The sequence below is a fragment of the Bordetella saccharivorans genome, assembly GCF_045862855.1.
GTDB classification, from domain to species: domain Bacteria; phylum Pseudomonadota; class Gammaproteobacteria; order Burkholderiales; family Burkholderiaceae_B; genus Bordetella_A; species Bordetella_A petrii_F.
Window position 1 is genome coordinate 4112152 of the sequence record NZ_BAAFZO010000001.1, and the last position, 230686, is coordinate 4342837.

General features: G+C 67.9%; 189 protein-coding genes (2 of these 189 running past the window's edge). 91 read left to right on the plus strand and 98 right to left on the minus strand.

Features of this window, described 5'->3' with window-relative positions; genetic code table 11:
* Window positions 1-608 carry the 5' portion of a YicC/YloC family endoribonuclease gene (locus ACKTT0_RS19805; RefSeq protein ID WP_407851482.1) on the minus strand. It extends 331 nt beyond the left edge of the window, so 608 of the gene's 939 nt are visible here — the first part of the coding sequence; the start codon lies at window positions 606-608; its stop codon lies beyond the left edge, outside the window.
* A 141-nt stretch (window positions 609-749) separates the two neighbouring features.
* On the opposite strand from ACKTT0_RS19805, the gene rph reads away from it, so the two are divergent.
* Window positions 750-1490: a ribonuclease PH gene (gene rph / locus ACKTT0_RS19810; RefSeq protein ID WP_407851483.1), complete on the plus strand. Its 741-nt coding sequence runs from the start codon at window positions 750-752 to the stop codon at window positions 1488-1490.
* A 146-nt stretch (window positions 1491-1636) separates the two neighbouring features.
* Here rph and ACKTT0_RS19815 read toward each other — a convergent pair whose 3' ends face one another.
* Together ACKTT0_RS19815 and ACKTT0_RS19820 are read right to left on the minus strand one after the other, a co-directional pair.
* Complete coding sequence (locus tag ACKTT0_RS19815; RefSeq protein WP_407851484.1) at window positions 1637-3010, minus strand: MmgE/PrpD family protein; 1374 nt, start codon at window positions 3008-3010, stop codon at window positions 1637-1639.
* 9 nt (window positions 3011-3019) lie between these two features.
* Window positions 3020-4180 carry an acyl-CoA dehydrogenase family protein gene (locus tag ACKTT0_RS19820; protein WP_028356236.1) on the minus strand — a complete coding sequence of 387 codons (1161 nt, stop codon included), beginning with the start codon at window positions 4178-4180 and terminating at the stop codon, window positions 3020-3022.
* Between the two features lie 126 nt (window positions 4181-4306).
* Here ACKTT0_RS19820 and ACKTT0_RS19825 point away from each other — a divergent pair, with 126 nt between their 5' ends.
* The 8 genes from ACKTT0_RS19825 to ACKTT0_RS19860 all read left to right on the plus strand — a co-directional run bounded on the left by ACKTT0_RS19825 (window position 4307) and on the right by ACKTT0_RS19860 (window position 13821).
* Window positions 4307-5239 carry a LysR family transcriptional regulator gene (locus tag ACKTT0_RS19825; protein WP_407851485.1) on the plus strand — a complete coding sequence of 311 codons (933 nt, stop codon included), beginning with the start codon at window positions 4307-4309 and terminating at the stop codon, window positions 5237-5239.
* Window positions 5240-5317: 78 nt separating this feature from the next.
* Entirely contained in the window at window positions 5318-6949 is a 1632-nt protein-coding gene (locus ACKTT0_RS19830; protein ID WP_407851486.1) for a methyl-accepting chemotaxis protein, read from the plus strand.
* 26 nt (window positions 6950-6975) lie between these two features.
* Entirely contained in the window at window positions 6976-7605 is a 630-nt protein-coding gene (gene rdgB / locus ACKTT0_RS19835) for an RdgB/HAM1 family non-canonical purine NTP pyrophosphatase (protein ID WP_407851487.1), read from the plus strand.
* 22 nt (window positions 7606-7627) lie between these two features.
* Window positions 7628-8845, plus strand: coding sequence for a radical SAM family heme chaperone HemW (gene hemW / locus ACKTT0_RS19840; RefSeq protein WP_407851488.1), 1218 nt, complete (start codon window positions 7628-7630; stop codon window positions 8843-8845).
* Between the two features lie 188 nt (window positions 8846-9033).
* Window positions 9034-10446 (plus strand): type I glutamate--ammonia ligase, encoded by a 1413-nt coding sequence (gene glnA / locus ACKTT0_RS19845; protein WP_407851489.1) that lies wholly within the window; start codon window positions 9034-9036, stop codon window positions 10444-10446.
* Window positions 10447-10545: 99 nt separating this feature from the next.
* Window positions 10546-11610 carry a nitrogen regulation protein NR(II) gene (glnL, locus tag ACKTT0_RS19850; RefSeq protein ID WP_407852466.1) on the plus strand — a complete coding sequence of 355 codons (1065 nt, stop codon included), beginning with the start codon at window positions 10546-10548 and terminating at the stop codon, window positions 11608-11610.
* Window positions 11607-13103, plus strand: a complete 1497-nt coding sequence (ntrC, locus tag ACKTT0_RS19855; RefSeq protein ID WP_407851490.1) for a nitrogen regulation protein NR(I) — start codon at window positions 11607-11609, stop codon at window positions 13101-13103. Before glnL ends, ntrC begins: the two co-directional genes overlap by 4 nt.
* 61 nt (window positions 13104-13164) lie before the next feature.
* Window positions 13165-13821, plus strand: a complete 657-nt coding sequence (locus ACKTT0_RS19860; RefSeq protein WP_407851491.1) for a class I SAM-dependent methyltransferase — start codon at window positions 13165-13167, stop codon at window positions 13819-13821.
* A 592-nt stretch (window positions 13822-14413) separates the two neighbouring features.
* On the opposite strand, the gene ACKTT0_RS19865 is transcribed toward ACKTT0_RS19860, so the two are convergent.
* The gene (locus tag ACKTT0_RS19865; protein ID WP_407852467.1) at window positions 14414-15325 is read right to left on the minus strand and encodes a LysR family transcriptional regulator; all 912 of its coding nucleotides are present in this window, start codon (window positions 15323-15325) and stop codon (window positions 14414-14416) included.
* A 150-nt stretch (window positions 15326-15475) separates the two neighbouring features.
* Between ACKTT0_RS19865 and ACKTT0_RS19870 the strand changes: the two genes are divergently transcribed.
* On the plus strand, window positions 15476-16174 hold the full coding sequence (locus tag ACKTT0_RS19870; RefSeq protein WP_407851492.1) for a pirin family protein: 699 nt from the start codon (window positions 15476-15478) through the stop codon (window positions 16172-16174).
* A 110-nt stretch (window positions 16175-16284) separates the two neighbouring features.
* A complete protein-coding gene (locus tag ACKTT0_RS19875; protein WP_407851493.1) occupies window positions 16285-17169 on the plus strand; it encodes a pirin family protein in 885 nt (294 codons plus the stop codon).
* A 3-nt stretch (window positions 17170-17172) separates the two neighbouring features.
* Here ACKTT0_RS19875 and ACKTT0_RS19880 read toward each other — a convergent pair whose 3' ends face one another.
* The 3 genes from ACKTT0_RS19880 to ACKTT0_RS19890 all read right to left on the minus strand — a co-directional run bounded on the left by ACKTT0_RS19880 (window position 17173) and on the right by ACKTT0_RS19890 (window position 20793).
* Complete coding sequence (locus ACKTT0_RS19880; protein ID WP_407851494.1) at window positions 17173-17949, minus strand: ABC transporter ATP-binding protein; 777 nt, start codon at window positions 17947-17949, stop codon at window positions 17173-17175.
* 4 nt (window positions 17950-17953) lie between these two features.
* Window positions 17954-19624 carry an ABC transporter permease gene (locus ACKTT0_RS19885; RefSeq protein ID WP_407851495.1) on the minus strand — a complete coding sequence of 557 codons (1671 nt, stop codon included), beginning with the start codon at window positions 19622-19624 and terminating at the stop codon, window positions 17954-17956.
* Between the two features lie 128 nt (window positions 19625-19752).
* On the minus strand, window positions 19753-20793 hold the full coding sequence (locus ACKTT0_RS19890; protein WP_407851496.1) for a Fe(3+) ABC transporter substrate-binding protein: 1041 nt from the start codon (window positions 20791-20793) through the stop codon (window positions 19753-19755).
* 312 nt (window positions 20794-21105) lie between these two features.
* Between ACKTT0_RS19890 and ACKTT0_RS19895 the strand changes: the two genes are divergently transcribed.
* Window positions 21106-21882 carry a ferredoxin--NADP reductase gene (locus ACKTT0_RS19895; RefSeq protein WP_407851497.1) on the plus strand — a complete coding sequence of 259 codons (777 nt, stop codon included), beginning with the start codon at window positions 21106-21108 and terminating at the stop codon, window positions 21880-21882.
* 44 nt (window positions 21883-21926) lie between these two features.
* On the opposite strand, the gene ACKTT0_RS19900 is transcribed toward ACKTT0_RS19895, so the two are convergent.
* From ACKTT0_RS19900 to ACKTT0_RS19915, 4 genes are all read right to left on the minus strand, one after another.
* Window positions 21927-23360 (minus strand): amino acid permease, encoded by a 1434-nt coding sequence (locus ACKTT0_RS19900; protein ID WP_407851498.1) that lies wholly within the window; start codon window positions 23358-23360, stop codon window positions 21927-21929.
* A gap of 208 nt (window positions 23361-23568) precedes the next feature.
* Window positions 23569-24534, minus strand: a complete 966-nt coding sequence (locus tag ACKTT0_RS19905) for a Bug family tripartite tricarboxylate transporter substrate binding protein (RefSeq protein WP_407851499.1) — start codon at window positions 24532-24534, stop codon at window positions 23569-23571.
* A 59-nt stretch (window positions 24535-24593) separates the two neighbouring features.
* Window positions 24594-24983, minus strand: a complete 390-nt coding sequence (locus ACKTT0_RS19910; protein ID WP_407851500.1) for an AtuA-related protein — start codon at window positions 24981-24983, stop codon at window positions 24594-24596.
* Window positions 24980-26338, minus strand: a complete 1359-nt coding sequence (locus ACKTT0_RS19915) for an acyclic terpene utilization AtuA family protein (protein WP_407851501.1) — start codon at window positions 26336-26338, stop codon at window positions 24980-24982. Before ACKTT0_RS19915 ends, ACKTT0_RS19910 begins: the two co-directional genes overlap by 4 nt.
* Window positions 26339-26446: 108 nt before the next feature.
* On the opposite strand from ACKTT0_RS19915, the gene ACKTT0_RS19920 reads away from it, so the two are divergent.
* The 7 genes from ACKTT0_RS19920 to ACKTT0_RS19950 all read left to right on the plus strand — a co-directional run bounded on the left by ACKTT0_RS19920 (window position 26447) and on the right by ACKTT0_RS19950 (window position 34017).
* A complete protein-coding gene (locus tag ACKTT0_RS19920; RefSeq protein WP_407851502.1) occupies window positions 26447-27343 on the plus strand; it encodes a LysR family transcriptional regulator in 897 nt (298 codons plus the stop codon).
* 163 nt (window positions 27344-27506) lie between these two features.
* Window positions 27507-27893, plus strand: coding sequence for a Rid family detoxifying hydrolase (locus tag ACKTT0_RS19925; RefSeq protein WP_407851503.1), 387 nt, complete (start codon window positions 27507-27509; stop codon window positions 27891-27893).
* 35 nt (window positions 27894-27928) lie between these two features.
* Window positions 27929-30016 carry an ATP-dependent DNA helicase RecG gene (recG, locus tag ACKTT0_RS19930; RefSeq protein WP_407851504.1) on the plus strand — a complete coding sequence of 696 codons (2088 nt, stop codon included), beginning with the start codon at window positions 27929-27931 and terminating at the stop codon, window positions 30014-30016.
* 52 nt (window positions 30017-30068) lie between these two features.
* On the plus strand, window positions 30069-31013 hold the full coding sequence (locus ACKTT0_RS19935; protein WP_407851505.1) for a LysR substrate-binding domain-containing protein: 945 nt from the start codon (window positions 30069-30071) through the stop codon (window positions 31011-31013).
* A 102-nt stretch (window positions 31014-31115) separates the two neighbouring features.
* Window positions 31116-31622 carry a Dps family protein gene (locus ACKTT0_RS19940; protein ID WP_094806688.1) on the plus strand — a complete coding sequence of 169 codons (507 nt, stop codon included), beginning with the start codon at window positions 31116-31118 and terminating at the stop codon, window positions 31620-31622.
* Between the two features lie 102 nt (window positions 31623-31724).
* Window positions 31725-32513: an SDR family NAD(P)-dependent oxidoreductase gene (locus tag ACKTT0_RS19945; protein ID WP_407851506.1), complete on the plus strand. Its 789-nt coding sequence runs from the start codon at window positions 31725-31727 to the stop codon at window positions 32511-32513.
* The gene (locus tag ACKTT0_RS19950; RefSeq protein ID WP_407851507.1) at window positions 32506-34017 is read left to right on the plus strand and encodes an LTA synthase family protein; all 1512 of its coding nucleotides are present in this window, start codon (window positions 32506-32508) and stop codon (window positions 34015-34017) included. Before ACKTT0_RS19945 ends, ACKTT0_RS19950 begins: the two co-directional genes overlap by 8 nt.
* 38 nt (window positions 34018-34055) lie before the next feature.
* Here the strand turns inward: ACKTT0_RS19950 and ACKTT0_RS19955 are convergent, their stop codons facing one another.
* The 13 genes from ACKTT0_RS19955 to ACKTT0_RS20015 all read right to left on the minus strand — a co-directional run bounded on the left by ACKTT0_RS19955 (window position 34056) and on the right by ACKTT0_RS20015 (window position 53942).
* Window positions 34056-35882 carry a sugar phosphate nucleotidyltransferase gene (locus ACKTT0_RS19955; RefSeq protein ID WP_407851508.1) on the minus strand — a complete coding sequence of 609 codons (1827 nt, stop codon included), beginning with the start codon at window positions 35880-35882 and terminating at the stop codon, window positions 34056-34058.
* Between the two features lie 116 nt (window positions 35883-35998).
* On the minus strand, window positions 35999-37612 hold the full coding sequence (locus tag ACKTT0_RS19960) for a Hint domain-containing protein (protein WP_407851509.1): 1614 nt from the start codon (window positions 37610-37612) through the stop codon (window positions 35999-36001).
* Between the two features lie 733 nt (window positions 37613-38345).
* Entirely contained in the window at window positions 38346-39821 is a 1476-nt protein-coding gene (locus ACKTT0_RS19965; RefSeq protein ID WP_407851510.1) for a pyridoxal phosphate-dependent decarboxylase family protein, read from the minus strand.
* A 22-nt stretch (window positions 39822-39843) separates the two neighbouring features.
* On the minus strand, window positions 39844-41997 hold the full coding sequence (locus tag ACKTT0_RS19970) for a hypothetical protein (protein WP_407851511.1): 2154 nt from the start codon (window positions 41995-41997) through the stop codon (window positions 39844-39846).
* 64 nt (window positions 41998-42061) lie between these two features.
* Entirely contained in the window at window positions 42062-43489 is a 1428-nt protein-coding gene (locus ACKTT0_RS19975) for a hypothetical protein (RefSeq protein ID WP_407851512.1), read from the minus strand.
* A gap of 281 nt (window positions 43490-43770) precedes the next feature.
* Complete coding sequence (locus tag ACKTT0_RS19980) at window positions 43771-44997, minus strand: capsule biosynthesis protein (RefSeq protein WP_407851513.1); 1227 nt, start codon at window positions 44995-44997, stop codon at window positions 43771-43773.
* Window positions 44994-46943, minus strand: a complete 1950-nt coding sequence (locus ACKTT0_RS19985) for a capsular polysaccharide biosynthesis protein (RefSeq protein WP_407851514.1) — start codon at window positions 46941-46943, stop codon at window positions 44994-44996. The genes ACKTT0_RS19980 and ACKTT0_RS19985 overlap by 4 nt, the downstream gene beginning before the upstream one ends.
* 66 nt (window positions 46944-47009) lie before the next feature.
* Window positions 47010-48116: a polysaccharide biosynthesis/export family protein gene (locus ACKTT0_RS19990; RefSeq protein ID WP_407851515.1), complete on the minus strand. Its 1107-nt coding sequence runs from the start codon at window positions 48114-48116 to the stop codon at window positions 47010-47012.
* A gap of 98 nt (window positions 48117-48214) precedes the next feature.
* On the minus strand, window positions 48215-50218 hold the full coding sequence (locus ACKTT0_RS19995) for a glycosyltransferase (protein WP_407851516.1): 2004 nt from the start codon (window positions 50216-50218) through the stop codon (window positions 48215-48217).
* A gap of 31 nt (window positions 50219-50249) precedes the next feature.
* Window positions 50250-51356: a KpsE/RkpR family capsule polysaccharide export protein gene (locus ACKTT0_RS20000; RefSeq protein WP_407851517.1), complete on the minus strand. Its 1107-nt coding sequence runs from the start codon at window positions 51354-51356 to the stop codon at window positions 50250-50252.
* A 24-nt stretch (window positions 51357-51380) separates the two neighbouring features.
* Window positions 51381-52034, minus strand: a complete 654-nt coding sequence (locus ACKTT0_RS20005) for an ABC transporter ATP-binding protein (RefSeq protein ID WP_407851518.1) — start codon at window positions 52032-52034, stop codon at window positions 51381-51383.
* Window positions 52035-52058: 24 nt separating this feature from the next.
* Entirely contained in the window at window positions 52059-52841 is a 783-nt protein-coding gene (locus tag ACKTT0_RS20010; protein ID WP_407851519.1) for an ABC transporter permease, read from the minus strand.
* 36 nt (window positions 52842-52877) lie between these two features.
* Window positions 52878-53942: a CgeB family protein gene (locus ACKTT0_RS20015; RefSeq protein ID WP_407851520.1), complete on the minus strand. Its 1065-nt coding sequence runs from the start codon at window positions 53940-53942 to the stop codon at window positions 52878-52880.
* A gap of 164 nt (window positions 53943-54106) precedes the next feature.
* On the opposite strand from ACKTT0_RS20015, the gene ACKTT0_RS20020 reads away from it, so the two are divergent.
* Entirely contained in the window at window positions 54107-55189 is a 1083-nt protein-coding gene (locus ACKTT0_RS20020; protein ID WP_407851521.1) for a hypothetical protein, read from the plus strand.
* A 3-nt stretch (window positions 55190-55192) separates the two neighbouring features.
* On the opposite strand, the gene ACKTT0_RS20025 is transcribed toward ACKTT0_RS20020, so the two are convergent.
* From ACKTT0_RS20025 to wecB, 4 genes are all read right to left on the minus strand, one after another.
* Window positions 55193-57049, minus strand: coding sequence for a hypothetical protein (locus tag ACKTT0_RS20025; protein ID WP_407851522.1), 1857 nt, complete (start codon window positions 57047-57049; stop codon window positions 55193-55195).
* Between the two features lie 42 nt (window positions 57050-57091).
* Window positions 57092-61099: a glycosyltransferase family 4 protein gene (locus tag ACKTT0_RS20030; protein WP_407851523.1), complete on the minus strand. Its 4008-nt coding sequence runs from the start codon at window positions 61097-61099 to the stop codon at window positions 57092-57094.
* A gap of 141 nt (window positions 61100-61240) precedes the next feature.
* Window positions 61241-62503: a UDP-N-acetyl-D-mannosamine dehydrogenase gene (gene wecC, locus ACKTT0_RS20035; RefSeq protein ID WP_407851524.1), complete on the minus strand. Its 1263-nt coding sequence runs from the start codon at window positions 62501-62503 to the stop codon at window positions 61241-61243.
* 8 nt (window positions 62504-62511) lie between these two features.
* Window positions 62512-63642 carry a non-hydrolyzing UDP-N-acetylglucosamine 2-epimerase gene (gene wecB, locus ACKTT0_RS20040; RefSeq protein WP_407851525.1) on the minus strand — a complete coding sequence of 377 codons (1131 nt, stop codon included), beginning with the start codon at window positions 63640-63642 and terminating at the stop codon, window positions 62512-62514.
* A gap of 554 nt (window positions 63643-64196) precedes the next feature.
* On the opposite strand from wecB, the gene ACKTT0_RS20045 reads away from it, so the two are divergent.
* A complete protein-coding gene (locus ACKTT0_RS20045) occupies window positions 64197-65381 on the plus strand; it encodes a glycosyltransferase (protein WP_407851526.1) in 1185 nt (394 codons plus the stop codon).
* Here ACKTT0_RS20045 and ACKTT0_RS20050 read toward each other — a convergent pair.
* The 4 genes from ACKTT0_RS20050 to ACKTT0_RS20065 form a co-directional block, all read right to left on the minus strand.
* Complete coding sequence (locus tag ACKTT0_RS20050; protein WP_407851527.1) at window positions 65363-66355, minus strand: lysophospholipid acyltransferase family protein; 993 nt, start codon at window positions 66353-66355, stop codon at window positions 65363-65365. The two genes, ACKTT0_RS20045 and ACKTT0_RS20050, sit on opposite strands and share 19 nt — an antisense overlap.
* Before the next feature lie 4 nt (window positions 66356-66359).
* Entirely contained in the window at window positions 66360-67706 is a 1347-nt protein-coding gene (locus ACKTT0_RS20055) for an aminotransferase class I/II-fold pyridoxal phosphate-dependent enzyme (protein ID WP_407851528.1), read from the minus strand.
* 28 nt (window positions 67707-67734) lie between these two features.
* Window positions 67735-75366: an SDR family NAD(P)-dependent oxidoreductase gene (locus ACKTT0_RS20060; RefSeq protein ID WP_407851529.1), complete on the minus strand. Its 7632-nt coding sequence runs from the start codon at window positions 75364-75366 to the stop codon at window positions 67735-67737.
* Between the two features lie 643 nt (window positions 75367-76009).
* On the minus strand, window positions 76010-77137 hold the full coding sequence (locus ACKTT0_RS20065) for a branched-chain amino acid ABC transporter substrate-binding protein (RefSeq protein ID WP_407851530.1): 1128 nt from the start codon (window positions 77135-77137) through the stop codon (window positions 76010-76012).
* A 213-nt stretch (window positions 77138-77350) separates the two neighbouring features.
* On the opposite strand from ACKTT0_RS20065, the gene ACKTT0_RS20070 reads away from it, so the two are divergent.
* Window positions 77351-77947 (plus strand): RBBP9/YdeN family alpha/beta hydrolase, encoded by a 597-nt coding sequence (locus tag ACKTT0_RS20070; protein ID WP_407851531.1) that lies wholly within the window; start codon window positions 77351-77353, stop codon window positions 77945-77947.
* Between the two features lie 12 nt (window positions 77948-77959).
* On the opposite strand, the gene ACKTT0_RS20075 is transcribed toward ACKTT0_RS20070, so the two are convergent.
* The 6 genes from ACKTT0_RS20075 to proC all read right to left on the minus strand — a co-directional run bounded on the left by ACKTT0_RS20075 (window position 77960) and on the right by proC (window position 84007).
* Window positions 77960-79048 carry a sn-glycerol-3-phosphate import ATP-binding protein UgpC gene (locus ACKTT0_RS20075; protein ID WP_407851532.1) on the minus strand — a complete coding sequence of 363 codons (1089 nt, stop codon included), beginning with the start codon at window positions 79046-79048 and terminating at the stop codon, window positions 77960-77962.
* Between the two features lie 39 nt (window positions 79049-79087).
* The gene (gene ugpE / locus ACKTT0_RS20080) at window positions 79088-79915 is read right to left on the minus strand and encodes a sn-glycerol-3-phosphate ABC transporter permease UgpE (protein ID WP_407851533.1); all 828 of its coding nucleotides are present in this window, start codon (window positions 79913-79915) and stop codon (window positions 79088-79090) included.
* A 24-nt stretch (window positions 79916-79939) separates the two neighbouring features.
* Window positions 79940-80821: a sn-glycerol-3-phosphate ABC transporter permease UgpA gene (ugpA, locus tag ACKTT0_RS20085; protein WP_407851534.1), complete on the minus strand. Its 882-nt coding sequence runs from the start codon at window positions 80819-80821 to the stop codon at window positions 79940-79942.
* Window positions 80822-80923: 102 nt separating this feature from the next.
* Window positions 80924-82237 (minus strand): sn-glycerol-3-phosphate ABC transporter substrate-binding protein UgpB, encoded by a 1314-nt coding sequence (gene ugpB / locus ACKTT0_RS20090; RefSeq protein WP_407851535.1) that lies wholly within the window; start codon window positions 82235-82237, stop codon window positions 80924-80926.
* 373 nt (window positions 82238-82610) lie between these two features.
* On the minus strand, window positions 82611-83177 hold the full coding sequence (locus tag ACKTT0_RS20095) for a queuosine precursor transporter (RefSeq protein WP_407851536.1): 567 nt from the start codon (window positions 83175-83177) through the stop codon (window positions 82611-82613).
* Window positions 83174-84007 (minus strand): pyrroline-5-carboxylate reductase, encoded by an 834-nt coding sequence (proC, locus tag ACKTT0_RS20100; protein ID WP_407851537.1) that lies wholly within the window; start codon window positions 84005-84007, stop codon window positions 83174-83176. The genes ACKTT0_RS20095 and proC overlap by 4 nt, the downstream gene beginning before the upstream one ends.
* A 302-nt stretch (window positions 84008-84309) precedes the next feature.
* Between proC and ACKTT0_RS20105 the strand changes: the two genes are divergently transcribed.
* From ACKTT0_RS20105 to ACKTT0_RS20125, 5 genes are all read left to right on the plus strand, one after another.
* Window positions 84310-85425 (plus strand): branched-chain amino acid ABC transporter substrate-binding protein, encoded by a 1116-nt coding sequence (locus tag ACKTT0_RS20105; RefSeq protein WP_407851538.1) that lies wholly within the window; start codon window positions 84310-84312, stop codon window positions 85423-85425.
* A 106-nt stretch (window positions 85426-85531) separates the two neighbouring features.
* A complete protein-coding gene (gene livH, locus ACKTT0_RS20110) occupies window positions 85532-86458 on the plus strand; it encodes a high-affinity branched-chain amino acid ABC transporter permease LivH (protein ID WP_407851539.1) in 927 nt (308 codons plus the stop codon).
* Entirely contained in the window at window positions 86458-87693 is a 1236-nt protein-coding gene (locus ACKTT0_RS20115; RefSeq protein WP_028356187.1) for a high-affinity branched-chain amino acid ABC transporter permease LivM, read from the plus strand. Before livH ends, ACKTT0_RS20115 begins: the two co-directional genes overlap by 1 nt.
* Window positions 87690-88457, plus strand: coding sequence for a high-affinity branched-chain amino acid ABC transporter ATP-binding protein LivG (gene livG, locus ACKTT0_RS20120; RefSeq protein ID WP_407851540.1), 768 nt, complete (start codon window positions 87690-87692; stop codon window positions 88455-88457). Before ACKTT0_RS20115 ends, livG begins: the two co-directional genes overlap by 4 nt.
* Complete coding sequence (locus ACKTT0_RS20125) at window positions 88457-89158, plus strand: ABC transporter ATP-binding protein (protein ID WP_407852468.1); 702 nt, start codon at window positions 88457-88459, stop codon at window positions 89156-89158. The genes livG and ACKTT0_RS20125 overlap by 1 nt, the downstream gene beginning before the upstream one ends.
* An 8-nt stretch (window positions 89159-89166) precedes the next feature.
* On the opposite strand, the gene cuyB is transcribed toward ACKTT0_RS20125, so the two are convergent.
* The 3 genes from cuyB to ACKTT0_RS20140 are packed head-to-tail and all read right to left on the minus strand — an operon-like array spanning window position 89167 to window position 92317.
* Window positions 89167-89904 (minus strand): cysteate racemase, encoded by a 738-nt coding sequence (gene cuyB / locus ACKTT0_RS20130; protein WP_407851541.1) that lies wholly within the window; start codon window positions 89902-89904, stop codon window positions 89167-89169.
* Complete coding sequence (locus ACKTT0_RS20135; RefSeq protein ID WP_407851542.1) at window positions 89901-91337, minus strand: N-acyl-D-amino-acid deacylase family protein; 1437 nt, start codon at window positions 91335-91337, stop codon at window positions 89901-89903. Before ACKTT0_RS20135 ends, cuyB begins: the two co-directional genes overlap by 4 nt.
* An 8-nt stretch (window positions 91338-91345) precedes the next feature.
* Entirely contained in the window at window positions 91346-92317 is a 972-nt protein-coding gene (locus ACKTT0_RS20140) for a Bug family tripartite tricarboxylate transporter substrate binding protein (protein WP_407851543.1), read from the minus strand.
* A gap of 118 nt (window positions 92318-92435) precedes the next feature.
* On the opposite strand from ACKTT0_RS20140, the gene ACKTT0_RS20145 reads away from it, so the two are divergent.
* Complete coding sequence (locus tag ACKTT0_RS20145; protein ID WP_407851544.1) at window positions 92436-93401, plus strand: LysR family transcriptional regulator; 966 nt, start codon at window positions 92436-92438, stop codon at window positions 93399-93401.
* Between the two features lie 173 nt (window positions 93402-93574).
* Window positions 93575-94519 (plus strand): N-carbamoyl-D-amino-acid hydrolase, encoded by a 945-nt coding sequence (locus tag ACKTT0_RS20150; protein ID WP_407851545.1) that lies wholly within the window; start codon window positions 93575-93577, stop codon window positions 94517-94519.
* Between the two features lie 13 nt (window positions 94520-94532).
* On the opposite strand, the gene ACKTT0_RS20155 is transcribed toward ACKTT0_RS20150, so the two are convergent.
* A complete protein-coding gene (locus ACKTT0_RS20155; RefSeq protein WP_407851546.1) occupies window positions 94533-95144 on the minus strand; it encodes a glutathione S-transferase family protein in 612 nt (203 codons plus the stop codon).
* 124 nt (window positions 95145-95268) lie between these two features.
* Between ACKTT0_RS20155 and ACKTT0_RS20160 the strand changes: the two genes are divergently transcribed.
* Window positions 95269-96462, plus strand: coding sequence for a PQQ-dependent sugar dehydrogenase (locus ACKTT0_RS20160; RefSeq protein ID WP_407851547.1), 1194 nt, complete (start codon window positions 95269-95271; stop codon window positions 96460-96462).
* Window positions 96459-97097, plus strand: a complete 639-nt coding sequence (locus ACKTT0_RS20165; RefSeq protein ID WP_407851548.1) for a glutathione S-transferase — start codon at window positions 96459-96461, stop codon at window positions 97095-97097. The genes ACKTT0_RS20160 and ACKTT0_RS20165 overlap by 4 nt, the downstream gene beginning before the upstream one ends.
* A 12-nt stretch (window positions 97098-97109) precedes the next feature.
* Here the strand turns inward: ACKTT0_RS20165 and ACKTT0_RS20170 are convergent, their stop codons facing one another.
* The 3 genes from ACKTT0_RS20170 to rocF are packed head-to-tail and all read right to left on the minus strand — an operon-like array spanning window position 97110 to window position 99557.
* Window positions 97110-97484: a DUF423 domain-containing protein gene (locus ACKTT0_RS20170; RefSeq protein WP_407851549.1), complete on the minus strand. Its 375-nt coding sequence runs from the start codon at window positions 97482-97484 to the stop codon at window positions 97110-97112.
* 47 nt (window positions 97485-97531) lie between these two features.
* Window positions 97532-98590: an alcohol dehydrogenase gene (locus ACKTT0_RS20175; protein ID WP_407851550.1), complete on the minus strand. Its 1059-nt coding sequence runs from the start codon at window positions 98588-98590 to the stop codon at window positions 97532-97534.
* Between the two features lie 19 nt (window positions 98591-98609).
* Window positions 98610-99557, minus strand: coding sequence for an arginase (rocF, locus tag ACKTT0_RS20180; RefSeq protein ID WP_407851551.1), 948 nt, complete (start codon window positions 99555-99557; stop codon window positions 98610-98612).
* 183 nt (window positions 99558-99740) lie between these two features.
* Between rocF and ACKTT0_RS20185 the strand changes: the two genes are divergently transcribed.
* Window positions 99741-100550, plus strand: a complete 810-nt coding sequence (locus tag ACKTT0_RS20185) for a MetQ/NlpA family ABC transporter substrate-binding protein (protein ID WP_407851552.1) — start codon at window positions 99741-99743, stop codon at window positions 100548-100550.
* Window positions 100551-100553: 3 nt separating this feature from the next.
* On the opposite strand, the gene asd is transcribed toward ACKTT0_RS20185, so the two are convergent.
* Both asd and ACKTT0_RS20195 read right to left on the minus strand, forming a co-directional pair.
* Window positions 100554-101417 (minus strand): archaetidylserine decarboxylase, encoded by an 864-nt coding sequence (asd, locus tag ACKTT0_RS20190; RefSeq protein ID WP_407851553.1) that lies wholly within the window; start codon window positions 101415-101417, stop codon window positions 100554-100556.
* Between the two features lie 43 nt (window positions 101418-101460).
* Window positions 101461-101997: a hypothetical protein gene (locus ACKTT0_RS20195; RefSeq protein WP_407851554.1), complete on the minus strand. Its 537-nt coding sequence runs from the start codon at window positions 101995-101997 to the stop codon at window positions 101461-101463.
* Between the two features lie 150 nt (window positions 101998-102147).
* On the opposite strand from ACKTT0_RS20195, the gene ACKTT0_RS20200 reads away from it, so the two are divergent.
* On the plus strand, window positions 102148-103020 hold the full coding sequence (locus tag ACKTT0_RS20200) for an SDR family oxidoreductase (RefSeq protein ID WP_407851555.1): 873 nt from the start codon (window positions 102148-102150) through the stop codon (window positions 103018-103020).
* An 11-nt stretch (window positions 103021-103031) separates the two neighbouring features.
* Here the strand turns inward: ACKTT0_RS20200 and ACKTT0_RS20205 are convergent, their stop codons facing one another.
* The gene (locus ACKTT0_RS20205) at window positions 103032-103355 is read right to left on the minus strand and encodes a BON domain-containing protein (RefSeq protein ID WP_407851556.1); all 324 of its coding nucleotides are present in this window, start codon (window positions 103353-103355) and stop codon (window positions 103032-103034) included.
* A gap of 204 nt (window positions 103356-103559) precedes the next feature.
* On the opposite strand from ACKTT0_RS20205, the gene ACKTT0_RS20210 reads away from it, so the two are divergent.
* Complete coding sequence (locus ACKTT0_RS20210) at window positions 103560-103925, plus strand: hypothetical protein (RefSeq protein ID WP_407851557.1); 366 nt, start codon at window positions 103560-103562, stop codon at window positions 103923-103925.
* Window positions 103926-103972: 47 nt separating this feature from the next.
* On the opposite strand, the gene ACKTT0_RS20215 is transcribed toward ACKTT0_RS20210, so the two are convergent.
* Window positions 103973-105403: an RNA polymerase factor sigma-54 gene (locus ACKTT0_RS20215; RefSeq protein WP_407851558.1), complete on the minus strand. Its 1431-nt coding sequence runs from the start codon at window positions 105401-105403 to the stop codon at window positions 103973-103975.
* Window positions 105404-105655: 252 nt separating this feature from the next.
* On the opposite strand from ACKTT0_RS20215, the gene ACKTT0_RS20220 reads away from it, so the two are divergent.
* Entirely contained in the window at window positions 105656-106936 is a 1281-nt protein-coding gene (locus tag ACKTT0_RS20220; RefSeq protein ID WP_407851559.1) for a glycosyltransferase, read from the plus strand.
* A gap of 50 nt (window positions 106937-106986) precedes the next feature.
* Here the strand turns inward: ACKTT0_RS20220 and ACKTT0_RS20225 are convergent, their stop codons facing one another.
* Both ACKTT0_RS20225 and ACKTT0_RS20230 read right to left on the minus strand, forming a co-directional pair.
* On the minus strand, window positions 106987-107481 hold the full coding sequence (locus tag ACKTT0_RS20225; RefSeq protein ID WP_407851560.1) for a DUF421 domain-containing protein: 495 nt from the start codon (window positions 107479-107481) through the stop codon (window positions 106987-106989).
* Window positions 107482-107555: 74 nt separating this feature from the next.
* Entirely contained in the window at window positions 107556-107840 is a 285-nt protein-coding gene (locus ACKTT0_RS20230; RefSeq protein ID WP_407851561.1) for a MatE family transporter, read from the minus strand.
* A gap of 118 nt (window positions 107841-107958) precedes the next feature.
* Here ACKTT0_RS20230 and ACKTT0_RS20235 point away from each other — a divergent pair, with 118 nt between their 5' ends.
* A complete protein-coding gene (locus ACKTT0_RS20235; RefSeq protein ID WP_407851562.1) occupies window positions 107959-108186 on the plus strand; it encodes a hypothetical protein in 228 nt (75 codons plus the stop codon).
* 146 nt (window positions 108187-108332) lie between these two features.
* Here ACKTT0_RS20235 and ACKTT0_RS20240 read toward each other — a convergent pair whose 3' ends face one another.
* The 11 genes from ACKTT0_RS20240 to ACKTT0_RS20290 form a co-directional block, all read right to left on the minus strand.
* Window positions 108333-108707 (minus strand): DUF488 domain-containing protein, encoded by a 375-nt coding sequence (locus tag ACKTT0_RS20240; protein WP_407851563.1) that lies wholly within the window; start codon window positions 108705-108707, stop codon window positions 108333-108335.
* Between the two features lie 25 nt (window positions 108708-108732).
* The gene (locus ACKTT0_RS20245; protein WP_407851564.1) at window positions 108733-109485 is read right to left on the minus strand and encodes a slipin family protein; all 753 of its coding nucleotides are present in this window, start codon (window positions 109483-109485) and stop codon (window positions 108733-108735) included.
* On the minus strand, window positions 109482-110933 hold the full coding sequence (locus tag ACKTT0_RS20250) for an NfeD family protein (RefSeq protein ID WP_407851565.1): 1452 nt from the start codon (window positions 110931-110933) through the stop codon (window positions 109482-109484). Before ACKTT0_RS20250 ends, ACKTT0_RS20245 begins: the two co-directional genes overlap by 4 nt.
* 91 nt (window positions 110934-111024) lie before the next feature.
* Window positions 111025-113004, minus strand: coding sequence for a BCCT family transporter (locus tag ACKTT0_RS20255; protein WP_407851566.1), 1980 nt, complete (start codon window positions 113002-113004; stop codon window positions 111025-111027).
* Window positions 113005-113140: 136 nt separating this feature from the next.
* Window positions 113141-114022, minus strand: coding sequence for an NAD(P)-dependent oxidoreductase (locus ACKTT0_RS20260; RefSeq protein WP_407851567.1), 882 nt, complete (start codon window positions 114020-114022; stop codon window positions 113141-113143).
* A gap of 114 nt (window positions 114023-114136) precedes the next feature.
* Window positions 114137-115159, minus strand: coding sequence for an SDR family oxidoreductase (locus tag ACKTT0_RS20265; protein WP_407851568.1), 1023 nt, complete (start codon window positions 115157-115159; stop codon window positions 114137-114139).
* Window positions 115156-115749 carry a DUF2244 domain-containing protein gene (locus tag ACKTT0_RS20270; RefSeq protein ID WP_407851569.1) on the minus strand — a complete coding sequence of 198 codons (594 nt, stop codon included), beginning with the start codon at window positions 115747-115749 and terminating at the stop codon, window positions 115156-115158. The genes ACKTT0_RS20265 and ACKTT0_RS20270 overlap by 4 nt, the downstream gene beginning before the upstream one ends.
* 4 nt (window positions 115750-115753) lie before the next feature.
* Window positions 115754-117334, minus strand: a complete 1581-nt coding sequence (ctaD, locus tag ACKTT0_RS20275) for a cytochrome c oxidase subunit I (RefSeq protein ID WP_407851570.1) — start codon at window positions 117332-117334, stop codon at window positions 115754-115756.
* A gap of 75 nt (window positions 117335-117409) precedes the next feature.
* Window positions 117410-118393 carry a lysylphosphatidylglycerol synthase domain-containing protein gene (locus tag ACKTT0_RS20280; protein ID WP_407851571.1) on the minus strand — a complete coding sequence of 328 codons (984 nt, stop codon included), beginning with the start codon at window positions 118391-118393 and terminating at the stop codon, window positions 117410-117412.
* Window positions 118386-119594 (minus strand): cardiolipin synthase ClsB, encoded by a 1209-nt coding sequence (clsB, locus tag ACKTT0_RS20285; protein WP_407851572.1) that lies wholly within the window; start codon window positions 119592-119594, stop codon window positions 118386-118388. The genes ACKTT0_RS20280 and clsB overlap by 8 nt, the downstream gene beginning before the upstream one ends.
* Window positions 119591-120361 carry an endonuclease/exonuclease/phosphatase family protein gene (locus tag ACKTT0_RS20290; protein ID WP_407851573.1) on the minus strand — a complete coding sequence of 257 codons (771 nt, stop codon included), beginning with the start codon at window positions 120359-120361 and terminating at the stop codon, window positions 119591-119593. Before ACKTT0_RS20290 ends, clsB begins: the two co-directional genes overlap by 4 nt.
* 294 nt (window positions 120362-120655) lie before the next feature.
* Between ACKTT0_RS20290 and ACKTT0_RS20295 the strand changes: the two genes are divergently transcribed.
* Window positions 120656-123718 (plus strand): PAS domain S-box protein, encoded by a 3063-nt coding sequence (locus ACKTT0_RS20295; protein ID WP_407851574.1) that lies wholly within the window; start codon window positions 120656-120658, stop codon window positions 123716-123718.
* Here the strand turns inward: ACKTT0_RS20295 and treY are convergent.
* Genes treY through ACKTT0_RS20345 form a run of 10 tightly spaced genes read right to left on the minus strand, consistent with a single transcriptional unit; the run spans window position 123696 to window position 144861 of the window.
* Complete coding sequence (gene treY, locus ACKTT0_RS20300; protein WP_407851575.1) at window positions 123696-126323, minus strand: malto-oligosyltrehalose synthase; 2628 nt, start codon at window positions 126321-126323, stop codon at window positions 123696-123698. The two genes, ACKTT0_RS20295 and treY, sit on opposite strands and share 23 nt — an antisense overlap.
* Window positions 126320-128425, minus strand: a complete 2106-nt coding sequence (gene malQ, locus ACKTT0_RS20305) for a 4-alpha-glucanotransferase (RefSeq protein WP_407851576.1) — start codon at window positions 128423-128425, stop codon at window positions 126320-126322. Before malQ ends, treY begins: the two co-directional genes overlap by 4 nt.
* Window positions 128422-130206, minus strand: coding sequence for a malto-oligosyltrehalose trehalohydrolase (gene treZ, locus ACKTT0_RS20310; protein ID WP_407852469.1), 1785 nt, complete (start codon window positions 130204-130206; stop codon window positions 128422-128424). Before treZ ends, malQ begins: the two co-directional genes overlap by 4 nt.
* Before the next feature lie 26 nt (window positions 130207-130232).
* Window positions 130233-132341 carry a glycogen debranching protein GlgX gene (gene glgX, locus ACKTT0_RS20315; RefSeq protein ID WP_407851577.1) on the minus strand — a complete coding sequence of 703 codons (2109 nt, stop codon included), beginning with the start codon at window positions 132339-132341 and terminating at the stop codon, window positions 130233-130235.
* 1 nt (window position 132342) lies between these two features.
* Window positions 132343-134550: a 1,4-alpha-glucan branching protein GlgB gene (gene glgB, locus ACKTT0_RS20320; RefSeq protein WP_407851578.1), complete on the minus strand. Its 2208-nt coding sequence runs from the start codon at window positions 134548-134550 to the stop codon at window positions 132343-132345.
* Entirely contained in the window at window positions 134547-137885 is a 3339-nt protein-coding gene (gene treS / locus ACKTT0_RS20325; protein ID WP_407851579.1) for a maltose alpha-D-glucosyltransferase, read from the minus strand. The genes glgB and treS overlap by 4 nt, the downstream gene beginning before the upstream one ends.
* A gap of 15 nt (window positions 137886-137900) precedes the next feature.
* Window positions 137901-141137: a maltotransferase domain-containing protein gene (locus tag ACKTT0_RS20330; RefSeq protein WP_407851580.1), complete on the minus strand. Its 3237-nt coding sequence runs from the start codon at window positions 141135-141137 to the stop codon at window positions 137901-137903.
* Between the two features lie 13 nt (window positions 141138-141150).
* Window positions 141151-142713, minus strand: coding sequence for a glycogen synthase GlgA (gene glgA / locus ACKTT0_RS20335; protein WP_407851581.1), 1563 nt, complete (start codon window positions 142711-142713; stop codon window positions 141151-141153).
* 48 nt (window positions 142714-142761) lie between these two features.
* Entirely contained in the window at window positions 142762-143877 is a 1116-nt protein-coding gene (locus tag ACKTT0_RS20340; RefSeq protein ID WP_407851582.1) for a mechanosensitive ion channel family protein, read from the minus strand.
* 60 nt (window positions 143878-143937) lie between these two features.
* Window positions 143938-144861, minus strand: coding sequence for a sigma-54 interaction domain-containing protein (locus tag ACKTT0_RS20345; RefSeq protein ID WP_407851583.1), 924 nt, complete (start codon window positions 144859-144861; stop codon window positions 143938-143940).
* Between the two features lie 306 nt (window positions 144862-145167).
* Between ACKTT0_RS20345 and ACKTT0_RS20350 the strand changes: the two genes are divergently transcribed.
* The 19 genes from ACKTT0_RS20350 (at window position 145168) to ACKTT0_RS20440 (ending at window position 164235) form a co-directional block, all read left to right on the plus strand.
* On the plus strand, window positions 145168-146541 hold the full coding sequence (locus ACKTT0_RS20350; RefSeq protein WP_407851584.1) for a sigma-54-dependent transcriptional regulator: 1374 nt from the start codon (window positions 145168-145170) through the stop codon (window positions 146539-146541).
* A gap of 123 nt (window positions 146542-146664) precedes the next feature.
* Window positions 146665-148434, plus strand: a complete 1770-nt coding sequence (locus tag ACKTT0_RS20355; RefSeq protein ID WP_407851585.1) for a thiamine pyrophosphate-requiring protein — start codon at window positions 146665-146667, stop codon at window positions 148432-148434.
* Between the two features lie 41 nt (window positions 148435-148475).
* Window positions 148476-148736: a hypothetical protein gene (locus ACKTT0_RS20360; RefSeq protein WP_407851586.1), complete on the plus strand. Its 261-nt coding sequence runs from the start codon at window positions 148476-148478 to the stop codon at window positions 148734-148736.
* Window positions 148736-149221, plus strand: a complete 486-nt coding sequence (locus ACKTT0_RS20365) for a hypothetical protein (RefSeq protein ID WP_407851587.1) — start codon at window positions 148736-148738, stop codon at window positions 149219-149221. The genes ACKTT0_RS20360 and ACKTT0_RS20365 overlap by 1 nt, the downstream gene beginning before the upstream one ends.
* 88 nt (window positions 149222-149309) lie before the next feature.
* Window positions 149310-149651, plus strand: coding sequence for an ElaB/YgaM/YqjD family protein (locus ACKTT0_RS20370; protein ID WP_407851588.1), 342 nt, complete (start codon window positions 149310-149312; stop codon window positions 149649-149651).
* Between the two features lie 64 nt (window positions 149652-149715).
* Window positions 149716-152415: an ABC transporter transmembrane domain-containing protein gene (locus ACKTT0_RS20375; RefSeq protein ID WP_407851589.1), complete on the plus strand. Its 2700-nt coding sequence runs from the start codon at window positions 149716-149718 to the stop codon at window positions 152413-152415.
* Window positions 152416-152572: 157 nt separating this feature from the next.
* Entirely contained in the window at window positions 152573-153316 is a 744-nt protein-coding gene (locus tag ACKTT0_RS20380; RefSeq protein ID WP_407851590.1) for a BON domain-containing protein, read from the plus strand.
* Between the two features lie 35 nt (window positions 153317-153351).
* On the plus strand, window positions 153352-153780 hold the full coding sequence (locus ACKTT0_RS20385; RefSeq protein WP_407851591.1) for a PRC-barrel domain-containing protein: 429 nt from the start codon (window positions 153352-153354) through the stop codon (window positions 153778-153780).
* Window positions 153781-153870: 90 nt separating this feature from the next.
* Window positions 153871-154599 (plus strand): SDR family oxidoreductase, encoded by a 729-nt coding sequence (locus ACKTT0_RS20390; protein WP_407851592.1) that lies wholly within the window; start codon window positions 153871-153873, stop codon window positions 154597-154599.
* Complete coding sequence (locus ACKTT0_RS20395) at window positions 154590-155177, plus strand: D-glycero-alpha-D-manno-heptose-1,7-bisphosphate 7-phosphatase (protein ID WP_407851593.1); 588 nt, start codon at window positions 154590-154592, stop codon at window positions 155175-155177. The genes ACKTT0_RS20390 and ACKTT0_RS20395 overlap by 10 nt, the downstream gene beginning before the upstream one ends.
* Window positions 155174-156283, plus strand: coding sequence for a glycosyltransferase family 9 protein (locus tag ACKTT0_RS20400; RefSeq protein ID WP_407851594.1), 1110 nt, complete (start codon window positions 155174-155176; stop codon window positions 156281-156283). Before ACKTT0_RS20395 ends, ACKTT0_RS20400 begins: the two co-directional genes overlap by 4 nt.
* A 28-nt stretch (window positions 156284-156311) precedes the next feature.
* Window positions 156312-158048: a carbamoyltransferase family protein gene (locus ACKTT0_RS20405; protein ID WP_407851595.1), complete on the plus strand. Its 1737-nt coding sequence runs from the start codon at window positions 156312-156314 to the stop codon at window positions 158046-158048.
* Window positions 158045-159031 carry a glycosyltransferase family 2 protein gene (locus ACKTT0_RS20410; protein WP_407851596.1) on the plus strand — a complete coding sequence of 329 codons (987 nt, stop codon included), beginning with the start codon at window positions 158045-158047 and terminating at the stop codon, window positions 159029-159031. Before ACKTT0_RS20405 ends, ACKTT0_RS20410 begins: the two co-directional genes overlap by 4 nt.
* A complete protein-coding gene (locus tag ACKTT0_RS20415) occupies window positions 159028-160098 on the plus strand; it encodes a glycosyltransferase family 9 protein (protein WP_407851597.1) in 1071 nt (356 codons plus the stop codon). Before ACKTT0_RS20410 ends, ACKTT0_RS20415 begins: the two co-directional genes overlap by 4 nt.
* On the plus strand, window positions 160085-161053 hold the full coding sequence (locus tag ACKTT0_RS20420; RefSeq protein ID WP_407851598.1) for a glycosyltransferase: 969 nt from the start codon (window positions 160085-160087) through the stop codon (window positions 161051-161053). Before ACKTT0_RS20415 ends, ACKTT0_RS20420 begins: the two co-directional genes overlap by 14 nt.
* Complete coding sequence (locus tag ACKTT0_RS20425; protein ID WP_407851599.1) at window positions 161050-162048, plus strand: UDP-glucuronic acid decarboxylase family protein; 999 nt, start codon at window positions 161050-161052, stop codon at window positions 162046-162048. Before ACKTT0_RS20420 ends, ACKTT0_RS20425 begins: the two co-directional genes overlap by 4 nt.
* 9 nt (window positions 162049-162057) lie before the next feature.
* Window positions 162058-162759: a PIG-L deacetylase family protein gene (locus ACKTT0_RS20430; RefSeq protein ID WP_407851600.1), complete on the plus strand. Its 702-nt coding sequence runs from the start codon at window positions 162058-162060 to the stop codon at window positions 162757-162759.
* On the plus strand, window positions 162756-163616 hold the full coding sequence (locus ACKTT0_RS20435) for a glycosyltransferase family 2 protein (RefSeq protein WP_407851601.1): 861 nt from the start codon (window positions 162756-162758) through the stop codon (window positions 163614-163616). Before ACKTT0_RS20430 ends, ACKTT0_RS20435 begins: the two co-directional genes overlap by 4 nt.
* Window positions 163617-163632: 16 nt before the next feature.
* Window positions 163633-164235 carry a hypothetical protein gene (locus ACKTT0_RS20440; RefSeq protein ID WP_407851602.1) on the plus strand — a complete coding sequence of 201 codons (603 nt, stop codon included), beginning with the start codon at window positions 163633-163635 and terminating at the stop codon, window positions 164233-164235.
* 9 nt (window positions 164236-164244) lie between these two features.
* Here ACKTT0_RS20440 and ligD read toward each other — a convergent pair whose 3' ends face one another.
* Window positions 164245-166788, minus strand: coding sequence for a DNA ligase D (gene ligD, locus ACKTT0_RS20445; protein WP_407851603.1), 2544 nt, complete (start codon window positions 166786-166788; stop codon window positions 164245-164247).
* A 6-nt stretch (window positions 166789-166794) separates the two neighbouring features.
* Window positions 166795-167727: a non-homologous end joining protein Ku gene (ku, locus tag ACKTT0_RS20450; protein WP_094806745.1), complete on the minus strand. Its 933-nt coding sequence runs from the start codon at window positions 167725-167727 to the stop codon at window positions 166795-166797.
* A 174-nt stretch (window positions 167728-167901) separates the two neighbouring features.
* Here ku and ACKTT0_RS20455 point away from each other — a divergent pair, with 174 nt between their 5' ends.
* A complete protein-coding gene (locus tag ACKTT0_RS20455) occupies window positions 167902-168159 on the plus strand; it encodes a hypothetical protein (protein ID WP_094806746.1) in 258 nt (85 codons plus the stop codon).
* An 18-nt stretch (window positions 168160-168177) separates the two neighbouring features.
* Here ACKTT0_RS20455 and ACKTT0_RS20460 read toward each other — a convergent pair whose 3' ends face one another.
* Window positions 168178-169140 (minus strand): DNA topoisomerase IB, encoded by a 963-nt coding sequence (locus ACKTT0_RS20460; protein WP_407851604.1) that lies wholly within the window; start codon window positions 169138-169140, stop codon window positions 168178-168180.
* Window positions 169141-169237: 97 nt separating this feature from the next.
* Here ACKTT0_RS20460 and ACKTT0_RS20465 point away from each other — a divergent pair, with 97 nt between their 5' ends.
* Window positions 169238-169789, plus strand: a complete 552-nt coding sequence (locus tag ACKTT0_RS20465; RefSeq protein ID WP_407851605.1) for a type 1 glutamine amidotransferase domain-containing protein — start codon at window positions 169238-169240, stop codon at window positions 169787-169789.
* A 22-nt stretch (window positions 169790-169811) separates the two neighbouring features.
* Here the strand turns inward: ACKTT0_RS20465 and ACKTT0_RS20470 are convergent, their stop codons facing one another.
* Genes ACKTT0_RS20470 through ACKTT0_RS20480 form a run of 3 tightly spaced genes read right to left on the minus strand, consistent with a single transcriptional unit; the run spans window position 169812 to window position 172417 of the window.
* Window positions 169812-170525: a CinA family protein gene (locus ACKTT0_RS20470; protein ID WP_407851606.1), complete on the minus strand. Its 714-nt coding sequence runs from the start codon at window positions 170523-170525 to the stop codon at window positions 169812-169814.
* 13 nt (window positions 170526-170538) lie between these two features.
* Entirely contained in the window at window positions 170539-171297 is a 759-nt protein-coding gene (locus tag ACKTT0_RS20475; RefSeq protein WP_407851607.1) for an alpha/beta hydrolase family protein, read from the minus strand.
* On the minus strand, window positions 171284-172417 hold the full coding sequence (locus ACKTT0_RS20480) for a DUF3182 family protein (RefSeq protein WP_407851608.1): 1134 nt from the start codon (window positions 172415-172417) through the stop codon (window positions 171284-171286). The genes ACKTT0_RS20475 and ACKTT0_RS20480 overlap by 14 nt, the downstream gene beginning before the upstream one ends.
* 347 nt (window positions 172418-172764) lie before the next feature.
* Between ACKTT0_RS20480 and ACKTT0_RS20485 the strand changes: the two genes are divergently transcribed.
* From ACKTT0_RS20485 to ACKTT0_RS20525, 9 genes are all read left to right on the plus strand, one after another.
* On the plus strand, window positions 172765-173493 hold the full coding sequence (locus tag ACKTT0_RS20485) for a TerC family protein (protein WP_407851609.1): 729 nt from the start codon (window positions 172765-172767) through the stop codon (window positions 173491-173493).
* A 178-nt stretch (window positions 173494-173671) separates the two neighbouring features.
* Window positions 173672-174256, plus strand: coding sequence for an NADPH-dependent FMN reductase (ssuE, locus tag ACKTT0_RS20490; protein ID WP_407851610.1), 585 nt, complete (start codon window positions 173672-173674; stop codon window positions 174254-174256).
* Between the two features lie 16 nt (window positions 174257-174272).
* Window positions 174273-175226: a sulfonate ABC transporter substrate-binding protein gene (locus ACKTT0_RS20495; RefSeq protein WP_407851611.1), complete on the plus strand. Its 954-nt coding sequence runs from the start codon at window positions 174273-174275 to the stop codon at window positions 175224-175226.
* 27 nt (window positions 175227-175253) lie between these two features.
* Complete coding sequence (gene ssuD / locus ACKTT0_RS20500; protein WP_407851612.1) at window positions 175254-176426, plus strand: FMNH2-dependent alkanesulfonate monooxygenase; 1173 nt, start codon at window positions 175254-175256, stop codon at window positions 176424-176426.
* Window positions 176426-177208: an aliphatic sulfonate ABC transporter permease SsuC gene (gene ssuC / locus ACKTT0_RS20505; RefSeq protein WP_407851613.1), complete on the plus strand. Its 783-nt coding sequence runs from the start codon at window positions 176426-176428 to the stop codon at window positions 177206-177208. The genes ssuD and ssuC overlap by 1 nt, the downstream gene beginning before the upstream one ends.
* A 24-nt stretch (window positions 177209-177232) precedes the next feature.
* Window positions 177233-178132, plus strand: coding sequence for an ATP-binding cassette domain-containing protein (locus ACKTT0_RS20510; RefSeq protein ID WP_407851614.1), 900 nt, complete (start codon window positions 177233-177235; stop codon window positions 178130-178132).
* Between the two features lie 29 nt (window positions 178133-178161).
* On the plus strand, window positions 178162-178377 hold the full coding sequence (locus ACKTT0_RS20515) for a TOBE domain-containing protein (RefSeq protein ID WP_407851615.1): 216 nt from the start codon (window positions 178162-178164) through the stop codon (window positions 178375-178377).
* A 15-nt stretch (window positions 178378-178392) separates the two neighbouring features.
* Entirely contained in the window at window positions 178393-179508 is a 1116-nt protein-coding gene (locus ACKTT0_RS20520) for an LLM class flavin-dependent oxidoreductase (RefSeq protein ID WP_407851616.1), read from the plus strand.
* 22 nt (window positions 179509-179530) lie between these two features.
* Window positions 179531-180613 carry an LLM class flavin-dependent oxidoreductase gene (locus ACKTT0_RS20525; RefSeq protein ID WP_407851617.1) on the plus strand — a complete coding sequence of 361 codons (1083 nt, stop codon included), beginning with the start codon at window positions 179531-179533 and terminating at the stop codon, window positions 180611-180613.
* A 77-nt stretch (window positions 180614-180690) separates the two neighbouring features.
* Here ACKTT0_RS20525 and ACKTT0_RS20530 read toward each other — a convergent pair whose 3' ends face one another.
* From ACKTT0_RS20530 to ACKTT0_RS20540, 3 genes are read right to left on the minus strand one after another with little or no spacing between them, the layout of a single operon-like run.
* Window positions 180691-181455: an ABC transporter ATP-binding protein gene (locus ACKTT0_RS20530; RefSeq protein WP_407851618.1), complete on the minus strand. Its 765-nt coding sequence runs from the start codon at window positions 181453-181455 to the stop codon at window positions 180691-180693.
* Window positions 181431-182273: an ABC transporter permease gene (locus tag ACKTT0_RS20535; RefSeq protein ID WP_407851619.1), complete on the minus strand. Its 843-nt coding sequence runs from the start codon at window positions 182271-182273 to the stop codon at window positions 181431-181433. The genes ACKTT0_RS20530 and ACKTT0_RS20535 overlap by 25 nt, the downstream gene beginning before the upstream one ends.
* A complete protein-coding gene (locus tag ACKTT0_RS20540; RefSeq protein WP_407851620.1) occupies window positions 182270-183304 on the minus strand; it encodes an ABC transporter substrate-binding protein in 1035 nt (344 codons plus the stop codon). The genes ACKTT0_RS20535 and ACKTT0_RS20540 overlap by 4 nt, the downstream gene beginning before the upstream one ends.
* Before the next feature lie 232 nt (window positions 183305-183536).
* Here ACKTT0_RS20540 and soxC point away from each other — a divergent pair, with 232 nt between their 5' ends.
* The 3 genes from soxC to ACKTT0_RS20555 all read left to right on the plus strand — a co-directional run bounded on the left by soxC (window position 183537) and on the right by ACKTT0_RS20555 (window position 188011).
* Window positions 183537-184841: a sulfite dehydrogenase gene (gene soxC / locus ACKTT0_RS20545; protein WP_407851621.1), complete on the plus strand. Its 1305-nt coding sequence runs from the start codon at window positions 183537-183539 to the stop codon at window positions 184839-184841.
* A complete protein-coding gene (locus ACKTT0_RS20550; protein ID WP_407851622.1) occupies window positions 184819-185430 on the plus strand; it encodes a c-type cytochrome in 612 nt (203 codons plus the stop codon). Before soxC ends, ACKTT0_RS20550 begins: the two co-directional genes overlap by 23 nt.
* 169 nt (window positions 185431-185599) lie before the next feature.
* Entirely contained in the window at window positions 185600-188011 is a 2412-nt protein-coding gene (locus tag ACKTT0_RS20555; RefSeq protein WP_407851623.1) for a mechanosensitive ion channel domain-containing protein, read from the plus strand.
* A gap of 16 nt (window positions 188012-188027) precedes the next feature.
* Here ACKTT0_RS20555 and ACKTT0_RS20560 read toward each other — a convergent pair whose 3' ends face one another.
* Together ACKTT0_RS20560 and ACKTT0_RS20565 are read right to left on the minus strand one after the other, a co-directional pair.
* A complete protein-coding gene (locus tag ACKTT0_RS20560) occupies window positions 188028-188807 on the minus strand; it encodes an IclR family transcriptional regulator (RefSeq protein WP_407851624.1) in 780 nt (259 codons plus the stop codon).
* Complete coding sequence (locus ACKTT0_RS20565) at window positions 188804-189607, minus strand: IclR family transcriptional regulator (RefSeq protein WP_407851625.1); 804 nt, start codon at window positions 189605-189607, stop codon at window positions 188804-188806. Before ACKTT0_RS20565 ends, ACKTT0_RS20560 begins: the two co-directional genes overlap by 4 nt.
* Before the next feature lie 157 nt (window positions 189608-189764).
* On the opposite strand from ACKTT0_RS20565, the gene ACKTT0_RS20570 reads away from it, so the two are divergent.
* From ACKTT0_RS20570 to ACKTT0_RS20620, 11 genes are all read left to right on the plus strand, one after another.
* Window positions 189765-190931 (plus strand): acyl-CoA dehydrogenase family protein, encoded by a 1167-nt coding sequence (locus ACKTT0_RS20570; protein ID WP_407851626.1) that lies wholly within the window; start codon window positions 189765-189767, stop codon window positions 190929-190931.
* A 57-nt stretch (window positions 190932-190988) separates the two neighbouring features.
* Window positions 190989-191963: a Bug family tripartite tricarboxylate transporter substrate binding protein gene (locus tag ACKTT0_RS20575; protein ID WP_407851627.1), complete on the plus strand. Its 975-nt coding sequence runs from the start codon at window positions 190989-190991 to the stop codon at window positions 191961-191963.
* A gap of 8 nt (window positions 191964-191971) precedes the next feature.
* Window positions 191972-192943, plus strand: coding sequence for a tripartite tricarboxylate transporter substrate binding protein (locus ACKTT0_RS20580; RefSeq protein ID WP_407851628.1), 972 nt, complete (start codon window positions 191972-191974; stop codon window positions 192941-192943).
* A 5-nt stretch (window positions 192944-192948) separates the two neighbouring features.
* Complete coding sequence (locus ACKTT0_RS20585; protein ID WP_407851629.1) at window positions 192949-194145, plus strand: acyl-CoA dehydrogenase family protein; 1197 nt, start codon at window positions 192949-192951, stop codon at window positions 194143-194145.
* On the plus strand, window positions 194142-195140 hold the full coding sequence (locus ACKTT0_RS20590) for a YhdH/YhfP family quinone oxidoreductase (protein WP_407851630.1): 999 nt from the start codon (window positions 194142-194144) through the stop codon (window positions 195138-195140). Before ACKTT0_RS20585 ends, ACKTT0_RS20590 begins: the two co-directional genes overlap by 4 nt.
* A 20-nt stretch (window positions 195141-195160) precedes the next feature.
* On the plus strand, window positions 195161-197260 hold the full coding sequence (locus tag ACKTT0_RS20595; protein ID WP_407851631.1) for an acetate--CoA ligase family protein: 2100 nt from the start codon (window positions 195161-195163) through the stop codon (window positions 197258-197260).
* 130 nt (window positions 197261-197390) lie between these two features.
* Window positions 197391-198065, plus strand: a complete 675-nt coding sequence (locus ACKTT0_RS20600; RefSeq protein WP_407851632.1) for a heavy metal response regulator transcription factor — start codon at window positions 197391-197393, stop codon at window positions 198063-198065.
* Window positions 198062-199444 (plus strand): heavy metal sensor histidine kinase, encoded by a 1383-nt coding sequence (locus ACKTT0_RS20605; RefSeq protein ID WP_407851633.1) that lies wholly within the window; start codon window positions 198062-198064, stop codon window positions 199442-199444. The genes ACKTT0_RS20600 and ACKTT0_RS20605 overlap by 4 nt, the downstream gene beginning before the upstream one ends.
* 46 nt (window positions 199445-199490) lie before the next feature.
* Complete coding sequence (locus ACKTT0_RS20610) at window positions 199491-201332, plus strand: copper resistance system multicopper oxidase (RefSeq protein ID WP_407851634.1); 1842 nt, start codon at window positions 199491-199493, stop codon at window positions 201330-201332.
* A 109-nt stretch (window positions 201333-201441) separates the two neighbouring features.
* Window positions 201442-202266 carry a copper resistance protein B gene (locus ACKTT0_RS20615; protein WP_407852470.1) on the plus strand — a complete coding sequence of 275 codons (825 nt, stop codon included), beginning with the start codon at window positions 201442-201444 and terminating at the stop codon, window positions 202264-202266.
* A 26-nt stretch (window positions 202267-202292) separates the two neighbouring features.
* The gene (locus tag ACKTT0_RS20620) at window positions 202293-202772 is read left to right on the plus strand and encodes a DUF411 domain-containing protein (protein ID WP_407851635.1); all 480 of its coding nucleotides are present in this window, start codon (window positions 202293-202295) and stop codon (window positions 202770-202772) included.
* 33 nt (window positions 202773-202805) lie between these two features.
* Here the strand turns inward: ACKTT0_RS20620 and ACKTT0_RS20625 are convergent, their stop codons facing one another.
* From ACKTT0_RS20625 to ACKTT0_RS20655, 7 genes are all read right to left on the minus strand, one after another.
* Window positions 202806-204218, minus strand: a complete 1413-nt coding sequence (locus tag ACKTT0_RS20625) for a M20 family metallopeptidase (RefSeq protein ID WP_407851636.1) — start codon at window positions 204216-204218, stop codon at window positions 202806-202808.
* On the minus strand, window positions 204215-205186 hold the full coding sequence (locus ACKTT0_RS20630; protein WP_407851637.1) for an oligopeptide/dipeptide ABC transporter ATP-binding protein: 972 nt from the start codon (window positions 205184-205186) through the stop codon (window positions 204215-204217). Before ACKTT0_RS20630 ends, ACKTT0_RS20625 begins: the two co-directional genes overlap by 4 nt.
* Window positions 205186-206166 (minus strand): ABC transporter ATP-binding protein, encoded by a 981-nt coding sequence (locus tag ACKTT0_RS20635; protein ID WP_407851638.1) that lies wholly within the window; start codon window positions 206164-206166, stop codon window positions 205186-205188. The genes ACKTT0_RS20630 and ACKTT0_RS20635 overlap by 1 nt, the downstream gene beginning before the upstream one ends.
* Window positions 206167-206168: 2 nt before the next feature.
* On the minus strand, window positions 206169-207086 hold the full coding sequence (locus tag ACKTT0_RS20640) for an ABC transporter permease (RefSeq protein WP_407851639.1): 918 nt from the start codon (window positions 207084-207086) through the stop codon (window positions 206169-206171).
* Between the two features lie 3 nt (window positions 207087-207089).
* On the minus strand, window positions 207090-208007 hold the full coding sequence (locus tag ACKTT0_RS20645; protein WP_407851640.1) for an ABC transporter permease: 918 nt from the start codon (window positions 208005-208007) through the stop codon (window positions 207090-207092).
* 21 nt (window positions 208008-208028) lie between these two features.
* Window positions 208029-209582, minus strand: coding sequence for an ABC transporter substrate-binding protein (locus ACKTT0_RS20650; protein ID WP_407851641.1), 1554 nt, complete (start codon window positions 209580-209582; stop codon window positions 208029-208031).
* 85 nt (window positions 209583-209667) lie between these two features.
* Entirely contained in the window at window positions 209668-210447 is a 780-nt protein-coding gene (locus tag ACKTT0_RS20655; protein WP_407851642.1) for a GntR family transcriptional regulator, read from the minus strand.
* Between the two features lie 219 nt (window positions 210448-210666).
* Between ACKTT0_RS20655 and ACKTT0_RS20660 the strand changes: the two genes are divergently transcribed.
* The 7 genes from ACKTT0_RS20660 (at window position 210667) to ACKTT0_RS20690 (ending at window position 218481) form a co-directional block, all read left to right on the plus strand.
* Window positions 210667-211869, plus strand: coding sequence for a pyridoxal-phosphate-dependent aminotransferase family protein (locus ACKTT0_RS20660; protein ID WP_407851643.1), 1203 nt, complete (start codon window positions 210667-210669; stop codon window positions 211867-211869).
* A gap of 3 nt (window positions 211870-211872) precedes the next feature.
* On the plus strand, window positions 211873-212922 hold the full coding sequence (locus ACKTT0_RS20665; protein ID WP_407851644.1) for a serine hydrolase domain-containing protein: 1050 nt from the start codon (window positions 211873-211875) through the stop codon (window positions 212920-212922).
* 120 nt (window positions 212923-213042) lie between these two features.
* Entirely contained in the window at window positions 213043-213480 is a 438-nt protein-coding gene (locus tag ACKTT0_RS20670) for a universal stress protein (RefSeq protein ID WP_407851645.1), read from the plus strand.
* 126 nt (window positions 213481-213606) lie between these two features.
* Complete coding sequence (locus ACKTT0_RS20675) at window positions 213607-214395, plus strand: amino acid ABC transporter substrate-binding protein (RefSeq protein ID WP_407851646.1); 789 nt, start codon at window positions 213607-213609, stop codon at window positions 214393-214395.
* 38 nt (window positions 214396-214433) lie between these two features.
* Entirely contained in the window at window positions 214434-215087 is a 654-nt protein-coding gene (locus tag ACKTT0_RS20680) for an amino acid ABC transporter permease (RefSeq protein ID WP_407851647.1), read from the plus strand.
* Between the two features lie 28 nt (window positions 215088-215115).
* On the plus strand, window positions 215116-215868 hold the full coding sequence (locus tag ACKTT0_RS20685) for an amino acid ABC transporter ATP-binding protein (RefSeq protein ID WP_407852471.1): 753 nt from the start codon (window positions 215116-215118) through the stop codon (window positions 215866-215868).
* A 147-nt stretch (window positions 215869-216015) separates the two neighbouring features.
* Window positions 216016-218481 (plus strand): penicillin acylase family protein, encoded by a 2466-nt coding sequence (locus tag ACKTT0_RS20690; RefSeq protein ID WP_407851648.1) that lies wholly within the window; start codon window positions 216016-216018, stop codon window positions 218479-218481.
* Between the two features lie 48 nt (window positions 218482-218529).
* On the opposite strand, the gene ACKTT0_RS20695 is transcribed toward ACKTT0_RS20690, so the two are convergent.
* Window positions 218530-219951, minus strand: coding sequence for an MFS transporter (locus ACKTT0_RS20695; protein WP_407851649.1), 1422 nt, complete (start codon window positions 219949-219951; stop codon window positions 218530-218532).
* A gap of 118 nt (window positions 219952-220069) precedes the next feature.
* On the opposite strand from ACKTT0_RS20695, the gene ACKTT0_RS20700 reads away from it, so the two are divergent.
* Both ACKTT0_RS20700 and ACKTT0_RS20705 read left to right on the plus strand, forming a co-directional pair.
* Entirely contained in the window at window positions 220070-221413 is a 1344-nt protein-coding gene (locus tag ACKTT0_RS20700) for an erythromycin esterase family protein (RefSeq protein ID WP_407851650.1), read from the plus strand.
* Between the two features lie 25 nt (window positions 221414-221438).
* Window positions 221439-222092, plus strand: coding sequence for a phosphoribosyltransferase (locus ACKTT0_RS20705; RefSeq protein ID WP_407851651.1), 654 nt, complete (start codon window positions 221439-221441; stop codon window positions 222090-222092).
* 21 nt (window positions 222093-222113) lie between these two features.
* On the opposite strand, the gene ACKTT0_RS20710 is transcribed toward ACKTT0_RS20705, so the two are convergent.
* The gene (locus ACKTT0_RS20710; protein ID WP_407851652.1) at window positions 222114-223139 is read right to left on the minus strand and encodes an amidohydrolase family protein; all 1026 of its coding nucleotides are present in this window, start codon (window positions 223137-223139) and stop codon (window positions 222114-222116) included.
* Window positions 223140-223156: 17 nt separating this feature from the next.
* The gene (locus ACKTT0_RS20715; protein ID WP_407851653.1) at window positions 223157-224152 is read right to left on the minus strand and encodes a Bug family tripartite tricarboxylate transporter substrate binding protein; all 996 of its coding nucleotides are present in this window, start codon (window positions 224150-224152) and stop codon (window positions 223157-223159) included.
* A gap of 128 nt (window positions 224153-224280) precedes the next feature.
* On the opposite strand from ACKTT0_RS20715, the gene ACKTT0_RS20720 reads away from it, so the two are divergent.
* Window positions 224281-225180 carry a LysR substrate-binding domain-containing protein gene (locus ACKTT0_RS20720; protein WP_407851654.1) on the plus strand — a complete coding sequence of 300 codons (900 nt, stop codon included), beginning with the start codon at window positions 224281-224283 and terminating at the stop codon, window positions 225178-225180.
* Here ACKTT0_RS20720 and nhaA read toward each other — a convergent pair.
* The 5 genes from nhaA to ACKTT0_RS20745 form a co-directional block, all read right to left on the minus strand.
* Window positions 225167-226525 (minus strand): Na+/H+ antiporter NhaA, encoded by a 1359-nt coding sequence (nhaA, locus tag ACKTT0_RS20725; protein ID WP_407851655.1) that lies wholly within the window; start codon window positions 226523-226525, stop codon window positions 225167-225169. The two genes, ACKTT0_RS20720 and nhaA, sit on opposite strands and share 14 nt — an antisense overlap.
* A 117-nt stretch (window positions 226526-226642) precedes the next feature.
* Window positions 226643-227293 (minus strand): LysE family translocator, encoded by a 651-nt coding sequence (locus tag ACKTT0_RS20730; protein WP_407851656.1) that lies wholly within the window; start codon window positions 227291-227293, stop codon window positions 226643-226645.
* A 44-nt stretch (window positions 227294-227337) separates the two neighbouring features.
* Window positions 227338-228408, minus strand: coding sequence for a LacI family DNA-binding transcriptional regulator (locus tag ACKTT0_RS20735; RefSeq protein ID WP_407851657.1), 1071 nt, complete (start codon window positions 228406-228408; stop codon window positions 227338-227340).
* Window positions 228409-228433: 25 nt separating this feature from the next.
* Complete coding sequence (locus ACKTT0_RS20740; protein WP_407851658.1) at window positions 228434-229597, minus strand: iron-containing alcohol dehydrogenase; 1164 nt, start codon at window positions 229595-229597, stop codon at window positions 228434-228436.
* Window positions 229598-229657: 60 nt separating this feature from the next.
* Window positions 229658-230686: the 3' portion of an aldehyde dehydrogenase family protein gene (locus tag ACKTT0_RS20745; RefSeq protein WP_407851659.1), read on the minus strand. 420 nt of this gene lie beyond the right edge of the window; the window shows 1029 of its 1449 coding nt (coding positions 421-1449); its start codon lies off the right edge, out of view — the gene reads right to left on this strand; the stop codon is at window positions 229658-229660.

Below are 230686 nucleotides of genomic sequence, written 5' to 3' on the forward strand. Positions count from 1 at the left end.
TGGGCGAATCCGCCCGGAAAGGCGGCCTCGACCGATTCGCGCAATTTGGTCGCGAGTTTTTCGCGGTGATCGGCCAGCAGCTGGGGTAGGTGGGCCTCGACCGACTCGACGATGCGGGCTACGCCCTCGGCGCATTCGAGCATGGTCGCGGCCAGGCGCTGGCCCTCGCGCTCGCGGCCTTCCTGCAGCTGGGCCAGCGCCTGGCGGGCCGCCTGCAGGCAGGCCGCGCCCCAGGCTTGCGGATCCAGGGTGTCGTTGCCGCGCTGGCCCGGCCAATTGAACAGTTCCGCCAGGCGCGGCGCCGCGACGTCGGGCAGCACCGCGCGGGCCGCCTGCAGTTGTTCGGCCAAGTGCTGCAGCCAGGCCGGGTCCAGGTTGGCGAGTTCGGCCCCGGCGGCGCGGGTGTACGAGGCGCGGACCTCGACCTTGCCGCGGCCCAGGCTGGTGGTGAGCAGCTCGCGCAGCGGTGTCTCGACGTGCCGCAGTTCGTCCGGCAGGCGGAAATACAGGTCGAGATAGCGGCTGTTGACGCTGCGCAGTTCCAGCGCCAGGGTGCCTTGCTCGAGGTCGGCGCGGGCATTGCCGAAGGCGGTCATGCTGCGGATCATGGGCGTGTCCTGATGAAAGATGCGCCCCCTGGCCCAGGGGGCAAAAATGGCTGTTTCCGGCAGGATACCTCAAGCCCCGGGGCGCCACGTTGACGGCACGTACAATGCGGCGGTGTATCCGAATTCACCTGGAGCCCGTCCGTGTCCTCATCTTCCGCTTCCGCCGCCGCGCATCCGTCCGGCCGCGCCGTCGATCAACTGCGCCCGTTCCGCCTGCAGCGCGGCTACACCCGCTATGCCGAGGGTTCGGTGCTGGTGCAGGCCGGCGATACGCATGTGCTGTGCACCGCCAGCGTGCTGGACAAAGTCCCGCCGTTCCTGAAGGGGCGCGGCGAAGGCTGGGTGACGGCGGAGTACGGCATGTTGCCGCGCGCCACCCACACGCGCGGCGACCGCGAGGCCGCGCGCGGCAAGCAGAGCGGCCGCACCCAGGAAATCCAGCGCCTGATCGGCCGCAGCCTGCGGGCCGTGTTCGACCTGCGCGCGCTGGGAGAGCGGACCCTGCACCTGGATTGCGACGTGCTGCAGGCCGACGGCGGAACGCGCTGCGCCAGCATTACGGGGGCCTGGGTCGCGGCCGCCGATGCCGTGGCCTTGCTGATGCGGCGCGGGGACTTGGCGGACAACCCGATCCGCGATGCGGTGGCGGCGGTGTCGGTGGGGCTGGTGGCCGGTCGTCCGGTGCTCGACCTGGACTACCAGGAGGATTCGGCCTGCGACGCCGACGTGAACGTGGTCATGACCGGCTCGGGCGCGTTCGTCGAGGTGCAGGGGACCGGCGAAGGCGCCACGTTCACGCGCGCCGAACTGGACGCCATGCTGGCCCTGGCCGAGCGCGGCATCGGGCAACTGGTGCAGGCGCAGCGCGCGGCGCTGGTCTGAGGGCCGGCTGCCTTGGCTGGTACGGAGGTGTCAGACACCCTCGGGTGTCTGACACCTGGAGACCTGAAGGAGCGTAATGGCGGTAGGTGTCAGATACCCAAGGGTATCTGACACCGGAAAGACCTGGAAGCGCGAGCGCCGCGCCGCTATCGGGCCGGCAGCAGCGCGCCCACGCGCGGCAGCTTTTCCAGGTTCCAGACCGTGTCGATCAGGCCGCGCACTTCGGCCTCGCTGGCGGCCTGCGCGTAGACGCCCAGCTGCAGCGCCTTGGCCTCGATCTCGGCCCGGCTGAGGGTGTTGCCCGGATCGCCCTTGGGCTCGTCCACGCGGGCATGCAGCACCCGGCCGTCGGTGGTGCGCACGGTCACCTTGCCGATCCAGCGCTCGGGATACGCGGCGTCGACCTCCGGATCGAGTTCCATGCGGAACTTGCCGCGCAGGCCGGCCACTTCCGGATCGCCCAGGGCGGCATCGAACTCGGCCAGTCCGGCGCGTCCGCTGCGGGCGATCAGGGCCAGCACCGTCCCCATGGAAAATTTCGATTGATGCACCGTCTTGGGGTCGACCACCGGCCCGAGCACGTCGATGGCGCCCTGGTGCACGTGCGCGGTCACCTCCGCCAGGTCGCTTTCGCGCAGCTTGTATTCGCGCATGGCCTGCTGCAGGGCATCGGCCGCCGGGTGCGTGTGGCGGCACGAGGCGTGGTACTTGAACGAGGTTTCCGACAGGGCCCAGCGCTCGCCCAGGCGGTCGACCAGGCGGGCGGGATCGGCATCGCGCGACATGCCGGCTGCCATGCCCTGGGCGCCTTCCAGGATGCGCTGCGCGCCGGTGAACCCCTCGCCTGCCAGGTAGGCCGCGGTCAGGCCGTCTGCGGCCGCCTTGGCGGTGTGCAGCTGCTTGGAATCCGCCGCGTCGCGCAGGAATTCCCACAGGCCGGCGGCCTGGGTGCCGGCCGAGCCCAGCGCATGCAGCATCTGCGCGGCGTCCAGCCGCAACAGGCGGCCTACCGTGACGGCGGCGGCGAGCGTGCCGACGGTGCCGGTGGTATGGAAAATCTTGTAGTGCGAACGGCCCAGGTATTCGCCGACGCGGATGCCTACTTCGTAGCCCGCCACGGCGGCCACCAGCAGGTCCTTGCCCGAGCGCTCCCGCGCCTGGGCCACGGCCAGGGCCGGCGGGAACACTACCGCCGCCGGGTGGAGTACCGAGCCGTTGTGCACGTCGTCCTGCTCGACCACGTGGGCCGCGGCGGCATTGACCATGGCGGCGAACAGCGGCGAGGTCTGGCGTCGCGTGATCAGCACCTGCGCGGCGCCCTGGGCCGGGCCCATGGCCGCGGCATAGCGTTCGATGGCCTGTACCGGCCGGGCATTGGCGCCGGCCAGGATCGAGCCCAGGGTGTCGAGCAGCAAGTCTTCGGCGCGCCGCAATACCGGCGCGGGGATATCCTCGAAACGCAGGCTGGCGGCGAATTCGGCCAGGGTGGCGCTGGGATGGGGGTAGGCGGGTGCGGTCATGGCGGCTGGTCAGAACGAACGCGGCAGGCCCAGGATGTGCTCGGCTACGTACGAAAGAATGAGGTTGGTGGAGATGGGGGCCACCTGGTACAGGCGGGTTTCGCGGAACTTGCGCTCGACGTCGTATTCATTGGCGAAGCCGAAGCCGCCGTGGAACTGCAGGCAGGCGTTGGCGGCTTCCCAGGACGCATCGGCGGCCAACAGCTTGGCCATGTTGGCCTGCGCGCCGCACGGCTGGTGCGCGTCGAACAGGCGGCAGGCCTCGAAGCGCATCAGGCTGGCGGCCTCGACGTTGATATAGGCGCGCGCGATGGGGAACTGCACGCCCTGGTTCTGGCCGATGGGGCGCCCGAACACGATGCGCTCCTTGGCGTAGGCGGCGACCTTGTCGACGAACCAGTAGCCGTCGCCGATGCATTCGGCCGCGATCAGCGTGCGCTCGGCATTCAGGCCGTCGAGGATGTACTTGAAGCCCTTGCCTTCCTCGCCGATCAGGTTCTCGGCCGGGATTTCGAGGTTGTCGAAGAACAGCTCGTTGGTCTCGTGGTTGACCATGTTGGGAATGGGGCGCACCTGCATGCCGTGCTTGACGGCGTGGTGCAGGTCCACCAGGAAGATCGACATGCCCTCGGACTTGCGGGTCACCTGGTCGAGCGGCGTGGTGCGCGCCAGCAGGATCATCAGGTCGGAATGCTGCACGCGCGAGATCCAGACCTTCTGCCCGTTGATCACGTAGCGGTCGCCGCGCCGCACGGCGGTGGTCTTGATCTTGGTGGTGTCCGTGCCGGTGGTGGGCTCGGTCACGCCCATCGACTGCAGGCGCAGTTCGCCGCTGGCGATGCGCGGCAGGTATTCACGCTTCTGGGCTTCCGAGCCATGGCGCAGCAGGGTGCCCATGTTGTACATCTGGCCATGGCAGGCGCCGGAGTTGCCGCCGCTGCGGTTGATTTCCTCCATGATGACCGAGGCCTCGGTCAGCCCCAGGCCGGAGCCGCCGTATTCCTGCGGGATCAGGGCGGCCAGCCAGCCGGCCTCGGTCAGGGCGCGCACGAATTCGTCCGGGTAGCCGCGCGCTTCGTCGACCTTGCGGAAGTATTCGCCGGGGAACTGGGCGCACAGGTCCCGCACGGCTTCGCGGATGTCCTGGTAGGAATGATTGGAGTCTGGCATGGCTGGGGCTCTATGATGACGCTGGCAAATAATCCGGCACTTTGCCCCAAGGCGGGGCGCCTTGCCAATTTATGATTGCTTAATACCGGCTTAGCAATTGCCGAAGAACAGGTTCCAGAGGACTCAATGGCGGGACATTTCGATCTCACCGATCTACAGCTCATTGTGCACATAGGCGACTGGCACAGCCTGACGCGCGCCGCGGAGAAAACCCATCTGTCGCTGCCGGCGGCCAGCACGCGCATCAAGAACCTGGAAGAGCATTTCGGCACTCAATTGCTGTACCGCACCAGCCAGGGAGTGACGCTGACCCCGGCGGGCGAGGCGCTGACCCGCCACGCGCGCACGGTCATGCGCCAGGTCGAGCAGCTGCGCGGCGACATGCAGGAATTCGCCCGGGGCGTGAAGGGCCACGTGCGGGTGCTGGCCAACACCACCGCCATGACCGAATTCATGCCGGCGGTGCTGGGGCGCTTCCTGGCGGCCCATCCGGACGTCAACGTCGAACTGCGCGAACGCCTCAGCTACCTGATCGTGCGGGCGGTGGCCGAAGGGTCAGCCGATCTCGGCATCGTGGCCGGCCATACCACGGACCAGAACCTGCAGTTCATTCCCTACCGCAAGGACCGGCTGGTGCTGGTGACCGCCGCCGCCCACCCGCTGGCCCGCGAATCGGCCGTGGCCTTCGCCGACACGCTCAACAACGACTACGTCGGCCTGTCGGAATGGAGCGCCATCCATCCGTTCCTGGTGCAGGCGGCCGCCGCGCTGGGGCGCACGTTCAAGTTCCGCGTCGAGGTCGGCAATTTCGAGGCCGTGTGCCGCATGATCGAGACCGGCGTGGGCATCGGCGTCATCCCCGAGTCCGTGGCGGCGCGCTATGCCCGCGCGCTGCAGGTCGCCATCGTGCCGCTGGTGGATGACTGGGCACTGCGCAAGCTGCAGATCTGCGTGCGCGACCTCGACGCGCTGCCGGCTTTCGCGCGCGAACTGGTCGACATGCTGGTGGCCGACATTCCCGCGGACCAGCGCGAAAACGGCGCGGACGGCGCTCCCTGAATGTCAAGAATCTGCCAAGTTCGCCCCGCATAATCGCGGCACCCCGCCACCCGGGCGGCGGCAACTCCATGTGGGCGTATGCGCAGAAACCTGAGTGTGAACCTGGCGCTGTCGGCGATGCTGGCGGTTTTCGTGGCATTGTTCGTGGCCGCGGCCGCCGGCGGCATCGGGCTGCTGCGCGACAATCGTGCCGACATCGAGGCGCTGGGCCGCGGCAACATCGAGCGGGCCGGCGACCTCAGCGACCTGGGCAGCCGGCTGTTCCAGGCGCGCGCCTGGCTGACCGACGCCAAGACCTATATGGAAGGCGGCCTGCAAGAGCAGCGCGACCAGGCGCTGGCCCGTTCGCAGGCACTGCTCGAGCAGGCCGCCGGCAGCCATGAGCGCCTGCGCGCCAACCCCGACACCAGCGCGCGGGGCGCCGCGCTGTTCGAGGCGGTGCAGGTGGCTTACACCGGGCTGGCCGGCGAGGCCCTGCTGCCGCTGCAGCAGGCGATACAGGGCTGGAATGGCATCGAGGCCAATCGCATCGTCGACCAGGCGCTGCCGATGCGCAGCGCCGCCTACCTGGACGCCGTCGAGGCATTCCAGGCGTATGCGCGCGCCCAGGGACAAGCGGCGGTGGCGCGCTCCAGCCGCGCGCTCGACCGGGCGGTCGCGGTGGCGGTGGTGTTATCGGGCCTGGTGGCGGCGCTGGGGCTCGGTTTCGGACTGGCATTCCGGCGGGTGCTGCTGCGGCCGCTGGTGCAGGCCGGCGCCCATTTCGACCGCATCGCCGACGGCGACTTGAGCGCCGCCATCGCGGCGCGCGGCGCCAACGAGATCGGCGTGCTGTATTCGGCGATGCGCCGCATGCAGGCGGGCCTGACCGCGGCCGTCGCGGCGGTGCGGAGCGGGGTCGAGGAAATCCACCTCGGCGCGCGCGAGATCGCCGCCGGCAACGGCCAGACGTCCGATCGCATCGCCGGCCAGGCCGGGGCCTTGCAGGAGACGGCCGCCAACATGGCGGCCCTGGCAGGCATGGTGCGCCGCACCGCCGATCAGGCCGACCAGGCGCGCGGCGAGGCCGCCGAAGCCGCCCGCCTGGCCGAGCGTGGCGGCCTGGCCATGGCAACCGTCATTGGCGCCATGGAGAACATCGCCGCCGATACGCGGCGCATCGAGGCCATCGTCGAGGTGGTCGACAGCATCGCGTTCCGTACCAACATCCTGGCGTTGAACGCCGCGGTCGAGGCGGCTCACGCCGGCGAGCAGGGCAGGGGCTTCGCGGTGGTGGCCGGCGAGGTGCGCCTGCTGGCGCAACGCAGCGCGCAGGCCGCCAACGAGATCCGCGCCCTGATCCAGGCGGCGGCGCAGGGGGTGAGCGATGGCGTGTGCCAGGCCGGGACGGCGGGCGACGCGGTGCGCGAGGCGGTTGCCTCGGCGGGCCGGGTGACCCGGCTGGTATCCGGGATCACCGAGGCCGCGGCCAGGCAGGCCGCGGGCATCGAGTCGGTGAACGACGCGGTGGCCCGGTTCGAGCGCGCCACCCAGGAGAACGCGGCCATGGTGGAGCAGACCGCCGCGGCGGCGGCCGCCCTGGAAGACCAGGCGGCGGCGCTGCAGGACGCCGTGGCGGTGTTCCGGTTGGCGAGCGGCGCGCAGCCGCCCGCCGGCGCGGCGCCGCGTCCGTCCGCCGCGCCCCTGCGGCTGGCCGCGACGCCAGGCTGAGGCGCCCGCGCGTCTACAATGGCGGCATGACATCGACGAATCTTCAAACCGCCCTGGGCCGGGTCGTGCTGGCCTCGAACAACCCCGGCAAGCTGCGCGAGTTTTCCGCCTTGTTCGCGCCGCTGGGCATCGAACTGGTGCCGCAAGGCGAACTGGGGGTGCCCGAGGCCGAGGAGCCGCACGTCACCTTTGTCGAGAACGCGCTGGCCAAGGCGCGCCATGCCAGCCGGCTGACCGGCCTGCCGGCACTGGCCGACGATTCCGGCCTGTGCGTGGCGGCGCTCGATGGCGCGCCGGGCGTATATTCCGCCCGCTATGCGCAGCTCGGCAATCCGGCCGCGGCGCGCAGCGATTCCGCCAACAACGCGCTGCTGGTCAGCAAGCTGGCGGGCGTTGCCGACCGGCGCGCCTGGTACGTGGCGCTGCTGGTGCTGGTGCGCGCCCATGATGATCCGCAGCCGCTGATCGGCGAAGGCCTGTGGCAGGGCGAGATCGTCGACGCGCCGCGCGGCGAAAACGGCTTTGGCTACGACCCGCACTTCCTGCTGCCCGACCTGGGCCGCACCGCCGCCGAACTGGAGCCGGCCGAGAAAAACCGGACCAGCCATCGTGCTCGCGCCCTGCGCCAGTTGCTCGACAAGTTCGCCCAGTCCTGATCCCCGGCACGGCGTTTTCATCGTGGCGATAACCATTCCCATCCACCAGGCGGGCGCCGGGTCCCGGGCCCGCGTGGTCACGCCGGCCGGTGCGGCGCTTACCAGCCTGCCGCCGCTGTCGGTCTATGTGCACGTGCCCTGGTGCGTGCGCAAGTGTCCCTATTGCGATTTCAATTCGCATGCAATGCCGGCCGAACTGCCGGAGCGCGCCTACCTGGACGCCTTGCGCGCCGACCTGGAGCAGGCGCTGCCGTCGGTCTGGGGCCGCCAGGTGATTTCCGTATTCATCGGCGGCGGCACGCCCAGCCTGCTGTCGGCCGCCGGGCTGGACGAATTGCTGGCCATGCTGCGAGCCTGTCTCAACTTGCTGCCCGACGCCGAAATCACCATGGAGGCCAACCCGGGCACGGCCGAGGCGGGGCGGTTTCGCGATTACGCGGCCAGCGGCGTCAACCGGCTGTCGCTGGGCATCCAGAGTTTCGACGACGCGCAGCTTGCCAAGCTGGGCCGCATCCACGACGCGGCGCAGGCGCGCGCCGCCATCGAGATGGCGCAGCGCGCCGTGGCGCGGGTCAACCTCGACCTGATGTTCGCCCTGCCGGGCCAGGACATGGACGGCTGCCTCGACGACCTGCGGCAGGCGCTGTCGCATGGCACCGAGCACCTGTCGCTGTATCACCTGACGCTGGAGCCGAACACGGTCTTCGCCAAGTACCCGCCGCAACTGCCGGACGACGACGCCAGCGCCGCCATGCAGGATGCGATCGAGGCGCGCCTCGAAGAGGCCGGGCTGCATCGCTACGAGGTCTCGGCGTATGCCCGCACGGGCGCGCGCTGCCGCCACAATCTCAATTATTGGGAATTTGGCGACTACCTCGGGCTGGGGCCGGGCGCGCACGGCAAGCTGTCGTTCCACGACCGCATCGTGCGCGAGGCGCGCCTGCGCAATCCGGAATCATGGATGGCCCGGGCCCAGGCCCGCGACGGCAGCCATATCGCCGAGACGCGCGCCGTGGGGCCAGGCGAGTTGCCATTCGAGTTCATGTTGAACGCGCTGCGCCTGAAAGAGGGCGTGCCTGCTTCTTCCTTCAGCGAACGCACCGGGCTGTCGCTGGCGGCCATTGCGCCCGCCCTGCAGGCTGCCAGCACGCGCGGCCTGCTCGATCCCGACCCCACCCGCTTGCGCGCCACCCCATTAGGCTGGCGGTTCCTCAACGACCTGCAGGAAATGTTCCTGTAATCCGTGTTGCACCATAATGGTGCTTTGATGCGCCATGTTTTGCACTATTATGGTGCCTTGATGCCCCTCCATGGCGTGCATGGGGCGGCGATGCCCCGTGTTGGAACTTGGCACGCATATTGCTTCCGTCTGTTTATGCCAGCCGGACCTGGGCGCAGCCCCCGGCGCTTTTATCACATGGAGATGACATGGCAAGCCCGAAAGACATCCTGAAACAGATCGCCGACAACGAAGTCAAGTTCGTGGACTTCCGTTTCACCGATACGGTCGGCCGCGAACACCACGTGTCCGTGCCGACGACCGCCGTCGACGAGGACAAGCTGGAAAGCGGCCAGGCGTTCGACGGTTCGTCGATTCCGGGCTGGAAGGGCATCGAGGCTTCCGACATGCTGCTCATCCCCGACCTGGATACGGCCAACCTCGATCCGTTCCGCGAAGAACCCACGCTGATCCTGAGCTGCGACGTGGTCGAGCCTTCCGACCTGAAGGGCTACGATCGCGATCCGCGCTCGCTGGCCAAGCGCGCCGAAGCCTACCTGAAGTCCTCCGGCCTGGGCGACACCGCCTACTTCGGCCCGGAACCCGAGTTTTTCGTGTTCGACGGCGTGACCTGGAACACCGACATGTCCGGCACCTTCGTGAAGATCAAGTCCGAAGAAGCCTCGTGGTCGTCGGCGATGGAGTTCGAAGGTGGCAACATGGGCCATCGTCCGGCCGTCAAGGGTGGCTATTTCCCCGTGCCGCCGGTCGATTCCTTCCAGGACATGCGTTCCGAAATGTGCCTGCTGCTGGAACAAATGGGCGTGCCGGTGGAAGTGCACCACCACGAGGTGGCGGGCCCGGGCCAGCTGGAGATCGGCACCAAGTTCAGCACGCTGGTCAAGCGCGCCGACTGGACCCAGATCCTGAAGTACGTCGTGCACAACGTGGCGCATGCCTACGGCAAGACCGCCACCTTCATGCCCAAACCCGTTGTTGGCGACAACGGCTCCGGCATGCACGTGCACCAGTCCATCTGGAAGGACGGCCAGAACCTGTTCGCCGGCAACGGCTATGCCGGCCTGTCCGAGTTCGCCATGTACTACATCGGCGGCATCATCAAGCACGCCCGCGCGCTGAACGCCATCACCAACCCCGGCACCAACTCGTACAAGCGCCTCGTCCCGCACTTCGAGGCCCCGGTCAAGCTGGCCTACTCGGCGCGCAACCGTTCGGCGTCGATCCGCATCCCGTACGTCGGCAATCCGAAGGCCCGCCGCGTCGAGACGCGCTTCCCGGACCCCCTGGCCAACCCGTACCTGGCTTTCTCGGCCCTGATGATGGCCGGCCTGGACGGCGTGCAGAACAAGATCCACCCGGGCGACCCGGCCGACAAGAACCTGTACGACCTGCCGCCGGAAGAAGACGCCAAGATCCCGACGGTGTGCGCGTCGCTGGACCAGGCGCTCGAGGCGCTGGACAAGGACCGCGAGTTCCTGACGCGCGGCGGCGTGTTCAGCAACGACATGATCGATGCCTACCTGGCCCTGAAGGAAGGCGAGGTCCAGCGTCTGCGCATGACCACGCATCCGGTCGAGTTCGACATGTACTACAGCCTGTAATGTCGTCCGCCAGGTCCGCCGACGGCCTTGGGCCGGGCGGGCTCTGGCAGGGGCGGGCGGGCCGGTCCGCCGGCCCGTCCTGCCCCGGTGCTGCAAATGATGAATGTAGACGCGTTTGATTTACTGGCCACATCCGTCTTGCTGCTGAACGAGCGGGGGCATATCGAGCAGGCCAACGCCGCGGCGGAAGACCTGTTCGGGCGGTCCCGCAAGCAATTGCGCGGCCTGTCGGCGGCCACGCTGTTCGGCCATCCCGAGGCGCTGCAGTCTTCCATCGATCGCGCCGTGGCGGGCCGGTTCGCCGATGTGCGGCAATTGTCCTCGCTGCGCCGGGCCGGTGAGTCGGTGGAGGTCACCGTGACCACGGTGTCGCTGTCCGGGCAGCCCTGGCCGGTGCTGGTCGAGGCGCGCGAAATCGAACAGCGCGTGCTGGCCGACCGCAACCACCGCCTGGTCGAGGAAATAGAGGCGCACCGCGAATTGCTGCGCAACCTCGCGCACGAAGTCAAGAACCCCCTGGGCGGCCTGCGCGGCGCGGCCCAGTTGCTGGAAGCCGAGCTGCCCGACGCCGCCCTGGCCGAATACACCCAGGTCATCATTTCCGAGGCCGATCGCCTGCAGGTGCTGGTCGACCGCCTGAGCGGCCCGCAGCGCGTGCCGCTGGCCGCGCGCCCGGTCAACATCCACGAGATCTGCGAACGCGTGTGCGCCCTGATCCAGGCGGAATTCCGCGACAAGGTGGCGCTGGTGCGCGACTACGACGCCTCGGTGCCGGACCTGCAGGGCGACGCCGCGCGGCTGATGCAGGCGGTGCTGAACGTGGCGCGCAATGCCGCGCAGGAGCTTGCCCTGCAGCAGCCGGGCGCCGATGTGCCGCCGCCGCAGATCACGCTGCGCACGCGGGTGGCGCGGCAGGTGCTGCTGGCGCATCGCCAGCACCGCCTGGCGCTGGTGCTGGCCATCATCGACAACGGCCCCGGCGTGCCCGAGTCGATCCGCGACCGCATCTTCCACCCGCTGGTCACCGCCCGGCCCGGCGGCACCGGCCTGGGCCTGAGCCTGGCCCAGGATTTCGTGCAGCAGCACGGAGGCATTATCGAATTCGAATCCCGCCCCAGGCACACTGAATTCCGTCTGGTGTTACCGATGGAGCAGCCACTGTGAGCAAGCCAGTTTGGATCGTGGACGATGACCAGGCCATCCGCTGGGTCCTGGAAAAGGCGCTGGCCCGTGCTGGCGTGCCCACGCGCAGCTTCGCGCAGGCGGCCGACGTGCTGGAGGCGCTGGCCGCCGGCGCCCCGGCCGCGCTGGTGTCCGATATCCGCATGCCGGGCGGCGATGGCCTGAGCCTGCTGCGCCAGATCAAGGAACGCCATCCGCGCCTGCCGGTCATCGTGATGACGGCGTTCGCCGACCTGGACAGCACGGTATCGGCATTCCAGGGCGGCGCCTTCGATTACCTGGCCAAGCCGTTCGACGTCAACGAGGCGGTGGCGCTGATCGAGCGCGCCGTGCAGGAAGGCTCGCCCGAGCAGGCCGGCGCCGGCGACGGGGAAACGGAGCCGGCGCAGAACAACGAGCGCTGGATGATGACGCAGTCGTCCTCTACCGCAATGCAGGAAGTGTTCCGGGCCATCGGCCGCCTGGCGCAATCCAAGGTCACCGTGCTGATCACCGGCGAGTCGGGTACCGGCAAGGAACTGGTGGCGCGGGCGTTGCACGGCCATGGCGCGCGCGCCGGCGGGCCGTTCGTGGCGTTGAACGCGGCCGCCATCCCGCGCGACCTGCTCGAGGCCGAGCTGTTCGGCCATGAGCGCGGCGCCTTCACCGGCGCCAATACGCTGCGGCGCGGGCGCTTCGAGGAGGCCCATGGCGGCACGCTGTTCCTGGACGAAATCGGCGACATGCCGATCGAGCTGCAGACGCGCCTGCTGCGGGTATTGGCCGAAGGCAGTTTCTATCGTGTGGGCGGCGCCCAGCCGGTGCGGGTCGATGTGCGCATCGTGGCCGCCACCCACCAGCCGCTGGAGCAGCGCGTGGAGCAGGGACTGTTCCGCGAAGACCTGTTCCATCGGCTGAACGTCATCCGCCTGCGCCTGCCGCCCCTGCGCGAGCGGGTCGAGGATATTCCCGCGCTGGCCAACCATTTCCTGGCGGCCAGCGCGCGCTCGCTGGGCGTGCCGGTCAAGCGCCTGACGCCGGATGCCGTGGCCGTGCTGACGCGCTTCGATTTTCCCGGCAACGTGCGCCAGCTGGAAAACTTCTGCCATTGGCTGACGGTGATGGCGCCGGGCCAGGTCGTCGAGCGGGCCGACTTGCCGCCCGAGATCCGGGCCATGGAATTGCAGGCGCCGGGGTCCGCCAGCGCGCCCGTGCAAGTCGCCGGCAATGCATCGCCGCCGGCCATGGCGGCTGCCGCGGTCTCGAGCGCAGTCGCCGGCGCGGACTGGCAAGCCGCCTTGCTGCGCGAGGCGCAGCACCGGCTCGAGCGCGGCGAACCCGCCGTGATGGCCACGTTGACGCGCCAGTTCGAGCGCATCCTGCTGCAAAGCGCTTTGGATGCCAGCCGCGGCAGGCGCGTCGAGGCGGCCGCGCGCCTGGGCATCGGGCGCAACACCATCACGCGCAAGCTGCGCGAGCTCGGCATAGAAGAGTAGGGTAGCGGCTGGCGCCGCGGGTATGGTGCAATAGGTCCTCCATTGCCCGCAGGAGGATGCCGTGCCCGACCGCCAGGCGACCAAGCAACCCGCGACGACTGCCCGCCAGGCTGCGTGGTCGCCCGACTCCATCCCGGCTGTTCCGCACATGGAGGACGCCGGGCTGGCGCTGCTGCGGGAGCGCCTGGCGCGGGTACGGACCTATCTCGAGTACGGATCGGGGGGCAGTTCGCTGATGGCGGCCCAGGCCGGGGTGCGGCGCATCTATTCTGTGGATACCGACAGGCAGTTCCTGCACGCGGTGCGGCAGCGCCTGCTGGCCGACGGTGTACCGCGCCGGCGTTTCGTGCCGGTCTATGCGAACATCGGCGCGACAGGCGCTTGGGGCCGGCCCAAGAATGACAAGCATGCCACCCTGTGGCCACGCTACTGTGCGGAACCGTGGCGCAAGCTGCGGCACGCCGGCGACGACCCGGACCTGATCCTGATCGACGGCCGCTTCCGCGTGGCGGCGTTCCTGATGTCGGTGCTGATGGCCAAGCCGGGCTGCATCGTGCTGTTCGACGACTATTTCATCCGGCCGTACTACCACGTGATTGAGAACCACCTGAAGCCGACCTGGCAGGCGGGCCGCATGGCGGAATTCACCGTCGAGCCGCTGGCCGACCGGGACCAGGCGTTGTTCGATGTGATGGCGTATTGCACTGACTCGCGGTGAGGATGCCCATGGGGGCATGGCGGTGGCCTGGGAAGGGGGGGAGGCCTCCTGGGTGGGGTCGTGTTCTTGAGGCGTCCTGGGCCGGGTTGGGGCGTGCGGGCCGGTCACGTCGGTCGGCTCGGGCGCGCCACCAGGCGCCCTCGGCCCCCTGCGGGGGCTGCCCTCGCTCCAACTGACCGGCCCGCACGCCCCAACCCCGCCCAGGACTCACAGCAGCGGCATGCCCAGGTCTGCCGGCGCGCTGTCGAAATTTTTGGGGGGCTGCGTAGTGCCGTCGCGTCGGTTTCTTGCCCAGAGACGCTATCACACCCAGGTGTCAGACACCCCTTGCGCACAGCCTGCTCTTGACGAGACGACGCGCATGGGGTGTCTGACACCAACATGAGGCGTCGATGCCTCGACCAGAGATGCTGTGAGCCCACGCCTGCCGGCGGGACCCGGGCGGCCAGTTGGAGGGAGGGCAGCCCCCGCAGGGGGCCGAGGGCGCCTGCTGGCGCGCCCGAGCCGACCGACGTGGCCGCCCGGGTCCCGCCGGCAGGCGTGGGCGCCTCAAGAACCCACTACCCGACCAGCTGCGAAGGCATCCCCACCGTTAGGCCCCCAACAGACTGGCGCACAAGCGCGGCGAGCGCAGTTTCTGCAGCCACCATTTGAGCGCCTGTCCCGGTGCCCGGTCGCGCCAGGCATAGACCAGTTGCTCGGTGATCGGCACCGCGTCGTCCGTGGCGCATTGCACCAGCTCGCCCCGCGTGATGTATGGCGCGGCCAGCGTCAGCGGCAGATAGCCGCAGCCCAGGCCGCGCACCTGCGCGTCGATCTTCGCCTGCATGTCGGGCATGACGATCAGCGGCTGCTCGCTGAGCAGGCCGCGCGTGCGCGGCGGCAGGTCGCGCGAGGTGTCGGCCACCACCACGGCGCAATAGGCCGCGATGTCGGCGGCCGCCAACGGGCGGCGCAGCGCCGCCAGCGGGTGGTGCGGAGCCACGCAGAACGCGAACTGCACCTGCCCCATGGGCTGCGAATGATAGGCCCCCGACGGCGCGCCCGAGGCGTCCGCGCCTATCACCAGGTCGGCGCGGCCCGAAGCCAGGGCGTCCCAGTTGCCGCTCAGCACTTCAGTGGACAGCCGCAGCGTGGTGACGGCGGCCATCTCCCGGAACCCCTCGACCAGGTCGTACAGCGGCGCCCGCGGCAGCACGGCGCTGGCGGCCACGCGCAGTTCCAGCTCCCAGCCGGTCGCCACCCGCTTGACCCGGCCCGCCAGGGCGTCCAGCGACTGCAGCACCTGGCGGCCGTCATGCAGCAGGGTTTCCCCGGCCGGCGTCAGGCGGGCGCGGTGCCCGCTGCGGTCGAACAGCAGCACATCGAGTGCGTCTTCCAGCTTGCGCACCGCATAGGTCACCGCCGACGGCACCTTGTCGAGCTCCCGCGCGGCCTTGGCAAAACTGCCGTGCCGCGCAATGGCGTCGACCATGTACAGCAATTCAGGCGTGATGGCTTGCATGGCGCGGGTATTCATTCAAATAAATTGAATGATCTCATCAAAACGCTTCAGCCTCAATATCGCTGCCCCGGCGCACAATGCCTTCATTGGTGGTGCGCAAAGCGGCATACGCCACCGCAACCACTTCAACTTATTTGCAAGGAGCCCATCATGCTGACCCTGCGCCGCAGCAACGAACGCGGCCATGCCAACCACGGCTGGCTCGACACCCACCACACCTTTTCCTTCGCCAACTACTACGATCCGGCGCACATGGGCTTCGGTCCGCTGCGCGTGATCAACGACGACCGCATCGCCGCCGGCCGCGGCTTCGGCACGCACGGGCACCGCGACATGGAAATCATTACCTATGTGCTGGAGGGCGCCGTGGCCCACAAGGACAGCATGGGCAGCGGCTCGACCATCGAGCCCGGCAACGTGCAGCGCATGAGCGCGGGCCGCGGGGTGCTGCATTCGGAGTTCAACCCGCTGGACGACCGGCCCACGCACCTGTTGCAGATCTGGATCGAGCCCGACGTGGCCGGCATCGCGCCCGAATACGAGGAACTCAGCGTACCCGAGGCGGAAAAGCGCGGGCGCCTGCGCCAGGTGGCCTCGCCGGACGGCGCCGACGGGTCGATGCGCATACACCAGGATGCGCGGGTGTACGCCGGGCTGTTCGACGGCGCGGAACGGGCCGAGCTGCCGCTGGCGGCCGGCCGGCGCGCCTGGGTGCACGTGGCGCGCGGCAAGGTCGTCGTCAATGGCCAGGCGCTGGCGGCCGGCGACGGGCTGGCCTTGACCGACGAGGCCGCGGTCGCGATCCGCGACGGCGAACAGGCCGAAGTGCTGGTCTTCGACCTGGCGTAAGCGCTATCTTGGCGTAAATCCCCGGCGCCAGGCATTCCGGGCCTGGCGCCGGCATCAACCCGCATCACATCGGCAGGGGCGGATCCTGCCCCGTCAACCAGGAGCTCAGCATGTCCCTTGTCGAAACTCTCGTCATTCCCCGTACCAGCGATCTGGGCGGCGGCCTGGAGGTGCGCCGCGCGCTGCCGTCGGCCCAGCGCCGCACGGTCGGCCCGTTTGTCTTCCTCGATGAAATGGGGCCGGCGCTGTTCGCGCCGGGTGCTGGCGTGGACGTGCGCCCGCACCCGCACATCGGCCTGTCGACCGTCACCTACCTGTACGAAGGGGCCATGATGCACCGCGACGGGGCCGGCCATGTGCAGGAAATCCGGCCCGGCGAAGTGAACTGGATGACGGCCGGCCGCGGCATCGTGCATTCCGAACGCACGCCGGACGCCCAGCGGCAGGCGGGCCAGCAATTGGCCGGGCTGCAATTGTGGGTGGGCCTGCCGGCCAGCCACGAAGAGACCGATCCCGGCTTCGTGCATTACGGGCTGGATGCCCAGCCGGTGGTCGAAGGCGAGGGCGTGCGCGCGCAAGTGGTGGCCGGCTCGCTGTTCGGCCGGGCCTCAGCGGTCCGGACCCTGTCGCCGCTGTTCTTCGGCGACATCGCCTTGCAGGCGGGCGCCAGGGTCGTCGTACAGCCTGAGTACGAAGAGCGCGCCGCCTATCTAAGCCGGGGCGCGGTGGAGGTGGACGGGCAGGTCTACCAGCCCGGCCAGTTGCTGGTGTTTGCCGCTGGCCGGCCGGTTACCATCCGGGCCGTCGATGCCGCGCGCCTGGCGGTGCTGGGAGGCGAGCCGTTGGACGGCCCACGCTTCGTGTGGTGGAACTTCGTTTCCAGCAGCAAGGACCGCATCGAGCAGGCCAAGCAGGACTGGCAACGCGACCGCTTCGGCCAGGTGGTGCCGGGCGACGAGACGGAGTACATCCCGCTGCCGGCGCCGCGCTCCTGAGGCCTACATGCCGCGCGCGTAGGCCTGCTGGCGCTGGGCCACCAGCGCCTCGCGCCGCACGAAGTCGCGCACGAAACCATCGGCCGGATGATGGTGCAGGTTGTACGGGGTGTCCCACTGCACGATCCGGCCTTCGCTCATGACGCCGATGCGGTCGGCGATGGCAAACGCCTCTGCCTGGTTGTGCGTCACCAGGATGGCGGTGTGGCCGGTGGATTTGAGGATGTCGCGCACCTCGAAGGCCAGCCGCTCGCGCGTATCCACGTCCAGGTTCGAGAACGGTTCGTCCAGCAGCAGCAGGTCGGGCGACGGCGCCAGCGCGCGGGCCAGTGCCACGCGCTGTTGCTGACCGCCGGAGATCTCGTGCGGGTAGCTGTCCGCCGAGGCCGACAGGCCCACCATGTCCAGCATCTCGCGCACGCGGGCGGCGCGTGCGGCGCGGTCCAGCTTGCGCAGCCCGAAGGCGACGTTCTCGGCCGCCGTCAGGTGCGGGAACAGGGCATAGTCCTGGAACATCATGCCCACGCGCCGCAGTTCGGGCGCGACCTGCACGGTGGGAGAGGAAATGATGTTGCCGTCCAGCGCGATATGCCCGGCGCGCACCGGCTCGAAGCCGGCAATGGCGCGCAGGATGGTGGTCTTGCCGCAGCCGGACTCGCCCAGCAGGCAGCCGATATGGCCGGCCGGCAAGGCCAGCGAGAGGTCGCGCACCACTGGCCGCAGCCCTTGCGGCGTGTCGTAGGCCAGATGGATATGGTCGAGTTCAAGCAGGTCGGGCACGATATCAATGTCCCATTTTCAGATTGGTGCGGGCCAGCAGGATGACCGGCAGCAGGCCGGCGAGCACGATCGCCAGCGCCGCGACGGCGCCTTCTTCGTAGGTGCCGCGCGCGGCTTCGGCATACAGCCAGGTGGCCAGCGTCTCGAAGTTCAGGGGCCGCAGCAGCAGGGTGGCGGGCAGTTCCTTCATGGTGTCGACGAACACCAGCAGAGCGCTGGCCGCGAGGGCCGGGCGCAGCAGGGGCAGGTGCACGCGGCGCAGCGTGCCGCCGGCGGTCTCGCCCAGCAGCCGCGAGGCCTGTTCGAGCGACGCGGGAATGCGCGCCAGCCCGGCCTCGACGCCGCCCACTGAAACCGCCAGGAAGCGCATCGTGTACGCGCAGACCAGCGCCCCGGACGAACCCATCAGCAGCAGGCCGCTGCTGCCGAACACTGCGCCCAGCTGCCGGTCGATCCAGGTGAAGGGCATCAGCAGGCCGATGGCCAGCACCGTGCCGGGCACGGCATAACCCAGGCTGGCGATGCGCGCGCAGGCCCGGCCCGGATTGAAGCGGGCGCTCTCGCGCAGCGTGCGCCCGGCCCAGGCCACCACCAGGCCGCAACCCAGTGTCACCACCGTGGCGACGAAGGCGATGGACAGCGTGTTGGCCAGGCCGTCGAGCAACTGGTCGGAGACGCCGCCCACCAGGTGCAGGCGCTTATAGGTCTCGACCACCAGGTACCAGGCCGGCGCCACGAAGCCCAGCAGCACCGGGATCCAGCCCAGCGCTATCGCCAGCAAGGCGGCGCCGCCGCGCAGGCGGCGTGGTTGCATGGGGCGCATGCGCTGGGTGTTGGCATAGCGCTGGCGCTTGCGGCCATGGCGTTCCAGCAGGATCAGCCCGACCACGATGGCCAGCATGGTCAGCGCGATCTGGGCGGCGCTGGCCAGGTCCGAGCGGGTGATCCAGGTCGTGTACACGGAGACGGTCAGGGTCTGCACCCCGAGGAATTCCGAGGCGCCGATGTCGTTCAGCGTCTCGAGCAGCGCCAGGCTGGCGCCGACCGCGATGGCCGGCCGCGCCAGCGGCAGCGCCACGCGCACGAATACGCCGACGCGCCCGGCGCCGAGCGTGCGCGCCGCTTCCAGCAGGCTGGCGGCCTGGGTCATGAACATGACCCGGGTGCTCAGGTAGACGTAGGGATACAGGACGAAGCCCAGCACGAAAATGGCGCCGTAGATCGAGCGCAGGTCGGGCAGGCGGAACTGGCGCGGGCTGTCATAGCCCAGCAGTTCGCGTATGGCCGTCTGGATCGGCCCGATGGGGTGCAGCAGGTCCAGGTAGGCGAAGGCGATAATGTAGGTCGGCACCGCCAGCGGCAGCAGCAGCGCCCAGGTCAGCATCCGGCGGGTGGGGAACTCGTAGGCGGTTACCAGCCAGGCCGCGCCGGTCCCCAGGCAGGTGACCAGGATGCCGACCCCGGCCAGCAGCATGGCCGTGTTGGCCAGGGCCTGCGGCAGCACGTAGCTGGCCAGGTGGGTCCAGTGCGACAGATTGGCGTGCAGGGCTTCCCAGGCCAGCGCGCCCAGGGGCAGCAGGACCGCCAGCGCGATCAGCGCGGCGCCCGCCAGCCAGCCGGCGCCGCGTTCGAGACCGCGCGGACGCCATGGGCGGGGCAATGTGTCAGTAGGCATGCTTCAACAACATAGCGTGGGCCAGCGCGGGCCCACCAGAAAAACGCGCGCCGAAAAAGCCGATGTCAGGCTCCTTGCGGAGCCTGACACCCAGGCGCGGCGGCCGCCCCGCGTGGGCGGCATCGCGATCACTGGTCGAAGCCGACCTTGTCGACCAGTTCGCTGGCCTGCTTGCGATACTTGGCGATTTCGGCCACGGGCAGCGAGTCGACCTTCAGTTCGCCGAAGCTGGCCACCACCGGATCGAGCTGGACGCCCTTGCGGATGGGGTACTCGTAGTTGGCGCGGGCGTACAGCGCCTGGGCCGGCTCGGAAACCAGGAATTCCAGCAGCTTGATGGCGTTTTCCTTGTTGGGCGCGTGTGCCGCCACCGCGGCGCCGCTGATGTTCACATGCGTGCCCGAACCGCCGTTCTTGAACGTGGGACGCACCACCTTGATGGCGTCGCCCCACTTGCGGGCGTCGGTGCCGGGCTCGGCGTTCTTCATGTGGCCCACATAGTAAGCGTTGGCAATGCCGATGTCGCAAATGCCGCCGAGGATGTCGCGCGCCACGTCGCGGTCGCCGCCGGCGGCCTTGCGGGCCAGGTTGGCCTTGACGCCGCGCAGCCACTTTTCGGTGGCTTCGGCGCCGTCGTGGGCGATCATGGCCGCCACCAGGGCAGTGTTGTAGGGGTGCTGGCCCGAGCGGATGCAGACCTTGTCCTTCCACTTGGGGTCGGCCAGGTCCTCGTAGTGGAAGCTGTCGAGCTTCACTTCGTTGGCCACGTACAGCACCCGGTCGCGCAGCGACAGGCTGTACCATTTGCCGTCGGCCCCGCGCAGGTTGGCGGGAATCACCGAATTCAGCGTCTCGGACTGGATCGGTTGGGTGATGCCGCCGTCGACCAGGTCGATCAGGTTGCCGATGTCGACGGTCATCAGGACGTCGGCCGGCGACTGCGCGCCCTCGGCCTTGACGCGCTCGAGCAGGCCGTCCTTGATGAAGACGGTGTTGACCTTGATGCCGCTTTCCTTGGTGAAGGCATCCAGCATGGGCTGGATCAGCTTCGGCTCGCGGGTGGTATAGAGGCTGACTTCATCGGCCGCCATGGCCGGGGCGGCCAGGGTGGCGGCGGCCAGCGCCAGCGCGCCCAGCAGCGGGGTCAGGGAAGAGCGTCGGGTCGACATAGGGGCGGGGCTCCAGTGCGTTGCAGCAGGGATGCGCGGGCCCAAACGGGGCTGCGGATGCATCCGTTAACGAAAATGATTATCAAGTGGATGCGACAATACCAGGAAGCCGCGGACCGTTCAACTTATCGTCAGTTGTGCCCAGGAGTCCCCTGATTTCTATCAAAAGGTTATAAGGGCATTACGGATTAATGAGAGCGGTTATCAAGCAGTCGCGGTAAAATAGGGAAAACCCTTAAGCCCGCGCCCGCCTTTTGCACGGCGTGGAATCCCACTCGGCGCACGTGGTGCGTTGATTCTTTCTCAACGGACATGGCAGCTTTCAACACCGAGCGCGTACTGAGCGTGCATCACTGGAACGATACGCTTTTTTCCTTCACCACCACGCGCGACGCCGCGTTGCGCTTCCACAATGGCCACTTCGTCATGATCGGCCTGGAAGTCGAAGGCAAGCCCCTGATGCGGGCCTACAGCATCGCCAGCGCCAACTACGAAGAAAACCTGGAATTCCTCAGCATCAAGGTGCAGAACGGCCCGCTCACCTCGCGCCTTCAGCACCTGAAGGAAGGCGACACCATCCTGGTCAGCCGCAAGCCGGTCGGCACCCTGGTGGTCGACGACCTCAAGCCCGGCAAGCACTTGTTCCTGTTCGGCACCGGCACCGGCCTGGCGCCCTTCATGAGCATCATCAAGGATCCGGACGTCTACGAACGCTTCGAAAAGGTCGTGCTGGTGCACGGCGTGCGCTGGGTCAGCGAACTGGCCTACGCTGACTTCATCGAAAAGGAACTCCCCAACAACGAGTTCTTCGGCGACGTGGTGCGGGAAAAGCTCGTCTACTACCCCACGGTCACGCGCGAGCCGTTCCGTAACCAAGGCCGCATCACGCAGCTCATCGAAAACGGCAAGCTGTGCCAGGACATCGGCCTGCCGCAGATCAACCCCGAAACCGACCGCGCCATGCTTTGCGGCAGCCCGCATATGCTGGCCGACATCAGCGCCATGCTCGACGCGCGGGGCTTCCAGGTTTCGCCCGGCGTGGGCGAACCCGGCGACTACGTGGTCGAACGGGCCTTCGTCGAAAAATGATCGCCCGCCGCCCCCCCGGGGCGGCGGTCATGGCGGCGGGCCGTTCAGGCCCGCGATTGCCCGATGGCGGCGCCCGTTTGTGGCGCCGTCGTGTTTTCCAGCTGCGCGCGCTTGCCGATGCCAAGGCGCTGCGCCACGATACCCATGATCACGATCACGCCGGCCAGGGCCGAGGTGTAGACTACTTCGGTGCGATAGGTGCCTTCGACGATCATGGTCGCCAGCGCGGCGACGATGCACACGATCACGGCGTACGTCAGCCATGGGAACAGCCACATCTTGAACCGGAGCTCGACGCCTTCGGCCTGCAGGCGGTAGCGCATGCGCAGTTGCGAGCAGGCGATCACCAGGTAGACGAACAGCGCGATCGTGCCGGTGGCCTGCATCAGCACGTCGTAGAGGTCCATCTGGGAAGTCGCCATGAGCCAGACGGCGGCGAATGCGAACACGCTGGAAACCAGCACCCCGATGTACGGCGCGCCGGTGCGGCGGCCGGTGGTCTGCATGACGCGGTGCGCGTCGCCGCGCCGCGCCAGCGAATAGAGCATGCGCGACGCGGTGTAGAGCGCCGAGTTGAAGCAGCTGCACACCGATGTCAGCACGACGAAATTGACGATGGCCTGGGCGTGGGGAATGCCCAGCACGTTCAGGGCGACGTTATAGCTGCCATGCGTCGGCTGGGCCAGCGCGGGCTCGTTGTAGGGCACCAGGCAGACGACAATGAAGATCGAGCCGACGTAGAAAAGGCAGATGCGCCAGACGACTGACTTGATGGTCCTGACGATTTCCTTGCTGGGATTGGCCGATTCGGCCGCCGCCACCGTGACGATTTCCGCGCCGATGAAGGCAAACATGACACCCAGCAGCGCGACCACCACCGATTTGGCGCCGTTGGGCATGAAGCCCTGCGCGGTGAGCTGCGAGACGCCGCGCGCCGCGCCCCATGGCCACAGGTGCATGATCGCCAGGCTGCCGACGACCAGAAAGAGCACGATGGCGCCGACCTTGATCAGGGCGAACCAGAATTCGAACTCGCCGTAGTTGCGCACATTCATGAAATTGACGGCGACCAGCGATACCGTGACCAGCAGCGCGTAGCCCCAGTCCGGGACGAAAGGGAACCAGTCGTGCAGGATCTGGCCGGCCACATAGGCTTCCCAGCCCATGAGCAGCGCCCAGAAGTACCAGTACAGCCAGCCGATGGTGAAGCCGGCCCAGCGGCCGATGGCGCGGTCCGCATAGGTGGAGAACGAGCCGGTGTCGGGCTGGGCCACGGCCATTTCCCCCAGCATGCGCATGACCAGGATGACCAGCAGGCCGCCGCCCGCGTAGGCCAGGATCACCGCCGGCCCGGCCAGGGCGATCTGCTTGCCGGAGCCGACGAACAGGGCGGCCCCGATGACCCCGGCGATCGACATCATCGTCAGGTGGCGGGATTTCAGGCCGCCTTTCAGGTTGGTATGCTGCGTGTTGGCCAACTGTCTCCTCCTTTTCGCCGGTATGCGGCAATGAACGAAAAGGCGCCCCTCATCGGGGGCGCGTTGTGTAATGAGGCCCGCCGCCATTGGCGCGGCGGGCCGCATGGCGATGGGCGCCGAGTTACAGACTATGCCACGGCCTGCCGGCGACGCTTGACTCAGCTCAACGGCGGCACGTCACGCTCAATGCGGGCGTCCCGGCATGAAGTCATTCAGGCTGGATGCCCGCCTTCTTAATGATATCGCCCCATTTCTGCGATTCGCTACGCTGGAAGTCGGCCAGCTCCTGTGGCGAGGAAGTCGCGGGCGCCGTGCCGGTGGACTGGTAGAACTGCTTCGCGGCAGCCCCCTCGGTGGCCTTGACGAGCAGCGCGTGCAGGCGCGCCACCACCTTGTCGGGCGTGCCGGCCGGCACGTAGGCGCCGAACCAATAGCCCATCTCGTAGCCCGGCACGCCGCCTTCGTCGATGGTCGGCACCTCCGGCGCCAGGGGCGAGCGCTCCTTGCCGGTAAAGCCCAGGGCGCGCAGCTTGCCCGCCTTGACCTGCGGCAGGCCGGTAGCCGTGTCGGTGATCATCATGTCGATCTGGCCGCCCAGCAGGTCGGTGACCGCCAGCGGGTTGCTCTTGTAGGGCACGTGCAGCAGCTTCACGTCCGCCATCTGCTGCAGCAACTCGCCGGCGATGCGGCTGCTGGAACTGCCGCTGCCGAAGCTGAGCTTGCCGGGGGACTGCTTGGCAAGTGCCAGGAAGTCCTGCACGCTCTTGGCCGAAGACGACGGGTTGATCACCATAATCTGTCCGCCCTTGCCCAGCAGCGTGACCGGCGCGAAATCGCGCACGGGGTCGTAGGGCAGGGATTTGTACAGATGTTCGTTGGCCGCCTGCGTGGTGTTGGTGGTGATCAGCACCGTATAACCGTCCGGCTCGGCACGGGCGGCGCTCTGCGCGCCGATCATGGCGCTGGCGCCGGGCTTGTTCTCGATCACCACCGATTGGCCGGTCTGCTCCGTGACTCCCTGGCCGATGGCCCGGCCCAGCTGGTCGGTGGCGCTGCCTGCTGCGAAGGGTACGATGAAGGTGATCGGTTTGGCGGGAAATTCCTGGGCAGCCGCGGCCAGGGGCAGGGCGGCGCACAGGCTGGCAAGCAGGCGTAGCGGGCTGGGAAAGCGCATCGGGGTCTCCGTGTGTTGTCTGGCTTGTATTGGGATGTTGGTATCGGGCAAGCCCGTCCTCAGGATGGGCCGGCGATCTCGTCCGGCACGTCGGGCAGGCGCTCGGCCAGGGCGGACGGGACGTCCACCCGCAGGTCGAGCAAATGGAACGACAGGCTTTTCCCGTGGGTATCCAGGTTCAGCGCGTCGTTCACGCCGCCATCCAGCACGCCCTCCAGCACGAAATTCATGGCATGCAGGCTGGGGATCAAATAGCGCGTGACGCGGCTGGGCCGGCGATAGCCGAACCATTCCGCCACGCGCGCCTCGGTCACCTGGGCGGCCAGCACTTCGTAGCATGCGGGGTCCCAGGCAATCAGGCTGAGGTTGGAGATGTCGCCCTTGTCGCCGGAACGGCTGTGCGCCAGGCGGTACAAGGGAACGCTCACGCGAATCGGTCCGGCGCTCATGGCGTCTGGTCCTCCATCATGGTCCAGCCACTGTCCACCGCGTCGCGCGGGATGGTGCACGACACCATGTTCAGGCGCGGGCGCAGCGACGTGCGCACACCGCCGCCGCCGGCCGGCCCGCAGGTATAAAGGGCCGTGACCTCGCGCAGCAGCCGCTCGGCGATGCGACGGTCGTCGTGTTCGGCTGCCATGCGCAGACGCACGTCGCGCCCATGGCCTGCTTGCCGGCCGGCCAGCATGGCGCCGCCATCGTCGCCCAGGATGCTCAGCACGCCGATCAGGTCGACGCGCGGCGCCAGCGCCGGCGCGAGGCGGCGGCGCACCATGTCGGCGGCCAGGCGTGCGCGCGCCTCGGCCTGCACGCCCGCATACGAGATTTCCGCTTCGGCCAGCCAGCCGCCGCGGTAGCAGACGTTCACCTTGAGCTCATCCGGGCGCGCGTGGCCGGTGATGCCGCGTACCGCCACGCGATCCCGGCCCAGCACCTGCACCGAGGCGGCGCTCAGGTCGGCGATCACGTCGGGGGTCAGGTAGCGCGCCGGGTCGTGCACCTCATAGAGCAACTGTTCTTTCACCGTGCGCGCGTCCACCGCGCCGCCCGTGCCGTCGGCCTTGCCGATCACGAATTCGCCATCCGCGTCGATCTCGGCGATGGGATAGCCCGCGTCGTGCACGTCGGGCACCTCCTTCAGGCCGGGCACGCAGAAGTAGCCGCCCGTCACTTGAGTGCCGCATTCCAGCATGTGGCCAGCCATGGTCGCGCGCCCGAGCCGCTCCCAGTCGTCCATGTCCCAGCCGTAGTGCGCCAGCACCGGCCCGACGGTCAGCGAAGGGTCCGATACCCGGCCGGCCACCACCACCTGGGCGCCAGCGCGCAGCGCGCCGGCGATCTCGCCGGCGCCCAGGTAGACGTTGGCGCTGACGACGTCCATGTCGTCCAGGCGCGGCCCCAGCCGCTCGCGCAGCAGGGTCCGCTGCGCCGGGCTGGCCAGGGCGTCGCCGTGGACCACCGCGATGCGCGGCACCGGCAGGCTCTGGGCGCGCGCCAGTTCGCCGATGCGGCGCGCCGCGGCGGGCGGATTGGCCGCGCCGAAATTGCCGACGATGCGGATGCCGCGGCGCAGGCAATCGCCCAGGACGGGTCCGACGAGATCGTCCAGCAGCGGCTCGTAACCGGCGCCGGGGTCGGCGTTGCGCGCCAGCTGCGCCAGCGCCAGGGTGCGCTCGGCCAGGGTCTCGAAGATCAAGGTGCCGCCGCCGCGCGCGACCAGCGTATCGACCACGGCCCGGGCGCCGTCGGTGCGGTCGCCCGAAAAGCCGCTGGCGCAGCCGACGAGCAAGGGAGAAATCGTCATGGAAATCCGTAAAGCAGGGCGCCGGAGTGCGCCGCGATCCCGGCCACTATAGGCAGGCTTGCTTGATAATTGAAATAGAAATATAAGATCGATTCATCCAAAATCTCTATGAATATATCGGCCCGCCAACTGCGCGCTTTCGTGGCACTCGCCGACGAAAAGCACTTCACCCGCGCCGCCCAACGCTGCCACCTGACGCAGCCGGCCTTCAGCGCGCTGATCCGCGCGCTGGAAGACACCGCCGGCGTGCGGCTGTTCGACCGCAGCACGCGGCATGTCGAACTCACGGCCGAGGGCCGCGTGCTCGACGCTTCCGCGCGCCGGCTGCTGGGCGACCTGGAATTAGCCATGGAAGACCTGCGCGACCATGCCGCCAGGCGGCGCGGCCGGGTCACCGTGGCGGCGCTCCCGTCGCTGGCCGCCGGCTGGCTGCCCGGCCTGCTGGCGCGCTATCACCAGGATCATCCCGGCATCACCCTGCAGCTGCGCGACGCCTTGCTCGATCCGTGCCTGGACATGGTGCAGAGCGGCGCGGCCGATTTCGCGGTGGCGGCGCGGCGCGCCGATATGGCCGACCTGGACAGTGAATTCCTGCACGCCGACCGTTTCTTCCTGGTGTGCCGCAAAGACCACCCGCTGGCCGGCCGGGCGCAAGTGCGCCTGCGCGACCTGGCGCGCTGGCCCCTCATCCAGCTGGCGCGCGGCAGCAGCGTGCGCCGCCACCTCGACGAGGCCCTGGGAGCGGGCGGCGCGGCGCCGCTGCTGGAGGTCGAGCACCTGGCCACCGTCACCGGGCTGGTATGCGCGGGGCTGGGCATCAGCGTGGTCCCGGCGATGACGCTCTTTCATTTCCAGCGCGAGGAACTGATCATCAAGCCGTTGGCCGGCCGGCCCCTGACCCGGCCGCTGTACCTGGTCCGGCGCCAGGGGCGCACCCTGTCGAGCGCCGCGCAGGCGCTGTACGACCTGTTGCTGGAGCATCGGGAGCGGATAGGCTCCGCCTAGGGCATGCTCCCTCTGCAGTCATGCGTTTACCTGCTCGTGCGGCGTTCCTTTTAGAGGGACCAGGCGCCGGGGCCGGGAACTCCTCGCTTTCGCGGATGCCTATTGCTGTTTAAACTTCAATAGTCCAGTCTATTACGACTGATCTCCCCCAAGGATACGGCCCATGAGCAAGCAAATCATCCATACCGACGCCGCCCCGGCCGCCGTCGGCCCTTACTCGCAAGCGGTAGCTGTCGCCGGCGGCAAGACGGTCTACCTGTCCGGACAGATCGGCCTCGAGCCCGGCACCGGCGACCTGGTCTCGGAGAACTTCGACGCCCAGGTGCGCCAGGCTTTCGCCAACATGAAGGCGGTCGTCGAAGAGGCGGGCGGCACCCTCGACAACATCGTCAAGCTGACGCTGTTCCTGACCGACCTGAACAAGTTCACGGCGGCCAACGCCATCATGGCCGAGATCATCCCGCAGCCGTTCCCGGCCCGCTCCACCGTGGGCGTGGCCAGCCTGCCCAAGGGCGCCCAGTTCGAGGTCGAGGCGATCCTGGTCCTGTAGGCGAGCGGGTATCGGATATACGGGCCTGTCGCGCCATGCCGGCCACCGCCGCGGCACGCAAGGGGCAGGGCGTCGCGCCAGACGCCAGCCGCCCGCTGACGGATGTGCAGCGCAAGCTGCACAGCCTGGGGCTGGCAACGCCCGGCGACTGCATCCTGCACCTGCCGCTGCGCTACGAAGACGAAACCCGTGTCGTGCCGATCGCTTCGCTGCGGCCCGGCTTGCCGGCCCAGGTCGAAGGCGAGATCCTGCGCAGCGAAGTCCTGTACCGGCCGCGCCGCCAATTGACCGCGGTCATGGCCGACGGCACCGGCGAGCTGCAGTTGCGCTGGCTGAATTTCTATCCCAGCCAGCAAAAGCAGCTGGCTGTCGGACGGCGCCTGCGCGCGCGCGGCGAAGTGCGCGGCGGGCTGTTCGGGCGCGAAATGGTCCATCCGCGCATGAGCAGCGCCGATGCGCCGCTGCCCGAGGCGCTGACCCCGGTCTACCCCAGTACCGATGGCCTGTCGCAGCCATCCTTGCGCAAGGCCATCGCCCAGGCCCTGCAGCAGGCCGACCTGAGCGACACGCTGCCGCCGCAGGCATTGCAACGCTATGGGCTGATGCCGTTCGAGCCCGCCATCCGCCTGCTGCACGCGCCGCCGCCCGGCGTGTCGGAACAGGACCTGGTCGAGCGCGGGCATCCTGCCTGGCGCCGCATCAAGTTCGACGAGCTGCTGGCCCAGCAGCTGTCGCTGGCGGCGGCCCGGGCAGCCCGCCGCACCATTCGGGCCGAGCCGTTGCCCCGGCAGGGCGGCCCCGGCGGGTTGGTGGCGCGCCTGTATCAGGCGCTGCCGTTCAAGCTGACAGGCGCGCAGCAGCGCGTCGTCGAGGAGATCGCCGCCGACCTGGCCAAGCCGTATCCCATGCACCGCTTGCTGCAGGGCGATGTCGGCAGCGGCAAGACCGTGGTCGCCGCCATTGCCGCGGCGCAGGCGATCGCCTGCGGCGCCCAGGTAGCGCTGATGGCGCCCACCGAGATCCTGGCCGAGCAGCATTTCCACAAACTGGTGGCCTGGCTGCAGCCGTTGGGTGTCAATGTCGCCTGGCTGAGCGGCAGCCAGACGGCCAAGGCGCGCCGCCAGGCGGCAGCCAGCGCCGCCGACGGCAGCGTCCAGCTGGTGGTCGGGACACAGGCGCTGATCCAGGACCACGTCGAATTCCACCGGCTGGGCCTGTCCATCGTCGACGAGCAGCATCGCTTCGGCGTCGGCCAGCGCCTGGCGCTGACCCGCAAGGGCGAGATCCCCCACGGCCAGACCGTGCCGCACCAGCTCAACATGAGCGCCACGCCCATCCCGCGCACGCTCGCCATGACCTTCTTCGCCGACCTGGACGTGTCCGTCATCGACGAGCTGCCGCCCGGCCGCACGCCGGTGGTCACCAAGCTGGTGTCGGACAGCCGCCGCGACGAGGTCATCGCCCATATCGCCAGCGCCGTGCGCGACGGCAGGCAGGCCTATTGGGTATGCCCGCTGGTCGAAGAAAGCGAGGCGCTGCAATTGCAGACCGCGGTGGACACCTACGAGGCCATGCTGGCCGACCTGCCCGACCTGCGCCTGGGCCTGGTCCACGGCCGCCTGCCCCAGGCCGACAAGGCCGCCGTGATGCAGGCCTTCCGCGACGGCGAGATCGACCTGCTGGTCGCGACCACGGTCATCGAGGTGGGCGTGGACGTGCCCAATGCCTCGCTGATGGTCATCGAGCACGCCGAGCGTTTCGGGCTGGCCCAGTTGCACCAGCTGCGGGGCCGGGTAGGGCGGGGCAGCGCCGAGTCGGTCTGCGTACTGCTGTACCAGGCCCCGCTGTCGCAAGTGGCGCGGCAGCGGCTGCGCGCCATGTTCGAGACCTCCGACGGCTTCGAGATCGCCCGCCGCGACCTGGAGCAGCGCGGCCCGGGCGAGTTCCTGGGCACGCGCCAATCCGGGCTGGCGCTGCTGCGGTTTGCCGACCTGGAAGCCGATGTCGGCATTGCCGAGCAGGCCCGCGATGCCGCCGCCTGGCTGCGCGCCGAACATCCCGGCGCCATCGAGGCCCACCTGGCGCGCTGGATGCGCGGCCGCGAGGATTTCCTGCGCACATGAGCCCGCCCATGACTTTCAACCTTCACCGGCCGTTCCCGAGGTACGTATCGCCATGACACTGACCGAACTCAAATACATCGTCGCGGTCGCGCGCGAACGGCATTTCGGCCGCGCCGCCGAGGCATGCTTCGTCAGCCAGCCGACCCTGTCGGTGGCCATCCGCAAGCTCGAGGACGAGCTCGGCGTCACGCTGTTCGAGCGTGGCGGCGCCGAAGTCGGCGTCACCGCCATCGGCCAGCGCATCGTCACCCAGGCGCAGAAGGTGCTGGAAGAAAGCGCCAGCATCAAGGAAATCGCCCGCCAGGGCCACGATCCCCTGGCCGGCCCGCTGCGCGTGGGCGTCATCCATACCATCGGCCCGTACCTGCTGCCGCGCCTGGTGCCCATGCAGATCGCGCGCACGCCGCAGATGCCGCTGCTGCTGCAAGAAAACTTCACCCTGCGGCTGGTGGAACTGCTGCGCCAGGGCGAGATCGACTGTGCCATCATGGCCCTGCCGCTGCCCGAGGCAGGGCTGGTCACCCAGCCGCTTTACGACGAGCCGTTCGTGGTCGCCGTGCCGCGCGACCACGAATGGGCCGAGCGCGAATCCGTCAGCTCCGAAGACCTCAAGCAGCAGACCATGCTGTTGCTGGGCACCGGCCATTGCTTTCGCGACCAGGTGCTGGAAGTCTGCCCCGAGCTGTCGCGCTTCTCGGCCGCCAGCGACGGCATCCAGCGCACCTTCGAAGGGTCCTCGCTGGAAACCATACGCCATATGGTGGCCGCCGGCATTGGCGTCACCGTATTGCCGGTCACTGCCATCCCGGAAGCGCCCCAGCCCAAGGCGCTGCTGCGCTACCTGCCGTTCGAAGGCACCCCGCCCGAGCGGCGGGTGGTGCTGGCCTGGCGGCGCAGCTTCCCGCGCCTGGCGGCCATCGACGCGCTGGCCCAGGCCGTGTACGAATGCGGCTTGCCCGGGGTGAAGATGCTCGACAAGGAAGCCGCGACGACCTAGCGCCGGTTTGCGCCAATTCGCCCCGCCCGGCGGACGCGCCGCTATTTGTTTCTTGACGGTGGTATTCTTGTTCCGTTCTCGTCCTCAATGAAGGAGCTCTACATGGCCAAGTCGTCCAAAGCCAGCAGCGGCAGCGCCGCCGTTCGCATCAACATCGGCATCTCTGACAAGGATCGCACCGCGATCGCGGCCGAACTCTCCAAGGTGCTGGCGGACTCGTACACGCTCTACCTGATGACGCACAATTTCCACTGGAACGTCACGGGCCCGCTGTTCAACACGCTGCACCAGATGTTCATGACGCAGTATTCCGAAGAATGGGCGGCGCTCGACGACATCGCCGAACGCATCCGCGCCCTGGGCGTGCATGCGCCGGGCACCTACCGCGAATTCGCCAAGCTGTCGTCCATTTCCGAGCCCGGCGACGTGCCCGACGCCATGGAAATGGTGCGCCTGCTGGTCAAGGGCAACGAAGCGGTCTCCAAGACCGCCCGGGCCGCGTTCGACAAGGCCGACGCCGCCAACGACCAGCCCACCGCCGACCTGCTGACCCAGCGCATGGACATCCACGAGAAGAACGCCTGGATGCTGCGCAGCCTGCTCGAATAAGGGCGGCTGGTTCCATCGCCTGACGACCGGCTTCCCTCCGCGGGAAGCCGGCGTCGTTTCTGGCGGACGTCCTTGTCCGTCCATCCGCCTGTCAGACTGCGCATGACGTCTTCCCCTTCCTCCGGCGTACCCGCCTGCGTGCTGATCACCGGCGCCACCGGCGGCATCGGCGGCGCGCTGGCGCTGGAATACGCGCGCGCCGGCGCCGCCACCTTGATCCTGCAAGGCCGCAACCGCGCGCGCCTGGAAGCGCTGGGCCAGGCCTGCGGCGCGCAGGGCGCGCGCGTCATCCTGCACGAACTGGACGTGCGCGACCACGACGCCCTGCGGCAATGGCTGGCGGACCTCGGCGCCACCGAAGCGCCCGACCTGGTCATCGCCAACGCCGGCGTCAATATCAACACCGGGCCGCAGCACCAAGGCGAGGCCTGGGACGACATGCACCGGCTGTTCGACGTCAACCTCAAGGCCGTCATGGCGACCGTGCACGCCAGCCTGCCGGCGATGCGCGCGCGCGGCAGCGGCCAGATCGCGCTGGTCAGCTCCCTGGCCGGCTGGCGCGGCCTGCCCGAAACGCCCAGCTACAGCGCCAGCAAGGCCGCCGTCAAGGTCTACGGCGAAGCCATGCGCGACCTGCTGGCGGGCGAGGGCGTCAAGATCAACGTCATCATGCCCGGCTACGTCGAATCGCAGATGTGCTTCGACATGCCCGGTCCGAAGCCCTTTCTGTGGAAGGCCGACCGGGCGGCGCGCGTCATCCGCGCCGGCCTGGCCGCCGACAAGGCCCGCATCAGCTTTCCCTTCCCCTTGAACCTGGGCTGCTTCCTGCTGTCGGTCATCCATCCGGCGCTGTCGGGCTGGATATTGCAGCGGTTGGGCTACCGTGGCTGAGGCCTGGCTGTGGCCGCTGTTGGCCGCCTACCTTGGCGGGCTGGCCGTGTCGTGGGGAATCGAGCTGCTGCTGCAGCCGCGGCCGGCGGCACCCTGGCGGCGGCCGGCCGGTTCCCTGGCCGTGCACCTGGGCACCTGGTCGCTGGCCTTCGGGCTGACGCTGCTGCTGTACCGCCGCCCGGTCTTCGCCGCCATCAATGTCCTGGCGCTCGAACTGGTGATCGTGCTGGTCAGCAACGCCAAGTTCAAGGCGCTGCGAGAGCCCTTCGTCTACGCCGACTTCGAATACTTCACCGACGCAATCCGGCATCCCCGCCTGTACCTGCCGTTCTTGAACTTCTGGGCGGCAGTGTTGCCGCCCATCGGGTTTGCATTGGCTTGCGCGGCGGCCTTCCGCTACGAATCGAGTTTGCCCGCGCTGATGGGGATGCAAGCGTACGCCGTCCTGCTGGGGTTCCTGATACTCGGCGGGTCAGCGCTGTGCCTGCTGGCGCGGCCTGCGCGCATCAGCCTCGATGCCAGCATCGACTTGCGCAGCCACGGGTTATTGGCCTGCCTGTGGGCCTATGGCCGCGCCGAACGGCAGGTGCCGTCCATCGTTCCGGCCGCCTGGCCGCGCTTCGACGCGGACAGTGCCAAGCCGGACCTGATTTCCGTCCAGAGCGAGTCCTTCTTTGATGCCCGGCAGGCCTATGCTGCCCTGCGGCCGGACGTGCTGGCCGGCTACGACCGCCTGTGCGCCGAGGCCAGGCTGCATGGCCAGGTGCAAGTGCCGGCCTGGGGCGCCAATACCGTGCGCAGCGAGTTCGAATTCCTGACCGGCCTGGCGGCCGACGGGCTGGGGGTGCACCGCTACCAGCCGTACCGGCGCCTGGTGGCCGGCGGGGTGCCTGCGCTGGCGCGCCACCTGCGCGAGCAGGGCTACCGCACGGTGTGCATCCATCCCTACCATCCCGGGTTCTATCGGCGCGACACCATCCTGCCGCGGCTGGGGTTCGACGAGTTCCTCAGCCTGGCGGCCTTCGGAGACAGCCCGAAGACCGGCCCCTATATCGGCGATGCCGAGGTGGCCCGGCGCGCCCTGGCCGAACTGCGCGCTGGCGATCCGCGGCCGGTGTACCTGCACCTGATCACCATGGAAAACCACGGCCCCCTGCATTGGGAGCAGGCCGGGCCGGCCGACCACGCCGCCGTCACGCGCGCGGCGCTGCCGGCGGGCTGCGACGACCTGGTGGTCTATGCCCGCCACCTGCGCAACGCCGACGCCATGTTCGTCGAACTGGCCGAGGCGCTGCGGCGCCATGGCCGGCCGGCCAGCCTGTGCATATTCGGCGACCACGTGCCGATCATGGCCGACGTCTACCGGATCCTGGGCGAACCCGCGGGGACCACGCCGTACCTGCTGTGGGACAACTGGCATGTCGCGGCGGGGACGCAGCGCGACATACGCCTGCACGAACTGGCGGGGCTCTGGCTGGAGGGCTGCCGCGGGGTGGCGGGCTGACCATGTGGCAGATAGCCGGCATTGGCGCCGCCGGGGGATCAGCCCGGGGGCGGATCGAAGCGGACGATGTCGTCTTCTTCCAGGTAATTGCCGCTTTGCACTTCAATCATGATCAGGTCGCGCTGGCCGGGGTTGCTCAACTGGTGCAGTGCGCCGGCGGGGATGTAGGTCGACTGGTTGCGCTCGATCAAGGTCTCTTGCTGGCCGTTGACCACTTTGGCAATGCCATCCAGCACCACCCAGTGCTCGCTGCGATGGTGATGCATCTGCAGCGATAGCGATGCTCCCGGCTTGATCCGCAGGCGCTTGATCTTGAAATTGGAGCCCGCTTCCAGCACGGTGTAGGTGCCCCAGGGGCGATACACCGTCCGGTGCGGCGGCTGGCCATCATATCCGCGGGCCCGCAACGCGGCCAGGACGGGTCCGATCAATTCAGGACGGCGCGCGTCCATCACCAGCAGCGCGTCAGGCGTGTCCACAATGGCCAAATGGCTGACTCCGGCAGCCGCCACCAGCCGGTCGCCGGCATGGATCGTGCAATCGCGCACTTCGTTCAGGATCACTTCCCCCTGGACCCGGTTGCCGTCGGCATCCGCCGGTTGTTGCCCGGCCAGGGCGGTCCATACTGCGACATCCGACCAGTCGAGGTCCCGGGCCAATTCGGCGCCCGTGATGGGTTTTTGGCGCAGGATGTAGCTACTGCCGGACGTCGTGTCGCCCGGCTCGGGGGGCTGCTGGGTGGCGTCGATCTCCAGCGTGGTTTCGGCTTCGGTGGGCCGATAGATGACACCATGTTGGAAACAACTGCGGTGGCCGCGCTCAAGCAGGGTAGTCACAATATGCTCGACAAGCCCGGGGCGGTCGGTATTCATCACCAACGCTGCGTCGGGCGTGTCCACGATGGTCAGTCCGCTGACGCCGGCCGCCACCACCAGGCGGTCTTCGGCGCGTACGTAGCAGTTGCCGACTTCATGCAACAGTGGGTCGCCGCGAGTGCGGTTACCCGCAGCGTCGGGCGCCTGCCGTTGGGCAAGGGTGTTCCAATTGCCCACGTCGCTCCAGTCAATCTGGCAGGGCACCACGGCGATGTGAGCGGACTTTTCCAGCAGCGCGTAGTCTACGGAAATAGGCGCGATCAGCTCATATTGCTTCGGATCGAGCGTCAGTTGATAGTCGCCTGGTCGCGCGGGCGGCATGTCCGGCGGCAGGCTGCCGCGCACCTGGTCCAGCAGGTGGGGCGCATGCTGCGCCAATTCGCGCTCCAGAGTGGACGCGGTGGCGCACAGCATGCCGGAATTCCACAGGAAATCGCCGCTGTCGAGGTAACGTTGAGCGGTGGCGCGGTCCGGCTTCTCGACGAAGCGATGCACACTTGCGCCGATGGCCTGTATATAGCCGTAAGACACCTCCGGCCGGTCGGGGGGGATGCCGAAGGTGACGATATGGGGCCTGGCGGCCAGCTTGCGGGCTTGTTCCACGGCCGCGACAAAGGCGCCCATGTCGCTGATGACATGATCCGCCGTCAGGAACAACAGCATGGCGTCGCCATGCCGGCGCCGGCTGGCCAAAACCGCCGCCGCCACCGCCGGGCCGGTGTTGCGCCCGAAGGGTTCCAGCAGGTAGCCCAGCGTGATGCCGGGGCGCTGGATGGCGCGATAGGCCTCGACGGTCTGCGCATGGAGGTCGTGGCGGGTTACGGTCAGCACCTCATCGACGCCTGGCAGGGCCTGCGCCCGTTGCAGCGCCTTTTGCAGCAGATTCTCGCCGCTGTCCAGCTCGATGAAAGGCTTTGGAAAGCGGGCGCGCGACAGCGGCCAGAGCCGCTTGCCCGCGCCGCCGGACAGAATGATGGGGATGAGGCTCACGTGGTTCGGCAACGAAAATGCGATCGTTCAATGGTAGCCGAAGACAGGCATAAAAAAAGGCGGCCGGGGCCGCCTTTGGAGAGGGATGAGAATTTATTCTTTCTTGGCGTGCCCGATCAGGCGGCGCGCCGCTGGGCGTCGTCCCAATACGAGTATGTGCGCAGCACATGCAGTTCCAGCACGGCCCTGCCACGGATGCGATGCAGGGACGCCGGAATCACCGCATTGCCATTGGTCCAGCGCATGGCAACGCCATGCACGTCCTGAGGCTTGTGCAGGCCGACCAATTGCTCATCATGCAGGTCGATGTCGCGCCGGCCGGCTTTTTCTTCGATCGTTATGCGGACCAGGCCCACTCCCACTTGGCGCAGGTCGCGGCGGGCATGCGCGGTGGTCTCGCGCACGACAGCCGAGCGCGACAGGATCCGCACATCATGGGATTTCGTCCCGGCAGGCAGCACAAAGCGCATCACGCCTTCCCTCTGGTCGGCCACCTCGGCCCGGACTTCCTTGCCGTTCACTTCGATTCGCAGGTCCGGGTCGGAAATGCGCACCGAACGGGTCAACACTTCGGCGCGCTTGAACAGGCGCTTGCGCACCAGTTCCACCTGGGGGCCCGAGCGCAGCACTTCGATGCCGCCAATGGCCGGACGACCTTCGGCCGGGCCGAAGTCATTCGACAGCGAGACCGTATCCGCGTTCTGGAACATCGAACGGTTGCCCGTGTCCACGTACGATTCCGCCGGAACGCCCTCGGCGAGCAGGATGTCGAAGCGATCCAGCTCGACGTGGAAGTACTCGAATACCGGGCGAGAAAAATCCTGCGTGACCGTCTTGCCGTTCACGAGCATCATCGCCGGGATCAGCTTGCCGTCGAAGTAGATGTGGTGTCCGGGCGACAGCGTCAGGTCCCGATGGGGGACATTATTGGCGATCGAATCCTTCTTGAAAGTGATCGGGAAGGCGCGGATCGCATCCTTGGCGGGAATGCGGGCCTTGCGCAGGGTGCGGTAGCCCAGCCACTTGACGGTGGCGACGCCACCGCTGGCGGTTACCACTTTGTCGCCGGCCTTGAGATCTTCGACCTTGACTTCGCCGTCCGGGGTGGCAATGTGCGTGCCCTTGAGATAGCAGGCATAAATCATGGTGCCGCCCTGGAAGGTGACCAGGGCTGGGTCCAGGCCGTCGGCGTTGAAGCGGCCGACGACAATTCCCAGGTCGTTGCGGAAGATCAGGTCGCCACCGCTGTATTCGCCGCTGGTGGCGCCGACGACCTGCACCTGGTCGCCCGCGGTGATCCCCGAGATGTTCGGGAAGCTCGAGATGTCGAGGTTCAGGCCAGTCTGGTCGTAGATGAAAGTAGACGTGCCGTCGCCGTCGAGATTGATGTTGATGGTGTTCAGCAGGCCAGCGCTCAGGAAGGCCGGAGACATCGTCAAGGAGCCGCCGTCGCCCACATTGTAGTTAAAGGTGGTCAGGGCGCTGACGCCCGCCAGGCCGCTCAGCACGACGTCCGCATTGTCCATCACGTTCACGGTGTGCGTGGCGCCAAGGCCCAGCGAGACCGTCTGGCTCAACTCCAGGGGATCGGTCGATCCTCCCGTGTTCGTGATGTTCAGCGTCGTGTTCCCGACGGCGTTGATATTCGCGGTCAGCGAATCGCCCTCATAAGAACCTTGGTCCACGGTCTGGGTTGTACCGTTGAGCACGTTGAGATTGATTGTGGCCATGAAGCACCTTTACAAAGTAATAAAAATGAACTGGACGCAGGCGCCCTCCGCTATCGGTCTGGATAGCGACAAGCAGTCAGGAGGGAAGGGGCAGGGAGCGCCGCGGTACGAAAAAAACGGCCGTGCGCGATCAATGAGGTGGCGACATCATCTTTCTCCCATATGGAAAGCTTGCTGTCTTGCAGAGGGACTATGTCCCGGTGGTAAGTACCTGCGCGTCAGTTCAGACGGACATCAGCTACTGGAACGAAGCGTATCGACACATGTTGATTGATAGGTTTCAAGTACCTTTTAATTGTTATAAAAAAGCTCGTTACCTTTCTTTTTGTTTGCACCGCAATATTTTGTCTTATAGAGTGAATAAACGAGTGGTTTTGTAGCGTTAAGCAGCTTTTTGCTGTATTTTAAGTTGCGAAAAAAGTCAATTAGAAACAATTAGATATAACAGATTTTAGACTTGGCCTATTTATTGCTTTAATTCTCTAATTGTTTTGTGACATCGAGGGCGGAACCCTGTACGTGTATAAAGTTACATTCGAGGGGCGCCGCGACGTATGACTGGCTAGCGAGCCAGGGCCATGCGTCAACAAAAAGGGAGCCGGCAGAAAGGCGGGAGGTGCCCGGGATGGTGCATTGGCAAGGCGCCAACGCCGCGCCGGCTGTCGCGAAAGGAAGGGTGGGAATCAGCCCGCGGGAGGCTGGTATGCTGTGGCGACGCGGCCGGGGGAGGAAGCTAGGCTACATCGATATTGGCGCTGTCGCCCAGGAGCGATTCCCGGGCATCTTCGACCGCGGCAATTGAATAATGAATGTCTGAATCAGTTGCCCGGTGGTTGACGATAGCCGCCCGTAGCACGATGCGCCCTGCGTGCCGGGTGGTCGAGAATACAGCCTTCCCGTGCATCTGCAGGGTTTGCGCGATGTTTTCGTGCAGCTCGTCCAGTGCCTGTTCCGTCAGGGATGGGGCAGTCACGGAGAAGCAGCACACGTTGGAGCGGACGGGCAGGGCCAGGCGCAGCGTGGGCGATGCCTCGACCAGCTTGCCCATCAGCGCAGCCTGCCGGCAATTGCGGGTAATCGCCGCAGCAAAGGCATCGCGACCATGCATCTTCAATGCGCTCCAGATCTTCAGGGCGCGAAAACCCCGTGAGAGATCGGTACCGTAGTCGCAATACCAGGGGTCGCCGCCCGCCAGGCCCGTGTGCTGTCCTGCCAGATAGGCCGGGCGGGCGGCAAAGGCGGCGCGATGGGCTTGTTCGTCGCGGATCAGCACGGCTCCGCAATCGTATTGCACGTACATCCATTTGTGAAAATCGAACGCCAGTGAGTCCGCTCTTTCAAGGCCCGATGCCAGGCCAGACCATGGCGCATCGGCAAGGCGGGACCAGGCGCCGAAGGCGCCGTCGACGTGGAACCACATCTGCTGTGCCTGGCAAAAATCGGCGATGGCGTCCAGGCGATCATACAAGCCGAGGTCGACTGAGCCGGCGGTCCCGATGACGCAGAACGGTTTGGCTCCTGCTTTGCGATCTTGCGCAACGGCGGCCTCTAATGCCTGCATGTCCATGCTGCCGGCCGCATCGCGGGGGATTGTCCGCAGGCTGGATGAGCCCAGGCCCAGCAATTCCAATGCCTTGACGGCGGCATTGTGGGTGCCCGCCACGGCGTAGGCCGTCAATGGTGGAGCGTTGCGTATGCCAGCGCGCCGGCTGTCCGCGCCCAGGGCCCATTGCCGGGCTGCCGCCAGCGCGATAACTGTCGCCTGCGACGTGCCTGTCACCAGGATCCCGCTGGCGGTCGCCGGAAAGCCGAATACTTGCCGGCACCATTCGATGACGGCGCGTTCCACGTAGATTGCCGCGTGGTCTCGTCCGCCGCAGTTGCTGTTCATGGTGGCGACAACCATTTCGGCCATCAAGCCGGCGGCCAGGCCAGTGCCGTGCACCCACCCAAAAAATCGTGGGTGCGTATTGCCGGTATTGAAGGGAAGGATGTCCCGGCGCAGAATTTCCTGCAAGCCATCGAATCCCCGGTCGATTGGCGTTTCATCAATCCGATAAGACGACAGAACGCTCGCTGGCGCGGGCTGCCATGGGTGATTATGGGCCGCCGCCATGCGGTCGATGCAGGCATCCAGGAGCGCGTGCGCGCCATCGCGGAATTGATCCCAATCTTGCGGATCCAGTGCGGAGGGGGACCGGTCGGTCATGGGCGAGTCGTCTTGCACGGTCCTAAACCTCTCTGATGCTTGCCAGGCGCCACCAACGTGACGCCAGCAGTTCTATTTTTGAGACGGCGCGTCCGGCGTCCGCTATCTCGGCGTCCAGAGCGGCCATGGTGGCGCCGTCATCGGCATAGCCGACGATCGTGAAGAACCTGGCGCCGATGACCAGGCGCAATACCGTCCTGCTGTCCGAGGAGGTGCGCAGGGTGACAGGCTGGCCAATGTGGAACTTTTGCCTGGCCAAGGCGCTTTCGGCTGCGCTCAAATCGGAAAAAAGCGCACTGACGTCCCGGTTCAGCTGTTCGAACAGATGACGGCATTCCGCTTCATCGAGCGGCTTGAGCTCTCCATTCCAATTGCAGCCCAGCACCTCGAATGACACGATGGACAGGCGGGCGAATTCTTCGTCCTTGTCGTACGGGCCACCGATCGAAATGGGCGCCAGGTATGGGCTGTCGCCGATGCGTCGAACCAGCGTGTCGCGGAATCGTTCGAATGCCTCGCGGCGAAAACCTTCCGGCAGCGCCTCCAGCAGCCGCGCCTCCATCACTGCCGGCAACCAGCGGAACAACGGGCCGAAACTGGGCGTCGTGGTGCTTTCCGGCAACTGGCCTGACCACCATTTGCTCCAGAGCTCGCCATGGCAGACGCCCGGCGCGTGGCGCAGGTTTGCCTGAATAGCCGGCAGACGCGACCGGATTTCTCGCGGCAACACCAGGGCGCCGGAAAATGGCGGCCCCGTCAAGAACTTGGAGCCAGAGACCTGCAATATCCAGCCGCGTTCGATGCACGCGCCCAGATCCTTGAAGCTCATGCGCATCTGGCAGGCGTCGACGACGACGTCGACCCGGTCCGGCGCGATCTGCGTTAATTCCTTGACCGCGGCTACCGTCGGAGCGACCAGGCCCGTCTTCGAGGCGAGCAGCACGTGGGCTAATACCCGATCGCCGCGCTCCAGTGCCTGCCGGCCGACGTCGATGAAGTCGCGATCGATTTCCGCCGGCGTGCGCGGGGCGCCGTCCGGGCCGCGGATGGCGACTTTTGCCGTCGAAATCGCGCCCTCAGGCCAGATCGATGCTCCTTTTTCGATTTTCATCCCGGTTGCCGCCAGATGATCGAAATAGCAGCCGGCGCCGGCCAGGGCCACGCCGCTGCCTGTTTCGTCCGGGGCAATCAGGATGTTCGTCAACCTGCCTGGCGAGCCTGCCTTGCTGATCAGCACGGTGGCCAGCTCTGCATCGGTGCCGGATGCCGTGATCATGACATCTGCCTGCTGCTCGTCCAGGCCCAGCATCAAGCAGATTTCCTGGCCCATGGCATCTGCCGCAGCGTGGATCAGTTCTGCCCGGGATGCCGGGTGCGCGCGCTGTACCCGCAGCAGCCTGGAGCGCAGCAGTTCGCAGAACATGAAGCCATAGTCGCTGATGGCCGAGGCCGTCGACGACGAGAAATGGACCGCATCGGGCCGCGGTCGCGGCGGAACGCCATATCGGTTGTGGCCGGATGTTTGATCCAGGCGCAGGCGGCTGTCGCCGCCCGCGGTCAGGATGTATTCGAGCGGAGCGGAGAGCTCCGGGGACGGCTCGACCGTGTCGATAGACGGGGCAGGGGTGTCAATCGCGGATAGCGTGTGCTGCCATTGCACCAGTTCCTGCGTGATATGCACCGTGCCGCCACCCCAGGCGGCCGCCGCGATCTGCTCCTGCAGCAGCGACAGGAACAGGTTGCGGCTGCGCGTCGACAGGCCGCCCAGCAGCAGGTTGCCGTGGCGCAGTACGTCGGCATGCTCCTGGGGACTCGGGGGAACGTCCACGTCGCAAATGCGCGCGAGTTCGAGTCCCCAGCGCGCCGCCGCCGCCAGCGCGGCGGGATCGTCCAGCAGCGCGGGCGACAGTCTGACGATCTGCTGGGACGGGTGGAGACAGAACGGCGCGTGCGCGATGTCGCCTAGCGAAAACCGCCATTCGGCGGTCGGCAGCAGGGCCGCCATGGCCGGATCGGATTGCAGCATCAATCGCAATCTCGGATGAGGCACGACGGATTCTATGGTCCGGGTCCATGGCCTGTCCTGCCGGTCGAGGATATTCCCCAGTCGTTCACAGTAGTCACGGTACATGCCCGCCAGGATATCGACGCGTGAATGTTCCGGAGCGGTTTCCATTTAAACACCTCGCAATGAATAGGCTTGGCTGGATCGCTCGTGAGCGAAAGCTGGCTCTCCGTGGCTAATGGGCCCTGGTGTACGTCGGTGGGTTGATCGGTATCTCGGCGATTTCCGGGATCAGTTCGCGGATCTTGCCCTGCAGGTAGTTCGATTCGGCCCGGATCTCCTGGGGAACTCCCATGAACTTCTTGACGATCCGGCGGCTATTGAACGCGATCACGGTGTCGAACGCGATATCGGACTCGGTGACGACCCCGGTCTGCCAGGCCCCCATGCGGTGCTCGATGAAGAAGAGATCCCATGGACTGGCAAATTGCAGCGCGGTCTCCATGTCGGCATCCTGGTATTGCTTGAGGAATGAGTCCCGCAGGCTGTCGCTGAAAGGCACATTGCCGGCGATGGAGTAGAACAGGGCCATGCGATTCGGCGTATTGGGACCGAGCGCAAAGCCCTTTTTCTTGGAATAATGGCTGAACAGGTTGGAGCGCGCCAACTCCATCAGATTCGTGCGAATATGGACGTAGTGCTGCGGTCCGAACGTATCGTAGTAGGCGCAGGCCAGAATGTGTTGGTGGTGGCAGAACGTATTCGACTGGACTGCAGCCATCAGGTCAGGATCGGCTTTGTACCACTTGTACGCAATCAGCTGGTGCTTCAGCTTGAGGACTGCGGCGATATCTTGCGCCACGCGCGAGTCCAACCGGTGTTTGGGGTGGGCCCCATTGGTGTAGGTGAAGAATGACAGCTTGTCCCACAAGCCGCGAGCAGCCGCCAATGTGGAGCGACTGTCCAGGCCGGCGGTCAATGAGACGAGCACTGGTGTGCGCCGGGTCAGGCTTTCGACGACTTTGTGGGCTTCCGAGAAGGCGAAATCCCAACTGTCTTCGATGGTCGATTCCTCGATGGGCTCGATCGGGAAGAAGCGCTTCAAGGTTCCGGTCTTCAGCGACAGGGAATTGTTCGGCGGCATCCGGTAAACACCCACGAAGCGGGTGTCGATGCCGGGATAGCCGAGCGAGTATTCCCGCTCCTGCTCTTCCACGTTGCCGCCGTTGGCTGCCTGGGACACCATCTGGGCGTGAGCGCCGGCGATGGTGCCATCGGGCGTGTTGCAGTAATACAGCGAACGCAGGCCAATCGCGTCCGCCTGCAGTAGGGTGCCTTCTTCTTTCGAGTCGGAAATGATGACGAATCGGCCGATCAGTTTGTCGATTTCTGCTTGCCTTCCTCCCCAGTTGGCGAGCAGCAGCTCGGCTATCTCTTTGTGAGCTTTTTCGATGTGCTCAGGGTGAACTAACTCTCCTATGACCGCAATCGCCTTGCCGTGCTTGGCGGCAACGCCAATGCGCGCATTGGGGCTCGCATACAGCGGGCACGGAAACGATATTTTCTTGAAATTATCTGGGTGCCATTTCAGGCCCTGGCCAATAATGAAGCCAAGCGAATACACAATATTCTGCTTGCTGTTCGATTCAACGCTCTCCTTCACCCCACTCTCCCACTTTCTCTATATATGTATAGAGCGGGATTCTATATTAAAAAAAGCTATGCTTTTATGAATTCATGTATTGATACACTCATATGTACCTCTTTGATTTTCTTGGGCAAGTTTTTTCGAGTTGACGAGGTAAGTGCGGAATTGTCGACGGATGTCCATCTTTTTTGTGATGGCCGCCGGCGCGCGGGCAGGGGTGGCGCAAGGGCGCGGCATGCCGTCGGCCGGGCGCCGGTGCGGCCTCGCCGCATGGCCCCAATACCGGTCTTCGGAGCTCAGGACGCGAGGACTTCGAGCGGCGAGCGCTCCGCGGTCAGGCGAGGCAGTGAGTTGCGGATTGCCATGTGCATGCCGGAACGCGAATAGAAGCCGCCGTTGAGCTGTGTCGTATGGATGACGACATTCCGGAAATGATGGAACAACGCGGCATCGGGAGGCTCGGCCGCCAGCCAGAAATCGTCCAACGGTCCCTGGAATGTCAGGCCTGGCATGTTGTAGATGGCATTGGCCAGCGCGATCGTGGGGCGGCTGTGCACCAGGGCCGATCCCCCGACGGTGCTGTTGACCGTGACCACGCCACAGGCATGGTTGAGCAAGGTCGGCAAATGCCCTGTTTCCAGGTACAGCACACGCAGGGCGATGCCGAATTTCCGTGCGGTGGCGTCAATGTACTCGCCATAGTCGCACAGCCCGGTATCCAGTGGGTGGTTCTTGATGATCAGGTAATCCGATGGTCGGGCGGCCTTGGCGAACGAGGCGATAGTATGTTCGATCACCTCGAACATGTTGTTGAAGGACGAGTGGTTCTTGATCTGCGCATCGCTGTTGAGCTGTAGCGGCAGCAGCCAGAAGCGCCGCTTGTGATACGCCAGCTTGGCGATGGTCTGGGCATCGAGCTTGGTGGCTCTTGGAAGGATCAGCGCGCGTCGCAGATAGGCGAAGTACTCGACCGGAGCGGTAACCGGGGCATGGGTGCAGTACTTCGGGTACAGTAGTGGATTCGGGATGTTGCCGATGTGGTAGACCACATCGTGCCAGGCACGGATCCAGAATGACGATTCGAAAGCCTCGCCGTTGCCATACTCGGGCACTGAGCGTCCGACTTGCCGGTACCAGTCTGGGTCGCGCGGCAGGCGCGAACGCGCGTTGACTCCGTGGCGCTCGAGCGTCACCCAGTATGGGCGGAAGTATCCTTCCTCAAAGACGTGGACGCGTACACCGGTGCGTTCGGCCAGGTCGATGGCCGGCAGGTGCAGCGGGCGGCAGTCGCCGAACAGGACGAGATCGGTGGCGCCGGTCTTCGCGAAGGTGTCCGCATAGAAGGCCGCGGCCTCGTCCTGGCTGCCGCGATAGGGCAGGGCCTTGCCGGCTCTCCAATAAAGGGCATCGCCGCCATTGAAGTTGACCTTGTGGACGGCATGGCCGTGTTCGCGCAGCGCCCTGCCCAGCAAGGAGAAATAGGGAGTGCACATTCCCTGCAGCAGCAGAAATGAGCGGCTCATGCTTTTCGGAAGGCGCGAGCAATGATGCGGCGAATGCCCGATGGCCTGCCGCCGAGGTTTTCCGCACGCCAGGCCATCAGTTCCGCCAGCGCCCGCTCGGCGGTCGTGTAGCGGCGGGTGTGGCGGCTGACGTAGGTGGGGTATAGCAGCAGCGTGGCGGCGACCAGCTGGTCCAGGTCCAGGCGCCGCGCGCGGCGCGCTGCGACTTCTGGCGCCAAGCCTAGGTCGCGCGTCAGGCCCCAGCCGGCATAGAAGGGTTGTCCGTGGGTGGTCACGGGGATGCCGCGCAGCAAGGCTTCGAATCCAGCCAGCGACGTCAATACGTGCACCTCGTCCACCTCGCTCATCATGGCGCCGATCGAGACATTGCCGACGATGTCGTCAGCCCATCGCGAGGCTTCGGTTTCGTCGACGCCCCGTTGCCGAAGCCCCGCCAGGACATCCGGGTGGGGCTTATAGATGATGTGGGCCCGTGGATTGGCATGCCGGACCGCCTGCAGCAAGGCAATGTTTCCAGAGACTGATGTTGCGCCATAGCGGATCGATGCATCGCTTTCGACTTGGCCCGGTACCAGAATGATGCGGTTATCGCCTGCCGGTCGTTGCCACCCGTGGTCGCCGACATTGTATTTTGTCAGCCCGGCATGGGTAATGGCCTGCCTCAGCTGCCTGGCACGGTCGCACAGTTCCGGCGGGAAATCAACCGTCGCCAGCAGGTGTTCGAGCCTGGAGGGCTGGGTGGCGTCGTAGTAGATGCCGAGGTCGTCCACGACCCAGGACAGCGGTCGGATGAAGTCGGCGCCCAGGCCGACCGAGCGCAGAAAACCGTCCTCGATGCGCAGCAGGTTAGCATTGCCCGGGTGTTGTCGGATCAAGTCATCGTGCTTTCGCCCCCACACGGCGATGGGCTGTTCGACGGGCTCGGTCAGGATCGAGACGTCGCCGAAGCGGACCTGGCTGCCGGCCAGGAAGTCTCGCACGAAGGGTTTTTTCCATCGGGAGAACCCCACCGCGGTGATCTGCTCGGGTAGCCGGGCCCGCATTTGCCGCTGCAGCGCGAGCCAGGCTAGCGTCTGCTCGACTTCGCAGGGCAGGCCGGTTTCAGGATCTATGTAGCGGGGATAATCGATCAGGGCGGCGCCTACCAGCGCTTCCAAGCTGGCGGGACGCCGGCGCGCCGGGGCCTCCAGCTCGTCCTGGGTCAGGCCCCAGCCGGCATAGAAGGGCATGCCGAAAGTGCGCACCGGCTTGCCCCACAACAGCGCCTCGAACCCGATCTGGGAGGTGACCACATAGACCGCCTCGGCGTGTTCCAGTAGTCGGGCCGGGTGGACATGGTCGCGCAGCAGCAATACCCGCTCGCTGCCTTCGAGCGCGCTCGGATCGAAATGGCCCGTCTTGCCGCCCGCCACGACGTCGGGATGGGCCTTCAGGATGATGCGGGTGCCGGGGTGCTCGGCCATGGCGGCGGCCAGCATGCGGTCGAAGCTGGCCTGGCTGGCTTGGCCGTAGCGTATCGAGGCGTCGCCGCGCGTCTGGTCCACGACCAGCACGTAGGGTTGCCGCAGCAATGCCGGCCGCGGGTCGCGGGCGGCGTTGTACTTCGATACCAGGCCGTCGCGCCAGGCAGCGATCAAGGCGGTGACGCGCGCTTCGCGATCCGCGTCCAGCGCCCGGCATACCAGTTGTTCCAGGCGGGACGGCGCGCCGGCATCGTAGTAGATGCCGGCATCATCGATCACCACGGACAGGGGCGGTTCCTGGGCGCCGTTGCCCATGGAGCGCAGAAACCCGTCCTCGAGCAGCCAGCATGTCCCGCGATGCCGTGCCGCGTGCCGTTGCGCTCGCTTGCCGCTTGCTTTGCGTCCCCACCCTACAAAAGGCGTGCCGGAGGCAACAGGGCCGCCGAGATAAGGGGCAATGCGGGCCCCGAGCAGCTTGTGCAAGTGTGGCGCCCGCCAGATTTTCCAGTCTGGCAGGGCGGCCAAAGCATGATTGCTACGCATGCATGGTTAGAAGCGTCGTCCCAGCATGACAGATTGCACGATCGGCGTGATGATCTTCTGCCATTCGTAGACCGCTGCGTTGGTGACGTAGATCGCATCGTCGGGATGGACGAGGAACTGGCCAGCCAGGAAGACCGATTCCGGGTTGCGCATATTCAACTGGAACACCAGCGGCTTGGGTTCTCCCGTTTGAGGGTCTACGCTCCTGCGGAAGATGAAGACACCGGTGGGGTCAGCCATCGCTTCCTTGAGGCCGCCAATGGAGCCGATGGTTTCCAGCAGGCTCGGGTTTTCCGAAGGCAGGTCGTGCAGTCCGGGTTCGGTGACTGCGCCCATCGCGACGAAGCGCTTGCGCGCGCGTTCGACGATGATCTCGGAATGAGGCTGGACGGGTACATTGCCGCCGTCGAGAATTTTCTTGTAGTTATACGATTTGACGCTTTTACCCGTGCGTACGGTGACGGTGGTCAGGTGCGGCTCAGGGATGGGGCCACCGGCCAGATTGATCGCATCCAGCAGGGTCAGCGGGCCTTGCAATGTCGAGAATCGTCCAGGGGCTTTTACGGCGCCGGCTACCAGTACCGAGCCGGAAAGGTCGCCGACCAGCTCCACATGTACCTGGGGATCTGCTGCCTTGCCCTTCAGGCTGCGCTCAATTTTGTCCGAGACTTGGTCCAGGGCCAGCCCGCGGACCTTGATCTTGCCTGCATACGGCAGGTTGATATAGCCCTGCGAATTGACGCGCACGGCGTCGAAACTGGTGCCGCCCGAAGCCAACGGAGCGAATATGGCGCCCTCTTGCGCACTGTCGGAGATCGTAATCTTCATGACGTCGCCCGGGACCAGCCGTATGGAGGGCATCGGCATGTCCGAGGTTGCGCTGGTCGGCGGCGTTTCACCTGCGATCAGATACGGACCTATGGTAGAGGCACTCAGGTCGATCAGGGAGTATGAGGCGTCGCTATCCACATTAGTGATGGACACGCTGTATGGCCCGGCACCGGACAGGATTCCGCAGCCAGTAAGCGACAGCAACAAGGCAGCCGAACCCAGGCCACGTCTGAGCGCTCCGACAAAATGGCGGCTATCGAAATTAGGTGCAACGCTGATCATAAAATTCACACGGATATAAATGCTATTTATGTGCCATGGCAAGCTCTGTTCGCTGCCACATACAGCAACCTGGGATACAGGCTCTTAATGCAAAGCAATTACCTTGCGGGCTGCCGAGAGGCAAGGTGGCGGGTTCGCCCAACGCTTGGAGCTGACTGATTGCACAGCACGTACTTATATACGCGTTCGTACAGCCGGCCAACTATAGCAGGATTTCTCGTAGTGCTGACCCACTTGTGGGCACGCTCCAGCATGCTGATCATGGCCGTATTCCTAGAGTCAATTCGTCGCAAAACTTCAGGCAGGTTTTTAGAGTCGGGGGCGAACAGGATTTTATGGCTCCGCGTCGGCATCAGCTCATCGAACGTTTCGCAACCCTGCAGGCCGATGACAGGGAGCTTATTAACCATGGCATGCCCAATCCACCAGGACAACTGCTGCTCCGTCCAATGAATGGACGTCGCAGGTAGCAAAATGGCATGCAATGCCGACAAGAATCGCGCTGGATCGGTGTCGCCCGTGCTTATATAGGAAATATCCAAGCCGGGTTGCTGGGCTGCAATAGTACGGTAGCTCGCCAGCTCTTGCTCGTTCCCATATATGGCAAGGTGCATCTGTGCAGACTCGGCTAGAGCAGCCAGCAGGGCGGTCCGGTCGGCCGTGCTAAAAGAGCTGGCTACAAGGCCCAGCAGGGGGGTTTTGGCCTCACCGGCTGGGTAGGAGGCCAAGGTCGGGGAGTCATATTTTGAAACATTTAGTGCCGTCGGTACAACAAAAATCCGTTCCGCATCCAGGCCGCGCGCTACTAGCGCCGACCTGGCCGGCTCGGTGGGGACGATGACGGCGTCGGCCTCACGCATGCATCGTTCTTCCTGCGCGTGGTACAGGGCGAGCATTTCCGCATCGGCTCGTTCTTGAACCTGGTCCGGCGGCACGGCGAAAATCGGACGCCACTCGTAGACGAATGGCAAGCGCAACTGCCGGGCGATGGCCACGCCGCGCACGGCAAGGTCGTAGCCGCGCCGCCCGGTATGGGCGTGGATCAGCGTGGCTTCGTGATCGCGGCAAATGTGTAGCGAAAGTAGCGTATCCAGTTCCATGACGCGCGTACGTTCGAGTTCCCGCTGTGCGCGCACGGTCAGGCTGGCCAGCTGAAAACTGGTGACCCCGGATTGGTCCCGCTGGATCCATGGTGTCGGGGTGGCGTCATCGGCCAGATACTCGTGAGGGGAAATTACAAACGCCTTGACGCGGGTCTTGGCATGGGACTGGATGATATCCGGGAGGCAAGCCACGCAGTTGCCGGGCCCCGTGTCGCCCCAGATGTGCGCGACGCAAACCGGCTGGCTCGGCGACCGGACGGGCACTTCAAGCGGCGCGCTGGACGCCAGGGCCGGCTGCCATGATGGATCCGCTTCGCGCAGATTGTCGAGCTGCCGCAGAATCTCCTCCCGGTACGGTTCTTTGGCATTGCCAGCCATTAGCAGGGCTGTGCCGGCTTTGCGCAGCAAGGCCGGTACCTGGTGTCGTACGGCGAACTCAAACGCGTAGCGGATCAGTGCGGGATTTTCGTGGCTTTTTTTGTCCAACAGGCGCAGCAGGGCTACCCTGGTGGCCTCCACGGAGGCCTCTTCCCGCTGGCGAAAACTATCGACCGAATCCGCCACCTGCCGTATGTCGGGGTCCTGGACGATTTTGACGTCGATACTGGCCTTCCACCGGATCAGCATGACGTCCAGTTGCGCGGCATCGTCCGGGGCAATGATAGGGCGCGATACGAAGTCTTGGACAGCTGAGTGCGACGGGACATACATCACCCATCGCTTGTAGCGTTGGGAGAAGGTCCAATCGGCCACGGACGCATCGCATGCCCGACCGTGGAGGGACTGGAAGCGCAGCGCGAGCAAGAGTGCCTGTTTGCTGACGTGCTGTACGGCGTCGGTGACGGCTGTATAGATGCGATAGGCCGAGCCAGGCTCCACCGGGGCATGGAAGCGCCGCAGGAGTCGGCTGGGCTCGGATGGCCCGGAAGCAATGTCCTCTGTCATGCCCGCCTCACTGGTGTCGGTGGCGGCGCGTTGCGAGGCAGGTCGATTGGCCATTGGGTGGTGTCAACTGGGCAGGGTTGTCGCTCTAGTCTCGATGATCCTCGATGGTCGTAATGATAAAACGCGCAATGCCGTACAGCAGGCCGAGGATGGCAAGCATCGTCAGCAGGTTATATGCGGCTTCGGGGTAGATGGCACGTTCGGGAAGATTGGGCGAGGCAATCGTGACGAGGCTGCGGATTTTGCGGGTCGCCTCAATGCGCGCATTCTGCTGGGCCGTGATCGCCAGTTTGTAGGCCTCTTCGGCCACCGAGGCGTCGATGACGAGATTGCGGTATTCCGCCGCAAGCAGGTTCATCTTCTCGTCGCCTTGCGAGGAGACCAGGCGCTTCTGTTCGGCCTGCAGCTGCTGTTCCAGCGCCTTGATTTTGTTTTTCTGCTGCTGAATCTGCGGAGACGCAGGGCTGAGGTTCGAAGCCAGGTTCTTGAGAATGGCACGCTCCTGACTGAGCATGGTCTCGATCTGCGTTACGATGCCGGCGCGCGACTGCGCGGCCGCTTCGGCGTCCAGAACGCCGTATTTGTTCTGAAAGCTCAGCAGAAGATGCTGCTTTTCTTCATAGAGGGTCCTGGCCTTGAGCAGCTCGTCCGCGGCGAACTTCATGTGGTCCCGGGCGATCCGGTGCGAGATCTCGTTGACGAATTCCTCGCTCTTCTCGAGGATCACGTCGAGCATCGCCTGCGCGAGCTTTGGGTCGAAAGCCTGTACTTCGATGCGCAGCAGGCCAGTGACCTCGTCGAAGTGAGGTTGCACAATACGCTGGTAGTAGGCCAGCCTTCTTTCCGCATCGGCGTCCTTGCTGATCCAGAAAAGCGGGTCCTTCCATTGCTTGGCGTATTGTTCCGTCCAATGCAGACGCTCTTCGAGAGCGTTCATCAGGTCGGCCGATTTGACGTACTCGGTCAGGAACAGTGTCTCCTCGCGCGAGGTCGGGTTGGCCCCTCCCATGAGCATGGCCAGACCGGGAACGGTGGCGGCCTGGCTCTCGTCGGTTTGCCTGACCACTACCTGGGCTGTGCTGGAATAACGGTCCATGGCAAAAACCGTGTAGTAGACCAATGCGATGAGCATCGGGACGGCGATTACCCAGACGGCCAAGCGGACCGATTTGAACTTGTCGAAAGATATCATTGTTGGCGATGTATTTTGGATTGGTTACGCTTGATAGGCCTTGATGCCTTCCTTGACGTCGTCAAAAATATGCGCCTGGCCATCCCGTAGCAGAATGACGATGTCGCAGAATTTTTCTATCTGCCCCATGGAGTGGCTGACAAGAATGATGTTCTTTTTCTTCAGCTTGGTCTGGAATATTTGGGCGCTTTTGCGCCGGAAGTGGATGTCGCCGACCGACATGACTTCGTCGATGAGATAGTAGTCGAAGTCGAACGCCATGCTCAGCCCGAAGCCCACCCGGGAACGCATGCCCGAGGAGTAGGTCCTGACCGGCTCGTCGAACCATTTCCCGATCTCGGCGAAGTCCTCGACATATTTGATCTTCTCGCGCATGTCGTCGCCGAAAGCGCCGTGGATCCGGCATACAAACTTCACGTTCTCGCGGCCGCTCAGGCTGCCCTGGAATCCTCCGCTCAAGCCGACAGGCCAGGAGATGTTCTTGTCGGTGATGATGCGTCCTGAATCTGGCATGTCCGAGCCACCCAGCAGGCGCATCAGGGTCGATTTCCCAGAGCCATTGCGTCCGATCAAGCCTATGTTGCGATCGGGTGGAATGGCGAACGAGAGGTCGCGAAAAACGTAGCGCCGCCCATGCGGCGTCCGGTAAGACTTGGTGACGTTCCGAAGTTCAAACATCCGACTTTCCTTTGAGGGGTCGGGTTACAGCGACATCAGCTGGAGACGGCGCAGACGATACATGCCCATTCCCAGGAAGAGCAGGACCAGGGTGCATTCGATCACGTATTGCAGCGAAATACCGTCTGCCATACGGTAGAACGGAAAAACATTGACCCGGATTAGTTCAAGTATGTGCAGAAACGGATTCCACAGCAGCAAGGGCATCCACGAAGCGGGGAAATGCGTGGGTGAATAGATGACGGCCGAAAGCAGATAGAGAGGCATAAAGATCAGCCGCAGCACCATCTTGCTTTCGGGAATGATGTTGACTATGAGGGCCAGCGTCACGCCGAGTGCAAAGCCGAAGCATATGCCCAGTGCCAGGATCCCCATCCATTCGATCGGGTGGACGATACGGGTGTCGTAACCTATCCAGGTGAACACCACTAGCAGGATGAGAAATACGGTGGCGGACAGGCTGAATTCCACCACGACCCGCGCCACAAAGGTGCTGAATGGTTGTATCTGCTTGTAGGCAAACAGGGCCTTGTTTGCCTCTACGCTCCCCATCAGCTTGAGGGCGATGTTCTTGAAGAGCAGAAATGCCGACAAGCTGACCAGCAGAAAAACCGGAAAATCCAGGCCGGGCATGGTCCGGCCGCGCAGGAACACCATGATCGCCATGATGGCGAGAATGTGGGTGAGCGGCTCGAAAATCGTCCACATGGCTCCCATTCTCATGCGCCCGAACCGGCCCTGCATTTCCCGTAGGACGAGGGCGTAGACTACGGTTCGGAAGACTTTGAATGACGAACGTTTCTGCATGATCAATAAAAGGACTGGTTTCCCGGTGCGTTGTGGTTAGCCGAGTCCCCTGCGCAGGGGAACGATTTGCAGGATTTCTTCCAACCTTTTTTCCCAGGTATGGAATTGCAGCACATGCCGAGCGCCCGCCTGCACCATCTCCTTGTCGGCGGGGCGCCAGCCGTTCTGCAACGCCCCCAGCAAGTCCTCGAGTTCTTCGGAACTGGAGACTATGTGGCAATAGTCTGAGAATTGCTGCTCGATGGACAGGGCGGGCGTGCTGACAGCCAAGCCACCGGAGGCCACGATTTCGAGAAAGCGGCGGGAGAACATGGTCGGAGAGTCTTCGATGGTGTTCACATTGAGGCACACCATGTGCTCTCTGTATACCTGTGCCGTATTCCGGTGCGGGATCTGGGTGCGCAGGTCAATCCAGGGGCGTGTCGGATAACGGTAGACATCGGAGCGCCGGTTGGAGTTCCGGTCGTAGACGGTCAGGCCGAGCTGCTGGGTTCCCTCGAACAGCATGTCTTGCCACATGCGCCGGCGTGGATGGATGTGATGGCTATAGCTGCCGACAAAACAGGCCCTGCTGTACCGATAGCCATGGTTGGCAGGAGAGTGCAGCGCGGGCTGGATCGCGAACATCAGCGGATGCACGGACGCGGCGTCGCCCAGCGCTTCCCGATAGCGGGGCAGCGCATTGGCGTCGACGGTGAAGATATGGTCGAACAGCGACGCGCTCTGGATGAAGCGATCGAAATGGACGCCGTCCTCCTTGTTCCAGAAAACGCATGGAATGCCCATGTCTCGAGCACAAGTGACAACGCGCCGAAGCTCGTCGTTGTTTCGTTTCGGATGCCCGTCATAGGACGCTATCTTGAATTTCCATGCATTGCCTTTTCCATACCATGCAGACTCGACCAGCAAGATATCGGGACGCCAGTACCTGAATACCACCCTGTAGTTGAGGGGCGAAATATTGCGAATTTCGCATTCATGTTGCAGGCATAGGGCAGTGAGTTCATCAGAGATTAGGGCAAGTTTTAATTTCTTGAATGAACCGCTGGGCGATATCTGTGTTCTGCGCGTTATGCGATCAAAAAAATCAAGGGCGCTCATGCTATGGGAGAGTGTTCACCCAGCTGTCTGACGCAGCTGTGCAGGATAGTACAGTTATGTTCTTGAAATACGTGGCATATGAAACAATGTGTGCCGAGAGGGAGGAAAGGTCCATTAATTCATGTACATTCGGGAATGTCTATAGGTTTTTTCGAGAGCGCGCAATGACGGATCAACCATTATATCGGGCTAAGAGCTGGAGTGCATTTGCCGCGGCAGGGCTGGCGACGCTATTGATCGGCCTGGCTCCGGGCCTTGCATCAGCCAGGGTGCTGAGCCTCTATGTGGCGCCGAATGGGTCGATGTCGGCGGACGGCACGAAGAAAGAGCAGGCGGTGCCGACGCTGGCGCGTGCAATAGAAATTGCCAAGCAGCGGCTCCAGCCTGACGTCTCCGCGGTTGAGGTGCACGTCGCTCCGGGGGTGTACAAGGACCAGCAGTTGAAATTGGCGGGCACGCCCGGCGGACTGCCGCTGAGCCTGCTGGGGGCTGCTGGAAAAGATAATGCACGGCCCCAGTTCCAAGGCAAGGGAGAAGGGACGTGGTTGTCCTACAGCTCCAACAAGCACGATAAAAATTCACTGAAAGTTTCAGGATTTGAAGTTTCGAATTATCGAACCGCGATATCGCTGAACGGTTCTCGCAAAAATAAGGATAGTTGGAACGGTGGGCATGAGATTACCAATAATGTTTTCATGAAAATCGGCCAGTCGAGCGAAGCGGTCCGCCCCTCTACCGCCGCGATCCGTCTGGTCAATTCTCGTAATAATAAAATCGTCGGCAATACGTTTAATGAAATTCGCAATGTGCAGCAATGCAATCTCCTGCACGCGGTCTATGTTGCCCACTATTCGTCCGGAAATCTCATCTCGAATAATACATTCGATGGAGGATGCGGGGCGGTTATCAAGGTCCGCGACGCCTCCAACGGCAACAAGATAGTCCAGAACAAATTCCTGAACCAGGAGCTGGAGGCTGTGCAGGATTCTTTCTGCGACAAATCCAAAAGCTCGATGTGCACCCGCGAAACGCCGGAGTGTCCATCGTGGGATAACGTTGTCGAATCCAACGCCATTGCCACCGCGGCCCCCGACGTGCTTGCCGCGCGCACCGCCGCCGCCGGAAAGAAGATGGGACAACCGAAAGTTGCCGTGGTGAAAGGGCAGGCTGCGCCACCCGGGTGCGACGCGCCTCCGGGAGAGGGGCGCCGCATCCGATCAGTGCAGAATCAGTACATGAAGAAGTAGTGGTTATAGCTTGGAAAGGGCCACCGCGCGTTTGAGGATATCGGGAACCAGTTTTTCCGGTTCCCCGCGGTGCCCGGGGCGATCAACGTAAGTCCAGGTTTCCAGCAGCCCGCCCCGCGCCTGCCCGCCCTTGAGCGGCAAGTCCAGGCCGGCGCAGAAGGGCTGGTAGTGCTGTTCGTAGTGGTGCTTGTCGCCGGTGCTTTGAAGATACAGCACTTTCACATTCGGGGCGCGCTTGATGGCCTCGATGGCCGAGAAGCGCTGGTCGATCGTCTGGGCGTCGAGCTCTTCAGGCGTGGCAACCCCGAAAGCCACTTTCAGGAAATTGTTGACTGTCCGGGGATGGTAGTTCAGCACATGAGTCTGCGGGTTGACCGCGACCGCGGTGGCATCACCCAGGGCGGCGGCCAGCGTCAGGGCGCCGAAGCCGCCGCCTGACGAACCATAGACGATCACATCGCGCGTCTTGAGATGCAGCTTCCGGCAGGTGGTCCGGATCAGTTCGGCCAGCGACTGTATCCAATTTTCTGTCTGCGTACCCACATACCAGGCGAGTGCGAGTTTTTTGCGGGTCATGGCCGGATCGGTCACGTACAGCGCGGTGCCAGGCAGGGCCGGATGCCACGTCAACCGCGAAAACTCCGGTCCGCGGATTTTCCAGTTGCGTGCGCCGGTCAGCATGACGAACAGCTTCTTAGCGGCAGGCTTGCGCAACAGCAGGCATTCAAATTTGTTGCCACTAGGCACTGCGACGGAAAATCTGCCGTTCTTCAGGCGCGTCTTGCCATAGCTTTCGATGCTGTCGAAGTCGCGCCAGGTCGCCTGCAGCATCGCCGGAGGCGGCGTCTCTTTCTTGATGTAGTCACGGCGTACTACCGGCGCCCCCAGCAGGGGCGTAGTGTTGGTGCCGGAATGGCTGGGGATCGCATCGGGGGATTCACCGTTATTTAGCGCGATGGCGTGGCTGATGATCGCGCTGAATATGCCCGGAGGTGCTTGCAGCGTCTTGGCCGGGCCGCTGTACATGACGAGTTCCATTGTGTCGTCACGGCATGTCTCGTCGGCCGGGTTCAGGCCAAAAGCCTGGCAGAATGGCAGGAAATGATTCTGGTATACGTGAGGATTATTGCGATTCTGGACGTAGACGATCTTGGTTTCCGCCGAGCCCTGCAGCGTGGCAATGGCGGAAAGACGTCGATCCAGCATGTCGGTATTTTCCTGAGCCGTGTTGCCGGCACTGAAGCACGCACCCAGGAAAGTATTGACGATCGATGCGTAATAGCGCCGCACGTCGGTGTGCGGGTTGATGGCGATTGCGGTGGCCGGCCCCAGCCCGCAGGCGACCTGGAGCGCGGCGAATCCGGCGCCCGCCGTACCCAGGGTGAAGACGTCCTCGATGCTCAGGCCCAGCTTGCCAATCATGCGTTGGGCGAGCTGGACGATGGCCTGCGTCCAGTCATGCCGCGAAGTGCCCAGGTACCAGCCTAGCGTGAGGGAGCGGTCCACGAACAGCGTCGGGTCCGATATGTACAGGATCGAACCAGGCAGGCTGTTGGCCTGATCCACGCGTTGAAATGCGGGGAGGGGCGCCTCGGCCGTGTGCGAACTGGTGAAGACGATGAATAGTCGAGCGTGCTCCGGACGCAGGTGCAGCCTGCATTCGAAATGCCCTTCGTTGATGGCGATGGAAAAACGGCCTTCGCTCAATTCAACCGCATCGAACGCTTCCAGCGAAGCGTAATGATGAGTCTTCGGCGTTAAATCATCGATTGGCCGAAAGTGCGGCCCCACCGAGTTGTCTGAGCCTGACGGATCGCCAGTCACGGGCTTGGGTCTAATCTGCATCACGATACCGCTCATTCTGATCCTCTCCGGTGGTTCGCCTTGTTGTCAAACTACATATCAAGCGGACGCCAGGGTATTACGATACACGCTTGCGACCGTCAGGCCCGCATTTTTCCAGCTGCGGTTCTCGATGACCCATTGTCGCCCAGTTTTCCCCAGCCGGGTTCGCAATTCGGGGGATTGGAACAGCGTCGTGACCTTGGCCGCGAGATCATCGGGATTGCCCTTCTCGAAGATGAGCCCGGTTTCGCCATCCAGCACGATCTGGCTCAAGGCCTTGACGCTCGAGGCAACCACGGCCTTCTCTTGCGCGAGCGCCTCGAAAGGCTTCATCGGCGAAACCGTTTCGCAGACTGTCCACGGCTTGCGCGCGTAGACCAGGACGTCGATCAGGGAGTAGTAATTGCTGACCTGGTCATGGGGCACCCGGCCGGGCATGATGACCTTGTCGCCGAGTTGCTTGGCCAGCGCCTTGTGGTTCTGTTGGCCGCGGCCGTCCCCGACCAGCAGGACACGACAATCCATGCCGCTGGCTAGGATGCGCTTGGCGGCGCGCAGTAAGTCATCCAGGCCCTCGTAGTCCACAAAAGTACCCACGTAGCCCATCACGGGCACTCCTGGGGGAATGCCGAGCTTGGCCGCCAAGGCATCGTCGCGCTCGACGGGCACGAAGTTCTCGGGCGATACGCAGTTCGGAATCAAGGTGATCTTGTTCCGGTCTGCTCCCCGGGACACCAGTTCGTCGACCATGCCATCGGTCAGCGTGATGATGTTGTCCGAGTTCAGGATCGTGAAGGTTTCGAGATCGCGGATCCGGTCTACCAGGCCCTGGTTGGCGCCGGTCGTATCGCGCGAGGCATGCACCAGTTCCCACAGGCCGGAGACTTCGTAGACGAAAGGCAGGCCGACGCGCCGCGCCGCAATCAGCGCGGGCAGGGCAGTGAGATACGTGGAGCGCCCGTGTACCAGGGCCGGCCGTTCGTGCCGGAGCACTTTCTCAAATTCGTCTATCAGGCTCAGCATGTACTCCGCCTCGCTGACGGCGCCGCGGTCGGCGCCGCCAAAGATGCGGTGATAGGCGATATTGTCGATGGTATCTGTATCCGGGAACGTCTTGCCCCGATTGGCCGACTTGATGTCCACGGGGAACCCGGGACGGGTGTAGGGCACGATGTCGAAACCCGCCGCCAAGGTGCCTTGCAGGATGCCATGCGCGCGGGTCGCATAGCCTCCGGACAAGTGCGGCAGGCTGCTGTGCAGGAAATAGATGGTCTTGGTGTCCGAGACCGGCACCACGGGATTCCCGCTGCCGGCGTCGAACGCCCGGGCCAGCAGCGATTGGTAGCGAGCCAACTCGGGGAGGTGTTCGCCGCTGGCGCGGACCGTGTGGACAATATGCTTGGGATGCAGAAGCTTTGCTTCTATGACATCGTGGGCCTTGCCGCCGGTCTTGAGCCAGGTGCGCTCCTGCTCGACCCAGAGCCGCCCGTTTTCTCCCAGGCGGGCACGCAGTTCAGGCTGTTCGATGAGCATGCGCAGTTGACGCGAGAAGTCGTCGACGTTGCCTTTCTCGAAGACCAGCCCGTTGTGATCATGGCGCACCATTTCGGAAAGCGCGCGCACGCTGGACACCAGGACGGCTTTCTTCATGGCCATGGCTTCCAGGGGCTTCATGGGAGACACCATCTCGCAGACTGGCAGCGGCTTGCGCGGGAACGGCGCGATGTCGATCAGCGAGTAGTGGCTTTCGACCTCGGAATGGGGAATCCGCCCGGGCATGATGAGCCAATCAGAGAAGCCGGCGTCCTTGGCGATATCCTGCACGGCTTGCGTGATGGGGCCCACGCCGGTGCCGGAGACGTCCTCGTTGCCGACCATCAAGAGACGGAACTCGATATTCTGGGCCTTGAGTAGCGCGCAGGCGCCGGCCAGGTCTTCCAGGCCTTCATAGTGCACGAAGGTGCCGATGTAGCCGATGACCGGCACATGGGCGGGAATGTTCAGGCGCTGCGCCAGCGCGGTATCCCGACCACCCGGGTGGAACCGGGTCGGGTCGCACGAGTTCGGCAGGAGATCGATCTTGTCGGCCTCCACGCCTCGGTCTACCAGTTCGTCCCGCATGGCGGCGGTCAGCGTGAAGACCTGGTCGGCCCGGGCCGCCAGGCCGCCTTCCATGGCGCGCTCGACAGCGTAGGCGAGCGTTTCGCCGAACTGGGGCTGTCGCGATATGCGGGTCACTTCCCAGAAGCCGCGCACCTCGTACACGAACGGCAAGCCCAGACGGCGCGCGGCAATCATGGCGGGCAGCGCGGTCTGATAATTGGAGGCGCCGATCACGACGGAGGGGCGCAGGGCACGGAGCTTGTCGGTCAGGACGTCGGCCGCGGTCGCCAGGTATTCGTCGGTCGGCAGCCCCCCCGTCTTGAGCAGGGCGGTGGCCCGCATGGGCTCGAGGATCCGCTCGTAGCGAATACCGTCGATCATGGTTTCGAGCGGGACGTCGCTGGCCTGCAGCTTGGTGTTGGCGTCCAGCGGGAAGCCGGGGCGGGTCAGGACAACGACCTCATAGCCCGCGCGCGCCAGCCCGCTGGCAATACCGTGCGAGCGTGTGGCATAGCCGCCGGAGGAGAAGGGCAGCGAGTTGTGCAGTATGTATACCGCGCGATTGGGCTCGGGCGTGATGGGCGTGACCGGTTCGTTCAGCGGCCGGTCGAGCAGGGCCAGGCGATAGATGCGATGCTGCTGCAGCTTGGTCAGCGTCTCCTGCTTCTTGGCATCCATGTCCGGGCCATAGATCTGCTCGATGGCCTTGACGGCGTGGTACGCGGACTCGGGCTTGTTGGCGTGGACGGCCGCCCAGAAGTAGCCCCTCCAGATGGCGTCATCCTTGAATAATTTCAGCGCCAGTTCTGCAAGAGGCCATTCGACGTGCTTCGGACCTTTCTCGCGGAATTGCTTGCCGGTTGCCAGCAGCGACATGGCCGTGGAGCGAGCGGGCCGGTTGCCCTTGGGGTCCAGCAGTTTGCGCACGCCTTCGGCGCCTTCTGCCTGGAAGGTTTCGAGATACGCGGCAAGTTCACTGGCGACGGCTTGCACCACCGGCGTGTCGTTGGCCTTCTGGGCCTGGGCCGCGTCCATTTTCGCAGCCTTGGCCGCGCGACGCTTCTTGCCATCCTGCAGGAGGGTCCAGAAGGCGCCTGGCAATGCAGCGAACTGTCGCCATGACTGCGTGGCCTCGACCAGCATCTTCCCGAGGCGGTACGAATCCGTGCGGTAGATCGAGGCCAAGGTCTTTTCCGCTGCCGCGAGGCTGTTCGTCAGTCGGCGAATCTCGATGGCATGATTGCGGTTTTCCGTCTCGAGTTGCGTTTTGACGGTCAACAGATCCAGATTCTGCACTCTCAGCTCATGGAGCTGCTTGTTGAGTGATTCCGCCGTGGCCGCCTGCTGTTCGACGGCATGGGTGCGCGACGCATTTTCTTCCTGGAGCGCGTTGTGGAGCTTGGACAGGCGCTGCCATTTGCGCGTGACGTCCTGCAGCCGTCTCAGGCGATCGGCCAGCACGGTATCCGCGACATCGAGCATCCGCTCCACGTCGTGCGGCCGGTGCACGGCGCCAGGCCTCCGGTTGGCGACCAACTGGATATAGCCCTCCTTGTAGGACAGATCCTCGATCTGGCAATGGCCTTCCAGCGCCTTGGCCAGGCAGATGGGGGACGAGCCTGCCACGGAGAGGATGATCATGCCATCCGGTTTGATCAGGCCGGTGACCCATTGCAGCTGCATCGGCAGATCGCTGATGTCCTCGCTCAGAGCGGTCACCACCGCACAATCATAAGGAGCTTCCGCAGGCACGCTGCCCAGTGTCGTCATCGCGACGGCCGTCAGCGTGATTTTGTTCTTCGCCAGAAAAGAGGACATGCCGAATGGCGGCGCGCCGATCAGTGCGACATTCACGCCTCGCAGCTGGCTGGCGATCCATGCGGCTCGGGCGTTGCTCTTTGCAACGGGCTTGCCCCGGTTCTTGGGAGCCGGGAGGGGACCTGTCGGATTATCGTGCGCCATCTCTACGCTGCTCTTAATGGCATCGGTTGTCACTACTGCTCCTAAATCGATGCGACTCCGGCCCGACGCCGGACAATTACAGGAAGCGTGGCGGTCATCAGGCCCTTCGTTGATGCCGCCACTCCTCGTTTTACCAGCGACTTACTTCACCAGCCCCACGGCGTCGACGAAAATCTGGCCTTCGCGGTACTTCAGTCCATACTCGCGGAACGGAGTATGGGAGACCAGCACGGCTACCACGTCGGCAGTTTCGACGGCGTCTTCGAGGGACGTCAGCGAGTATTCACGCAGGTTGTGAGGCATCTGTTCGATATACGGCTCGACGATCTTGAACTTGCAGCGCAGCGAACCCAGCACCGCCTCGGTGATGTGCAGGGCGGGGCTTTCGCGCAGATCGTCGATGTCAGGCTTGAACGCCAGCCCGAGTAGGGCAACGGTGACGTCCTCGGGCTTCTTCCCGGAGGCGACCACTTGTTCGACCGCGGCCTGGATGCGCTCGACGACCCACTGTGGCTTGCCGTCGTTCACTTCGCGGGCCATCCGGACGATGCGGGCCTGCTCGGGCGTCTTGTCGACGATAAACCACGGGTCCACGGCGATGCAATGGCCTCCGACCCCGGCGCCCGGCTGCAGGATGTTGACGCGTGGGTGATGATTGGCCAGCTTGATGAGTTCCCAGACGTTGATGTCCAGGCGATCGCAGATCAGCGAGAGCTCATTGGCAAACGCGATGTTGACGTCGCGGAACGCATTCTCGGTGAGTTTCGACATTTCCGCCGTGCGCGCGTTGGACGCCAGCAGTTCTCCGTCGACGAACAGGCGGTAGACCGCGCGGGCCTTTTCAGTCGATTGCGGGTTGATGCCGCCGATGATGCGATCGTTCTCGACCAGCTCGCGGACCACTTGGCCGGGCAGCACGCGCTCGGGGCAATAAGCGACGTAGACATCGCTTTCGGTGCTGCCGGGCAGGGGGAGCGCCAAGTCGGGGCGCAATTCGGACAGCCATTGAACGACCTGTTCCGTGGTGCCGACGGGCGAGGTCGACTCCAGGATGACCGTATCGCCCTTCTTCAAGACGGCAGAGATGGCTTCGGTCGCCGCCTTGACGTACGACAGGTCAGGCTCGTGATCGCCCTTGAAAGGAGTGGGTACTGCAATCAGGAAGGCGTCCGCGGGTTCCGGCTTGGTCGTGGCCCGCAGATAGCCTTGCGTCACCGTGGACTGCACGACCATGTCCAATTCGGGTTCGACGATGTGGATTTTGCCTTGGTTGATGGTATCCACCGCATGCTGATTAATATCCACGCCGATAACTTTGACACGACGGGAGGCGAGCACGGCAGCCGTCGGCAAACCGATATATCCCAGCCCAATGACGGAAATGGTATTCAAGGGTGTTTCCATGCTCAAACTCACGATTTGGGTTGTTGGTTAAGGAGTACTTGGATTATTTGGGGCGACGCGGTGCCATTGCCGTATGGATTATGGGCATAGGCCATTTTCTTGTATTCGATCTCGTTTTCTGTCAGATCTTTGACGCTCTGCACGATGCGAGCGGCGTCTGTCCCCACCATTCTGACCGTGCCGGCCGCCACGGCTTCCGGCCGTTCGGTAGTGTCGCGCATCACCAAGACAGGCTTGCCCAGAGACGGCGCCTCTTCCTGGATTCCACCCGAATCGGTGAGGATCAGGAAACTGCGTTGCATGAGATATACAAACGGTAGATAATCCAGCGGCTCAATGAGGTGGACATTGTCGAGTCCGCGCAGGAGCCTGTTTACAGGTTCGCGCACATTCGGATTCAAATGCACCGGGTAGACGAAGTCCATCTGGGGGTAAACGCGAGCCAATTCAGCGATAGCGGTGCAGATATTCTCGAAGCCGCCTCCGAAATTCTCGCGGCGATGGCCTGTGATCAGGATCAGCCGGCGCTCTTCCGAAAGGAAGGAAAATTGCGAAGCAAACTGTTTCAGCAGGGCTTCGTCATTTTCTATTTTGTTCTTTATGGAAAGAAGGGCATCGATTACGGTATTGCCCGTGACAAAAATACGGTCTTCCGGCTTGCGTTCTTGCAGCAAGTTCTGGCGAGCCTGTTCGGTGGGCGCGAAATGCAAATCGGCCAGTACGCCAGTGATCTGCCGATTGGCCTCTTCCGGCCAGGGCGAGCGGATATTGCGGGTACGCAGTCCCGCCTCCACATGCCCAACCGCAATCCTTGAATAAAACGCGGCAAGGGAAGCGGCAAGAGTCGTGGAAGTATCGCCATGGACCAGCACATAATCCGGCTTTACTTCTTCCAGGATGTTTTTTATTCCATTCAGAATGCTGGTCGTAATGGAAAAAAGATCTTGTCCGGGGCGCATTACATTCAAATCGAAATCGGGTTTGATTTCGAACAGCTTCAGCACCTGATCCAGCATTTCGCGGTGCTGGGCCGTGACGCAGACATAAGACTTGATGTCCGGGTGGTTGGATAATGCGTTGACCAACGGAGCCATTTTGATGGCTTCGGGCCGGGTGCCAAACACGGTCAGTATCTTCATATAATCAACATGGGATTCGGACAAGCTATCCAGGATAAAACGAATCCGTAACTCTACTCTATGGATTGGGCAATCTCGTGAATCTGGGTGATATCAAATGTATCTTTTGTGACAAACTTTACAATGCGGCCCAATTTGTTGGCAAAGCGGGGGTTTGCTTGGCGAGGCGGGAGGGGGAGGTTGCATTCTTATTCTGCGTGCGCACCTGCCCTTAAACTTGTCGGAAGGGCGCCATGGTGACGTATCAGCCATGAAGGGTTGCAAATTATTATAATTGAAGGGTTAGACTAAAAAAAGATGCCGATGATTGCATCGGGTTAGTTTTGTTGCGAGGTAATTGGCCTGCCATATAAGTAGTTTATATACAGTGCTAACAGCATTGCATTAGAATGTGGATAGATTGGCCAGCTTGTTGCGCAAAATGGCGCAACAATTGTCACGAATTTGTTGTTTTGTTGCGTCATTGGTCCTGGGGCTCGGTGCGCACGGGAGCCGCCGATAGGCCGCGGGAATGCCATGCTGGGCATTGAGCCTGGCTAGCGAAAGGGGGGACGTTGCTGCTTGATAATCTTACCGCCAATCCAAGGTCGGTCCCGTCTGCTTTCGTCGCCGCCGTTACCGGCGCGTGTCATGCGGCTGAGCGCTTGCCCAAAATCTTGATGTACTACCCCACGCTCAAGCTCAACCCGTTCCATGAGTTGTTGTATGCGAGAGCCAATGAAGCCGAGACAGCGGTTATTCCGCTGTCAGATGTTTCATGGCTGGCGGAAATCGGCTGGGCGGGGCGACTTGCCATCCACCTGCACTGGTTGCAGGGCGTGCTGAAGGGGGCGCGTTCCGAGGAAGAGGCGAAATCCATGGCGCAAGGTTTCGAAAACCGAATGGCCGAATGGAAGGAGCGTGGCATAAAAATAATCTGGACAGTACATAACGTATTGCCGCACCAGCGCCGTTTCCCCGATGCCGAGGTGCTTCTGCATAAAGTGACAGCCAAACATGCCGATCTCGTTCATGTCATGAACAGGGATACGGCAAAATTGACGCGGCCGTGGTATCAGATACCAAAATCGCGTTCGTTCCATTTGCCGCACCCATCATATGCCAACTGGTACGGTAATGTGATTGGAAAATCGCGCGCGCGGCAGATATTGGGCATCGCGGATCGCGAGTTCGTGTTTCTTTTTTTTGGCTCGATACAACCCTACAAAGGCTTGGTGGAGCTGGTCCAGGCATTTGGCGCGTTAAAAGCGCGAGTGTCGGGGCAGCGCTTGCGCTTGCTGATCGTCGGGCCGAATGCTGATCCGGAATATACTAACTCCCTTAAAGAATGCGCCGCCGATGCAGATATATCGCTGATCCCGCACGGTGTTCCAGACGATCATATACAGGTATATTTCAACGCCTCGGATACTGTCGTCGCGCCGTATCTTCGCAGCTTGAATTCAGGCGTGGCGCTGTTGGCGGCTACCTTTCGCAAACCCATGGTGGCGCCAGACACCGGATCCATGGCGGAAGTCCTCGGAACTGAGCACCCCCTCTTGTACGACAGGAGCCAGGAGGGTCTGGTCGATGCGATGCAGCGCGCAATGAGCCATGCGCCCGAGGCTCGATATTTCGACGAGATTCTGGAGAGCCACGAGCCGGGCAAGATCTCAGCGCTCTTCTTTTCCGAGGTGAGCAAGCTTCTCGACGGCAGGGCGCGTATCCCCCAGAAACGTCCTCAAGGCCGCAAGAAATAGAGTTGCTGCCAGTCGTCCAGATGCCGGCGCACGATGTCCGTGAACATTCGGTCTAGCCGTTCGGCAATCATGTCGTGCGATCCGCTGTCCCCCGGCGCGGGCGCCTGGAGATCGTCGCATACGTGTAGCCGGAAGCGGGAGCCGCGCTCGCGTTCCATGTAGACCGGGGTCAATGGCGCCCCCGTGGCGGCCGACAGCCGGATGGCCAGGCTCAGGTTGCTGCCATAAGGCATCGGCCGGCCGAATGTGGGGAAGTAGATCTGCTTGCCGCGCGCTTCGTCCAGGTGAATGAGAATCGCGCCGCCCGGCCCCCGCAGATGCTCCAGGAGCTGGCGGGTGGTACGCAGGCCGGGTTCCAGCACCGCGGCGCCATGCTTGCTGCGCAATTTTTCGCTGAGCTGCTGGCGGAAGCGGTTGGGCTGCTTGCGGCTGACCGTCATCCCACGGGAGCCGATCAGCTGCATCAGGCACATTCCCAGCAAGTCGCCCAGGTTGCTGGTATGGACCGATACGAAGATGCGGGACTGGGACGGGTCCTTGAGGGCCTGCCGCCGCTGGTCGGGCAAGACGGCAACATGGCCGCCTTGCCATATGCGATCCATGACCAGGGTTTCCAGCAGCGCCCGGCCGGAGTTCCGATGCAACCGGCAGAGCAGCGCGTCGACTTCGGCGGGCGGCAGAGCGGGAGCGATCATGGCCAACGCCTGGCGCGCCTGGTCTTCGACTCTTTTTCTTGTTGCGCCGACGTAGCGGCCGCGGGAGGCCCCCAGGCGCGAACAGAGGCCGATGGGAAGCACACGAAACAGGTAATAGGCAGCGAGTTCCAGCCCTCCGCCCAGCGGCTCCTCGACCCAATACTTGGCCCAATGGCGGCGGGCCGCCGAATCGCCAAGCAGGCAGGCAAGCCCCGGGCGGGCGGGCGGCCGGGACGGCGGCCTGATGATGGGCACGTTCCGCTTGCGTGGCACCGTCATGGTTTTACAGCGCCGCTGCCAGCAGTTCGACCGTGTGGCGCAATTGCTCTTCGGTATGCGTGCAGGAGATGAAAAACCGCAGGCGTGCGACACGCTCGGGCACGGCGGGATAGAGGATCGGCTGTACGTTGATGCCTTGCTCGAACAACTGCGTCGACAGCCGGGCGGCCTTCAATGAGCTGCCGGTAATTGCCGGGATGACGGTGAGCCCGGCGCTGGTCCCGGTGTCCACGCCCGCGGCGCGGGCAAGTTCAAGGAAATACTTGCCGCGCGCCTGCAGGGTTGCCACGCGTTCGGGCAGCTCCTGCATGCGCCGCAAGGCTGCCAGAGAGGCAGCCGCGACGCTGGGCGGCATCCCGACGCTGTACAGGAAGCCCGGCGCGAGGAATTTCAGGTGTTCGACCAGCGCACTCTCGCCCGCGATGTACCCGCCGCAGCCAGCCAGAGACTTGCTCATCGTGCCCATCCAGATGTCGACATCCTTGCCGTCAATGCCGAAATGGTCTCGCAGCCCGTAGCCGCGCGTTCCCATGACGCCCAGCGAATGTGCTTCGTCGATCATCAGGAACGCCTTGTGGCGGCGCTTGATCTCGATAAAGCGGGGCAGGTCGGGGAAGTCGCCGTCCATCCCGTACAGGCCTTCCAGCACGATCAGCACGCGCTCGAAGTCGCGGCGCTGGTCGTGCAGGATGCGATCCAGAGCGGCCCAGTCATTGTGGGCAAAGGGCAGGCGCCGGGCGCCGGACAGTTGTATGCCCTGCAATACGCTGTTGTGAATCAATTCGTCATGCAGCACCAGGTCGCGCGGCCCGAACAGATGGCCGATGGTGGACACGTTGGTGGCGTGGCCGCTGACAAATACGATCGCGTCATCCACTTCGTACAGGTCGGCCAGCGCGCGCTCCAGCTGCCGGTGGATAGGGCGTTCGCCGGACACCAGGCGGCTGGCCGAGACGGAGGTGCCGTACCGGTCCAGCGCTTCCTTGGCCGCCGCGATGACTCGCGGGTCGCCTGACATGCCCAGGTAGTCGTAGCTCGCGTAATTGATGTAGTGCTTGCCGGCGATGCGGGTCTGCGCGCCGGCGATGCCCTCGTGCACCTTGAAAAAGGGGCTGCGGACCCCCATGCGGGCCGCGCCTTCGTTCAGGATGCGCAGTTGCCGGTAGCCCGGGTGCTGGTCGAAGCGATAGAACTCTTCCGGCAAGGCGGCAGGCCCGCCGAGCGGGCGCGCCACCGGCGGCTGGGACTGCTCGTGCTCCACCTGGCGCAGTTTGCGCTCGAGGCTTTGTTGGATCAGCTTGTCTTTGATGTTTGCCGTGAGGCCGGGCAACCCCTTCTTGATGGTGCTCATGACTGCGCTGCTGCGTCCATTGCTGGGTTCATTGGATCAGGCGCTTGGTGCCGGCGGCTTCGGATCGCAAGTCGTTGGCGAACGCCTGGACGGCCTCGTCGGCCAGTTCGTCGGTGTGCTGGGAGACCACCTGTTCCACCTCGGCAAGCAGGGTGTCCTGTTGCGGCGTGTCGCCCTCGTTGCGCAACAATTGAAGCAGCCGTGCTGCCAGTTTGGCAAGTGTAGGGCTTTCATTCAGCGCCATGACAGGCAGCCGGATGCCGAAGCGGTTCTCCAGCGCCACGACCAGTTCCACGCCCATCAGCGAGTCCAGGCCCATATCGTAGATGGACACATCGGGATCGATCTTGTCGGCGGAAACCCGCAGGATTTCGCCGACTTCGGCCTTGAGCATATCGACCAGCATCGGATGCAGCGCCGCGTCGTCGAGCGTGGCCAGCAAATGAGCGATATCCTGGGCATCGCCATCGTCCTCGCCGCTTTCTCCGGCGCGGCGCGCCAGCAGGCTGAATTTGGGCGCGGCGGCGGTGGGCAGGAAGCGGCGCAGGGCGCGCCAGTCGAGTTCGAGCACGCCGAGGCCGCTGGCGTCGGCCAGCAGCATGTCTTCCAGGGCCAGCAGGGCCGCCTCGGATGCCAGTGCGGCGCCGCCCATGCGGCTTTGCAGGGCGTCCTTGATTTTCTTGTTGCGGGCCAGGAAGCCGACATCGTCGATGGCGCCCCAGCGCACGCACGTGGCCGGCAGCCCCAGGGCGCGTCGTTGGCGCGCCTGGTTCTCCAGCCAGGTGTTGGCGGCCACATAATTGGCCTGGCCCGGGTTGCCGAACAAGGTGGTGGCCGATGAGAACGTAACGAAGAAATCCAGTGGCCGCCCGCGCGTGGCGTCATCGAGGTGCAGGGCGCCCAGTATCTTGGGCGCCAGCACGCGTTCGATCTGCTGCGCCGTAGCGCCGCGCACCAGGCCGTCGTCGATCACCATTGCCGCGTGAACGATGCCCTTCAGAGGCGGCATGGCCTCGTCAATGTGACACAGCAAGGCGCTCACCGCCTGGGCGTCGGTCACGTCGCACGCGGCGGCGTGGACGGTGATGCCGCGTTCCCGCAGGGCGGCGATGGCTTGTTGGGCGGCCTCCGCGACCGGGCCGCTGCGGCTGATCAGCACGAGATGGTGCGCGCCCTTGTCGGCCAGCCATTGCGCGGTGCGCAGCCCGAAGCCGCTCAGGCCGCCTGTCACCAGATAGGTGGCCTCCGCGGACAGCCTCAACGAGGCCGACGCCGCTGGCAGCGCCGCCCTGGGCTGGTGCACATCGCGGATGCCGTTGCGATAAGTGATGACGATCTTGCCGATCTGGCGCGCCTGCTGCATGTAGCGGAATGCATCGACGATGTCATTGGCATCGAATTCCCTGTAGGGCAGCGGATGCAGCGCGCCCTGAGCGAACAGGGCCATCATTTCGCCGAACAGGCGGCGCGTCAGGGCGGGGCGCTCGCGCAGCAGTTGGTCCGCGTCGATCCCGAAATAGCTGATGTTGTTGCGGAAGGGGCGCAGGCCGATGCGCGTATTCTCGTAGAAATCGCGCTTGCCGAGTTCCAGGAAGCGGCCGAAGGGCTTCAGGACCCGCAGATTGCGGTTGATTGCCTCGCCGGCCAGCGAGTTCAGCACCACATCGACCCCGCGGCCGCCGGTGTCGGCCAGGATCTCGTCGGCATAGGCCAGCGAGCGCGAATCGTAGATATGCTGGACGCCCATCAGGCGCAGGAAGTCGCGCTTCTCGTCGGATCCCGCGGTGGCGTAGATCTCGGCGCCGCGCCACTGGGCGAACTGGATCGCCGCAATGCCGACGCCGCCGGCCGCGCCATGGATCAGCACTTTCTCGCCCTCTTCGAGCTGCGCCAGGTGATGCAGGGCATAGTAGACGGTGAAGAATGTACTGGGGATGGTCGCGGCGGCCTCGAAGGAGATTCCCTCGGGGATGCGGGCGACGGCGTCCGTGTTGGTCACGACACGATCGGCGAAGCTGGCCGGGCCGAAGCCGACCACCGCGTCGCCGGGCTGGTACTGCTGGCCAGCCAGCGCGCCGGCGCGCAGCACAGTGCCCGCGAATTCCAGGCCCAGCGAGGCGCCGGCATAGCCGTTTTCGATTGCCTCGTCGGACAGCAGGCCGAGCGCGTACATGACGTCGCGGAAATTCAAGCCGGTGGCGTGCACCTGGATTTCGAGCTGGTCCGGGGCGGGTGCGGCGGCCGCGCGGGTCTCCCAGCGCAGATTTCGCAGTTGGCCGGGGAAGGGGAACGCCAGGCGCACCGCGCCCGCCTCGTCGGGCGAGGCGGGCGCGGCGCAGGGCCGTGCCACGGTCTTCAGGCGCGGCGCATAGCGCGCGCCATGTAGCGTGATGGCTGTCTCGGTCTCGGCGTCGGGCCGGCACAGCTCGCGCTCCAGCGCCTGCAGTACGGCCTCGTCCGGTTCGGCGTCCGGCAGGTCGACCAGGCGTACGCCGAACTGGCCGGCCTCGTTCATCATGGTGCGGCCATAGCCCCACAAGGCCGCGTCGTTGAGCGAAGCGGCGCCCGGCTGCGGCCTGGCCCAGTGCTGGGCCGCGCCGGCGGTCAGCAACCATAGCGTGGCGCCGGCGCCGCTGCGGTCCAGCGACTGGAACGCGGCGGCGGCCAGCGCGCACCGGTGGACCTGGCGCTGCATAAGTGCGTCAGGCGTCGCGATATCGCGCGGCGCGGTCAAGCCATCGAGGTGGATGACGCCGTCGAGCTGGCCCAGGCGGGTCCGGGCTTGCGCCAGGACTGTGTCCATCTTGGCCGGATCGACGCCGCGCTGGATAAGCGCGCGATGGCCGGCCGTCTCCAGGCGCTGCGCCAGCGCTGCGGCCAGCGCGGCATCGCCGGCCTCTTCGCCAGCCAGCAGCAGCCAGCCGCCTGGCGCCGGCGGGGCGGCCACGGGCGCGGCCGCGGCGACGTCCAGCACGGCGGGCAGCAAGTAAGGGCCCGCGAGCGTGTCGGGCGCGAATTCGAGCAATGGCAGGCAGGCGCAGCCGTGTTCGGCCAGGGCCTCCTGCCAGAACCGCGCCGGGTACTGGCACGAGGCGGCCCGGCCGTCTTCCGTGGTGGCGTTCCACCAGCCGGGGGCCGATCCGGCGATGAAGTCCAGCCAGGCAGCGGGATGCGTGCCCACCAGTAGCAGCAGGCCGCCGGCTTTCAGGTGCAGCCGGGCATATTGCAGGACAGCCTGGGCCTCTCCCGCATTGGTGGCATCGGCATGCAGGATGACCAGGTCGTGATCGGCCTGGGCGGTATCGTCACCGTCCTGTCCGATCAGGACGGTCGATGCGTCGGGATACAGGTCCAGTTGGCGTTGCGCCTGCTCGATGGCATCGGCAGTTGTCGAGCTGTAGCGGTAATCGGCCAGGTCGAAGTCCAGCGCGCTGCAGCAGTCTATGGCGAAAGCGGGAGCATGGGCGCTGATTTCCAGCACGCTCAGGCGCCTGCCGGCGGGAAGCGCGGCTTGCGCGCGGGCCAGTTCGGACCGTAGCGCGGCGCCGATGCGCTGGCGCGCCTCCGCGCCGAGAATCTGGCGCAGCAGCGCGCCCGGAGTGGATTGCATCGAAACCGAGTCGGCGGCAATGCTCCGTCCTCGCAGCAGTTCCGCCAGATGCAGGCCGACCCGTCCCGCGGCATGCACGATATGCGCGTAGTCGGGGTACTCGCGCACCAGGCTGTTCCAGATGTCGATGGCGCCCGGCGCGGTTTCGTCATCTTCCGCCGCGCAGGTCCAGCCTGACGGCATGCGCTTGAGGAGCCCGGCGCGCGTTGCGCGGTCGAGCAGATGGTCGAGCAAGAGTGCCGCATCCGGCATGGCCTGGCGGCAACGGTCGACCACGTCATCATATAAATGGCCGCTGTCCGGCGCCCAGTCGCGTATCGCCTGAACCAGAAAGCGGTCGCAGAGGCTGTCGAGCAGCGGCTCGATTTCGTGGGCATAGCGCGCATGCACCCCGTCCTGGACGGCGGCGGCCGTGGCGGATGCCAGCGCGCCGGCCAGGGCCGACGTGTCGAGCGTGCTTTGGTGACTGGCGGGGTCATGCGCATGCGGCGCGGGAGTCCCGTCGTCAGCCAGGAAATCCAGGACGCGGGTCGACGCCTTGGACAGGCGTATGCTGCGGAAACGCGCATCGCGAACCGCGGCGACCTGCTCCCCGGCCTGGTTGAACAGCGCGAAATCGATGGTCAGCGAGTGCGGGCTGCGGCGCCGCAGCGTGGCGCGGACCCAGGACGGAATGCCGCGATCGTCGCGGATCGCCAGGCGGCCGATCTTGGCGGGCACGAACGCGATGTCGCGATCAGTCGATGGATCGTCGAACAGCAACGGGACGACGAGTTGGAAGGCGTTGTCGAGCAGGGCCGGATGCAGCCGGGTCTGCGCCAGGCCGTCGTGCAGCACGGCGGCCGGCTCGAGCAGCGCAATGACGGTCCCGTCTCCTTCCTTCCAGCCGTGCTTGAGGGCGCGGAAGGCCGGGCCATAGTCGAGTCCCACGGCATGGGTCAGCTGGAAATGCGCGTCGGCGGTGAAGTCGGCGGGACGGTCCGGCGCCTGCACCGGGGCATCGACCAGCAACGCGGAGCCCGCTTCACGCAAGATCCGGCCGGTTGCATGCAGCGTCCAGGGTTCGGCCGCGCCCAGCTCCTTGGCCTGGATCTGGAACGCGCCGTCGGCGGCGTCCAGGCAGAAGCGCACACGCTTGGAAGGCGAGGCGGCAAGCAGCAGCGGGGCGCGGATCTCCAGCTCCTCGATCTCGGCGCAAGTGCCCGGCAGCCATTGGCCGGCGGCCGCCAGCGCCATCTCGGCAAAACCCGCGCCGGGGAACACGGTGGCATCGCCCACTACGTGATCGGCGAGCCAGGGGTACAAGGTAGTGTCGAGCTGGTTTTCCCAGATCCCTTCGTGTTGCCGCAGCGCGTGTCCCAGCAGGGGGTGGACCTTGGCACGCTGCAACTGGTTGAGTGATTCGGGGGTGATGGGATGCCAGTGCCGTTCCCGCTGCCAAGGGTAGGCGGGCAGCGAGACGTGGCGGCCGGCCCAGGGAAAGAGGTCCTGCCAATCGATCCGGGCGCCGCTCAGGACGGCCTGCCCGGCGGTCTCGTGTATTTTGCCGGGCTCGTCATTGCCGCGGCTGGCCGTCGTCAGGACGCGGCCCTGGAGGCCGGCGTCCGCCAGGCTGTCGTTGACGTACGAACGCAGCACCGGGTGCGGACCGATTTCGATATAAATATTGTCGCCACGCGCCACCAGGGCGTCCACGGCCTGCTGGAAACGCACGGGCTCGCGCACGTTGCGCCACCAGTAATCGGCGTCCAGCTGTTTGCCGTCGAGGCGCGCGCCGCTGATGGTGGAAACAAACGGCACATGCCCGGATTGCGGAGTCAACTGGCGCAACGCCTGCTGCAGCCCGGGCCGGATGGCATCCATGGCAGGACTGTGGAAGGCATAGTCGAGGTCCAGGCGCTTATGGAACACCTGGCGCTCGGCCAATACAGTCTCGACCGCCGCCAGGGCGGCCGGGTCGCCGGCCAGCGTGGCGCCGCGCGCACTGTTGTAGCCGGCGACGCACACGGCGTCGGTCAACTGCAGTTCGCTCAGCAGGGCCTGCGCGGCCGCGCCGTCGATGCCGACGGCGGTCATGCGGCCCTGGCCCTTGGTGGTGCCCTGCAGGCGGCTGCGGTGGAAGATGACTTGCACGGCATCGGCCAGCGTCAAGGCGCCGCAGGCCCATGCCGCGGCCACTTCGCCTACGCTGTGGCCCACCACGGCGACGGGCAGGATGCCGCGCTGCGCCAGCATGCGGGTGATGCCGACCTGGATCGCGAACAGGGCCGGCTGGGCGATTTCGGTGCGTTCGTACTGATTGGCGCTATCGGTTCGAGCCAGCTCGTCCGCCAATCGGTACCCGCTCAGCGGCGCGAAGCGGTTGTCGATTTCGTGCACGGCTTCGGCGAATACTGGTTCGGCCAGCAATTGGCGGCCCATGCCCGCCCACTGCGAGCCGTTGCCCGAATAAACGAACACGGGGCCCTGCGCCGCGGATACGGCGCTGCCGCTGGCGACGCTGTAGCGGGGCGCTTCGCCGTCAGCGAAGCGGGTCAGGGCCTGCGCCACGCTTTCGCTGTCGGCGCCATAGACGACGGCGCGCTCGGCATGCCATTCGCGCCGCATGGCGGCATGATATGCCACGTCATACAGGGCTCGCGCCGGCTGGTCCCGCAGCACGTCAGCCAGGCCGCGCGCCGCGGCCTTCAGGGCCTCGGGCGTCTTGCCGGAAACAATGAGCGGGACCGCGGCAGTATTGGCCAGCTTGTCGGCCGGGTCGTCATCGTGCTCGGGCGGGCTCTGCAGAATGACATGCGCGTTGGCGCCCCCGAATCCGAACGAGTTCACCCCGATCGTCAGTTGCCCCTTCTGGGGCAGGGGCCGATTCTGGGTCGCAACCTCGATATTCCAGCCCTTGAAGTCGATGGCCGGATTGAGCTTCTGGATACCGATGGTGGCGGGCACCACGCGATGCTGCAGGCTGTAGATGGCCTTGACCAGGCCGGCAATTCCCGAGGCGGTTTCCAGATGCCCCATGTTGCTCTTGACTGACCCGATCGGCAGGGGGTTGTCGGGGCCGCGCAGCTGGCCCAGGGCCGCCCCGATTGCACGTGTCTCGATAGGGTCGCCGACGGCCGTGCCGGTGCCATGCGCTTCCAGATAGTCGATATCTTCCGCAGAAATGCCTGCGCGCTCGTAGACCCCGCGCATCAGTGCGATTTGCGCGTCGGCATTCGGCACAGTGAGGCCCGACTTGCGGCCGTCGGTGTTGACGGCGCTGCCGGGAATGACCGCCAGAATGCGGTCGCCGTCGGCCAAGGCCTGCTCGTAGTCCTTCAGCAGCAGCAGGCCGCCGCCTTCCGAGCGCACGTAGCCGTTGCCGGCAGCGTCGAATACCTTGCACCGGCCGTCGGGAGACAGCATCGATGCCTTTGAAAACGTGATGAATCCATAGGGGTGCAAGTGCAGGCTGATGCCGCCGGCGATGGCCAGGCTGGTCTCGCCCGTTGCGATCGCGCGGCAGGCCTGGTGCACGGCCACCAGGGACGACGAGCAGGCGGTATCCACGGCCATGCTGGGGCCGTGCAGATCGAACAGGTATGACAGGCGGTTGGCGGCCACGCTGGAAGTGTTGCCCGTGGCCATGGACGCGTCGATGGCATCCAGGTCGTCGGACAGGCGGTGCGAATAGTCGGCGCTGGCAATGCCGATATATACCCCGCAATCACTGCCCCGCAGGCTGGACGGCTTGATCCCGGCATGTTCGATGGCTTCCCAGCACAATTCCAGCAGCAGGCGCTGCTGAGGGTCCATCAGCGCCGCTTCACGGGGGGAAATGCCAAAAAAGTGCGCATCGAAGCCGGACACGTCGCCGATCGAGCCGGCGGCGAAAGTGTAGGCAGTGCCAGGATGATCCTTGGCGGGATGCAGGTAAGCGTCCTGTTGCCAGCGATCGGGGTCGACTTCGGTGACCAGGTCGCGTCCGGCCAGCAGGTCGGCCCAGTACCGCTCGGTATCGGTTTGCGGGAACCGGAACGACAGCCCCACGACGGCAACGCGCTTTGCCATGTATTTCTTCCTTCGGACAACAGCTCTCGAGAGCTTTTTGGTTTTCTTTTGTTAGGGACAGACGACTCAGGGACCGGGCGCCGCGGCGCCGGGCGGGCTGGGTCTACAGGCAATGACCAGAAGAGCGGCCGCTTCCGGGCGGCTTGGCGGATAGCAGATGCGGATATTCCTTGAACGGTAGGGGGCAGGATTTTTCCGGGACGCCGGCATTTGCTGCGTTGCCCGCGCCAAAGGAAAGCGACTCGGCCATTATGGTCAGGTTGTCCGAAGAATTCGAGAGCCAGATTTTACTGTTTATAGTGCGAATGGAAGACAGCGGGCGATGCGTGGCAAAATGCGGATACAAAACGCTGCGGAATGCCCAAGGAATTGCGGCCAAATGCGCAAAATTTCCCCGATTTTCACCGTTTATAAGATCCCTATACGCAGTCCGATCATGGCTCACTGGCGGCTGACTGCAAGTTGTGTAACAAAATGAATAAATATTCGAGGACGCGCGGCCGGGAAACCCAGCGTTTCGATTAATTCCGTCCTGTTATTGCGCTGCAGCACCGCTGTCCATGGACGCCCATAGAAAAAGGCCCGGATGGGCCTCGAGCGCCGGCCCGCGGGCCGGCGTTAATGAACGGCAAAAGCCGGGCGATTATTTAAACGCCGTCTTGCTGCCGTCCTTGTGCCAGGTGAATACCTGGAATTCGAATTCGTTGAGGTCTCCCTGCTTGTTCCAGGATGTCTTGCCGATGGGGGTGTCGAACGAATTGGCGTGCAGGTATTCGGCGACTTTGGTGGGATCGGTGCTGCCCGCGCCCTTGATGCCTTCGGCGATGACCTGGGTGGCCGCATAGGCCGTCAGTTGGAAGGCGCCGCTGGCATTGCGCTTCTTGGCTTGGAAAGCCTTGACGATTTCGGCGTTGGCGGGATTCTGGGTGAAGTCGGCGGGCAGGGTGAGCAGCATGCCTTCTACGGCATCGCCCGCGATGGCGTTGATGTCGGGATTGCCGACGCCTTCCGGTCCCATGAATTTGGCGTTCACGCCCTGTTCGTGGGCCTGGCGCAGCAGCAGGCCCATTTCGGGGTGGTAGCCGCCGTAGTAGACGAAATCCACGTTATTGGACTTGAGCTTGGTAATGACGGCGGAATAATCGCTGTCGCCGGCATTGATGCCTTCGAACATCACGACTTTGACGCCGCCTTTTTCCAGGTTGTCCCGGACCGCCGTGGCGATGCCCTGGCCATAGGACTGCTTGTCGTGCAGGACGGCGACCGTCTTGGGCTTGATTTTTTCGAGGACGAACTTGGCGGCGGCCGGGCCTTGCTGGTCGTCGCGGCCAATGGTGCGGAAGATGAACTCGTAGTTCTTGCCGTCGGTCAGGGCGGGCGAGGTGGCCGAGGGGGTCACCATGACCACGCCTTCGTTGTTGTAGACGTCGGCGGCGGCAATCGTGGCGCCCGAGCAGACATGGCCGACGACGAAGACGATCTCGTCGTTGACGACCCGGTTGGCCGCGACCGGGCCCTGCTTGGGCTCGCAGCCGTCGTCGATGACCACGGTTTCAAGCTTCTTGCCGTCGATGCCGCCCGCGGCGTTGATGCGCTCGACCGCGGTGTCGACCCCTTCGCGCACCATGGCGCCGTACTGGGTGACAGGGCCGGTGGTGGGGCCGACCACGGCGATCTTGATGCTTTGCGCCTGCGCGCCGGCCGCGCAGGCCAGGCCCGCCGCCAGGCCCAGCGCAGCCAGGACCGGCGTGAGGCGGAGTGCTTGTTTCATGGGGAATCTCCTTTGCGTCGTTATATAAGCCGGGCGCCCGCTGGGCGCCGCGAGGCTTGTGCTGGCAAGCATACCTGAAAGCCGGCTTGATTTGCGCCGGCGGGGTAGACAATCCATGGCAATCGGGCGATGGTCGCCTTATGTGCATATGCGTATATGCAAAAGACGATTTGTTCGTTTGCCTTCATAAGGCAGCAGGGCATTATTGACGCTATGAGATTCCAACCGATCATCGTGCCGGGCTGGAAAGACTCCGGGACCGGCCACTGGCAGACGCTATGGGCGCAGTGCCTGCCCCACGCGCAACGCGTGCGCCAGCCCGATTGGCATACCCCGGATCCGGCGATCTGGAATGCCACCGTGGCCACCTGCGTGGACGCCGCGGCTTGCCCGGTCCTGCTGGTCGCGCACAGCCTGGGCTGCCTGGCCGCTGTCAGCCTGCCGGTCCCGCTGCGGGCCAAGGTGGCGGGAGCCTTGCTGGTGGCGCCGGCGGACGTGGAGCGCGCCGATGCGCCGGAATGCCTGCGAGGGTTCGGCCCCGTGCCTCGCCATTCCTTGCCTTTCCAGTCCGTGGTGGTGGCCAGTGACAATGACCCCTATTGCCGGCTGGAGCGGGCGCGCCAGTTCGCCGCCGATTGGGGCAGCCGCTTCGAGGTCGTGCCGGGCGGGGGCCATATCAATGCCGAGGCGGGTTTCGGAGAATGGCCGCAGGGGCTGAAGATCCTGGCCGCGCTGCGGCGGCGCGCCACCTGGCGCGTGGCGGCTCCGTTGCCGCGTGTATCGCCGGTGCCGATGTCGGTGGCGTCGTAGCCGCGTGCCGTCCTAGGTGCCCTGCACCCGGCGTCCCGTATCCGTCTCGAACCAGTGCAGTGCGTGGCGTCCATCCGGGCCCACGGAGACCTGGTCGCCGGTCCGGGCGGGCGCCTCCGCCAACTGGCGGGTGGCGCAGCGCACCACGATGGCGTTCTGCCCGCAACGGCAGTGCACCAGTTGTTCCGACCCCAGTGTTTCCACCATTTCGACTTCGGCGGGCAGGCCCTGGGCAGTGAGCAGCATGTGCTCGGGCCGCATGCCCATGATGACGGCGCGGCCGCGCACGGCGGCCGGCACTTGCAGGGGCGAGATGTCCAGCGCGACGCCGTCCAGGGTCTGCAGCGTGCCGTCGCCGGCTGCGTTGACGGGGACGAGATTCATGGGCGGGGAGCCGATGAAGCCCGCCACGAAGGTGGACGCCGGCTTTTCAAAGACTTCGGTCGGCGTGCCGATCTGCTCGGGCACGCCCTGGTACATGACGATCATGCGGTGGGCCAGCGTCATGGCCTCGACCTGGTCGTGGGTGACATAGAGGCTGGTGGTGCGCAGGCGGCGGTGCAGCTTCATGATTTCCAGACGCATGGCCACGCGCAGCTTGGCGTCCAGGTTCGACAGCGGCTCGTCGAACAGGAACACCTTGGGCTCGCGCACGATGGCGCGCCCCATGGCGACCCGCTGGCGTTGCCCGCCGGACAGCTGGCGCGGGCGGCGGTCCAGCAGCTGGTCCAGTTCCAGGGTGCGCGCGGCCGACTCGACCCGCTTGCGGATTTCGTCCTTGGACAGCTTGCGGATTTTCAAGCCATAGGCCATGTTCTGGAACACGCTCATGTGAGGGTAGAGCGCGTAGTTCTGGAACACCATGGCGATGTCGCGCTCGGCCGGCTCCAGGTCGTTGACCACCTTGCCGTCGATCAGGATTTCGCCGCTGGTGACGGTTTCCAGGCCGGCCACCATGCGCATCAGCGTGGACTTGCCGCAACCCGAGGGGCCGACGATGACGATGAACTCGCCGTCCTGCACCTCGACGTCGATGCCGTGGATCACGGCGACGTTGCCGCTATAGGTTTTCTTGACGTTGCGAAAGCTCAGGGTAGCCATGGAATGTTCTTCGTGTAGACGTGTTCGGGCGGAGGCGGGCTATTTCTCGGTGTCGACCAGGCCCTTGACGAACCATTTCTGCATCAGGATGACCACCAGCGCCGGCGGGATCATAGCCAGCATGGCGGTGGCCATGGTGATGTTCCATTCGGTGACGCTGTCGCCGCCGCTGATCATGCGCTTGATGCCGATCACCACGGGGTACATGTTTTCCTGGGTGGTGATCAGCAGCGGCCAGAGGTACTGGTTCCAGCCGTAAATGAACTGGATGACGAACAGCGCGGCGATGCTGGTGCGCGACAGCGGCAGCAGCACGTCGCGGAAGAAGCGTAGCGGTCCAGCGCCGTCGATGCGGGCTGCCTCGACCAGTTCGTCGGGCACCGTCAGGAAGAATTGCCGGAACAGGAACGTGGCGGTGGCCGAGGCGATCAATGGCAGTGTCAGGCCGGCGTAGCTGTTGAGCAGCCCCAGGTCGGCCACGACCTTGTAGGTGGGCGCGATGCGGACTTCGACCGGCAGCATCAGGGTGACGAAGATCATCCAGAAGAAGAACATGCGGCCGGGAAAGCGGAAGTACACGACGGCGAAGGCCGACAGCAGCGAGATGGCGATCTTGCCGAGCGAGATGACCAGCGCCATGACCAGGCTGACGTACAGCATGCGTCCCACGCCGGCGCCGGCCAGGGCGCGCGCGTAGTTCTCGGCGAAGTGCGGGCCGGGCAGCAGCGACATGGGCGCGGCGGCGACTTCCTGGGCCGTCTGGGTGGAGGCGACGAAGGTCACATACAGCGGGAAGGCCACCAGCGCCACCCCGCACAGCAGGATCAGGTGGGCCAGGAAGTCGAGCCAGGGGCGGCGTTCAACCATGGTGTCGTAGCCTTGTGGGGAGGGTCAGTACTGGACCTTGCGGTCGATGTAGCGGAATTGCACGACGGTGAGCGCCACCACGATGGCCATCAGCACCACCGACTGCGCGGCCGACGAGCCCAGGTCCAGGCCGTGGAAGGCGTCGCTGTACACCTTGTAGACCAGGATCGAGGTGGCCGTGCCCGGGCCGCCCTGGGTGGTGGTGTCGACTACGGCGAAGGTATCGAAGAACGCGTAGATGATGTTGACCACCAGCAGGAAGAAGGTGGTGGGCGACAGCAGGGGGAAGACGATGGTCCAGAAGCGCCGGGCCGGCGAGGCGCCGTCGATCGCGGCCGCTTCGATGAGCGAACGGGGGATCGACTGCAGGCCGGCCAGGAAGAACAGGAAGTTGTACGAGATCTGCTTCCATACCGCGGCGACGAGCACCAGCGTGAGCGCCTGGTTGCCGTCCAGGCGCGGGTTCCAGGCCACGCCCAGCTGGTGCAGGGCGACCGCCAGGATGCCGACCGAGGGCGAGAACAGGAACAGCCACAGCACGCCCACGACCGCGGGGGCCACGGCATAAGGCCAGATCAGCAGGGTCTTGTACAGGCCGGCGCCGCGCATGACGCGGTCGGCCATGACCGCCAGCAGCAGGGAGACGGCCAGGCCGACGAAGGCCACCAGCGCGGAGAACACGGCCGTGACGCGGAACGAGTCCAGGTAGTCGGACTGGCGGAACAGTTCGGCGAAGTTGGCCAGGCCCACGAATTCGGAGGACAGGCCGAAGGCGTCCTGCAACTGCATGGACTGCCACATGGCCTGGCCGGCCGGCAGGAAGAAGAACACCAGCGTGACGGCGATCTGCGGCGCCAGCAGTAGGTAGGGCAGGGTCTTGTGCCGGAATATGACGCGTTTTTCCATGGAGACAAGTCCCAGGGCGAAGATGGCGGCGCGCGGCAGGCCGCCGCCGGCGGTGTCGCGGGCGCCGGCGGCTTGTTCCTGAGGCCGGCGGCGCCCTGCGGCTTACTTGGCGCTTTTCTCGAATTTCTCGAGCAGTTCGTTGCCGCGCGTGACCATGACCTTCAGGCCATCCTGGGCGGAAGCCTTGCCCGACATGATGCGCTCGATTTCCTGGTCTTCGACTTCGCGGATCTGCGGCAGGAAGCCCAGCCGCAGGCCGCGCGACTGGGCGGTCGTCTCGACGTTGAGCTGCTTGACGCCGACCTCGGTGCCCGGGTTCTTGTCGTAGTAGCCCTGCTTCTTGGTCAGTTCGTATGCAGCCTTGGTGACGGGCACGTAGCCGGTCTGCTGGTGCCAGCGGGCGGCGATTTCCGGGCTGGCCAGGAAGTGGAAGAACTCGGTCACGCCCTTGTAGACCTCGGGCGACTTGTTGGCGAATACCCACAGCGAGGCGCCGCCGATGATGGTGTTCTGCGGCGCGCCCTGGACGTCGGCGTAGTAGGGCAGGGTCGAGGTGCCGAACTCGAACTTGGCATTCTTGGCGATGTTGGCGCGCAGGCCGCTGGAGCCGGTGATCATGGCGCACTTGCCGCCGATGAACAGCGAGTTGGGCTGGTCGCCGCGCCCGCCGTACATGAAGATGCCTTCCTTGGCGAGCTTGGCCAGGTTGTCCAGGTGGCGCACGTGCAGCGGCGTGTCGATGGCGAGGCGGGCGTCGAGGCCGCCGAAGCCGTTGTCCTTGGTGGCGTAGGGCACGTTGTGCCAGGCCGAGAAGGTCTCGAGCTGGACCCACGACGGCCAGGAGGTGGTGTAGCCGCATTCCTGGCCGGCCGCCTTCAGTTTCTGGCCGGCGGCGGCCAGTTCCTCCCAGGTCTTGGGCGGTTTTTCGGGGTCCAGCCCGGCTTTCTTGAAGGCGTCCTTGTTGTAGTAGAACACCACGGTGGAGCTGTTGAACGGCATCGAGATCAGCTTGCCGTCCTGCGAGGAGTAATAGCCGGCGACCGCGCCGATGAAGGCCTTGGGGTCGAGCGGCTTGCCGGCTTCTTCGGACATTTGCTGCACCGGCTTGATGGCGCCCTTGGCGTACATCATGGTGGCCGTGCCCACTTCGAACACCTGCAGGATGTCGGGAGCATTGCCGGCGCGGAACGCGGCGATGCCGGCATTCATGGATTCGCCGTAGTTGCCCTTGTAGACGGCATTGACCTTGTAGTCGGCGTGCTTCTTGTTGAATTCCTGGACCAGTTCGTTGACCCGTTCGCCCAGCGCTCCTTCCATGGAGTGCCAGAACTGGATTTCGGTGGCGGCGTGGGCCGAGGCACCGGCAAAGGCCGTCATCAGGACGGCGAAGGTGAACGCGAGGCGCTGGGGTCGCATGGGGAGGTCCTCCTGGTTGCGTGGCTGCGGCGCGGGGTGTCCGGCCGCAGGGAACACGACACCTTATGTATGGCTTGTGACAGAGACGTGACTTTTACACCACCGGCGGGACCTGTCAAATATGGAATACGTGAGAGGGGGCGGGTTTGTTCGCCGTATCGCGGGGGGCGGGATGGTGCCTGGCATCTTCGGCCGAAGGGGTTGGAAGGTGTCTGACACCCCTTGCGGCGGCGTCGGCGTGCATAAGGTGGTGTTTGGGGGTGTCAGACACCTGACGATGGCCGAGAGTGTCAGACTGTAGGCGGGAGGGCAGACACCTGCAGGCGACGGCGGGCGGGCACCTGATTGAGGGGCGGCCCGGGCCGCGGCGGGGTCAGGCGCCGGAACGGGCCGGCTGTTCCGGCGGCCGGGCCAGGTTCCACATCAGCGCCCGGAACGGCGCCAGCATGCTGACGTTGACGGCCAGCTTGATGGCCAGGTCGCCCAGCAGCCACGTGACCCAGGGCAGGCCCGAGCCGGCGAACGCCACGCTGAAGAATACGGCCGTGTCGAGCAGGGCGCCCACGGTGCCGGACAGCAGCGGCGCACGCCACCAGCGCTGGTCGCGCAGGCGGTCGAAGACCTGGATGTCGGCCAGTTGGGCGCAGATATAGGCCAGGCCCGATGCCAGGGCGATGCGCGGCGAGGCGACCCATACCGATACCGCCAGGGCGGCGGCGAACCCGACCCACGCCACGCGGCGCGCAGCCGCCGGGCCGAAGCGGCGGTTGAGCACATCGGTGACCAGGAAGGCCACCGGGTATGACAGGCCGCCCCAGGTCAGCCAGTCGTTCAGCGGCACCTGGACCAGGATGTTCGAGCCGACCACGATCAGGCCCATGCAACCCACGGCCACCGCAAAGTGCCAAGGCGTCATGGGTTGAAAACGCGCGCTGCTCATTTGCCGAACTCGTCGGCCAGTTCGCGCGAACGCCGCGCGGCGGCTTCGATGGCCTGCTGCACGATGGCGGGCAGGCCGGCCTGCTGGAACACCTGCAGGGCGGCGGCCGTGGTGCCGCCCTTGGAGGTGACGCGTTCGCGCAGCACGGCCGGCGGCTCGTCGGATTGCGCCGCCAGCCGGGTCGCGCCGGCCAGCGTGCCGAGCGCGAGCTGGTGGGCCTGTTCGGGGCTCAGGCCGGCGGCCACGCCGCCCGCCACCAGGGACTCGAGGAACAGGAATACATAAGCGGGGCCGCTGCCGGACAGCGCGGTGACGGCATCGAGCGCGGCATCGTCGGCGACCCATACGACCTGGCCCACCGCGGACAGCAGGCGTTCGGCCAGTTCGCGGCCGGCCTGGTCGACGCCCGGCAATGCGGCCAGGCCGGTAACGCCGGCGCCGACCAGGGCAGGGGTGTTGGGCATGCAGCGCACCAGGTTCTGCCACGGGCTGCCCGGTTCGCCAAGCCAGCCGGCCAGCGTGTCGGCCCGGATGCCGGCCGCCACGCTGATGACCAGCGTGCCGGGCTGCAGCCAGGCGCGCGAGGCGACGACCGCTTCGCGCAGTTGCTGCGGCTTGACGGCGTAGATCCAGACCCGGCAGGCCTGCAGGGCGGCATCGGGCGTGGCGGCTGCGCTGGCGCCGCGGCTGCGCCAGGCTTCCTGGGCCGCCGCGGTCGGGTCGACGACATGCAGGTTGGCGGCCGGGCAGGTCTTGCCGGCCAGCCCGCTGGCCAGGGCTGTTGCCATGTTGCCGCCGCCGATGAAAGCGATAGTCAGATCTTGGTCCATGGGGCAGGATTGTAGCCCTCTGGCTGGCGGCAAGCGTGGTGTAAGGATGCTGTCAGATACTGGCGCCGATCCGGCGCGTCGCCGCGGGGCGGCCCGCGCTGGGTTCGGTGCGTCCCCTTTTGTTTTTTGCTTGGAAATATTGGGGATTACACGCAGTGACACCGTGGGGCCCTGCTCGCAGAATACCGCCCACGCTGTACTTTTGCCCAAGAAGCCGGCAATGGTCGCCTCGGGCCGCCGGGTATCCCCCGGCGATGCCGACGTTTCCAAAGCCGCTCATCCCTCTCGCCGGAGAACTCCGTATGAAGCTGCTGCATCGTGCAACTCCCGTGGCCATGGCATTGGGAGCGCTGCTCCTGGCCGGCGCCGCCCAGGCGGCCGACACTATCAAGATCGGCATTCCCCAGCCCATGACCGGGCCCAACACTCAATACGGCACGCAGATCCAGGCCGGCGCGCTGACCGCCATCGAGACCATCAACGCCAAGGGCGGGGTCAAGGGCAAGAAGCTCGAGCCCATCCTGATCGACGACGGCTGCGAACCCAAGCAGGCCGTGCCGGCCGCCAACCGCGTGGTCAATTCCGGCGCCAAGTTCGCCGTCGCGCATGCCTGCTCCGGCGTGACCGTGCCGGCGGTCAATGTATACGAGCAGGAAGGCATCGTCGCCATCACCCCGGGCGCCACCTCGCCGCTGGTGACCGACACCATCAAGCCGCACTTCTTCTTCCGCACCATCGGCCGCGACGACCAGCAGGGCCCGTTCGCCGCGCGCTACATCGCCAACACCCTCAAGCCCAAGAAAGTGGCGGTGCTGCATGACAAGCAGACCTACGGCTCGGGCGTGGCCACCCAGGTCAAGGAGACGCTGGAAAAGAACAAGGTCAACGTGGTGATGTTCGAGGGCATCAACGTCGGCGACAGCGACTACTCGGCCGTGATCACCAAGCTCAAGACGGCGGGTGTCGACCTCGTCTACTTCGGCGGCTACCACCCCGAGCTCGGCCTGCTGCTGCGCCAGTCGCGCGAACAGGGCCTGGACGTGCAGTTCATGGGGCCCGAGGGCACCGCCAACCAGGACCTGGTCGCCATTGCCGGCCCCGCCATCGAAGGGCTGCTGGTGACCTTGCCGTCCGACTTCACCAAGCTGCCCGGCAACGAGGGCATCGTGAAGGCTTTCCATGACGCCAAGCGCGATCCGGACGGCGCCTTCCAGATGCCGGCCTATGCCGCGGTGCAGGTGCTGGCCAAGAGCATCGAGGCGGTGGGCGAGGACCCCACCAAGGTGGCTGACTACATGCACAAGACGTCGTTCGACACGGCCATCGGCAAGGTCGAGTACGACGCCAAGGGCGATCTCAAGGACTTCGAATTCGCCGTCTTCAAGTGGGACAAGAACGGCAAGAAGACCCAGCTGTAAACACGCGCCGCCCCGGCCATCCGCCGGGGCTTGAACGCACGCCCAGGTTTCCGGCTCCGGGTCGCTCCACCGGGGCCGGAACCATTTGGAGCATAGGTAATAATCCATGTCAGACCTTATCCCCCAACTCACCCAGCAGGTCTTCAACGGCCTTTCGCTGGGCGCGATCTACGCGCTGATTGCCATCGGCTACACAATGGTCTACGGCATCATCGGTATGATCAACTTCGCCCACGGCGAGATCTATATGATCGGCGCCTACGTGGGCCTGGTCACCCTGACCGCCATCGGCACCAATAGCGGCCTGCCGCTGCCATTCATCATCGCGGCGATGCTGGTGGTGGCCATCCTGGTCACCGGCGTATACGGCTTCAGCGTCGAGCGCGTGGCCTATCGTCCGGTGCGCGGCAGCCAGCGCCTGGTGGCGCTGATCTCGGCCATCGGCATGTCCATTTTCCTGCAGAACTGGGTCGCCCTGGGACAGGGCGCGCGCGACATGGCCGTGCCGTCGCTGATTTCCGGCTCGGTGCAATTCAATATGGGCTCGGGGTTCGACGTGACCCTGCCGTATTCGCGCATCATGATCATCGTGGTGACGGTGCTGCTGATGATCGCGCTGTCGCTGTTCATCAAATATTCGCGCATGGGCCGCGCCTCGCGCGCCTGCTCGCAGGACATGCACATGGCCAACCTGCTGGGCATCGACACCAACCGGGTCATCTCTTTCACCTTCGTACTGGGCGCCATGCTGGCGGCGGTGGGCGGCGTGCTGATCGCCATCACCATCGGCAAGCTCAACCCGTTCATTGGCTTCCTGGCCGGCATCAAGGCATTCACCGCCGCGGTGCTGGGCGGCATCGGCAGCATTCCCGGCGCCATGCTGGGCGGCGTGCTGCTGGGCCTGGCCGAGACACTGGCGGCGGCCTACATCTCGTCCCAGTACAAAGACATCGTGGCGTTCGCGCTGCTGGTCCTGATCCTGCTGTTCCGCCCCACCGGGCTGCTCGGCAAACCTGAGGTGGAAAAAGTCTGATGGCCAACAACACCCTGAAAAACGCCACGATGGCGGCCATCCTGACGGCCGTCATCGTCATGCCGGTGTTCGGGCTGCAACTGGTTCGCCAGGGCGCCCGCACCAACCTCGAGACCCACTGGGACATGGTGGCCCTGGCCGCCGCGGTGGTGTTCGTCTTCCAATTGCTGCGCCCCTGGATCGCGCGGCCCTTCCAACGGCTCAAGACCAGCATTCCCGTGCTGCCCGCGGCGCCCGCCAAGGGCAACAAGTGGATCATCGCGCTGGTCATCGCGGCGGCCGTGATCTGGCCGTTCTTCAGCGGCCGCAGTTCGGTCGATATCGCCACGCTGGTGCTGATCTATGTGATGCTGGGCCTGGGGCTGAACATCGTGGTGGGCTTCGCCGGCCTGCTCGACCTGGGTTTCGTCGGCTTTTACGCGGTGGGCGCGTATACCTACGCGTTGCTGTATCACTGGGGCGGTTGGGGCTTCTGGGAAGCGCTGCCGTTCGCCGGCGCCATGGCGGCGCTGTTCGGATTCATCCTGGGTTTCCCGGTGCTGCGGCTGCGCGGCGACTACCTGGCCATTGTCACGCTGGGTTTCGGCGAGATCATCCGCCTGCTGCTCATCAACCTGAATTTCCTGACGGGCGGGCCGGACGGCATATCGGGCATTCCCAAGCCGTCGGTGTTCGGCATGGAGATGGCGCGCCGATCGAGCGAGGAGGGCGTGCGCACGTTCCACGAGATCATGGGCTGGACCTTCGACAACCAGCACATGGTGAATTACCTCTACCTGATGGCGCTGGCCTTGGCGCTGGTGACGCTGTTCGTGTCGACGCGGCTGATCCGCATGCCGGTCGGCCGCGCCTGGGAAGCGCTGCGCGAAGACGAGATCGCCTGCCGCTCGCTGGGCCTGAACCCCACCCGCATCAAGCTGTCGGCGTTCACGCTGGGCGCCATGTTCGCCGGTTTCGGCGGCGCCTTCTTCGCGGCGCGCCAGGGCATGGTCAATCCCGAGTCCTTCACCTTCATCGAGTCGGCGCTGATCCTGGCCATCGTGGTGCTGGGCGGCATGGGGTCGCAGGTGGGCGTGATCCTGGCCGCCATCCTGCTGACGGTGCTGCCCGAAGTGGCGCGCGAGTTCGCCGAATACCGCATGCTGATGTTCGGCCTGGTGATGGTGTTGATGATGATGTGGCGTCCACAGGGGCTCCTGCCCATGAAGCGTCCCCATGTGGAGCTGGCCAAATGAGCGAGGCACTGCTGAAAGTATCCGGGTTGACCATGCGCTTCGGCGGCCTGCTGGCCGTCGACAGCGTCGGTTTCGAAGTCCTGCGCGATGAAGTGTTCGCCATCATCGGCCCGAACGGCGCCGGCAAGACCACCGTGTTCAATTGCGTGGGCGGTTTCTACAAGCCCACCGCTGGCGAGATCGTCATGGATGGCAAGCCGATCACCGGCCTGCCCAGCCACAAGGTGGCGCGCCATGGACTGGTGCGCACGTTCCAGAACGTGCGGCTGTTCAAGCAGCTCACCGTGCTGGAGAACCTGCTGGTGGCGCAGCACACGCAAGTCGAGTCGCGCCTGCTGCCGGGGCTGCTCAAACTGAAGTCGTACCGCCAGTCCGAGGCGGACGCGCTGGCGCGTGCCGCGCAATGGCTCGATTTCATGGGCTTGCGCCAATATGCCAACCGCGAGGCCGGCAACCTGGCCTATGGGCACCAGCGCCGGCTGGAGATCGCCCGCTGCATGATCACCAAGCCGCGCCTGCTGATGCTGGACGAACCGGCCGCCGGCCTGAACCCCCAGGAAAAGCGCGACCTGCAGCAACTGATCGACCAGTTGCGCCGCGAGTTCGGCGTGGCCGTGTTGCTGATCGAGCACGACATGAGCCTGATCATGGGGATATCCGACCGGATCCTGGTGATGGAGCACGGCAAGCCCATCACCACCGGCACACCCGAACAGGTGCGCAGCGACGAGCGCGTCATCAAGGCGTACCTGGGGGAAGAATGATGCTGAAGCTGGACAACATCCATACCTACTATGGCGCCATCCAGGCGCTCAACGGCGTGTCGGTCGAAGTCAACCAGGGCGAGATCGTCACCCTGATCGGCGCCAACGGCGCCGGCAAGACCACGCTGCTGATGACGGTCTGCGGCAACCCGCGCGCGCGCGAAGGCACCATTACGTTCGAGGGCGAGGACATCACGCGCAAGGATACCCACCACATCATGCGCAGCGGCATCGCCATCTCGCCGGAAGGGCGCAGGGTCTTCAAGGACCTGACAGTGGCCGAGAACCTGATGATGGGCGGGTTCTTCGCCAGCCGCGAAGCGATCCAGGCGGGGCTGGAGCATGTCTATGGCCTGTTCCCGCGCCTGAAGGAGCGCGCCAACCAGCGCGCCGGCACGATGTCGGGCGGCGAGCAGCAGATGCTGGCGATTGGCCGCGCGCTGATGACCCGGCCCAAGCTGCTGCTGCTGGACGAGCCCACGCTGGGCCTGGCGCCCCTGATCATCGCGCAGATCTTCGACATCATCCGCACCATTCGCGACCAGGGAGTGACGGTATTCCTGGTTGAGCAGAACGCCAACAAGGCGCTGCAGGTGGCCGACCGCGGCTATGTGCTGGAGAACGGCAAGGTGGTGCTGCAGGACACCGGCGCCAACCTGCTGGTCAACGCCGACGTGCGCAAGGCATACCTGGGAGCCTAGCGCGCCCGCTATGCGGCCTGCTGGCGCAGCGGCGCGTCGAAGTAGTAATCGATCGCCGCGCGCGCCAGCGCGTCGATGGAGTCCGTCAGGGGCACCTGCAGCGCCGCGCGCCGGTCGTGCGGCAGGGCCAGCGGCAATTCGGTGCAGCCCAGCACCACCGCGTCGGCCCCGCGGGCCCGCAGCCGGCGCGCGCCCTCCGCGGCCGGCTCCAGGGCCGCGGCGACGGCGTTGGCCTTGACGGCGCGGATCGGCGCCACGCAATGGCGCTCGATTTCGTCCGCGGTGGGCACGATGCATTCGTAGCCGTGCCGCGCGAGGCGGTCCTGGTAGAGGCTCAACGCCAGCGTGGCGGGCGTGCCCATCAGGCCGATGCGGCCGCGCGCGATGCCCATGCGGCGCAGGTCGTCGATCACGGCGTCGATGATGTGCAGGATCGGCAGCGCGGTGGCCGCGGCCAGCTCGTCGTACCACAGGTGCGCGGTGTTGCACGGGATGGCAATCACGCGGGCGCCGGCCGCCTCGAGAAAACGCAGGCCTTCCCGCATGTAGGGCAGCGGGTCTTCGCCGCCGCGCATGCGGGCATCGCTGCGGTCCGGGATGCGCGGGTCGTTGCGCAGCAGGGTGGGCACATGCTGCTGGTCGGTCGTGGCGGGCGTCAGGGCCGCCACGCGCATGGCGAACGCGGCGCCGGCCAGCGGGCCCATGCCGCCGAGCACGCCCAGGTAGCCCGGATGGGAGGCGTTCATACGTGTCCCGGCTCCAGCACGTGGCCGGGCCGGGCCGCGCCCGGCTGGCGGCCGTCCCATACCTGGGCGCCGTTGACCCAGACGCCATGGATGCCCTGGCTGATCTGCACGGGCTCGCTGAACGTGGCGGTGTCGGTGATGGTGGCCGGGTCGAACAGCACCAGGTCGGCGTAGTAGCCGGGGCGCAGCAGGCCGCGCCCGGACAGGCCGTACTGGGCGGCCGCCAGCCCCGTCATCTTGTGGATCGCGTCTTCCAGCGTGAGCAGGTTCTGTTCGCGCACCATCGTGCGCAGCACATTGGGGAACGTGCCCCACTGGCGCGGATGCGGGTGCGGGTCGAAAGGCAGGCCGTCCGAACCCACCATGGTGAGGGGGTGGCCGAAGATGCGGCGCACGTCGGCCGGGTCCATCAGGAAATAGATGGCGCCGGCCGGTTTCAGGCGCTCCAGCGTGGCGACGTCGTCCAGGCCCAGCTCGGCCATGACCTCGGCAAAATCGCGGCCAGTGGCGGCCGGATAGCCCTTGGACCAGGTGACCAGGGTGCGCTGCGCCAGCCGGACCCGGTCGAGCCGCAGCATGGTCGAGGTGGCGGGGTAGGGGTGGCAGTCCAGGCATACCGGCTGCCGCCGCGCTGCCTGGCTGATCAGTTCGAGCGTCTCGCGCGAGCGGCCATGGTTGCGCGCGCCGGCCAGCTTGTGGTGCGAGAACACGACGCGGCATTGCAGCGCCCGGCCGATCTCCAGCGCTTCTTCCATGGCCGGGACGATGTGGTCGGCTTCGTCGCGCAGATGGGTGGCGTAGATGCCCGCGCGCCCGCGCAGCGGCAGGCACACGTCGATGATCTCCTGCGTGGTCGCGGCCGCCGCCGGCGGGTAGAACGTGCCGGTGGATACGCCGAAGGCGCCAGCCTCCAGCGCTTCCTCCAGCAGGCCGCGCATGCGGGCGATTTCCGCCGCGTCGGCCGGCCGCGTGACGTCGCCCATGGCCGCCACGCGCAGGGTGGTGTGGCCCACCAGGGGCACCACGTTGACCGCGGCCGGGGTGGCGCGCAAGGCGGCGATCCAGGCGGCGAAGCTGTCGAAGCGGAACAAGGCCGGCGGGCCGAGCAGGTCGAGCGGCTGGGGAATGGCCCCGCCGGCCAGCGGGGCCAGGCTGATGCCGCAGTTGCCGGTGACCACCGTGGTGATGCCCTGCGATACCTTGGGCGTCATGTCGGGGTGCGCCAGCAGGTAGCCGTCGTCGTGGGTATGCGAATCGATGAAGCCCGGCGCGGCCACCAGGCCGCGGGCGTCGATGACTGGCACGCCGGCGGGAATGGCGAAGTCGCCGACCTGGACGATGCGCTGCCCGGAGACGGCGATATGGGCCCGCCGGCGGGCGCTGCCGCTACCGTCTACGACGGTAGCGTCCGACAGGATGAAATCGGCTTGCATGCGGGCGGTCAGTCCAGTTTCTCGATACCGGCGTTGTCGATGATCTGCCGCCATTTGGCGGTTTCGCTGTCGATCAGGCGCTTGAAGTCGGCCGGCGTGCCCTGGGCCGGCTCGGCGCCGAGCTTGGCCAGGCCGCTGCGCACCGTGGGCTCTTGCAATGCCTTGTTGAAGGCGCCATTCAGGCGTTCGATGACGGCGGGCGCGGTGCCCTTGGGCGCCACCACGCCGCCCCAGGCGACCGTCTCGTAGCCCTTCAGGCCGAGCTCGTCGAGGGTCGGCACATCAGGCAGCAGTTCCAGGCGGCGCAGGCTGCTCACCCCCAGTGCGCGCACCCGGCCGCCCTGGATCAGCGGCACCGCCTCGGACGAGTTCACGAAGATGAAGTCCAGGCGGCCGCCCAGCAGGTCCTGGATGGCGGCCGGGCCGCCGTTGTAGGGAATGAACATGACGTCGATGCCGGCCATGCTCTTGAACAGCTCGCCGCCCATGTGGCCGGTGGTGCCAACGCCCGAGGCGCCGTATGACAGCTGGCCGGGCTTGGCGCGGGCGCGCGCGATCAGGTCCTGCACGGACTTATCGGGCGAGCCGGCCGGCACGATCAGCACGTTGTACAGGTTGAACAGGTGCGCCACCGGCTCCAGGTCGGCGTCGACGTCGTAGGGCAGCTTGTTGAACAGCGTGCGGTTGACGGCCAGGGTGTTGATGTTGCCGTAGCCGATGGTGTAGCCGTCGGGCGCGGCGCGCTTGATCAGCGCGATGCCGATGTTGCCGGCGGCGCCCGGGCGGTTTTCCACGACTACCGACGTGCCCAGGTCCTGGGCCAGTTGGTTGGTGACCAGCCGCGACAGTACGTCGGGCGAGCCGCCGGCGGCGGACGGGACGATGAAGTCGACCGGTTTGTCGGGCCAGGCATGGGCGCCGGAGACGAACCCGGCGGCAAGCGCCAGGCAGGCAAGGCTGCGAGCCAGTGTGCGATGCATGTTGGTTTCCCCTTGTGTTGATGAAGCCCGGGCAGGTTAGCACCGGCGCCGGCGCACGCCCTCATCGAAAATTGTCCCCGCCCTATAATCCGCCGTTATCGAGGGACAGAGGGCAGACATGGACGCAGGGCAGGCCGAGGACACGCCGGACGCGCCGCCGGGCCAGGGTGGCCGGGCCGCGCCGCCGTTGAGCCTGCGGCAGATCGAAGTGTTTCGCGCCATCATGGTGGCCGGCTCCATTAGCGGCGCCGGCCGCATGCTGCATGTCTCGCAGCCCGCCGTCAGCCGCGTGCTGGCCCTGACCGAAAGCCGCCTGGGCTACCCCTTGTTCGAGCGCGCCAGGAGCCGGCTGTTGCCCACGCCCGAGGCCCGCCGCCTGTATCAGGAGGTCGAGCAGGTGTATGGGGGCATCCAGCGCGTCAACGACCTGGCGGCCAGCCTGGGGCGCCAGGGAGCGGGCATGCTGCGGGTGGTGGCCAGCGCCAGTTTCGGGCAAGGCATGATCCCGCGCGCGCTGGAGCGGTTCCGGGCGCGCAATCGCACGGCGCGCGTCGATTTCCGCAGCGTCACGTTCGACGAGCTGGTGGGTTATTTCCTGAGCGATCGCGCCGACATCGGCATTTCCATGTCCGCGCCGGACCATCCCAATCTCAGTTCGACACGGGTGGGGGAGGACGCCATCGTCTGCGTGCTGCCGCACGGCCATCCGCTGGCGGCGCACGCGGTGATCCGCGCCGAGGACCTCGCGTCGGCCGCCTGGATCGGCTACCCGGCCGGGACGCCCCTGGATCGGGCCCTGGAAGACTTCTTCGGCGCCGGCCCGCTGGCGCCCGCCGCCATCGAAGTGCATTCGCCGGTGACCGCGCACGCCTTCGTGCAGCAGGGGCTCGGTCCCGCGCTGGTGGACCGCTGGTGCATTCCGGCGGAATCCAGCGTGGTTGTGCGGCCGATCGAGCCCGCCGCCCGGGTCGAGATCTGGGCCACCCATTCGAACCTGGCGCCACTGCCCCTGCTGGGCCGGCGCTTTCTCGCGGCTCTGCAAGACGTGCTGGCCGATGCATCGAATTTTGTCGCACGGACATAACCTGGCGCTATTGCGGGCCGGCCTCGGGCGCGCGCAATCGCCTGCAAACCGTTGACCGGCGCGGCTCGGCGCGGCGATGGCCAGCCTGTGACGCGCGCGCGGCGGCGGGTTTACGGCCGCTGGCCGGCCCGGCATGCTTCTGCCTTTTGGCAAAGCTGCATAGGAGCGACAGGATGAGCAAGGGGCAAAGGAAAATCGGGCTGGCCGTGGCCCAGATGGGGCCGGTGCATCTGGCCGACACGCGCAAGGCGGTGGTGGCGCGGCTGGTCGAGATGCTGCGCGAGGCACACGGGCGGGGCGCCGAGCTGGTGGTGTTTCCCGAGCTGGCGCTGACCACTTTCTTTCCGCGCTACTGGATGAGCGACGCAGAGGCGCAGGCGCGCTTCTTCGAGGCGCAGATGCCCAATGCCGAGGTACAGCCCCTGTTCGACGAGGCGCGGCGGCTGGGCGTGGGATTCTACCTGGGCTATGCGGAACTCACGCCCGAGGGAGTGCCGTTCAATACGGCGATCCTGGTGGATCGTTCGGCGCGCATCGTGGGCAAATACCGCAAGGTCCACCTGCCCGGCCATGACGACCACAAGCCCGACGCGCCGTTCCAGCACCTGGAGAAGAAGTTCTTCCAGGTCGGCGACCAGCCTTTCGGCGTGTGGGACGCCATGGGCGCGAAGATCGGCATGTGCCTGTGCAATGACCGGCGCTGGCCCGAGACCTGGCGCGTGATGTCGCTGCAGAGCGCGGAACTGGTGCTGCTGGGCTACAACACGCCCTCGGTGAATATCCATTGGCCCGAGCCGGTGCACTTGCGCATGCACCACCATCTGATCACCCTGCAGGCGAGCGCCTACCAGAACTGCGTATGGGCGGCCGCCGCCGCCAAGTGCGGCGCGGAGGACGGGCACCACATGATCGGCGGCTCGGTGATCGTGGCGCCCACCGGAGAGATCGCGGCGCAGGCCAGCACCGAGGAGGACGAAGTCATTGCCGTGCGCGCCGACCTGGGCCTGGCGGAGACATTCCGCCGGCATGTATTCGATTTCGCGCGGCACCGGCGGCCGGAGCATTACGGCCTGATCGTCGAGCGCACCGGGCCCGGCGCGCCGCTGCCGCGCGATTGAGCAACGGCGCCGGCTAGAGGCCTTCGGCCTTGAGCGCGGCCTGCACGCCTGGGTCGCGCTCCATGCGGTCGAAGAAGGCCGCCAGGTTGTCCATGCCGGACAAATCGATGTTCTTGGCGCGCGCCCAGCGGGTCACTACGTACAGGTACGGATCGGCGATCGACGGCGCGGCGCCGGTCAGGTAGTCCTTGCCGGCCAGTTGCCGGTCCAGCAGGCCGAACTGCTTGCTCAGCATGGCGGCGGCCGAGGCGCGCAGCTCGTCCTGGGCGGCTTCGTCCGACAGGAATCGCTGCGCGCCGAAGACCAGCGAGAAGGTGCGGTGCAGGTCGGAGTTGATGAAGCCCAGCCAGCGGCGCGCCTCGGCGCGCGAGCGGGCGCTGCCGTCGCCCAGCAGCTTGAGCTGCGGGGCCTGTTCGGCCAGGTACTCGAGGATGGCGGCGTTCTGCGTCAGCGCCAGGTCGCCGTCGACCAGCGCGGGGACCGCGCCGAGCGGATTGATCTGCAGGAATTCGGGCTGCTTGAGTTCATCGCGCGCCAGCTTGCGGGTGTCGTAGGGCTGGCCGATCCATTCCAGCACGATATGCGCGGCCAGCGAGCAGGCGCCGGGCATGTAGTACAGTTTCATTGAGCGTTTTCTCCAGAAGAACAAGACGGCCGTCCGTCTCTCGCGCCTATGGTACCCCCCGTTGCGCGAGGCCGGCTGCCGCATTTCCGACCACGACCATCGACGCCGCCGCGGGAGGTGCTTCATGTCGAGATTGCGATCATGGCGGGCGGCGCATGCCGTCCCACTGGCCGGCGCCATGCTGGCCGCGCTGCTGGCGGCGAGCGCGCCCGGCGCGGCGCGGGCGCAGGTGCAGGCGCCCGCGGCCACGCGCGGCGAAGCGCGGGCCGTCGAGGTGGTCCGGGGGCTGGAACATCCGTGGTCGCTGGCCTTCCTGCCCGACGGCGGCATGTTGATCACCGAGCGCCCCGGCCGCTTGCGGCTGCTGGACGGCCAGGGCAGGTTGTCGCCGCCGCTGGAGGGCGTGCCGAAGGTGCATGCGGAGGGACAGGGCGGCTTGCTGGACGTGGCGCTGTCTCCCGGTTTCGCCAATGACCGGCTGGTGTACCTGTCGTACGCCGAGGCCGATGCCAAGGGCGACCGCAGCGGCACGGCGGTCGGCCGCGGCCGGTTGGCCGATGACGCGCGCCGGCTGGAGGATTTCCAGGTCATTTTCCGCCAGGAACCCAAGCTGTCCAGCGGGCAGCATTACGGCAGCCGCCTGGTGTTCGGCCGCGACGGCATGCTGTATGTCTCGCTGGGCGAGAACAACCGCCGCCCGACCGCGCAGGACCTGGACAAGCTGCAGGGCAAGATCGTGCGGCTCAAGCCCGATGGCTCGGTGCCGGCCGACAACCCGTTCGTGGGGCGCGCCGGCGCGCGTCCCGAGATCTGGACCTACGGCATGCGCAACCCGCAGGGAATGGCGTTGAACCCCTGGACCGGCGAACTCTGGGAACACGAGCACGGCGCGCGCGGCGGCGACGAGATCAATATCATCCGCCCCGGCCTGAACTACGGCTGGCCGCTGGCCACATACGGCATCAATTATTCCGGCTTTCCCATCCCCGAGGCCAAGGGCGAGACCGTGCCGGGCACACAGGCGCCGTTCTACTGGTGGAAGAAGTCGCCGGCGGTCAGCGGCATGGCTTTCTACGATTCGGACCGCCATCCGGCCTGGCGCGGCTCCCTGTTCATCGGGGCGCTGGCGGAGCAGGTCCTGATCCGCCTGCAGCTCGACGGCGGCAGGGTGGTGGCGGAAGAGCGCTTGCTGCATGACCTGGGCGCGCGGGTGCGCGACGTGCGGCAGGGGCCGGATGGCGACGTGTACGTGTTGACGGACGCGGGGGATGGCGCCTTGCTGCGCCTGGCGCCCGCAGGCGAAGGAGACGGCAAATGAGCACCTACGAATTGATCGGTTCCCGCGGCTGCGGCTCGGCCATCGTGGAAATGGCGTTGACGCTGGCCAATGTGCCGTATACCTTGACCGACTTGCCCTACCTGAAGCCGGGGCCCGGCCGCGAGCGGCTGCTGCGCCTGAATGTCACCGGCCAGGTGCCGACGCTGGTGCTGCCGGATGGCGAGGTCATGACCGAAAGCGCCGCGATGATCCTGCACCTGAACGATGTGGCGCCGGCGGCGGGCCTCGCGCCGCCGGCCGACAGCCCGGAGCGGGCGCGCTTCTGGCATTTGCTGATGCGCCTCATCGGGGCGGTGTATCCCACCTTCACGTATGCGGACGACCCGCCCAAATGGACCACGGCGGGCGAGCCGGCCGAGTTGCTGCGCACCCGCGTGCATGGCCGCCGGGCCGAATTGTGGCAGGAGATCGACCGCTACGCCGGGGCGCCGCATGTGCTGGGCCGGCGTTTCAGCGCGCTGGACCTGTACGTGGCAGTGATGATCCGCTGGCGGCCGGGCATGTCGTGGTTCGAGCAATATTGCCCGGCCCTGCACGCCGCGGCCGGCCAGGCGGCCCTGCAGCCCGACGTGGGGGCCATCCTGGCCCGGCATTTCGGGCCGCCAATGGAGTAACCCGAAGGCGACTCAGGCGGCCCGCCAGGCGGCCCACGCCACCAGGGCCCAGGCGGCCAGGAAGGCCACGCCGCCCAGCGGCGTGACCGCGCCGAGCCAGCGCGTGCCCGTCAGTGCCAGCAAGTACAGGCTGCCGCTGAACAGCACGATGCCGGCGAACATCAGCCCCCCGGCGGTGGCGAGCAGCGCCGAACCGAAGCGCGCGCCCAGCAGGGCCACCACGAACAGGCCCAGTGCGTGGACCAGGTGATATAGCACGCCGGTCTGCCATATGGCCAGCAAGTCGGGCGCCAGCATGCGCTTGAGCCCGTGGGCGCCGAAGGCGCCGGCGCCCACGGCGGCGATCATGTTGAGGGCTGCCAGAATGGTCAGTTGGCGGTCGGTCATGGGGGTGTCGTCCTGTGCAGTCGCGGAAATGGCGCGGCCGTGCCTTGTCAGGCGGCCAGGACCGCGCGACCCACGACTTTACCCTGTCGCAGCGCATCCAGCACCGAGTCGGCTTGCGACAGGGGATAGCGGCTGACCGGGATGGCCGGGACCCGGCCGGTGCGCACCAGATCCATGAGTTCGCGCAGTTCGGCCAGGTTGCCCACATAGCTGCCGAGGATCGACAGGGCCTTGAGCGGGATCAGGGCCAGCGGCCAGGTCGAGCCGCCGCCGAACAGGCCCACTATTACCAGCTTGCCGCCCTTGGCCAGGCAGTCGAACGCCAGGGCGGTCGTGGCGGGCGCGCCCACCAGGTCGACGGCGCCGTAGAGGGGGCGCCCGCCGGCGGCTTGCAGCAGTTGCGCGGCCGCGTCGGGGGCGGCGCCGTCGATCGCCGCCAGCGCGCCGGCTTCGAGCGCCGCCTGGCGCTTGGCGGGATCGATGTCGACCACGATGGCGCCGGCGCCGCCCAGCGCCCTGAGCAGGGACAGGCACATCAGGCCCAGGCCGCCGGCGCCGAAGATGACGATGGGATGCTGGCGATAGAGGTCCGGGCCGAGCTTCTTCAGCGCGGAATAGGTGGTCAGGCCGGAACAGGCATAGGGCGCGGCCAGCGCCGGGTCCAGGTCGCCGATGTCGATCAGATAGCGGGCGTGCGGCACCAGCACGTATTCGGCGTACCCGCCGGGACGATGGATGCCCAGGCAGGCGGGCGCCGGGCAGTGGTTTTCCTGGCCGGCCTGGCAGGCCGGACACTGGCCGCAGCCGATCCAGGGGTAGACCAGGTAGTTGCGGCCCGGCTGCACGCCGGCGGCGTCGGGCCCGGCCGCGGCCAGCGTGCCGACGGTTTCGTGTCCCATGGTCAGGGGCAGCGTGACGCCCCGGTCTTTCAGCGTGAGCGTGCGCCCCTGGCCGAGATCGTAGCCGCCTTCCCACAAGTGGATATCGCTATGGCACACGCCGGCCGCCCGCACTTGCAGGACCACTTGCGCGCCCCGCGGCTGCGGCATGGGCAGGTCGAGCGGCTCGAGCGGCGCGCGGAAATTGACGACGCAATAGCATTTCATGGGTGGTCTCCTCGAGGAATCAGGAATCGCGGCGTGGCGGGCGCCGGATCAGCGTGGATTTGCCGAACAGGCTCTGCACCAGCTCGGTGGCCAGCATGGCGGTCTTGTTGCGTATGTCGAGCGCCGGGTTCAGTTCGACGATGTCCAGCGACCCCAGGCAGCCCGTGTCGGCGATCATTTCCATGCACAACTGCGCTTCGCGGTAGGTGGGGCCGCCGGGAATGCTGGTGGCGACCGCCGGCGCGATTTCCGGATCGAGGAAATCGACGTCGAAACTGACGTGCAGGTGGGTATCGGGCGTCAGGCCGGCCAGCGCTGCCTCCATGACGGCGCGCATGCCGATTTCGTCGATGGCGCGCATGTCGTGGATCTCGATGCCGGCGGCGGCGATCAGGCGCTTTTCCCCTTCGTCGACGCTGCGTATGCCGATCTGGCGGACCCAGTCCGGTTGCAGCGCCGGCGTATGCCCGGCCAGGCTGGTGAGCGGTTCGGGGCCGTTGCCGCACAGGCAGGCCACGGGCATGCCATGCAGGTTGCCGGAGGGCGTGAGGGCCTGGGTGTTGAAGTCGGCATGCGCATCCAGCCACAGTACCCGCAGCGGCTTGCCCAACCGCCGGCAGTGGCGCGCCACGGCGCTGATCGAACCGACGCCCAGGCAATGATCGCCGCCCAGCAGGATGGGCAGGCGGCCGCGTTCGAGCTCGGCATAAATGGCGTCATGCAACGCGACGTTCCAGGCGACGACCTCGGTCAGGTGGCGATAGCCGTGTTCGGCCGGCAAGCCGGGGTTGGCGGGGCCGGACAGATTGCCGGCGTCTTCGACGTCGTAGCCCAGGGCCTGCAGGGCCAGGTCCAGGCCGGCGACCCGCAGGGCCTCCGGACCCATGGAGGCGCCGCGCGAGCCGGCGCCTACGTCGGTGGGGGCGCCGACCAGGGTCAGCGCGTGGCGGGCGGCGGTCAGGGACACGATGGCGGGCTCCTGGCGGCCGGGGCCGCCTGCTTGATGTACCGGTATCTTTATCGATGTGCGGCCGTGGCGCAAGCGGACCTGGCGGTGCCCCGGTCGTTGGCAGGGGCATGCGCGGGGCGCGGCCCGGCCTGCGGCACAATGCGGGTTTCGCATATTGCCGTCCGAGGCGGCCGCTCAACCATGTTCCGTTCATTCAGATCGCGCCTGGCCGGCCTGCTGTGCCTGCTGGCGCTGGCCGCGCCGGCGGGCGCGGCCCAGGACGCGCCGCTGCGTATCGGCGTCATCGCCAGCGTGGCCAACGAGGCCACGGAAATCGCCATTGCCCAGGCGCGCAAGCAGGGGCTGCTCGTCGAATTGGTCGAATTCAGCGACTGGGTCATGCCCAACATCGCCGTCGCGGAAGGTTCGGTGGATGCCAATTTCTTCCAGCACGAGCCTTTCCTGCAGTTGTTCAATCGCAGCCGCGGCACGAACCTGGTGCCCATCGCCTACGGATATTCGACCACCATCGGGCTGTTTTCCAGGCGACTGAAGCGCGGCGATCCGATCCCCGAGCGCGCCACCATTGCCATACCCAACGATCCGGTCAATACCGGGCGGGCGTTATTGCTGTTGCAGTCCATGGGGTTGATCACCTTGCGCACGTTCGCGGACCATCAGGCGACCATGCAGGACATCGTGGCGAACCCGCGCCAGCTGGCGCTGATCCAGGTGGAGGGGTCGCAATCGGCGCGCACCTTCGACGATGTGACAGCGTCGGTCACCTACACGACCTTCGCCAAGCACGCGGGCATCGACGAGAAAGACGGCCTGGCGTTCGACAATACCGACCCGGAGAATGTGCGGCGCTATGCGATCCGCTGGGTGACCACGCCTGAACGCGCCCAGGATCCGCGCCTGCTGGCGTTCATCCGCATTTACCAGCAGTCGCCGGAGGTCAAGGCGACGCTGCGCCGCCTGTACGGGGACCTGATCGATTTTCCGTGGTGAGCCTCAGGCGGGCAGGGCGAGCAGTTCGCCCATGCGCACCGGACCGCGCACCGACGGCGTGTCGGTCCAGCGGATGCGCCCCGGGCCGAACAGCACGATGACGGTCGAACCGAGGTTGAAGCGGCCCATTTCGGCGCCCTTGGCCAGGCGGATGGGGCCGCGCGCCGCCTCGTCGTAGCGCTCGGCGCGCACCATGCGCTTGTGCGGGGTGACCTGGCCCGCCCAGACGGTCTCGATGGAGGCGACGATCATCGCGCCCACCAGCACCAGGGCCATGGGACCGTGTTCGGTGTCGAACAGGCAGGCCACGCGCTCATTGCGGGCAAACAGTTCGGGGACATGGCTGGCGGTGAGCGAATTGACCGAGAACAGCCGGCCAGGCACGTGCACCATTTCCCGCAGCGTGCCGTCGCAAGGCATGTGCACCCGATGATAATCGCGCGGCGACAGGTACACGGTGGCGAAGTCACCGTTCATGAAGGGTTCGGCGCGGCGCGGATCGCCGCCCAGCAGTTCGGTCAGGCTATAGGAGTGGCCCTTGGCCTGGAAGATGCGGCCGTGCTCGATGCGGCCAAGCTGGCTGATGGCGCCGTCGGCCGGGCAGAGCACCGCGCCGGGATCGGGATCGAGCGGGCGGGCGCTGGGCCGCAGCGCCCGGGTGAAGAAGTGGTTGAACGTTTCGTAGGCCAGCGGATCCTGCACCAGGGCTTCGCTCATGTCGACCCCGTAGCGGCGCACGAAGCGGGAGATCATCCAATTCTTGACGACGGGCGTGCGGCAGTCGGCGGCCAGCCCCATCAGGCGCGACACCAGGTGATGGGGGGCGAGATACTGGCTGGCGAGAAAGAGCTGGTCTTTGAAAAGCATGGAATCGTGTGCGGGCCGGGCGGCCGTCCGTGGGGCTAGGATGTTACTTGGTATGGCCGGACGGCGCCAGGGCGGCATCCCCGGAGGGCGCGGCCTGGGCCGGCGGGCCCGGGGCGCGCGGCAGCGGCTCGATCGGCGCGCCGTCCGGGATGTGCCGCACGCGTTCGCGGTGGACCTGGCGCGAGGCAAAGCCGTGGTGCCGGCTGGCGGCGTTGCGCAACAGCACCGACAGCACCGAGCCCTTGTCCTGGATCCAGCGCGCGCGGCCCTGCAGCAGCCGCAAGGCGCTTTCCGGCGTGCCCATGCGGTAAGCCGTGCCGTTGATGGTCAGCCTGCGCTTGCCGTCGAACTCGGCCGGATCCTGGTCGATGATGGCCACGGCGTCGAGATTGCCCGTGCCGTGGTCCACTCGATAGAGGAACGTGATATGGCTGTACGGGTCGTGCACGGCGACCAGTTTTTCCGCGCCGGAGGCGTCGGACAGCATGCCCACCACGGGCGATTCCACCAGCAGGTTGCCGCGCTGCTCCTCGGTATACAGCAGGATGGTCGGCGCGGGGGCGGGCGGGGATGCGGGCATGGGCAGGCGGGCGGACTGGGAAGCGGAAGCAGGCGGCCCGATTCTAGCGTATCGCGCCGCCCCGGCCGGCCGGCGGGCGGGCATGCAGCTTGCGGCGGCGTGGGCGGCCGCGCGCGTGGACGCGGCCGCCCACGCCAGGAGGACAACCCCATGTCAACCACTCCCACTCCGCAAGCCAGCGACGACGGCAAGCCGCGCGAACAGGCCCAGCCCGGCCGCCAGGGCCGCATGGAGCCGCCCCCCGAGGGCGAGGAACGCGCCTATCGGGCCGCCGGCAAGCTGCGCGGCCGCTGCGCGATCGTCACCGGCGGCGACAGCGGCATCGGCCGGGCCATCGCCATTGCCTACGCCAAGGAGGGCGCCGATGTGCTCATTACCTACCTGGAGGAACACGAGGATGCGCGCGAGACTGGCCGGCTGGTGGAGCAGGCCGGCCGGCGCTGCCTGTCGATCGCGGGCGACCTGGGCGACGAGGCGCATCTGCAGCGGGTGGTCGAGCTGGCGCGCAAGGAATTCGGCCGCCTGGACGTGCTGGTCAACAACGCCGCGGAGCAGCACGTGATGCAGACGTTCGAGGACATCGGGCGCGACCAGCTGGAGCGCACCTTCCGCACCAACTTCTTCGCCATGTTCCGCCTGTCGCAGGAGGCGCTGCCGCTGTTGTCCGAGGGCGGGTCGATCATCAACACGACGTCTGTCACCGCTTATCATGGCAACCCGAAGCTGATCGACTATTCCGCCACCAAGGGCGCCATCGTCGCTTTCACGCGCTCGCTGGCGATCGCGCTGGCCGAGCGCGGCATACGGGTGAACGCGGTGGCGCCGGGGCCCATCTGGACCCCGCTGATTCCGTCCACTTTCCCGGCCGACAGCCTTGAGTCGTTCGGCAAGAACACGCCGATGAAGCGGCCCGGCCAGCCGGACGAAGTGGCGCCGTGCTATGTATTCCTGGCCAGCGACGACGCAAGCTACATGTCCGGCCAGGTGCTGCATCCCAACGGCGGGCAGATCGTCAACGGCTGACGGCGCCGGCGCTATTGCCGCGGGCTGCGTATCTGGATGTCGTTGCGGACTTCCTTGACGCCGGATACGCCGCGCGCGGCCTCGACCGCCTGCGCGGCGGCATCCTCGCTCTGCACGAATCCGCTGAGCTGTACCACCCCGTTGTAGGTTTCCACTTGCACATCATTGGCCGAGACGCCCGGCGCCTCCACCAGGGCGGCCTTGACGCGCGCGGTAGTAGCCGTATCGTCGGTGTACTGGCCGGTGCTGCGATGGCCGTCCTGACCGGCGCAGGCCGCCAGGACGGCGGTGAACGCGACAGCGATGAAACTGCGGAAAATGCGGGAAATGCTCATGGCTTGCTCCTGAAAGGTGGCGGGCCGCCGGATACGGCCTCCGGGGCGCCAACGCAAGCGCCGTTCCCGCCGCCGCCGGGTGGATTTACCGCTTTCTGCAAAGATGGCCAAGCGGCGGCGGACAGCGCGCGCCGGCGGGGCCGTCGCCTGATGGGCATGCGGGTTGCGGTGCAAAAGCTCCCTACATCCGTTTTGGAGACTCGCATGAAACGTGAACTCTTTTCCTGGACCGCGGCCGTGGCCGTCATGGGCGCGCTGGCGGGCGGCGCGTATGCGCAGTCCACGCCGGACACCGGCAAGCCGTCGAGCACTTCGCCCTCGACGACTCCCAACGACGGGGCCGCCGTGCCGCCCAACACGCCAGTGCCGCCGGGACAGACGCCGCCGGCCGGCGAGACCGATCCGGCCACCGCGCCGGGCCGGGGCGGCATGGATTCGGGGCATACCAGCCCTGGCGGCAATGCCAGTCCGGGTTCCAAGACCGGTCTGCCGACCGACAAGAACCACGTGCCGGAACGCAACGAGCCGGGCACGACCGAGCCCCAGATGCCCAACACGGGCGGCAAGTAGGCCAGCCGCGGGTGGCGGCGCGGCGCGCGCGCCGCCACGGCGGCCGGTCAGTACTGGCGCCGCATTTCGGCGGGCGGCCGCTTGATCTGCGCGCGGTATTTCGACACCGTGCGGCGCGCGACCACGATGCCGTCGGCGGCAAGCTTGCTGGCCAGGGCCACGTCCGACAGCGGCATGCGCGGGTCTTCATTGTCGATGAGTTCGGCGATCAGCGCGCGCACTGCGCCCGCCGAGCAGGATCCGCCGGTATCGGTGGCCAACTCGCGCGAGAAGAAATATTTGAACTCCAGGATGCCCATCGGCGTGGCCATGTATTTGTTGGCGGTGGCGCGCGAGACGGTCGATTCGTGGATGTCCAGTTCGGCCGAGACCTCGCGCAGCATGAGCGGCCGCAGGGCCACCGGGCCATACTCGAAGAACATGTGCTGCAGGCGCACGATGGCCTCCGCCACGCGCTGGATGGTGCTGTAGCGTTGCTCGACGTTGCGCACCAGCCAGCGCGCCTCCTGGAGCTCTTGCGCCATCGGGCCACGGTCGCGGTAGCGCGCAGTGCGGAACAGGTCGGCGTAGACCTTGTGCAGGCGCGGTTGAGGCACCGCGCCGCGGTTGCAGTACACACGCCACTGGCCTTCGTCCTTGCGCACGATGACGTCCGGCACGATGTAGGCCGGCGGCGCCTGGTCATAGCGACGGCCGGGACGCGGGTCGAGCGCGCGGATGATGTCGCAAGCCTGGCGCAGTTCGCTCGCCTGGCACCCGGCGGCGCGCTGCAGGGCTTCGTAATCGTGACGGGCCAGGATATCCAGGTGTTCGTCGACAATGCGTTGTGCCAGCGCGACTCCTGGCCGCGCGCTGCCCGCCATGGCCTGCAATTGCAGCGTCAGGCATTCGCGCAGGTCGCGCGCCGCCAGGCCGGGCACGTCCAGTTGCTGGACCAGTTTCAGGGCCGCGCGCCATTCGCTGTCGTCCGGCGCGACGCTGAAGACGGACGCGTCGGCCAGCTCGGACAGGGGCAGCCGCAGGTAGCCGTCCTCGTCCAGCGCTTGCACGATGTATTGGGCCAGCAGGCGATCGCGCGGCGACAGGCGATAGGTGCGCAGTTCCTGGTCGAGGCGCTCCTGCAGCGATATCGCCGCGCCGACCCATTGCCCCATGTCCATGGGTGCCCCGTCGTGGGTCGCGCGCGAGGAAGGGTAGTCGCCCGAGTATTCGGGAGGCGGCGCGCCCTCGGACGGGGCGGCCGGCGCGGCGGGCGGTTGTGCGGCGGGTTCGGCCGCGCGGACTGTCTCGCCATCCATGGCGGGAAACGCCGCGGCAGCCTCTTCGTCCTCCTCCAGGAACGGATTCTCGACCAGTGCCTGGCGGACTTCCTGATTGAACTCGAGCGCCGACATCTGCAGCAGCTTGACCGACTGTTGCAGGCGCGGCGTGAGGGCGGTTTGCTGGTGCAGGCGCAGCTCGTGGACGGCATGGATCAAGGTCGTCTCCTTCTGGTTTCGATACTGGGTGGCTTTAGAAAAGTCATGCAAGAACCATGCCAGCCAGATTCCCCCCCACGCCCGCATCGACCCGCCCGGCCCGCGCGCGCTCTTTCTTACGGTGCTGTGTAAGAAGTGCCGGATTGGCAGCGGCGCGGCGCGGGCGGCGCGAGAGACGGCATACCGCTTGCTCATGATGAGGTCGACCCCGGCTGGCAGCGCGCCGGGATGACCATCCTAGGAGAGCCCATCATGAAGAAGATCGCGATCGTCAGTGAACATGCCTCGCCACTGGCTTTGGCCGGCAGCGTCGACAGCGGAGGCCAGAACATTTATGTGGCCCAGACGGCGCGGCAGTTCGCGGCGGCGGGACATCAGGTCGACGTCTTCACGCGCAAGGACAATGCGTTCCTGCCGGCCGAAGTGGCGTGGCAGCCGAACATACGGGTGATCCATGTGCCTGCGGGGCCGGCGCGCTACGTGCCCAAGGAAGACTTGCTGCCGTATATGGACGACTTCGGGGCGTTCTTGTCGCGTCATTTCGCCCGGCAGGCGCGCCCCTACGATGTCGTGCATGCCAATTTCTTCATGTCGGCACTGGCATGCCTGCCGGTGGCGCGCCGCCATGGCGTGCCCCTGGCCGTGACCTTCCACGCGCTGGGCCGCGTGCGGCGGCTGCATCAACGCGAGGCCGATCGCTTCCCCGACAGCCGTTTCCAGATCGAGGCCGACATCGTGCGCGAGGCCGACCGCATCATCGCCGAATGCCCGCAGGACCGGCGCGACCTGTTGAACCTGTATGACGCCGACCCGCGCCGCATCAGCGTGGTTCCGTGCGGCTACGACCCGGCCGAGATGGCGCCCATGGACGAGGGCGCGGCGCGCGCCGGGCTGGGCTGGGGCGCCGGCGAGTTCCGCATTCTGCAGCTCGGGCGCATGGTGCCCCGCAAGGGCGTGGACAATGTGATCGAGGCGCTGGGGCTGCTGCACGCGCGGCACGGCGTGACCGCGCGCTTGTGCGTGGTGGGCGGCAACGATGTGCGGCCGGACGAGCGCACCACGCCCGAACTGGCGCGCCTGCGCGGCATCGCCGAGCGCGCGGGCGTGGCGCCGTATGTCGAATTCACCGGGCGGCGCGACCGCCAGGAGCTGTGCCGCTACTACTGCGCCAGCGATGTGTTCGTGACCACGCCCTGGTACGAGCCGTTCGGCATTACACCCGTGGAAGCCATGGCCTGCGGCCGGCCCGTGGTCGGTTCCGACACGGGCGGCATTCGCACTACCGTCAAGGACGGCGCCACGGGCTTCCTGGTGCCGGCGCGCGACCCCGCCGCCCTGGCCGGGCGCCTGGCCGTGCTGGCGCGCGATCCCGTGTTGCGGCGCCGGATGGGCCTGGCGGGGGCGCGCCGGGCGCGGCGCCTGTTTACCTGGCAGCAAGTGGGCCGCGACCTGCTTGCCGTGTACGACAGCCTGTACAGCGGCGCGGCCACGCCGCCGATGGTCGCCGGGCGCTCCGAGGTGCTGGCCGCCTGAGGCCGGCAGCCGGCCGGCTCATCCTGCTGGCCGGCCAGCGTGAACAGATCCTAATTCAGGCCGCGCCGCTTCAGCACGCTGATATTGCCGTCCGGCTCGATGTAGGCGCGCCGGATCTCCGACAGGTGGGCGACACCGCGCTGCCGCAGCTCGCTCATCAGCTCGTCGGGGGTGATGTATTCGCGGCGCATGCTGCGCTGGAGCATCTTGCCGTCGCGCACCAGGCATACCTTGTCCGCCTCCAGCAGGCGGCCGAAGGACGGCACGAAGTAGCTCAACCGGTCGATCAACGCTACCCAGCCGATGATGGTGGCCACCAGGATCGCCCCGTCGGTGATCGACTCGTACTGGCCGGCCATGCCGTTCTGCGCCGCGTCAGCGATGAGGACCAGCACCAGCATGTCGGCCACGCCCAGCGAGCCCACGTCGCGCCGGCCCGCCACGCGCAGCAGTATCAGGATGAACCAGTACATGATGGTGCCGCGCACGATCAGCTCCAGCGGCGATACGGTGAGGCGGAACAGATCCAGCCAATTGACGTCCATGGACGCTCTCCCCGGAATATGTCAGAAGGACCGGCCCGCGGGCGGGCAGGCCGGGTTGCGGTGGTCTCGCGGCCTCATTCGGGCCGCCCGCCGTTGCGCGCCGGATCGGGGCGGGTATGGGCCAGGCCCGCCTGGTCTTCATCGACGATGCGGTCGGTCTGGATGTCATCGCCGGTGTTGTCTTCCAGCGCGGGTTCGACGCTCTCCCGTTCGCCCGTGCCCTGGGCGTCGGAGTCGTTCTGGCCGGCGGTGCCGGGCAGGTCGCTGCCGGAGTCGGATGAGTCGCTGGGACCCAGGCCGGGCTCTCGCGGCGCGACATGGAAGGGGAAGGGCGAAAGACGCAAAAATTGCAGTTTCATGGTGGACTCCATTGCGGCAGTGCAGTGCGCCCCACGGCGCCGCCCTTCCTGTTGCAAGCGGCGTGCCAGGGGGCGGGAATGGAGCTTGCGGCGCACGCACGCCTGCACAGGAGCCGCCATGAAACACACCGCCGATACGCAACCGGACGACCGCCCGGATGAACGCCGCGCCCGCGAGGACGAGCGCATGCGGCGCAAGGACAGCGACCGGACGTTGAACGACCGGCCGGCCGATCCCAATCGCGCCGGCGCCAAGGTCCGCATACCGCCCGGCGTCGACGCGGAAGACTTCCGCGATCCCGGCCGCCAGACGCCGGGCGCGCCGCCGGTGGACAATCGTTCGTGAGCTTGCTAGGGGGCTGCGCCGGGAGGAGGCTGGCAGTGAGGTGCCAGACACCCTGCGAGGAGGCCTGGCAGGTTACAGGCCGTCTCCTCAGGGTGTCTGACACCTGGGTCCAGGATGTCTGACACCTGAGTGCCTGTAGCCTGCTGCTAGCCGCCCGGCTGGCCGGCCATGGCCAGCAAGGCTTGGCGCAGCACCGCGGCGTTGTTGTGCTCGGTGTCGCGCGCCGCGTAGACGAGCGTCAACGCCCCGCGGCCGCTGGCCTGCAGGAGGGCGCGCAGGCTCTCCTGGCGGGACGGGGCGGCCAGTTCGGCCAGATAGCGGGTACGGAACTCCGGCCAACGGGCCACGTCGTGGCCGTACCATTTGCGCAGGGCCGCGCTGGGCGCCAGTTCCTTGTGCCACTGCGCCGCGAGGTCCGCCTTGGCGACGCCGCGTGGCCACAGCGCGTCCACCAGGGCGCGATAGCCGTCGCCGCCGGTGGGGGGATCGTAAGCGCGCTTGAGCTGGATTTTCCTGGCCATGAATGAAGGTCTCGCTGTAGTGGCGTCAGCCGGGCTGGCGATCGAACACGCGGCGCAAGACGTCGATCGGCACGGGAAAGACGATGGTCGAACTCTTGTCGCCGGCAATGTCGTACAGCGTCGAAAGATAGCGCAACTGCATTGCCTCGGGGGTGCTGGCCAGCGTGCGGGCGGCTTCGACCAGTTTCTCGGCCGCCTGCTGCTCGCCTTCGGCGTTGATGATGCGCGCCCGGCGGTTGCGCTCGGCCTCGGCCTGGCGGGCGATGGCGCGCACCATGCTTTCGTCGATATCCACATGCTTGATCTCGACGGTGGCCACCTTGATGCCCCAGTCTTCGGTCTGGCGGTCCAGGATTTCCTGCAGGTCGGCATTGAGCTTGTCGCGCTCGGACAGCATTTCGTCGAGGTCGTGCTTGCCCAGTACCGAACGCAGGGTGGTCTGGGCGAGCTGGCTGGTGGCGTCCATGTAGCGTTCGACCTGGATCACCGCGCGGTCGGCGTCCATCACGCGGAAGTACAGCACCGCGTTGACCTTCACCGAGACGTTGTCGCGCGAGATGATGTCCTGGGTGGGGATGTCCATCACCACGGTGCGCAGGTCGACCCGCACCATCTGCTGCACCACGGGAATGAGCACGATCAGGCCGGGGCCCTTGACCCCGGTGAAGCGACCCAGGGTGAAGACGACGCCGCGTTCGTATTCGCGCAGCACGCGGATCATGGACAGGGCCAGCAGCACCAGCAGCGCCGCGACGATCAGGTAGATGATGAGGGTCATGGGGGGGGCTCCGTGGATGCGGCGTCGGCGCGGACAATCAGCACCAGGCCTTGGCGCGACTCGACGACCGCCTGTTGGCCGGCGGACAGCGGCGCGGCCGAGCGCGCTTGCCAGGTTTCGCCGCCGGCGCGCACCAGGCCCTGGTGCCCGTGCCACGACAGGACTTCGACCGGCTGGCCGGCCCGGGTGCCGTCGCCGGCCACGACGCGGCGGCGCTGCGCGCGCAACGCCAAGGCGAAGATCAGGAACAGCAGCAGCGCGCTGGCCGCCGAGGCGCCGATGACCAGCGGCAGCGACAGGGAAAAGTCGGCGGCGCCGGCAGTGTCGTAAAGGAACAGCGAGCCGAAGGCGAACATGGCGATGCCGGCGGCGCCCAGCAGCCCGAAGGCGGGCGTGAAGGCCTCCGCGGCCATCAGCGCGATGCCCAGCAGGACCAGCCCCAGGCCCGCGTAGCTGACCGGCAGCATGTTGAGCGCGAACAGGGCCGTCACCAGCGCGACCGCGCCCACCGCACCCGGCAGCACGGCGCCCGGATTCATCATCTCGAACAGGATGCCGTAGATGCCCAGCAGCAGCAACAGATAGGCGATGTTGGGATCGGTGATGATGGCCAGCAGCCGGGTGCGCCAATCGGGCGTGATTTCCTGGGATGGCGCGTCGCGGGTGGCCAGGGTGAGGGTCGAGGCGTTGGCCCGGGCCTCGCGTCCGTCGGCCTGCGCCAGCAGGTCGGGCAGGTCGGCCGCCACGATGTCGATCACGCGCTGTTCCAGGGCCTCGCGGGCCGGCAGGCTGGCGGCGCCGCGCACCGCCTGTTCTGCCCATTGCGCATTGCGGCCGCGCATTTCCGCCAGGCTGCGGATGAAAGCGGCGGCATCGTTGACGGCCTTGCGTTCGTGCGCGCCGGCCGGGCTCGCCGCGCCGGGCGGCTGGTCGGCATCTTTGTCCGCGCCGGCAGGGGGCTTGGCGTCGCGCGGCGCGTCGCCGCGGCCATTGCCCATTTGCACCGGCGTGGCCGCTCCCAGGTTGGTGCCGGGCGCCATCGCGGCCACATGACAAGCGTAGAGGATATACGTGCCGGCGCTGGCGGCGCGGGCGCCGCCCGGCGCGACGTAGCCGATGACCGGCACTGGCGAGGCGATGATGGCGCGCACGATGTCGCGCATGGAGGAATCCAGGCCGCCAGGCGTGTCGATGCGCAATACCACGGCCGCCGCGCGGCGGGTCTCGGCGGCGGCCAGGCCGCGACGCAGATACTCGGTGGTGGCCGGCCCCACGGCGCCCTCGAGCTGCAAGACGACGACGGGCGCCGGCTGCCCGGCGGCCGGGGCCGCGCGGAGGTGGCCTGGCGGGGCGAGTGCCGCGGCGGCCAGCCACAGCGCGGCCGCCGCGCGCAGCAGCCGGGCGGCGGGGCTGGCGTGAGACGGATGGCGTGGCCTGAGTGGCGGCATCGCGGCGCTCCTGGAGGGCGGGTCCGCGCGCGGACCCCGTTCCTGTTCCCATGGTAGTGCCTGCGCCGGCCACTGCCAAGGCGCGTATCCGTCAGGCTGGCGGCGTCGGCTCCAGCGAATACAGATAATGGCGGAAGCGGTCGTAATGATTGACCAGGTCGGCCACGACCTGGTCGGTATGGTAGCCGTAGATGTCGTAGCCTCGGCCCCCCTTGTTCAAGAAGACCTCGGTGCGGTAATAGCGCCGCTTTTCGCCTTCGCGGCGGGCCCCGTCGCTCAGCGCGAAGGCGGGGATCGGCTGGCCGACCAGGCGCACGGCGTAGATGAAGTCTTCCGCCGTGCCGCCGTGCTGCACCGTGAGCTGCGCGCCGTCTTCGAGCCGCACCGCCTCGGTAGTGATCTCGCGCTTCTCGAGTTCGGCCGCCACCAGCCCGAACGCGTCCATCACGGTCTTGTCAATGAAGGCGTTGGCCTGCGCCTTGGTGGGGTGGCTGACGATGCTGTGCAGGCGCTGGCGCAGCGACAACCCGCCCTGCGAGGCGATCAGCGGGGCCGTGGGCAGGCTGCGGCTGAGATTGATGACGACTTCGTCGCGCAAGCCCTTGAGTATGCCGTAGCACATCAACAGCATCACGACGGACAGCGGCAGCGCGGCGATGATCGCGGCCGACTGCACCGCCTCGAGCCCGCCCGCCAGCAGCAGGCCGGCGGCCACGCCGCCGCAGGCCAGCGCCCAGAAAATGCGCAGCCACAGCGCCGGCTCTTCGTCGCCCTTGGAGGTGATCATCGACACCACCAGGGCCCCGGCGTCGGAGGCGGTGACGAAATAGACAGCCACCAAGAGGCCGGTGATCCAGGCCAGCAGGCCCGACCAGGGCAGGTAGTCGAACACGGTGAACAGCGCGGTCGGCAGGTTGTCGCCAACGATGCGCGAGATATCGCCGTTGGCCACGTTGGCGTCCAGCCAGATGGCCAGGTCGCCGAACACGGTGAACCATACGAAGCTGAAGCCGGCCGGCGCGAACAGCACGCCCACCAGGAATTCGCGGATGGTGCGGCCGCGCGAGATGCGCGCGATGAACATGCCCACGAACGGCGACCAGGAGATCCACCAGCCCCAGTAGAACAGCGTCCATTTGCCCATCCAGTCGGTCGGCTCGTAGGCGCTGATGTGGAAGGTGCGCGCCACGAAGGCATGCAGATAGAGGCCTATGTTCTCGACCAGCGCCTGCAGCAGGAAGCGGGTCGGCCCGAGGATGAGGATGAGCAGCATCAGCCCTACCGAGACCAGGATGATGAACTCGCTGAGGCGGCGGATGCCATTGTCCAGGCCGGTGGCGACGGTGATGGTGGCCAGCACGGTGACGATGGCGATGAGGATGAGCTGGGTGCCCAGGGTCTGGGGAATGCCCATCAGGTAGTTCATGCTGGCGTTGAGCTGCGATACGCCCAGCCCCAGCGAAGTGGCCAGGCCGGCCAGCGTGCCCACCACCGCGAAGATGTCGATGAAGTCGCCGATGGGCCCGTGCACGCGTTCGCCCAGGATCGGATGGAACGCCGAGCGGATGGCCAGCGGCATGCCGCGCCGGTAGCCGAAATACGCCATGGCCAGGCCCAGCACCGCGTAAATGGCCCAGGCATGCACGCCCCAGTGGAAAAAGGTGATTTCCATGGCCTCGCGCGCCGCCTCGGCCGAGTGAGGCGGGGCGTTGGGCGGCTGCGAGTAGTGCATGATGGGTTCGGCCACCCCGTAGAACACGATGCCGATGCCCATGCCGGCGCTGAACAGCATGGCGACCCAGGTACCGTACTTGTAGTCGGGAACGGAATCGTCGGGACCCAGCTTGACGGTGCCCAGGCGGCTCATGGCCAGCCCCAGCAGGAAGATGACGAAGATGCCCACCGCCAGCATGTAGAACCAGCCGGCTTCGTTGGTGATCCAGGTATTGACGACGTCGAAGTGGGCGGCGGCGGATTCCGGGGCGACGACCGCGTAGATGATGAGTCCCAGCGCAATGATGGCCGAGCCGATGAAGGTGACCGGCGCGACCGGCGCGGTGTTGTTCTGCAATATCTTCCCCTTGGAGTCGTGGCGGACGCAGGTTCGGAAAACGCGCGCGGAGGCCGCCCCGCAGCGGGCCTCCCTTTTTTCAGCTTATATCTGGACGCCCCGGTAATGCAACGGACTTGGGAAGCAGGCGCGACAATCAGCGGGCCAGCAGGGACGCCAGGTGCGGCACGGTGGTCTGCGGGTCGGAGGCTTCCAGGCCGCGCTCGAACAATTGCTGGATGGCGTCGGCCGCGCCGTGGACTGCGCCGGCTTCCCCGGCCATGGTGGTGTAGTAGCTGAGATCCTTGCGCGCGTTGGCCAGCGAGAACCGCAGGCCGGAGTCGTCGCCCGCCTCCAGGAAGGGGCGCATGCGCTCCAGGGCCGCGCCGCCGCCGCCGCCCTTGGCGAGGATGTCGACCAGCACCGCCGGGTCGATGCCGGCGCGCTGGGCGCAGGCCGCGGCCTCGGCGATGATCGCGGCGCAGCCCAGCGACACGTAGTTGTGGATCAGTTTCATGCGATGGCCGGCGCCCACGGGCCCCGCGTGCATGATGTTCTCGGCATAGCAGCGCAGCAGCGGCTCGCACCGTTCATATAGCGCGCGGTCGCCGCCGACGATGAGGTTGAGCCGGCCCGCCGCCGCCTCTTTGGGTGTGCGCGTCATGGGCGCATCGAGGAACTTGCCGCCGGCTTCGGCCACGGCTTGCGCGATGCGCACGGTCGAGGACGGGATGGCGGTAGAGCAGTCGATGACGATGGTGCCGGGGCGCAGCCCCTGCAGCAGCCCGTCGGGACTGAACAGCACGTCCTCGACCTGCGGCGTGCCGGTGACGCACAGCACGACCACATCGGCCTGGCGGGCCACTTGCGCCGGGCTGGCCACCTTGGCGGCGCCGGCCGCCAGCAGGTCGTCGACCGGCTGGTTGCCGGGATGGTCGAGCAGCACCAGCGGATAGCCGTGCTTGATGATGTTGCTGGCGATGCCGTGGCCCATGAGGCCCACGCCGATCATGCCGATGGTGTCTTTCCCGCTAGTCATGAGATGGATACGCGCTGGAGTTGAACGAGGAACGCCCGCCGCGGTTTCGTGCGGCGGGCGTCGACCATCATACAAGTAAGCGGAAAGTCGATGCCAGCGCGCGCCGGCATGCCGTCAATGCCAGCGTTTGCCGCGGGCCGCGCCGATGACCGTGCCGCACACCAGCGCCGCGGCGCCGGCCCACAGCAGGCCGCGGCCACCAGTGGTCAGGTGGGTGTAGACGCTGCCCCGCCGCACATGTGGCACGTGGGCATCGCCGCGCGCCGTATCGGCGCGCGACGGCGCGCCGGCCTCGTAGAGGGCGTCGGCATGGTCGCCGGCCGGGCGGTCGCTGCGCTGGTGGCGGATCAGCCATCCGGCCATGCGGTCGGCCAGCCCCGGCATGCGTTGGCCCATCGAGGAGATGGCCTTGGAAGCGCTGCCGACGTAGATGTCGCGGCGCGGGTGCTCGGCGGCATAGAGGATGGCGCGGGCCACGGTCTCGGCCGAGTAGACTGGCGGCGGCAGGCGCGGCTCGACGTCCATGTAGTTGCGCGCATGGTCCGCATAGCCGGTGGCGATCGAGGCCGGCTTGATCAGCGTGACCGAGATGGGCGAGCCCTCGGCCTCCAGCTCCATGCGCAGCGCGTCGGTGTAGCCCTTGACGGCGTGCTTGGACGCCGAGTAAGCGCCTTGCAGCGGCACGGCCCGGTCGGACACTTCGCTGCCTACGTTGATGAGCGCGCCGCCATGCTTCTTCAGGTGTGCCGCCGCCGTGGTCGAGCCGTACACGACGCCCCAGTAATTGGTGTCGAACAACCGCCGCTGGTCGTCGATCGGCACGTCCTGCAGGCGGCCGAAGATGGATACGCCGGCGTTGTTCACCCAGGTGTCGACCTGGCCGTAGCGCTCGATGGCGGCGCCCAGTATGCGGTCGTGGTCGGCCGCCACGCCGACGTCGGCCGGCACGGCGACGGCGTCGCCGCCGGCGGCACGGATGTCGTCGACGACCTGGTTCAAGGCCTCCTGGTTGCGGCACGCCAGTACCACCTTGGCGCCCTGGCGGGCCGCCAGGCGCGCGGTGGCCAGGCCGATGCCGCTGCTGGCGCCGGTGATGACAATGACCTGGTCATGCAATTTTTTCAAACGGACTTTCATGAGGGGCTCCTGTGCCTGAAGAGGGGCGGGCCCGGCGGGGCTGCCGTCGCGGGTCCGCGCCAGGGCAATGAATGCCGCAATTCGGCTTCGATGCGGCGGTGGTCTTCCATGGGCACGTGGCGTGCCAGCCGCAGGCGGAACGAGCCGTAGTGCAGCCACAGCGAGCCCGGCGCGTCGGGCGGCCGCACCAGCCGGGCCCAGTTGCGGTTGAAGACGTGGCGGGTCACGGCCGGCCCGCTTTGCACGTCCACGACTAGCCGGCCGTCGGCCAGCAGCATGATGGTCTCGCCGTCGCGCACATGGCGCGCGAACGACAGGGCCGCGCCGGCCAGCAGCAGGATCTCCGCCGCGCCATACACCGCCACCGGCCACAGGCCGCGCAGCGCGAAGCACAGGCTGACCGCCAGCGCGATGCCGGCGGTGAACGCCATGCCGAGCAGGAATTGACGCGGGGTGGCGCAGCAGGTGCGCCGCAGGTGCCAGCAGCGCTCGACCGGCAGGCTGTCCGGCGGCCGCGCCGCGCGAGGCGGGGCCGGGACGGACGGGGTGGCGGGCGGCTGCGCGCTCGCCCGGGGCAGGGCGGATCGCATGGGTTCAGCGGATATCCGGCGGAACGGCAAAGGTATGATGCGGCGCGGGCGAAGGCACGGTCCATTCCAGCCCTTCCGCGCCTTCCCAGGGCCGGGCGGCGGCGCGGTGGCCTTTGCCGCGATAGCAGCCCAGCATGGCATAGAGGAACAGCAGCTGCGACAGGCCGAACCAGAACGCGCCAATGGTGGCCACCTGGTGGAAAGTCGTGAACTGGGCAGCGTAGTCGGCATAGCGGCGCGGCATGCCCGCCAGGCCCAGGAAGTGCATGGGAAAGAACGCGACGTTGAACGAGATCATGGTCGACCAGAAGTGGATCTTGCCGAGTTTCTCGCTGTACATGCGGCCTGTCCACTTGGGTACCCAGTAGTACGCGCCGGCGAACAGGGCGAACAGCGAGCCGGCCACCAGCACGTAATGGAAGTGGGCCACGACGTAATAGGTATCCTGTACCTGGATATCAATGGGCGCGATGGACAATATCAGGCCGGTGAAGCCGCCGATGGTGAATACGAAGATGAAACCCACCGCGAACAGCATGGGGGTCTCGAAGCTGAGCGCGCCGCGCCACATGGTGGCGACCCAGTTGAACACCTTCACCCCGGTAGGCACCGAGATCAGCATGGTGGCGTACATGAAATAGAGCTGGCCCGGCAACGGCATGCCGGTAGTGAACATGTGGTGCGCCCAGACCAGGAATGACAGCACCGCGATCGCGGCGGTGGCATACACCATCGAGGCATAGCCGAACAGCTTCTTGCGGGCGAAGGTGGGCACGACCATGGAGATGATGCCGAAGGCGGGCAGGATCATGATGTAGACCTCGGGATGCCCGAAGAACCAGAATACATGCTGGTACATCACCGGGTCGCCGCCGGCGGCGGCATTGAAGAAGCCGGTGCCGAAGTGGCGGTCGGTCAGGATCATGGTGACAGCCGCGGCCAGCACCGGCATCACGGCCAGCAGCAGGAACGCGGTGATCAGCCAGGTCCAGCAGAACATCGGCATCTTCATCAGCGTCATGCCGGGCGCGCGCATGTTCAGGATGGTGACGATGATATTGATCGCGCCCATGATGGACGAGGCGCCCATGATGTGCACGGCGAAAATGGCCAGGTCCATTCCGGGGCCCATCTGGGTCGACAGCGGCGCGTACAGCGTCCAGCCGGCGGCGGTGGCGCCGCCCGGCACGAAGAACGAGGCGGTCAGCATGATGGCGGCCACGGGCAGCAGCCAGAAGCTGAAGTTGTTCATGCGGGCGAAAGCCATGTCGGCCGCGCCGATCTGCAGCGGGATCATCCAGTTGGCGAAGCCCACCAGCGAGGGCATGATCGCGCCGAAGATCATGATCAGGCCGTGCATGGTGGTGAACTGGTTGAACAGTTCGGGCCGGAAGAACTGCAGGCCGGGCTCGAACAGTTCGGTGCGCAGCAGCAGCGCCAGGACGCCGCCTTCCAGCAGCATGACGAACGAGAAGATGAGGTACATCGTCCCGATGTCCTTGTGGTTGGTGGCGAACAGCCAGCGGCGCCAGCCGTGCGGCGCCGCATGGCCATGCGGCGCCGCGTCGTGGGTCAGTGTGTCCATGGCGGATCCCGGGAAGAGGGCGAAGTGGCGCAGGCGCCAGCAAGCGCCATGCCAGGCCGGCGGCGGGAAACTGTTTCAGCTTGTGGCGGCGCGCCGCGCGCCTGCGCGGCGCAGCCGGGCTTCCAGCGCGATATAAGCGGCCAGGGCCACCGCCAGGGGCGCGAGGTAATACAGGGCGCGATAGGCCAGCAATGTGCCCAGCACCTGGCTCTGCGGCACCTCCGAGGCCAGCATGGTGACGAACACCGCTTCCAGCACGCCCAGGCCGCCTGGAATATGGACCAGCGCGCCCGCGATGCTGCTGATGAGCAGGGCTGCCAGCACCAGCGTGTAGGAAACCTGGCGCTCGAACAGCAGGTACAGGATTCCCGCGATGGCGCCCCAGCACAGCACCGCGGTGACGCACTGCAGCAGGGCCAGCCGCAGCGACGGCAGCGGTATGTGGCGGCCTGCCAGGTGCAAGTGGCGGCGGCGCGAGATGGCGCACAGGACCAGGTATGTGCTCGCCGCCACCAGCATGGCCCCGCCGGCGATTTCCAGCGCGAGGCTGCTCAGGTGCCAGGCCGAAGGCGCCTGGTGCAGCGTGAACAGCACGCCGAACAGCCACAGGTACCCGAGCCAGTTGGTGAAGATGCTCATCGCCAGGATCTTGGAAATGACCGGGACGCGCAGCCCCAGCTTGCCGTAGAGCCGGAATCGCAGGCCCACGCCGCCGATCAGGGCGCCCAGGTTGACGTTGATGGCATAGCTGATGAAGGCAACCGCCATGGTCGTGGCCTTGCCCAGCCGGTGTCCCGTATATGCCCGTCCGATCAGGTCGAAGGCGCTGTAGGCGGCGTAGGCCACCGGCACCAGGCAGGCGCTTTCCAGCAGGGCCGTGTCGGACATGCGCTGCAACACTTGCCAGACTTCATGCCATTGCACGTCGCGCGCCAGCCGCAATAGCAGGACGATGGCCGCCGCCATGAAGAGGCCGGTCCAGAGGCGCCGCGTGCGGCGCCAGAAGCGCCGCGCGCCGCGCCATGCCGTGCGCCAGGTCGAACGAGCGGCCTCAGTCATGGCGCGCCTCGTCGGTGTCTACTACCGCCTGGGAGGGATCGACGCGCTGCAGCCGCGCGGGGCGCGCCGGCAGGCTGCCGGCCCAGGCAGGGAAGCGATGCAATACATGGAATACCGCCACGCCGAACCAGAACCGGCGCAGCACGCGCTTGAACCCGTGTTTGGGCACGATCTGGCGGCAATGGCGCTCGATCAGCGTCTCGAGCGAGTCGCGCAGCTCCGCCGTGAAGGCCCGGTCGCGCACGATCACGTTGGCCTCCAGGTTGAGAGCCAGGCTGAGCGGATCCAGGTTGCTGGAGCCCACGGTGGCCCATTCGTCGTCCACGCAGGCCACCTTGCCGTGCAGGGGACGCTCGCAGTATTCGTAGATGGTCACGCCGGCCGACATGAGATAGTCGTACAGCGTGCGGGCGGCCAGTTGCGCGATGGGCATGTCGGGTTCCCCTTGCAGGATCAGGCGCACCCGCACGCCACGCCGGGCGGCGTTGCGCAGGTCGCGCAGCAGCCGGTAGCCGGGGAAGAAATAGGCGTTCGCGATGATGATGTCCTGCTGGGCGGTGCGGAAGCCAGCGCGGTAATAGCGTTCGATATCGGTGCTGTGGCGATCGTTGTCGCGCGTGACGAACAGGGCCGAACCCTGGCCGCGGGCGCCGTGCGCCGGCCCGCGGCGCGCCGGCCAGCGCGGCCGCCGTCCACCCCGCACCGCCGCGCGCGCGAAATGGCGGATATCTTCCACGATAGGGCCCTGCAGTTCGACCGCGTAATCCTGCTTGGCCGTGGGGCCGAATTCGGTCAGGTGGTCGGCCGAGAAGTTGATCCCGCCGACGAAGGCCGTCTGGCCGTCGACGACCACGATCTTGCGATGCATGCGGCGCAGCGCGTTGACGCGGAAACCGAAGACGCGCGGCCGGGGGTCGAAAATATGGAAGCGCACGCCGGCCTGCGCCAGGCCGGCGATGAATGCGTCGTCCAGGCAGTCCGAGCCGTAGCCGTCCACGGTGACGTCGACCTCGACGCCGCGGCCGGCGGCCTCGATGAGGGCTGCGCGCAGCTCCTGGCCGACCTTGTCGTCGAACAGGATGAAGGTTTCCAGCAGGATCTCGCGGCGCGCCGCGCGCAGTGCCTCGAGTACGCGGGGGAAGAACTCCTCGCCGTTCTCCAGCAATCGTACGGTATTGCCCTGGCGCCAGGCGGCGGTCATAACCGGACCTCCGCCGCCAGGGGCGCATGGTCGGACAAGTGCCGCCAGACACGCGAGGCCAGGGCCACCGGGCGGGCGCCCGCCACGTCGCGCACATAGATGCGATCCAGCGCCAGCATCGGCCAGCGGGCCGGAAAGGTGCGCGGTTCGCGGCCGAGCGCGGCGCGGAATACGTCGCGCGCCGAGCAGGCGGCCATGAGCTGGCCGGCGCGCCGGCGCCAATCGTTGAAATCGCCGGCGATGAGAACTGGCGCGCCCGCCGTGATGCCGCGCACCAGGCCGCACAGGCGGCCCAGTTGCACCCGCCGGTGCGCCTCGCGCAGTCCCAGGTGCACGCACACGACGTGCAGCTCGCGGCTCACGCCCGGGTGGCGCACGGTGCAGTGCAGCATCCCCCGGCTTTCGTGGCCACCCACCGAGACGTCGTGGTTTTCGTGATGGAGAATCGGCCAGCGCGACAACACCGCGTTGCCATGGTCGCCGTCGGGGTATACCGCATTGCGGCCGTAGGCGAAGTCGCTCCACAGGCTGTCGGCCAGGAACTCGTATTGCGAGGTGGCGGGCCAGGCCGCCAGGCGCCGCGCGTGGCGGTGATGCGAGCCAATGACCTCCTGCAGGAAGACAATGTCGGGGCGCGCGTCGCGCAGCGCGGCCCGCAGTTCGTGCAAGATGAACCGCCGGTTGAAGAGGGTGAAGCCTTTATGGACATTGACCGTCAGCACCTTGAGTGTGGCGGGCGTGCAGCTTGCCGTTTCCTGGCCAGGCATGTAGCTCTCCGTTGGGCGATGGAACGCGTCATGCAAGCGCCGTGCCGGCGCCCGCCCTGGCCACGGGACGGGCCGGCAGGCGCATTTTTACCAACCGATGCAAAAACTACCTGCCGCCACGCGCGTCGTAGCAGGCGCGGCGATGCCCGCGTCAGGCACGCGGCATGCTGAGAGCAGCCTCTGCGTTGCGGGGTGTTACGCTGTTTTTTTGCGTGATGCGGCAGGACTGTCCTAAAGTCTAGCGAGTCGGCCGTCCTGGCCCAGATCATTGCCGACCCGCCGCATGAGGGTGTGATGTTCAGCAAGCAAGACCGCGTTCGCAATCCATGGACCGACACGCGCGCCCGGCTGGAGGACGAGCGTGTCATGCTGCACCGTATCGCCACCGGCATGCCGTTGGACGACGTGATGGATCACGTCCTGCGCAGCATCGAGCAGCAGTCCAGCGTCGAATTGATTACGTCGATCGCGTTCGTCGACGAGGCCAATCATTGCCTGCGGCATGGCGTGGCGCCCGGCTTGCCCGCCGATTTCGTGGCGGCCATCGATGGCGCCGAGATCGCGCCGGACGTGGCGTCCTGGGGGGCCGCGGCGTACTTTGGCAGCCCGGTCTACATTGACGACATCGCGGTGCATCCCAATTGGCAGCCCTGGCGCGACCTGGCGCTCAAGCATGGCCTGCGGGCGTGCTGGTCCACGCCGATCAAGGGTACCGATGGCGGAGTGCTGGGAGTATTCTCGAATTATTATCGGGTGCGCCACCTGCCGTCCCCCTACGATATCGATGCGATGGCGCTGGTCACCCGCATGGCCGCGCTGGCCATCGAGCGCCATCGAACCGAGCAGGCGCTGCGCGACAGCAGCGAGCGCTGGCGCGGCATGTTCAACCGGATGCAGGAGGGTTTCTTCCTGGTCGAGGCCATGCGCGGCGGGGACGGCAAGGTGGCCGATTTCCGCTTCCTGGAGGTCAATCCCGCGTTCGAACAGCAGAGCGGCCTGCAATCGGGCGACACGCTCGGCCATTCGCTGCGCGAGATGATTCCCGGCGTGCCGGACCTCATCATGGAAACCTTCATCAATGTGGTGGAAAGCGGCGAATCGGCCCAGTTCGAACTGGCCGCGCCGCACCAGGGCCGCGAGGCCTGGTACGAAGCCCGCGTGCACAAAGAGGGGCCCGAGCGCATTACCGTGCTGGTGCTGGACATTACCGCGCGCAAGGCAGCCGAGGCCGAGTTGTGGGCCGAACAGCATCGCAAGAATTTCCTGCTGTCGCTGTCTGACCAGATGCGGGAGATCCATCAACAAGGCGATATCGAGCATGTGGCGTGCGAGGCGCTGGGACGGCACCTGGAGCTTAGCGTCGCGGCGGTGCTCGATTATGCGTCCGGCGAGGGGCCGCCGGGCGTCGCCACCTGCTGGATGTCGGAGCAGGCGCTCGCCGAAGGCGATACCTTCGAGCCGGACCAGCTCGGCGAAGAATGCAGCCAGGCTTTCGAGAACGGCCGCACAGCGTACATTTCGCCGCTGTTGACCACCGCGCGCGGCGACACCAGCCCCAAGGCGATCGCCGTGCCGTTGCGCCGCTGGGGCTGGCCGTCCGGCATGCTGTATGTGCGCCCGCACCCGAGCCACCGGCTCAAGGGGCCGGATATCGCCTTCATCGAGGGTGTCGCCGAACGCCTGTGCGAGGCGATCGAGCGGTCGCAATACGCGCGCGTCCTCGAGCAGCGCATCGAGTCGGCGATCGCGGAACGCGACCGGATCTGGCGGTTGTCTCCGGAGCTGCTGGCGGTAGCCAGTGCGCGCGGGCGCTTCGTCAGCGTCAATCCCGCGGTGCGCAGCATTCTTGGCTGGACGCCCGAGCAGTTCCTGGCCATGCCGCTGGCCGAACTGGCGCATCCGGACGACCAGCAGACCATCAAGGCAAGTCTGCTGCGGGGCGACGCCGCGGCCGAGCCGCCGGGCGTGCGGCACCTCGAGTGCCGCCTGTTGAACAAGCAGGGCACCTATAACTGGATCACCTGGACCATCTCCTGGGCGCACGACAATTTTTATCTGGTCGGGCGCGACGACACCGATTTCAAGATGCAGGCCGAGCAATTGCGCCAGGCTCACGCGGCCCTGCTGCAGTCGCAGAAGATGGAGGCGGTGGGCCAGCTGACGGGCGGCATTGCGCACGATTTCAACAATATGCTGCAAGGCATCAGCGGCGCGCTGTACCTGATCCAGCGCAAGCTGGACGCGGGCAAGTACGGCGAAGCGAACCGGTTCATCGAGACCGCCATGGATTCCACCGGACGGGCTGCGCGCCTGACGCAGCGCCTGCTGAGTTTCTCGCGGCGCCAGCCGCTGGATCCCAGGCCGCTCGACCCCGCCGCGGCGCTGGCCTCTATGGAAGACCTGTTCCGTCGCTACACCGGCGAGGGAATATCCCTGGCCTGCCGTGCCGCGCCGGACCTGTACATGGTCAAGTGCGACGTCAACCAGTTCGAAAGCGCGCTGCTCAACCTGGTGATCAATGCCTGTGATGCCATGCCGGATGGCGGGCAACTGACCGTGGAAGCGCTGAACGCCCGGCTGGACGCCGATTTCCTGCGGCGCTATCCCGACGTGCAGCCGGGCGAGTTCGTGGAGGTCCGCGTGGCTGATGAAGGCTGTGGCATGGCGCCAGAGGTGCTGGAGCGGGCCTTTGAGCCATTCTTCACCACCAAGCCGTTGGGCGAGGGCACCGGCCTGGGGCTGTCGACGATCTACAGCTTTGCGCGCCAGGCGGGCGGCCTGGTGGCGATGAGCAGCGAGCCGGGCGCCGGCACCGTGGTCAGGCTGTGCCTGCCGCGCTATGAGGGCGCGCAGGAGGACGGCAGGCCCGGCGCCGAGCCGGAGCGCGGCGATGCCGGCGAGCTGCCCGCCGAGGCGGTGGTGGTGCTGGTCGAGGACGATGTCAATGTGCGCGAGATGGTGCGCGAGAGCCTGGTCGGCCTGCGGCTGCGGGTGCTCGCCGCGTCGGATGGCGAGGCTGGCGCCAAGCTGGTGGCTGGAGCCCCGCGGGTGGACTTGCTGCTGACGGACGTGGGCCTGCCTGGCCTGAACGGCCGCCAGCTGGCCGACATGGCGCGCGAATCGCATTCCGGGCTCAAGGTGCTGTTCATGACCGGTTATGCCGAGAATGTGGTCGACGGCAGCGAATTCCAGGGCGATGGGCTGGAAGTCATCCTCAAGCCGTTTTCACTGGGTGAGTTGATCCGGCGGATCCGCAAGATACTGCGCAGCACGCCGCCGGCGGAACCTGCCGCCCGCGCGCCAGCTTCCGCCGCCGCGCGGGCCGGCGAGGCCTTCAGCCAGCCATCCGCACGGTGACTGGCAGCGTCTGCAGCAGCGGCGCGACGGGCACGCAGCCATGTGCGTCGGCGCGCGCGACATCCTGCGTGCGAAGATCGCGCCAGGGCTGGCGCACCAGACCGGCCGGCAGCCGGACCCGCGTGTCGGCCCAGAACTCGGCCGCCCGGTCAGGCTGGCCGGACGCGGCCAGCCGCATGCCGCACAGGCGCGGCGCCACTACCAGCGCATGCTGGTCGCCGTGGCTGCGCACATACGCCACCACATGGGCAGCCCGCGCGCCATGCACCGACAGCGGCAGATACGAGCCGTGCGCGAACAGCAACGGATAGCCGGCCCGCAACTGCAGCAGGTGATGGACAAGGGCCTGCTTGATTTGTCCGGATCGCCATGCCGGCGGCAGCCCGCCCCAATCCTGGCCGGCTTCCTGCGCAGCGGCCGCCGCGAGCGCGGCATGCCGCAGCGGGTAGTCCACCGGCCGACGGTTGTCGGGGTCCACCAGGCTGAAGTCCCACAGTTCGGTGCCTTGATACAGGTCGGGGACCCCCGGCACTGTCATGCGCAGCGCGACCTGGGCCAGGCTGTTGACCAGGCCGCCCGGCGCGATATGCCGCGCGAATGCGCCGATCTCGGCCAGCGGGACCGTGCCGCCCACGTTGTGTCGCAGGCGTTCCAGATAGTCGGCGCAGGCGGCCTCGTAGTCCGGGTCGGGCTCGGTCCAGCTGGAGTGCTGCTTGGCTTCGCGCACCGCCTTGGTCTGCCAGGCGCGCACACGTCCCAGGAACTCCTGCAGGCCGGCGTCGTCCGCCGGATCCAGACCGATCGGCCAGGCGCCCACCAGGGTCTGCAGCAGCAGGTAGCGATCCGCCGCGGATGGGGCCGTGCCGGCCGCGCCGAGCCAATGCTGGACGCGCCGCAGCCACTCCAGCGGGATCTCGGTCAGCACGGCCAGCCGCGCCCGCACGTCTTCCCCGCGCTTGTGGTCGTGCGTGGCGGTCGCCAGCATGGCGGCCGGGAAGCGCCGCGCCCGCGCGGCGCAGGCGCGATGGAAATCGGCCACCGACAGGGCGAACCGGTCCGGCGAGGCGCCGACTTCGTTGCGCGACAGCAGTGGCCCGTAGCGGTAGAACAGCGTATCTTCCAGCGCCTTGGCGGCCAGCGGCGGCGTGAGTTGCTGGAAGCGCCGCAGCGCTTCGCGCTGTGCTGCCGGCTGCGAGGCGCCGCCAGCCAGCCAGCGGCTCACCTGCTCGAGCAGCTGCCCATCGGCCCGCGACCAGGCCAGCCCGGGCAGGTGCCGCGCGCGCGCGGCGGCCGCCTGGCAGTGCGCCTGGTCGGCCGCATCGCGGCCGTGCGGGCCCGCATAAGTGCGATAGACGGTGAAGGCCGCGAGCCAGCGCGTCAGCACGCGGTCGATGGCATCCTCGCTCCAGTCGCGCGTGTCGGGGTCGAGGCGCGCCACCTGCAGCAGCGTGCGCGCCAGGGCGCGCCGTTCGGCGGCGAAATGGCGCGTGAGCATGCGCAGGCGCGCCGCTTCCAATTGTTCGCGCGCCGGCCTGGCGTCCCGCGACAGGACTTGCCAGGCCTGCGTGAGCACGGGCTCGGCGGCGGCGTCATGCAGCAGCGCGCCGACGTGGTCCATGAAGTCGTAGCCAGTGGTGCCGTCCACGTCCCACCGTTCGTCCAGGGTTTCGTCCGGGCCCAGGATCTTTTCCACCACCAGGTAGGGATCGCGCGGCAGGCCGGCGGTCAGGCGCGCGTGGCCGCATTCGCGCAACGCGGCCCGCAGCCGCCTGCAGTAGTCCAGGGGTTCGGCCAGGCCGTCGATGTGGTCGACCCGCACCCCGTCGATGAGGCCTTCTGCATACAGCCGCAGCGGCAGTGCGTGGACTGCGTCGAACACTTCGGGAAGCTCGACCCGGACACCCGCCAGCGTGGCGATTTCGAAGAAGCGGCGCCAGTTGATCTGGTCTGCCGCGGTGCGCCACCAGGCCAGCCGGTAGTGCTGGCGTTCCAGCAGGGCATGCAGGCGGGCGCGGCCGTCGGCGTCGGCCGGATCGTGCGATGCGCGCAAGATGCCGGGCGCGGCCTGCGCGGGTTGGGTGCCAGGCGCCAGCGGCAGCCGCGTGTCGCCGGCCTGTACCGCGAATCCGCCGCTGTCCGGCTCGTGGACGAGCGCGATGCCGCCGGCGCGCAACGTCTCGCCATACGGGTGCGCCAGGCAGGGCAGCAGCACTTTGCCCTGGAGCGCGGAATCGGCCGGCTGCCAATCGATGTCGAACCATGTGGCGTAGCGGCTGGCCGGCCCCTGCGCCAGCACATCCCGCCACCATGGGTTGGCGCTGTCGGCGGCCATGTGATTGGGCACGATATCGGCGATCAGGCCCATGTCGTGCTTGCGCAGGGCGTTCGCCAGGCGCCCCAGCGCGGCCTCGCCGCCCAGTTCCGGGTTGACGCGGCCGTGATCCACGACGTCGTAGCCGTGGGTCGAGCCGCGGCGCGCGCAACCGAGCGGCGAGAGGTAGAAATGGCTGATGCCCAGCCGCGCGTAGTATGGCACTTGCGCGGCGGCATCATCCAGCGTGAAACCGGCGTGCAGTTGCAGGCGAACGGTGGCGCGCGGGGTCATGGCGCGCTCCGGCAGGCCTTGATCGTGTCGATGCGCGCGCGCACGGTCGGGTCGGCCAGCAACCGTGCGCACCCGTGCGGCAGGCGCTGGCGCCAGTTGGGGTGCCCGGAGGTGGTGCCGGGCAGGTTGGGCTGGTCGGCCTGGCCGGCCAGGTCTTCCAGCGGCGCGAGCATCAGCGGGGCGGGCGTGGCGGCGACGAAACCCAGCATGGCCGCGACCGGCGCTTCCCGCGGCGCGGGTCCGGCGCGCGCCAGCCGCGCCGCGCGCAGGCTCGCCCACAGCGCGTCGCGCTCGCTGCTGCGGGCCTGGCGGGCGGCGCGGCCGGCGGCGGCCGGCGTGGCGCCGAGTTGTTCGCGCCAATCCAGGTCGCGCTCTTCCCACCAGCCGCGCAGGGTAGGGAGGTCGTGCGTATCCGGCATGGCAATGGCATCGGCCGGCCAGCGCGCCGGCGGGACGAAGGCGGGCGCCGCCCCGGCGGGGCGGGCGGCGGTCTGGAACCACAGCACGCTGGTGCCCAGCACGCCGCTTTGCGCCAGGCGCTCGTTGAAGCCTTCGGGTACGGTGCCGAGGTTCTCTCCCACGATCAGCGCCGCATGGCGCCAGGCCTCCAGCGCAATCAGGCGCAGCAGGTCGTCGAGGGGGTAGCGCAGGTAGGCGCCCTGTGCCGGCGCGGCGCCGCGCGGCACCAGCCACAGGCGCGCCAGTCCCAGGACGTGGTCGATGCGCAGTCCGCCGGTGTCGGCCAGCGCGGCGCGCAGCATCTCGATGAAGGCGGCATAGCCGGTGGCGCGCAGCGCGCGCGGCGAGAAAGCCGCCAGGCCCCATTGCTGGCCGGCGGGCTGGAACAAATCCGGCGGCGCGCCGATGGTCACGCCGTCCAGGATGTCGGCCTGGCGGCTCCAGGCGTGGCTGCCGCACGGGTCAGTGCCGACCGCGAGATCGGCGATCAGGCCCAGCCGCATGCCGGCGCCGCGCGCCCGGGCCTGGGCTTGCGCCAGGCTGGCGCGCGCCAGCCATTGCATGAATACGTGGAAGGCCACTTCGCGTTCATGCGCCGCGCCGAAGCCGCGGGTGCGCGGCGAGCTCGGATCGCGCAACTCCTCGGGCCACTGGCGCCAGTCCCGCACGGCGCCGGGGCCCGCGCCATGGCGCGCGTGCAGCACTTCAAACACCGCGTGGTTCTGCAACGCATCGCCGCCGGCCTGGCGGAATTGCGCGAAAGCATCGCGCAACGCCGGCACCGCCTCGTCCAGCCGCTCGTAGAGCCGCCGCAGCAGCGCCAGGCGCAGCGCGCCCGCGGCCTGCCAGTCGATGAGGGAAGCGCGTTCCAGCCGGGCAGCGCGTTCCGGGCCGCCGATGTCCGCCATGGCCGTGCGCACGGCGTCCGGGCCGAACACGGCGCATGGGTCGGCGTACAACGCGTTCAGGAACAGGCGGCTGGAAGGAGCGTAAGGGCTGCAAGCGGCGGGATCGGCGCCGAACATGGCGTGCACCGGGCTGATGGCCAGCGCATCCGCGCCGTGGCGGGCCGCCTCGGCCGCCAGATCGGCGAGCGCACCGAAGTCGCCATAGCCGCCCGCCGCTGGATGGGCGGCCGGGTCATCGTGGCGCAAGCTGTAGACCTGCGCCGCGATACCCCAGGCGCGCGGCACTTGCTGCTGCAGCAGCTCCGCCGGCGACGGACAGCGCGGCGGTGCCGCGGCCAGCATGGTGGATGCGCCGTCGAGCTCGAGCCGGTGATATCCGGGCTGTTGCGGAATGGGGAGGTAGCCGCGGCCGTCCTGGCTGAGGGTGTGGCCATCCAGTACGGCGCCATCTTCGCATTCGATGCGGTAGGGCCGCGGGCGGTTTTCTGGCAACGGCAGCCGCCCGCCCGCGTCAACCACCGCGAGCGCCGGCGCAGCGGCGGGCTGGCGCAGCCGCGCCAGGCTGTCGCGCGCCTGCGCGGCGGTGCCGGTCGGCAGGTCGAGCGCCTCCAGCACGGCGCGCAGCGACTCGGCGGAGACGGTTTGCGGCCGTCCGTGGGCATCCAGCCATCGCACGGCGATGCCGGCGGCATCGGCCAGCAGCGCCAGCGGGTCCGAGGCCGGCGGCGTGCTCATTGGGCTTCCTCCAGCAGGCAGATGGTGCACGCGCCGGGCAGCGCGCCACGGCGGAGCGCGTCGAGCGCGCCATGGCAGCTTTCGAACAGCAGCACGCCGGCGCCGCTCCGCGGCATCGCGGCGGACATGGCCGCTTCGGCCTCGCCCAGATTGGCGTACAACGACAGGCGCGCGCCGTCGTTCATGCGCCAGTGCGCGGCCACTGCGCACGGCCCGAGGGCATCGGCGCGCTCGGCGCGGGCGCCGGGCAGGCGCGGCACGAGAAAATGCCGGCGCACGGCCAGCAGGGCCCGGTAATACTCCAGCCATTGGGCCGCCTCGGCGCCGTCGGCCCAGGGATAGCAGCACGCGTAGGTCTCGTAGTCGTTGGGGTCCGGCAGGGGCCCCGCGGCGGCGTCGAGGCGGAATTCGCGCTGGCGTCCGGTCCGCACCGCTTCCGCCAGCGCGGGGTCGGCATGGTCGGTGAAATACAGGAAAGGCGCTTGCGAACCGCATTCCTCCCCCATGAAGACCAGCGGGATCTGCGGGGCCAGCAATTGCAGCGCGACAGCGGCCCGCAATGTATCGGGATGCTCGCCCACCAGCGTGCGCAGCCGCTCGCCCAGCGCGCGATTGCCGATCTGGTCGTGGTTCTGCAGGAACAGCACGAAGGCGGTGGGTGGCAGGTCCGCGCTCGGTTCGCCGCGCCGCCGGGCGGCATCGCGCCGCGTCGGCTCGCCCTGGTAGACAAAACCTTCGGCCAGGCAGCGCGCCAGCATCGCGGCGGGCGCCTCGGCGTAGTCCGCGTAGTAGCCGTGCGTCTCGCCGGTCAACAGGTGGTGCAGGACGTGGTGGCCGTCGTCGTTCCATTGCGCGTCGTAGCCCCGGGCCAGCAGCGAAGCGCGATTGTCATCGTTTTCCACCACCAGGTGGATGTGGCGCTGCGCGGGAATATGGCCGCGCACATAGCGGGCCAGGTCGGGCAGCCATTCGGGATTGGCGATGGCGTGGACGGCATCGAGGCGCAGACCGTCGAAGCGGTACTCCGTCAGCCAGTACAGCGCGTTTTCTTCGAAGAAACGCCGCACTTCCCGGCGGCGGAAATCGATGGCCGGGCCCCACGGGGTTTCCAGGTCGCGGCGGAAGAATGGCGCGGCGTAGCTGGGCAGATAGTTGCCGTCCGGTCCGAAGTGGTTGTAGACCACATCCAGCATGACACTCATGTCCAGCGTATGGGCGGTGTCGATCAGGTGTTTCAGCTGCAGCGGCGTGCCGTAGCGGGTATCGGGCGCGAAGGGCAGCACGCCGTCGTATCCCCAGTTGCGCCGGCCGGGGAAGTCGGCGATCGGCATCAGTTGCACGACGGTGATGCCCAGTGAGGCCAGGTGCGGCAAGCGTTCTTCGAGGCCGGCAAAGCCGCCTGCCAGGCCGGGGTGGACTTCGTAGATGACGGCCTGCTCCCAGGGGCGGCCCGACCAGTCGGGACGGGACCAGGTGTAGCCGCCAGGCGCCGTCACCACGCTGGCGCCGTGTGCGTCGTCGGCCTGCTGCCGCGATGCCGGATCGGGCACCCGGCGCCCGTCGCCGAGGCAGTAGCGATAGCGCGCGCCGGCCGGACAAGCCACGCGCGCCTCGATCCAGCCCTGGGCGTCCGGGCGCAGCGGGATGGGATCCATGCCCTCGATCTCGAGCGCGAGGGAGGCCGGCGCTGTAGGCGCCCACAGGCGGAAGCGGGTGGTGCCGTCGGGCATGAGCAGCGCGCCGAAGCGCGGCAGGGCGTCGTCGAACGGGGCGCCCGGCATCGTGGCCGGGCTGGCGGGGGAAATATTCATGGAGCGGCTCCGGGGACGCGGGCGCCGAGCAGCGCCAGGCTGTGGGCGGCCACTTCGACCTGGGCGCTAGCGGCCGGCCGCGCGTCTGCCTGGGGGTTGGCGCTGTCTACCGCCAGTGTCCATGCCAGCGGGGGGGCCGGCAGGTGGAAGGTCGCCGGCGTGTCGCCGGCGTTGAGCAGCAGCAGGGTGACGTCGGCTCCGTCGCCGGTCGGGCAGGCGCGTCGCATGGCCAGTGTGCGGCGGCCTGTGTCCTGCCAGTGCGCCGCCTCCATCGGCTCGCCGTTCTCGTTGAACCAGCTCAGCGCCGGCACGCCGGGCGCCACCTCGCGGTTCGCGTCGCCATAGCGGTCCGCGCGCAGGCTGGGATGCGCGCGCCGCAGGGCGGCGAGGCGGCCGGCATAGCGCGCCAGGCCCGCGCCGGGTTCATGGGTGGCCTGGGTCCAGTCGAGCCAGCTGATGGGATTGTCCTGGCAGTAGGCGTTGTTATTGCCTTCCTGCGAGTTGCCGAACTCGTCGCCGGCCAGCAGCATGGGTGTGCCGTCGGCCAGCAGCACCGTGGCCAGCAGCGCATGCTGGGCGCGCGCGCGCAGCGCCTGCACCGTCTCGCCGCCGCCCGGGCCTTCGTGGCCCCAGTTGGCGCTGAAGTTCTCCGCGTGGCCGTCGTTGCCGCCCTCGCCGTTGGCTTCGTTGTGGCTGGCGCCGTAGGTGACCAGGTCGCGCAGGGTAAAGCCGTCGTGCGAGGCAACGTAGTTGATGCTGGCCCAGGGGCGGCGGTGGCGCCGGTCGAACAAGTCGCGCGAGCCCGCCAGCCGGGCCGCCAGTTCGCCCACCATGCCGTCGTCGGCGCGCCAGTAGCGCCGCACGCCGTCGCGGAACTTGTCGTTCCATTCGGCGAAGCCGGGCGGATGCTGGCCCAGCTGGTAGCCGTCCGGCCCCACGTCCCAGGGTTCGGAGATCAGTTTGAGGCGCGCCAGCTCCGGATCCTGCAGGATGGCATCGAAGAAGCCCGAGCCCGGATCGAAGCCCGTGCCTTCACGTCCCAGCGTGACGCCCAGGTCGAAGCGGAAACCGTCGACCCGGTAGGCCGCTGCCCAGTAGCGCAGCGAGTCCATCACCATTTGCAGCACCCGCGGATGCGAAATATTGAGGGTGTTGCCGCAGCCCGTGTCGTTGATGTAGTGGCGTTCCTCGCCGGGCACCAGGCGGTAGTAACTGGCATTGTCGAGCCCGCGCCACGACAGGGTGGGCCCCAGTTCGCTGCCCTCGCAGGTGTGGTTGTAGACCACGTCGAGGATTACCTCGATGCCGGCGGCATGCAGGCGCCGCACCGCCTGCTTGAGTTCGTTGGGGCCGCCGTGCGGCACGTAGGCTGGCTCGGGCGCGAAGAACGACAGGGTGCTGTAGCCCCAATAGTTGCGCAGGCCGCGCTCGACCAGGAAGCGGTCCTGCAGGAATGCGTGCACAGGCAGCAGCTCGACCGCGGTGACGCCCAGGCGGTGCAAGTGGTCGATGAAGCGCGGGTCGGCCAGCGCGGTCGCGGTGCCGCGCAGCGGCGCGCGCAGGTCTTCGCGCTGCATCGAGGCGCCGCGCAGGTGCACTTCGTACAGTATCGTCTCGTTCCACGGCGTGGCGGGCGGCACGCTGCGGCCCCAGTCGAAGTAGTCGTCCACCACGATGGCCTTGGGCATCGCCAGCGCGCTGTCGCGGCGGTCCATGCTGAGGTCGGCCTTGGCATGCTGCAGGCGGTAGCCGAACAGCGCGTCGGACCAGCGCGGCGAGCCGGTCAGGCGCCGTGCGTAAGGGTCCAGCAACAGCTTGTGCGGATTGAAGCGGTGGCCATTGCGCGGGTCATACGGGCCGTGCGCGCGGTATCCATACACCAGCCCGGGCTGGGCATCGGGCAGGTAGCCGTGCCAGATCTCGTCGGTGCATTCGGGCAGCGGCAGGCGGCAGAGTTCCTTGCGGCCGCGGTCGTCGAACAGGCACAGCTCGATGCGGGTCGCGTTGGCGGAGAAGACCGCGAAGTTGACGCCCAGCCCGTCGCTCGTCGCGCCCAGCGGGTGGGGCGTTCCCGCGGTCAGCCGGCGTTGTGCGGGGATGGCCATGTCATACCTCGTGTCGTAGCAGCAGGGTGGAGAGCGGCGGCAGAGTCAGCGTCACCGATTGCGGCTGGCCGTGTGCCGGGGCGTCTTGCGTATGAGCCAGGATAGGCGCGGCCAGCCCGGCGCCGCCGTAGGCGGCATCGTCCGTGTTGATCCGCTGGCGCCAGCGCCCGGCCATCGGCACGCCGATGCGGTAGTCGTGGCGCGCTACCGGCGTGAAATTGCAGATCGCCAGCACATGATGCTCGCCGTCGGTGCGCACGAATGCCAGCACGCTGTTGGTCTCGTCGTCGCCCACCATCCAGGCGAAGCCGGCGGGGTCGGCGTCGCGCCGGTGCAGCTCCGGCAGCTCGCAATACAGATGGTTCAGGTCGGCCACCAGCCGCTGCATGCCGCGCCGGGCCGGATCGTCCAGCAGGTTCCAGTCAAGCGGGACATCGTGATTCCATTCGCTTTCCTGGGCGATCTCGCCGCCCATGAACAGCAGCTTCTTGCCCGGATGCGCCCACATATAGCCGTAGTACAGCCGTAGCTGGGCCATGCGGTCGGCCGGGCTGCCGGGCATCTTGCCCAGCAGCGAGCCCTTGCCGTGCACTACCTCGTCGTGCGACAGCGGCAGGATGTAGCGCTCGGAATAGGCGTACATCATGCCGAAGGTCACGTCGTGATGGTGGTACCGACGGTGCACCGGATCATGGCGCATGTAGCGCAGCGTATCGTGCATCCAGCCCATGTTCCACTTGTAGTCGAAGCCCAGGCCGCCGTCGCGCGCCGGCGCGGTCACGCCCGGCCAGGCGGTCGATTCCTCGGCCACCGTGATGGCGCCCGGGCATTCACACGCCACCACGGTATTGAGCTCGCGCAGGAAATCCACTGCCTCGAGATTCTCGCGCCCGCCGTAGCGGTTGGGTATCCATTCGCCCGGCGCGCGGCTGTAGTCCCGGTACAGCATGGACGCCACGGCGTCGACGCGCAGGCCGTCCACGTGGAAATCGCGCAGCCAGTGCAGGGCACTGGCGATCATGTAGGCCTTCACTTCGGTGCGTCCCAGGTTGTAGACCAGGGTGTTCCAGTCGGGGTGGAAGCCTTCGCGCGGATCGGCGTACTCGTACAGGGCCGTGCCGTCGAACCGCGCCAGCCCGTGCGGGTCGTCGGGAAAATGCGCCGGGACCCAGTCCAGGATCACGCCCAGCCCGGCCGCGTGGCATTGATCGACGAAGCGCGCGAAGTCGGCCGGCGTCCCGTAGCGCGCGCTGGGCGCGAACATGCCGAGCGGTTGGTAGCCCCAGGAGCCGCCGAATGGATGCTCCATGATCGGCATCAGCTCGACATGCGTGAAGCCGAGCGCGCGGGCATAGGCCGGCAGGCGGGCGGCCAGCCGGTCCCACAGCGGCCCGGGCGCGGGGTCGTCCAGCCATGAGCCGACGTGGACTTCATAGATGGCGAGCGGCGCGTCCGGGCCCTGGCGCGCCGCACGGCCGTTCATCCAGGCGCCGTCGGTCCAGGAAAAAGGCGTGGCGTCCGGCACGATCGATGCCGTGGCGGGCGGCGCCTCGGCCTGCCGGGCCATGGGATCGGCGCGCAGGGTGGTGACATCGTCCGCGCCGAGTATCTGGTATTTGTAGCGGCTGCATGGCGCCACCCCGGGCACGAAGATCTCCCAGACCCCGGCGGCATGGCGCAGCCGCATGCCGTGGCGCAGGCCGTTCCAGCCGTTGAAATCGCCGACCACCGCCACGCGCCGCGCGTTGGGGGCCCACACCGCGAACCGCACGCCGGTTATGCCGTCGATTTCGCAGTCGCGCGGGCCCAGGCATTGCCCGGCATACAGCCAGGAGCCCTGGGCCAGCATTTCCAGGTGCGATTCCTCCAGTAGCGGCCCGAAGGCGTAAGGGTCGTCCAGGAGCTCGGCGCCGCCGCCCGGCCAGCGCACCCGCAGCCGGTAGCGGGGCCGGCCGGTCCGGCAGTGCGCGCTGATGTCGGCCGCATACAGCCCGTCGCCGACCGGCGGCAGCGCCAGCTCGGCGCCGTCCTCGAAGACGGCATCGACCCCCAGCGCGCAGGGCATCAGCACGCGCAGCACGGTGCGGCCGTCCAGCTGGTGCGGACCGAGCACCCCGAAGGCGTCGCCATGCCGGCCGGCCAGCAGGGCTTCCTGGACGGATGGCGCGATACCGTGGCTGTGCACAGCAGGACTGGCAGCGTCGCTCATGGGCGGTGTTCCTCGTGGTCGATGGCGGCGGATATCAGGAGCGAACGCGCCAGCTCGGCCAGTCCGCACAATGGAATGGAGACCCAGTCCGGCCGGTGCCTGGCTTCGTAGCAGATTTCGTAGGCGGCCTTCTCGATCAGGGCGGCCTGGATCAGCGCCTGCTCGCGCTCTGGTGGCAGCGCCAGCGCGTCATCCGCGCCGCTGTGGTAGCCCTGCATGAAAGCCTGCTCGGCGCGCGCGCGGAATTGTTCCAGCAGGAGGCCGCGGCGGTCCTGCTGGGCATCGGCCGCCGGGCCCGCGCCGGCCGCGCCCGCCGTCGGCGGGCTGCCCAGGGGATCGCCGCGGCTGACCGTGGCCGCCGCGTAGTCGAACGAGCGCAGCATGCCGGCCACGTCTTTCAGCGGACTGCTCTTGGCCCGGCGCGCCGACAGCGGCCGTCCCGGTTCGCCCTCGAAGTCGATCAGATAAGCGTCGGTCTGCGCCAGCAGCACCTGGCCGAGGTGAAAATCGCCATGGATGCGCAAGTGCGGCGCGCCGGTCTCGGCCTGCGCCAGCACCGCGATCTGCCCCGCCAGCCGGTCGCGGTGTTCGTCCAGCCAGGCGGCGCAGGCGCGCGCGCCGGGTTCCAGCGTGTCGCGCAAGCCGCGCAAGGTGTGCAGGGCGCGGTCCAGCATGGCGACGATCTGGTCGGCACGCGCCCGCGCGTCTTCGGTCTGCGCGACCTGCGGGGCGAAGGCCGGGTCGTCGCAGGGGCGGGCCAGCACGCTGTGCAGTTCGGCCAGGCGGCGGCCCACCGTGCAGGCGACAGTGGCGTAGCCGGCCAGTCCCTCGTTGAATTCCTCGACGCTGGCGTCGCGCAACAGGGCATCCTCGAGCGCGCGCTTGAGATAGTCGATGGTCCAGACCCAGGCGTCCCCCTCATGGACCAGGTAGGCGTGCAGCAGGGCCAGCGTGCGGGTCGAGCCATCGGCGTCGCGGCGCGCCACTTCGCCCAGCAGGGCCGGGGTATTGGCGTAGCCCGCCTGGGTCAGGCGGCGCGACATCTCCACTTCGGGAAATACGCCTGCCTCCACGCGACGCAGGATCTTCAGGATGGCGGCGTCGCCGATCGTCACCGAGCTGTTGGTCTGCTCGCCGCCGTGCCAGTGCAGCGGCGCGTCGGCCGGCAGGTCCAAGTCGCGCAACCCGGGTTCGGCCAGGAAACACAAGGTGGACTGCGATTCGCCGCCGGCCGGCTGCTCGCGCCCGGCCCGCAGCGCGGCCACCAGGGTGCGCACGAAGCCCTCCTGCAGCGATGCGTCGGTCAGCACGCCGACATCGGCGCCGCGCCGCGTGCGGGCCAGCACATAGTGCTGCTGCGGCGCGGCCTTCCAGGCCACGGCCAGCGGCACATGCAGGCGCTGGCGCGCGGCGCCCGCGCCGGTCTCGATCTCGGTGACCAGGTATTCCTCGGCGCCGCCGCCCGCCAGGGGCGTGCTGTCGACCAGACGCGCCTCGTCGATGCGCCGCTCGGCGGGGAACCAGCGCTGCCGCTGCAGGAACGTGGGCAGGACATCGTGCTCGAGCGCACGGCGCGAGGACTCTGTCAGCGCGAAGCCGCTACGGCCGCGCAAGACCAGGGTGGTCAATTCCGGCATGCGGGCGGGCGCCTGCGCGTGCCAGGCCGGCGACGGCCGGTCGCTGGACAGCTCGAACCAGTAGAAGGCATACGGCGGCAGGGTCAGCAGGTAAGGCAGCTTGCCGATGTCCGGAAACGGGCTTTCGCCCAGCATTTCCACCGGCACCTTGCCATCGAATTCGGCCAGGTCCAGTTCCACCGGCTGGGCGGTATTGGACAGGTTCGCCACGCACAAGATGGTGGCCTCGCCGTCCTGGCGCAGATAGGCCAGGATCTTGCGGTTGCCCGGATACAGGAAGCGCAGCGAGCCGCGCCCGAAGATCTTCAGCTGGCGGCGGATCGCGACCATGCGGCGCGTCCAGTTCAGCAGCGAATGCGGGTCGCGTTGCTGGGCCTCGACATTGACCGCCTCATAGCCATACAGCGGCCCCATCAGGATGGGCAAGGGCAGGCGTTCTGGGTCGGCGCGCGAGAAACCGCCGTTGCGGTCGGGCGACCACTGCATGGGCGTGCGCACGCCGTCGCGGTCGCCCAGGTGGATGTTGTCCCCCATGCCCAGTTCATCGCCGTAGTACAGCACCGGCGTGCCCGGCATGGACAGCAGCAGGCTGTTCATCAGCTCGATGCGCCGCCGGTCCCGTTCCAGCAGCGGCGCCAGCCGCCGGCGAATGCCCAGGTTGATGCGTGCGCGCGGATCGGCCGCGTAGACGTTCCACAGGTAGTCGCGCTCTTCGCTGGTGACCATTTCCAGAGTCAGCTCGTCGTGATTGCGCAGGAAAATCGCCCACTGGCAGGTCGGCGGGATCTCCGGCGTCTGCTTGATGATGTCCGTGATGGGGAAACGGTCTTCCTGGGCGATGGCCATGTACATGCGCGGCATCAGCGGGAAGTGGAATGACATGTGGCATTCGTCGCCAGTGCCGAAGTATTCCTGCGCGTCCTCCGGCCACTGGTTGGCCTCGGCCAGCAGCATGCGGCCCGGATACTCCGCGTCGATGACGGCACGGATGCGGCGCAGGACCTGGTGCGTCTCCGGCAGGTTCTCGTTGTTGGTGCCCTCGCGCTCGACCAGGTAGGGCACCGCATCCAGCCGCATGCCGTCCACGCCCATGTCGAGCCAATAGCGCATGACTGAGATGATTTCCTTCAGCACCTGCGGATTGTCATAGTTCAGGTCGGGCTGGTGCGAATAGAACCTGTGCCAGAAGTAGGCCCCCGCCACCGGGTCGCGGGTCCAGTTGGATTTTTCCGTATCGCAGAAGATGATGCGGGTGCCGGCATAGGCCTGGTCATCGTCAGACCACACGTAATAGTTGCGCGCGGCGCTGCCGGGACGGGCGCGCCGCGCGCGCTGGAACCACGGGTGCTGGTCGGAAGTGTGGTTGACCACCAGCTCCGTGATGACGCGCAGGCCGCGCGCATGCGCGGCGCGGATGAAGCGGCGCGCGTCGGCGATGGTGCCGTAGTCGGGGTGCACGCCGCGATAGTCCGCGATGTCGTAGCCGTCGTCGCGCCGCGGCGAAGGATAGAACGGCAGCAGCCAGATCGTGTCTACGCCCAGGCTGGCGATGTAGTCCAGTTTCTCGGTCAGCCCGGGAAAATCGCCGATGCCGTCATTGTTGGCATCGTAGAACGAGCGGATGTGCAACTGGTAGATGACCGCATCCTTGTACCAGAGCGGCGTATCGTGCGGCGGGGCGGAGGAAGCTGGCGACATGATGGTTCCCGGGAGTCAGTCGTGCGCCGACAGGCGCCACAGGCGGCAAGGCTGCTCGGGTTGCAGCGGAATGTCGCGCCATTTGCCGTGCCAGGCTTCGCGCGTGCCGGCAAGCAGGTCGTCGGCTCGCAGGACGCCGTGGTCGGGCTGGCCGAACAGCCAGAAAGGCGCCTCGATGCGGGCCGTCTGCGGCAGGTGCGGGTCCAGGCTGATGGCCGCCAGCACCACATTGCCGAGGCCGGGCGTGGCCTTCCAGAAGCACAGCACCTGCTCGTTGCCGCTGTCGATCGCGTTGAAGCCGCTGTGTGTCTGCAACGCCGGGTTGGCGCGGCGGACGGCGTTGAGGCGGGCGATATGGGCGATGATGTTGCCGGGCGCTTGCCAGTCCCGCTGGCGCAACTGGTATTTCTCGGAATCCAGGTACTCCTCCTTGCCGGGGACCGGCTGGAATTCGCACAGCTCGAAACCGCTGTAGACGCCCCACAGGCCGGAGGCGGTGGCGGCCAGCGCGGCGCGGATGAGAAAACCGGGCCGGCCCGAGGTCTGCAGGAAGTAGGGGTTGATATCGGGCGTATTGACGAAGAAATTCGGCCGGAAGAAGTCCGCCGCCGGCGCGCTGGAAAGCTCCTGCAGATACTCGGCCAGCTCGCGCCGGGTGTTGCGCCAGGTGAAATACGTGTACGACTGCGTGAAGCCGACCTTGGCCAGCCGGTACATCATCTTGGGGCGCGTGAACGCCTCCGACAGGAATATCACGTCGGGGTGGCGCCCCTGCACCTCGCCGATCAGCCATTCCCAGAACGGCAGCGGCTTGGTGTGCGGGTTGTCGACCCGGAAGATGCGCACACCGTGCTCGATCCAGAACAGCACGATGTCGCGCAGGGCCAGCCACAGCGATGATTTGCGCGCGCGCCGCCCGCTGCTTCCATAGAACGAGACATTGACGATGTCCTCGTACTTCTTGGGCGGGTTCTCCGCATGGCGGATGGTGCCGTCGGCGCGGCGCTCGAACCAGTCGGGGTGGCGCGCCAGCCAGGGATGGTCCGGCGAACACTGGATGGCGAAATCGAGGGCGATCTCCATGCCGTGTTCACGCGTGCGCTGGACCAGGCGCAGGAAGTCGGGCAAGGTACCCAGCTCCGGGTGCACCGCGTCGTGCCCGCCTTCCGGCGCGCCGATGGCATACGGGCTGCCCACGTCGTCGTCCAGGCTTTCCAGGCTGTTGTTGGGACCTTTCCGATGGGTACGGCCGATGGGGTGGATGGGAGGCAGGTAAAGTACGTCGAAACCCATGTCGCGCACGTCGGGAAGCCGCGCGATCACGTCGTCGAAGGTGCCGTGCACGCCCGGCGTGGCGGCCTGCGAGCGCGGGAACAGCTCGTACCAACTGGCGAAGCGGGCCAGCGGCCGGTCCGCCCACAGCGGGTAGGGCGCCGGGCTGAGGTAGTGGAACGGCTTGTCGCTGAGCGCGTGCATCGCGGCCGCCACGTCATCGGCCAGCAGCGCGGCGGCCCGTTGCGCGGGCGCCGCCCCGGCCGCGCTTTCCAGGGCTGCCTTCAGGGGCGCCAGGACGGCCTCGCCGGACGCCACTTCCAGTCCGCGCGCCAGGGCTTCGCGCAATAGCGCCGCGCCGTCGAGCAGGTCGGCCCGCAGGTCCTGGCCGGCGTCGCGCTTTTTCACCAGGTCGGCCCGGAAAGTCTCCCAGGTGTCGCGCCAGGCGCTGATGACGAACTCATGACGGCCCACGCGGCATGGGCTGATGTGCGCTTCCCAGCGATCATTGGCCAGCTCGCGCATGGGCGCGCTGCGCCACTCCGGCTCGTCGGCGGCGCGCCAGAGCACCTGCGCGGCCAGTTTTTCATGCCCGTCGGTATAGATGTCCGCCTGCACGCGTACGCGATCGTGCACGACGCACTTGGCCGCGAACAGGCCGCCGTCGACCGCCGGCGCGACATTCTCGACCGCAATGCGCGCGCCCCGCTGCGCGCGCGGGCCGGCACGCCTTCCGGTGGCCGGCACCTGCACCGGACGGGCCGGCTTGACCGTGAACACGGCGGCGCCGCCCGGGGCCAGGGCGTCGCCGCGCAAGCGCAACTCGGCGGGTACGCCATCGTGACCCAATGTGCCCGCCGGCAACAGCCGGCCGACGCGGTCCCAGTCGACGCGGGCCGGCGCGTCGGCGGCGGGGTTTGCCAGCAGCACGCGCGCGCCGCCGTCGGCCTGGCCGGCGGCGGCATCCGGGCGCACCAGCACGCTGCAGCGCCCATCGCTGCCGCCGGCCACCCGCAGGGGGCCGCCGGGCGGCATGGCGCACAGCCAGGCATTGAGCTGCGCGTAGGCGTCCGGGCGCGTGTCGATGCCGTCCGCGATCATGATGCCGTCGCCGCTGGCGGCGGCCGCCCATAGCGCGCGCAGCGCCTGGGCCTCCGGCAGGCCGGAGGTCGTGTCCGGCGCGCTGGCGATGACCGGCGCGACCGCCTGCAGGCGCGCGTGTTCCTCGGCCAGCCAGGCCGACTTGAAATCCCACCATGGCAGTGACGAAAACACTGCGTCGAAGCCGGCGTGCCGCAGCGCCTTGACCTGCTGCGGATCCAGCCCCGGCGTCCAGGCCAGGAACAGGCGGTCCGGGAATGCCGCGCGCAGCGGCGCCAGCAGGGCGTGCCAGTCATCGGCGCCGATGCGCTGCGGCGCATCGCAGCGGAAGCCGCCCAGGCCGGCGTCCAGCCAGCGCGCCAGGCGCTCGCTCCAGGCATGGATGAACGCGGGCGGCAGCGGACCGGGGCGCAGGTGCCGGATGCCGCGTGCGGCCAGGGCGGTGCGCGGATCGCGGGCCGGGTCATCGGCGGGCGCGTGGTACCAGCCAAGGTCGGCGGGCGCCGCCTGCGGGCCGACGGCCACGCGGTCGAGCACCAGGTCCATCAGCACCGCCACGCCCTGGTTGGCGCCACGGGCGGACAGCCGCCGCAGGGAGGAAGCCAGTTCCGGCCCGTCGTCGAAGCGGGGATCGGGGCGATCGAAATCCAGCGGCACGGGGGAGTCGGCGCAACCGGGCGCGCGCAGCCAGAGGGGATCGGTCAGCAGCAGATTGAAGCCGGCCTCGTGCACTTGCCGGCACAGGGTATTCCACGGGCAGCCGGCCTGTTCGCCCAGGCGGCCGACGCGCCCGCTGCGCGCATAGTAGATGCGCAGCGGCTGGCCCGGCGCGGCGGCGGACCCGGGCGGAGCGCCGGCATGACGCGGGGGGCTTTCCATGCGCACCCCGGGCTCAGTAGCCGACGGCAACCGGCATGCCGTCCAGCGGCCTCGGATAAGCGGGAGCAGGTGCCGGCCGGATGGTCGGCGCCGGCACCTGGCCGCGCAGCGGGCCGCCCACCAGCGATTGGAACAGGTCCAGGTACGGCGCTGCCGCCTTGTCCCAGCCGAACTCGCCCGCCATGCCGTTGCGCTGCATGGCTTGCCACAGGCGCGGCTGCGCGCGCAGCCGCAGCGCGCGGTCGATGGCGCCGGCCATGGCTTGCGGCGTGTCGCCATCGAACAGCACGCCGGTGGCGCCGAGCATGGTCTGGTCGGGTTGTTCCGCGCCCGGGTCCACGATGGTGTCGGCCATGCCGCCGACCCGCGAGCCGATGGGCACGGTGCCATAGCGCATGGCGTACAAGGGCGTCAGGCCGAAAGGTTCGAAGCGGCTGCCGTGCAGCAGCATGTCGGCGCCGGCATGCAGGCGGTGCGCGGCCGGCTCGTCGTAGCCGATGTGCACCGCGCAGCGGCCCGGATAGCGCCGCGCGAGCGCCTGGAAAGCCTGCTCGTAGCGACGCTCGCCGCGGCCGATCACCGCCACCTGCAGCCCGGGATGGCGCTGCAGGGCATCGGGCAGCGCCTCGAGGGCCACATCGGCCATCTTCTGCTCGGTCAGCCGGCTGCCCATGGCCATCAGCGCGGCATCGGGACTGGCCGGCAGGCCGAAGGATTTTTGCAGGGCGGCCTTGGCGCGCCGCTTGTTGGCGGGCCGGCGCAGGCAGTAGCGCATGCCGCCCAGATACGGATCGCTCGCCGGATTCCACAATGCGTCGTCGATGCCGTTCGGGATCGCCTGCAGATCGGCGGCACGCGCGCGCAGCAGCGGATCCAGGCCGCAGCCGAACGCGGGCGTGAGAATCTCGCGCGCGTAGGTATTGCTGACGGTCGTGATGCGGTCGGCAAAGCGCAGCCCCGCCTTGAGGAAACTGAACTGGCCGTAGTGGCGGGCGCCGTCGTCGGTGCAATAGCTCTCCGGCACGCCCAGTTCGCGCGCGCAGTCCAGCGGAAAGACACCCTGGAATGCCAGGTTGTGCACCGTGAGCACGGTTTTCACGTAGCGCAGCCCGCTGGCGCGCGCCAGCAGCGGCGCCAGCCCGGCGTGCCAGTCCTGCGCATGCAGCACGTCGGGCTGGCGTATGCCCGGCAGGCCGGTGGCGATGCGTATCGCCGCGTGGGCCAGCGCCGCGTATCGCAAGGCGTTGTCGGGGTAGGGGGTGCCGTCCGCATCCATGTACAGGTCGTCGCGGTCATACAGCGCGTCGTTGCACAGCAGGTACACGGGCAGGCCGGACTCGCCGCACAAGGCGCCCGCCAGCGTCGCCTCGCCTCCCGGCATCCCCGACAGGCGCGCGATGTGGCGCACGCCGGTCACCTTGGCGAGCACGCCGCGATAGGCCGGCATCAGGATCCCCACTTCCGTGCCCGCGCGGCTCAGGGCGCGCGCCAATCCTGTCACGGCATCCCCCAGGCCGCCGCTTTTGGCCAGGGGAAATGCCTCCGATGTCACCATCAAGATTCTCAGTCGCGCCATGTCCGCTCCCGTGCGTTGCGATGCGCCCCGATGAAAAAAGGGACGCGCTCAGTGCCCGCGCCCTTCATCGCAAGCGGTGTGCCCGGGGCCCGCGCCGGGCGGTCCGGCACCGCGCAATTCGCGCGACAGCCGCACGCGCCGTTCGGGCACGGCGAAGTCGATGTCGGCCTCGCCCAGCTCCCGCAGCAGGCCGAGATTGATGCGCTGCTGGATATCCATGTAACGGTTGTAATCGGCGCTCATGACGTAATAGACAGCCTCGAACACCAGGCCGTTTTCGCCGAAGCTGGCGAAATGGGCGCGGTCGTAGCGGGTGTCGGATTCGCTTTCGATCTGGCGCCGCACAATGTCCGGCACGGCCGCTGCCTGGTCGGGCGCGGTGCGATAAGACAAGGTGAAGCCGAACACGATGCGCCTTTGTTGCATGCGCTTGTAATTTTGTATGGTTTGCTTGAGCAGCTCGGTGTTGGAACATACGATCTGCTCGCCGCCGAGGCTGCGGATGCGGGTGGTCTTGAGCCCGATGTGCTCGATACTGCCGGCGACCGAACTGAACACCACGAAGTCGCCCACTTCGAAGGGCTTGTCCAGGCCGATGGCAATCGAGGCGAACAAATCGCTCAGGATGGTCTGCACGGCCAGCGCGACGGCGACCCCGCCGATCCCCAGGCTGGCCACCAGGGCGGTGATGTTGACGCCCATGTTGTCCAGCATCGCCAGCACGGTCATGGCCCAGATCACGATGCGCAGCAGCAGGGCCAGCAGGGCAGCCGTCACCGCGCGCGCCCCGGCCCGTCCGGCCAGCGCCCGCACCAGTCCCGTCGTGACGGCGCGATCGGCCCACAGCGCCACTTGCAGGGCCGCCAGCACAAACCACAGGTGCGCGGCCGCCACCGCCCAGGGCGCGATGACGCCCGTGACCCGCGCGCTGAACAATACCGCGATCAGGATCAGGATCAGCCAGTTGGTGCGTTCGGCGAGCTCCAGCGCGGCGGCGGTGCCTGCGCCAGCGCCCGCTTCCAACCGCCGTCGCAACCGCTGCTTGAGCACTCGCAGGGTGAACAGGGCGGCAAGCAGTAGCAGCACCGCCACGGCGGCGGTCAGGAGCCATGCCCAGACCGGGCTGCCTCCAAGGGTGTAATCGACCAGCAAGCGCACGCGCATCCCCCGTCAGGAACGAGGCGGCGCGTCATGCAAGCGGCGTGCCGGCCGGTCCGGCGCGCGTCAATGGGCGGGCGACTGCGGACCGTCGGCGCTGTAGGCGCCCAGGCGGTTGTAGAGGGTCTTCAGGCTGACGCCCAGGGTGTCGGCGGTGCGCTGCTTGTCGCCGTCGTGATGCGCCAGCGTGGCCAGGATCACATCGCGCTGTGCCTGGCTGAGCGGCGTGCCGACCGGGAACTTGAGGGTGCCATCGGATACGTCCGGCCCGGTGGCGGCTGGCGTACGCCGGCGGAACTCGGCTTCGACCACCGAATCCGACATGATGAAGGCGCGCTGAACCACATTGCGCAGTTCGCGGACATTGCCCGGCCAGTCGTAGAGCGCCAGCGCGTCCAGCATGCGCGGCGAGAACCGCTTGCGCGTCTGGTGCGTCGTGTTGAGCTCGTCCAGGAAGCGCTGCGCCAGGAGCAGGACATCGTCCTCGCGCTCTCGCAGGGGCGGCACGCGCAGCGGCACCACCAGCAGGCGGTGCAGGAAGTCCTGCCGCAGCTCGCCGTTGTCCACTGCCGCATAGGGATCGCGATTGGTGGCGCAGACGATGCGCACGTCGGCGCGCAGCAGTTCGGTGCCGCCCACGCGCTGGTAGGTGCCGCTTTCCAGCACGCGCAGGAACTGTACCTGCAGGGCGTCCGACATCTCGGTCACTTCGTCCAGGAACAGCGTGCCGCCGCTGGCCGTTTCGAAGTAGCCGGCGGTCTGGGCGAGGGCGCCGGTGAAACTGCCTTTCTCGTGCCCGAACAGCTGGGCATGCACCAGCGAGCTGCTGATGGCGCCGCAGTTGACGGCGATGAACGGGCTGGCGTGGCGCTCGCTGGCGTCATGGATGGCGCGCGCGACCATTTCCTTGCCCGTGCCGCTCTCGCCGGTGATGAAGACGGTGGCGTCGGACCGCGCCGCGCGTTCCAGCTGGCTTCCGAATTCCTGCATGGCGGCGCACATGCCGTCGAACGCGTCGATTCGCGCGGACGCGCGGGGCGCCGGCCTGGCATGCGCGGGCGAAGAAACGTGCATACAGTCCCCCGGGGATTCGTACGGGCCGGAAACGGCCCGCCGTGTTCTATGGTGAACGATCGATTCGATGATACGGCAGCGTCTGGAGTGATTTGCAACCATGTGCAAATATTGGCAAACGTTAGTGGTGGGGGCCCGGACGGCACGCCCGGGCGCGCCGGCTCCGAGGTATGCTCAAACGTCTGTCGATCTGCCTTTATCTGTCTTTGTAACGGAGAAGAAATGCCTCATCTGCTCGTTCTGGACGATGACGAAGCGATACGCGAGGTGCTGGCCGAAATCGCCCGCGAACATGGCTATTCGGTCGCACAGGCCGCAACCATGAAAGATGCGTTGATACAACTTCAACGCCAGCAGCCCGACCTGGTCCTCACCGACGTGCGCCTGCCGGGCGCCAGCGGCATGGAGATCTTCGGCCGCCTGCCGAATGCCGACGCCGAAGTGGTGGTCATCACCGGCCATGGCAGCATGGACAATGCCGTGGAGGCCCTGCGGCTGGGCGCCACGGATTACCTGGTCAAGCCAGTGTGCCTGGATCGCCTGACGGAGATCCTGACCCGCGTCGCGGCCGACCGCGGAGACGCGGGCGACCCAGGGCCGTTCCAGGAGCCGGGCCGTTTCGGCAAGCTGCTGGGCCAGTCGGCGGCCATGGAAGACTTGTACAAACAGCTTGCGCGCGTGGCGGTCACCGATGTCACCACGCTGTTGATCGGCGAAAGCGGCACGGGCAAGGAACTGGCCGCCCACGCGGTGCATGAGCTGAGCAGCCGCAGCAAGAAACCGTTCATCGCCGTCAACTGCGGCGCCATTTCGCCGCACCTGATCGAAAGCGAGCTGTTCGGCCATGAACGCGGCAGTTTCACCGGCGCGGACCGCCAGCACAAAGGATATTTCGAGCGCGCCGATTCCGGCACGTTGTTTCTCGATGAAGTGACCGAGATGCCGCTCGACCTGCAGGTCAAGTTGCTGCGCGTGCTCGAGACCGGACGCTTCATGCGGGTGGGCACCAATCGCGAGATCGCCTGCGATGTGCGCATCGTAGCGGCCACCAACCGCAACCCGGAGCAGGCCATCCAGGAAGGCAAGCTGCGCGAAGACCTCTATTACCGCCTGAGCGTGTTTCCGATCGAGCTGCCGCCGCTGCGGGACCGCGGCAGCGACATCGTGTTCCTGGCGGAGCGCTTCCTGCAGGCGCTCAACGAGAAGTACGGCGAATCCAAGCAGTTCTCGGATCAGGCCCGCCAGGCGTTGGCCGAATATGAATGGCCGGGCAATGTGCGCGAGCTGAAGAACTACGTGCGCCGCGCCTTCATCATGGCCGAGGACGGCGTGCTGGGCGCGGACGCGCTGCAGCCGCAGATCGCCCCGGACGGCGGCGGACAGTCGGCGCGGGTCACGGTGCCACTGGGGGTGACCCTGGCGGAGGCCGACCGGCGGCTGATCATGGCCACCCTCGAGCGCTGCGGCGGCGTGAAGAAACAGACCGCGGCGGTGCTCGGCATCAGCGCCAAGACGCTCTACAACCGCCTGGAAGAATATTCGCGCGCGGGCTATGCGGTGCCCAGCGAAGACAAGGCCTCGCGCTCCGAAAGCTAGGGCCTGTTTCCTCTAAAAGAAGCGCCGCGCTGGCCGGCAATCGGGCCGCCGTCGGCGGCCGCCGCCCCTGGCACAGGGCTTGCTGCATCGCGTCCCCATGAGAACCTGTCTCTGGGAGCATGCATGCAAACCGTGTCGGATTTCATCCTGTCGCGCCTGGCGCAATGGGGCATTCAGCGCATCTACGGCTACCCTGGCGATGGCATCAATGGCCTGATGGGGGCATTCGGGCGCACCAGCGAGCCGCTTGAATTCGTCCAGGCGCGCCATGAGGAGATGGCGGCCTTCATGGCCTGCGCGCACGCCAAGTTCACCGGCCAGGTCGGCGTCTGCATGGCCACGTCGGGGCCGGGCGCCATCCACCTGCTCAACGGGCTGTACGATGCCAAGCTGGATCACCAGCCAGTGGTCGCGATCGTGGGGCAGCAGGCGCGCACCGCGCTGGGCGGCGACTACCAGCAGGAGGTGGACCTGGTCAGCCTGTTCAAGGACGTGGCGCACGACTTCGTGCATGTGGCCGCGAGCCCGGTGCAGGCCCGCCACCTGGTCGATCGCGCCATCCGCATCGCGATGGAGCGGCGCGCTGTCACGTGCGTGATCGTGCCGAACGATGTGCAGGACCTGCCCGCGGTGGAGGCCCCGCCCCGCGAGCATGGCACGGTGCACACAGGTATCGGCTTCACTTCGCACGCCGGGGTGCCGGCCGCCACGGCATTGCAGAATGCCGCCGAGATCCTCAACCGGGGCGAGAAGGTGGCCATCCTGGCGGGCGCGGGCGCGCGCGATGCCGGCGACGAGCTGCTGCAGGTGGCCGACATCCTGGGTGCCGGCGTCGCCAAGGCCTTGCTCGGCAAGGCGGTGGTGCCCGACGACGTGCCATACGTCACGGGCTCGATCGGCTTGCTGGGCACCCAGCCGAGCTGGCGCATGATGAACGACTGCGACACGCTGCTGATGGTGGGCACGGCGTTTCCCTATAGTGAATTCCTGCCGGCCGAGGGCCAGGCGCGGGCCGTGCAGATCGACCGCGACGGCCGCATGATCAGCCTGCGGTACCCGGTGGAGCAAGGCCTGGTGGGCGACAGCAGATCCACCTTGCAGGCCCTGATGCCGCTGCTGCGGCCGAAGGCCGCGCGGCGCTGGCGCGAGACGATCGAGAAGGACGTGGCCCAGTGGTGGCAGACGGTCGAGGCGCGCGCCATGGTGGCGGCGCGGCCGCTGAACCCGCAGCGGCCTTTCTGGGAATTGTCGCCGCGCCTGCCGGATCGCAGCATCATCACGTGCGATTCGGGTTCGGCGGCCAGCTGGTATGCGCAGCACCTGCGGCTGCGCAAGGGCATGGCGGCTTCGTTGTCGGGCGGCCTGGCCACCATGGGCAGCGGCGTGCCCTATGCACTGGCCGCCAAGCTGGCGCATCCGGACCGTCCGGTCTTCGCGCTGGTCGGCGACGGCGCCCTGCAGATGAACGGCATGAACGAGCTGATCACCATCGCGCACCGCTGGCGGCAGTGGCGCGACCCCACGCTGGTGGTCATGGTGCTCAACAATGGCGACCTCAACATGGTGACCTGGGAACAGCGGGTCATGGGCGGCGATCCGCGCTTCAAGGATTCGCAGCTGCTGCCGCCGTTTCCCTATGCCGAGTACGCGCAGCTGCTGGGCCTGGAAGGCATTCGCGTCGACGACCCGGAGCAGGTCGGCCCGGCCTGGGAACGCGCCATCGCGGCGGGCCGCCCGGTGCTGCTGGAAATGGTCACCGACCCGGAAGTGCCGCCCATCCCGCCGCACATTCCCTTGAAGCAGGTCAAGAAGTACATCCAGGCGCTGCGCCAGGAAGATGCCTCCGGCGGAGCCGCGCTGCGCGCCACCTTGAAACAGTGGTGGGCGGGTTGATCCGGCCGCCGGGCCTGTATTGCCGATCCAAGGAGCTTGCCATGATATACACGCCACACCCCATGCCGGCCGCCGATGTGCGCGGCCATTCCCGGCCGCCGGCCGAGCCGGTGCGCGATCCGCAGCGCGACGAGGAGACGCCGGAGCGCTCGCCCGATGACGCGCCACGCCGCGAGCCCTATCCGCCGGACAGCATTCCCAACCCCATGCCGGGGCTGGATCCGCAACAGACCCCGGGTATCGACCGCTGGCAGGACGATGCTTTCGAGGCCGCCTGGCGGCGCGCTACGCGGGAGCTGTGATGCGCGACGAAGCCTCGAGCCGCGCGGCGGCCTACGCCGACCGCGACGCCGCCGCCGAAGCGGTGCGCCTGGTGATGCCCATGATCGAGCAGGCCATGACCGACCCGCGTGTCGGCGAAAGCGGCTTCCTGCACATCGTGATCATGGACCCGGCGGCGCGGCCGGGCATCGACGCACCGGAGCAGGCCATCCTGTACGAGGAGAGCGTCGGCGACCGCGCCGCCTGGGACGCCGACTACGGCGCCTATGCGCGCGCCAAGGCGGCCATATCGTGGCGTACCGGGCTGGACAGCCACACCGTATGCGAAACGCGCCCGCATTTGCTGCGCCCCGCCGATGGCACCGTGTGGGGCAGTGTCTGCGTGGAAGGCATCGTCGTGGGCGTCAGCGGCGCCAACCCGTGGTACGACGAAGCCTTCGCCGGCGCCATCGCGCACGCCTTCAAGGCCATCGCCAAGGCGCGCAGCCGCGCCTCGCCGCGCTGAGCGCCGGCGGGATGCATGCGGCGGCACAGCATTTGCGGCATCCGCAGACCCGCGCCGGCATGGCCGGCGGTTTTCCAAGGAGTCATCAATGAACCTGCATTCCCACCGCAACCATGATTCGAACGAGGCCCGCCATCGCGTCAAGGGCGGCTTGCGCGAACTGGTGGCAGGGGTCGAAGACCTGCTGCGCTCCACTGCCTCGTACAGCGGGCCCGACATCGAATCGACCCGCGACCGCCTGAAGCGCCAGCTGGACGCCGCCCGCGAACAGGCCGAGGCCTGGGAGCGATCCGCCGTGGGACGCTACCGCCGCGTGTCGTCCGCCACCGACGGCTACGTGCACGACCATGCCTGGAAGACGGCGGGAGTGGCGATTGTGCTGGGCGTGGCGATCGGCGTCTGCCTGGCATCCGACCACTGGCGCCGCTGAGCGGGGCGCTCCAGCTCGCTGACCACGCGGGAGACGGTTCGCCGCCTCCCGCAGGAGCCCGCTCATGCCGGCCGACAGCAGCGCGGCGCAAGCCCGCCGCGAGGTGACCCGCAGTATCCTGACCGCTCTGTGGCAGTATCGTGGCCGGACCGCCGCCGCGATCGGGCTGCTGGTGGTCGCCAAGCTGCTGATGGTGGCCGTGCCGGCCGTCCTCAAGCGCATCGTCGATGCGCTGAGCGAGCCGGCCACGCTGCTGACCCTGCCGGTTTTCCTGTTGCTGGGCTATGCACTGCTGCGCTTTGCCGGCAGCCTGTTCACCGAGCTGCGCGATGTGGTGTTCGTGCGCGTCGCGCAGCGCGCGGTGGCCGATTTCAAGGTGCGCATGTTCGAGCACCTGCAGCGGCTCGGCGCGCGCTTTCACGGCGCGCGCCAGACCGGGGTGCTGGCCCGCGATGTCGAGCGCGGCACGGCCGGCGTCGGCTTCCTGCTGGGAACGGCGCTGTTCACGCTGTTGCCCACGCTGGTCGAGATCGTGTCGGTGCTGGTCATCCTGATCGCCGGTTACAGTATCTGGTTTGCCATCATCGTGGCGGTGACCTTCGCCGTCTATGCGGTGGTGACGACCGTGTTGACCGAGAGGCGCGCGCCCCTGCAGCGCGGCATCAACGACCTGGACTCCAAGGCCAGCGGCCGCATGGTCGACAGCCTGATCAACTACGAGGCGGTCAAGCTGTACGCCAACGAATCGCTCGAATCCGAGCGCCTGCAAAGCGTGCTGCGCGAGTGGGTGGGCAAGGGCATCGTCAACCAGCGCACGCTGTCGACCCTGCACGTCGCGCAAAGCGGCATCATCGCATTCGGGGTAGCGGCCGTCATGGTCCTGGCGGGCCAGCAGGTCGTGGACTATCGCATGAGCGTCGGCGACCTGGTGCTGGTCAACGCGTACATCATCCAGATCTGCCTGCCGCTCAATACGCTGGGGCTGATCTTCCGCCAGGCCAAGGAGGCCATGATCAATGCCGAGCGCGTCTGCGCCTTGCTGCAGATCCAGCCGGAGGTCGGCGACGACAGCGGCCTGCCGCCGCTGCGGGTGCGCGATGGCGCGATACGGTTCGAAACAGTGAGCTTCGGCTACGAACCGGGCCGGCAGATCCTGTGGGATGTGGACTTCAGCGTGCCGGCGGGGGCCACGGTGGCCGTGGTCGGCGGCAGCGGTTCCGGCAAATCGACGCTGGGGCGCCTGCTGTTCCGCTTCTACGACCCCGACGCCGGGCGGGTGTTGATCGACGACCAGGACCTGCGCTCGGTGGACCAGAAGAGCCTGCGGCGCGCACTGGGCATCGTGCCGCAGGACACGCTGCTGTTCAACGAGACCATCGCCTACAACATCGCCTACAGCGATCCTGGCGCCAGCCGCGAGGCGGTGATCGAGGCCGCGCGCGGGGCGCGCGTGGACGAATTCATAGCCAGCCTGCCGGCCGGCTACGACACACAGGTCGGCGAGCGCGGCATCAAGCTTTCCGGTGGCGAACGCCAGCGCATCGCGATCGCGCGCGCCCTGTTGAAGAACCCGCCGATCATGGTGTTCGACGAGGCGACCTCGGCGCTGGATACCCGCACCGAGCGCGCGATCCAGGCGGAGTTGATGCGTATCTCGCGCGGCCGGACCGCCCTGGTGATCGCCCACCGGCTGTCGACCATCGTCGATGCCGATCGCATCCTGGTCATGGATCATGGCCGGGTGGTGGAGCAGGGCACCCACGCCGAGCTGCTGGCGCGCAAGGGCATGTACGCGCAGATGTGGGACCTGCAGCGCCAGCAGAACGCTCTAGAGGCCGCCGCCACGCGCATCAGCCGCCAGCCGGTCAACCTGGTGACCCTGGTGGCGGCGGTGCTCGACGCGGCACGGCCCCTGCTCGAGGCCAAGGGGGTGAACCTGTACACGCTGATCGGCGGCGAGGCGGCCCGCATCACCGGCGACCCGAGCGCGCTGCAGCAACTGATCTGGGACCTGTACGCGCACGCCGTCGCGGTGACGCCGCCCGGCGGCCGGGTGGAATTGCGGCTGGACCGCGCCGGCCCGTCGACGCGGCTCACCATTGCCGACGGCCGGCCGCCCCATGACGAGGCGGTCGCGCAGGCGCCGGCCGACGGCGAGCCGGACGTGCTGCGCAGCATGGCGGCGCTGGACCCGGCGCGCGCGCAGGCCGAAGCCGAGCGGCTGGGCGGCACGCTGCGCGCGGTGCCGGCGGCGGCCGGGGCAATGGCCTATACCCTGGAGTTCCCGCTGCGCGCCATCGATGAACTGCCGGCATCGGCCCAGCCCGCCGCGATTGACCTGGCCGGCAGTTCGATCATGGTGGTGGATGACCAGGAGGATGCGCGCGGCCTGGTCGCGGAAGTGCTGGCCGACTGCGGCGCCGCGGTGCGGACGTGCGCCAGCGGCGGCGAGGCGCTGGCCGCCTTGCGGGAGCGCGCGCCCGATGCCTGGCCGGACCTGCTGGTCTGCGACATCGCGCTGGGCGACATGGAAGGCTACGAAGTCATACGCCGCGTCCGCGCCCTGGAAGCCGAGCGGGACGCCCCGCTGGGGGACCGCATGCCGGCCATCGCCCTGTCCGGCCATACCGGCGCGGAGGACCGCTTGCGGGCGCTGCTGGCGGGTTTCCAGATCCATATTGCCAAGCCGGTGGATCCGCGCGAATTGCTGGCCACCGTGGCAAGCCTGCTGCGGCCGGCGCAGCGGCGGCGTGCTTCCCCTTAGCAGCGCTGCGGCGCGCCGGCTTTCTTACTGTCGGGTGTAAGAAGTGCTCCGCCGCGCCGGCGGCCCAGGTCCGCCTGCCCGTGGCACAGCGCTTGCGTAGCTCCGGGACCGGCCGGCCGGATTCTCCGGCGCCGGAGAGGCATGCAGGAGACGAGCCATGCGTAACCCAAATCAGTCCCCGGAGCGGTATTACGCCGACGACTTCGACCGCCGGCAGCGCGACTGGGGGGAAGAGCGCGATGACGCGTATCGATACCGGCGCGAGCACTACACGCGGCAGAGCGGCCGCTGGGGAGCCGAAGAGCCGCCCTATGGCAGGCGCTATGGCGAGCGGCCGCAGGAGCAGGCCGGCACCGGGCGTCCCAACCGCCGGGGGCCGCAGTACGAGCAGGGCGGGCAGTATCCCGGCACCCGCGCCACCGGACCGTTCGAGGGGCTGCGCAGCCGCAGCGCCGATCCCGGGCAGAGCAGCTATGGCGGGTTCCGCGGCGAGGACCCGCGCTGGCAGCGCCAGCAGCTCGACTACGCCGATGAGCCGTCGTACGGCGAATTCGAGGGCCAGTCCCACGACTGGGATTATGGCGAGCGCCGCGGCGACCCGTATGGCTGGCAAGGCCAGCCGCGCAGCAAGTCGCAGCGCATCACCCCGAAAGGCTATGTGCGCAGCGACGAGCGCGTGCGCGAAGACTTGTGCGAGCGGCTCAGCCACAGCGGCCTGGACGTCAGCGATGTGTCGGTGGACGTCAGCGACGGCGTGGTCGCGCTCGAGGGCACCGTGCCCGACCGCCGCACCAAGCACGCGATCGAGGACTGCGCGGACGACTGCCTGGGCGTGACCGACATCCAGAACCGTATCCGCGTGGCAAGCGGCAATCATCCGGGCATGACTCGCATGGAGTAGGCCCGGCACACCAACCGATATCGACGGAGATCACCATGAGCAATGAAACCATCGGCCAGTCCGGCGCGGACCAGCAGACCCGCATTGTCGGCAAGGGCAAGGCCACGGCGGACGGCCCGGGCCCGGAAATCATGGCGGCCGACACCTTGACCGGCAATGACGTGTACAACCCGGCCAACGAGAAGCTCGGCACTATCCAGGACATCATGCTGGACGTTCCGCACGGCCGCGTCGCGTATGCCGTGCTGTCGCATGGCGGCGTGCTCGGCATGGGCGACAAGCTGTATGCCATTCCCTGGAGCGCGCTGGTGCTGGACACGGACCGGAAATGCTTCGTGCTGGATGTCGGCAAGGACCGCCTGAAGAACGCCACGGGCTTCGACAAGGACCACTGGCCCAGCATGGGCGACCGCCAGTGGGCCCAGGAACTGTACGAGTACTACGACCAGCCTCCGTACTGGTAGGGCCGCCGGCCCGCGGCGCGGCGCTGCGCCACTTTTGATCCCGGCGGGCGCGCGGCGTCCGCCGTTCCTCGGCACTACGGAGCTACGACAATGATGGAAAACGAAACGCTGGCCGGGCGGGCAGTCCTGGTCACTGGCGGAGGCAGCGGCCTGGGCGCCGCCATCTGCGGCATGCTGGCGGCCGAGGGCGCCAGCGTCATGGTGGCGGACCTGGACGAGTCGCGCGCGCACCAGGTGGCGCGTCGGCTGGCCGACGACGGCGCGGCTGCCCGCGCGGTCGTCATGGACGTGGGCGACCAGGCTCAGGTGGCGGCGGCGCTCGACGCAACCGCGCACCATTACGGCAAGCTCGACGCGGTAGTCAACAATGCGGGCATAGATGTGACCGCGCCGATCGATGAACTGGACGTGGCCGCCTGGGAGCGCGTGCTGCGCACCAACCTGACCGGTCCCTTCCTGGTCGCCAAGCTAGCCAAGAGCCGCCTGGCGCCGGGCGGACACATCGTCAACATTGCCTCGACCGCCGCGCGGCGCGCCTGGCCCAATGCCAGCGCCTACCACGCGTCCAAATGGGGCTTGATGGGCTTGTCGCACGCGCTGCACGCGGAGCTGCGCGGCATGGGCCTGAAGGTGAGCGCGGTGATCGCCGGCGGCATGCGCACGCCGTTCCTGCTGGACCGCTTCCCGGATATCGACACGAGCTGCCTGCAAGACCCCGAGAACGTGGCGCGCGCCGTGCGCTTTGTCCTGACCCAGCCGGCCGAGACCGTGGTGCCCGAGGTCATGGTCCTGCCCATGAAGGAAACCTCATGGCCCTGACGCCCGCGGTGTTCCTCGACAAGGACGGCACGATCCTGTCCGACGAGCCGTACAACGTCGATCCGGCGCGCATGAACTATGCCCCGACGGCATTCGACGGCCTGCTGCGCCTGGGCGCCACGGGACTGCCGCTGATCGTGGTCAGCAACCAGCCCGGCGTGGCGCTGGGTTACTTCGATGGCGCGGCGCTGGCCGGCGTGGAACAGCGTCTGGCCGCCATGTTTCGGGCGGCCGGAGCCCGCCTGGCCGGGTTCTACTGGTGTCCGCACCATCCCGACGGCTGCGTGCCTGGCTACGCGCGCGCCTGCGCGTGCCGCAAGCCGCGGCCAGGCCTGTTGCTGCGCGCGGCGCGCGAACAGGGCATCGACCTGGCGGCATCCTGGTTCATCGGCGATATCCTCGATGACGTCGAGGCCGGCAACCGCGCCGGCTGCCGCACCGTGCTGCTGGACGTCGGCAGCGAGACGCAGTGGCGGCGCGGGCCGTGGCGCACGCCTGCCGCCCGCGCCAGGGGGCTGGGGCAGGCGGCGCGGCATGTGGTCGCCGCCATGCGCCATGCGCAGCGGGAGGCCGCATGAAAGACGATGCCGCCACGGCCTGGACGCGTGCCCGCCATATCGTCTGCGTGCGCCTGGACAACCTGGGCGATGTATTGATGACCACGCCCGCCATGCGCGCCCTCAAGGCGCTGCCGGGTCGGCCGCGGCTGACATTGCTGGCCAGCTCGGCCGGCCGGCAGGCGGCGCCATTCCTGCCGGAGGTGGACGAGGTGCTGGGCTACGACGCCGCCTGGGTCAAGAACGATGCGCAGGGCAACGCGCAAGACCTGGAGCTGCCCGCGCGCCTGCGCCAGTTGCGGGCGGACGCCGCGGTCATCTTCACGGTGTACAGCCAGAGCCCGCTGCCGGCCGCGATGCTGTGCCACCTGGCTGGCATTCCGCGCACCCTGGCGCACTGCCGCGAGAATCCCTATCGACTGCTGACCGACTGGGTGCGCGAACGCGAGCCTGAATCCGGCGTGCGGCACGAAGTGCAACGGCAACTCGACCTGGTGGCCTCGGTCGGCGCACGCGCGGCCGACACGGCACTGTCCTGGCGGGTAAGAGAGGCGGACCGCGCCGCGTTGCGCCAGCGCCTGCATGAGCGCGGCGTCACCGAGCCGGACGGGTGGATCGCCGTGCACAGCGGCGCCAGTGCCGCTTCGCGCCGTTATCCCGCGGGCCAGTTCGCCGAGGCCGTGGCGGCCCTGCGCGGCGAGGGGCGCCGGATCCTGCTGCTGGGCACGGCGGCCGAGCGCGGCCTGGGCGGGGCGCTGGCGGCGTGGCGGCGCAGCGTCCCGGGCGTCATCGACCTCTGCGGGGAGCTGTCGCTGGGCCAGCTGGCGGCGGCCATCGAAGGCGCCGCGGTGCTGATCTGCAATAACAGCGGGCCTGCGCATATCGCCGCGGCGCTGGGAGTGCCGGTGGTGGACCTGTATGCGCTGACCAATCCGCAGCACACGCCGTGGCAGACACCGAACCGCGTGCTGTACCACGACGTGCCGTGCAAGTACTGCTACCGCAGCATCTGCCCGCAGGGACACCATGCCTGCCTGGCCAAGGTCGAACCGGCGCGGGTGGCGGCCGCCGCGCGTGAATTGCTGGCGTGCCGGACGCCGGCGGCGGTTGCCGGCCTGGCGACCTGAGCGCAAACCGGAACATGAGGAAACGACTATGTACTCCTTGGGAATCAATGCCGCCTTCCACGACTGTTCGGCCACCCTGGTGCGCGATGGCGTGGTCCTGGCGGCGGCGGAAGAAGAGCGGTTCACCCGCATCAAGCATGGCAAGCGGCCAGTGCCGTTCTCGACATGGCAATTGCCGTATCACGCCATCGACTACTGCCTGGCCGAAGCGGGCATTGCCTTGAGAGATGTCGACCAGCTGGTATATGCCTTCGACCCGGCGCTGCTGGCCGATCCGCCCCAGGCCGACGGCCACATCGTCCTGCCGCTCGAACCTTCACGCGCAGCGGCGCGGCCGCACGAGGGCTCGCCCTGGGACCCGTTGTTCACCTCGTATGTGCTCAATGCGCCGCGCCAGTTGCTGGACGGCGCGCCCCATCACCTGCAGGCCCGCTTCGAGGGCCTGACGCTGGAGCATATCCTGTCGCGCTGGACATTCCTCGATCATCACCTGAGCCACGAGGCCAGCGCCTTCCTGGCCGCGCCGTGCGAAGAGTCGGCAGTGCTGACGCTGGACGGCCGGGGCGAGCGCACCAGTACCAGTTTCGGCCTGTTCCGCGATGGCCGCTATACACGGTTGAAGCAGATCGAACTGCCGCATTCGCTGGGGCTGCTGTACGAGGAGGTGACCCGCTACCTGGGCTTCCTGCATTCTTCGGACGAATACAAGGTGATGGCGCTGGCCTCGTTCGGGCAGCCCGAATACCTGCGCCAGTTCCGCGAGATCGTGCGACTGGAAGAGCAGGGCGGCTACCGTCTGGAGCCGGCGCGGCTGGAACAGCGCTTCGGGCCCGCGCGCAAGCGCGGCGCGCCATTCGAGACGCGCCACAAGAACCTGGCAAGTTCCCTGCAGCACGTGCTGGAGGAGACCGCCTTGCACATGGCCGGATGGCTGCAGCGCGAGACCGGCGCGGCGAATCTCTGCATGGCGGGCGGGGTGGCCCTCAATTGCGTCATGAACGCGCGCCTGAGCCGGGATGGTCCGTTCGACAGCGTCTGGGTACAGCCCGCTGCGGGCGATTCCGGAACGTCGCTGGGAGCCGCCCTGTACGTGGATCATCAGCGGCGCGGCGGGCCGCGGCGCTGGGCCATGGAGCACGCCTATCTGGGGCCCGCCTACGACGACGAGGAGATCGAACGCTTCCTGTACCGTTCCAGGCTGGCGTTCCGCAAGCTCGACGACGTGGCCGAAGAGGCGGCCGAGTTGCTGGCCCAGGAGAAAATCCTCGGCTGGTTCCAGGGCCGCATGGAGTTCGGGCCGCGTGCGCTCGGCGCGCGCTCCATCCTTGCCTCGCCGCTGGACAGCGGCATGCAGGCCCGCCTGAACGGCCTGAAGGACCGCGAGGATTTCCGGCCGGTGGCGCCAGTCGTGCTGGAAGACCGCGCCCATGAATGGTTCGACGCGCGCGGCGAACAGCCGCTGTGCGCCCCGTTCATGCTGTTCGTGTATGACGTGCTGCCGCATCGGGCGGCGCAGATTCCGGCCGTGCGCCACATCGACGGCACGGCGCGCGTGCAGACCGTGCGCCGCGACCAGAACGCGCGCTATCACGACTTGCTGGCGGCGTTCGAACGGCGCACCGGCGTGCCGGTGCTGGTCAATACCTCGTTCAACACGCGCGGCGAACCCGTGGTGTGCTCGCCGCGCGACGCGGTGGAGTGCTTCTGGACTTCGCCGCTGGACGCGCTGGTCATCGGTTCGTACCTGGTGGAGAAACCCCGATGAGCGCGCAGCCGGATCCGGTCCTCGTGTCGGTGGTGGTGCCCACATACCGGCGCCCGCATTTGCTGGAGCGTTGCCTGCGGGCCTTGCTGGCCCAGGACTTTCCGGCCGATGCCTACGAGATCATCGTGTGCGACGATGCGGACAGCTCCCACACGCGCCGCCAGGTCCGGGAACTGGCCGCCGCCGGCGGCGCGCCCGCCGTGCGCTATCTGGCCGCCACCGGCACCCGCGGCCCGGCGGCGGCCCGCAATCTCGGGTGGCGCCATGCGCGCGGCCGGATCATCGCTTTCACCGACGACGACACCATCGCCGATCCCGACTGGCTCGGCCAGGGCGTGCTGGCCCTGCGGCCCGGCATACAGGCGGCGGCTGGCCGCACCGACATGCCGATCCCGGAGGTGCCGACGGATTACGAGCGGGACGCCGCCGGCCTGACGCGCAGCGAGTTCATCACCGCCAATTGCTTTGTGCGGCGCGGCGCGCTGGAAGAGGTGGGCGGCTTCGACCAGCGCTACACGATGGCATGGCGCGAAGACTCGGACCTGTTCTTCGCCTTGTTGGAACGTGGCATGACAGTGGTGCGCGCGCCCGCGGCGCGGGTATTGCATCCGCTGCGGCCGGCCCCGTTCGCGGCCGGCCTGGCAATGCAGAAGAAGGTCATGTTCGACGTGCTGCTGTATCGCAAATACCCGCGGCTCTATCGGGCCCGGGTGCGGCAGGGCCCGCCCTGGTTCTACCTGGCCGTGGCGCTGGCGTTGGCGGCGGCGCTGGCGGCGGCCGCGGCGGGGTACTGGATCGCCGCGGCCGTGCTGGGCGGCATCTGGCTGGCCTTGACGGCATACTTTTTCGCGCGGCGCCTGGCGGGTGTCTCGCGCGCCCCGCGGCATGTGGCCGAGCTGGCGCTGACTTCGGCCGTGATTCCGCTGCTGTCGATCGGCTGGCGCCTGGTGGGCGCGGCGCGTTACGGCGCGAGGTTCCCATGAGCGCGTCTCCTGATATCGGCGGGCGGCCGGCCCGCATCGCGGTGTTCCGGGCCTTGCAGCTCGGCGACATGCTGTGCGCCGTGCCGGCCCTGCGGGCCCTGCGGCAGGCTTTCCCCGCGGCCTGGATCACCTTGATCGGCCTGCCCGGCGCGCGCGGGTTCGTCGAGCGATTCCATCATTATGTCGACGAGCTGCTCGAGTTTCCCGGCACGACGGCATTCCCGGAGCAAGTCGCGCGCGAGCAGGCGCTGCCCGCCTTTTATGAACAGGCGCGCCGGCGCCGCTTCGACGTGGCGCTGCAGTGCCATGGCAGCGGGCAGCATTCCAACGATATCGTGCGCTGCCTGGGCGCCCGCCAATGGGCGGGCTTCGTGCCCACCGAGGCCGAGGCGGTGGCGGGCTGCCGCATGCCCTGGCCCGACCGGCTGCCCGAACCACTGCGTTACCTGGCATTGCTGCGCTACCTGGGGATCCCGGCATTCGACTCTTCTCTCGAGCTGCCCTTGACAGAGCAGGAGGAGCAGGGCGCCGAGGCGCTGCTGCGGCAGGCGAGCCTGGACCCGGCCCGTACCGTGCTGGTGCATCCCGGCGCGCGACTGCCGTCGCGCCGCTGGCCGGCCGGCCGCTTTGCCGAGGTGGCAGGCGCCCTGGCAGCGCAAGGATGGCAGGTGGCGCTGACCGGGACCGATGAAGAAGCGGCGCTGGTTTCGGAGGTGTGGCGCGATTGCGGCGGGCGAGCCGCCAACCTGTGCGGCCGCACCTCGCTGGGCGAACTGGCGGCGCTGGTGCGACGCTGCCGCCTGGTGGTCTGCAACGATACCGGGATGTCCCATGTGGCGGCAGCCGTGCGCACCTGCAGCGTGGTGATCGCCTCGGGCAGCGATGTGCGGCGCTGGGCGCCGCTGGACAGCCGCCGCCATACGGTGCTTGCCATGAACATGCCCTGCCGGCCCTGCAGCCATCCGGTCTGCCCGATCGGTCATCCCTGCGCGCTGGGCGTGACGGTCGCCGCGGTGCTGGCGCGGGTCCGGCGACAACTCGAAGAGGCGCAACATGTCCCGTCCTGAAACGTCCGCCGCGCGGCGCCTGCGCGTGCTGGTCTGGCACGTGCACGGCAATTATCTCCATTCCCTGACGCAGGCGCCGCACGATTTCTACGTGCCGCAGCGCGAGGGCGGCGGCCCTGGCTATGGGCCGCTGGGCAGAAAGATTCCCTGGGGCGACAATGTGCATGCGGTGCCCGCCGCGCAAGTGCGCGACCTGCCGCTGGATGCGGTGGTCTACCAGTCGACCCACAACCTGGCCGACGCACCCGCGCTGCTCTCGCCGGCGCAACGACGCCTGCCATGCGCCTACATCGAGCACAATCCGCCCGCGCCGCTGGCCGCCGAGACCGTGCATCCCTTCCGCCATGAGCATGGGCTGCTGGTGCACGTGACGCCCTACAACGCCGTCATGTGGGATGCGGCGGACATGCCGAAGCGGGTCGTCGAGCACGGCGTTGCCGACCCCGGCCACCTGTACCGCGGCGAGCTGGCGCGCGGCATCGTGGTCGTCAACCACTTGATGCGCCGTGGCCGCAGGGTCGGCGCCGACCTGTACACCGAGGCCGCGGCCAAGCTGCCGCTGGACCTGATCGGCATGGAGTCGGCCGAGACCGGCGGCCTGGGCGAGATTTCCAACATGGAAGTAGCGGCTTTCATGGCGCGCTACCGCTTCTTTTTCAGCCCGGTGCGCTATGCCAGCCTGGGCCTGTCGCTGGTCGAAGCGATGATGTGCGGCGTGCCGGTGGTGGGTTTCGCCGCGACCGAACTGCCGTGCGTCATCACCAGCGGCCGCGACGGGTATGTCGACACGCGGCCGGGCCGCCTGCATGAAGTCATGCGCCAGCTGCTGCATGAGCCCGCGCTGGCGCGTGAATGGGGTGACGCGGGCCGGCGCACGGCGCTGGCGCGGTTTTCGCTCGACCGGTTCATCGATGACTGGAACCAGGTGTTCGCCACGTTGATGGAGGCAACATGAAAGACAATCACGCCGCGTCGCAGCGGATACTCGTGGCCGGCGGCGCCGGTTTCCTGGGGGCCCACTTGTGCCGCCGCCTGCTGCTGCAGGGCAACGAGGTGATCTGCGCGGACAATTTCCATACCGGCCGGCGGGAGAACCTGGCCGCGCTGGCGGCGCACCCGCGCCTGACCGTGCTGCGCCATGATATCGCCCAGCCGCTGCCGGACGATGTCCAGGTCGACCGCATCTACAACCTGGCCTGCCCGGCCTCGCCGGTGCATTACCAGGCCGATCCGGTGGCCACGCTGCGCACCTGCGTGCAGGGAGCGATCCAACTGCTGGAGCTGGCGGACCGCACCGGCGCGCGCATCCTGCAGGCCTCGACCAGCGAGGTCTATGGCGATCCGCTGGAACACCCGCAGCGCGAGGGCTACTGGGGCCATGTCAATCCGGTCGGCCCGCGCTCCTGCTATGACGAGGGCAAGCGCTGCGCCGAGACGCTGTTCATGGAATACGGCCACCGTCGCGGCGTGGCCGTGAAGATCGCGCGCATCTTCAATACCTACGGGCCGTGCATGGCGGCGGACGACGGCCGCGTGGTGTCCAATTTCATCGTGCAGGCGCTGGCGGGCCGGCCCCTGACCATCTACGGCGACGGCAGCCAGACGCGTTCGTTCTGCTATGTGGAGGACCTGATCGACGGGCTGGTGCGCCTGATGGAAAGCCCGCCGGAACTGAGCCAGCCTGTGAACCTGGGCAACCCGGCCGAGATCACGGTGCGGCGCATGGCCGAACTGGTGTGCGAGCTGACCGGCTCGGACGCGCCCCTGCAATACCGCGCGCTGCCGCAGGACGATCCCACGCAGCGCTGCCCCGATATCGCGCTGGCGCGCGCCCGCCTGGGGTGGCAGCCCGTCACGCCGCTGGCGGCGGGACTGGCGCGCACGGTCGAGTATTTCCGGGGCATGGTGGACCTGCCGCCCAGGCGCCTGCCCGCCTTGAGCGCCCAGTGAGGCCGCAGCATGGACTTGTCCGGTAGCGTCGTCGCGATCTCGCCGCATTTCGACGATGCCGTGTTCAGCTGCGGCAACTTGCTGGCGGCACGGCCAGGCAGTACGGTGCTCACGGTTTACTCGAGGGTGCCGGGCAGCGCCACGCCGGTGCCGGAGTGGGACCGGCGCTGCGGCTTCGAGCGCGCCGACCAGGCGGTGCTGGCGCGCCACGAAGAGAACCGCGCCGCCTTGGCGGTGCTGGGCGCGCGCGGCCTCGGCCTGGACCTGCTGGACGACCAGTACGGCGGGCCGCGCGCCGAAACCGGGCGGCTCACGGGCGCCCTGGCCGCCGCGCTGAACACCCTGGCGCCCGACGTGGTGCTGCTGCCGCTGGGATTGTTCCATCGCGACCACTTGCGCGCCTCGGATGCTGCGCTCACGGTCTGGCATTTGTTCCGCGACGTCATGGATACCGCCTGGCTCGCGTACGAAGAGGCGCTATACCGCTGCAAGCCCGGCCTGGTGCAAGCGCGACTGGCAGAACTGCGGCGGCGCGGCGTGCTTGCCACGCCACTGGGCGGCCCCGGGCCCGCCGACACCGAGCGCAAGACCCGGGCAGTGGCGGCGTACGCCAGCCAGCTCGGGGCGCTTGGCCTGGTGCCGGGCAAGGGCGACGATGCCGCGCCGGAGAGGTACTGGCGGCTGCAGCTGGCGGAAGGGGAACGAGAGTGACCGGCCCGGCTCGCGTGTCCATCGTGGTGCTTACGCACAACCGGCGCGAGGAGTTGATGCGCACGCTGCAACGGCTGGCCCGCCTGCCGGGCCGGCACCCCGTCATCGTGGTCGACAACGGCAGCACGGACGGCACGGCGGACGCGGTGATGCGGCAATTCCCCGGCATGGAACTGGTGCGCGCGCCGGCCAACCTGGGCGCCGCCGGCCGCAACCTGGGCGTGCGCGCGGTCGGCACCGAATATGTGGCGTTCTGCGACGACGATGCCTGCTGGGAGCCCGGCGCGCTGGAGACCGCGGTGCGGATCATGGACGCCACGCCGGAGATGGGCGTGCTGGCCGCCCGCATTCTGGTGGGCGAACAAGGGCGTCCCGACCCGGCCTGCGGCGTCATGGAGGAAAGCCCCTTGCCGGAACAGCCCGGCGTCGGGCCGGGCCTGCTGGGGTTCATGGCGGGCGCCTGCGTCATGCGCACCGAGGCCTTCCGCCGCGCCGGCGGCTACTGGCCGCCGCTGCACATCGGCGGCGAGGAGCACCTGCTGGCATTGGACATCCTCGAGCATGGCTGGCGCATCGTCTACGCGCCGGCCGTATGTACCCGTCACTGGCCGTCCACGGCCCGCGACGCGCCGTTGCGGTGTCGCTTGCTGGCCCGCAATGCCGTGTGGACGGCCTGGATGCGCCTGCCCGCCGGGATGGCATGGCGCGCCACGCTGCGCGAGTTCCGCCTGCAGCCCACCGCGCGCGCGCGCCTGCGCCTGGCGCGCGACGTGAGCCGGGGGCTGGCCGCCGTGCTGGCGCGCCGCCGCGTGGTGTCGGCCCGGGTACGCGAATTGCTCGCCTGCGTTCAGCATTGATGTCTCAGGAGGCTATATGTCATTGATTGTTGCAGCCCGCTTCCAGACCTTCGACCAGGCCGAAGCGGCCGCGCGCAGCCTGTTCGGCGCGGGCTTCCGCGACGAGGATATACATACCTTCTATGTGAACATCGCCGGCGAGCATGCCCGCTATCCGGTCGGAGGCGACCGCAAGGCCGATCCCGATTCGCGCGGCGCCTCGGTCGGGGCGGTGGTGGGCGCCGCGGCGCTGGGGATCGCGTTCGCGCTGGTATGCGCCGTCGTCGCCTGGCAGATCGATCCGTCGGCCATCGCGGTCACGGCGGCCGGCGGGGTGGGCGCGTACATCGGCGCGCTGGCCGGCGCGCTGTGGGTCACCGGGCAGGGGCGGCGCCTGCGGCGCGGCACGTGGGCCCGGGATGTCCATCCCGAGGTGCGCCAGGCGGGCGTGCTGCTGGCCGTCCACATCGCGCCCGACCAGGAAGGCCGCGCGGTGGCCCTGTTGCGCGAGGCGGGCGGGGTGGATGTCGAGCGCGCCAACGGCCGCTGGATGAACGGCAAATGGGAGGACTTCGATCCCCTCACGCCGCCGCAGCGCGAGCCGGGCCAATCCGCCCCCGCGCGGGCGCGGCAGGCCTGAGCGCGCCGGTCAGCGCCCCAGCCGGGCCACCATGCGCGGGCCCAGCGTGCGCCGGCGCGACGCATAATCGCGCCACGGATCGGGCCCGGATTGCAGCGTCTCTAGCGCGTTGCGGATGTTGAAGACCGCGCCGCGCAAGTCGTTGCGCTGGTCCAGGGCGTCCCAGGAAATCGGCATGGAGACCGGGGCGCCGGCCCGCGCGCGCACGGCGAAGGCGGCCACGGCGGTCGCGCCATTGCCGTTGCGCAGATAGTCCACGAAGATCTTGCCGCGGCGCCGCGCCTTCGACATGTTGGCGGTGAAGTCGGCCGGTGATTCGCGCGCCAGTTGCACGGCCAGGGCCTGCGCGAACGCCTTCACCGTGTCCCAGGGCTGGGTCGGCCGCAGCGGGGCGACCACGTGCAGCCCCTTGCCGCCGGTGGTCTTCAGGAACGGCACCAGCCCGACATCCTCGAGCAGGGCCTTGGCGCGCCGGGCGCCTTCGACTACAGCGCGCCACGATACGCCCGGGCCGGGATCCAAGTCCAGGGTGATGCGGTCCGCCTTGTCATGGTGCGGGGCGCGCGCGCCCCAGGTGTGGAATTCGATGGCGCCGTACTGCACCAGGGCGAGCAGCCCGGCGACCGACTCGATGATCAGGCCGGTATCGTCCGCCGCCACGCCGTCGGGCAGCGCCGAACTCAAGTGCTTCTGGAAGAAGCAGGTGGCGTCGGCGCCTTCCGGACAACGCAGCAGCGCCACGCGCCGGCCTTCCAGGTGCGGCATCATGTGCGCGCCGATGGCCTCGTAGTAGCGCGCCAGGTCGCCCTTGGTGGTGTCCGGCTCGTGCAGGACCACGCGGTCCGGATGGGTGATGGTCACGCCGGCATGGCGGCTGCGGGTCTTGGCCACGGACTCTCCTTGGGCGGCGCGCGGCGCCACCTGATCGACCGGCCGGGCGATCTCGGCCCCCGCCTGGCTGGCCGGCTTGTCTTCGCGCAGGCCCAGGAACACGGCCTGGCGCAGCAGTTTATCGCGCGTCCAGCCGGCATAGCGTATTTCCGCCAACAGTTCCGGTTGCACCCACGTGATGTCGCGCTGCGCCGCGCCGTGGAAACGCTGTCCGGAGCGGGGCGCTTGCGCAAACGGACTGGTGGCGCGGCGCAGGGGACGCAGGCGGCGGGCCAGCATGTCGAGCGTGCGCGAGTCGAACCCGGTGCCGACCCGTCCGGCATAGTCCAGGCGCTTGCCCTGGCGCAGCCCCAGCAGCAGCGAACCCAGGTGCGAGCGCGAGCCCGCCGGCGCGGTATAGCCGCCGATCACGAATTCCTGGCGGGGCTGGCATTTGAGCTTGAGCCAGGTGCTCGACCGCCCGGCGACATACGCGGAGTCCAGGCGCTTGCAGATCAGGCCCTCCAGGCTGAGGCGGCAGGCCTCGGTCCAGGCCGCCGCCCCTTCGGTGTCGTCGGCGACTTCGAGGCGCTGCGTCAGCAGCAGCGGCGCATCTTCGGGCAGCTCGGCCAGCAATGCCTCCAGCATGGCCTGGCGCTCGGCCAGGGGCAGGCGGCGCAGGTCGCGGCCGTTCCAGTAGGGCAGGTCGAAAGCCACGAAACGCAGGCCTTGTCCATCGCCGTCCAGCGCGTTCTGCAATGCCTGGAAATCGGAGATACCGCGCTCGTCCAGGCAGACGACTTCGCCATCCAGCCAGCCTGCGCCGAGTTCCAGGCGCCCCAGCGCCTCGGCCAACGGTTTCATCCGGGTGGTCCAATCGTTGGCGTTGCGGCTGGCCAGGCGCGCCGTGCGCCCTTGCAGCGCGCACATGATGCGGTAGCCGTCGTACTTGATTTCATATGACCAGCCGGAGCCGCTGGGCGGGCGGTCGACCAGGGTGGCCAATTGCGGCGCGAGATCGCGCGGCATGGCGGCGGCGCGGCCGGGAGGCCGCGTCTTGGCGCCGGACTGGCGCGCCGCCTTGGCGCTGGCGCCGCTTTTGCGCGCCGTGGCCGCCTTGCGCGGCGCGGCGCGCTTGCGCGGGCGGCCGGCGGCGGCCGGCGCGCCCGCCTCGGCATCGTCGCCCGGTACAGTATGCGCGTCGTCGAGCTTGCGCAGCAGCCACTGGTCTTCCTCTTTGCTGATCCGCAGCAGCACCCAGCCGCCCTGCAGCCGCCCACCTTCCAGTTCAAAGCGCAAATGACCGCGCGCGAGGCCTCGCGCCGGATCGCCAGAGGGCTTCCAGGTGCCGCTGTCCCAGATATCGACATGGCCGGCGCCGTACTGGCCCTTGGGGATGTCGCCTTCGAAGCCGCCGTACTCGAGCGGGTGGTCCTCCACATGCACCGCCAGGCGCTTGACTTCGGGATCGCGCGATGGCCCTTTGGGCACGGCCCAGCTGACCAGCACACCATCCAGTTCCAGGCGGAAGTCATAGTGCAGGCGGCGCGCCTGGTGACGCTGCACGACGTAGGCAAGCGGCTGGTCGCGCGGCCGGCGCGCGCGCGCCGCGCCGGCCGGCTCGCCGGTCGAGCTGAAATCGCGCTTGTCGCGGTAGCGGGTCAGCGACCGGTCCACGGCCATGCCCCGTCAGGCCGCCTTGCGGCGGCTGCTGGCCGCGCTGCTCTTGCGCGCGGCCGTCTTGCGGGCCGGCGTCTTGCGTGCGGTCTTGCGCGGCGCGCGCTTGGCTGCCTTCTTGGCCGTCTTCTTGGCCGGCGCGGCCTTGCCGTCGCCGCCGCGGCGCTCGATGCTCTGCTTGAGCATCGACATCAGGTCGATGACCTTGGCCGAGCCGCGCGGCGCTTCCTCGCCCGGTTCGGCCAGTGCGTGGGTCTTGCCCGATTCGATCTTGCGGTCGATGGCGGCGAGCAAGTCGTCGCGGTATTCGTCACGGTAGCGCTCGGGATCCCAGCTTTGCGTCATGTCGTCCACCAGGCGCAGCGCCATCTCCATTTCGCGGGCGCCGGGCGCGTGCTCCTTGCCGTGCGGCAGGTTCAGGTCGTCGGCCGCGACGATCTCGTCCGCATAGCGCATGGTGATCAGCATCAGCGCATCCCCCAGCGGCAGCAAGGCCGCCAGGTACTGCCGCGTGTGCAGCACTACCTGGGCCAGCCCCAGCCGGCCGCTTTTGCGCAGCACTTCGCGCAGCAAGACATAGCCTTTCTCGCCGCGCCGGTCCGGCGCCAGGTAGTAGGGCGTGTCGAAGTAGTACAGCGGCACCTCGGCCGCCTCGACGAAGTCCAGCACATCGACCGTCTGCGTCGCGGCCGTGTTGGCCTGGCGGAAGTCCTCGTCGTTCATGAAGACATATTCGCCTTTTTCGTATTCGTAGCCCTTGACGATGTATTCCGCATCGATGGCCTTGCCGGTGCGCTTGTTGATGCGCTGGTAGCCTACCGGCGCATTGTCGCGCCGGTCGATCCAGTCGAAGTCCAAGCGTCCCGAGCGCGCGGCGGCGTATACCACCACGGGAACATGTACCAGGCCGAAGGTGATGGCGCCTTTCCAGACTGTACGCGGCATATTCGCTCCTTGCGGGCCGCCGGCCGGGAGCCGCGCGGCGCGTGATCTGCCGGCTCGCCAGCAATTTCCGGACCCGCCTCGCCGCGATGGCATCTCTGCTTGCAAAATGCGCGACAAGGTCGCATTTCGCGGCGTGCCGGCGTACTACCATGCATATATGGTCAGGAGAATCCCATGACGACACGCAAACCCGCCAGACCCGCCCCGGCGCGACAAGCGGCCCATCGCGCCGACGCACCGGAAGGCGGCAAGATCCTGCCGCCGCGCGATCCTGTGGATGTGCCGCGCCAGCCGCCCAGGCCGGACGCCAGTACGCCGGACGAGGCCGCCAAGGACAGCCGTCCCGTGCGCGACAATCGCGACGACTCGAACTGGGCCGACGGCTCCAAGCCGCGCCCGCACGCCAAGAATACGCGCACACATTTGCTGTAGCCCGGCCGCCGCACCCCGTCAGCCGGCGCGTAGGAAATGCCACAGGCGCCGCTCGTCGGCGTTGAGCCCGCGCGGGCCGGCGGGCGCCGCGCCGCGCGGCGGCAGGCGCGCTTCCTGGTAGGCCGCCAGGATGGCCGGATGGATATAGCAGCGGCGGCATACTGCCGGCGTGTTGCTCAGGCGCCGCGCGACCTGCTTGACGACCTCGACGATGACGCGCCTGGCTTCGGTTTCGCTGGCGGCCGGCTGTCGCTGCAGCAGCGCGAACGCCATGACCGAGCCGGCCCATGTGCGGTAGTGCTTGGCCGTGAAGGCACCGCCGCCTGCCTGTTTCAGATAGGCATTGACCAGTTCCGAGCGGATGGCGCGCGGCTCGCCGTCCGCGTCGCGGTAATGGAACAGCTCCTGGCCGGGCAGGTCCAGGCAGCGCTTGACCGTGCGTGCGATGCGCGCGTCCGTCACGGTCACGTCGTGCGCCACGCCGCTCTTGCCGGTGAAGCGCAGCCGCAGTTTGTCGCCGGCCACCGCGGTGTGGCGGCGCTTCAGGGTAGTCAGCCCATACGAGCCGTTGGCGCGCGCGTATTCGCGGGTGCCGATGCGTATCAGGGTGATTTCGAGCAGGCGCACCAGCACCGCCAGCACCTTTTCCTGGGATAGCGCGTGGCGCGCCATGTCGCGCGCGACTTGCCTGCGGATGCGCGGCAGGCGGGCCGCGAATGCCGCCAACTGGTCGTACTTGCCGGAATCGCGCAGCGCGGTCCAGTCGGGATGGTAGCGGTATTGCTTGCGGCCCCGGGCGTCGCGGCCGGTGGCCTGCAGGTGGCCGTCTGCCCGGGGGCATATCCAGACATCGGTATAAGCAGGCGGAATGGCCAGTGCGTCGATACGCCGGATCACGTCCCGGTCGACGATGCGCCGTCCGCGCGTGTCGAAGTAGTGAAACCCGCCCGCGCGGCTGCGCCGCCGGCTGTAGCCCGGCATGCGGTCGTCGACACAGACCAGGCCGGCTTCGCCAGGCGCCGGGTACGCAGGTTGCTGCGCTTCAGGTTGTTGCGAAGCTGTGGATACGGAGGTTTTTATGGAAGGTTCCCTGAAAGATCTGACCGTGGCTATTCTGGCGGTGGACGGTTTCGAGCAAATCGAGCTGACCGGCCCGCGCGACGCGCTGCAGGCCCAGGGCGCGCGCACGGCGTTGATCTCGGCCCGGCGTGAGCCCGTGCAGGGCATGCACCACGACCGCAAGGCGGACCGGTTCGATGTCGACCTGAGCTTCGCGGAGGCCCAGCCCGGCGATTTCGATGCCGTGCTGTTGCCGGGCGGCGTGGTCAACGCCGATGAAATCCGCACGCACCCCAAGGCGCGCGAATTCGTGCGCGCCATGCACGAGCAGGACAAGCCGATCGCCGTGATTTGCCACGGGCCGTGGCTGCTGGTGTCGGCCGACCTGGTGCGCGGCCGCACCCTGACGAGCTGGCCGTCGCTGCAGGACGACCTGCGCAACGCCGGCGCCCAGTGGGTCGACCAGGAGGTCGTCGTCGACGGCAAGCTGGTCAGCAGCCGCAAGCCGGACGACATCCCGGCCTTCAACCGCGAAATGCTGCGCGTCTTCCAGGCAGCGGCGGCCCGCTGAGCCGGGCAGGGCGCGGGCCATGCTATGAGCGGCGCGCGCCCGCGCCACGATTGCGCTGGCTCTGCTGGTCCTGGCCCGATCCGACCTGGGTGGCGTGGCCGTCCTTCTTCGATCGGTTCTGGGCGTCGCCGTGGCTTTTCTGCGCTTCGCGCGGGGTGTCGTCCCGGGTGGCGGGAGAAGGCTGGGATTGCGATTTCATGGTGGTGGGCTCCTTGGCCGGCTGCGCAGGAGCAGGAGGCTCGCCGGCTTGCCAGGCCTGGTAGTAATGAGGCAGGCGGGACAGCGCATAGCGCGCGCTGGCCTGGCGGATGGCATTGCGGCCGCCGGAAAACCGGCGGGTTTCGGTATAAACCGTGGGGCGCGCATCGGCCCCGCCGGCGCGGAACAGCCATGCGTAGCACTGGGTTCCGGGTGCGATGCCGTCGGCCGTATCGTCGGTGACGCCTGTATTGGCAATGGCGACCGACGCGGGGCTGAGGCGGCTGGCTCCCAGCGCCATCGCGCGCGCCACCGCTTCGCTGGTGAGGTTGCAGCGCCGCAGGAGGCCGGCGTCGATGCCCAGGCAACGGATCTTGGCCTGCGGGGCGTAGGTGACGAATGCGCAATCGAGCAGTTCGCCGGCGCCCGGCACATCGGCCAGCGTCGCGGCAATCAGGCCGGCCGTGCAGGATTCGGCGGTCACCAGCACCAGCGAGTGTTCGGACATGAAGCGGGCAACGCGTTCGACTTCGTTCATGGCGGATGCTCCGTTAGCGCGCGGCCTGTTCGCCGCCGGTGCGGGCGCCGACGATCATTTCCGTGGCCCAGTTCAGCAGGATGGACGTATAGGATCGTTGCGCCGACTTGTCCGTCAGGGCATGGTCGGCGCCGTCGACGATGCGATGCGTCATCGAATGCGCCTGCCGGAATGCAGAGCGGTAGTTCATGATGGTGGAATGGGGAATGAACGCATCATGCTCGGACTCCACAATCAGCACGTCGCCTGTAAAAGCTTCGCAGGCCGCCAGGGCGCGGTTTTCGTCCGGGCCCACCCGGGTCAGGCGATAGGCCTGCAGGCTCTCGCGGCTCAACGAGCCCTTGGGACGGTCCCATTCCTCGTCGCGATACAGGGCCGGCACGTGCAGCGCCAGCCACTTCACCGGCCGCAAGGTCGACAGGATGGCGGCCAGGTAGCCACCGTAGCTGCTGCCGACCACCGCCACCTCGCTGGCGTCGATGGCGGGGTGCCGCAGCAGGCAGTCGTATGCCGACACCACGTCGCGCAGGTTGTCGGCGCGCGACACGCGCGAGCGTTGTGCCTCGGTGGCGGCATGGCCGCGCAGGTCGAAGGTCAGGCATACGCAGCCCAGACCCGCGATGCTGCGGGCGCGCACCAGGTCGAAGGCCTGGCTGCCGCCCCAGCCGTGCACGAACAGCACGCCGGGGATCTTCGCTTCGGGCGCCAGGAACGTGCCCGACAATTGCTGGCCTTCGACCGGGATGGCGATCGATTCGCTATGCGTCGCCATGCCCCACCACTCCTGCCGATTTGGCGATGCGGCCGACCGCCGGATCATCGTCGTCGAACACGATGCTGGCGCCCGCGGGATGGGCCTGTCCGACGCCGTAGCTTTCGGTGGTGCGCGCGCGCACCCGCGGCAGGGCCGGGTTGTCGCGCAGGGCTTCCAGCGCGCAGATTTCAGCCATGCTGGCGCCGCCGGCCCGCCACGACTGCTCCAGCACGCCGCAGCGGCAGTCACCTCGCGGGCCGCGGCCTTCGGCCACGTCATAGTTGCGGCGCGAGGCAAAAAAACCCGCGTAGCAGCTGGCGACCGCGGCATCGTAGCGGCGCGCCAGTTCAATGGCGCGCTGCAAGGCTGCGGGCCAGCGCTGGGCCGCGAGGCTCTCCAGGCCGCCTCGCACGAACAGGATGTCGGAACCGCCGTAGACCGGCTTGCCAGCGTTGTCACGGGTCAGGCGCTGGGTTCCCACATAGCTTGTCGCCATGCCCGGCAACCGCACCGTGCCGACACTATAGGTGGTGACCGCGTCGAGATGTTCCTCCAGGACCAGCCCGCAGCGCGCGATGTCGTCGGCATTCTGGGCCCGGATCGCTTCCTGCAGTTCCGCGGCATCCCGCACGGTGCGCTGGCCACGGCCCGCCGTGGCCTCGACCGGCTTGATGCGAACGGGACCGGCGCGCAGCAGCAGATGGCCGGCCAATTGGGCATCCTCCAGGGAAAATACGGTGTACCCGGCCAGCACCGCACCTTGCAGGCGCGCCTGCAGCCGCGCCGACCAGCCGGCCGGCGGCGCGGCGCGCGCATCGGGCGGCGTGGGATGGGTAATGGCCTTGGTGGACACAAAATCGTAGGGCACCACACCGCCGTAGAGGTCGGCCTCGCTGCCGATTCCCAGGCGGCTTGCGGCTTCGGCGCCCAGCGTCATGGCCGGCACGTAGTAGAGGCGCTGTCCGCCAGGCGGGCGGCCGGGCGGCTCGTAGTCGACGTCGCAAGCGCAGCCCAGCAGCCCCGCCAGCCGCCTGGCCAGCTCCTGGTGGCTGGCGGTTTCATGGGCGGATGCGCCTAGCCGGCGCGGATAGGCGACGACCAGACCGGGGCGGGCGACGGCATCGGGTGAACGGGACATGGACGGCTTTGCAAGAATCGGACGTTTCCCGCTACGCACGCCGCGTGCCTGACAGGTTCAGCTGTTCACCCAGCGCATGAACCACGCCAGCAAGGCCAGCAGCAATGCCGCCACCGCCCATACCCGGGCGATTTCCCAGATCCTCTTCAGTCCCCGATTTTTCATCTGCAACTCCCTGTTTTTAATGGGAAAAAATTCCCGCCACGACTCCATGAAAGCGCGTGGGACGCAGGTTTCATGCCTGTTGGGGCAAGGGTGCGAGGAAGAAAGAAGTTACAGCGCTGTTCAGCTTGCTGTAAGAAATGCTAAAACAGCGGTTTCGTCTTACTTGTCACCACGGAGATTGCATGCTCGAGTTTTTGCAGACCCTTAGCTGGGCCGCCGTTTTCCAGATCATTCTCATCGACATCCTGCTGGGCGGCGACAACGCCGTGGTCATCGCGCTGGCCTGCCGCAACTTGCCGCCCAAGCAGCGCATGCAGGGCATTCTGTGGGGCACCGCCGGCGCCATCGGCCTGCGCGTGGTGCTGATCGCCTTCGCCCTGACCTTGCTGGCCATTCCGTACCTGAAGATCATCGGCGCGCTGCTGCTGCTGTGGGTCGGCGTCAAGCTGCTGATCCCGGAAGAGGATGCCCATGGCAACATCCAGGGCGCATCGTCGATCTGGGCGGCCGTCAAGACCATCATCGTGGCCGACTTCGTCATGAGCCTGGACAACGTCATCGCCATCGCCGGCGCGGCGCAGACCGCCGACCCGTCGCACCAGATCGGCCTGGTGATCTTCGGCCTGGTGGTCAGCGTGCCCATCATCATCTGGGGCAGCACGCTGGTGCTCAAGCTGATCGACCGCTATCCGCTGGTGGTGACGTTCGGCGCGGCACTGCTGGGCTGGATCGCGGGCGGCATGCTGGTGACCGACGTGGTGATCGTCGAGCGCTTCGGCGAAGTCTCCGGCGCGATGAAGATCGCCGCGGAAGTGGTGGGCGCGCTGCTGGTGGTCGGCCTGGGCCGGCTGTTCGCCGCGCGCAAGAAGGCCGCCGCCCCGGCGCCGCAGGTGAGCCGCCAGGAAGGCTGAGCCCGCGCGCCATCGTCGTGCCGCACGCCGGCACGGCGCCGTACAACGCCTTCGGGCATTGCGCGGCGCCGTGCCGGTTTTTTTTTGGGGCGCATAACCACATATCGACTAAGTATTTTTCAGGCGTCGCGCGCCGATGACAGAATCGGTCCGTTCCATTGCACGGACGATTTCGACCATGACGATCCTGATGCTGGCTGGCAGCCCTTCGCGGCAGTCGCGTTCTTCGGCCTTGCTGCGGTATGCGGCGCGGCGCCTGGCCGCGCGCGGGCTGGCCAGCGGCGAACTGGGCCTGCATGACCTGCCGGCCGAAGACTTGATCGAAGGGCGCCACGACGGAGTGGCCGCCGCTTCGCTGCGCCGGCGCGTCGCCGCGGCGCAGGCGCTGCTGATCGCGACGCCGGTCTACAAGGCTTCGTTCGCGGGCGGCCTGAAGGCCATTCTCGACTTGCTCGACGAAAAGGCGCTGGCCGACAAGATCGTGCTGCCAATCGCCACTGGCGGTAGCAGCGCGCACCTGCTGGCGGTGGAATACGGCCTCAAGCCCGTGCTGTCCGCGCTCGGCGCGCGCCACATCCTGGCTGGCATATACGCCACTGACCGGCAGGTAGCCGTGCAAGGCGAGGAGGTAGCCATCGACGGCGACGTGCGCTTGCGGCTGGATACCGCCGTCGACCACCTGTGCGGCCATCTGGCGAGCGCGCCGCCGGCGCAGGGCTACGACTTGGGGTACCTGGCCTTGAAAGCGCGATTCAGCATCTGACCCGGAGCCTCGTCCCATGGCCGCTACACCCGCTCGTTTCCTGCGCCGCGCCGCCGCGTTGTGCCTGGCATGGCTGGCCATCGCGCCGGCGCTTGCCCAGGACGCCGCGACCCTGCGCATCGGTTTCCAGAAATACGGCACGCTGACCATCCTGAAAGCGCTCGGAACCCTCGACCAGGCGCTTGCCGCGCAGGGCATCGCGGTCAAGTGGACCGAGTTCCCGGCCGGTCCGCAGCTGCTCGAAGGCCTGAATGTCGGTTCCATCGATTTCGGCACCGTGGGCGAATCGCCCCCCATCTTCGCCCAGGCCGCCGGCGCGCCGCTGGTATACGTGGGCAACGAACCGCCGGCGCCTGACAGCGAAGCGATCCTGGTGCCGCGGGACTCGCCGATCCGCGCGGTGGCCGACCTGAAGGGCAAGAAGGTCGCGCTGAACAAGGGCTCCAATGTGCATTATCTGCTGGTCAGACTGCTGCAGCAGGCCGGCGTCGCCTACCGGGACGTGAGCGTGGCCTACCTGACGCCGGCCGATGCGCGCGCGGCGTTCGAGCGCGGCGCGATCGACGCCTGGGTCATCTGGGATCCGTTCCAGGCAGCGGCCGAATTGCAGCTGGGCGCCCGGGTGCTGGCCGACGGCAAGGACGTGGTCAATAACTATCAGTTCTTTCTCGCCTCGCGTGCCTACGCGGACCAGCATCCGCAAGTGATCCGGACCGTGCTGGAAGAAATCCGCAAAGGCGACCTGTGGGCGCGCGAGAACCCCAAGGAAGCCGTCGACCTGTTGCAGCCGGTGCTGGGGTTGGAACGCGCGGTAGTGGAACTCGCGGCGCGGCGCCTGGCGTATGGCGTGCAGCCGGTCACGCGCGAAGTGTTGGCCCATCAGCAGGACATCGCCGATACCTTCCACGCGCTCCGGCTCATTCCCCGCAAGGTGGACGTGTCGCAGGCCGCGCCGGCCAATCTTCCATAGCCGCTCTCATCTCATCCGGAATCCCGCATGAATGTCTTCTGGTTTATTCCTACGCACGGCGATTCGCGCTACCTGGGCACCACCCACGGCGCCCGCGCCGGCAGCCATGATTACTTCCGCCAGGTAGCCGTGGCGGCCGACACGCTGGGCTACGACGGCGTGCTGCTGCCGACCGGCCGCTCCTGCGAAGACGCCTGGGTCGTGGCCTCGAGCCTGATCGGCGCGACCCGGCGGCTCAAGTTCCTGGTCGCCATCCGCCCGGGCGTCAGCTCGCCGCAGTTCGCGGCGCGCATGGCGGCGAGCTTCGATCGCATGTCCGAAGGCCGGCTGCTGATCAACGTGGTCACCGGCGGGGACCCGGCCGAACTGGAGGGCGACGGCCTGTTCGTCGACCACGATGAGCGCTATGCCATCACGGCAGAGTTCCTGCGGATCTGGCGCGGCATCCTGCAGGCCAGCCACCAGGGCGGGGCGTACAGCCACGAGGGCCGCTGGCAGGTGTCCAGGGGCGGCAAGGTCATCTACCCGCCGGTGCAGTCGCCGTATCCGCCGCTGTATTTCGGCGGCTCGTCGGAGGCGGCCCACGAGCTGGCGGCCGAGCAGCTCGATGTCTATTTGACCTGGGGCGAACCGCCGGATGCGGTTGCCGCCAAGCTGGCCGACATGCGCGCCCGCGCGGCGCGCCGCGGCCGCACATTGAAATTCGGCATCCGCCTGCACGTAATCGTGCGCGAAACCGAGCAACAGGCCTGGGCAGCCGCCGACGACCTGATCCGGCACCTGGACGACGATACGGTGGCCGCCGCGCAGGCGGCGTTCAGCCGCATGGATTCGGAAGGGCAGCGGCGCATGGCCGCCTTGCATGGCGGCCGCCTTGGCGATGCGCGCGGCGGCAGGGCGCACCTGGAAATCGCTCCCAACCTGTGGGCCGGCGTCGGCCTGGTGCGCGGCGGCGCTGGCACGGCGCTGGTCGGCAGTCCGGAAATCGTGGCCAGGCGCATGCGCGAGTACGCGGACCTGGGGATCGACACTTTCATCCTGTCCGGTTATCCGCACCTGGAAGAATCGTACCGTTTCGCCGAGCTGGTGTTCCCGCTGCTGCCCGGCAAGGCGCCAGCGCAGTCCGGGGCGGGGCTGCTCAGCGGCCCGTTCGGCGAGGTCATGGCGACCGGCCTGGCGCCCGCCAGGGCGGCGGGCTGATGGCGCGCCTCATGGCCGGCGGCTGGCGGCAGCGCGCCTTGCCCTGGCTGGTGCCGGTGGCGGTGCTGGCATTGTGGCAATGGTCGGCACAGGCCGGCTGGCTGTCTTCGCGCATCCTGCCCGCCCCATCGGCAGTGGCGCGCGCCGGCTGGGAGCTAGCGGCGTCGGGCGAGCTATGGGAACACCTGCGCGTCAGCGCGCTGCGCGCGTCGTGGGGCCTGCTGCTGGGCGGCGGGCTGGGCCTGGCGCTGGGGCTGCTCAATGGGGCGTCGCGCCTGGCCGAGACGCTGCTGGACACCAGCCTGCAGATGGTTCGCAACATCCCGGTGCTGGCGCTGATCCCGCTGGTGATCCTGTGGTTCGGCATCGAGGAGGCCGCCAAGCTGTCGCTGCTGGCGCTGGGCGTGTTTTTCCCCATGTACCTGAACACCTTCCATGGTATCCGCTCAGTCGATCCGGCGCTGATCGAAATGGGGCGCTCCTACGGGTTGGGCGGCTGGCGCCTGTATCGCGACGTGATCCTGCCGGGCGCGCTGCCCGCGATCCTGGTGGGGCTGCGCTTCGCGCTGGGGCTGGTGTGGGTGATCCTGATCGTCACCGAGACGATCTCGGCCCAATCTGGCATCGGCTACATGACCATGAACGCGCGCGAATTCCTGCAGACCGACGTGGTGCTGCTGGGCATCCTCCTGTATGCGCTGCTGGGCAAGCTGGCGGACCTGTGCGCGCGCGGACTGGAGCGGCGCCTGTTGCGCTGGAACCCCATGTATCGCGCGGCCTGATGCCGCGACAATGGAGAGCCGGGCATGTTCGTCAACCTGAATGAATTCGAGTATCTGCAATACCTGGATGGCGCTCGGCGCGAGCCTTCGCGCGAGGATGCGCCGCCGCCGGCCCCGGCGCGCGCGGGCGTGCGCATCGGCCTGCGCGGCCTGTACAAGCACTACGGCGCGCGCACGGTGCTGGACGGGCTGACGCTGGACGTCGCGCCTGGTCAGTTCGTCGCGGTGGTGGGCCGCAGCGGCTGCGGCAAGAGCACGCTGCTGCGCCTGCTGGCGGGCCTGGAGCCGCCCGCGGCAGGACCCGATGGCGCCGGCGACCCGGCCGCCGCGATCCGCCTGGACGGGCACGTGCCAGCGGACGCCGGCGAGCAGGTGCGCATCATGTTCCAGGACGCCCGCCTGCTGCCCTGGCGTCCGGTGCTGGACAACGTTGCCATCGGGATGCCGGCCAGCGCGCGCGGCGCGGCCGCGGCCGTGCTGCGGCAGGTGGGCCTGGGCGAGCGGGGCGCAGAATGGCCCGCGGCGCTATCGGGCGGGCAAAAGCAGCGCGTGGCGCTGGCCCGCGCGCTGGTGCACCGGCCCGGCCTGCTGTTGCTGGACGAACCGCTGGGCGCACTGGATGCGCTGACCCGCCTGGACATGCAGCAACTGATCGAAGACCTGTGGCGGCGCGACCGCTTCACTGCGGTCCTGGTGACTCACGACGTCGAGGAGGCGGTGGCGCTGGCCGACCGCGTCCTGGTGATCGACGCAGGCCGCATCGTGCTGGACCAGCCCGTGGCGCTGGCCCGGCCACGCCGCCGCGGCGCCGCCGCCTTTGCCGCGCTGGAGGCGCGCGTGCTGGACGCCGTGCTGGGGCGCGGCGTGCCGGCGCCGGCATTGGCGCCCGTTATTCCCATCGGCCGCCTGAGGCTGGCCGTCTAGCACCGCCCATCACTGCAAGGAGCATCGCCATGAGCATTCAATCCATCAACGCGCGCAACCAGTTTCGCGGCCGCATCAAGGAAATCATCCTGGGGCCGGTATTGTCGGAGGTCGACGTGGACACGCCGGCTGGCACCGTGACTTCGGTGATCACCACGCGCTCGGTCAAGGAACTGGACTTGCAGGTCGGTTCCGAGGTCTTGGCCTTCGTCAAGGCGACCGAAGTCTCGGTGGCGAAACTGTAGACGGGCGGGGTCGATGTGAGCATCGAACTCAATTGGTACCTGCCGTCGCACGGCGATTTCCATGGGCTGGCCAATAACCAGCTTGGCAGCCCGCACGGGCACATGCGTCCCAACAGTCCCGCATACCTGAGCGATGTCGCGCGCGCCATCGAGTATGCCGGCTTCAATGCCGTCCTGATTCCCACCGGTCCTACCTGCCACGATGCCTGGGTGGTGGCGGCGGCGCTGTCGCGCGCCACCACGCGGCTGAACTTCCTGGTCGCTTTCCGGCCCGGTTTCGTGCTGCCGGCGGTCGCCGCGCAGACGGCGCAGTCGCTGCAACGGCTCACCGGCGATCGGCTGTTGTTGAACGTGGTTACCGGCGGCAGTTCGGCGGAGCAGCGCGGCTATGGCGATTTCCTCGACCATGACCAGCGCTACGCGCGCACCGGCGAATTCCTGGAGATCGTGCGCCGCCTGTGGGCGGGCGAGCGGTTCTCGTATGAAGGCACGTACTATCGGTTGCGCGATGCCCACTTGCGACGACGGATGGAGCGAGTGCCGCCGATCTATTTCGGCGGTGCCTCGGCCGCGGCGGAAGCCGTCGCCGCGCGCCACAGCGACACCTATTTGTTCTGGGGCGAACCGCCGGCCATGGTGCGCGAGCGCATTGCATCAGCCGACGAGCTGGCCGCCGTACATGGCCGCAAGCTGCGGTATGGCTACCGGGTACATGTCATCGCGCGCGATACCGAGGCGCAAGCATGGGCCGAGGCCGAACGCCTGCTGCGCGAGGTCTCCCGGACCGATATCGAAAACGCGCAACGCCATCTGCGGCGCAGCGAGGCCACCGGCCAGGCGCGCATGGCCAGCCTGCATGCGGGCCGGCCGCCCGATCGCGCGCGCGACCTGGAGGTTTATCCGAACCTGTGGGCCGGCGTCGGATTAGTGCGCGGCGGCGCCGGCACGGCACTGGTGGGCAGTCACCAGCAAGTCGCCGAGCGCATCGAGGAACTGCACGCCGCGGGCCTGGACAGCTTCATCTTCTCGGGCTATCCGAATCTGGAAGAAGCGTTGCGCTTCGGCGAGGCGGTGGCGCCTTTGCTCAAGTCACGGCAACCCGGACCCTTGCGCGCGGCGGCCGGGCGCTGACCCTTGCAATGGAGTACCTGGCATGTCTATTGAATTCAATTGGTTTCTGCCGACTAGCGGCGACGGCCGGCATCTGGTCGACAACACCAGCGTGGCGGGCGTGCGCGAGGGGGGCCAGCGAGAACCGCGCCCGGATTATCTGGTGCAGGTTGCGCGCGCCGCCGAGGCCGTCGGCTTCCATGCGGTGCTGATGCCCACCGGCGCAGCGTGTGAAGACGCCTGGCTGCTGGCTGCAGCATTGGCCCAGGAAACCGCGCGGCTGAGGTTCCTGGTCGCGCTCCGGCCCGGGCTCGAGCTGCCGGCCTATGCGGCACAGAAGGTCGCGACCCTGCAGGCGTTCACGGCAGGACGGCTGCTGCTTAACGTGGTCACCGGCGACGACCAGGACCAGCAGGAGGCATACGGGGATTTCCTGCAACATGACGAGCGCTATGCCCGCACCGCCGAATTTCTGCAAGTAGCGCGCCGTATGTGGGATGGCCCGGGGCAGGACTTCGACGGCCGGCACTACCGCATCGACGACGGCGGCTTGCGCCGGCCCCTCGAACAGGCGCCAGCGGTGTATTTCGGCGGAGCCTCGGCGCCGGCCGAGCAGGTGGCGGCACGCCATGCCGACGTTTATCTGCTGTGGGGCGAGACGCCCGCCATGGTGCGCCAGCGGCTGGAGCGGATGGCGCAGCTGGCCGGCCGCCAAGGCCGCCGGCTGCGCTTTGGCATGCGCCTGCACGTGATCGCGCGGCGTAGCGAAGATGAAGCGTGGGCCGAGGCCGACCGCTTGTGGCGCGGCGTGGCGCCGCAGGCCATCGAGCGGGCGCGCGCCGTACTGGGAGCCAGCCAGTCGGTCGGCCAGGCGCGCATGCCGGGGCTGCATGCAGGCAAGACGGTGCGCACCGTGCGCGACCTCGAAGTGGCGCCCGGACTGTGGGCGGGCGCAGGATTGGTGCGAGGTGGCGCGAGCACGGCGCTGGTGGGCGATTACGAGCAGGTGGCCGTGCGCCTGCGCGAGTACCGCGACCTGGGCGTCGATACCTTCATCTTGTCCGGCTATCCCAATCTGGAGGAAGCCTGGCGTGTCGGCGAGAACGTGTTGCCCCGGGTTCACTAAGCCGGCCGGCGGCAGTGTGGCGGACACCCGGCATCAACCCCGCCCGTGTCGGCGAGGTTCATGCCGGGTGTCCGCGTTCAGGCCGCGGCGCGCCGGGGTTGCGCGGCCGCTTCGTCGACACCCACTCCCAGGCTGGCCAGCAGGTGCGCGCGCAGCTCGGCGGCCTGGGTTTCGCGGCGTGGATGGCTGGCCGGCAAATCGACTTGCAGGTCGACACTGAGTCGGCCTTGATCCAGGACCAGAATGCGCTCGGCCAGCTGGATGGCCTCGTCGACGTCGTGCGTGACCAGCAGGACGGCCGGCCGATGGTGCTGGCACAGTCGGCGCAGCAGCGCATGCATGCGGATGCGCGTCAGTGCATCGAGCGCGCCGAAGGGCTCGTCGGCGAGCAGCAAGCCAGGCGCGCGCGCCAGTGCCCGGGCCAGCGCGACGCGCTGCTGCTCGCCGCCGGACAGTTCGCCGGGCCACGACAGCTCGCGCCCGGCCAGGCCGACCTGGCCGAGCACTTCGCGCGCACGCGCCGCCGCGCCGGCGCCATCGAGGCCGAACGCGACATTGTCCAGCAAGGGTTTCCAGGGCAGCAGCCGGGCGTCCTGGAATACTACCGACAGCCGCTCCGGCACGTGCAGGGCGCCTGTCCCGCTGGCTTCGTGGTCCAGGCCGGCCAGGGCCCGCAGGAAAGTGCTCTTGCCAGAGCCGCTGCGGCCCAGGAGCGCGACAAATTGACCGGCCCGGATATCCAGGTCGATGGCGTCCAGCACGATGCGCGAGCCGAAGCGGCGCGTCAGGCGGCGCACGGTCACGGCGGGCGAGGCAGTCAATTGTCCAGTGTCTTGCGCCATCTCAGCACCTTTTTCTGCAGTACCCGGACCAGGGCGTCCGACGACAGGCCCAGCGCTGCGTACAGCGCCAGTCCCACGATGATGATTTCGGTCTGCCCGTAAGTACGCGCCAGTTCGATCATGTATCCGATGCCGCGGGTGGTATTGACCTGCTCGACCACCACCAGCGCCAGCCACGACGAGGTGACCGCGAAGCGCAGGCCCAGCAGGAAGCCAGGCAATGCGCCGGGAAAGATCACATGCCGGATGAACTGCCCGCGGCCGACCCCGAGCGTCTGCGCCAGTTCCAGATAGCGGCTGTCGATACTGCGCAGGCAATCGTGCGTCTGGATGTAGATCGGTACGAACACGATGAGCGCGATGGTCGTGATCTTCATGCCTTCGCCGATGCCCAGCCACAGCATCAACAGCGGTATCAGGGCCAGGGTGGGGATGGCGCGCTTGATCTGGACCGGTCCGTCTATGATGTACTCTCCGATGCGGCTCAGGCCGGCCACCAGGCCCAGCAGGCCGCCCGCCAGCACGCCCCAGAACAGGCCCTGCAGCGCGCGCCACAGCGACGTCTCGAAGTTGTCCCAGAGCCGCCCTGACGCCGCCAGTTCGGCCGCGGTGCCGGCCACGACCCAGGGTGGCGACAGGGTGCGGTGGTCGATCAGGCCTGTGTACGAGCCCAGCGTCCAGATCGCCAGCAGCAGCAGCGGGCCAATGGCCGACCCGTAGCGCCAGGGCCGGCCCAGGGCCAGCCGCGCGACGGGCCGCCGCGCGACCCGCTCAGTGTCGGGCGCCAGAACGGCGGCAAGGATCGGCGCCTGGCTCATGGTGCCTCCAGCGCGCCTGCTGCCACCGCTTCATAGCGGCGGTCAAACAGATCTTCTGCATTGAGGCGCGGCTTGCCCGTCTCCCTGGCCAGCAGGTCGATGGTGGCCTGCTGGCGCGCGATTACTTCAACCCAGCTGGCGGGAATATCCGGCTCGCCGGCTGATTGCACCAGGTGGCGGCCGTCCGCCGGCGATAGCCCTTGCTGCTCTACGTAGTAGCCACGGATCCATTCGTCCGGATGTTCGTAGATCCAGCGCGCTGCGCGCGCCCATGCCCTGACGTATTCGCGTGCCGCGGCGGCCTTGGCGGGATCGTCGAATACCGATTGCAGGCCGTACAGGTACCAGGGGTCGTCGCGCAGGCCGTGCGGGAGGAGGCGCGCGCCATCCTTGCCGTAGTTCAGCAAATAGCGAGGCTGGTTCGCCTCGGCGATCGGCGCGGCATCGACCAGGCCGCTGGCCAGCGCGCTGACATAGACGTCGCCGGTGCTGGGCATCTCTACCAGCGTGACATCGCGCTGCGTCAGGCCGGCTTTCTCCAGGACCCGCAGCACCAGCGCGCCCTGGGCCTGGCCTGGGCTGTAGGCGATCTTCTTGCCGCGCAGGTCGGCTATGCTGGCGATGCGCGCGCCGGGTGCGATGCCGAGCTTGTAGATCGGATGATTGAGCGGATCACGGCGAAAGCCCGCCGCGACGATCTTGACCGGCAGGCCGGTCCACGTGGCATGGATAGGCGGGATATCGGCAACGGCGCCCAGGTCCAGCGCGCGCGAACGGAATGCCTCGGTGGTGCGGGGCCCGCCGCTGATATTGGCCCATTCGATCTTGAACGGCAGCCTGGACAGCTCGCCCGACAATTCCAGCGCACGCTGGGTTTTCGGGTCGCCGATGCGCAGTACAGTGCCGGGCGGCACCGTGTCGGGGATCGCATGCTGCGCGGCCTGGGTCGTGGCGCACAGCGCGGCTGCGGCCAGCAGCAGGGCCGGGCGCCAGCGGCGCGCACCGATCATGATGAACGCAAGCGATGTCATTGTGGCAGAACCTCCGGGAGAATGCGGACCACTGTTGGCGCCATGCCGGCCCGCGTCCAGCCATTCTGTCGGAATGCAGGGACGCCACAAACGGTTTAATCTTCATATTGTTATGACGGCCGCAAGCCGTGCCGCGCGCGGTTCGCCAGGCATTTGCTCATGCCTGGCGCAGGCTTGACGGCGCGTGCGGCAGTAACTTAGTGTCATCGGGTTTCTTCAACGGAGGTAACGCATGCAAGCAAGCTCCGACTCGGTACATGATCCCGGCGCGGATGAATCCCCGGCGCAGCCGAATCCCCGACGCGATTTCCTGCGCCGCGGCGTGGCGGCCGGCGGCCTGCTGGCCGCCACCGGCATCGGCGCGGCGCGCGCCGCGCCGGCCGACGCCGACGCGCCGCTGGCCATCCCGCCCTGGACCCGCGCGCCAGGCGCGCCCAACGGGGCCCAGCCCTATGGCCAGCCGTCGGCCTTCGAAAAGCACGTGGTGCGCCACCTGCGTCCCAACGACAAGCAGTACATCTCGTCGTCGACGCGCTCGCCGCTGCAGGAACTCGACGGCATCATCACGCCCAACGGCCTGTTCTACGAGCGCCACCATGGCGGTGTGCCGGCGATCGATCCGGCCGAGCACCGGCTCGCCGTGCACGGCCTGGTCGGCTCGCCGCTCTTGTTCACGGTCGACGACTTGCGGCGCTTTCCGTCCGAGTCGCACATCTATTTCCTGGAATGCTCGGGCAATCCCGGCTACAACGTCTACGGCAAGACCGCGGCCGAAGCCAATGGCCTGGTCAGCTGTGCGGAATGGACAGGGGTGCCGCTGCGCACGGTGCTGGCCGAGGCCGGCGTGCAGCCGCAGGCCAAGTGGGTGGTGGCCGAAGGCGCCGATGCCGCGGCCATGACGCGCAGCATCCCGCTCGAGAAATGCCTGGACGATGCGCTGCTGGTGTATGGCCAGAACGGCGAGCGCCTGCGGCCCGAGCAGGGCTATCCGCTGCGCCTGCTGCTGCCCGGCTACGAGGGCAACATGAGCATCAAGTGGCTGCGGCGCCTGCACGTGACCGACGCGCCCGTCTATTCGCGCGAGGAAACGTCCAAGTACACCGACCTGATGCCAGATGGCAGCGCGCGCCGTTTCACGTTCTACATGGAAGCCAAGTCGATCATCACCGCGCCGTCGGGCGGGCAGCGGCTGGCGCAGCGGGGTTTCCACGAGATCCGCGGCATTGCCTGGAGCGGGCGCGGCAAGATCACCCGCGTCGAAGTGTCGGTCGACGACGGCGCCACATGGCACGACGCGGCGCTGCAGGAGCCGGTGCTGTCGCGGGCCATCACGCGTTTTCGCTTTCCATGGGACTGGCAGGGGCAGCCCGCCGTGATCCAGAGCCGCGCTACCGACGAGACCGGCTACGTGCAACCCACGCTGGAGGCGCTGGTGGCGGTGCGCGGCGTCAACGGCGTCTATCACAACAACGCGATCACGCCCTGGCGCGTGGCGGCAACCGGAGAGATCACCAATGCGCGCATCAAGGCATCCTGAAGCGTCCGCGGCGCGCTCCGCGCGTGCGCGGTGGGCCGTCGCGGCATTGTCCTGTGCCTGCGCGGCGACCGCGGCAGCCCAGCAGGCGCCGGCCGCCGGCCGCTACGGCATCGGCACGCCCTTGAGCGAGGCGCGCCTGGCTCCCTGGAACATCGATATCGCGCCGGACGGCCGCGCGCTGCCGACCGGACAGGGCAGCGTGGCGGCGGGGCGCGCGCTGTACGAGGCGCAGTGCGCGGCGTGCCATGGCGCAAAGGGCGAGGGCGGGCAGGGCGATCGCCTGGCCGGCGGCGCCGGCACCCTGGCCAGCGCCAAGCCGGTGCGCACGGTCGGCAGCTACTGGCCTTATGCGACCACGCTGTACGACTACATCCGGCGCGCCATGCCGCTGCAGGCGCCGCAGTCGCTCAGCAACGACGAGGTCTACTCGGCCACGGCATACGTGCTTCACCTGAACGGCCTGCTGCCGGAAGACGCCACCCTGGACGCCGCCGCGCTGCGCGGCATCCGCATGCCCAATCGCGACGGTTTCGTCGACGACCCGCGGCCGGACGTGGCCGCCGCGGCGCAGCCGGCCCCCGGCAAATAGGCGGCCGCCTGGCGCCGCCGGTTTGGCGCGGCGCCAGGCGGACCTATATCATGGCGTCGGCGCCTCATCGGGCGCCGCGCTGCGGCGGCCCGCGCTCCAGTGGCCGCACGTCTCTCGCCAAGGAGGTCGCCACGTGGTCGAGCCAGCAAGTTCCGCCAGGTCTTTGGGTATGTATTTCGATTCGGCGCTGCCGCGCGCGCGACTGGCCGTGCCCTGGACGATGTTGGCTTGCTGGGTGGCGCTGCTGCTCGTCCTGTGCGCGGTTCCGGCGGCGCATGCCGCGCCGGCCGGGACTGCCGCGCCCGTCGGGCAGGCCGCCGAACTGACGCCGGACCGCCTGGCCGACCTGCTCGCCGACCCGGCGGCGCGCGACCAGATCATCGAGCGGCTGCGCGCCCAGGCGCCCGCGTCGGGTCCGGCCGCCGGATCGGGGCCCGCCCAGGCGCCATCGCTGCCCGCCCGCATCGCGCACGGCGCTCAACTGTTCCTGGCGGGCATGGCGGCGCACGCCGAGCGCGCGGTCGACGACCTGAGCGCGCTGGCGCGCGGCACCGGCATGTCGCCGGAGCGCCGCGACGAGCTGGCCGTCACGCTGCTGGGACTGGCCGTCGTGGCGGTCGCCACCATCGCGGTGTTCCTGTTGCTGCGCGCCATCGCCGCGCGCGCTTACGCGCGCATCGACGCATGGATGGGGCAGCCGCCCGCTGTGCCGCCGGGTCCCTCGCGCCCGGGCGGGCTGGCGCTGGCCGGGCGGCGCGCCGGCGCCATGCTGGGCGCGCTCGCCATCGACCTGGCCATCGTCCTGCTGGCCGGCATGGCCGGCTATGCGGTGGCGCGGTATGGCACCGGCGCACGCGGCACCGTCAGCACCGCCCAGTCCTTGTTCATCAACGCCTATGTGGCGGTCGAGATCGCCAAGGCGCTGATCCGCGGCGTGTTCGCCACCCGCTATCCCAGACTGCGCCTGTTCGCCATGGCCGACGACGTGGCCCGCTACTGGAACGACCGCCTCGGGCGCATGGCGGCCGCATTCGGCTACGGCCTGATGCTGGTCGAGCCGCTGGCCAAGTCGCTGCTGTCGCCCTCGATCGGCGAACTGGCCGGGCTGATCATCATGCTGGCGGCCTATGGCTACGCGGTGCGCGTCGTATGGCGCAACCGGCAGATACTGCGCGAGCGCCTGGAACAGCGCGCCGAACGCGCCTCGGCGAGCTATTTCGGCACCCGCTTCCGGGTCCTGGCGCGCGCCTGGCATGTGCTGGCGATCGGCTATTTCACGGTATTGCTGGTGGTCAGCCAGGTCGACCCGGAGCGGGCCCTGCCGTTCATGGTGCAGGCCACGCTGCAGTCGCTGGTGGCGCTGGCGGCGGGCGCGCTGCTGATCATGCTGCTGGCCGGCGCCCTGGCGCGGCGCATCGTGCTGCCCGAGGACGTGCGCCGCAGGCTGCCCATGCTGGAGGCCCGCGTCAATGCCTATGTGCCGGCGGCGCTGCGCGGCCTGGGCATCCTGATCCGCATCGTCGTGGCCTTGTTCGTGCTCGACGCATGGCGCGTGTTCGACCTGTCGAGCTGGCTCGTATCGGACGCTGGCGCGGCGGCCGTGCGGGTGGTGGTCAATGTCGCCATCGTGCTGCTGATCGCCGCGGTGGCATGGACGATCATTGCCAGCATCATCGAGCATCGCCTGAGCCTGAGCGAGGGCGGGGCCATGCCGACGGCGCGCGAACGCACGCTGCTGTCGCTGTTCCGCAACGCGGCGCTGATCGTCATCGTGACCATGACCGTGCTGGTGGTGTTGTCGCAGATCGGGGTCGACATCGCGCCGTTGATCGCCGGCGCGGGCGTGGTCGGCCTGGCTATCGGCTTCGGGTCGCAGAAGCTGGTGCAGGACATCATCACCGGCGTCTTTATCCAGCTCGAGAACGGCATGAACCAGAACGACGTGGTCCAGGTCGCGGGCATCTTCGGCACAGTGGAAAAAATCACCATCCGCTCGGTCGGCATCCGCACGCTGGACGGCGGCTACCACCTGATCCCGTTTTCCTCGGTGGATGTGGTGTCCAACCACATGCGCGATTTCTCGTACCACCTGGGCGAATACACCATTGCCCACCGCGAGAGCGTGGACGATGCCGTGCAGCACCTGCGCAATGCGTTCGACGAACTCATGCAGGACGAACTGCTGGCCCCCGAGGTGCTGGAAGACATCAGCATTCCAGGCGTCACCGCGCTCAGCGAGAAGGGCGTCACCATCCGCGTGCTGATCAAGACCACGCCTGGCATGCAGTGGGCGGTGCAACGCGGCTACAACCGGCTGGTCAAGAAGCACTTCAACGCCGCCGGCATCGAACTGCCGTACCCGCACACCGTGGTGTATTTCGGCCAGGACAAGAGCGGCTATGCGCCGCCGGCCAATGTGTTCGTGCAGCCCGAGCGCCCCGACGAGGGCCGCAACGCCCGCGCGGCCGGCCATACGCGGCGCCGGCTGTCGCGCGAACAGGGCACGGCGTCCGAGGATGTGCTGGGCAACGAGCTCGACCGGGTGGCGGACGATCCCGACGCCCGGCCGCAGTCGGCGTAGTCCGGTCGCGCCGGCGCTAGCGCATGCCGAGCAGGCGCTCGACCTCGCGCGCCAGCGTGACCAGCCGCGGCCCCAGGTCGGCGGCCCGTGCCTTGTACGGGCCGTCGCCGGACGGCACGCCGCAGTTGAAGACATACAGCAGCGATTCGTGCTGGCGGCACAGCGGCACGGCGAAGCCATAGGCATCGGGGCGCCACTGCAGGTTGTTGCCGCAGTAACCCTTGCGCTCCAGGTCGCGTTGCGCGCCCGCCAGGGCGGCAACGTGCTGCCCGTATGCGCGCGGATCGGCGACGCGCAGCTGGTTGAGCACGGCGACGCGCTCGGCTTCCGGCACGCGGCTCAGCCAGGCCTTGCCGGCCGCGCTGGCCAGCATTGGCAGCGCGGCGCCGATGTCCGGACGCGTCTGCAAGCGCTCGTTCGAGCGCGCCGTCTCTACGTAGACCATTTGCAGCCGGTCCCGCACCACCAGGGATACGGCGCCGCGCGCATGATCGGCCAACTGCTTCATCAGGGGCCGCGCGACCTGGCGGATCTGCATGCTGGCCAGCAGCGGATGGCACATGGCCAGCACCGAGGCGCCCAGCCGGTAGCGCGCGGTGGCGGGATCGCGCTGCAGGAAGCCCAGTTCGACCAGCGTGTGCGTCAGGCGCGCGACGGCGCTGCGCGACAGGCCGGTCTGTTGCGCGAAGTCCTTGTTGGCCAGTTCCGGCTGGTCGGCCTTGAAACAGGCCAGGATGTCGATGCCATGCGCGAGGGTGCTGGCGAACTGGGTGTCGCGTTCGCTGGATGAGCTCATGTGTTTTGGTCCGCCCGCTCGAGCAGGGCTTCGACGCGCGCCACCAGTTGCGCCAGCCGTGGGGCGATGCGCCCTTCCAGCTCGCCGGGCTTGAGGCGCGCCGCCGGCAGGCCGCAGTTGAAGACCAGGATGCGGCCATCGATGGCGCGGCGCAAGGGCACCGCGACGGCATGCACGTCCGAATGCCAGTCGCCCGCGGACAGGCAATAGCCATGCCGCGCATAATCGCCGCGGGCGCGCTCCCAGGCCGGCGCATAGCGCTTCCAGGCCGCCGGGTCGCGGCTGCGCAGCGCCTGCAGGATCGGGGCGGCGGTGGCGCTGTCGCACTGGGCCAGCCAGGCGCGCCCCATGGCCGAGGCGAGCAGCGGCAGCAAGGCGCCGATATCCGGCCGGAACGCGATCGCATCGTGGCCGCGGCAGGTTTCCAGGTAGACCATGTGCAGGCCGTCGCGCATGCCCAGGGAGGCCGAGCCGCCGGCCTGGTCGGCCAGGCGCTTCATGAGAGGGCGCGCCAGTTGGCGGATTTTCATGCTGGCCAGCAGGGGATAGCTCAGCGACAGTACCGCCGGACCGAGCCGGTAGCGCCGCAGCCGGCTGTCGTATAGCAGCAGGCCGCGCTGCAGCAGCGTATAGGTCAGGCGCGATATGGTGGCCTTGGAAAGCCCGGTGCGCTCCGCCAGTTCCTTGTTGCTGAGCACGGGTTCGCCGTGCCTGAACGTCTGCAGGACCGACAGGCCATGGGCCAGGGTGGTGGCGAAAGCGGGATCCGGGTGGCGTCCGGAATGGGGGGGAGGTGTCATTGCCAGGGTGGCCGGGAGGTTCGCCTGCCTGGAATGATAGCCGCTACCCGTATTGCTGTGTTCAAGATATCAAAACAAACGTCTCGAATCTGCAAGCGTTTTGATAGTCTGCCAGGCATCGACGCCAAGGGCGCTTGCCGCCGCAGGACTACGCAAGATGATCAGAGATCCCGATAGCTTTTCCGCATTCCTCGACTCGTTGCGGCGCTTCGTGCGTGAGCGCCTGGTGCCGCGCGAAAGCGAGGTGGCCCGCGCCGATGCCGTCCCGGACGACCTGGTGCGCGAGATGGCCGGCCAGCATATGTTCGGCTATTCGATTCCCACCGAGTACGGCGGCCTGGGCCTGACTACCGAAGAGCTGGTGCTGGCGGCGCTGGAACTGTCGCAATGCTCGGTGGCCTTCCGGGCCCGGGTCGGCACCAACACTGGCATAGGCTCGGAGGCGCTGGTGGCCGATGGGACGCCGCAGCAGAAGGCGCGCTATCTGCCGCGCCTGGCCGCGGGCGAGATCACCGGTTCGTTCGCCCTGACCGAGCCGCAGGCCGGCTCGGACGCCACCGCGCTGCAGACCACGGCGCGCCGCGACGGCGACGTCTATGTATTGAATGGCGAAAAATGCTTCATTACCAATGCGCCGCTGGCCGGCCTGTTCACGGTGATGGCGCGCACGGACGCATCGCAGCCGGGCGCCGCCGGCATATCGGCATTCCTGGTCGAGCGCGGCACGCCCGGCCTGTCCACCGGGCCGGCGTACGACAAGATGGGCCAGGCCGGCTCGCCTGTTTCCTCGGTGCATTTCAGCGATTGCCGGGTGCCGGCCGAGAATCTGGTCGGCGGCCGGGAAGGCATGGGCTTCAAGACTGCCATGAAGGTCTTGAACAAGCAGCGCATCCACCTCGCGGCGCTGTGCGTGGGGCCGGCCATCCGCATGCTCGACGACGCGGTGGCGTTCGTCGCCGAGCGCCGCCAGTTCGGCCGGCCGCTGATGGATTTCCAGCTGATCCAGGCCATGATCGCCGATTGCCAGACTGAAATCCACGCCGCGCGCGCGCTGGTGCTGCAGACTGCGCGCGAGCGCGACGAGGGCAAGGACGTCGCGCTCGCGGCGTCGATGTGCAAATACTTCGCATCCGAAATGTGCGGCCGCGTGGCCGACCGCTGTGTCCAGATGCACGGCGGATATGGCTACGTCGCCGATTACGCGGTGGAGCGCTTCTATCGCGATGTCAGGCTGTTCCGCCTTTACGAAGGCACCAGCCAGATCCACCAATTGACGATTGCCCGGCAGACGCTGACGCGCGCCGGATACACGCCGGCCCGCTGAGCGGCATCCAGGGGCCGCGTCCACGACATACAAGACGGCCCCCACCAGGAGACAAGCATGAAAAGATTGGCAAAATGGGTTGCCGGCACCGCCATGGCGCTGTCGGCGGCATGGCCCGGCCTGGCCGCGGCGGCCTATCCGGAACGTCCCATCCGCTTGATCGTGCCGTTTGCGCCGGGCGGATCGACCGACATTCTCGGCCGGCTCCTGGCGGACGCCTTGCCGCCCATCCTGGGCCAGCCCGTGATCATCGAGAACAAGCCGGGCGCCGGCGGCAATATCGGCGGCGACCTCGTGGCGCGGGCCGAACCGGACGGCTATACGCTGCTGCTGGCGGCCGCGGGCCCGACGGTCATCAATCCGAGCCTGTACCGCGACATGCCGTTCGATCCTGCCAAGGACCTGGCGCCGATCAGTTGCATTACCCGCGAGCACAACCTGATGGCGGTCGGGCAATCGGTGCCCGCCACGACGCTGGGCGAGTTCCTTGATTACGCCCGCGCCAATCCCGGCAAGCTGTCGTTCGGGTCGCCCGGCAATGGTTCTCCCGCGCAATTGGCCGGCGAGCTGCTCAAGCAGAAGACGGGCATTCAGATGGAACATGTGCCCTACAAGGGCACCGGACCGGCGGTGACCGACCTGATCGCGGGGCACATCGCCGTCATGATCGACAACATGCCAGCGCTGTTGCCGCACGTCCAGGCCGGCCGGCTGCGCGCGCTGGCGGTACCCAGCGACGCGCGGGCCGCGGCCGCGCCCGATGTCCCGACGTTCGAGGAGGCCGGCGTGCCAGGCTTCGTGGTCATGGCGTGGAAAGGTTTGATGGCCCCTGCCGGCACGCCGGACTCCGTGGTCGACCGCCTGAGCGCCGCGATTTCCCAGGCGCTGGCCGATCCCAAGCTGCGCGAGCGCCTGCAGGCGATGGGCGCGGAGCCGCTCGGCAGTACGCCGCAGCAATTCGCCCAGCAGATTGCATCGGAAACCGCCTGGTGGCGCGAGCTGGTCCAGTCCACCGGCACCCGGATCCAGTAGGGGCAGGCATGAGATTATCGCTATGCAAATTATGGCCCGTGGCGTGGGCGGGGTTGTTGCTGGCGGCGGCCGGCAGCGCCGCCGCCGCGTACCCGGAGCAGCCGATACGGCTCATCGTCCCTTATGCGGCGGGCGGCGGCACCGATACCGCGGCACGCATGTTGGCCAAGAAGCTGGCGCCGCGCCTCGGGCAGCCCGTCCTGGTGGAGAACAAGCCGGGCGGTGCCACCCAGATCGGCACTGCCTATGTGGCGCGCGCCAGGCCGGACGGCTACACCTTGCTGATGGGCACCGCCAACCTGGCGACCAATGCCGTGCTGTACCAGGATCTGCCGTACGACGTCGCCACGGACCTGACGCCGGTGGCCTGGGCAACCGATGTGCCGGTATACGTGCTGGCGCCGGCCGGCGGCGACATTGTCGACCTGGCCAGCCTGCGGCGGGCCGCGGGCCAGGGCGCAGGCCTGGCTTACGCCACCGCCGGCGTGGGCAGCATTCCGCACCTGGCTGCCGAGATGTTCGCGCACCAGTCCGGGATTCCATTGCGGCACATTCCGTACAAGGGCAGCGCCGAGGCCGTCGCCGCGCTGGCCGGTCGCCAGGTGCCGCTCAGCTTCGACAACCTGCCGCCGGTGCGGGCGCAGATCGACGCCGGCCGGGTCGTCCCGCTGGCCATCGCCGCTGCGCAGCGCAACCCGCTGCTGCCCGAAGTGCCGACCCTGGCGGAGTGGGGTTACCCGCTGATTGCCTCGTCCTGGTGGGGAGTCATGGCGCCCGCCGGCACGCCCGCGAGCATCGTCGGTACCCTGAACCAGAACATCGATGCCGTGCTGGCCGACCCAGAGGTCCGCGACTACTTCGTCCAGCAGGGCATGCGGCCCATGGGCGGCGCGCCCGGCGAGTTCGGCCGGCACATGGCGGAGGAGACACGCAAATGGCGCAAGGCCGTCGAGCAGGCGGGCGTAAAGGTGGAGCAATGAGCGGGATGGACACCACGGGAAAGCGGGGCCATGCCGTCGATATCGGCCAGTTGCGGCAACGCGTGCGCCGGTTCGTCGACGAAGCAGCCATTCCGCTTGAATCGCCCGCGCTGGCGCACGATGTGGCGGCCCTGGATGCGGCTGTCGCGCGGCTGCGCAAGCGTGCGCGCGAGGACGGCATCTACGCACCGCAGTTGCCGCCGCACTGGGGCGGCCTGGGACTGGACTGGCGGCAATGCGCGGCGGTCCTGGAAGAAGCGGGGCGCGGTTTCCTGGCGCCGGCGGCCATGAACTGCGCGCCGCCGGACCAGCCCAACATGCTGACTTTGCTGGCCATTGGCAACCCGGCACAGCAGGCGCGCTATCTGGGGCCTTTGGCGCGCGGCGAAGCCCGCGCCTGCTTCGCCATGACCGAGCCGCCGCCGGGCGCGGGCTCGGATCCCGCCATGCTGGCTACCCGGGCGGAGCGGCGGGGCGGCCGCTGGGTGCTCAATGGCCACAAGATGTTCATCAGCGGCGGCGTGGGCGCGGCCTTCGCCCTCGTGCTGGCGCGCACCGACGCCGGCGCCACCCTGTTCATCGTGGACACCGATGCGCCGGGCTACCGGATGGTCCGCGACATCGGCATGGCGACCGGATACCAGGTGGGCGGCCACGCCGAGATCCTGCTGCAGGACTGCGAGGTAGGCCAGGATGCCGTGCTGGGCGAGCCGGGCAGGGGGTTCGAGTATGCCCAGCTGCGGCTGGAGCCGGCGCGGCTGTCGCACTGCATGCGCTATATCGGCCGCGCCGTGCGGGCGCTGGAACTGGCGCAGCGCTACGTACAGCAGCGCGAATCGTTCGGCGCCCGGCTGGCCGACCTGCAGCAAGTGCAGGCCATGATCGCCGATTCGCACATCGACCTGCATGCCAGCCGGCTCATGACAGCCGATTGCGCGGCCGCCCTGGACGCCGGCCGGTCGGTCAAGCACCTCTCGTCCATGACCAAGGTCTTCGTGTCCGAGGCGGTCAGTCGCGTCGCCGACCGCGCCGTGCAGATGATGGGAGCGCTGGGCATTTCCGACGAGACGCCGGTGTCGATGATCTGGCGCGAATTGCGGCCGTTCCGCATCTATGACGGCGCCAACGAACTGCACCGGGCCACCCTGGCGCGGCGCATCCTGCGCCCCGCGTCGCCGCTTCTTTCGACAGGAAAATCATGAACATCCCGCCATTTCTCGCCTATCGATTGCACGCGCCGGCGGCCGGCGCGCGGCCCGACGGCCGCTTCGAGACCCTGCATATCGGCGATCTCTCGCCGGGCGAGGTTGTCATACGCGTGGCGTACGCCGGTCTCAATTACAAGGATGCACTGGCCGCGGCGGGAGAGGGGCGCATCATCCGTGCCTATCCGCGCATCGGCGGCATCGACCTGACCGGGCGAGTGGTGGCCTCGGCCAGTGGCGTCGTGGCGGCGGGCCAGGAAGTCATCGTGCACGGTTTCGGTATCGGGGTCGACTGCGACGGCGGCTACGCCGAGTATGCCCGCGTGCCCGCCGACTGGGTCATGCCGTTGCCCCGCGGGCTGGACCTGCGCGACGCCTGCGTACTGGGCGCGGCCGGCTATACCGCCGGCCTGGCGCTGCACTGGATGGAACATAACGGCTTGGCGCCGGCGCAGGGCGAGGTGCTGGTCACCGGCGCGACTGGCGGGGTGGGCAGCATCGCGGTCGACATGTTCAGCCGCTGTGGCTATCGCGTATGCGCCATGTCGGGCAAGCCCGACGCCGCCGAGTACTTGCGGCGTCTGGGCGCCTCGGAGGTGATCGCGCCGGCGCCCGCGCCGGCGTCCGGCGGCAGGCCGCTCGAGAGCGCGCGCTGGGCCGGCGTGGTCGATTCCGTCGGCGGCGAGGTGCTGGCGCGCGCCCTCAGCGCGCTCAAGCCCGAGGGCATCGCGGCGGCCTTCGGCAATGCCGGCGGGGCGCAATTGCCGACGACCGTGCTGCCGTTCATTCTGCGCGGCGTCAAGTTGCTGGGCATCAACGCCAATAGCCCGATGCCCCTGCGCCAGGAGGTGTGGGGCAAGATCGCCACCCGCTACCGGCCGGCCCGCCTCGATGAGATCGCGCAAGTCATCGAGCCCGCCGCGCTGCCGCAGTCGCTCGACGCCATGCTGCGGCGAGCCAGCCGCGGCCGCACTGTCGTCGAATTTTCCTGAACCCGGTTCCGCCACCTGCCATGACCTCCCGCACCGAGCTTTCCCGTCTATTCCATCCCCGCAGCATTGCCGTCGTCGGCGCGTCCGCCACGCCCGGCAAGATCGGCGCGATGCCGCTCGCCCTGCTGCGCCGGCACGGCTACGCCGGGCGCATCGTGCCGGTGAACCCGCGCGGCGGGACCATCCTGGACTTGCCTGCCTGCCCCGACCTGGCCGCCCTCACGGAGCCGGTGGACCTGGCGATCCTGGCCGTGCCGGCGGAGCAGGCCGCCGACGCGCTGGCCCTGGCGCGCGCCGGCCAGGTGGCAGGCGCCGTGGTATTCACTTCGGGCTATGCGGAAACCGGCGACGCGGGGCGGGCCCGCCAGGCGCGCCTGGAGGCCGTCGCGCGCGAGCGCGGCATCCGCCTGCTGGGCCCCAACTGCCTGGGCTTCATGAATGTGCGCGAGCAGGTCTACGCCACGTTCTCGCCGGCGCCGATGAATGGCGCCGTCGCGGCCGGCGACATCGGCATGGTCTCGCAGAGCGGCGCGTTCGGAGCCTATGCCTACAGCATGGCGCGGGAACGCGGCCTGGGGCTGTCATACTGGATCAGCACCGGCAACGAATCGGATCTCGACGTGCCGGACTGCATCTCATGGCTGGTGGACGATCCGCATACCCGCGTCATCATGGTCTACATGGAAGGTTGCCGCGATGGCGCGAAACTGCGCCAGGCCCTGGCGGCGGCCCGCCAGGCCGGCAAGGCCGTGGTGGTGGCCAAGATCGGCCGCACCGCCGCGGGCGCGCAGGCGGCCGCTTCGCACACGGCTGCGCTGGCCGGCGACGACGCGGTCTACGACGCGCTGTTCCGCCAGTACGGCGTGGCGCGCGCGCACACGATCGACGAGTTCTTCAATCTGGGCTACGCGCTGAGCGCCTGGCCGCAACGGCTGGCTGGGCGCCGGCTGGGCATCATCACGATTTCCGGCGGGGTGGGCGCGCTGATGGCCGATGACGCGCAGGACGCCGGGCTGGCGCTGCCCGCGCCGGCGCAATCCGTCAGCGACCGGCTGCTGGCGCGGGTGCCTTTTGCCAGCGCGCGCAACCCAGTGGATGTGACCGGCCAGGCGGTAGCCGAGCCGGGCCTGTTGCTGGAGACGGCCGACGATATGCTCGCCAGCGGCACCTATGATGCCCTGGCAGTGTTCCTGGCGGCGGCGGGCTCGCTGGATTCGCTGTGGCCGACTTTCGAGTCCTTCGTGCGGGAGCTGCGCGGGCGCCATCCGGCCGTGTCGCTGTCACTGTGCGCGATCTTCCCGCCGGCGCGGCGGCAGGCGCTGGAGGCGCTGGGGTGCCCGGTCTTCACCGATCCCAGCGCGGCCATCCGGACCTTGGGCGCCGTGGCGGCCATGGACGACGCGCCCGAACCCGCGCTCACGCGCGAGCCGCCGGCGGCCGCCGTGGAACTCCCCGCCGGCCCCGGCGCGCTCAATGAAATCGAGGCGCTGGCGCTGGTCCGCCAGGCCGGCATCCCGACGGTGGACGCGCGCCTTGCCGCCAGCGCAGACGAGGCCGTCGCCCAGGCCGACGCCATCGGCGGCCAGGTGGCGCTCAAGATCGTGTCGCGCGACATCCTGCACAAATCGGATGTGGGCGGCGTCCGGCTGGCCTTGCAGGGCGCCGGGCAGGTGCGCGGCGCGCATGCCGACATCATGGCGGCGGTCGGGCGGCAGGCTCCCCGGGCGCGCATCGATGGCGTGCTGGTCGCGCCGATGGCGCCGCGTGGCGTGGAATGCATCCTGGGCATGCACCGCGACCCCGTGTTCGGGCCGGTGATCATGTTCGGGCTGGGCGGCGTGTATGTAGAGATTCTGCGCGACGTCAGTTTCCGGCTGGCGCCGTTCGGACACGACCAGGCCCGCGCCATGATCGCCGGCCTGAAAACCTATCCGCTGTTGTGCGGCGCGCGCGGCGCGCCGCCTTGCGACCTGGACGCCCTGGCCGACGCGCTGGTGGCATTGGCCGCGCTGGCGCACGCGGCGCCAGGCCGCGTCGAGTCGATCGAAATCAATCCGTTGCTGGCGCTGCCGCGGGGCCAGGGCGTATTGGCGCTGGATGCAGTGGTCGTCGCGGGCTAGGGCCTGTCCACTCTAGAAGCAGTCCCGCACTAGCCGGGAATCGGACGGCAGGCCAGGCGCGCGGGCGTTGGGGCCACTGCAAAAATCGCGGCGCCGGATTACATTCACGGCAAATGTATGAAGGCGAACCATGCGAATACTGGTTATCGAGGACGAGCGCAAGCTTGCCGGCTACCTGCAGAAGGGCCTGGCCGAACAGAACTTCGTGGTTGACGTGGCGCGCGACGGCGTCGACGGCTGCCATGCCGCGCTGGAGCTCGACTACGACGTGGTGGTGCTGGACGTGATGCTGCCGGGCCTGGATGGGTTCGAGGTGCTGGCGCGCCTGCGCCGCTGCAAAAGCACGCCGGTGCTCATGCTGACCGCGCGCGACCGGGTCGAGGATCGCGTGCGCGGCCTGGAAGGCGGCGCCGACGACTACCTGGTCAAGCCGTTCGCCTTCTCCGAGCTGCTGGCGCGCATCCATGCGCTGCTGCGGCGCGGCCGCGGCCAGGAGCCGGCCGTGCTGGCGCTGGACGACCTGGAGCTGGACCTGGTGCGACGCAAGGCCCGCCGGGCCGGCGTGCGGCTCGACCTGACCGCCAAGGAATTCACGCTGCTGGCCCTGCTGCTGCGCCGCCAGGGGCAGGTGCTGTCGCGCACGCTGCTGGCCGAGCAGGTCTGGGACATGAACTTCGATGGCGATACGAATGTCATCGAAGTGGCGGTGCGGCGCTTGCGCGCCAAGCTCGACGACCCGTTCGAGCGCCGGCTGCTGCACACCGTCCGCGGCATGGGCTACGTGCTGGAGCTGCGCGAACCATGATGCGCCGTCCCGCATCCATCGAACTGCGGCTCACCTTGCTGCTGGGCGCCATTGCCCTGGCCGTATCCAGCGTGGCCGGCTGCATGCTGTTCTGGGCTTTGCAGCGCGAGGTGCAGCGCCAGCAGATCACCGAAGTGGCCGGCAAGCTGGAACTCATCGAGCATTTGATCGGCATGCAGGCCGGGCCCGGGCCGTCCGGGCACTTGGCGACCACACTGGACAACATCCTGGCTGGCCATGGCCAGCTGCGTGCCTGGATCACCGGCGCCGATGGCCAGCCGCACTACGGCGGGCCGGCGCCGCGCGTGCTGCGGGCCGGCCCGGGCGACGAGGTGTTGGTCGAGACCAGCGACGGCCAGCGCATGCGCGGCCTGCGGGTCGCCCTGGAGGCGGGGCCTTTCGACCGCGCCGCGCTGACCGTGGCCATCAGCACGCGGCCTGGCGGGCAATTCCTGTATACCTACGCGACCGCGCTGCTGCTGGTCTGCGGACTCTGGGTCGGGGTGACGGTGATGCTGGGCGCATGGGCCGTGCGGCGCTCGGTGGCGCCCTTGCGCCGCCTGTCGGCGCAGGCGGCGCGCATCGAGCCCGGCAACCTGGCCGTGCGCCTGCCGCAGCAGGAGGGCGATGCCGAACTGCATGAGTTCGTCCGCACCTTCAACCAGCTGCTGGATCGCCTGCAAGCCGCCTACCAGCAACTGGAAGGCTTCAATGCCGACGTGGCGCACGAGCTGCGCACGCCGCTGGCCACCTTGATCAGCGGCACGGAGATCGCCCTGGGCAGCGAGCGCGGCGCCGCCGAGCTGCGCGAGGCGCTGGCCTCGAACCTGGAAGAGCTCGAAAGCCTGCGCGCCCTGGTCAACGATATGCTGTTCCTGGCGCGCGCCGACAGCGGGGAATTGGCGCAGGACCTGCAGCCGGTCGACATGCGCGGCGAAATCGCGCGGGTCGCCGATTACTACGAGGCGGCGCTGGAGGCGGCCGGCCTGGCGCTGCGCATCGAAGGGCAGGGCGACGGCGCGGCGCTGGCCAATCCGAGGCTGTTGCGCCGGGCGATCGCCAACCTGGTGTCCAATGCGATCAAGGCGGCGCCGCGCGGCAGCGTCGTCCGCGTCACCCACGCGGCCGCAGGCGCCAGCATGCGGATCAGCGTGCACAACACGGGCCCGGCCATTGCGCCGCCGGCCTTGTTGCGCATCTTCGACCGTTTTTACCGCGCCGATGGCGCGCGCGGCGGGCGCGCAGCGGGGCATGGGCTGGGATTGGCCATTGTGCGGGCGATCGCGCGCATGCACGGCGGCGATGTGTTCGCCGCCTCCGGCGCGCACGGGACCGAAGTCGGTTTCAGCATTGCCGCGCGCCAGATTACAGAAACGTAATCTGGCCGACAGCTTGGCGTCGGGCTGGCGCCGCTAGAGTGCCCGCATGACTGCATTTTTCGATCTCGCGGGCCGCGGGCCCGCCTCGGCGCCGCGGCGCCGTTTCGTCCAGGGCCTGGCCGCCGGCGGCCTGCTGGCCGGCGCCGGGCTGCGCCATGCCGGCGCCTGGGCGGCTGCCGCGCCGGGGCCCGCAGTGCTGTCCGGCACCCAGTTCGACCTGGAAATCGGCGAATCGCCGGTCAACTACACGGGGCGGGCGCGCCGCGCGACCACGGTCAACGGTCGGCTGCCCGCGCCGGTGCTGCGCTGGCGCGAGGGCGACCACGTTACTTTGCGGGTGACCAACCGGCTGCGCGAAGACACCTCGATCCACTGGCACGGCATCCTGCTGCCCAGCGACATGGACGGAGTGCCGGGCCTGAGTTTCGCGGGGATCCGGCCGGGCGAGACCTTCACCTACCGGTTCCCGGTGCGCCAGAGCGGTACATACTGGTACCACAGCCATTCGGGCCTGCAAGAGCAGACCGGCCTGTACGGCGCCATCGTGATCGAGCCGCGCACGCCCGAGACGCCCCGCTGGGACCGCGACTACGTCGTGCTGCTGTCGGACTGGACGGACGAGGATCCGGCCGAGGTGTTCCGCAAGCTGATCGTGATGCCGGACTACTACAACCGCATTCGGCCCACGGTAGGCGACCTGGCCCGGCAGGCGCGCCAGGCCGGCTGGGGGCAGGCGCTGGATGAGCGCCTGATGTGGCAGCGGATGCGCATGGACCCGACCGACCTGGCCGATGTCTCGGGCGCCACCTATACCTACCTGACCAATGGCCGCTCGCCGGCGGGCAACTGGACCGGGCTGTTCCAGCCCGGCGAGAAGATCCGGCTGCGCTTCATCAACGGCTCGGCCATGACCTATTTCGACGTGCGCATTCCGGGCCTGAAGCTGACCGTGGTGGCGGCCGACGGGCAGCCGGTGCGGCCGGTGGAGGTCGACGAGTTCCGCATCGCGGTGGCCGAGACCTACGATGTGATCGTCGAACCGGACGAGGCGCGCGCCTATACGATTTTCTCGCAGGCCATGGACCGTTCCGGCTATGCCCGGGCCACGCTGGCGCCGCGGGACGGCATGCAGGGCGAGGTGCCGCCGCTGGATGCCGTCCAGGTGCTGGGCATGGCGGACATGGGCATGCGCCACGACATGGGCGGCACGGCGCACGGCGCGCCGTCCACGGACCACGGCAGGGACGGCATGGGCCATGGCGTGAAGGGCATGGCCCACGATATGGCGGGCATGAGCCATGGCGGGCATGACGGCCATGGCGGCGCAGCCGGCCACGGCAGCGGCGTGGACGCCGGTGGCATGGTCGAGGTGCGGCATCCGTATCCGGCCGAGCGCGGCGTGGCGAATTCCATGCTGCCCGAGGTGGTGTCGACCCGCCTGGACGACCCGGGCGTGGGACTGCGCGACAACGGCCGCCGCGTGCTGACCTACGCGGACCTGCGCTCGGCCACGGTGCCGGCCGACGAGCGGCCGCCCACCCGCGAGATCGAGCTGCACCTGACCGGCAACATGGACCGCTACCTGTGGTCTTTCAATGGCGTGAAGTTCGCCGATGCCAAGCCCATCGTGCTGCGGTACGGCGAGCGCGTGCGTTTCGTGCTGGTCAACGACACCATGATGACGCATCCCATCCACCTGCACGGCTTATGGAGCGACCTGGAATCGCCCGATGGCGCCTTCCAGGTGCGCAAGCACACCATCAGCCTGAATCCGGCGCAGCGCATCAGCTATCGCGTCAGCGCCGACACGCGCGGCAATTGGGCGTATCACTGTCATTTGCTGTATCACATGGAAGCCGGCATGTTCCGGGCCGTGGTCGTGGAGTAGCCGCATGGATCATCGTTCCTTCATCCGGGCCGGCACGCTGGCCGCGGCCTTGCTGGGGTTGCTGCTGGCCTGGCCGGCCGGGGCGCAATCGAGTCATGCCGGCCACGGCATGGACCAGGGTGGCGCGACCGGGCCGGCCATGCCTGCCCCGGCAATGGAGCACGCGTCCATGCCCGGCATGGCGCACGGCCCGGCGCCGGCGAGTGGCGATTCCGGCGCCCTGCCGGCGGGCACGCTGCCGTCGAGCGACGGCACGGGCCCGCGCGGCTATGACGATTACGGCATCCACGCCCACATGATGGACGGCATGACCGCCAGCCAGTTGCTGTTCGACAAGTTCGGCCTGGCGCACGACCGGGAGGGTCGCACCGGGCTGCAATGGGACGGCGAATTCTGGGTGGGACGGGGCCTGGACCGCTTATGGGTCAAGAGCGAGGGCGAGCGCATGGGCGGCGCCTCGGCCGCCAAGATCGAGGCGTTCTGGAGCCGCGCCGTGTCGCCTTACTGGGACGCGCAGGTGGGCGCCCGGCGCGATTTCGGCACCGGCCCGAAGCGCGACTGGCTGGCGTTCGGCCTGCAGGGCGTGGCGCCGTACGAGATCGAGACCGAGTTGACCGCCTATGTGGGCAAGGCCGGCCGCACGGCGCTGGGGCTCAAGGCGGAGTACGATCTGCTGCTGACGCAGCGCCTGGTGTTCACGCCGGAGATCGAGGCCAGCCTGTATGGCAAGGACGATCCGGCGCGCGGCATCGGGGCCGGCCTGGCCGATGCCGCGCTGACCCTGCGGCTGCGCTACGAAATCACCCGCCAGTTCGCGCCCTATGTCGGTGTATCCTTCGGCCGCAAGTTCGGCCAGACGGCGCGCTATGCCAGCGAAGCCGGCGAGAGCCGCTCGGAGCGCGCGCTGCTGGCGGGCGTGCGCATCTGGTTCTGAATGCCGCCACGACGAGACTTCATATCATGCCAACCTCCATCTCCCGTTCCATGTCGACCCGCCGCCGCCTGCTGGCCGGGCTGGCACTCGCTCCGGCGGCGGCCTGGGCCCGCGCCCCGGGGGCCGCGGTGCAGGTCTGGAAGACGCCGACCTGCGGCTGCTGCCAGGATTGGGTCGCCCACCTGCGTGACCACGGCTTCCAGGTGCAAGTCAACGAGGTCGACGACACCTCGGCGATCCGCGCGCGGCTGGGCATCCCCGCGGAGTATGGCTCGTGCCATACCGGCCTGGTGGACGGCTATGCCCTGGAAGGCCACGTGCCGGCGCGCGACATCCAGCGCCTGCTGCGCGAACGCCCGGCGGCGATCGGCCTGGCCGTGCCCGGCATGCCGCTGGGCTCGCCGGGCATGGACGGCCCGGAGTACGAGGGCCGCAAGCATCCCTACGACGTGCTGCTGGTGCGGCGCTGGGGGCTGACTTCGGTGTTCCAGGCCTATCCGGCCTAGGGCCTGCGCACTTTAAAGCCTCCCCGCAAGGCGCTAGCCGGCCGCCGCTCCGGCCCGGGTCCGGCCCGGCGTATCGCCAGCGCCCAGGTCCCAGTACAGGCCGGTCATCAGGGCCAGCGCCTCGCGCAGCAGCTCCGGCGGCAGGTGTTCATTGGGCGCGTGCTGCGAGCAGCCCGGATACGAATGCGGCACCCACACCGTGCGCAGGCCGAGCACGTCCGTGAAGATATCGTTCGGCAGCGAGCCACCCAGGTTGGGCAGCACGGCCACTTTCTTGCCGCTGGTGCGCTCCAGCGAAGCCACGGTCCAGCGCACCCACGGGTCGTCGGGGTCGATGCGCGTGGCCTTGAACATGGTCTCGCGCGTGGCCTGCACTTGCACCATGGGAAAGCCCTGGCGGTCCAGGTGGCGGCGCAGGGCGGGCAGCAGCGCGTCCGGGTCCACGCCCACCACGAAGCGCAACTGGCAGCGGGCCCACGCACGCGGCGGAATGGCATTGACCGGCGTATCGGGGTTGCCCGTCTTGTAGGCCAGCACCTCGAACGAGCACCAGCCGAACACGCGCTCGGCCGGCGACAGGCCGGGTTCGCCCCAGCCGGGCTCGATCTCCGGGCCGTCCGCGCCGCCGTCGACCTCGCAGTCGGCCAGCGCGCGCCGCACCGCCGGCGGCAAGCCGGCCGGCACCCATTCGGGCACGCGGATCTGGCCGCTGGGCGACACCAGGGTGGCAATGGCGTGGGCAAGCTGGATGCCCGGGTTGGAGATCAGGCCGCCCCAATTGCCCGAGTGGTGCCCGCCGGCGCGCGCCTCGATGCTGAGGTCGAAGTTCAGGCTGCCGCGCGCGCCCAGGAATACGGTGGGCCGCTGCGGGCTCAGGCGCGGGCCGTCGGAGGCAATCAGCAGGTCGGCGGCGAATCGTTCCCGCTGCTGTTCGCAGAGTTCGCGCAGGCCCGGCGAGCCGGTTTCTTCGCCCATTTCGACCAGGTACTTGACGTTGAAGCCGAGTTTGCCGCGGGTTTGCAGCACCAGCCTGAGCGCCTCGATATTGATGCTGTGCTGCCCCTTGTTGTCGGCGATGCCGCGCCCATACCAGCGGCCGTCGCGCTCGGCCAGCGTCCAGGGCGACAGGCCGGCATGCCATTCCGGCTCCAGCCCGCGGATCACGTCGCCGTGGCCGTAGCCGAACACGGTGGGTAGGGCAGGGTCCTCGATGCGCTCGGCGAACAGGAATGGCGCGCGCGCTTTCTCGTGCGTGAGGATGCTGCACGCGAACCCCATGGCCTCGAACGCCGGCCGCATCTCCGTCTCCAGGTAGGCGGACAATTCGCCGGCGCGGTCGGGGTTCTGGCTTTCGGTGGCAATGGCCAGGCGGCGCGCGAGCAGGTCGCGGAAGGCGCCGGAATCGAAACATTGCTGGGCGCGGGCGATGGCGGTTGAGCGGCTCATGGCTGGACGGCTCCTCGTGGTGATGGCGAATAGAGATGGCAGGCCACCAGCGCATGCGCCTGCGGCAGCAGCGCGGGGCGCTCCTCGAGGCATTGCGGCATGGCGTGCCGGCAGCGTGGGTGGAACGGGCAGCCCGGCGGCGGCTTGAGCGGGTCGGGAAACGACAGGCCCAGGCCCGTGTCCGGAATGCCCAGGCCCGGCTCGGGGGTCAGCACCGAGGCCAGCAGCGCCTGGGTGTAGGGATGGCGCGGCTGGCGGAACAGCTCGGCGGCCGGCGCGGATTCGACTACCCGGCCCAGATACATGACGGCCACGTCGGTGGCGATGTGCTCCACCACCGCCAGGTTGTGGCTGATGAAGACATAGGTCAGGTCGAACTCGCGCCGCAGGGTCATCAGCAGGTTCATGATCTGCGCCTGCACCGACACATCCAGCGCCGAGGTCGGCTCGTCGCAGATGACGATTTCCGGGTTCATCACCAGCGCCCGCGCGATGGCCACCCGCTGGCGCTGGCCGCCGGACAGCTGTCCGGGCGTATTGCCCGCCAGGCGGGCCGGCAGCCCGACCCGTTCGAGCATCTCGATGGCCTTGTGCTGGCGCGGGTTGGCGATGCCGTGCACTTCCAGCGGCAGCGACACGATCGCGGCGATAGTGCGGCGCGGGTTCAGCGAGGAATACGGATCCTGGAACACCGGCTGCACGCGCCGCGCCAGCGCGCGGCGCGACAGCTCGCGGATGTCCCGGCCCTCGATGTGCACCGCGCCGCCGGTGGGCGGCAAGAGGCCCAGCAGCAGCCGCGCCAGCGTCGATTTGCCGCAGCCGGATTCGCCCACCACCCCGAGCACGCCGCCGCGCCCGACCGTCAGGTCCACGCCGTTGACGGCGTGCAGGGTGCGGCGCGGCTGGAACATGCCAGTCTTGACGGTGAAGCTGCGGCTGACGTCCTGTGCCTGGATGAGCGTGTCCATCAGCCGGCCTCCGTATGGATGCAGCGCCATTCGTGGCCGGGCGGCGCCCGGTGCACCGGGATTGCGGATCCGCAGGCCGGCTGGGCGTGCCGGCAGCGCTCCCGGAAGGCGCAGCCGGCCAGGTCACCGACCAGCGCCGGGACTACGCCGGGGATGGTGCCCAGCGGCGCGCCGGGCGGCGTGCGGCCGGGCACCGGGATGCAGGCCAGCAGCCCCTGGGTATACGGATGGCGCGGCCCCGCGAAGATGTCCGCGACCGGCCCCTGTTCGACCACCTGACCGGCATACATCACCGCCACCTGGCGGGCGATGCGGGCCACCACGCCGAGGTCATGGGTGATCAGTACCATGGCGATGCCCAGCTCGGCCTGCAGGTCGGCCAGCAGGCGCAGGATCTGCGCCTGGATGGTCACGTCCAGCGCCGTGCTGGGCTCATCGGCGATCAGCAGCTCCGGCCCGCACATCAGGGCCATGGCGATCATCACGCGCTGCCGCAAGCCGCCCGAAAGCTGGTGCGGGTATTGCCCCAGGCGCTGTCCGGCCGAGGCAATGCCGACTTTTTCCAGCAGTTCCACGGCGCGCTCGCGCGCCTGCGCGGCGCCGGCGCCACGGTGATGGCGATAATGCTCGGCCAGCTGCTCGCCGATGGTGTAGGCCGGGTTCAGGGCGGTCATGGGCTCCTGGAAGATCATGGCCATCTTGTTGCCGCGCAGCGCGTTGACGCGGCGGCGCCCGGCGCGCGACAAGTCTTCGCCCAGCACGGCCAGGCGGCCGGTGCTGCGTCGCGCCGTCCGGGGCAGCAGCCCCATGATGGCCAGCGAGGTCATCGACTTGCCGCAGCCGGATTCGCCCACCAGGCACAGCGTCTCGCCGCGCCGGACCTGGAAGGACACCCCGCGCACCGCATGCAGGGCGCCGCGCGGAGTGTCGATGTCGACCCGCAGGTCCTGCACGTCCAGCACGATTTCCGCAGCATTCATCGTCAGGCCCTGTCGTCCGGGGTGAGCCACTGGTGCAGGCCGTCGCCGGCCAGGTTGATGGCGAAGATCAGCAGCGCCAGCGCGCTGCCGGGAATGGCGATCAGCCAGAAGGAAAAGAACATGTAGGCCTTGGCTTCGGAGATCATCAGGCCCCAGGACGGCAGCGGCGGCTGCACGCCCAGGCCCAGGAACGACAGCGCCGCCTCCAGCAGGATGGCGCTGGCCGCTTCCAGCGTGGCGATGACGATCAGGTGCGGCACCACGTTGGGCAACACTTCGCCGCGCACGATGCGCCAGGTCGATGCGCCGGCCGCCTGCGCCGCCGACACGTATTCCAGCGCGCGCACCTGCTGGGTGGCGCTGCGCATCACGACCGCGAAGCGGTCCCACTTCAGCAGCCCGAGCACCAGGATCACCACCCACAGCGACCCGCCCACGATGGCGACCGTGGCCAGCGCCACCAGGATGACCGGCATCGACAGCCGCGTGGTCACCAGGAAGGACACCGCCATGTCGATCTTGCCGCCGAAATAGCCGGCCGCCATGCCCAGCGCGGTGCCGATCAGGCCGGAAATCAGCGCTACGCTGGCGCCGATCAGCAACGAGATGCGCGCGCCATAGAACAGGCGCGACAGGTAGTCACGGCCCAGCTGGTCGGTGCCCAGGGGGTGCAGCCAGGTGCCCTTGTCGTACCAGACCGGCGGCGCCGTCCGGTGCGTCAGGTCCTGGAAATACGGGTCGTGCGGCGACAGCCAGGGCGCGAACAGCGCGATCAGCACGATCGCCAGCAGGATCGCGCCGCCGGCCAGCAGCGCCTTGTTCTGTCGCAGGCGCCGCCATGTCGGCCGCCCCGGCGCGGCCGTGCCCGCGGCCGCGGGCGCCGGCACTTCGGCCAATACGGGAGGAAGGGGCGCCGCCATGATTCAGGACACCCGGATGCGCGGATCCAGCCACGCGTTGGCGATGTCGGCGGCCAGCGTCAGCAGCACGTACAGTACCGACAACAGCAGGACGATGAGCTGCATGACCGGATAATCCTTGAAGGTGATGCTCTGGTAGGCCAGGTAGCCCAGGCCGTCCAGCGCGAAGATGGTTTCGATGACCACCGAGCCGCCCAGCAGGTAGCCCAGCTGCACCGCGGCCAGCGCCACCACCGGCACGATGGCGTTGCGCAGCGCGTGCTTGAAGATCACCGTGCCGCTGGGCAGCCCTTTGGCGCGTGCGGTGCGGATGTAGTCCGCGCCCAGCACTTCGATCATGCCGGCCCGGATCAGCCGCATGAAAGCCGGCGCCACGTAATAGCCCAGCGCGATGGCCGGCATCACGAAGTGCTGCCAGCCGCCGCTGCCGGATACCGGTAAGACGCGCAGGGTGATCGAGAACAGCATGATCAGCAGCAGCGCGAAGAAGAAATTGGGCAGCGCCTGGCCCAGCACGGCCACCGCCAGGCACAGCCGGTCGGCCAGGCTGCCCTTGTACAGTGCCGCCAGCACGCCCAGCGGGATGGAGATGAGCAGCGCCACGCCGAGCGCGGCCAGGCCCAGCAGCAGGGTGGTCTGGAGCTTGGAAAAAATCAACGGCCCGGCGTCCGTCTTGAAATACACCGAGGTGCCGAAGCGGCCGTTGAGGATGTTCCATAGCCAGTCCGCGTACTGCACGACAATGGGCCGGTCCAGTCCGTAGGCCTTGCGGATCATGTCGATGTCGGCCTGGCGGGCGCCTTCGCCGGCCAGCGCTACCGCCGGGTCGCCCGACAGGTGCAGCAGCAGGAAGGCCAGCACCGACACCGTCAGCGCCACCAGCACGGCCAGTCCCAGCCGCCTGATCAGGAACCCGAGCATGGGCTTTCTCCGTGTCGCGGGTTATTTCCAGCTCATGTCCCAGAAGCGCACCAGCTCGTCCGGGTACGTCTTGAACTCCACGTCCTTGCTGGCCACGTAATACACCGGCAGGGTCCACAGCGGCGCGGCGTAGGCGTGTTCGGCGATCAGCGTCAGCGCCTGCTTGTAGGCGGCGTTGCGCGCCTGGCTGTCGATGGTGTGGTCGCCCTTGTCCAGCAGCTCGCGCACCTTGGGGTCGCGCGTGATGTCGTCGTTGCCGAAGGCGAAATACACCGGTGTCGAGGCCGACACATCATTGACCAGGTTGGAGCCCCAGGTCTGGTGGGTGAGCGACGCCTTGCCGGCGCGGATCATGTCGCGCATGGCGGCGTACTGCAGGAAATTGAGCTTGGCGCGGATGCCCACCGCCTGCAGGTAGTTGATGATCGCCTCGGTCTGGTTGCGCTCGCGGTAGGCCACGATGTCGATGTCGAAGCCATTGGGATAGCCCGCCTCGGCCAGCAGCTTCTTGGCCCGTGCCGGGTCATACTCGTAGACCGGCGCGCCCTCGTCGGTGCAGCCGACCTGCGACGGGGTGCAGATGGTGTTGAGCAGCTCCGCCCCTTCGCCCACGATGTTCTTGATGATGGCCTTGCGGTCGATGGCGTGCAGGATCGCCTTGCGCACGCGTTCGTCCTTCAGTTGCGGCGCGGGCGTGTTGTCCAGGATATTCATCTGCATGAACACGATGCGCATGGTGTTGCCGCTCTTGACCTGCAGCTGGGGCAGCGTCTTGAGCTGCTCGGCCTGGTCCTTGGGCACGTGCATGATGAAGTCTTCGCCGCCCGAGATCACTTCCGCCATCTGGGTCTGGCGGTCGGGGATGAAGCGGATCACCACCTTGCCGATGCGGGGCTGCGCCTTGGGCGAGTCCTTGAAGTAGTCCCGGTTGGCCTCGAGCGTGATCGACTTGCCGGGCACGTATTCCGCCACCTTGTAGGGGCCGGTGCCCACCGGCTTGGCGTTCATGCCCTGCGGGCCCACTTCCGCGTAGTACTTGGCGGGATGGATGGCCACCGTGGTCGACAGGTATTCCTTGGCGCCGGGGAAGGGCTCCTTGGTGGTCAGCCGCACCTTGTACTTGCCCAGCTTCTCGACCTTGTCGATCCAGCGCACGTTCTGCTGGGTGGTGGCCTTGTTCTTGGGATCGGACACGAAGTTCAGCGTGTACACCACCGAATCGGCGTCGAATTCTTCGCCGTTATGGAATTTGACGCCTTCGCGCAGCTCGAACTCGAGCGTCTTGTCGTCGACCTGCTTCCAGCTCTTGGCCAGCTGGCCCTTGTATTCGTTGGTCAGCGGGTCGCGGTACAGCAGCGTGTCCCAGACATTGGCGGCGATGATCACGCCGATGCGCACGTTGTTGTAGTAGGGGTCGACGCTTTCGGGCGCCTGGTCGTAGGCCATGCGCAGGGTGTCGTCCTGCTTGCCGGCCAGCGCCGGCTGGGCCGCCAGGGCGGCACCGGCCAGCAGCAGCGCCGCGACCGGGAATCGAAAGGACAGCGGTGCAACGAAACTAACGCGACGTTCAGCCATGATTGGCTCCTGTAGACCGTATCGGTTGAGCGGAATACTGCGGTGTTGCGTGAATCGTTCCCGGGCGTGCTGTGTCTCCTGGGCCTCACTCTATAGAAGTAGAAGTCCCGCCCTGGCCGGGATGAGGGGCGTGCTGCGGCCGCCTGGCATGCGCCGACGCCTTGAGCGCCGCATCGCATTTGCGCTGCAGGTGGGCGCGCATGATGGCGGCCAGGCGTTCGGCATCGCGCGCGGCCAGCGCATCGGCCATCTCGATATGCTCGCGCATGGCCTGGTCCCATTTGTCGCGGTTCTCGTTGGAGACGAAGCGCAGATTCTGGATGCGCGCGTTCTGGGTCTCGTAGAGCCGCGCCAGCAGGCTGTTGTGCGCCGCCTGGCTGATGCGGGCATGGATCTCGCGGTTGGTGCGGTAATAGGCCGGCAGGTCGCGGCGCGCATGGCTGGCCATCATTTCGTAGGTCAGCGCGCGGATCTCGGCGATTTCCTGCTCGGTGGCGCGCTCGCAGGCGTAGCGGCACGACAGGGCCTCCAGCCCACCGATCACTTCGAACGCCTCGCGGATGTCGGCCTCGGACAGCGCCACCACCTGGGCGCCGCGATTGGGTTCGATGCGCACCAGTCCTTCGGCGGCCAGCAGCCGGAACGCCTCGCGCAGCGGCGTGCGCGACACGCCCAGCAACTCGCCCAGCGCCCGTTCGTTCAGCCGGGCTCCTGGCGGAAACTCGCCCTGGATAATGCGTTCGCGCAGCAGCCCGGCCACGCCGGCCGGCAGGGTGCGCCCGTTGCCGGCGCCGCGCGCGGGGCGGGCCGACGGGGCGGCGCCGGAATCGGCGCCATCAGCGGGCAGGGAGGGATTGCTGCGCATTGGTATACCAAATGGGTTTGGTCTTTCGCCGACTATAAAACAGGTGATCCATGCGCCATCATGGGGGATACCCTGAATACCCGATATAAAACAAGCATATAGGGTCAACCATGAGCGGCTGGCCGGCTGCGCGAGATTGCCGGTCGCGAATGGCTTGCGTATGATGCTCGGACGCGTTTTCTAGTTGTATACCAATTTTCCCGACTAGAGGGCCCACTCATGATCTCCCTGCACGGGCATCCGTCCGGCCGCCATTTCCTGCAGATTCCCGGGCCGACCAATGTGCCGGACCGCGTGCTGCGCGCCATGCACCACGCCACCATCGACCACCGCGGCCCGCAGTTCGGCGGGCTGGGGCGGGCCGTGCTGCAAGGCATGCAATGGGTCTTCCAGACCCGCTCGCCGGTGGTCATCTACCCATCGTCGGGCACGGGCGCCTGGGAAGCCGCGCTGGTCAATACCCTGTCGCCCGGCGACCGTGTGCTGATGGCCGAGACCGGCCATTTCGCCGCGCTCTGGCAGCGCCTGGCCGCCCGCCTGGGGCTGGACGTCGAGATCCTCGAGGGCGACTGGCGGCATGGCGCCGACCCCGCCCGGATCGAGGCCCGCCTGGCCGCCGATGCCGGCCATCGCATCAAGGCGGTGTGCGTGGTGCACAACGAGACCTCCACCGGCGCCGTCACCGACATTGCGCAAGTGCGCCAGGCCATCGACCGCAGCGCCCATCCGGCGCTGCTCATGGTCGACGCCATCTCTTCGCTGGGCGCCATGGATTATCGCCACGACGAATGGGGCGTCGATGTCGGCGTGGCCGGCTCGCAGAAGGGCTTGATGCTGCCGCCCGGCCTGTCGTTCAACGCGCTGAGCGAACGCGCGCTGCAAGCCGCGGCCAGTGCGCGCCTGCCGCGTTCGTACTGGGACTGGTCGGCCATGCTGGCGCTCAACGAGGAGGGATACTTTCCGTATACGCCCGCCACCACCTTGCTGTACGGACTGCACGAGGCGCTGGACATGCTGCGGGCCGAGGGCCTGGCGCGCGTCTTCGCGCGCCACCAGCGACTGGCGCAGGCCACGCGCGCGGCGGTCCAGGCCTGGGGGCTGGAGCTCGTCTGCCAGGATCCCGCCGCGCGCAGCAACGCCCTGACCGCCGTGCTCATGCCGGACGGGCATAGCGCCGACGCGCTGCGCAAGGAGATCCTCGAGCGCTACGACATGTCGCTCGGCCAGGGGCTGGGGCGCTGGTCGGGCAAGATATTCCGCATTGCCCACCTGGGCGATTTCAACGATTTGTCGCTGTGCGGCGCGCTGGCCGGCGTCGAAATGGGCCTGGCCGCCGCCGGCGTGCCGCACCGGCCGGGCGGCGTGCAGGCCGCGCTCGATTATCTGGCGCGGCCGGCCGCCGGCCTTCACGAAAAGAGGTAGGAGATGAACGAAGCATTGATGCAGCAGGCGATCCAGTTCGCCCAGGAACACGAAACCGACTGGGACCGCGATGTCGACGGCGTATGGGGCGTGCACCAGCAGGACCCGCCGCCCTGGAACCGGCTGCTCGGCCCGGTGCACGGCCGCGGCCCCGTGACCGGCCTGGTCGTGGTCGACGGCCGCACGGTGGCGTCCTGGGGCGAGCCGCGGCGGGCCGACCTGACCTTCAGCGTGGCCAAGCTTTACCTGGCGCTGGTGGCTGGCGTGGCGCACGACCGCGGCCTGCTGCCGGACGTGGACGAACCCGTGCGCGCGCGCGTGCCCGGCATCGGGTTCGACACCGGCCGCAATGCCCGCATCACCTGGCGGCACCTGCTGCAGCAGACCAGCGAATGGGAGGGCGAGCGCTTCGGCGTGCCCGACCAGGTCGACCGTTATCGCGCCGTCACCTTCGGCGCGCCGCCGGCCGGCAAGAAGGGCGACGCGCGGCCGCTGCAGGAGCCCGGCACCTACTGGGAATACAACGACGTCCGGATCAACCAGCTGTCCTACGCCTTGCTGCACCTGTTCCGCCGGCCGCTGCCGGAGGTGTTCCGCGAAGCCGTGATGCGCCCCATCGGCGCCAGCGAAGACTGGCAATGGGTGTGCTACGACAACGCCTGGGTCGAGATCGACGGCCAGCGCATGCCGTCCGTGCCGGGCGGCTCGCACTGGGGCGGGGGCATGTCCATCAGCAGCGCCGACCAGGCCCTGATCGGCCGCATGCTGCTCGACGATGGCCGCGCCAACGGCCGCCAGGTCATTTCGCCGGAGTGGTTGCGCGCCATGCGCACGCCCAGCGAGCTGGCGCCGTACTACGGCTTCCTGATCTGGCTGAACGAAGGTCGGCGCATCTTTCCCAGCGTGCCCGAATCCAGCTTTTTCGGCATCGGCGCCGGCAGCTCCTTCACCTGGATCGAGCCCGAACGGCGCATGGTGGCCATCGTGCGCTGGCTGAACTCGGCGCATGCCGACACGCTGTTCGGCAAGATCCTGGCCGCCGTGGACGGCTGAGCGGGCGGCGTGCTCCGGCGCGGGGCCGGTTGACGGCGGTCAAGCCGCGGCCGGACGGGCGGCACTACCCTGGGGCTGGCGGGCAGCCGCCCGCCAGCCCCTCCACAACAAGAGCACGCCATGTACCAGCACATCCTCATTCCCATCGACGGCTCCGAGCTTTCCCGTCTCGGCCTGACCAACGGCCTGGCGCTCGCCAAGGCGCTGCAGGCCCGCGTCACCATCATGACGGCGATCGAGCCCATCAACGTCCTGTCGGGCGAAACCGTCCAGTTCGCCAGCGTGCAGCAGCAATACGAGCGGCAGGCACGTGAACGCGCCCGGCAATGGCTGGCCGACGCCGCCGACCAGGCTCGCCAGGCAGGCGTGGCGTGCGACACGGCCATCCGCGAGAACAGCCAGCCGTACCTGTCCATCATCGAGTGCGCCGCCCAGGGCGGCTGCGACCTGATCACCATGTCGTCGCACGGCCGCAGCGGCATGGCGGCCGTGATGGTGGGCAGCCAGACCCAGAAGGTGCTCACCAAGTCCAAGATCCCGGTGCTGGTCTATCGCTGAGCTGAGCCGCGCTCCGCCGGGCGCGCCGCGCCGGCAGCATCGGCCGGACTGGATATAATCGCCAGTTCGGCTTTTTTTCGTGGCCGCCACTCGTACCCTTCCTTTGCGCCCCCGCGCACTACCGATATGAAAAAACTGACCGCTGCTTTCCTGGTCTGCGCCACGTCACTGCTCGCGGCCTGCGGGCAGAGCGACGATCCCGCCCCGCAAGCCGGCGCCGCCGCCGCCCAGAAAATCGTCGTCGGGCTGGACGACAATTTCCCGCCCATGGGCTTTCGCGACGAGAACAACCAGCTCGTCGGCTTCGACATCGACATGGCGCGCGAAGCCGCGCGCCGCATGGAGATCCAGGTCGAGTTCAAGCCCATCGACTGGAGCGCCAAGGAAGCCGAACTCAACGGCAAGCGCGTCGACGTGCTCTGGAACGGCCTGACCATCACCGAAGAGCGCAAGCAGAACATCGCCTTTACCGCGCCCTACATGGCCAACCACCAGATCATCCTGGTGGCCCACGGCTCGCCGGTGCAAGCCAAGGCCGACCTGGCCGGCAAGGTGGTGGGCGCGCAGGACGGCAGCAGCGCCGTCGACGCCATCAAGAAAGACGCGCAAGTCGCCGCCAGCCTGAAAGAGATCAAGCTGTTCGGCGACAATGTCACCGCCCTGATGGATCTCTCCGCCGGCCGCCTGGACGCCGTGGTGGTGGACGAAGTGGTGGGCCGCTACCTGGCCAACAAGCGCGAAGGGCAGTACCGCGTCCTGGACGAGAACTTCGGCACCGAAGACTACGGCGTGGGCGTGCGCAAGGACGACACCGAGCTGCTGGCCCGCCTCGACCAGACCCTCGCCGCCATGAAAAAGGATGGCTCCGCCGCCCGCATCGCCCAGCAATGGTTCGGCGCCGACATCATCAAATAGGCGCGGGCGCCGGCCCGCTGCGCGCCTAGGATAGCCGCATGGACTACGTCATTTCCCTGCTGGGGCCCATGGCGCAGGGGGCCAGGACCACCCTGACGCTGTTCTTCGTCACCTTCGCGCTGGCAGTGCCCTTGGGGCTGCTGCTGGCGCTGGCGCGCATCTCGCACTGGCGGCTGCTCAGCCAGGCGGTCAACGGCTACATCTGGCTGATGCGCGGCACGCCGCTCATGCTGCAGATGCTGTTCATCTATTTCGCGCTGCCGTTCGTGCCGGTGGTGGGGGTGCGCCTGCCCGACTTCCCGGCCGCGGTAGTGGCGTTCACGCTGAACTACGCCGCCTATTTCGCCGAGATCTTCCGCGCCGGCATCCTGTCGGTCGACCGCGGCCAGTACGAAGGCAGCAAGGTGCTGGGCATGAGCTACCTGCAGACGCTGCGGCGCATCGTGCTGCCGCAGATGGTGCAGCGCGTGCTGCCGCCCATGAGCAACGAGACCATCACCCTGGTCAAGGACACCTCGCTCATCTACGTGCTGGCGCTCAACGACATCCTGCGCACCGCGCGCGGCATCGTGCAGCGCGACTTCACCACCACGCCGTTCCTGGTCGCGGCGGCCTTCTACCTGATCATGACGCTGGTGCTGACCTGGCTGTTCCAGCACATGGAAAAACGCTATGCCAAGTACGACCAATAGCCCCGTCGCCGCCGATCCGCGCCCGGTGATGATCGCGGCGCGCGAGGTCGGCAAATCGTTCGGCGCCACGCGCGTGCTGGACCAGGTGTCGCTGACGCTGCGCAAGGGCGAGGTGGTCGCGGTGATCGGCCCGTCGGGGTCCGGCAAGAGCACCTTCCTGCGCTGCCTGATCCATCTCGAGACCATCGACGAAGGCAGCATAGAGATCGAAGGCGAGGCGCTGGCGACGGCCGTGCCGGGCGCCTCGAGCCGCTATGCGCGCGATGCGGAGGTGCGGCGCATCTGCCGCAAGATGGGCATGGTGTTCCAGTCGTTCAACCTGTTCCCCCACATGACCGTGCTGGAGAACATCATCGAGGCGCCGGTGACCGTGCAGGGCGTGCCGCGCGACCAGGCCATTCCGAAGGCCGAGGCGCTGCTGCGCAAGGTGGGGCTGCTGAACAAGCGCGACAACTACCCGGCGCGCCTGTCGGGCGGGCAGAAGCAGCGCGTGGCCATCGCCCGGGCGCTGGCCATGGAGCCGGACATCATGCTGTTCGACGAGCCGACCTCGGCGCTCGACCCCGAACTCACCGGCGAGGTCCTGCGCACCATGCGGCAACTGGCCGACGAGCACATGACCATGCTGGTGGTCACGCACGAAATGGGCTTTGCCCGCGAGGCCGCGCATCGGGTGGTCTTCATGGACGAAGGCCGCATCGTCGAGGAAGCGCCGGCCGAGACTTTCTTCCGGGCGCCGCAACAGCCGCGCGCGCGCGCCTTCCTGGGCCAGATGCTGTAGTGACCGCGCGCCATGCCGCGTCATATTGTTACACCCAATGAAAGAATTAATAAAATAAAACAGCATTTCTCCACCATTTGATTATCTTGGTAAACATTGCGCCCTCGCGCAGCGCGGGCGCCATCCAAGAGACCAAGGAGGAGGGAGATGCGTACGTTCCAACGCAGGATCGCCGCATTGCTGGCGTGCGGCGCCGTGGCGCTGCTGGCGGGGTGCGCCGCGCCGGGCGGCGGCAAGCAGTCGACCATCGATATGCCGGGGCTGTCGCAACCGGTGGAAATTCTGCGCGACCGGCATGGCGTATCGCATATCTACGCGCAGAACCAGCACGACCTCTTCTTTGCCCAGGGTTTCAACGCCGCGCGCGACCGCATGTGGCAACTGGACCTGTGGCGCCGCCAGGGCGAGGGAAAGATGGCCGAACAGTTCGGCCCGCGCTTCATCGAGCAGGACCGCGCGGCGCGCCTGTTCCTGTACCGGGGCGACATGCAGGCGGAATTCGCCAGCTACCACCCCGAAGGGCGCGCCATCCTGACGGCCTTCGCCGAGGGCATCAATGCCTACGTCGATTGGGTCAAGGCCAACCCCGAGCACATGCCGCCGGAGTTCAAGCTCACCGGCACCGAGCCGGGCTACTGGAGCCCGGAAACCTCGCTGATCCGCATCTATGGGCTGACCCGCAACGTCGCCAACGAGGTCAAGCTGGCCCGCCAGGTCGCCGCCCTGGGGCTGAACGTCGTGCAGGACCTGGGCGTGTACGAACCGCCCATTGCCCTGCAGGTGCCGGCCGGCCTGAATGTGAGCCAGATCGACGAGAACATCCTGGCCGACTACAACCTGGCGCGCAAGGGCCAGAAGTTCGTCGCGGCGGACTTTCCGCGCAGCCCGCTGGCGGCGGCCGGGCGCGAGAAGCTGGCCCGCAGCCTCTCGGCCAGCCTGGAGGCCTCGCTGGACCCGGCCTTCGATCCGCTGGCGCCGCGCTATGAAAGCAACAACTGGACGCTGTCCGGCCAGCGCACGGCGACCGGGCGGCCCATGGTGGTGGGCGATCCGCACCGCACCATCGCCATGCCCTCGCTGCGCTACATGGTGCACCTGAACGCGCCGGGCTGGAATGTGATCGGCGCCGGCGAGCCGGCGCTGCCCGGCGTGTCCATGGGGCACAACGAGCGCATCGCCTTCGGCCTGACCATCTTCGCGTTCGCGGACGAGGAAGACCTGTACGTCTACGATATCAACCCGGCCAATGCCAGCCAGTATCGCTATCGCGGCGGCTGGGAAACGATGCGCACGATCGACGAGACCATCGAGGTGCGCGGCCAGGCGCCGGTGCGGCGGCAACTGAAGTTCACCCGCCATGGTCCCGTGATCCATGTCGATCCGGTGCGCCACAAGGCCTATGCGCTGCGCGCGGCCTACCTGGAGTTTCCCGGCACCGCGGCCTATCTGGCCAGCCTGCGGCTGAACCAGGCGCAGAACTGGCAGGAGTTCGTGGCCGGCATGGAGCGCCACTACACGCCCAGCGAGAACATGGTCTATGCCGACGTGGATGGCAATATCGGCTGGTTCGGCGGCAGCATCGCGCCGATCCGTCCGCGCAAGGACTGGAGCGGCATGCTGCCCGTGCCGGGCAATGGCGATTTCGAATGGAACGGCTTCCTGCCGACCAGCTCGCTGCCCAAGGTGCTGAACCCGCCGGAGGGCTACGTGGCCACCGCCAACGAATACAACCTGCCCGCCGATTATGCGTACAAGGAAATGTCGAACCGCACCTGGGCCGAGCCGTATCGCATCCAGCGTATCCGCGAGGTGCTGGCGGACGCGCGCGGCCTGAGCCTGGAAGATTCCCAGCGCCTGCAGTTCGACAATCTGTCGATCCCGGCCCGCACGCTGACGAAGTACGCCGAATCCTTGAACTCGACCGATCCGGGCGTGGGCGAGGCGTTGCGGCTGCTGAAGGACTGGGACTATCGCACCGAGGTCGACTCCAAGGCCGCCACGGTGTATGAGTTCTGGTTGCCGGAAGTGGTCAAGCGTGTATCAGACCTGTACGTGCCCGCCAACGGCCGCGAGGTGTTCGGCAACCTGTCCACCCGCAAGACGCTGGAGAAGCTGGCCACCCCCGATGCCGCGTTCGGGCCGCGGCCGGAACAGGGCCGCGACGCGCTGCTGCTGGCCGCGCTGGCCGACGGCGTGCGCAAGCTGACGGCCATGCAGGGATCCGATTCGCGGCAATGGGAATGGGGCAAGCTGCACCACATCCAGTTCGAGCACAGCCTGGCCGAACTGCTGCCGCCCGACACCGCCAAAGCGTACGGCACGCCGCGCTACCCGGTCAGCGGCGACAACGATACGGTGCACCGCGCCACCTTCCGCAAGTCCGATTTCCGCCAGATCAGCGGCGCCTCGTACCGCCAGGTCATCGACGTGGGCAACTGGGACAACTCGCGCATGCAGAATATGCCGGGCCAGTCGGCCGACCCGCGCAGCCCGCACTACCGCGACCTGCTCGAAGGCTGGGCGACCGGCAAGTACATTCCCATGGCGTACAGCCGCGAGAAGATCGAAAGCGAACTCGGCGATACGCTGGTGCTGCAGCCGGCACAGCGTTGAGCGGGTCGGTGCGGCGCCGGGCGATCGAGCCTTCGGCGCCGCGCCGTCTTAGCGTGGCGGGCCGAGCGGCGGCGCCACGGCTTCCAGCGGCTTGCGCTCGGCGTCGACCGCCAGGCGCCAGGCCAGGATGCCGGCGCCGGCCATCAGCGCCGCCGCCAGCAGATAGCCGAGGGTCAGCGCGCCGCGCTGGCCGCCGCCGATGAGCCAGCCGTACAGGGCCGGCCCGGCGAAGCCGCCGGCGCCGGTGCCGGCCGCGTAGAACAACGAAATGGCCAACCCGCGCATCTCCAGCGGGAATACCTCGCTGACCGTCAGGTAGGCCGAACTGGCCGCCGCCGAGGCCACGAAGAAGACCGCCGACCAACACCATGCCTGCGAGCGGGCGTCCAGCCAGCCGGCCTGGAATGCCAGCGCGGAGGCGGCCAGTCCGAGACCCGACAGCAGGTAGGTGAGGGCGATCATCCTGCGCCGCCCCACGCGGTCGAACAGCGGCCCCAGCGCCAGCGGCCCCAGGACATTGCCCAGCGCGAACGGCAGCACGTACCAGCCCACCTCCTGGGCCGGCACGCTGTAGAAGCGGGTCAGCACCAGGGCATAGGTGAAGAAAATGGCGTTGTAGAAGAACGCTTGCGCCAGCATCAGCGCCAGGCACACCGCCGAGCGGCCCGGATAGCGCCGCAGCAGCACGGCCGCCGCCTCCCGCAATGTGGGCGTGCCGGCCGCATGGGTGGATAGCGCCGGCGCCGTCGCGGGCAGGGGGCCGCGGCGTGCCTGCACTTGTGCCTCGATGCCGCGCACAATCGCCAGCGCCTCTGCCTGGCGGCCGTGCGCCAGCAGCCAGCGCGGGCTTTCCGGCACGTCGCGGCGCACTAGTAGGATGGCGATCGCCAGCAGCGCCCCCAGCGCGAAGGCCAGGCGCCAGCCCAGTCCGGCAGGCACCAGCGCAGGGTCGAGCAGCGGCAGGCTCAAGCCGGCGCCCAGTGCCGCGCCGATCCAGAAGCAGCCGTTGATGGCCAGGTTGACCCGCCCGCGCACGCGCGCGGGGATCAGCTCGTCGATGGCGGAATTGATGGCGGCATATTCGCCGCCGATGCCCACGCCGGTCAGGCAGCGGCATGCTGCAAAAAAAACATAGTTCGGCGCGCAGGCCGTGGCGAGGGTGGCGGCCATGTACAGCCCGAGCGTCGCCAGGAACAGCCGCTTGCGGCCGAGCCGATCGGCCATGCGCCCGAACAGCAGGGCGCCGGCCACCGCTCCGGCCACGTACAGCGAGCCGGTGGCGCCCACTTGCGCGGCGCTCAGGCCCAGGGCGCCGGGCTGGGTCAGCACGCCGCCCAGCGACCCGGCCAGCGTGACCTCCAGGCCGTCCAGCACCCAGGCCACGCCCAACGCGATCACCACGCGCCAATGCCAGGCCGACCAGGGCAGGCGGTCCAGGCGGGCGGGGATGTCGCTGCTGCATGCGATCATGGCGGTACGTAGAGATGTAACGCGACACCAGACAGTACATGAGACCGGCGGCCCCGCGTCAAGCGCGCGGCGCGGGTACGCGCCTTGCTGCGCCAGCGCGCATTGCGGGGAGGAAGCGATGAGCCTGACAGCTGTTCCGCGCGGCGACGCCGCGACACTGGCCGACCGCCTGGGCCGCGCCGTGCGGCCGGCCTGCGAGCCGCTGCCGCCGGTGGAGGACGGCGCGGCCTTCGGCGCCTGTTTCGACCGCTATGCCGACGCCCGCATCGTGCTGCTGGGCGAGGCCAGCCACGGCAGCGCCGAGTTCTATCGGGCCCGCGCGGCGATCACGCAGCGGCTGATCGCGCAGTACGGCTACGACATCGTGGCGGTGGAGGCGGACTGGCCCGACGCGGCGCGCATCGACCGCTACGTCCGGCACCGGCCCGCCGGGCGGGATGGCGAACCTGCGTTCACGCGCTTTCCGGCCTGGATGTGGCGCAACGAAGACGTGGCGGCATTCGTCCAATGGCTGCACCATCACAATCGCGGCCTGCCGCCCGAGCGGCGCACCGAGTTCCGCGGGCTGGATGTCTATTCGCTGCGCGCGTCGATCGCCAGCGTGCTGGCCTACCTGGACCGGGTCGATCCCGCAGCGGCGGCGCAGGCGCGCCGCCGCTACGGCTGCCTGACGCCCTGGCAGGCCGAGCCGGCCTGGTACGGCCGCGCGGTGCTGCGCGGCGAGCGCGACCCGTGCGAGGACGAGGTGCACGCCCAGTTGCGCGATATCCTGGCCAGGCGGCTCGAATACGCCGCGCAGGACGGCGACGACTGGTTCGACGCGGCCCAGAACGCGCGCACCGTCCTGGCCGCCGAACAGTACTACCGCAGCATGTTCCGCGGCTCCACCGAATCGTGGAACCTGCGCGACCGCCATATGTTCGAGACGCTGCAACAGGTGCTGCACGCCCGCGGACCGCAGGCCCGTGCCGTGGTGTGGGCGCACAACTCGCATATTGGCCACGCGCCGGCCACGGCCATGGGCTGGCAAGGCCAGTTCAATATCGGCGAACTGTGCCGCACGGCCTACGGCGACGCCGCGGTGCTCATCGGTTTCGGCACCGACCGCGGCACCGTGGCGGCCGCCGACGACTGGGACGAACCCATGCGGGTCAAGCAGGTGCTGCCGTCGCGCGCGGATTCGTATGAGCAGGTGTTCCTGCGGGCCGGCGCGCCATGCGCGCTGGCCGACCTGCGCAAGCCGGCCAACCGGGCGGCGCGCCAGGCCTTGCTGCCCCCCAGGCTGGAGCGCGCCATCGGGGTGATCTATCGTCCCGATACGGAGTTCCACAGCCACTACTTCCAGGCGGTGCTGCCGGACCAGTTCGATGGCTACGTCTGGTACGAACAGACCCGCGCGGTCACGCCGCTGGCGGCGCCACCGCAGCACGGCGTGCCCGATACGTATCCGTTCGCCGTATAAGCCATCCGCCCGGGAGACCGCTACCATGGAGACGCAAGCCCCATTCGCCGACAGGGCGGACGCCGGCCGGCAACTGGCGCATGCGCTGGCCAGGCATGCGGATAGCGACGCCGTCGTCATGGCCTTGCCACGCGGCGGCGTGCCGGTGGCCTTCGAAGTGGCGCGCGCGCTGGGCGCCGCGCTGGACGTGCTGATCGTGCGCAAGCTGGGCGCGCCTGGCCAGCCGGAATTCGGCATCGGCGCGGTGGCCGACGGGGCCGCGCCGCAGGTGGTGCTCAACGACGAGGCGCTGGGTTATCTGCGGCCGCCGCCCGCCTATGTGGAAGGCGAGATCCGCCGCCAGTTGGACGAGATCGAGCGACGGCGGGCGACCTATACCGCAGGCCGCCAGCCCGCCGAGGTGCGCGGGCGGACGGTGGTGGTGGTCGACGACGGCGTGGCGACCGGCGGCACGGCGCGGGTCGCCCTGCGGGCCTTGCGGCAGGCCGGCGCGGCGCGGCTGCTGCTGGCGGTGCCCGTGGCATCGCCCCAGGCACTGGCGGCGCTGCGCCAGGATGCCGATGAGATTGTGTGCCTGCAGGCGCCCGCCGGCTTCCGTGCGGTCGGCATGTATTACGCCGATTTCCGCCAGACCTCCGACGCGGAAGTCGTGCGCCTGCTGGCCGGCGGGACGCCCTGAGGCATGCCCCGCGGGGCCGGCTCAGCGTCCCTGCGCCCGCAGCCGCGCGTCCAGGCGCGGGTAGACGCGCCTGGCATTGCCTTCGAAGATCAAGTGCCGGACTTCGGCGTCCAGGCCGCTGGCGTCGATATAGCGGCGCGTGTCGTCGAAATGGTGGCCGGTGTCGGGATCGATGCCGCGCACGGCGCCGATCATCTCGCTGGCGAACAGCAGGTTCTGGACGGGAATCACGCGCGTCAGCAGGTCGATGCCCGGCTGGTGATACACGCATGTGTCGAAGAAGATATTGTTCAGCAGATGTTCCTGCAGGCGTGGCTTGCGCAGCGCCTGGGCCAGGCCGCGGAAGCGGCCCCAGTGGTAGGGCACGGCGCCACCGCCGTGCGGGATGACGAACCGCAGTGCCGGGAAATCGCGAAACAGGTCGGAATCCAGGCATTGCATGAAGGCGGTCGTGTCCCCGTTCAAGTAGTGCGCGCCGGTCGTGTGGAAGCAGGCATTGCAGCTCTGGCTCACATGGATCATGGCCGGCACGTCATATTCCACCAGCTTTTCGTACAAGGGATACCAATGGCGGTCGCTCAGCGGCGGGCTGGTCCAGTGGCCGCCCGAGGGGTCGGGGTTCAGGTTGACGGCGACGTTGCCGTATTCCTCGACACAGCGTCGCAATTCCGCGATGCAAGTGGCAGGGTCGACCCCCGGGCTTTGCGGCAGCATGGCGGCCGGCGCGAAATGCTCGGGAAACAGGGTGGACACCCGGAAACACAGCTCGTTGCAGATGCCTGCCCAGGCCGAGGACACGGCAAAATCGCCGATGTGATGCGCCATGAAGATGGCGCGCGGGCTGAAGACGGTCAGGTCGTGGCCGCGCTCGCGCATCATGCGCAACTGGTTGGCCTCGATGGCGGCGCGGATCTCGTCGTCGCTGATGCGCAGTTCGGCGGCCCGCGGCCGCGGCGTGCCGTCCGCCACCGCGGCGACCTGGCGGGCGCGCCATTGTTCGAGCGCCGGCGGCGCGGTCGTGAAATGCCCGTGGCAATCGATGATCATGTGATGCATCCAGTGACTCAGTTGTTGCTGATGCCGGCGCTCTTGATCAGCTCGCCCCAGCGCTCGGTCTCGGCTTGGAGGAACGCCTGGAAGCGTGCCGGCGGTTGCGGATCCACGATGGCGCCCACCGCCGCCAGCCGCTGCTGGACCTGCGCGTCATCCAGCACCGCCAGCAGGTTCTGGCTGAGCGTGGCAATGGCCGGGCCGGGTGTTCCCGCCGGCACCAGGAAGCCCCACCAGACGGTCGCTTCGAAGTCCGGCACGCCGGCCTCGTCGAAGGTGGGCACCCCGGGCAGGGTGGCGATGCGCTGCCGCGATGCCACAGCCAAGGCCCGGATATTGCCGGCCGCTACGCGCGGCGCGGCTTCCAGCGGATTGACCATCATGAAGTCCAGGCGGCCGCCGATCAGGTCGGTCAGCGCCGGCACGCCGCCCTTGTAGCCGATGTGCATGGCCTGGATAGCGGCCGTGCGCTTGAGCATCTCGACCGCCAGGTGGCCGGATCCGCCCACGCCGGAAGAGCCGTAGTTCATCTTGCCCTGCTTGTCGCGGGCCGCCCGCAGCAGGTCTTGCAGGGTTTGGCAAGGCGACTCCGCGTCCACCACCAGCACCAGCGGCGCATAGCCGACGCGCGCCACCGGCGCCAGGTCCTTGAGCGGATCAAAAGGCAGGTTGCGGTCCAGCCACGGGTTGGTCGCCAGGCCGTTGGCGCCCAGCAGCAGGGTATAGCCGTCCGCGGACGCGCGCACGACTTCGTGGGTGCCGATGTTGGCATGATTGCCTGGCTTGTTTTCGACGATCACCGGCTGTCCCAGGCGGGCCGAGAGCGGATCGCCGATGATGCGCGCCACGCTGTCGACCGCGCCGCCCGCCGCGAACGGCACCACGATGCGCAACGGGCGCGATGGAAACGTGTCGGCGCGAGCCGGCGCGACGCCGGCCAGCACCGCGCCGGCCAGTGCCAGGCAGGCGGCCCAGCGCCTGCGCGCGCGGGAGGTCTGTGCTGTGCCCATGCTTGTCTCCTGGTTGTCTGTTTGCCGGAACGGAGGGCGCCCGTGCCGTGGCGAAAACTATGGTGCTAGACTGCATGTGGCGGGTCAAATATATATTTTGAGGGGTTTTCCATACGGAAAGCGAATAGATGGATCTACGCCAACTACGCTACTTCGTGGCAGTCGCGGAAGAGCTGAGCTTCACGGCCGCCGCGCGCCGGCTCAATATCAGCCAGCCGCCCCTGAGCATGCAGATCCGCGCGCTCGAAGAGGCGCTGGGCGCGCGCCTGTTCGAACGCGCGCACCGGCACATCGCGTTGACCGAGGCCGGACGGGTGTTCCTGGAGCAGGCGCGGCTGACCCTCAGCCAGATGGCCCATGCGGTGCAGCTCGCAAAGCTGGCCGACCGAGGCGAGGCCGGCTTGCTGCGCATTGCGTTCACCGGCTCGGTGCCGCTGGTGCCTGGCTTCGCGCGGCTGATCAAGACCTTTCGCGCGGAACGGCCGCTGGCGCGCCTGGAAATCGCCCATATGCCTACCGGGCAGCAGTTGCAGGCGCTCGAGGAACGCCGCATCGACATCGGCCTGCTGCGGCCTGCGCCGCAGTTCCAGCCGCCCGGCCACTTGCAGTTCATGCCATTCTGGAAAGACGAGCTGCGCGTGGCGATGCCCAGCGACCATCCGCTGGCCGCGCGCAAGGGCCGCATTGCCGTCAAGGAACTGGCCTGCTACCCGCTCATCCTGTTCCCGCGCGAAATCAGCTGCGGCCTGCACGACCAGATCATCCAGCTGTTCAATGCGGCGGGGCTGGTGCCGCAAGTGGCGCAGGAAGCGCGCGAAGGCACCACCATTGTCGGCCTGGTGGCCGCGGGGGTGGGCATTTCACTGTTGCCCGACACCTACGCGCGCCAGCAGGCCGAAGGCGTGCATTATGCGCGGCTGGAGTCCGGCGTGGCCCATTGCCCGCTATTGCTGGCCCACTGGAAAACCGGGCATTCCGACTTGGTCAGGCGTTTCGTGAAGCTGGCGCGCACGGTCATCGACGGCTGAGCCGCCGCGCGTACGTGGTGCCCCAGGCCAGGCCCAGCAGCGCCGTCACCAGCGACCCCAGCAGCACGCCCAGCTTGGCCGCGCCAAGGAAATTGGCGTCGTCGGCGAACGCCAGCATCGCGATGAAGATGGACATGGTGAAACCCACGCCGGCCAGCAGTCCGATCAGGGCGATGCCGCCCCAGCTGACGCCCGGCGGCAGGGCGCACCAGCCCAGGCGCACCATCAGCCAGCTCATGCCGATCACGCCCAGCGGCTTGCCGGCGATCAGGGCGATCGCCACGCCGGCCATCACCCATTGCGAGCCGCCAGCGGAGAGGTCGATGCCGTCGAGGCTGACGCCGGCGTTGGCAAGCGCGAACAAGGGCATGACCGAATAGGCTACCCAGGGATGCAGCGCGCCCTGCACGCGTACCACGGGGGGCAGCACTTCGCGCTGGGCCAGCCGCAACTGGCGCAGCGGCTGCGCCAGGCCGCCGGCGCCGCGGTCCGGATCGGCGTCGCGTCCCAGCAGGTCGCCCGCCACCCGCGACACCATGTCCAGCGGCCGCTCGCGCATGGGCACCGAGATTACCGGCGTCATCAAGCCCAGCACCACGCCGGCCAGGGTGGGGTGGGCGCCGGTCATCAGCAGCCCCAGCCAGACGATCGCGCCCGGCACGACATAGGCGTAGGCGGCGCCGATGCCGATGCGCTGCAGCGCCAGCACCATCAGGATGCCCAGCCCGGCGACCAGGAACCCGCTGTAGTCGAGCCCGCCCGAATAGAAGAACGCGATGATCAGCACGGCGATGATGTCGTCGATGATGGCCAGCGCCAGCAGGAAGACCCGCACATTGCCGGGAATCGAACGGCCCAGCAGGGCCAGCACGCCCACCGCGAAGGCGATGTCGGTGGCGGTGGGCACGGCCCAGCCGTCGGCGCGGCCGGCCTCGGCATTGAAGGCCAGGTAGATCAGCGCGGGCACGAGCACGCCGCCCAGCGCGGCGGCCAGGGGCAGGGCGGCCTGCCGCAGGTTGGAGAGCGCGCCTTCGTGGATCTCGCGCCGGATCTCCATGCCGACCACCAGGAAGAAGATGGTCATCAAGCCGTCGTTGATCCAGAAATGCAGTGGCTGCGAGAACTGGAAGTCGCCCAGGCCGAACGCCAGCGGCGTATGCCACAGCGCGTGGTAGGAATGGGCAAGCGGAGAATTGGCCCAGATCAGGGCAATGGCCGCGGCCGCCAGCAGCACGATGCCGCTGACGGCCTCGATGTGCAGGAAACGCTCGAGAGAGGCGAAGGCGCGCTCGGCCAGGAGTTGCGCGCGCGGCAGGTCACGGGACGGGGAGGGGCGTCGGTTCATGGGTCGTGTATACCTTGCGCGGCGGCCCGACCTGCGCATGAACCTGTCTCACCGCAGTATGCGGCTGACACCCGGGCGCCATTGTACACATGTGCGGCGCCCGCGGCAGCGATTCGGCTATTTCTTGTTGCCGGCGAAAGCGGCCGTGATGCCCAGGCCGATCAGCAGCGCGCCGCCCACATAGCGCTCGAAGCTCAGGTAGCCGCGGCTCTGCCGCAGCCAGCGGCCCGCGGCGCTGGCCGCCAGCGCATAGCAGGCATCGCTCGCCAGCCCCAGCACGGTGAACAGCAAGCCCAGGAAGACGATCTGCATGGCTACATGGCCGCGGCTGACGTCGACGAACTGCGGCAGGAACGCCAGGAAGAACAGCGCGGTCTTGGGATTGAGCAGGTTGACGATGAAGCCGTCGCGGAACAACCGGGCATAGCGGCGCTGGCGCGGGCGCAGGTCGGTCGCGTCGACGGCGGCGGGGCGGGTGCAGATCTTTTTCAGCCCCAGCCAGATGAGGTAGGCCGCGCCGGCATACTTGACGATGCTGAAGGCCAGCGCCGACGAAGCCAGCAAGGCCGACAGCCCGAGCGCCGCGGCCACCACGTGCACCAGGGTGGCCGTGTGGATGCCCAGGTCGGACACCAGCCCGGCCTTGCGGCCCTGTTCCACCGACTGCGCGATGATGAACAAGACCGCCGGGCCGGGAATCACGAGCAACACCAGGGCGGCGCTGACGAACAGCGCCAGGTTTGCGGTACTGGGAATCACGAATTCCATGGCCAGGGGTCTCCGGTGGCAGGCTTCGGGGGAAGGGGGAACCGCTACTTTACTGCAGCCCGGCCGCGGTGCGGAGCGCAGGATTCGCGCAGCACGAATTCGGTGGGGACCTGGATGCGCGCGTTGCTGGCGGGCTCTTCATTGCGCATGCGGCGCAGCAACAGCAGGGCGGCCTCGCGGCCCAGCGCGTAGGCATCATAGCGAATGACGCTGATCGCCGGCGTGGCCAGACGGGCCAGCGGGCTGTCGTTCGAGGCCACCAGCGAAAGATCGTCCGGGATGGCCAGGCCGGCCGCGCGTATGGCGGGCAACACGCCTTCCAGCAAGTGCATGCCGGCGGCGATGATGGCGGTGGGTGGTTCCTCCAGCGTGAGCAGCAGTTGGGTTTCCCGGAACGCGTATTCGCTGGCGAAGCTGTCCAGCCGCAATAGCGCGGGGTCGAGCGGCAGGCCTGCCGCCTCGTGGGCCCGCGCCAGGCCGGCCAGGCGGTCCTTGCCGACGCGGTTGCGCCGTCCGCCGCTGATCAGCGCGATGCGCCGGTGCCCCAAGCTGATCAGGTGCGCGGTGGCGTGTTGTGTGCCGGCGCGGTGGTCGGCGCCGACGGCGTTGATCGGCAAGGCCATTTCGCGCTCGATCAAGACGGTCGGGAAACCGGCGGCGGCGACTCCCCGCATCACGGCGGGGTCGGATTCTTCTTCCACGCCGAACAGCAGGCCGTCCGCGCGGCGGCGCTGGAACAGCTCCAGCAGCGCCACTTCGCGCGCGGATTGCCCGTCGCTGCTGGCCACCATGAGCACATAGCCGTGCGCGCCCAGCACGTCTTCGGCGCCCTTGATGACCGAGGCGTACATGGGGTTGCGGATATCGGAAAAAATGAAGCCCACCATGCGCGCCGGGGCGCCGCGCATGGCTTGTGCCGCGATGCTCGGCGTCCAGCCAAGCTGGTCGATAGCCGATTCGACCCGCTGGCGGATGTCTTCGGTGACCGTGGGAGCGCCATTGACCACGCGCGAGACGGTGCTGATGGCCACGCCCGCCACCCGGGCGACATCGTGCACGGTGACCCGCTTGCGCGGCAGGGTGGCGCCGCCGCGCGGCGGCTTGGACGCTTTCACGGAAGATTGCCCGGCATGGATAGGATCAGTAGGCCGCCTCGAACAGCGCTTCGAAGTCTGCGCGCGTCGTGTGGCGAGGGTTCCAGCGATTGTATCCGGCCTCGCTGCACCACTGCGCCATCTGCGCCAGGCTGTCGCGAGTGGCCCCCAGCTCCCGCAAGCCGGCCGGGATGCCGAGATCGCCGCACAGGGTCTCGATCGCCACGACGGCCGCCCGGGCGGCGTCCAGTTCGGGCAGGCCTTGTACGTGGCAACCCATGGCGGCGGCCACGCGTGCGTACTTGGCCGGCGCCGCCAGCAGGTTGAAGCGCGCCACGGCCGGCAGGCATACGGCATTCGACAGGCCGTGCGAGGCATGGCACAGCGCGCCGACGAAGCGGGCCATGCAGTGCACATTGCCTAGGCCCGTCTGCCCGAACGCGATGCCGGCGAGCGCCGAGCCGCACAGCATGTTCAGCCCGGCCTGGAGATTGTCGCGGCTGGCGACGAACGGCCGCAAATTCGCCGCGATCAGGCCGAGCGCCTGCAAGTTGATCGCGTCGGTGACCAGGTTGGCCTGGCGCGACAGGTACGATTCGAAAGCATGCACGAACGCGTCCATCCCGGAATGCGCCGCCACGTGCGCCGGCATGGTGCGCAGCGCCAGTGGGTCGAGGATGGCATACATCGCCGGGTTGAGCGCGGCATGGCGGATCGACATCTTGCGGTTCTGCTCGGTGTCGGTGATGACGCAGGAACCGGACACCTCCGATCCGGTGCCCGCCGTCGACGGTACGGCGATCAGCGGCAGCCCGGGCGTGCTGAACTTTTCGATGCCTTCGTAATCGTGTATGCGGCCGCCATTGGTGGCCAGTATGCCCACGGCCTTGGCTACGTCGATGGTGCTGCCGCCACCGATCGCCAGCTGCATGGTGGCGCCGTGCGCGCTGCAAGCCTCGAAGGCGCGCGCCACGGTATGCGCGCTGGGATCGGGTTCGATGTCACTGTAGTGCGTCACGGCCAGGCCGGCCTGGTCCAGCGATTGGCGCACCCGGGCATAGAAATCGCTGTCGAGCAGGGCGGCGTCGATGGCGATAAAGACGCGTTGGCATTCATGGCGGCGCAACAGTTCCGGAATCCGGGCGTGGGCGCCCGCGCCCATGTAGAGCCGGGTCGGGCAGAAGAAGGTAGCGATGTCAGGGGCGGACATGGGTTATGCGTGATCCGGTGAAGCAGGAAGGGCGCAGCGCGCCGGGCGCGCTGCGTGCGGCTAGGGGTTGAAGACCAGCAGGCGCTCTTCGGTCATCTCGCGGATGGCATGGGCGGGCCCTTCTTTGCCGAAGCCGCTGTCTTTCACCCCGCCGAACGGCATGACGTCGGAGCGGGCGCTGGACGTTTCGTTGATCTGCACGGTACCGAAGCGCAGCCGGCGGCCCGCCAGCATGGCCCGTTCGAGATCCCGCGTGAATACTCCGGCAGACAGACCGTACGGAGTGCCGTTGGCGCTGTCGAGCGCCGCTTCGAAAGCGTCGAACGGGCGGATCGACAGCAGGGGTGCAAAGGCTTCCTGGCACCAGAGCTGTTGCGTCTCTGCTACGTCGGTGAGCACGGCGGGCTGGATGACTGCGCGCTCGCGGCGGCCGCCGCACAACAGGCGGGCTCCCGCGGCCTCGGCCGCGCGCAGCCAGCTCTCGGCGCGGATGGCTGCCGCCTCGCTTATCAGCGGGCCGACGCGCGTGGCGGGGTCGCGCGGATCGCCGGCCTGGAGGCCGCGGGCATGCTCGACCAGGCGCTCCGTGACTGCTTGCAGGATGGGCCGTTCGACGTACAGCCGCTGCACCGACGTGCATACTTGCCCGGCCTTGCGCAACGCCGCATTGGCGATCCGGGGGATGGCGCGATCCAGGTCTGCGTCGGCGCATACCAGCGTGCTCGCGATGCTGCCGAGCTCCATCTGGGTGCGTCGCAGGCCGGCCGCCTGTTGAATGATGCGCCCCACGCGCGTGCTGCCGGTGAAGGTATAGAAATCGATGTCCTGCTCGGCCAGCAGGGCCGTGCCGACCGTATCGCCATCGCCCTGGAGAATGGCCAGGAAACCCGGCGGCATGCCGGCTTCCAGCAGGAGCTCGCCCAGCAGGGCGCCGGTCAGCGGCGTATAGGCCGACGGCTTGAGGATGACCGCGTTGCCCGCCGCATACGCTGGCGCCACCTTGTGCAACACCGTGTTCAGGGGCGAGTTGAACGGTGTGATGGCGCAGACCACCCCGACCGGGAAGCGCTGGGTGAAGCCCAGCCGCTG

Coding starts and splice junctions, on each gene's coding strand:
- ACKTT0_RS20380 (WP_407851590.1), top strand. CDS start 152,573: ATGCGTAACCCAAATCAGTCCCCGGAGCGGTATTACGCCGACGACTTC.
- ACKTT0_RS20550 (WP_407851622.1), top strand. CDS start 184,819: ATGCGCGCATCAAGGCATCCTGAAGCGTCCGCGGCGCGCTCCGCGCGT.
- ACKTT0_RS20730 (WP_407851656.1), bottom strand. CDS start 227,293: ATGGAATTCGTGATTCCCAGTACCGCAAACCTGGCGCTGTTCGTCAGC.
- ku (WP_094806745.1), bottom strand. CDS start 167,727: ATGCCGCGTACAGTCTGGAAAGGCGCCATCACCTTCGGCCTGGTACAT.
- ACKTT0_RS20460 (WP_407851604.1), bottom strand. CDS start 169,140: ATGCCGGGCTACAGCCGGCGGCGCAGCCGCGCGGGCGGGTTTCACTAC.
- ACKTT0_RS20250 (WP_407851565.1), bottom strand. CDS start 110,933: ATGCCGCCACTCAGGCCACGCCATCCGTCTCACGCCAGCCCCGCCGCC.
- ACKTT0_RS20290 (WP_407851573.1), bottom strand. CDS start 120,361: ATGCCTGGCCAGGAAACGGCAAGCTGCACGCCCGCCACACTCAAGGTG.
- ACKTT0_RS19935 (WP_407851505.1), top strand. CDS start 30,069: ATGACACTGACCGAACTCAAATACATCGTCGCGGTCGCGCGCGAACGG.
- ACKTT0_RS20650 (WP_407851641.1), bottom strand. CDS start 209,582: ATGGCTGAACGTCGCGTTAGTTTCGTTGCACCGCTGTCCTTTCGATTC.
- ACKTT0_RS20630 (WP_407851637.1), bottom strand. CDS start 205,186: ATGGACACGCTCATCCAGGCACAGGACGTCAGCCGCAGCTTCACCGTC.
- ACKTT0_RS20415 (WP_407851597.1), top strand. CDS start 159,028: ATGAGCGCGTCTCCTGATATCGGCGGGCGGCCGGCCCGCATCGCGGTG.
- ACKTT0_RS20585 (WP_407851629.1), top strand. CDS start 192,949: ATGGACACCACGGGAAAGCGGGGCCATGCCGTCGATATCGGCCAGTTG.
- livG (WP_407851540.1), top strand. CDS start 87,690: ATGAGCGAGGCACTGCTGAAAGTATCCGGGTTGACCATGCGCTTCGGC.
- ACKTT0_RS19830 (WP_407851486.1), top strand. CDS start 5,318: ATGCGCAGAAACCTGAGTGTGAACCTGGCGCTGTCGGCGATGCTGGCG.
- ACKTT0_RS20105 (WP_407851538.1), top strand. CDS start 84,310: ATGAAGCTGCTGCATCGTGCAACTCCCGTGGCCATGGCATTGGGAGCG.
- ACKTT0_RS20670 (WP_407851645.1), top strand. CDS start 213,043: ATGTACCAGCACATCCTCATTCCCATCGACGGCTCCGAGCTTTCCCGT.
- ACKTT0_RS20640 (WP_407851639.1), bottom strand. CDS start 207,086: ATGGCGGCGCCCCTTCCTCCCGTATTGGCCGAAGTGCCGGCGCCCGCG.
- ACKTT0_RS19905 (WP_407851499.1), bottom strand. CDS start 24,534: ATGCGCTTTCCCAGCCCGCTACGCCTGCTTGCCAGCCTGTGCGCCGCC.
- ACKTT0_RS20365 (WP_407851587.1), top strand. CDS start 148,736: ATGCGCGACGAAGCCTCGAGCCGCGCGGCGGCCTACGCCGACCGCGAC.
- ACKTT0_RS19895 (WP_407851497.1), top strand. CDS start 21,106: ATGGCAGCTTTCAACACCGAGCGCGTACTGAGCGTGCATCACTGGAAC.
- ACKTT0_RS20150 (WP_407851545.1), top strand. CDS start 93,575: ATGAGCAAGGGGCAAAGGAAAATCGGGCTGGCCGTGGCCCAGATGGGG.
- ACKTT0_RS20165 (WP_407851548.1), top strand. CDS start 96,459: ATGAGCACCTACGAATTGATCGGTTCCCGCGGCTGCGGCTCGGCCATC.
- ACKTT0_RS19890 (WP_407851496.1), bottom strand. CDS start 20,793: ATGTCGACCCGACGCTCTTCCCTGACCCCGCTGCTGGGCGCGCTGGCG.
- nhaA (WP_407851655.1), bottom strand. CDS start 226,525: ATGAACCGACGCCCCTCCCCGTCCCGTGACCTGCCGCGCGCGCAACTC.
- ACKTT0_RS20390 (WP_407851592.1), top strand. CDS start 153,871: ATGATGGAAAACGAAACGCTGGCCGGGCGGGCAGTCCTGGTCACTGGC.
- ACKTT0_RS20495 (WP_407851611.1), top strand. CDS start 174,273: ATGGCCGCTACACCCGCTCGTTTCCTGCGCCGCGCCGCCGCGTTGTGC.
- ctaD (WP_407851570.1), bottom strand. CDS start 117,334: ATGGACACACTGACCCACGACGCGGCGCCGCATGGCCATGCGGCGCCG.
- ACKTT0_RS20020 (WP_407851521.1), top strand. CDS start 54,107: ATGACGGATCAACCATTATATCGGGCTAAGAGCTGGAGTGCATTTGCC.
- ACKTT0_RS20700 (WP_407851650.1), top strand. CDS start 220,070: ATGAGCCTGACAGCTGTTCCGCGCGGCGACGCCGCGACACTGGCCGAC.
- rdgB (WP_407851487.1), top strand. CDS start 6,976: ATGACATCGACGAATCTTCAAACCGCCCTGGGCCGGGTCGTGCTGGCC.
- ACKTT0_RS20515 (WP_407851615.1), top strand. CDS start 178,162: ATGAGCATTCAATCCATCAACGCGCGCAACCAGTTTCGCGGCCGCATC.
- treZ (WP_407852469.1), bottom strand. CDS start 130,206: ATGCCGGGCGCCCCGTTCGACGACGCCCTGCCGCGCTTCGGCGCGCTG.
- ssuD (WP_407851612.1), top strand. CDS start 175,254: ATGAATGTCTTCTGGTTTATTCCTACGCACGGCGATTCGCGCTACCTG.
- proC (WP_407851537.1), bottom strand. CDS start 84,007: ATGGACCAAGATCTGACTATCGCTTTCATCGGCGGCGGCAACATGGCA.
- ACKTT0_RS19870 (WP_407851492.1), top strand. CDS start 15,476: ATGCTGACCCTGCGCCGCAGCAACGAACGCGGCCATGCCAACCACGGC.
- ACKTT0_RS19965 (WP_407851510.1), bottom strand. CDS start 39,821: ATGACCGACCGGTCCCCCTCCGCACTGGATCCGCAAGATTGGGATCAA.
- wecB (WP_407851525.1), bottom strand. CDS start 63,642: ATGAAGATACTGACCGTGTTTGGCACCCGGCCCGAAGCCATCAAAATG.
- ACKTT0_RS20605 (WP_407851633.1), top strand. CDS start 198,062: ATGATGCGCCGTCCCGCATCCATCGAACTGCGGCTCACCTTGCTGCTG.
- ACKTT0_RS20715 (WP_407851653.1), bottom strand. CDS start 224,152: ATGGGCACAGCACAGACCTCCCGCGCGCGCAGGCGCTGGGCCGCCTGC.
- ACKTT0_RS19995 (WP_407851516.1), bottom strand. CDS start 50,218: ATGGCCAATCGACCTGCCTCGCAACGCGCCGCCACCGACACCAGTGAG.
- ACKTT0_RS20480 (WP_407851608.1), bottom strand. CDS start 172,417: ATGTCCCGTTCACCCGATGCCGTCGCCCGCCCCGGTCTGGTCGTCGCC.
- ACKTT0_RS20065 (WP_407851530.1), bottom strand. CDS start 77,137: ATGAAACAAGCACTCCGCCTCACGCCGGTCCTGGCTGCGCTGGGCCTG.
- ACKTT0_RS19915 (WP_407851501.1), bottom strand. CDS start 26,338: ATGACGATTTCTCCCTTGCTCGTCGGCTGCGCCAGCGGCTTTTCGGGC.
- ssuE (WP_407851610.1), top strand. CDS start 173,672: ATGACGATCCTGATGCTGGCTGGCAGCCCTTCGCGGCAGTCGCGTTCT.
- ACKTT0_RS20295 (WP_407851574.1), top strand. CDS start 120,656: ATGTTCAGCAAGCAAGACCGCGTTCGCAATCCATGGACCGACACGCGC.
- ACKTT0_RS20235 (WP_407851562.1), top strand. CDS start 107,959: ATGAAACACACCGCCGATACGCAACCGGACGACCGCCCGGATGAACGC.
- ACKTT0_RS20330 (WP_407851580.1), bottom strand. CDS start 141,137: ATGGAAAGCCCCCCGCGTCATGCCGGCGCTCCGCCCGGGTCCGCCGCC.
- ACKTT0_RS20400 (WP_407851594.1), top strand. CDS start 155,174: ATGAAAGACGATGCCGCCACGGCCTGGACGCGTGCCCGCCATATCGTC.
- ACKTT0_RS20475 (WP_407851607.1), bottom strand. CDS start 171,297: ATGGCGACGCATAGCGAATCGATCGCCATCCCGGTCGAAGGCCAGCAA.
- ACKTT0_RS19885 (WP_407851495.1), bottom strand. CDS start 19,624: ATGCCTACTGACACATTGCCCCGCCCATGGCGTCCGCGCGGTCTCGAA.
- ACKTT0_RS20030 (WP_407851523.1), bottom strand. CDS start 61,099: ATGGCGCACGATAATCCGACAGGTCCCCTCCCGGCTCCCAAGAACCGG.
- ACKTT0_RS19940 (WP_094806688.1), top strand. CDS start 31,116: ATGGCCAAGTCGTCCAAAGCCAGCAGCGGCAGCGCCGCCGTTCGCATC.
- treY (WP_407851575.1), bottom strand. CDS start 126,323: ATGACCCCGCGCGCCACCGTTCGCCTGCAACTGCACGCCGGTTTCACG.
- ACKTT0_RS20575 (WP_407851627.1), top strand. CDS start 190,989: ATGAAAAGATTGGCAAAATGGGTTGCCGGCACCGCCATGGCGCTGTCG.
- ACKTT0_RS20535 (WP_407851619.1), bottom strand. CDS start 182,273: ATGAGCCAGGCGCCGATCCTTGCCGCCGTTCTGGCGCCCGACACTGAG.
- ACKTT0_RS20705 (WP_407851651.1), top strand. CDS start 221,439: ATGGAGACGCAAGCCCCATTCGCCGACAGGGCGGACGCCGGCCGGCAA.
- ACKTT0_RS20680 (WP_407851647.1), top strand. CDS start 214,434: ATGGACTACGTCATTTCCCTGCTGGGGCCCATGGCGCAGGGGGCCAGG.
- ACKTT0_RS20010 (WP_407851519.1), bottom strand. CDS start 52,841: ATGCAGAAACGTTCGTCATTCAAAGTCTTCCGAACCGTAGTCTACGCC.
- ACKTT0_RS20205 (WP_407851556.1), bottom strand. CDS start 103,355: ATGAGCATTTCCCGCATTTTCCGCAGTTTCATCGCTGTCGCGTTCACC.
- ACKTT0_RS19865 (WP_407852467.1), bottom strand. CDS start 15,325: ATGCAAGCCATCACGCCTGAATTGCTGTACATGGTCGACGCCATTGCG.
- ligD (WP_407851603.1), bottom strand. CDS start 166,788: ATGGCCGTGGACCGGTCGCTGACCCGCTACCGCGACAAGCGCGATTTC.
- ACKTT0_RS20225 (WP_407851560.1), bottom strand. CDS start 107,481: ATGGACGTCAATTGGCTGGATCTGTTCCGCCTCACCGTATCGCCGCTG.
- ACKTT0_RS20455 (WP_094806746.1), top strand. CDS start 167,902: ATGACGACACGCAAACCCGCCAGACCCGCCCCGGCGCGACAAGCGGCC.
- wecC (WP_407851524.1), bottom strand. CDS start 62,503: ATGGAAACACCCTTGAATACCATTTCCGTCATTGGGCTGGGATATATC.
- ACKTT0_RS20345 (WP_407851583.1), bottom strand. CDS start 144,861: ATGCAGGAATTCGGAAGCCAGCTGGAACGCGCGGCGCGGTCCGACGCC.
- ACKTT0_RS20200 (WP_407851555.1), top strand. CDS start 102,148: ATGTCAACCACTCCCACTCCGCAAGCCAGCGACGACGGCAAGCCGCGC.
- glgX (WP_407851577.1), bottom strand. CDS start 132,341: ATGGCCATCCCCGCACAACGCCGGCTGACCGCGGGAACGCCCCACCCG.
- ACKTT0_RS20595 (WP_407851631.1), top strand. CDS start 195,161: ATGACCTCCCGCACCGAGCTTTCCCGTCTATTCCATCCCCGCAGCATT.
- ACKTT0_RS20175 (WP_407851550.1), bottom strand. CDS start 98,590: ATGAAATGCTATTGCGTCGTCAATTTCCGCGCGCCGCTCGAGCCGCTC.
- ACKTT0_RS20210 (WP_407851557.1), top strand. CDS start 103,560: ATGAAACGTGAACTCTTTTCCTGGACCGCGGCCGTGGCCGTCATGGGC.
- ugpB (WP_407851535.1), bottom strand. CDS start 82,237: ATGCGACCCCAGCGCCTCGCGTTCACCTTCGCCGTCCTGATGACGGCC.
- ACKTT0_RS20265 (WP_407851568.1), bottom strand. CDS start 115,159: ATGAAAGTCCGTTTGAAAAAATTGCATGACCAGGTCATTGTCATCACC.
- ACKTT0_RS20360 (WP_407851586.1), top strand. CDS start 148,476: ATGATATACACGCCACACCCCATGCCGGCCGCCGATGTGCGCGGCCAT.
- ACKTT0_RS20055 (WP_407851528.1), bottom strand. CDS start 67,706: ATGAGCACCATCAAGAAGGGGTTGCCCGGCCTCACGGCAAACATCAAA.
- ACKTT0_RS20160 (WP_407851547.1), top strand. CDS start 95,269: ATGTCGAGATTGCGATCATGGCGGGCGGCGCATGCCGTCCCACTGGCC.
- ACKTT0_RS20690 (WP_407851648.1), top strand. CDS start 216,016: ATGCGTACGTTCCAACGCAGGATCGCCGCATTGCTGGCGTGCGGCGCC.
- ACKTT0_RS20620 (WP_407851635.1), top strand. CDS start 202,293: ATGCCAACCTCCATCTCCCGTTCCATGTCGACCCGCCGCCGCCTGCTG.
- ACKTT0_RS20665 (WP_407851644.1), top strand. CDS start 211,873: ATGAACGAAGCATTGATGCAGCAGGCGATCCAGTTCGCCCAGGAACAC.
- ACKTT0_RS20140 (WP_407851543.1), bottom strand. CDS start 92,317: ATGCATCGCACACTGGCTCGCAGCCTTGCCTGCCTGGCGCTTGCCGCC.
- ACKTT0_RS20350 (WP_407851584.1), top strand. CDS start 145,168: ATGCCTCATCTGCTCGTTCTGGACGATGACGAAGCGATACGCGAGGTG.
- ACKTT0_RS20260 (WP_407851567.1), bottom strand. CDS start 114,022: ATGACTAGCGGGAAAGACACCATCGGCATGATCGGCGTGGGCCTCATG.
- ACKTT0_RS19920 (WP_407851502.1), top strand. CDS start 26,447: ATGAATATATCGGCCCGCCAACTGCGCGCTTTCGTGGCACTCGCCGAC.
- ACKTT0_RS20710 (WP_407851652.1), bottom strand. CDS start 223,139: ATGATCATCGATTGCCACGGGCATTTCACGACCGCGCCGCCGGCGCTC.
- ACKTT0_RS20280 (WP_407851571.1), bottom strand. CDS start 118,393: ATGACTGAGGCCGCTCGTTCGACCTGGCGCACGGCATGGCGCGGCGCG.
- ACKTT0_RS20245 (WP_407851564.1), bottom strand. CDS start 109,485: ATGACCCTCATCATCTACCTGATCGTCGCGGCGCTGCTGGTGCTGCTG.
- ACKTT0_RS20635 (WP_407851638.1), bottom strand. CDS start 206,166: ATGAATGCTGCGGAAATCGTGCTGGACGTGCAGGACCTGCGGGTCGAC.
- ACKTT0_RS20370 (WP_407851588.1), top strand. CDS start 149,310: ATGAACCTGCATTCCCACCGCAACCATGATTCGAACGAGGCCCGCCAT.
- ugpA (WP_407851534.1), bottom strand. CDS start 80,821: ATGGAAAAACGCGTCATATTCCGGCACAAGACCCTGCCCTACCTACTG.
- cuyB (WP_407851541.1), bottom strand. CDS start 89,904: ATGAACGCCTCCCATCCGGGCTACCTGGGCGTGCTCGGCGGCATGGGC.
- ACKTT0_RS20465 (WP_407851605.1), top strand. CDS start 169,238: ATGGAAGGTTCCCTGAAAGATCTGACCGTGGCTATTCTGGCGGTGGAC.
- glnL (WP_407852466.1), top strand. CDS start 10,546: ATGAATGTAGACGCGTTTGATTTACTGGCCACATCCGTCTTGCTGCTG.
- ACKTT0_RS19925 (WP_407851503.1), top strand. CDS start 27,507: ATGAGCAAGCAAATCATCCATACCGACGCCGCCCCGGCCGCCGTCGGC.
- ACKTT0_RS20410 (WP_407851596.1), top strand. CDS start 158,045: ATGAGCGCGCAGCCGGATCCGGTCCTCGTGTCGGTGGTGGTGCCCACA.
- ACKTT0_RS20145 (WP_407851544.1), top strand. CDS start 92,436: ATGGACGCAGGGCAGGCCGAGGACACGCCGGACGCGCCGCCGGGCCAG.
- ACKTT0_RS19945 (WP_407851506.1), top strand. CDS start 31,725: ATGACGTCTTCCCCTTCCTCCGGCGTACCCGCCTGCGTGCTGATCACC.
- ACKTT0_RS20425 (WP_407851599.1), top strand. CDS start 161,050: ATGAAAGACAATCACGCCGCGTCGCAGCGGATACTCGTGGCCGGCGGC.
- ACKTT0_RS19910 (WP_407851500.1), bottom strand. CDS start 24,983: ATGAGCGCCGGACCGATTCGCGTGAGCGTTCCCTTGTACCGCCTGGCG.
- ACKTT0_RS20645 (WP_407851640.1), bottom strand. CDS start 208,007: ATGCTCGGGTTCCTGATCAGGCGGCTGGGACTGGCCGTGCTGGTGGCG.
- ACKTT0_RS20485 (WP_407851609.1), top strand. CDS start 172,765: ATGCTCGAGTTTTTGCAGACCCTTAGCTGGGCCGCCGTTTTCCAGATC.
- recG (WP_407851504.1), top strand. CDS start 27,929: ATGCCGGCCACCGCCGCGGCACGCAAGGGGCAGGGCGTCGCGCCAGAC.
- ACKTT0_RS20615 (WP_407852470.1), top strand. CDS start 201,442: ATGGACCAGGGTGGCGCGACCGGGCCGGCCATGCCTGCCCCGGCAATG.
- ACKTT0_RS19825 (WP_407851485.1), top strand. CDS start 4,307: ATGGCGGGACATTTCGATCTCACCGATCTACAGCTCATTGTGCACATA.
- ACKTT0_RS20005 (WP_407851518.1), bottom strand. CDS start 52,034: ATGTTTGAACTTCGGAACGTCACCAAGTCTTACCGGACGCCGCATGGG.
- ACKTT0_RS20440 (WP_407851602.1), top strand. CDS start 163,633: ATGTCATTGATTGTTGCAGCCCGCTTCCAGACCTTCGACCAGGCCGAA.
- ACKTT0_RS20420 (WP_407851598.1), top strand. CDS start 160,085: ATGTCCCGTCCTGAAACGTCCGCCGCGCGGCGCCTGCGCGTGCTGGTC.
- ACKTT0_RS20590 (WP_407851630.1), top strand. CDS start 194,142: ATGAACATCCCGCCATTTCTCGCCTATCGATTGCACGCGCCGGCGGCC.
- ACKTT0_RS20580 (WP_407851628.1), top strand. CDS start 191,972: ATGAGATTATCGCTATGCAAATTATGGCCCGTGGCGTGGGCGGGGTTG.
- ACKTT0_RS20600 (WP_407851632.1), top strand. CDS start 197,391: ATGCGAATACTGGTTATCGAGGACGAGCGCAAGCTTGCCGGCTACCTG.
- ACKTT0_RS20570 (WP_407851626.1), top strand. CDS start 189,765: ATGATCAGAGATCCCGATAGCTTTTCCGCATTCCTCGACTCGTTGCGG.
- soxC (WP_407851621.1), top strand. CDS start 183,537: ATGCAAGCAAGCTCCGACTCGGTACATGATCCCGGCGCGGATGAATCC.
- ACKTT0_RS20740 (WP_407851658.1), bottom strand. CDS start 229,597: ATGTCCGCCCCTGACATCGCTACCTTCTTCTGCCCGACCCGGCTCTAC.
- ACKTT0_RS20125 (WP_407852468.1), top strand. CDS start 88,457: ATGCTGAAGCTGGACAACATCCATACCTACTATGGCGCCATCCAGGCG.
- ACKTT0_RS20135 (WP_407851542.1), bottom strand. CDS start 91,337: ATGCAAGCCGATTTCATCCTGTCGGACGCTACCGTCGTAGACGGTAGC.
- ACKTT0_RS20230 (WP_407851561.1), bottom strand. CDS start 107,840: ATGAAACTGCAATTTTTGCGTCTTTCGCCCTTCCCCTTCCATGTCGCG.
- ACKTT0_RS20405 (WP_407851595.1), top strand. CDS start 156,312: ATGTACTCCTTGGGAATCAATGCCGCCTTCCACGACTGTTCGGCCACC.
- ACKTT0_RS20525 (WP_407851617.1), top strand. CDS start 179,531: ATGTCTATTGAATTCAATTGGTTTCTGCCGACTAGCGGCGACGGCCGG.
- ACKTT0_RS20395 (WP_407851593.1), top strand. CDS start 154,590: ATGGCCCTGACGCCCGCGGTGTTCCTCGACAAGGACGGCACGATCCTG.
- ACKTT0_RS20050 (WP_407851527.1), bottom strand. CDS start 66,355: ATGACGGTGCCACGCAAGCGGAACGTGCCCATCATCAGGCCGCCGTCC.
- glgA (WP_407851581.1), bottom strand. CDS start 142,713: ATGGCGCGACTGAGAATCTTGATGGTGACATCGGAGGCATTTCCCCTG.
- ACKTT0_RS20385 (WP_407851591.1), top strand. CDS start 153,352: ATGAGCAATGAAACCATCGGCCAGTCCGGCGCGGACCAGCAGACCCGC.
- ACKTT0_RS20625 (WP_407851636.1), bottom strand. CDS start 204,218: ATGAGCCGCTCAACCGCCATCGCCCGCGCCCAGCAATGTTTCGATTCC.
- ACKTT0_RS20270 (WP_407851569.1), bottom strand. CDS start 115,749: ATGCGATCCGCCCTGCCCCGGGCGAGCGCGCAGCCGCCCGCCACCCCG.
- ACKTT0_RS19875 (WP_407851493.1), top strand. CDS start 16,285: ATGTCCCTTGTCGAAACTCTCGTCATTCCCCGTACCAGCGATCTGGGC.
- ACKTT0_RS19970 (WP_407851511.1), bottom strand. CDS start 41,997: ATGGAAACCGCTCCGGAACATTCACGCGTCGATATCCTGGCGGGCATG.
- ugpE (WP_407851533.1), bottom strand. CDS start 79,915: ATGGTTGAACGCCGCCCCTGGCTCGACTTCCTGGCCCACCTGATCCTG.
- ACKTT0_RS20075 (WP_407851532.1), bottom strand. CDS start 79,048: ATGGCTACCCTGAGCTTTCGCAACGTCAAGAAAACCTATAGCGGCAAC.
- ACKTT0_RS20015 (WP_407851520.1), bottom strand. CDS start 53,942: ATGAGCGCCCTTGATTTTTTTGATCGCATAACGCGCAGAACACAGATA.
- ACKTT0_RS19815 (WP_407851484.1), bottom strand. CDS start 3,010: ATGACCGCACCCGCCTACCCCCATCCCAGCGCCACCCTGGCCGAATTC.
- ACKTT0_RS20695 (WP_407851649.1), bottom strand. CDS start 219,951: ATGATCGCATGCAGCAGCGACATCCCCGCCCGCCTGGACCGCCTGCCC.
- ACKTT0_RS20540 (WP_407851620.1), bottom strand. CDS start 183,304: ATGACATCGCTTGCGTTCATCATGATCGGTGCGCGCCGCTGGCGCCCG.
- ACKTT0_RS20660 (WP_407851643.1), top strand. CDS start 210,667: ATGATCTCCCTGCACGGGCATCCGTCCGGCCGCCATTTCCTGCAGATT.
- ACKTT0_RS20560 (WP_407851624.1), bottom strand. CDS start 188,807: ATGAGCTCATCCAGCGAACGCGACACCCAGTTCGCCAGCACCCTCGCG.
- ACKTT0_RS20375 (WP_407851589.1), top strand. CDS start 149,716: ATGCCGGCCGACAGCAGCGCGGCGCAAGCCCGCCGCGAGGTGACCCGC.
- glgB (WP_407851578.1), bottom strand. CDS start 134,550: ATGAGCGACGCTGCCAGTCCTGCTGTGCACAGCCACGGTATCGCGCCA.
- asd (WP_407851553.1), bottom strand. CDS start 101,417: ATGCTTTTCAAAGACCAGCTCTTTCTCGCCAGCCAGTATCTCGCCCCC.
- ACKTT0_RS20530 (WP_407851618.1), bottom strand. CDS start 181,455: ATGGCGCAAGACACTGGACAATTGACTGCCTCGCCCGCCGTGACCGTG.
- ACKTT0_RS20000 (WP_407851517.1), bottom strand. CDS start 51,356: ATGATATCTTTCGACAAGTTCAAATCGGTCCGCTTGGCCGTCTGGGTA.
- livH (WP_407851539.1), top strand. CDS start 85,532: ATGTCAGACCTTATCCCCCAACTCACCCAGCAGGTCTTCAACGGCCTT.
- ACKTT0_RS20510 (WP_407851614.1), top strand. CDS start 177,233: ATGTTCGTCAACCTGAATGAATTCGAGTATCTGCAATACCTGGATGGC.
- ACKTT0_RS20070 (WP_407851531.1), top strand. CDS start 77,351: ATGAGATTCCAACCGATCATCGTGCCGGGCTGGAAAGACTCCGGGACC.
- ssuC (WP_407851613.1), top strand. CDS start 176,426: ATGGCGCGCCTCATGGCCGGCGGCTGGCGGCAGCGCGCCTTGCCCTGG.
- ACKTT0_RS20355 (WP_407851585.1), top strand. CDS start 146,665: ATGCAAACCGTGTCGGATTTCATCCTGTCGCGCCTGGCGCAATGGGGC.
- ACKTT0_RS19990 (WP_407851515.1), bottom strand. CDS start 48,116: ATGATCAGCGTTGCACCTAATTTCGATAGCCGCCATTTTGTCGGAGCG.
- ACKTT0_RS20025 (WP_407851522.1), bottom strand. CDS start 57,049: ATGAGCGGTATCGTGATGCAGATTAGACCCAAGCCCGTGACTGGCGAT.
- ACKTT0_RS19820 (WP_028356236.1), bottom strand. CDS start 4,180: ATGCCAGACTCCAATCATTCCTACCAGGACATCCGCGAAGCCGTGCGG.
- clsB (WP_407851572.1), bottom strand. CDS start 119,594: ATGACCGCCGCCTGGCGCCAGGGCAATACCGTACGATTGCTGGAGAAC.
- glnA (WP_407851489.1), top strand. CDS start 9,034: ATGGCAAGCCCGAAAGACATCCTGAAACAGATCGCCGACAACGAAGTC.
- ACKTT0_RS20060 (WP_407851529.1), bottom strand. CDS start 75,366: ATGGCAAAGCGCGTTGCCGTCGTGGGGCTGTCGTTCCGGTTCCCGCAA.
- ACKTT0_RS19980 (WP_407851513.1), bottom strand. CDS start 44,997: ATGAGCCGCTCATTTCTGCTGCTGCAGGGAATGTGCACTCCCTATTTC.
- ACKTT0_RS20655 (WP_407851642.1), bottom strand. CDS start 210,447: ATGCGCAGCAATCCCTCCCTGCCCGCTGATGGCGCCGATTCCGGCGCC.
- ACKTT0_RS20170 (WP_407851549.1), bottom strand. CDS start 97,484: ATGACCGACCGCCAACTGACCATTCTGGCAGCCCTCAACATGATCGCC.
- ACKTT0_RS20195 (WP_407851554.1), bottom strand. CDS start 101,997: ATGCCCGCATCCCCGCCCGCCCCCGCGCCGACCATCCTGCTGTATACC.
- ACKTT0_RS20095 (WP_407851536.1), bottom strand. CDS start 83,177: ATGAGCAGCGCGCGTTTTCAACCCATGACGCCTTGGCACTTTGCGGTG.
- ACKTT0_RS20430 (WP_407851600.1), top strand. CDS start 162,058: ATGGACTTGTCCGGTAGCGTCGTCGCGATCTCGCCGCATTTCGACGAT.
- ACKTT0_RS20340 (WP_407851582.1), bottom strand. CDS start 143,877: ATGCGCGTGCGCTTGCTGGTCGATTACACCCTTGGAGGCAGCCCGGTC.
- ACKTT0_RS20220 (WP_407851559.1), top strand. CDS start 105,656: ATGAAGAAGATCGCGATCGTCAGTGAACATGCCTCGCCACTGGCTTTG.
- malQ (WP_407851576.1), bottom strand. CDS start 128,425: ATGAGCACGCCGCCGGCCTCGGACCCGCTGGCGCTGCTGGCCGATGCC.
- ACKTT0_RS20155 (WP_407851546.1), bottom strand. CDS start 95,144: ATGAAACTGTACTACATGCCCGGCGCCTGCTCGCTGGCCGCGCATATC.
- ACKTT0_RS19960 (WP_407851509.1), bottom strand. CDS start 37,612: ATGGCCACAATCAATCTCAACGTGCTCAACGGTACAACCCAGACCGTG.
- ACKTT0_RS20185 (WP_407851552.1), top strand. CDS start 99,741: ATGTTCCGTTCATTCAGATCGCGCCTGGCCGGCCTGCTGTGCCTGCTG.
- treS (WP_407851579.1), bottom strand. CDS start 137,885: ATGTCGCCAGCTTCCTCCGCCCCGCCGCACGATACGCCGCTCTGGTAC.
- ACKTT0_RS20685 (WP_407852471.1), top strand. CDS start 215,116: ATGATCGCGGCGCGCGAGGTCGGCAAATCGTTCGGCGCCACGCGCGTG.
- ACKTT0_RS20610 (WP_407851634.1), top strand. CDS start 199,491: ATGACTGCATTTTTCGATCTCGCGGGCCGCGGGCCCGCCTCGGCGCCG.
- ACKTT0_RS20470 (WP_407851606.1), bottom strand. CDS start 170,525: ATGAACGAAGTCGAACGCGTTGCCCGCTTCATGTCCGAACACTCGCTG.
- ACKTT0_RS20115 (WP_028356187.1), top strand. CDS start 86,458: ATGGCCAACAACACCCTGAAAAACGCCACGATGGCGGCCATCCTGACG.
- ACKTT0_RS20555 (WP_407851623.1), top strand. CDS start 185,600: ATGTATTTCGATTCGGCGCTGCCGCGCGCGCGACTGGCCGTGCCCTGG.
- ACKTT0_RS20565 (WP_407851625.1), bottom strand. CDS start 189,607: ATGACACCTCCCCCCCATTCCGGACGCCACCCGGATCCCGCTTTCGCC.
- ACKTT0_RS20675 (WP_407851646.1), top strand. CDS start 213,607: ATGAAAAAACTGACCGCTGCTTTCCTGGTCTGCGCCACGTCACTGCTC.
- ACKTT0_RS20720 (WP_407851654.1), top strand. CDS start 224,281: ATGGATCTACGCCAACTACGCTACTTCGTGGCAGTCGCGGAAGAGCTG.
- ACKTT0_RS20240 (WP_407851563.1), bottom strand. CDS start 108,707: ATGGCCAGGAAAATCCAGCTCAAGCGCGCTTACGATCCCCCCACCGGC.